A 230,686-nucleotide genomic window follows, 5' to 3' on the forward strand; every position below is an offset into this window, starting at 1 on the left:
GCTTACAGCCTTTTCCAACTTTACGCAAGCCCTTGAGCTAGGCAAAAACCCTCATGGGGCAAGGGAGTGACCTGAATCTGCTATATCAGATAACGCTGGAAAAGGCTGTAAATGGGTTGACGAGAAGCACCCCTGTTCCAACAAAGTCACTGACATTGCCAGTCACCAGAGTGAGTCCGTTGATAATAGCTACCTGAGCCGGCAGGCGCCCTCTACAATGAGATGCTGACTCTGCAATCCACGGGATCCCTCATGCCGCGCCGTACCGATATTCAAAAGATCTTGCTGATCGGAGCTGGGCCGATTGTCATTGGTCAGGCCTGTGAGTTCGACTATTCCGGCACCCAAGCCTGCAAAGCCCTACGGGAGGAAGGCTACGAGGTGATCTTGGTCAATTCCAACCCGGCTACAATCATGACGGATCCGAGCATGGCGGATCGCACCTACATCGAGCCGGTCACCCCTGAGTTTGTGGCCAAGATCATCGAGCGGGAACGCCCCGATGCCCTGCTCCCCACCATGGGGGGACAAACTGCGTTGAATGTGGCAGTCAAGCTGGCGCAAATGGGGATCCTGGAACAATACGGGGTGGAGCTAATCGGGGCCAAGCAGGAAGCAATCGAAAAAGCCGAAGACCGAGAGCTGTTTAAGCAGGCGATGCAGCGGATTGGCCTGGCGGTGCCCCAGTCGGGGTTGGCCCACACTCTGGAAGAAGCCAAACAGATTGCCCAGGACATTGGCTATCCCCTGATTATCCGCCCTGCTTACACCCTGGGGGGAACAGGGGGTGGAGTGGCCTATAACCAAGAGGAATTTGAGGAGATCTGCACCGCTGGATTGGATGCCAGCCCCGTCTCGCAAATTTTGGTGGAAGAGTCGGTGATCGGCTGGAAGGAATTTGAGCTGGAGGTGATGCGGGATCTGGCGGACAACGTGGTGATCATCTGTTCGATCGAAAACATTGACCCGATGGGGGTGCATACCGGCGATTCCATCACTGTGGCTCCGGCCCAAACCTTAACCGACAAAGAATACCAACGGCTGCGGGACTACGCCATCGCCATCATCCGCGAAATTGGCGTAGAAACCGGCGGCTCCAATGTGCAATTTGCCGTCAATCCTCTGAATGGAGAAGTCCGGGTGATCGAAATGAACCCGCGGGTTTCCCGTTCCTCAGCGCTGGCCAGCAAAGCCACGGGTTTCCCGATCGCCAAAATGGCCGCCAAACTTGCTGTCGGCTACACGCTGCCGGAGATCCCCAACGACATCACCCGTAAAACTCCCGCTAGCTTTGAGCCCACTATCGACTACGTGGTCACCAAAGTGCCCCGCTTTGCCTTTGAGAAATTCCCCGGCTCGGAGCCGATCCTGACCACACAAATGAAGTCGGTGGGGGAAGCGATGGCGATTGGCCGCACCTTCCAGGAATCGGTACAGAAAGCGCTGCGCTCTTTGGAAATTGATCGCCCGGGTTTTGGTGCCGACAAGCCAGAGACCTTTCCCCCCCCGGAAGCAGTGCGCGCCAACCTGCGCATTCCCAACCCCTTTCGTTTGCTCACCATTCGCGCCGCTTTATTGATGGGCTTTGCGGCTGAAGAAATTGTTAGGCTCACCCAGATGGATCCCTGGTTTATTGATAAATTGGAAGAGTTGGTGGAGGTGGAACAGGCCGTGAAGGGACGGGAGTTGGGATCCCTCACTGAGACGGATCTGCGCCACCTTAAGCGGATGGGTTTTAGCGACCGGCAAATTGCCTACCTGACGGGATCCTCCGAAGGCCAGGTGCGTAGCTACCGCAAAGAACTGGGGGTGAGCCCCACCTACAAAACCGTAGATACCTGTGCCGCCGAATTTGAAGCCAGTACCCCCTATCAGTACTCCACCTACGAAAGCGAATCGGAGCTTTTTCCCTCTCAGAAAGAGAAGGTGATGATCTTAGGGGGTGGCCCCAACCGCATCGGCCAAGGGATCGAGTTCGACTACTGCTGCTGCCACGCTGCCTTTGCCCTCAGCCGCCTCGGCTATGAGGCGATCATGGTCAATTCCAACCCGGAAACCGTTTCCACCGACTACGACACCTCCGATCGCCTCTATTTTGAGCCCCTCACCCACGAGGATGTGATGAACCTGGTGGATGCCGAGCAGCCAGTGGGCCTGATTGTGCAGTTTGGCGGCCAAACCCCCCTGAAATTGGCCCAGGGATTGGCGGCGGCCCAGGCTCCTATTTGGGGAACCTCCCCCGACTCGATCGATATTGCCGAAGATCGGGAGCGGTTTGAGCAGATTCTGCGGGAACTGGAGATCCAGCAACCTGCCAACGGCATTGCCCGGAGTGTGGAAGAAAGTCTCAAGATTGCCCAACGCATTGGCTATCCGGTGGTGGTACGGCCCAGCTATGTGTTGGGGGGCAGGGCGATGGAGATTGTTTACTCTGACCAAGATCTGAATCGCTACATGCAACTGGCGGTGGCGGTGGATCCAGAACGTCCGGTGCTGGTGGATCAGTTTTTGGAAGATGCGGTGGAGGTGGATGTGGATGCCATCGCTGACCGGACGGGGGCTGTTACTATTGGTGGCATTATGGAGCACATCGAGCAGGCTGGGATCCATTCCGGCGATTCCGCCTGTGTGTTGCCCAGCCGTACCCTCAGCCCAGCGGTTTTGCGGGTCATCCGGGAGTGGACGGTGAAATTGGCCCAGGCCCTCAAAGTGGTGGGGTTGATCAACGTGCAGTACGCCGTGCAAAAAGACCAGGTGTATATTCTGGAGGCCAACCCGCGGGCTTCTCGCACCGTGCCCTTTGTCAGCAAGGCTATCGGCCATCCTCTGGCAGATTATGCCGCCCAAGTGATGAGTGGCAAAACCCTGGTGGAATTGGGCTTTACCCAGGAGGTGATCCCCCCCCACATCGCCGTCAAAGAGGCGGTCTTGCCCTTCAACAAGTTCCCCGGTACCGATACGCTCTTGGGGCCGGAAATGCGCTCCACCGGTGAGGTGATGGGGATTGACACGGAGTTTGGACGTGCCTTTGCCAAAGCCCAAATTGCTGCCGGCCAGGATCTACCCCTCCAAGGAACTGTCTTCATCAGCCTCAGCGACCGCGATAAACAGGCGGTGATCCCAGTGGCACAGGAGTTTGCCGCCATGGGCTTTCGCCTGGTGGCCACGGAGGGCACCCAAACCTTTTTGACCCAGCAGGGGATCCCGGTGGAGAAAATCCTCAAGCTGCATGAGGGTCGTCCCCATGTGATTGATGCCATTAAAAACCGCCAGATTCAGCTGATCATCAATACCCCTTCTGGCATCGAAGCCCAGCAGGATGGTCACAAAATTCGTCGTACCGCCTTGGCCTACAAGATCCCTTTGGTGACTACTCTAGCTGGGGCCAGAGCCACTGCCGCCGCCATTCGCGCCCTGCAATCGGGATCCCTCGGGGTGAAGTCGTTGCAGGAGTTTCATGCTTAGGGTTTGACATTTGAGATTGACATCTGAGACCAGAATCGGATCCCACTGCCTCCCTCCCAGACTGACAAAGATTGCAATATCCCGGCCCCATTTGTATCAGAAGATGAATTTGTTTCACATTCCCCCTAGGGATCCCTGTTGCTCAGAATTGGATTGTTTAGCCTGAAAGAAGAGGCTGATCCAGCCTTTTTCAATGGCCTAAAGGGCCTAAGGCACATTGTGCTGTGTGAGGGGTGCTGTGTGAGTGTTTAACTGTTTGCATCTTGCATCTTTGTGCTGGTCAGTTGCCGATTCACTGAGCCATTATCATCCCGTTCTTTCCACCAAGGCTCAGAGGTACAACGGATCGACTGATCGGCAGGCTGTGTCGGTGATTGTTCAGGAGTCATTTGCTGATGAGCATTCTGATTCAACGCTCCTCTAGCACAACAAGCAATTGGAGCTGGGATGGTTTTTGCCGATGGATTACCAGCACTGAAAATCGACTGTATATCGGTTGGTTTGGGGTGCTGATGATCCCCACTTTGCTGGCGGCGGCTATTTGTTTTGTGATTGCCTTTATTGCCGCCCCACCTGTAGATATGGATGGGATCCGTGAGCCAGTGATCGGCTCCTTGATGGGGGGAAACAACTTCATTTCGGCGACAGTTGTACCCACCTCAGCAGCTATTGGCCTCCATTTTTACCCGATTTGGGAAGCGGCTTCGTTGGATGAATGGCTATATAACGGCGGTCCCTACCAACTGATCGTGCTGCACTTTTTAATCGGGGTGTGGTGTTATCTGGGGCGGCTGTGGGAGCTGAGCTATCGGCTGGGGATGCGCCCCTGGATTGCGGTGGCCTTTTCTGCACCTGCGGCGGCTGCCACATCGGTGCTGTTGGTATACCCGATGGGTCAAGGCAGCTTCTCCGAAGGCTTGCCTTTAGGAATTGCCGGAACCTTCCATTTCATGCTGGCCTTCCAGGCTGACCACAATATCTTGATGCATCCCAGCAGTTGGCTGGGGGTAGCGGGGGTATTGGGCGGAGCGCTGCTGGCTGCCATGCACGGTTCTTTGGTGACCTCCAGCTTGATTCGAGAAACCAGCGAAATAGAATCTGCCAATACCGGTTATCGCTTCGGGCAACAAGAGATCACCTACAACTTCCTAGCAGGACACTATAGCTTCTTGGGACGGCTGTGGATACCCAGCTTCGGCTTCAAAAACAGCCGTTCGGTGCACTTTTGGATGGCAGCACTGCCCACCGTTGGCATTTGGGCAGCAGCGATTGGGATTGGCCTGATGAGCTTCAACCTGAATGGGTTGAATTTCAACCAGTCGATTTTGGATAGCCAGGGGCATTTCATTGGCACCTATGCCGATGTGCTCAACCGCGCCAACCTGGGGCTCCAAGCGATGCATGCTCCCAATGCCCATCATTTCCCGATGCTATTGGCAGCAGAAGAAACTCAATCCATTAGCTGACAATCAACCTAAAAAAATAGAATTAACTAACAAACAATTGACTCTAAGACAATTAGCAATGAGCCGAGATTAGTGCAAGTCAATGCGGAATGATGGCCGGTGAGGAGTGTTCATCTGCGATAGGGACGATTGACCCTAGAGGGAGGATCTGGCCATGGAACTGTTTGACTATGTGGTGTTGGGTGCTGGATTGGGGGGACTGGCAGCTGCGGCCTGCCTGAGCCGTCAGGGATCCCGGGTGGCGGTGCTGGAGAAGCACTATTTGCCCGGGGGCTGCTGCCATACCTTCGACTATGGGAATTATCGCTTTTGTGCAGATGTGCACTACATTTCCCAATGTGGGCCTGGGCAAGCGATTGATCAGTTCCTCAACTATATTGGCCGTGAGGTTGAATTTAATTCACTGGATCCCGATTGTATTGACCGGGTGATCACTCCTGAGGTGGAGTTTGCCATTCCCCTAGGCTGGGAGAACTTGCGCGACCGTCTTTTGGAGCAATTTCCAGAAGAAGCACTGGCCATCAATCGCTACTGCGATGAAATTCAACGCTTGCATAACGATATTCACCACCTCAACCAAGAGGTGCGTTGGTACGACCCGAAATGGTACGACTGGCTAAAACTGCCCAAGTATTTCAACCTTTTCCAGAAGCGCCACTGGACACTCCAGGATCTCTACAATCACGTCGGCCTTTCTCCTAAATTACAAGCGGTGTTGGCGGGCCAAAGTGGAGATTATGCCCTCCCCCCCAAAGAGATCGCCCTGCTCACTCATACGGCGCTGGTTTGGGATTATTCTGAGGGGGCCTATTATCCACGAGATCACTTCAAGGGGTTTGTAGACACGATTGTGGATGCCATCCTGCAACAAGGGGGCACGATTCGCTATTCCACCTCAGTGGAGCACATTGAAGTCAACAAAGGTAGGGTGGAGTGGGTAACAGCAGGGGGCACGAGTTTTGTTGCTAGCAAAGCCTACATCAGCGATCTTGACCCGAAACTGACGGTAGAGCTGATGCACAGGGGATCCCTGAGCCAAGGGGAACGGCAGCGCCTCACGAGCTATGAATATTCCGCCAGCGCCTTTAACCTTTACCTGGGTTTGGATAGCCGCTTTAACCCTGCCAGATATGGCATCGGCAACTGGAACATCTGGTACTATCCCGACGGGGATCTAAACCGGGCCTACGACCAACAACTGGCGGGCAACCTGGAGCACCCCTGGATCTTCCTCTCTTGCCCAACTCTCAAATCCACCGCACCGGGCATGGCCCCCCCCGGGCATCATGTGCTGGAGATTGCCACCGTTTGCCCCCTACGAACCCTTTAAGCAACTGCATGACGAGGATCCCAAAGCCTACAAGGCCAAAAAACGGGAGGTCTACCAGGCGGTGATGGCCAGCGTGCGGGATCGGATCCCGGATGTGGATCGCTACATCCGCATGAAGGTGTACGGCACCCCCACCACCAGCGAATACTTTTTGGGCCAACCGCGGGGCAATATTTACGGCGCCAAGTTGGTGCCCCAACAAGTGGGGCTGCATCGCCTCGGTTATGAAACGGAACTGCCCAATCTGTTTTTGGTGGGGGCCAGCGCTGGGTATCCCAGTGTGCCGAGGGTGATCAGCAATGGCATGGATGTGGTGGAGCTGATCACGGACAAACAGGTGCGGCGTGCTCCTGTAAGGGTCTGAGTCGGGGTCTAGGGTTTATCCAGCTCGAAGGTGCGGTGAATGGCCTGCAGGGCGAGGATCCCTTGTTCTCGCCGCACTACACAGCTCACCTTGATCTCGGAGGTGGCAATCATCTCGATGTTGATCCCGGCCTGAGCCAGGGTGGCAAACAGACGGGCCGCCACTCCAGGATGAGCCTCCATCTCCGCCCCGACAATGCTGACCTTGGCGATATCGTGGTCTGTGTCGATCCCGGCGGCCTGCAGCTCACGGGCCACCTGCTGACATACCGTCTCAGCGGCCACCGCCTGATCTTGGGGCACGGTAAAGGCAATGTCATTGCTGGGGATCCCGTTGTGGTAGCCCCGCTGGCTTTGGATGATCGTATCGACGATGATCCCGGCAGCCGCCAACTGCCCGAACAAATAGGCTGCCGTGCCGGGTCGATCCGGCACTTTGCGAATACCTAAACGTGATTGCTTCAGATCCAGAGCGATACCCCGTACAGGCTGGCTGTGGGGAGGAGGGGCTGGGAGAGTGCCGGGATCCCTGGGGGGCAACTCCGCCCGATGTAAGCGCGGGATCACCTGAAACGCTTCCCCCAGCGCCAGGGCGGCATCGCTGGCCCGATCGGCAGCCACCACACAGCTCACCTTCATCTCCGACATTGAGATCATCTGCAGGTTAATCCCGGCTTCTGCCAGTACCTGAAACATCTGGGCAGCAATCCCAGGCCGACCGATCATTCCCACCCCGGCGATGCTGACCTTGGCCACCGCCTCATCTACGAGCACCGCCCCACAACCCAGCTCCTGGCCGATGCGTTGGGCCACGGCTGCTGCTGTACCGGCCTGAGACTGGCTGACCGTAAAAGCAATGTCATTGGTAGGCTGAGCCGAGGCGGATGGATCGTCTGGGCTAAATTGCAGGGATTGCAGGATCAAATCCACATTCACAGCGGCGGCTGCGATCCCCTGAAAAAGCTGAGCAGCAATCCCGGGCCGATCCGGTACCCCCACCAACACCAACTTGGCCTGATCCCGATCCAACTCGACGGTATCCACTGCCAAGCCCATTTCAATGCCACCACTGCGGACGCCAGAACGCGGGGGCGGAGACACAATGAATGTGCCCAGGTTCGCCTCCTCCCCCTGCAAGGGCTGCAAACTGGAGCGTACCCGTAGCTTTACCCCATAGTTGCGGGCGATCTCCACTGAGCGGGGATGCAGCACCTGTGCCCCCAAACTGGCTAGCTCCAACATTTCGGCACTGGTGATCTCTGGCAGCAGCCTGGCTTCCGGTACCTTGCGGGGATCGGTAGTAAAAATACCGGGTACATCCGTGTAGATCTCACACAGTTGTGCCTGTAACGCCACCGCTAAGGCCACGGCCGTGGTATCGGATCCACCCCGACCTAGGGTGGTAATCTCCAGCTCCGTCGGGCTGGTAATGCCCTGAAACCCGGCCACCACCACCACTTCTCCCCGTTCCAAGTGGTGCTGTAGGCGTTCGGTGTTGATCTCCAAGATGCGAGCGCGAGTGTGATCCCGCGTGGTAACAATGCCCACCTGCGCCGCCGTCATGGAGAGGGCAGCACACCCCCACTGCTGCAGAGCGAGGGCCAGCAGGGCAATGCTCACCTGTTCCCCGGTGGACAGAAGCATATCCCACTCCCGCTGTTGGCTCGGGGTAGTTGGGGATCCCTGTAGGATCTGCTCCGCCAGATCCACCAGGCGATCGGTTTCATCCCCCATCGCCGAAACCACCACCACCACTCGGTGTCCCTGCTCTACCGTATGGGCCACCCGCCTGGCCACCGCCCGAATCCGTTCGATGGAGCCGACAGACGTTCCACCGTATTTTTGGACAATCAGGCTGGACTTCATGACAACCGGGTACCCCATCAAGACGTGGTGAGGATCCTACCCCGGATTTAGGCCAAGCCAAGCCAAGTCTGTAAAAAAGGCGGCACCGGCAACAGGATCAGCACCAGCAACGTCAGCGCTCCCAACCCCAACAGATCGCGCACCTCATCTAATTCCGTCACATCGTTGAGGGCAGGCTCATCGGCGCTGGAAATCACAAACAACAACAGTGCCCACAACAACAGCCAGGGCTGCACCGTCAAGGCCAGCAACAGCACCAGCCAGCGGGCCACTCGACCGACATTGGCCCCCATCTGCTGCCCATACACCGCATGCACAATATGGCCCCCATCCAGTTGGCCCACCGGCATCAAGTTAAAAGCAATCACCACCAACCCTAGCCAGCCGGCAAAGGCCAGCGGATGCAAATCGATCACCTGCCCCGGCCCCAACTGATCCCAGAGCACGATGCGGGAGAGGATCCCGAGCAACACCGACAGACGGGGATCAATTTGATGAAAACTAATCGGGGTGGGTTGCCCTTCTGGCACGGCAGGGGCAGTCTGAGGTTCAGAAAAAAACAACCCCAGCAGCAACATCGTCAAGGCGACAACACTGCCTGCCAAAGGCCCAGAAATGCCGATATCGAACAACACCTTGCGATTGGGCACCGGCTCTTTCAACTGGATAAAGGCCCCGAAGGTTCCCAACACAAACGGCACCGGGATGAAATAGGGCAGGGAGGTTTTGATGTTGTGGCGGCGGGCCACCCAGTAGCGGATCCACTCATGGGATCCCAAAATGGCGATGATCGCCAGAGCGTAGGGTAACCCCTTCATCAGTGAAGGCAGGTGCAACAACTGGTCGGAACTAACCCCGGCAGCTTGGGCCCCGGCACTCAGGGTTGTCCAGAAGGTAAACAGCAGTAGCCCCACCGCCAAGATCGGCAGATCGCCATTGCCCGTCAAAGAGCGCCGCGCCGCCGGGTTGGGCACCAAGGCAAAAAAGGGTTTACCAGCAAACCCCTCCTGTAGCACCAGCAGAAAGCGATTGCCAAAGGTGGTTTCCACATTCTGCTGCACCCGCTCGTAGGCTTCGCTGGGATCCGCCCGCAAGTTGCCCCGACAGATGATTGCCTGCGGACGGTACTCCACGTTTTGCAGATAAAAGACATTCCAGGGGAAGCAATTGCTCAGCTTTTCCCGGGGCACATCTGAAATGGGGGTATGGGCAAGGGCCGCAACGATGGGATCCGTTGGAGCATCTGCATCTGCGTCTTCCGGTTCGGGGTTGCTTTCAGAGGTTAACTCGGGATCCCTGTCTTCTTTTGAAGCCTCTCCTAAAGAGCCTAAAGAGATTTCTGACTCTGACTTAGGGCCTGCTACCGGGGGGCGAATACGTCCACGGCGCACCAGGGTCATGCTGGTGAAGTAGGAGGTGAGAAACAGTACCAACATCACCAGAGGCGGCATTTCGTACTGGAAGACCTGACGCCCCAGCACCCACACCAAGGGCGGCATCATCATCACCAGCCACAGGATCCGCCACGGCACCTTCGAGAGGCGGGCCACACTTTTTTGGAGCAGCAGGTAAGTTGCAGAACCCACCAGTGCCAAGAGGATCCAATCTGCCATGAGTTGCAAAAAGAAGGGAATAAGGGAGAATACCTCTACCAAGCTAGCGACAAATCCAATCACCCTGCTACGGCTCTCTCAAAGCAGCGCCTCTCAAGACCCAAATTTCTGCTTGGCCTGTTCGTACACCTCCACGGTGATTTGTTGGATCCCGGATTCTTGGGCAAATTTTTCAATTTTTTTACGGGCGGCGGGGCGCACAAAAAAAGGGATCTCTTTAAGGCGAGCTTCCGCTTCCGGAGTCCATTGCACCGCTTCGCTCATGAGAGACCCCCTGAGGGGTTACCCCAACGCAATATCCATCCCGGCAAAAAAGTATCGCCCGTCATGCCCCGCAAGGTGAAATAGACAAACAACAGCAGCAAAAGGCTTCCTAGGGTCACCATTGTCCCTGCCATCGGACTTTTGCGATACAGATTCACAAACGGCTGTAGACCAGCCCAGATCCCTCCCAGCAAGACCGTGACAAAGTAGATGGGATAGCGGGAGACATTCTCCACAAATTGATCTTCTAGTTTGCGGGGGGGCTGCGGTTGCGGCGGCATAGAGGAAAGAAACCCGACTTCTCCTCAGTTTGCCACAAGTGCGGGATCCCTGGGGAAATACCCTGTGTAAAGGCTGCTATGACTACGGGGTTTGGGACTAGCCATCCTCAGGGAATTGCCAACGAATCAAGCAGCGAATTCATCGAGCAACACATTAAAGCGAGCATCAGTTTCCACCTGACGTTGGCGCAATTCCGAAATTTCAGTTGAATGATCAATTTTCCCAGCTAGTGGATGCACAGCCCCGGTTTCAAGCGCAACTTGGGGATTTGGCCTGTCTGTTCCGTGAAAAGTCAAAGTTACAGGAACAGCGGGTTGCAGAACTAGAGGCCAGAGCTAACAGACTGGATGAGCAGGTGGAGCAGCTGGAAATGTTGTTTGAGAATTGGATCTAGAGACAATATTTATAGGCTCCACAAACAGAGTGAACGAGAGTGAATGCTGATCTATTTACTTGATTGCAATCACATTGAGGCTAATCAACTCTCCAAAGACAACGATCTCACTACAATCATCGAATAAATTGAATCGATCGACCTTGCGGATGATTCTAAATCCTACCTGACTGAGAAGCATAAATAAATGCTCCCAAGATAAACCCACTTTATGAAAATCATACTCATCTACTTGCCCGCCAAACATCATTCGCATAATGACAAAGCGTTGAGCAGGCGTGATTCCCTCTTTTAAGTAAAGGCGGCAGAGGGTAGGTAAGTCTGGAACACTAATCATTAGTTGTCCACCAAACTTAAGGGTGCGGTGCCATTCTTTGAGGACTTTAGGTAACTCTTGCGTGTAATCAAAGTGCTCTAGGGTGTGGGAAGTATAGATGGCCTCGAGGGTATTATCTGGAAATTGACTGAGATCAATGGCATTGCCAACATAATCTACATTTTCGCCCGATTGGATATTAAATATCTTCCAGTCTGGGTGCGGTTCTTTTCCACCAATGTGTAGACGTATGGTTTCAGATACGATCTTCGCAGGATCTAGATCCTCCTTTATTGAATCTAGATTAGGTACTTGCTCAATCAATTCACGCTTGTATGCCAAATCAAAACATGTCTTCTCCATTGCCTTTGCTAGTCGCTTCGGATCCCAGATCACCGACTTGTCATAGGAATCTCGAATGGTTTGTTTGGCTTTCGCCAAGCGCTCCGGATTGTTACCCAATTGGATACCGCGTTGGATAAATTCTTCGATAGACCAGGTGATGCAGTCGTCAAGGCCCACGTTTTTGAGCAAGCTATAACTCATGCGGCCATAGTAGTGGCGACCCACTAACGTAAGCACAGGCACACCCATGTAGAGAGCTTCGATGGTGTGAGTAGCTCCTGTGTAGGGGAACGTATCTAGCACAAGGTCAACCAACCCCAATTGACCCCGGTGTTCTTCCACGCTTTTTGTGTTTTCTAGAAAACGCACCCGATCCGAAACATTAAAGTCTTTGGCTCTGGCTTGATAACGACTAATCACTGTGGTGATTTCACCTGCTCCTTTGACAATCAAAATACCATTGGAAACCTGCTGGAGTATTTTCAGATGAGCATCCAAACATTCTGGAGTGCGCTTGTAGGCATTGGCAGCAGTCAGAAACACAATATGATAGGGCTCTATTCTAAGTTTTGATTTAAACTCAACCTCATCAGCAGCAATAACATCCAACTGTTCTATCGCACAATAACTGGGCAATCGGATAATTTCTTCATGATAGTCAGCCTGAGCATCTTCCGGCAAAATATACGGATCTGCGAAGAAATAATCGAACTCTGGCAAGCCGACAGCATCACCCCCTAGCCAGCCAATTTGAATGGGGGCAGCTCGAAGAGCCGCTACAATATTGGCATCATGACTGGTAAGAGAATCCATGAAGATCATGATATCAATGTGATCCTCACGAGCCTGAGCAGCTACTTGTGGAGCCGATGTATTTTCAGGAAAAAATCGAAAATAAAGATTATCTTGGACGCAGAATCTTTGATAAATGACATCGCGTGAGGCTATTTCCTCTGTCTTCCAACCTTGATAGTAGTAATAGGAAATATCCAAATGTTCACGAGATATATTCTTCAAAGTAGCTTCGCTCAAAAAACCAACAGAATGTCTTTGAAAGCAGTTACCCAAGAACCCTACTCTCAATTTTTTCTTGGCTGATGCACTCATCTGGTATTCTTGCTTGTTTTTTTGCCAATACTCCGACCAGAGAAAACTTCTTTGAGATGCCATTAAGCTCATGCAATCATTAAAGATTTTTCCTCCCAGCTGTTGATAGGAACGAATCAAAGAACGATCATCACTGAGATAGCTCCAGCAAAAGCAAACTCTGAACAAAATGGCTTTGGCGATTGTCAGGCTATCAACCATATTCTCGTCGCTGACTTCAAGAGATCTCAAGGGCAGCGAAGAAAGTATATCAATAATCTTTCGAATCACGAAGTCAATTCGTTCTGGTTGGGCAGCATGAATAAGTTTTTCTAGGGATTCTGACAAAAGTGATAGATGAAGTGTAAAATTCTCTTTAGCTTGGTCAACAGCAGTCAACAAGGCTTCGCCGAGAATGGAGTAGGCATCACTCGTAGATTTTTGGAAAAGGGCTCGAGCGGACTTATTAAAGAAATCACTAACAAGATCTTCTATAGCCCATAATCCTTCATAGCTTCCAAGTCGTGGCGGATCCATAACAGCAGCTAGCTGGGCCAGCAGTGCCGCGAAGCCAGATTTTTGAGCTTCTAGTAAAAGCGGTTGTAGAGCAGTGCCAATTTCAAAAAATAGATCTTGGTACCCTGCATCTAAAAGTTGAGTCAGCAGTTGAATAAGCAGGGGTTCTTGATAAAAATCGATGGGATCTAATTTACTTAAATTGGCCAAACTGTCGAGCAGGGCCTGACCGTAAAGCATGACAGCCATTTCGTCTTCTGTTCGCAAGGCGAGGATTATTAAGACTTGTATGTTGTCTCGTTGAATTGGATCCAGTTCAAAAGCCATTTCCCGCAGTTGCAAACAAACTTGAAAGCGTTGCTCAGGATGACGAGTTGGACTATTTTCTAGACGATTGACAAGAGAGAGCAGAAGCTCTAGAACCTTTTCTCTGGGGAGGATCCCTGCTTCAATCAGAGGCGTGTAGAGTAGATAAGCGGGGCGCAACTGATTGGAGATCAGGATTTGTTGTAGTGCCGATAAAGTTAATGCGATTTGATCGGATTGACGATCTGGATCACAGGGCTGATAGAAAGATGGAAGCTCTTCTGCTGGAGGGAGATCATAAAGGCTATGAAGAAATTTCCCCCAAGTCTCTGGCTCGTGCTTCTGGTAGGCAGCAATTATCCAACTTCCGAAAGCATCGGGCCGCTGGTTGAGGAGGTTTTTGCCTTCGGTGATCAAAGCAAGGGGAGGGATATAAGCTGTTGTGTCCATGCAGGAGAAGGGGGGAGAGGAAACCGTGAGCTTAATCTGACACGTTTGACCTGAATCAGCCAAGCCACTGGCGACTTCCTCGAAGATCCGCAACTATGCGTAGGCTATCGCTGATATGAAGCCCCCCTGGTGTGGGTAAGTTAGGTCTGGCAGGTAAGCTGCAAAGTTCATTCACAAGTTACTGAAGGATTTACACAATGAGCGCGAAGACTCGTCAATCTCTGCTGCGGGCCAAGTTGGCTCGGCAGATCCTCTCCGGAGCCAAAGGTTTCACCCTGATTGAGTTGCTGGTGGTGATCGTGATCGTGGGCGTGCTGTCTGCGGTGGCGATTCCTCAGTTCTTGAACCAAGTGCGCCGTTCTCGTACTGCTGAGGCCCAAGCCGCTCTGACTGCCGTAGGACGGGGCTCTGAAGCCTATCGATTGGATACCACTCAGTATCCAGATAATTACACTAGAATCGAGTACGGTTGTCCCTCTTCCACTGACGTAGACTCCTGCGGTGCTAATGGGGATAAGTTCATGAATGATCCTTGGAGCGCCCCTAATTATGATGATCCTGTAGCCAGTGATATCAATAGTGTGGCTCCCCAAGGTATGCGCTGGGATACTACTGCTAACGCAGCCAAAACCCAGTTTATTAACTCTTCTGGTAACCCTATTCAGTGCACCATTGGATTGGGCTCCCGTGAGTCTGTTGTGGTTACTGAGGCGACCTTCGTGGGCAAGAGCTGCAACGTGTTCGACTAATCCCTAAAGCAGCATCAAGTTTATTTTTATGCTCCCTATGGGGAGCTTTTTTGTTTGTCACTTTATGCCGAGCCAGGTATTGATGGTAAAGCGGCTATCCGCAAAAGATTGTGTGGGACTAAAGACTGGCAAGATTTCATGTAGGCAACTGCTGGGGAAAAAGACCATGCTATTGTTGATGGGCTCAACTTCCTCAAAAGCACCCTGGATTAGGGGGGGATTGGGCTTTATTCTTTGGGTATCGTAAATGCGTAACTCCCCGCCTCTATAAGGCTTGGGATCCTTGTGGAAATAGTAGACACAACTGACCTGACGAAAAGCGGTTTGTGGGTAGGCGTTATCGGTGTGGGCGGTAAAGTAGCAGCCATCATAGCTGGCAATCATCTCGATCTCGAAGATCTGGATATCAAACGTTTCGATGCCTAGCTCGGCAAAGATTTGCGGGGCAACAGCGGCAATTTTCTCTCTCACCAGGGATCCATACTCCTGAAAATGGGCAAAATCGAGTCGCAGGGAACGGCGGAACTTGAGCGATTCAGCTTCGGTGTTGTTTTTTGTGTAGCTTTTGGAGGAGATAAACTGCTCTTGACAGGTAAGGGCATTTTCCAAAATCGCTTGGTTCACCTCGGTGGGCAGAAAGTCATCCAGCCTAATGTATTTACAAGGGTAAAACCGAGCCGGTTCAGGAGGATGCGGCTGAGCAAACGTGAGGGATCCGGGGCTAGCAGCCAACAGGGATCCGGGGGCTACGGCTTGGATCTGGGTAAGATCTTGCTCGGTTAAACCCTTGTGTCGAGAGTTCCAAGTGAGTAGGTGAATGCCCTGACCCAAATGGGGCAAAACGTTCTGTAAATGAAAACAGGGATCCACCCCCATTAAATCCAGGTTGGCTTGGACAAGGGATCCCCATTGGCAGTGGTTGACGATGTAAAGGGCCATCTCAGAAAAAAACTGCCGCAGGAGCAAAGATTGCAGCAAATGGGTGCGGTAATCGGTAAGGATAGCGCTGTAACAAATGCCGATTTGGGTATCCGGAAACAGTTGGTTTAGCTCTGCCAAAAGCATGGGGATGGAACCTTCCAACAGAAGAACCCGATCTTCTAGGCCCCGTTTGGCGATTTGGGTTTGGATATCTGCAATACTTGCCGGGTTGTGGGATGGATTCTGAAGGGGATCCTGCAAAATCACCGCTAGCTTGTCGGGATGATCCGGCATGACCGCCAGCAGCTTTGAGGGATCCACCCATCCAATCTGGCAAAAGATCTCGTCAGGGTGTAGGTGGGCTAGGGCCCGATCGAGGAGATCCGCAAGGTCTTGAGGTTGCGCCAGCGCCTGGGTGAGATCCTGAATAAACTCTTTGCACTGCATAGGAAGGGATCCCTAGTCTTTTCCCTAGCTTAGGGTACCCAGATCCACCCCCAGTTCCCGAAGCTTTTGAGCCAGGCGTTCGGCGCGTTGCTCGGCGGTTTCCGCCCGTTGCCGTTCTTGTTCCGCCCGTTGTCGTTCTTGTTCCGCCCGTTGCCGTTCCTGTTCCGCCGATTGCCGCTCCTCTTCTGCTTCTGTGGGTAGCAACTCTCCCGATTCAGTGGCCCACCGGATCCAGGTGGTCTCGATGCCTCGAAAGCTCCCTTGCCACTTCACCAAATACAGCCCCAGTGTCTCACTCTTCAACCTCCCCTGCCCATCCGGCTCAATTGGCTCATACCGACTCCCCAGCAGGCGAAACCCTGCCCAATCTTCTGGCGCAAAAGGATCAAACCAAAAGTACTCCGGCACCCGAATGGTTTGTTCGTAGAGCTTCTTTTTATGGGTCTTATCGGATTGGGCGGTGCTCTGAGAAAGCAGCTCAATCACCACATCCGGCCCTTTGCCTTGTTCCCAGATCACCCAACTTTTGCGTTCCCCTTTGGGTACCCCCAGCACCACAAAATAGTCGGGGCCTTTAAAATCTCGAACACGGGATTGTTCCAGGCTGTAGTAAAGGAACATGTTGCCACTGACAAAGCCATCTGATCGTTTTTGCAGCCAAGCTTCGGTGATGGTGATTAGCAGATCCATTTGACATTTGTGCCGCCAGGTTTCCATGGGCACTCCGTCGTCGTAGGGTAGCTCATCTTGGGTGGGGGGTAGCTCTGGCAGATAGGCTTCCTCCAGCAAGGGATTCGGCGAATTAACAACAGGGGTGCTCATGGTGGGTGCTCCTTGAGATCCATTTGGGAGATCCATTTGGGGTTCTTCTAGCCTAGCGATGGCGGATTTACGGGATCAGAATTTGCCGTAGGGCCTCTTTTAGGTGCGGGTATTGAAAGGTAAAGCCCGCCTCTAGGGCTGCTTGAGGAAGGACTCTTTGCCCGGTGAGTACCACCTGAGCGGCTTCTCCCAAGAGTAGTTCTAGGGCGAGTTCGGGGACGGGCAACCAGGAGGGACGAGCTAAGACCTGGCCCAAGGTTTGGCAAAACTCTTCCATTCGCACCGGATTGGGGGCTGTGCCATTGAAGATGCCGGATCCCTGCTTGAGCAGGAAACAAACCAGGCTCACAAAGTCCTCGCGGTGGATCCAGGAGAGCCATTGCTTGCCAGAGCCAATCGTTCCGCCGATGAAGAGCTGAAAAGGGGCTAACATCTGCCCTAGCGCTCCCCCATCCGGCCCCAACACAATACCCGTGCGTACAATGGCCAGACGGATCCCGAGATCCTGAACGGGCCGGGCGGCAGCCTCCCAGGCTTGACAGACTGTGGCTAGAAAATCCTGGGCAGGAGGGGCGGTTTCCGGCAAGGGATCCGCTTCGGGATGGGATCCGTAGTAGCCCACGGCTGAACTGCTCACCATCACCTGCGGCTTTTGGGTAAGGGAGGCAATGGCCTGTACCAACGCCTGGGTCGTTTCCACACGGCTGCGGCGGATTTCTTTTTTCTTGGCTTCTGTCCAACGGGAGGCGGCTAGGGGTTCGCCCGCCAAATTGACGATGCCCTCATAGCCTTCGAGAGCGGTAGCCCAAGTTTCGGGTTGATAGGGATCGTATTGGAGCAGCTTGAGGTTGGCGGGATCCCCTAATGTCCGGCGGGCTGGCACAAGATTGCGGGTTAAGACCAAAACCTGATCCCCTCGCTCTAGTAGGCGAGCGACCAAGCGGCGCCCGACAAAACCACTTCCGCCCGTAATGGCAATGCGCATGATGTGGATCCCTTTGTTTGTCCCTTATTTGACCTTACTTGAGAGTTGAGAATAGACTCACCCACCCTCTAGGCTAGCGTTTTTGCAGCTTTTGCAAGGGTTGTGAGTTCAGCTCTTCTGTGAAGCCCTGGAAAGATCGCAAGCATCCTGCATCAAAATCTTCTAATTTTTTCTAATCTTTTCTGAATATCTTGAATATCTTGCTCCGCATACTTTATACAGTTTCTTGAGCGTCCTGTTCTTCCCTCTGCAAAACATCTGCGAACGATCTGTCAACCATTTACCCATGAACCCTTATGATCAAAAGCTGAGCTAGTGCAACAGAACAGGGATCCCTTGCCAGAGTTTAGCCACCCCCTACATTATTGGCGGCACAAAAACCGCTACTACCACGAGGATCTAGAGCGGCTGCATCGATTCTTCGTTCCTCCCGGCCTGCGCATTCTGGAGATTGGTTCTGGCACGGGATCCCTACTCAATGCCCTTCAGCCCAGCGTGGGAGTGGGGATCGACCGGGATGCCGAGATCGTCGCTCAAGCTCAGGTGGAGTTTCCCCACCTGCATTTTCGGGTACAAGATGCCCATAGCCTAGACCATCTGGAGCATGATCCCGTTTTGGCGGATCCCTTTGATGTTATTTTGCTTACTAATACTCTGGGCAGCTTGACGGACATTCAGCAGGTTTTACAGCAGCTGCGCCGCTTTTGTAGCCCCCGTACCCGTTTGATCCTCTCCCACCACAATCCTCTTTGGGAACCGATCCTGGCCCTAGCCACCACCCTCAAACAACGCATGCCTTTGCCCACGACCAACTGGCTCTCGGCGGCGGATGTGGCCAATCTCCTGCACCTGGCGGGTTATGAGGTCATTCAGCAGGGTAAGCGGCTGTTGTTGCCCCGTCGGATCCCAGTCCTTTCGGCGGTGGTTAACCAAGGGATCGCTCCACTGCCAGGGATCAATGCCCTCTGTTTGACGGAATATACGATTGCTCGATTGCAACCTGCTGCCGACTGGGATCCCCCTGCTAACCAGCAACCCTCCTGTACGGTGGTGATCCCGGCTCGGAACGAAGCCGGCAATATTCGCCCTTGTGTGGAGCGGTTACCCCCAATGGGATCCCACACCGAGATCATCTTTGTGGAGGGTCATTCCAGCGACGAGACGTGGGCGGAGATCCAACGGGTTCAGGCTGAATATCAAGGGATCCGCGATATCCGGGGCTTGCAGCAGGAGGGCAAAGGAAAAGGGGATGCGGTGCGCAAGGGGTTTGCCGCCGCCACAGGTGATGTGTTGATCATTCTCGATGCCGATTTGACTGTGCAGGCGGAGGATATGACCAAGTTTTTCTGGGCGGTGGCCTCCGGTCGTTGTGATTTTGCCAATGGCTGTCGGCTGATCTACCCCCTCAAGCCGGAGTCAATGCCTCGGCTGAACCAGTGGGCCAATCGCTTTTTCGCCGCCCTGCTCTCCTACATTCTTGGCATCCGCATCAAAGACTCCCTCTGCGGAACCAAGGCCCTGCGGCGGAAGGATTATCTAGAGATTGCCAAGCTGCGCCAAGAATGGGGTGACTTTGATCCGTTTGGGGATTTTGATCTGCTACTGGGATCCGCCCAGCGCAGTCTGAAGATTCTGGATATTCCGGTGCGCTATTTCCCGAGAACCTATGGCCGCTCCAATATCCAACACGTGCGGGATGGTTTGCGGCTGTTGCAAATCTGTGGCTTTGCCCTGAAGCACTTTAAGGGGTATTGAACACTACTCCGACACGATGGCGCTAACTTCAATTTCCACCCAAAACTCCGGGCTAGCCAAGGCGCTCACCTGCACCATCGTCGAGGCAGGGCGAATTTCCCCGAACACCTCTCCATGGGCGCGTCCCACCCCCTCAAAATAGGCCATGTTCGTTACGTAAATGCGGGTACGCACCACATCCGCCAGCTCGGCCCCCACCTGCTTGAGGGCTCGCTCAATCTTGCTCAAAATAAAGCGGGTTTGCCCATAGGGATCCCCGGATCCCACCACTTGTCCGTGCTCATCTGCGGCCACGGTGCCCGCCACTTCCACCACAGCTCCCACCCGGATTGCCCGCGAATAACCGACAAACTTCTCCCAGGGGGTGCCAGTCGAGATGAGGGTGCGGTCGGTCATGGGATCCCATCCAGAAGGAAAAACGAAAATTCGGCCCTATCAGAACCCTTCAGGTAGCCCTGACAGGGGTTTGGCCCAAGGGATTCAGATCAAAGTCTTCTAGAAACCATTCTCGCGCCGATTCGGTCTTGGGGTGATGCGGATCTGGGAACCCCTCTAGAATTTCTGCTTACAGCTTTTGCCAGCGTCACCTGATACAGCAGATTCAGGTCAATCCCTTGCTCTATAAGTTTTTTTGCCTAGCTCAAGAACCTGCGTGAAGTCAAGAAAGGCTGTATCTCCCAACTCTCCGACACTCTGCTTCCGTTTGAGGAATCGGGAAAGATAGCCCAGAATAGGGGAGGTTATCCCAGTTGTTGAATTTTTATTGCGCACCCCACCATGAGCGAAAGTACCCCTCAAGATCCATCCTTGCCGGAAATGGCGGCCGAAATAGCCTTTGCCACAGGTTCTGCTGAAGATCCCAGTTTAGAAGGTTCAGCTTCAGCTCCTCCTCTAGAAGAAACTACCCCAGAGTCTCAGGCCAGCAAGGGATCCAAACGGGCCCGACAACTGTTGGGTATGAAAGGGGCGGAAGTAGAATCACGCTCCATTTGGCAACTGCACCTGCAATTGATGAAGCCGGTGACTTGGATCCCGTTGGTGTGGGGGTTAATCCCAGGCGCAGCATCCTCCGGCCACTTCACCTGGACTTGGGAAAATGTCGGTTTGATCTTAGTGGGTATGATCCTGGCTGGCCCGCTGATGACGGGCTACACCCAGACGGTGAACGAATACTACGACCGCGAGATCGATGCCATCAACGAACCCTACCGACCCATCCCATCTGGGGCAATCTCCTTGGGGCGGGTGATCGCGCAGATCTGGGTATTACTGATTTTAGGGGTGGGGCTAGCCTATGGATTGGATTGGTACACAGGCCATGACTTCCCGGTGATCACCTGCATTGCCCTAGGGGGATCCCTGGTGGCCTACATCTACTCGGCCCCGCCCCTGAAGCTGAAACGAAATGGCTGGCTGGGCAACTATGCCCTCGGGGCCAGCTACATCGCCCTGCCCTGGTGGACGGGACATGCCCTGTTTGGGGAGTTGAACTGGACAGTCTGTGCCCTCACCCTGATCTACAGCTTGGCCGGTCTGGGCATTGCCGTGGTCAATGATTTCAAAAGTATCGAGGGCGACAAGCAATTTGGTTTGGCCTCACTGCCCGTTATGTTTGGGGCGATGGGGGCCGCTTGGATCTCGGTGCTAATGATTGACTTATTCCAGTTCAGCATGGCTTCTTTTTTGGTGGGGGCGGGCATGCAACTGTACGCGGCGATTTTGGTGCTGTTGATCATCCCGCAAATCACCTTTCAAGATATGTATTTCCTAAGGGATCCCCTCAAGAACGACGTGAAATATCAGGCCAGTGCGCAGCCCTTTTTGGTGTTGGGAATGCTGGTGGTCGGATTGGCGCTGGGGCGCTCGGGTCTCTGGTAGAGGGCCAAGGAGAAAGTGCCCATCTTCGCAGCAGCAGTGACGGCTTCCGCCCTGGTTTACCTCTGGTGTACAGGCCAAGATCAAATCATCAGACGCTTCATGATGAAAGAACAGTTACTGCTCCTGGCAGAAGGAGACCCCTGATGAAGACCTTGACCAACACCCTCTCCCCTACTATTAAGGCCGGCTGTGCCACCCTGGCTTTGCTCTTGGGCTTGGTGGCCACCCCGACTGCGGAGGCGCAGCGGATCATCATCGATGGGCGCGGCATTCAGGTGGAACCGAGCACCGGCGGGTCTGTTATCCTCAATCCCGGCAATCCCGGGTTTCCTGCGGGGGCACGCTTTCGCATTGATGAGGCAGGCAATGTGGTCTCTGCCCCAGGTTACCGCTGTAGTGCTGCCACAGCGGCTGCCGATGCCCCGATCATCTGCCGTTCCCGGTTCAACCGCAACGATGTGGTGGTCTATCGTCGCGATCGCCAATCCAACACCTTTTTTGTGAATACTGACAATACGGTGGCTCAACCCTCTGGCAGTGGCATTCGCATTCTGCCCAACTCCGGAACGGTGCCCCCCTCCGGTAGCGGCATTCGCATCATCCGGGATTGAAAGTCGGGATCCCGTTAGCTACCCCAGTTGTGTGCGCAGCAGGTCTTCAGCATCCGCTGGTTGGAGAGGCTTGGCGAAGAAATAGCCCTGCCCATACTCGCAGTTCAGTAACTGAATCAAATGCAGTTGCTGTACGGTTTCGATCCCCTCGGCAACCACATCCATGCCCAAGCTATGAGCCAGGGTGATAATCATGCGAATGGTCTCGGCATTTTCGCCGTTCGGCCCCATGCGGGCAATGAAGGAGCGATCGATTTTCAGGGTATCAATAGGATAATCATGCAAGCGGCTGAGGGAGGAGTAGCCGGTGCCAAAATCATCAATACTGATTAGCACCCCCAATTTGCGCAGTTGAGCCAGTTGCTCCACAACCTCCCCATTCGATTCAGTGATCAGGCTTTCGGTAATTTCCAGCTTCAGGCAACTGGGATCCAAATCAGCATTGGACAGGAGCCGGGCGATAAACTCCACCAGCCCGGGCTGAGAAAACTGCTTGCCCGAGAGGTTCACACTCAGGGTCACCGCCGCCCTTTTGCCCATTTGAGCTAGCCAGCGCACATTTTGCCAATAGGCTTCCTGAAGAATCCAGCGATCCAATTGCACAATTAGCCCCGTCTCTTCAGCAATGGGGATGAACTCAGCAGGAGAGATCAGCCCCCGTTCCGGGTGTTCCCAGCGCAGAAGGGCCTCAAACCCGACGATTCGACCGGTACTCAGTTGCACAATCGGCTGGTAATACACCCGAAATTGCTCCTGCCGGAGGGCTTGGCGAATCTGGGTTTCCATTTGCAGCCGTTGCAGAGCCCGTTGCCGCATCACCTCATCATAAACAGCGTACTGAGCCTTACCGCGGGACTTTGCCCAAGACAAAGCTGTATCAGCATTGCGGATCAACTCCTCTGGCGTGATGATGTATCCACTCCCCTGATGCAACTCATGCAAGTCTCGGCTGATGGCGATGCCGATGCTGGCGCTCAGATGCACTGGCACCGTTTGTCCCTTGATCTCGAAGGGGTTGGCGAAGGCGGCGAGCACCCGTTGGGCCACATGCAGAGCATCTTCGATCCCTTGCACGTACTCCAGCAAAATGGTGAATTCATCACCGCCAAAGCGGGCTAGGGTCTCGCTGCTGTCCAAACAACTGGATAGGCGCTGGCTGATCTCCACCAACAGGTAATCGCCAACACGGTGTCCAAGGCTATCGTTAATCACCTTGAAGCCATCCAAATCCAAAAACAGCACGGCCAAGAGAGCCTGTTGCTCCTTCATCCGCTGCATCGCTTGCTTCAGCTTGGCCACAAAAGAGGGTTGGTTGGGCAGTTGCGTGAGGGGATCCAGAGAAGCAGCCCTACGCAATTGGGCTTCCAGTCGTTTGCGCTCACTGATCTCCTGCACGATTAAGCACAGCAAAGAGCGCTGGCCCAACACCAAATTGCTGGCGCTCACGGAGACATCCACCGTGGTACCATCCTGCCGCCAATACTGTTGCTCGCTGTTGCCCTCCAGGATGTGCAGGAGGTTGCCTTGAATTTCGGTGTGACGGGCATCGTCTAAAGAGTCCAGATGGGGTACCACTAGATCTTTCAAAGTGAGGCTGGCAGCCTCTGCCCAGGAGTAGCCCAGTAGGGTTTCAAAAGCCGGGTTCACCTCCAAAATGCGCTGAGTTTCCGGATCCACTAACATGACCGTGGGCAAAGCTTTGGCCAAAATGCCCCGATAGCGCTCCTCTTGTTTCCGGATCCGCTGCAGATCCGCCTGACTCAGCCACCCAGCCGCCACCAACAGCATCCCCACCCCAGCCCAAACCCAGGGCAGATGAGGAAAAGGCCGTGAAGAGTTGAGTTGCACCACCCATTCGTTGATTTGAGCGGGATCCGCCTCATCCTCTGCGACAGGAACTCTCTGCAATAGAGCGAAGCTAGCCAGGGTTTGAGCATCCAGCCGTTCGACGAGAATCGGGATCCCGGCAACACTCTCGATGCCCTGCGCAAGATTCCGTTGGCTTAGGCGGGCCGTCCTATCCTGATGTTGGGGCTCCAGACTCCTGAGGGGGTAGATCTGCACCGCAGTAGCAACATCTGTGGGTTCTATCTCGCTTGATAAGGGATCCCGCGAAGCCAGGAGAGAGTCGATGATCTTTGTGGGCAAATCCTGGCTCGATGGGGAGGACTGTGCTTCCTGGGGAAAGACTCGGGGTATGGGCAGGGGATCCCGAACTTCTCCAGGACGGGTGGAGGTCGAAACGCTATCCGGGGGTTCAGGTAAGGACTCTACCGCTGCCTGCCAAAGGAACTGTTGCAAAGCTTGCCGAGCTTGGACTGTCTCCAGCCTATAGAGATATAGCTGGCTCAAGACGGCGAGGATCCCGTAGCCCAGCAGCCCCAAACCCCAACCAAGTGACGGCAGTGACACCCTGAAGAGGGAGGGAGATTCTACACGAATGGTTTGGGCAAACTTGACAGAAGCCCCGAGGGCACAGAGCACACTCAACCTCACTGCTACCTGAAATGGCGGTAGATGAACTAGCCCATGTTAAACAGACTACACAGGATCTGTACTGTCATCTTAGTGGAGCCTTCTGTAGAAACCGTAGCCTCTTTTGCTGAAAATCGGTAGTTTATGAGGATTTTTCTGGATTAAGTCGGGATTTTTGCCGGTTTTCTTCCAATTCCGCCAAGATCTGCTGATGCTGCTGCCGAGTAATGGGATAGAACCACACCAACAGGATCCCCCCTACCAAAGATACGGCTGGCAAAGGTCCAATGGCAAAGCGAATAGCCAGTAGGGCTGACTCCGGTTGAATGGGGGGAGCCTCTCCCGCCACATAGGAGATAAATCCGGCTAGATCCAACGCCTGCCCAACAAAAAACAGCCCCAAGGCTAGACCCACCTTTTGCAACAGCACCATAAAGGCATAAAAGATCCCCTCCCGGCGCTCTCCGGTTTCCAACTCATCCAGATCGATCACATCCGGGATCATCGACCAAGGCCCCAAGTAAGCAGTAGCCGATACCCCTACCCCGGCAATGAGGGCTAGCACAATCATGATCCCCGATTGTCCGGGTTGCAAAAAAAATAAGCCCGCTTGTGAAATCAACCAAAACCCCGCCCCAATCAAATACATGGTGCGTTTGCCCAGATGAGCACTCAGTTGCGTCCACATAAACAGGGTCAGTACCGCGATCCCCTGTACCGCCAACACTGTCAAGGAAATCCACACCTCCGGCAAGCCCATCCAAAAGACGATGAAGTAAGGAATGATCGTGGCAGTGAACTGAAAGGTTAGCCAAGAACAGAGATAAATCCCAATCACAAATAGATAAGGGCGATTGCGAAAGGCCACCCGCATTTGTTGCGCCAAGGGCAAGGGATCCCGTTCCGACTGATACCGTTCCCGCACCCCCCAGAAGCAGAGCAGTAATGGCAGAGAGGAGATCAGCGCAAAGCAAGTTCCTGCCAGCATATAGCCTGCGCTGCGATCCGGTAGCAAATTATAGAGCAAAGGAAATAACACCACTGCCACAATGCTGCCGCCAATGGAGAAAGCAAAACGGAATTGATTGAGCTGCATGCGCTCGTCATAGTCTTGGGTCAGCTCCGGGGTGAGAGAGGCATAGGGAATATTGGCGGCAGAGTAAAAGGTGTTAAACAGCAACGACACCAGCAGGTAGTAGGCAAACAGCGCACCGATCCGGCCTGGAAACGGGATCCACCACTGGGCCAAAAAGGTGAGACCAAAAGGGATGGCCGCGAATAGTAACCAGGGGCGGCGGCGTCCCCAACGGGTGCGGGTACGGTCGCTGAGAATGCCGATCACCGGATCATTGATGGCATCCCAGAAGCGGGTGATGGCGTAGATGCTTCCCGCTAAGCCCGCCGCCATGCCGACGGTATTGGTGAGAAAAGGCAACAGGAAAAAGACCAAAATGTTGGCCGTCATACCCGTGCCCAGATCTCCAACTCCATAGGCAAGCTTGGTCCACAGGCTGAGTCGTTGTTCGGTCATAGTGCCCTGTTGCTGGAAGACCTGGCTCCCAGTGTAAGGGTAGACGGAAAAAATCATGACCACTCTCTACCTCACAGAACCCGGAACGGTTGTTCAGTGCCGCAACCAGGCTCTGCTCATCTACCTGGTATCAACTATGACCTGGATGAGAAGGGATCCTCACTGGAGCGAATGGCTCAACTTTTGGAAAACTTGATTGACAACGCCAAGGGATATATCACGTTTGCTGCCACCGGCGGACTCAAAGCCCAGACTATGATCATGGCCCTAGTGGGCAATCAACTGGGGATCCCAGTCTGCTACATCCATGAGCAATACAAATTTCTGCTCTATCTACCCTATCTTCAAGAAAGCACTCAACAGAGAATCATTCGAGCAAACCTACCTGATTCCGGCAGAGATCGATCAGATGTTATTCAAGTCCAAACCAGAAAAGCACATCATCGTCCCCTCACTTGGCCCAAAGTGGAAAAGTTGCTGGAGGACACCCCCTGGGTCGATCTCATCCGGTATGATTCCCGAGCCTAGGCTGCCTCCAAAAATGCCCTTAAGTCCTCCCCGCGAAAACACCTGACGGACGGCATATTTTGTGGATCCATCTCCACGAGAGCGAAGACACCCATATGGCGGTTATGGTGGAGACCACTGGGTATACTCCTGATCACCTGGAACAAGCTGCTGCTGAGTTGCGAGAACGTCTGGGTCGGCTGCTCTAAAGAATCCTAGTCTTTGAGGTGCGCTATGATTGCTGCCCACCGCTTTACCTCCTCAGATCTGGCTCTGATGCCGGACGATGGCAAACGCTACGAAGTCATTGATGGAGAGTTGTATGTGACCCATCAACCCAGTTGGCAACATCAGTATGCTGCCAGTCGTATCTATCGATTTTTGGATGAATGGAGCGATAACACTGGCCTAGGAATGGCCAATATGGTACCGGAACTGATCTTTGCTGAAGATGATGATGTCGCTCCGGATGTGGTCTGGATTAGCCATAGCCGCTTCATTCAGGATGCCCTGACTGAATTGGTGGGTTCGTCTCAGGTTCCAGAAGCGCCTCAACTCCCTACCCAGCCGGATGAATGGTTTTTGTAAGCTTCAGGGATCAAGAGGAGAACAATTGCTGAATTCTCGGCTCCTTCGGAGGGGCATCCTCGGTTGTGTGGACTTCATCCCTTGCAAATTCAGGTGAGATCAATCCCACAGAAGTAACTGATACAACACTTTCAGATGCTAAGACTCCTTATCGTACAACTGTTAGGGATCCGTTTGAGCTAGGCCCTCCCTCCTGCTGGGGGTAGGTAGCTCTGAGCGCCTCATTAACTATTGGGAGTCAAGCCACCATGACCGTTGCTCTCCATCGGCCTTCAACTTGGGCAGCCTTCCAAGCCGAATTGGAGGGGATCTCGATCATCACAGATCCGACCCAAGTGGCCAAACTCTCTCAAGACTGGAGCCTCTTCAGCCCGATCCTGACGGCTAAGCTCTCAGAGAAGCGGGCGGATTTGGTGGTTTGCCCCACCGATTTACAGCAAGTTTTACGAGTTGCCAAAGCTTGTGTCCAACATCGGATCCCGCTCACCCTGCGTGGCACTGGCACTGGTAATTATGGGCAGGCAGTTCCTCTCTATGGTGGCATTGTCTTGGATCTATCACGGATGCAGCGCCTGTGTTGGATCAAGGCCGGTTCTGCTCGTGTTGAGGCTGGAGTAAAACCCCTAACCTTGGATAAAAAAGCAAAAGAAATGGGATGGGAAATGCGCATGATCCCTTCCACCTTCCGAACTGCAACCATGGGGGGGTTTGTGGCCGGGGGAAGCGGTGGTATTGGCGGCATTCAGTTCAGTGGTTTGTCAGCTCGGGGCAATGTCTTGGCAGTTCAAGTCGTCACTCTGGAAGATGAACCCCAGGTGGTGGAGCTACGTGGCGATGCCTTGCGGGGTGTGAATCATGGCTGGGGCCTAAACGGCATTGTTACGGAAGTGGAGGTGCCTCTGGCTCCTGCTTATCCTTGGGCAGAGTGGATCGTTAGCTTCACGGATTTTGAGTCGTTGCTGCGCTTTTCCCAAGCGCTAGCGGATAGTGATGGCATCATCAAGAAATTGATCAGTGGTCATGCCTGGCCAATCCCAGGTTACTTCACTGCCCTGAAAAGCTCGATCCCCGAGGGATCCCATTGTGTGTTGATCCTGGTGGCAGAACCCTCCATCGAGCCGTTGCAAGAACTGGCGCAGGAATGGGGTGGCCGGGTGTGCTATTCCAAAACCCCTCAAGAAGCCAGCAAAGGGCTGACCCTAGCAGAATTTGCCATTAACCACACCACGCTACATGCACGAGCCGCCAACCCTAATCTGACCTACATTGCTGCCCGCTTCCCTCGGGGTGAGGCCGGGATCCAGGCTGCCGTGCAGGTGCATGAGCATTTTCAGCGACCCCAAGGATCGGAAGTCATGTTGCACCTCGAGTTTTTCCGGGGCAATGGCGCCGCTGGATTCTCGTCGTTGGAGTTGGTGGAGTTTTCCACAGCGGAGCGACTAGAGGAGATCAAAGCCTATCAACGTACCCTTGGGATCACCTTCTCCAATAACCACAGCCACTACATTGAGGATGGGATGCGAGCTTCGGTGCAAGATGTGCTGGAGTTAAAGCATTGGATGGATCCCTATGGACTCATGAATCCGGGGAAAACCCGCTTGGTGGGATCTTGCTTGACCGATGGCGGATGAACCTGAACGTACGATTCTCGACCCAGGAACTTCGCTTCGACATTCTGCGCTATGGGGTATGACCACGGGTTGAGTCCTTGTCCTGAGCTTAGGCTCCCGGCAGGGGGAAGAAATGGTCAGTTGCTTTCACCCGTTGACACCAGGCCTGTAGGTTAGGGAAGGGCTTGAGGTCGAACCCGCCCTGCTCCGCCACATGGGTGTAGGTGAAAAGAGCCACATCGGCAATGGTGTACCGCTCGCCCACAAAAAAGGTTTTCCCTTCCAGATAGGCATCCATAATCTGTAGGGCATCGGTGCCGGACTTGAGATTTTGTTCGATCAAGCTGGCATTCGCTTCAGCTTTACCGGCACGCACCCAAAACCGGGTGATAGCAATGTAGCGAGCGATGCGGGTTTGCTCAAAGAACAGCCATTTCAAAATCTCAGCCCGTTCCAGCTGGGTTTGGCCATACATCGGGGTGCCTTCCGCCAAGTAAACCAGGATCGCGGCAGATTCTGCCAAAACAGTTCCGGTTTCCAGCTCCAAGGCCGGGATCTGTCCAAAGGGATTCTTGGCCAAGTACTCTGGTAGACGGTTCTCGCCTTCTCTGGAATTGACGAGCACCACTTCATAAGGGATCCCCAATTGTTGGAGGAGCAGCTCCACTTTATAGTAATTCCCAGAAGTCGGGATCCCGTACAGTCGCAAAGTCATGAGTGCCTAAGCTGTGGCGATGGTCTGAGTTGGGCCCGGATCCCGCTTGGATCCCTTGTATTTGCAGTTTAGCCCTTCCTAGTCCTGTCTTGGCCTGAAGACTCATGCCTTTGAATCTCAATGGGCTCGGGGTGCTCCTGTGGGTTCAGCGGCTTTTCCCCATTGGAGCTGCCATCTGCAGTATGGGAAACTGCTGGAGCGGGCGATGTGACATTGCGCGAAGCCTGAGCCTCCTAACCCATGCCACTTCCTAAGATGAACGTAGCAATTGATCCGGTGTGGACCATGAACGCCAAACTTCTGTTTCTGCCGCTGGCCCTGGGGTTGTCTATGGCTCCGGCCACAGCCGTTTTTCCACAAACTTTGGGCATCTATCCGTCTCTGCAGAGGCTACAAGTGGCCGATACCCGTCAGTTGGATATCGGCACCCGCTCCATTATCGTCAACCCGGTGCCTTCCGACCTGAGTGTGAATCTGGAGCTGGATCGGCGCGGCTCCAACCCGATTTATCGTGCTGGCGAGCCGATTCGCATCAGCCTCAGCACTAACCGCGATGCCTACGTTTACTTGTTTAGCGTACAGGCGGATGGCCGCATTAACTTGATCTTGCCCAACCGCCTATCGGGGGGGAATGAGTTTTTGCGGGCTGGAGAAGTGCGTAGCTTTCCGCCGCCCGGAGCCCGTTACCAGTTGACCATCGCTCCGCCTTTCGGCCAAGCACAAGTGTTGGCAGTAGCAGCCCCTCGCCCTCTCAATATCCAGGAAATTGCCTCCTTTGAGCGGGGTGGACAGTTTGCCGATGTGCGCGTCCAGGGATCCCAGTTTGCCGATGCGATTGCCCGTGCCATTGTCGTAGAAGAGATCCCCTCCAACCAGTGGGTGACCAGCACCAGGTTCTATCGGGTTGCTCCTCGCTAGAAGTTGAATCCGAGTCTGGATGCGGATACAGAGGGTAAACACCCCGCTGAGGGAGTTTAATCTGCCACAATGAAAACAGTGGAAAGTAGCCTCGATTACGCTTCTCTGTCCTGTCTCTTGTCAGCAGCTCCATGCCCACTTCCCTCCCACCTTTGAGCGATCAGATTCGCAGCATTGATGAGCATCTCTCCCGCCGACCCCTTAATCTGGATCCGGCGGGCTACTTTATCATCTATCTGGATCGGGAGCGACACCTGATTTGTGCCAAGCACTTCAGCACCGTGATCAACGAACAGGGGCTGGCCACCGATCCACAAACGGGAGCTGTGATCCCTGCCCGAGGCTCTGTGAATCGCGCTCCAGAGCGTGTCTTTGTTGGGCGCACTGCCAAGGAACTGTGTGTGCAACTTTTTGAAAAAGAAACGGAAGTTGTGGTTTCACAACTGAGCCATGCCGCCTACTTGGGGCGGGAATTTCAACGGGCGGAAGCGGCTCTCATTGACGGCAGCGAATACATCCAAGACTAAATCGGGATCCATACACCAATCTGCCCGAAGGCCCATTGGCAGCCCGTCAGACTGTGGCAGAATCGAGCCAGCTTGCATCAGCGTTGGCTGCAGCTATGGACGATAGGATCAAGGCGGGAACAATTTTGAAGGGACGCTACCGCATTCTCAATCCCTTGGGAGAGGGAGGATTCGGTGTTACTTACAAAGCAGTGGATCAAGACACCTTTAATACCCCCTGTGTCGTCAAGCGCCTGCGCCCTCTCTCGACGGATCCCTATACCTTAGCCACAGCTCGCAAATTATTTGAGCGAGAAGCCAAGGTTCTCAATCAGCTCAACCACTTTGATCGGGTGCCGCGCCTGCTGGCTCACTTCGAGCAGAATCAAGATTTTTATTTGGTACAGGAGTTTGTAGCGGGGCACGATCTCAGCCATGAGATGGTTGCGGGCAAGCCGTTTAGCGAGGCAGAAGTGCTGGAGCTGCTGCAAGATGTTTTGGAAATTTTGCGCCATGTCCATGCCCACCACATCGTGCACCGCGACATTAAACCGGCCAACCTGATGCGCCGCGATGCCGACGGCAAGTTGGTGTTGATCGACTTTGGGGCGGTGAAGGAAGTGGGGATGTTGGTGAGCCATGCCCCCGGCCAAACCCAGTTGGCAACGGTGATCGGCTCAGTTGGGTACATGTCGGCAGAACAGTTGAACGGCAAACCTCAACCCTGTAGCGATATTTACTCCGTTGGGGTGCTGGCCATTCAAGCGCTGACGGGGCGAACCCCCAACAAAATTCGCGATGACCCTCGCACCGGTCAGTTGCTCTGGCGGGATCTGGTGCAGGTGAGCAATGAGCTGGCGGATATTTTGGATCGTATGATTCGCCCCCGCTGGCAGGATCGCTTTCAGTCTGCTGGTGAGGTATTGGAGGCGTTGCGCCCTCTATTGCCCACCCACAACGAAACCACCATTCCCGATGTCGGGGTGGATCAGGTTCTGGTGACCCGCCTTTTGGCCCGTGGTCAGGATAAGGCCCGCCAAGGGGATCCGATGGGGGCGATTGCCGACTTTACTCTGGCGATTCAATTGGATCCCAAAGATAGCCGCGCCTACAGCCAACGGGGGAGCGCCCGCTACAAAGCTGGAGATCTGGCGGGAGCCATTGAAGACTATACCCAGGTAATCCAACTGGTGGGGGATGCCCGCGCCTACTTCAACCGGGGCATCGCCCGCTACCGCTTAGAGGACTATGAGGGATCCGTCGCCGACTATAGCCAAGCTCTCCGTCTTAACCCCCAATGGGCGGTGGCCTACTACAACCGTGGCAATGCCCACCGGCAACTGAATCAGCAACAGGAAGCCATTGACGATTATTCGCGGGCCATCGAGCTCAACCCGGAGGATACCCGTGCCTATTTCAACCGGGGGGTGGTGCGAGGCAACCTGGGAGATTCGCGAGGGGCCGCGGAAGATTTTTCAGAGGTTCTCAAACGGGATCCCCAGGATGTGGAAGCCTACTTCAACCGCGGGGTGGCGCGGGTCAACCTGTTGGATCTAGCAGGTGGCATCGAAGACTATACCCAAATGCTGCGGTTGGATCCCCAGCAGAGCAAAGCCTATTACCACCGTGGCTTGGCTCGTCAGGGTTTGGGGGATTGGGCAAGGGCGGTGGAGGATTTTTCGCAAGCGATTGAGCTGAGTGGCCAGAATCCCGACGCTCAAGCGCATCTATATCTGAATCGTGCCATCGCCCACATGGGCAGAAATGCCCTCGACTTGGTGCTCGCCGACTGCGGACGAGCCATCGACTTAAACCCGGAGTTATCGCGGGCCTATCTGTACCGAGGCTTGGCTCAGCAAGGGCTCGGGGATCCGGTTGCTGCTTTGCAAGACTTCAACCGGACTTTGGAGCTGGATCCGCAGGAGGCAAAAGCCTTTTTGAATCGGGGTATCGCTCACCTGGATCTGGGTCATATCGAGGCGGCTCTGGCGGATTTGGGTCAAGCGATTGCCCTGGATCCCGAAGATGCCAGCGCCTACAGCAGCCGTGGACGGGTACATTTGCTTCTGGGGGATCCGGTTGCTGCATTGCAAGACTACACTGCCGCCCTAGAACGGGATCCGGACAATCCGCAGCTTTTTCTGAACCGGGGCAATGCCCATTTTGACCACGAAAATTGGGGAGAGGCCTGTGCAGATTTTGAGCGGGCGCTGCAGTTGGCTGCCCAGCCGGGGATCCCGCATGGGCCAGAGCTGTGGGTGAATGCCTATTTGCGCCGGGGGATGGCGCGACAACGACAAGGGGACTGGCAGGGGGCAGTGGCGGATTTGGATCAAGCCTTGCAACGGGATCCGTATTTGGGACTGGCTTATGTGCATCGGGGCCAGGTACGAACCGCCCTGGGGGATGTACAGGGGGCAACGCAAGACTACAGCCGCGCTTTAGAGCTGGGGGTAGAGCTGACTCAGGCACAGATTTATCGGGATCTGGCACGAGCACGGATTCAGGCAGGGGATCTAGAGGCGGCTTTGCAGGATTTGAACCAAGCGTTGCGCTTGGAACCGAATCTGTGGGAACTTTACTCAGAACGGGCAGAGCTGCATCAGCAGTTGGGCCATTGGCAAGAGGCGATTGCCGATTACGACACGGTTTTGCAGCAAGACCCGCAGCACTGGGTTGCTTGGTTGGGCCGGGGCATCGCCCACTTGCAGGTGGGGAACTCAGCTTCGGGGATTCAGGATTTGAGCCAGGTTTTGCAGCGGGATCCCGACCATACCGAAGCCCTGTGGCAGCGGGGGCAAGCCTTGCAACAGTTGGGTCAGAAGGAAGCGGCCCTAGAGGATCTCAATCGTGCCCTAGAGCGGGATCCCCAGCACGCAACAGCAAGGATGGCCCGTGGCTCCTTATTTTTACAAATGGGACAATATCCCGAAGCAGAATCGGATTTTGACTCAGTGATTCAGGGGCAGCCGGAGCATCTGGAAGCGTACTTGAAACGGGGCCAGACCCGCCATCTTCGCCAAAACCCAGCCGGAGCGATTGCCGATCTGGATCGGGTGCTGGAGCTGGCCATTCAGGGGGGCGGTGGGGAACAGGATCCCTGGGTGACTGAGGCATTGCTGTATCGGGGGTTAGCTCGCCAACAGGTAGGAGATCTGTCTGGGGCTCTGACGGATTTCACGGCGGTGATCCAACGGCAGCCGGAGTCCTCTCAGGGGTTTGCTCTGCGGGCGACTGTGCAACAAGCTCTGGGAGAGGGGGCGGCAGCCTTCGAGGATTTGAACCAAGCCCTAAACTGCAATCGAGCTTGGGGTATGGCCAACGCCGCCCTCGCCTACCGCCAACGGGGGGATCTGCACCGTCAGGCCAACCAGTTCGATCTGGCCATTGCCGACTACACCCAGGCCCTAGCCCTAAATCCGCAAGATCCCCAAGCCTTGCTCAGCCGTGCCCTACTCTGGGATCGCCGTGGAGACAGTCGCCAAGCGATTGAGGACTACACCCAAGTGTTACCCCTGAATCTCAACGCCGAAGAGATGATCTGGGTGCTCAATAATCGGGGCTACGCCTATGCCCAAGTGGGCAATCTGCCTTCGGCAATCCGCGACTATACCCAGGTGCTCGAACGGGATCCCAACCAGGTCAAGGCCTACTTCAACCGCGCTCTGGCCCGGTCTGCCAGCGGGGATCTGGCGGGGGCCTGTCAGGATTTCCAAATGGGCCTGAAGTTGCAGGGATATCAGGGACGGATGGTGTAGGTTGCAGGTATGGTCTTTTCTGAGCCTTCTCTCTAGGCCAGTCCCCCAGCGGAGAGACTTCTGGGCGCTCCTGGGCTGGATCCCTTTTGGAGGTCGCCGCAACCGGATCCGGATTTTGGTCTACCATGGGGAGCTATGACGAAACTCACCCCCAGCTCCAGCTACAGCATTGCCCTCCGCATTCGCTTGCCCAACCAACCGGGAGCCCTAGCCCGGGTGACTCAGGCAATCGCCGATGTGGGAGGTAACCTCAGCCAGATCGATCTCATCCAGCAATCCCCTTCCGAGACGGTGCGGGAAATTTCCGTGGATGCGGCTAGCAGCGACCATGCCCAGCAAATTCGAGCTGCTGTCGGATCCCTGCCGAACGTGAAGGTAGAGCGGGTACTGGATCGCACCTTTGAGCTGCACCGTGGCGGCAAGTTGCGGGTGATGGGCAAAAGCCCGCTGGAAAGTGCTGCCGATTTGGCCATGGCCTACACACCGGGGGTGGGTCGGGTTTCCATGCAAATTGCCACGGATCCCGCCTCTGTGTACGAGTACACCATCAAGGGCAATACCGTCGGCATTGTTACCGATGGCAGCGCCGTGTTGGGGTTGGGGGATATTGGCCCGGAGGCCGCCCTGCCGGTGATGGAAGGAAAGGCGGCTCTGTTTAAGCGCTTTGCGGATATCGATGCCTTTCCACTGTGTTTGGCCACCCAGGATGTGGAGCAGATCGTCGAAACGGTGGTGCATCTGGCCCCTGGCTTTGGTGGCTTTAACTTGGAAGACATCAGTGCCCCCCGTTGCTTCGCGATTGAATCGAAGTTGAAGTCCCGCCTCACCCTACCGGTGTTTCATGATGACCAGCACGGGACTGCGATTGTGGTGTTGGCGGCGTTGCTTAATGCCTTGAAGGTGGCGAAAAAGCCTCTGGATCAGGTGCGCATCGTCTTGAACGGGGCGGGTGCAGCCGGTATTGCGGTAAGCCAACTGTTGCGCCGAGCCGGGGCCACTCAGATTGTCGTCTGTGATCGCCAAGGGATCATCAGCCGTTCCCGTGCCGATCTCACTCCAGAAAAAGCCAGTGTTGCCGTCGAGCAAAGCGGCTCCCTATTCGAAGCCCTAGTGGGGGCGGATGTGTTCATCGGGGTGAGCGTGGCCAATGCCCTGACAGTGGAGATGGTGGAAACCATGGCCTCCGCTCCAATCCTATTTGCTCTGGCTAACCCGGTGCCGGAGATCCAGCCGGAGTTGGTGAGCGATCAGGTGGCGGTGATGGCAACAGGGCGCAGCGATTACCCGAACCAAATCAACAATGTGCTCGCTTTCCCAGGGGTATTTCGTGGGGCTCTCGATTGCCGAGCCAAGCAGATCAACACCGAGATGTGCGTAGCCGCCTCCGAGGCGATTGCCGCTCTGATCCCTGTCGAAGACCTGGATCGCAACTGGATCATCCCCTCCGTATTCGATGGGCGGGTGGTGTCTGGGGTGGCAGCTGCCGTGGTGCGGGCGGCCCGACGGACGGGTGTCGCCGGGATCCTCTAGATTTGCTAGAGATCTGCTAGCTGGATCTGTTGCCTCCTGAACCTCTCCCTGCACTCCTTTCTCACTCATTTCACCAGATGACAGGCGACAAAATGCCCCCCACCCACATCCCGAAAGACTGGGGGCGGATCCTGTCGGCAGACCTCGGTCACCAAGGGGCAGCGGGTATGGAAGTTGCACCCCTTGGGCGGGTTGACGGGGCTGGGCACATCCCCTTTGAGAATGATCCGTTGCCGTTTGGCCTCCACCTCCGGGTCGGGAATGGGGACGGCCGAAAGCAGCGCCTGGGTATAGGGGTGCAGCGGGTTTTGATAGATCTCGTCTCGATCCGCCAGCTCTACCACTTTGCCCAAATACATCACCGCCACCCGGTCGGAAATATGACGCACCACGCTTAGATCATGGGCGATGAACAGATAAGTGAGGCCAAATTGCTCCTGTAGCGCCTCCAGCAAATTCACCACCTGTGCCTGAATCGATACATCCAAGGCGGAGATCGGCTCATCACAGACGATAAAATCCGGGTTCAAAGCTAAGGCGCGGGCGATCACAATCCGTTGTCGTTGCCCACCGGAAAACTCGTGGGGGTAGCGATTGATAAAACTGGGGTTGAGGCCGACCACGTCCAGCAGCTCTTTAACCCGCTCCTGCTGGGCTTTGCCTTTGGCCACGTTGAACACCGTCAGTGGCTCTCCCACAATTGCCCCCACCGTCTGACGTGGATTCAAAGAAGCATAGGGATCCTGAAATACCATCTGCATCCGGCGGCGCATCCGGCGCAGATCTTCGCCCTCCAATTGGGTAAGATCCGCATTCTCAAAATAGACATGCCCAGCGGTGGGTCGATACAGCTGCAAAATGGCTCGCCCGGTGGTGCTTTTGCCACAGCCCGATTCCCCCACCAAACCCAGGGTTTCCCCCCGCCGCACCTCAAAACTCACCCCATCCACTGCTTTTACGGATCCCACCTGTCGCTGCAGGATCAGCCCGCGCAGAATGGGAAAGTGCATTTTCAGGTTTTCGATGCGCAGCAGAGTGGTTTGACTGGGGTGAGGCGATGTAGGGCTGCTGGCATTGACCGAGGGTCCGCCCCCGCTGGGGAAAGAGATGGAGTTAGCCATTGGCTGCTCCCCCCAAAGATTGGCGCTCACCGTTGGCTAGGGTGGCCGTCAAGAGATGGTCTTTCCCCTCCGGTTTCACCCAGCAGGCTACCGCATGATCGGAGCCAACCGGCTCTAGTTCTGGATCTTCGCTCCAGCAGCGGTCGATGACAAAGCGACAACGAGCCGCAAAAGGGCACCCCTTCGGGTAATTCACCAAGTCGGGGGGCATCCCCTCGATCGGCTGCAGCTTCTCGTGGCGGCGCTCATCCAGGCGGGGAATACTCTGCAATAGGCCGATGGTGTAAGGGTGACGGGGGTTTTTGTAAAGCTGGTGCAGAGGGGCCTCTTCCATGATCTGACCGCCATACATGACCAAGATCCGATCGGCAATGCCCGCCAAAAAGGCCAGATCGTGGGTAATCCAAATGATCGCCATGCCGATCTCATCCCGCAGGGCTTTGATCAGCTCCACGATTTGCGCTTGGATCGTCACATCCAAAGCGGTGGTCGGCTCATCGGCAATCAGTAGCTTGGGGCGACAGGACAAGCCCATGGCGATCATCACCCGTTGCCGCATGCCTCCAGAAAACTGGTGGGGGTAGTTGTCCACCCGCTCTGCTGCCGCTGGGATCCCCACCATTTGCAACAGTTCGATAGCCCGCTGCCGTGCTTGATCGGCGCTCATGCCCAGGTGGAGTTGCAGGGATTCAGTAATCTGTCGGCTCACCCGCAGGACAGGGTTCAAGGAGGTCATCGGGTCTTGAAAGATCATGGCGATCTGGTTGCCCCGGATACGCCGCATTTCCGATTCTTTCAATTTGAGCAGGTCTTGGCCCGCAAACAGCACCTCACCGCCTGTAATTTTGCCCGGAGGCGTAGGGATCAAACCCATAACAGAGAGCATGCTGATACTTTTGCCGGAGCCCGATTCCCCGACAATGCCGAGGGTTTCCCCTTCATCAACATGAAAGCTGGGGCCATTGACGGCGTGTACCACCCCATCTTGGGTATAAAACCGTGTCTCTAACCGCCGTACTTCTAGTAATCGAGTCATGCCATCGGGATCCCTGCCACATAAAATTCTTTGTAAGCCGAGCAGACGAGAAAACACTAGCTAAGTCTGAATCATTTAGACCTAAACCAATTAAAGACCTCAGAAAAACTTCAGGAAGACCTCAATGGCAGCCGTGAGGCTGTTACCCCTCTGTCCGGACTGAGCTTCTACCGTTGCCCCTACCCTGAGGCAATCAACGGGGAAGACCGTACCACAGGCAAGGGATCTCAGCCGTATAGGCAGGCACACAATGTTGCTGTTGGCCGGATCCCGCCAGCCCAGATGGGCGTGGAAAATGTGCCCTTTTCAGTCGTTTGTAAATGTGAAAAACCTTAAGAGAACAGGGAGGCTTCACCGGGATCCCGCCTGAGAATTGTCATACTGTGTAACAAATCACAGAAAAAACGAGCCTAACTGCTACCGTATTTCGATGGGAATTTGAAGGGGTTGCTGGCTCAGGTGGGCATCCAACAAAGCTGACTTCAATATGGGCCTTAAGGTGGGAACTTTCCCTGGCCCTTTACCAGTCAAAGGCTGAGACCCTCTGGGGTGGTTCCGATGCCGTGGCGCAAATCCCCTGATTGAGTTGTCGCTTAACAAGAGGTAAGCATAGATGTCTTTTAAACGTCTGAAAATGCAGCTAGTCAAGCTGCGGCTTTTGTTGATCCCACTGTTTGTGGTGGGTGGTTTGCTCCTTCATCATTGGGTGCCAGCCCAAGCCCAAGCGGATGACACCTTGCGGTTGTTGTACTGGCAAGCCCCAACCCTATTGAATCCTCATCTCTCCACTGGCACCAAGGATTTTGAAGCTAGCCGCTTGGTTTACGAACCTCTGGCCAGCTTCGATGCTCGTGGCGAAATGGTGCCCTTTTTGGCTGCCGAAATTCCCAGCATCGAAAACGGCGATGTGGCAGAAGATTTGAGCTCGGTTACCTGGAAGCTCAAGAGCGGGGTGACTTGGGCAGATGGGGAACCCTTCACCGCCGATGATGTGGTCTTCACCTACGAGTACATTTCCAACCCAGAAGTCGGGGCAATTACGTCTGAGTACTATACCGACATCGCTTCGGTGGAGGCTTTGGATCCGACCACGGTGAAAATTACCTTCAAAGAGCCGACGGTGGCTTGGTTCGTGCCCTTTGTCGGCACCAACGGCATGATCATCCCCAAGCATATTTTTGAAACCTACAATGGCCCCAACTCCCGTGAAGCGCCAGCCAACCTGGCCCCGATCGGCACTGGGCCTTACATCACCGAGGATGTCAAACCGGGGGATGTGATCGTCTATGTGGCCAATGAAAATTTCCGTGAAGAAGGCAAACCGTTCTTTAAGCGGGTGGAACTGAAAGGTGGCGGCGATGCCACATCGGCAGCGCGGGCGGTGCTGCAAACGGGTGATGCCGACTATGCCTGGAACACCCAAGTGGAAGCAGCAGTGCTGACCCAGTTGGAAGCCACCGGCATTGGTCGGATTGTTCCCAAGCCCGGCCCCAACATGGAGCGGATCGTTGTCAATTTCTCTGATCCGAATGTGGAAAAAGACGGGCAGCGCTCCCACAAAGATGTACCGCATCCATTCCTGACAGACTTGAATGTGCGCAAAGCCCTGAGCTTGGCCATGGATCGGCAAACCATTGCCGATCAACTCTACGGTGTGGCCGGCACCCCCACCAACGACTATGTACTTTCTCCGGAGAACATTCGCGCCAATGCCCCCTGGGAATTCAATCTAGAAGAGGCAGCCAAGCTGTTGGATGAAGCCGGCTGGGTAGATAGCAACAACAACGGCATCCGCGACAAAGATGGCGTGGAAATGCGCATGGTCTTCCAAACCTCTGTCAACCCAGTGCGCCAAAAAACCCAGGAGATCATCAAGCAGGATCTGGGCAAAATCGGCATTGACCTAGAGCTGAAGAGTATTGATGCCAGCATCTTCTTCGACAGTGAGCCCAACAACCCCGATAACCTCGGCCACTTCTACGCTGACCTGCAGATGTACACCACCGGCAATGAAAACCCCGACCCAACAGGTTACATGCGCCGTTACCTCTGCGAGGAGATCGCCCAAAAGGAAAACAACTGGGCCAGCGCCAACGATTCTCGCTACTGCAACCCCGCCTACGAAGCGATGTTCGCTGAATTGGTGAGCATGACCGATCCGGATGAGCGGGATGAGCAGGTCAAGAAGATGAACAATTTCCTGACGGTGGAGGATGTGGCGGTGATCCCATTGATCGACCGATCCAGCCCTGCCACTGCGGCTAACAGCATCGAAGGGATTGATCTCACCCCTTGGGATCTCGAACCCTGGAATATCAAAGACTGGACTCGCAAGTCTTAAAAGTCTTGCTCTCAGGAGTTTGGCAAGCTGTGAGGGGATCCCGCCAAGGGATCCCCTCCATAGCCCCAAGGGATCCCTGGCCTCTGTTTTTTAGGTTTTGTTTTTTGCGAACCGGACGGATCCCATGGGAAACCCCAGATGTTTTTCTCTAACGGTTTGGCCCCATTGCCTGGACTATGATGACGGTGCTTTCGGCCCCAGCTGACCTGCCGGTTCTATAGAATCCATGACTCGCTACCTGATTAACCGCCTGTTCATCTCTATTCCCACCTTGTTGGCCATCAGCGTGGTAGTGTTTGCCATTCTCGCTTTGGCCCCCGGGGATCCGATGGCGGAATTTGCCACCAACCCAGCCATTACTGCCGAAGTGCGGGAGAACATTCGCCGTTCTTTGGGGTTGGATCAACCCATCTATATTCGCTATGTGAAATGGCTGTGGGCCTTTATGCGTGGGGATATGGGCTTTTCTTTTAATAGCCGCAGCCCGGTGGTGAACTTGATTTTGCAGCGGTTGCCCACCACCCTTTGGGTTGTCGGTACGGCTTACCTCTTGGCGGCCTTGCTGGCAGTGCCTTTGGGGGTGATCTCTGCCCTGAAGCGCTATACCTTTTTCGATCAGATGGTGACGACCCTGGCCTTCGTGGGGTTTTCTTTGCCCACCTTTTTTACCGGCATTTTGTTCATCATTATTTTCAGTGTGCAACTGCGCTGGTTCCCGTTTATCTACAACAGCACCCTGCGGGTGACGAACTGGGCCACGTTTATGGCTCAGGTGCGGCAGTCGATTATGCCGGTGATGGTTTTGGTGTTGTTTCAGGCGGCAGTGCTGATGCGCTTTGTGCGAGCCTCAATGCTAGAGCAAATGAACCGCGATTATGTGCGAACCGCTAGGGCTAAAGGCTTGCGGAACTTTGTGGTGGTGAACCGGCATATTTTGCGCAATGCCCTGATCCCAGTGGTGACGCTGGTGGCCTTGGATATTCCCACTGTGTTTACTGGGGCGTTGGTAACGGAACAAATTTTCCGGGTGCCGGGGATCGGTGCTTTGCTGGTGGACTCCATCTTTCGAGGCGATACACCCGTAGTGATGGCCATTACTTTCATCTACGCCATTTTGATTGTGATTTTCAATTTGGTGGCGGATATCCTCTACGGCATTTTGGATCCGCGGGTGCAGTATGCGCGCTAGGGATCCCACTGGTTTCCCCCTCAGCTTTCTAGAGTTTGCCTATGTCTGCTTCGATCCCTGCTTCTGCTCAAGCTGCTACACCAAAACGTCCACCGCGGACATTGTGGGGAGATGCCTGGCGACGCTTTCGGCGGGATAAGCTGGCCCTGTTCGGGGCCGCAACCCTGATTGTGATCGTTCTGGCCTGTGTATTCGGCCCGCTGGTCTATACTGCCTCCCACAGCCAGATTGACTTCTCCCGCTCACAGATGTCCCCCAGTTGGGTGCATCCTTTTGGCACCAATGATCTCGGGCAAGATGTCTTGGCGCGGGTGCTGCGGGGGGGGCGAGTGTCGCTGTCGGTGGGCATTACCTCGATGCTGGTGGCGATCTTTGTTGGAAGCTTGATCGGGGCGATCTCGGGGTTCTATGGGGGCTGGTTGGATGTAGCCCTGATGCGCTTCACGGATTTGTTCCTCTCCTTGCCGCAGTTGCCGGTGTTGTTGATGGTGATCTTTCTGTTTCGGGAGACCTTGCGGCGGTTGGCGGGGCCGGAAACGGGGATTTTCATGCTGATGGTACTGGTGATCGGCAGCTTGAATTGGATGTCGGTGGCGCGGCTGGTGCGAGCCAGTTTCTTGAGTGTGCGGGAGATGGATTTCGTCTTGGCCGGGCGGGCAATCGGGGCTCCCGCCCATCGGCTGATTTGGGTCCATATTTTCCCGAATGTGCTCAGCCCGGTGATCGTGGCAGCGACCTTGTCGGTGGGAACGGCGATCATCACCGAGTCCACCTTGAGCTTTTTGGGGTTGGGCTTTCCGCCGGATGTGCCCACTTGGGGGAGGCTCCTTTACGATGCCCGCGATTACCTGGAACAGTCTCCCCACATGGCTTTCTTCCCCGGTTTGATGATTTTCCTGACGGTGCTAAGTATCAACTTTGTCGGGGATGGACTGCGGGATGCGCTGGATCCGCAAATGCGGCCACGGTGACGAAGGGATCCTGACCTGATAGGTTGGAGGGGCTGAAAGGGCAAGGGGGTTCCGGAGTGGATCCCGGGTTTGTCATGGAACGACCAAAAGCCCGCCGCAGAAGGGATCCTGACCATGTTCTACCTACCCGTCTCGCTGCTATTATTCGTGGTGCTGTTGCTGCTGCTGCCCCTGATCTGGCTAGGATTGGCGGTGGATGTGGTGGCGCTGGCGGTGGCCAAGCTGGGGTTTTCGCGGGATGTAGCCTTGCTGTTGCTGCTGGCGGTGCTGGTGGGCAGCCCAATCAATATCCCTCTTTACCGGGTGGAGTGTGAGGTGACGGTGGTGGAGGATTTGGCCAGCCTGTGGATGCGGCAGTTCTGGGGGATCCCGTTGGTGAAAATGCCGCAGGAGACGGTAATTGCTTTGAATGTTGGGGGTGGGTTGATCCCGGTGGCTTTGGCGCTGTACCAGTTGGGCCGGGCCAATGTGGGGCTGATCCTGTCGGTAACAGCGCTAGTGACCTTGGTGAGCTACTTTGCTTCCCATGTGGTGCCAGGGATCGGCATTCAAATGAATCCCCTGATCGCCCCGGCTACAGCAGCCTTGGCGGCTTTTCTAATCGCAGGCGAACAGGCCCCAGCCGTTGCCTTTGCCGGTGGGGTTTTAGGCACGGTGCTCGGGGCGGATTTGCTGCACTTACCAGAGGTGCTGCGGCGCAATTGTTCCGGCATTCTCAGTATCGGTGGGGCAGGGGTCTTCGATGGTATCGCCCTTTGTGGTCTATTTGCCCTGCTATTGAGCTAGTGTTAAATCAACGTATAGGTGAGCGAGAGAGTAAGGGATTGGGCGGGATCCAGCAGGCGCAAGTCGGCATCACTGGAGCCAAAAGACTCAGAAGCACGGCTGGTCAGCTCCTCCATCAGCATTTGCGTCCATTCCAGCGGCCCATTGAGCAACATCGGCGAACGGGTTACTCCCAGTTTGCGGGCCATGCTTTTGAGAGCTTCCAGGCTGGTCTGCAGGGGGCGAGTGCTGGCTACAAACAACAATTCTGTTAGCCCCTGAGCGTTACAGGTCAACAAATCCGAACTACCTGGGGTGGTGCGCAACTCGTTGTCGGTTTCAGGCAAACGGGGCAAAACCAAGGTGCTTTGGGCTTCCAGGCGCAGCGGCAGGGTGAAGTTATCCTGCGGCATCGGGGCCAAGAGGTGCAGTTGCCCGGTCGGGTCTGTCATCAACACATAGCCGAACAGATCTTGCTCACCGTTGTTGCGCAGAGTGAGGCGCAAGGGATCCCCGCGCATGAAGCGTTGCATCCCCAGTTCAACGGGGGTGGAGGTCACCGCCTGGGTAAAGCGTGCCGCCAAAGAGGGAGATTTGTCCTTGGATCCCAACTCCGCCACAACCGCCAAGGGAGAACTGGCTGCATTGAGAGTGGTTCGTAACCGTTTTGCAGCCAGCAGATGAGCCAGACGCGGGGCCAACCGCTGCACGGCCACAGCAGCAGCTTCCCCCACCGGCCCACAGGAGTCTAAGACCAATTCTCGCCCAGGCCAGAAGAGGCTGTAGCTGTTTACCTCCAAGGGTTTGGGCAGAGTATCCGACTGAAAAGCCCTCGCCATTTCCGGGGTGATGCGGCCTAGGAGGCAATCGACCTGTCGTTCCCGCGGGTTGGCGGTTTCCATCCAGCTAAAGCTGGCGATGGCATTGGTGATATCTACTTTTTCGATGCGGCCGAGATTGTCTTCTAGACCAACCAGGAGCTTCAAAGTTTGGGAGAGGCCCCGCAACTGTTCCCGCAAAGGTGTGCCCACGGGGGGAAGCTGCCCCTCGGAACTAGAGAGCTGTGCCTGAGCTAACAAACCGTTCCGAGACCGAAGCACCAGCGGGGTCGGTGGATTAGCGACCTCCTGAGGAGCGTCTGTAGGGATAGGGGTTAACAGTGTGCCCGGTTGCAGACCGCACAACGCCGCAGGTGGGATCCCGCCCAACCACACCTGCGCCCGACTTCCCTTCACATCCTGAATCACCCCGCTCACCCCCGACTGGGCCAGATTGAGAAAATAGGGGGGGATGCGCCGAGCCGTTTCTTTGCCTTCTAGTGTGGGCCGTTGACAGGCGAACATCCCCAGTTCCCGCCGACTGGACACTTGATTGAAGGCCACTGCCAAACGAGTGGCGGGTGTGGTTTCCCAAAGGTACTGGGTGAGCAGATAGGTCAGCACCCCGGCATAGAATCCCGGCCAACTGGCCTCAGCGGCCAAATCCTGGGGTGTGGTGGCGGTGATTAGCAAGCCCTTGGGTGGGGTGGGCCAAACTCGCTGGGGCGCTGGAACGCTGCCGATAGATTGATCTACAGATTGATCTGAAGCGGGGGATCCGGATCCCTTCACAGCCGCTGCCGGACGAGCCCGCAGTTGCCAGTTACCGCGCACCGAGGGCGCTGTGTGGGTGAAGCCACAGTCGAGTAGAGTGGTGAGCTGAGCCGTGCCCAAACCCTCTAGTAGATGAAAGAAGCTCTCGAGAGGGATCGCTGGGATCCCAGTCGATCCTTCTGAACCGGACAGCAACAGCGCCGGTTGCCAGGGATTTTGGGATCCCGATAGCCACTGCCCATGACCGCTAAAATGCACCACGACGGTTTCGGCAGTACGGCTTTGGCCCCCTAGATGCTCGGCAAAAGCAGACTGGATACCGCTCCAAGTAGCGACTCCATCCGTCAGGGTCAGGATTTCTGGCGGGGCAAAGCCGAAGCGATGCAGAAGCAACTCCCGTTGCAATTCCACATCCGTCAGGCACCCCTGCAACAGGGATCCCTCGCCGGGGTAGCGGTTAATGCCGATCAATAGCGCCAGTTTGCGGGAGCTAGCCGCCAACGCTTGTCCATAGCGCCCAGACTGCCATGCCATCCAGCCTGGGGGCAGACCAAGACTGGCAGCAACCAGGATCAACTTTTGAAGAAAAGACCGCCTTTGCATGCTAACCTTCCGGCCCAGCGGCCACCCGACTGGAAGCTACGGCTGAGCTTTGTGTGGAATATCCGTTGCTGCCTAGTTTCAGGATATCCCCATCCACAAAGCTTTTTCGAGGGATCTCGTGACAGTTTTTAGCGTTTTCTTTGCATTCCTTACCAAAGCAGATTAGGATAGGGCTCGCAAAATCCCACTTGCTTTCCGATAAGGGATCCCACAGCGATTCTCGCCCCTCTGGCCACAGAGAAAACAGTAGAAATACTCATCGACTATTGAGAAAATAGGGCAGCCGAGCTCCGCGGTCCGGCCAATGAAAGCGGATAAAGGGCACCAAAACGAACCCAGCCAAAATTAGACAGAACAGGCTGTAGTACAGGTAAAAAATGCCAATTGGGTCACTTTGCTCAGCCCCCTCTCCCCCCAGGGATCCCAGCGTTAAAGCCAAGATATTATTCAAGACATGGGCCAGGATGGGCAAGCTCAAGGAGCGGGTTTGCAGATAAAACAAGCCCATCACCAAGCCAAACACCGTCAGCCCGATCGGGTTAGGATGCAGCAGCCCGAACAAAATAGAAGAAGCCAGTAAGCCCTTGGGGATCCCCCACTTGAGGCCCCAGCGGTGCAGTAAAATGCCGCGAAACAGCCATTCTTCTGTTACCGGCGCCACCACCACGATCGACAGCCAGCGCAACCCTTGATACACCAGTGGCCAAGCCGTTCCACTGGCATCTTCCCCCAGCGAATACAACATCGATTCCGCCAGCTCCGGTGAAGGCAGCGATACCAAATAGAGCATCAACAGGGTTGTGCCCATAGAGAGCATCACCAAAGCCAGCACCACCCGCAGCAGGGATCTCCAGGGAATCGGAGACCGCCAGTTCCCCCACAGTTGCCCCATCTGTAGATCAGCCTGTTGCCCCCGTTGCCAGCTCCAGACACAGATGAGGATGAACGTAGAGCAATAGACGAAGTAGGCCAGCAGTGGATCATCTGCTTCCAAATCCAATAGCCTGGCCATCAGCACCACCACCAAACCCGCCATCAGGTTGATCAGCAGAAAAGCCAACAATAGGTGGCGAGCTTTGAGGGCTTCAAACCGAGTTGAATCCTGAGCAGGCGGAAGAATGGGGGATCCAGACACAAAGACAGACATTGCAGCCTTCCCATTTTAGGAGGATCCCGAAAGGTGGCCATAGGTGGAATCCCGACCGTCTGCAGACCCATGGGGCACTTCTCCCACAACAGTCGGGCCCTGGAAGCCTGGGATGGGCTCCCCGTATAGGCAGCTACAACTTCCTGAAACCAGACCGACTAAGGTACAACCAGCCTTTTCTCACCCTATGGCTGCCCATTTTGCATCAGCGGGTGGCTCCATTTCCAGAATCCATATCCAAAACAATCCAAAACAGGTCAAAGGAGCGGGTAGATGTTGGAGAAAGTCACCCTTGCAGGTTGGCCCAGTAGCCGTCGGGCCTTCCTCCAACAGGCAGTTGGGTTTACGGTTGCCGGAGCCATGGGTTGGCAGTCCTGGCCAACAGCAGAAGCCCAAACCCTGCAAGCCGCCAATTTGCAACTGGCCTGGATTAAGAATGTGGAATTTGCTGGGCAGTGGGCAGCGCTGGAAAAGGGCTTTTTCAAAGAAGAAGGACTGGATATCAACATCCTGCCCGGTGGCGGCCAGATCGATCCGGCTACTGTCACCGCTAGTGGCACCGCAGATATTGGTATTACTGCTTCCGCAACCCAATTGGTGGCCGCCCGTTCTCGCGGCGTACCCCTGATCGCCTTTGGCTCCACCTACCAGAAGTCGCCGGGGTGCATGGTCTGTCGGGCCGATAGCGGCATCATGAGCCCAAAAGATTTCGCCGGCAAAAAAATTGGCCACCAACAAACGGCTCGTAGTGTGGTCAAAACTGTCCTGAAAATTAACGGGATCCCGGAAGATCAGGTGGAAATGATCGTGGTGTCCTTTGACCCTAGCCCGGTGATGCAGGGAGTGGTGGATCTCTACACCGCCTTCGCCACCAACCAGCCCCTGACCATGAAAGAGCAGGGCATCGAACCGCGGGTGTTCCTCTACTACGACATGGGCCTGCGCTTCGAGGCGGACACGTTCATCGCCACCGAAGCCACGCTAGAACGCAAACCCGAGGTGCTAGAAGCCTTTTTGCGCGCCTCCCTTAAGGGATGGGAATACACCCTGCAAAATCCGGATGAAGTGGCCCAATTTGTGGTGGAAAAATATGGCGAAGGGTTGAGTCTGACACAGCAGATCGCCCAAAACCGCGCCGGTTTGGAGCTAATGGTGTCGGAGCTAACCGAAGAAAAGGGCCTATTCTGGATGGATCCCGAGCGGTGGGAGCAAACCAATCAGGTGGCGGTGGAAACCGAAGTGATCGAAAGGCCCATCGATGTCAGCCAGCTGTTGGTCTTCGAGCTGCTGGAGAAGGTGCATGGCAACACTTGACCCCCTGACGCCACCCCGAACCACAGGGGATCCCCCTGCCGTTGAGCTGCAAAACGTTAGCATGACCTACCTTTCCGGTGGGCGGGCGGTCACCGCTTTACAGGATGTCAACTTGAGCGTGCGAGCCGGAGAATTTGTCTCCCTGATCGGGCCGAGTGGCTGTGGTAAGTCCACGATTTTGCGTTTGGTGGCCGATATCCTTAAACCCAGCAGCGGTCAGATTGGGGTGCATGGGCAAACCCCTACCGAAGCCCGTAAGCAGCACAGCTTCAGCTTCATGTTTCAGGATCCGGTGATGCTGCCCTGGCGGAATGTGCTGCACAATGTGCAACTGCCGCTGGAGGTGATGGGGGCAGCGGCGGCCCAATTGGTGGAAAAACCGCGCGCGCTGTTGAAGCTGGCGCATCTGACCGGGTTTGAAGACAAACAGCCCAAACATCTATCGGGGGGCATGCGGCAACGGGCAGCCTTGGCGCGGGCCTTATCTCTCAACCCACCTTTGTTGCTCATGGATGAACCCTTTGGAGCCCTGGATGAGATCACCCGCGACCGCATGAATTTGGAGCTGTTGCGCATTTGGCAGGAAACCACAGCGGCAGTTTTGTTTGTTACCCATTCGATTGAAGAGGCGGTGTTCCTCTCCGATCGGGTGGTGGTGCTCTCGCCGCGACCGGGACGCATCAAAACCATCATCAATATCGACTTGCCCCGACCCCGTGCCACCGATATGGCCACCCGAGCCCGCCACATTTACGACTACAGCTTGCAAGTGCGGGAGGCACTCTACTATGCCTGAGGAGCAATTGAATCGGGGTGCCGTTGGTGTAGCCGAGATGCCGGCCTCTGGGCCGCCCCCCGAGGAGGGATCCTCTACCCCTGCTGTGCGGCCTAACCTGTGGCGCAAGCTCTACAGCTACCGCAATGCCCTGCTGATCATCCTGGGTATTCTGTTGGCCTGGGAAGTGGGATCCCGTTGGCTACAGGTGCCCACCTACATCATGCCTAAGCCGAGCGAGATCGGGGTTGCCCTGATGCAGCATCGCGCCTTGCTCTGGCGCAACCTATGGGTGACGGCTTTAGAGGCCATTTTGGGCTTTCTGGCGGGTAATGGGGTGGCCATTTTGCTGGCGATTTTGTTTGTTCACTCCCGCACCCTTGAGCAGTCCTTGTTCCCCTTGGCTCTGACGATCCGCTCCATTCCCGTCGTTGCTTTGGCGCCGTTGTTTTTGCTCTGGTTTGGCAATGGCCTGTTGCCCAAAGTGATCATCGCCGCCTTGATCTGTTTTTTCCCGACACTGGTGAACATGACCCGTGGCCTCAACTCTGTAGATCGCTCCAGTCTGGAGTTGATGTATACGCTGGCGGCCTCTCCCTGGCAGGTGTTTACTAAGTTACGCTGGCCGGCAGCCTTGCCCTATTTGCTCTCGGCCCTGAAAATTTCCAGTGCCGCAGCGGTGATCGGCGCTTTGGTAGCAGAGTGGATTGGCTCCGATCGCGGCTTGGGTTATTTGGTGGTGATGAGCACTTTTGAGTTTCGCATTGAGCTGCTATGGGCCACGATTGCGGTTACCTCCGCCTTCGCCATGTTGCTGTTTCAGATGGTGAACCTGCTGGAGCGGGTGATGATCCCCTGGCATGATTCCTTCAACCCGATGGAGTGAGCGAATCCTGACCTTGCAGAGGCGCTTGCCTGAGTCAGCAAGTTAAGATGTGTTACGGGATCCGTTGGGGCTTTTATGGGCGCAACACCGTCAACACCGATCGCGACACAGCACAGCCTTGTCTCTGCAGCGGCAGGTTCTTTGGTTCCATCCACCTCTCCGGGATCCCGCAGCCAGCCTGTACCCTCGGAGCCGGCCCTGCGTTACGACCCAGAGCAGCTGGCCAAACAGTATCGCGGCCGTTGGGACTTGGTGTTGCGGCGCCTGTTTCAGTTAGTCAGCCCCTTTGTAGGCTTGCTGGCCTGGATTTTTTGGGATCGTTGGCGGGGAGTAGAGCTGAAGAACCGTCCCAAACATGCGGCCCGACTGCGGAAAATTCTCACGGAGCTGGGGCCAACGGCGATCAAAATTGGCCAAGCTCTCTCTACTCGCCCCGATTTGGTTTCGCCCCTGTTTTTAGAAGAACTGGCCAAACTGCAGGATGAGCTGCCCCCTTTCGACAACCAGATTGCCTTCGACCTGATCGAGTCGGAGATCGGCTTACCTGTGGACAAAATCTACCGCCAGATCACCCCCAACCCCATTGCCGCCGCCAGCCTCGGGCAAGTTTACCAAGCTTATCTGCACACGGGTGAAAAAGTTGCCGTCAAGGTACAACGTCCAGACTTGGTCGGGCGCATCTCTCTCGATATGTACATCATCCGCGGGCTGGCCGTCTGGGCCAAGCAAACCTTCCGCCGCATCCGTAGCGATTTGGTCGGGATCGTGGAGGAGTTTGCCGCACGGCTCTACGAAGAGATGGACTACACCCAGGAAGGTCACAATGCCGAGCGCTTCCTGCAGTTGTATCGTCATCCTTCCATCTACGCCCCGAAAATCTACTGGGACTACACCCGCACCAAGGTGCTGACGATGGAGTGGATCGACGGCACCAAGCTGACCCAATTGGACAAAATCACTGCCGCTGGGTTAGATGGGCGACACCTGATTGAGATTGGCGTGAATTGCTCCCTCAAGCAGCTTTTGGAAAATGGTTTTTTCCACGCGGATCCGCATCCTGGCAATCTCTTGGCCATGGCCGATGGACGGCTAGCCTACATCGATTTTGGCATGATGAGCACCATTCAGCCCCATCAACGCTATGGGCTGATCAAAGCAATTGTGCATTTGGTTAACCGCGATTTTGTCGGGCTGGCTCAAGACTATGTGGATCTGGAATTTCTAAGCCCTGATACTGACCTTACCCCGATCATTCCTGCTCTAGAAGCTGTCTTTGCTGAGGCCATGGGCAGCTCTGTGGCTCAAATGAACTTTAAGAGCATGACGGATAAGCTCTCCGGGGTGATGTATGACTTTCCCTTTCGCGTGCCCGCCTACTATGCCCTGATCATCCGCTCTTTGCTGACTCTGGAGGGGATCGCCATCAGTTTGGATCCCAACTTTAAGGTGCTGAGTGTCGCCTACCCCTATGTGGCTCAACGGTTGCTCAGCGATCCGGCCCCAGAACTGCGGGTTTCCCTACGGGAGTTGCTGTTTAACCAAGGACAATTTCGCTGGAATCGCCTGGAAAATCTGCTGCGCAATGCCACCAACAGTGAAGATTTCGACCTGCAGGGATCCCTGGAAAAAGCCCTGGATTTCATCTTTTCCGAACGAGGTGCTTTTCTACGAGAGCGATTGGTGGATGCGATTTTCTCCAGCCCAGGCTCCCAGACGGGATCCCCGGCTCAGCCCACCTCAGATACGATGGAACATTTGCAACGGCTGTGGGAGCTGTTGAGTGGTAACCCCACCTTCCAACCGATGCAGCTTTTCCCGGTCGTGGCCAAGGTAGCCACCAAACCGGAAGCCCAGCAACTGGGGCGTCAATTGGCCTCCCGCTGGTTGCAACGCTCCGCAGCTCGTTTGATCCGGGATCTGCTCCTGCCGGATGCTGAAGAGCCCAGTTCAACCCATTCCCGCAATGGGATCCCTGGGCCGACTTCGGGCGGGCAACGGGCTACTACCCCCAGGTTGCCCCTCAGCGCTTAGCTTAAGGCAACATAGGGCAAACCCGCTTATCTCTCTATCTAGTGAATGGCATCGCTTTTGGGGCTCACCGGAGTGAGAGCCAATTTGATCCACTCGGAAAATTCATCGCGGCGGAAAACCTGGGGGCGAGAACGGGGGCCAAACCGCATCAGGCTGGGCATGCCATGCTCCTTGAGGCGGGACTGGAGCCAGGTGCCAATGCCTGTTTTGCCATCGTTGGGCATTTCGGTTTGGAAGTCGCTGTACATCAGCAGCAACTGGCTGCGAGATTGCAGCACCGCATTCTCTTGGATCAACTTGGGCAGAGAGAGGCTAGTGGTGAGAGCTGCTGCTTTGCTGCTTCTGGCAGATTCACGACGACGGTCACGCGGGCGCGAGCTGGTACTTTCACGGCTCTTACGGGTTCTCGATTCAATGGGCATAGAATCTCCTAAACGACAGGGTGGCTCCCCGAATGGGGTGGAAGCCGGAACTCGCAGATTAAAACATGAGCCCGCTGGCACAGATGGCTGGGAAATACAGTTCTGTAGCAATCGCTGAAGAAGAGTGACACGCGCTCTCGGGTGAAGCGAAGGAAGAACTGCGTCACACTGGCGCGAAAGGTCGGGATCCCTTCGGCAACAGCAATCGGCAGCGGATCGAGTTCCTGACAAGGCATCCAGAGCTTATCTTCGTCTTCCCCGCAAGAGGCCAGTTTGACTACCACGAATCCGCAGGGTAAGCAAGCTCGGATGTTACCCCTATATTGACTTAAAAATGGACAACTGGACAGTCCCTGAGTCAATAACTTAGGCCTGAAGATTTTGCCGCCCGTTGCGTATCACCCGCAAAGACTCCAGCAACCGCAGCTCTAGGTCTTGTAAAACCTGATCCACGTAGTGATGGGCTTCCTGCTGCAGGCGATCCGACTCCTGAAGGGTTTGCCGGCGCAGTTCCTCGCTCTGTTGATAGGCTTGCCGCAACAACTGTTCCGCTTGGGCCTGGGCCTGCCGCAGGATGGTTGACTCGTTGAGCAGCTGTTCGGCTTTCCGTTGCGCCATCGCAACAATTTCTTGGGCGTAGCGATCCGCCTGAGCCAAAATGCGATCCCGCTGGCGCAGCAATTCTTCGGCTTCCTCCAGAGCTGTCGGGATATTCAGTCGGATAAAGTCCAGTTGCTCCAAAATGCTGTCTTCTTCGATCAGGGTACGGGACCAGAACAGCCGGGGACTATCCAGAATCGCTGCCTCCAATTGATCCAAAGCATCCTGCACACGCATCAGAGCCAGGGTTTGATCCCCAAGCGGTATACCAGCAGAATTGGAAGCATCAGGGGGCAATTCTCGCATCAGAGGGGGTGGCTGCACTGAGCAAAAAGGCAAGGCAGTCAAGATAACGCCTACCATATCAGGTTCTCGGCTCCCTGAATCTGCGCAGTTTCGACGGGAATATCGCCCATGTGCGTTAGGGGGATGTTCGTTTGCAGATGCCCGACACCAGAATTGTTGCTATGGTGAGGACGGCCTGTTCCCCAATGTTTCGGCAACGGAACCTGAAACCGAGGCAGCGGGTTCACTGGTGTGGAGATCTGTGTGGAGATCTGTATTGATGTCGGATACTGCTCAACTCAGTCTCGGCTCAAACGCGGTACAGGAACTGGAATATGTGGTGATAGGGGTGGCAACTTGCTTCCAACGGGATGAAGAGGGTCGCCTGATGGAAGTTCAGGTGGCAGAGCCAATTCCTGCTGCCGATCTCGATTGCTTGGTTCAAGAACGCCGCAGCACCTCCTACCACCTGCTGTACGCCACCACCTACGCGGAAATTGTCAAGGGCGGGATCCCTGTGTTGCCAGCAGATATCATCCCGGCAGGAGTCTTTGCCGGAGAAGACTTTGTGGAACGAGCTCAAGCGGCTACTCGCACCTATCGCAGCAAGCCGGAGTTTCGCCACATTCCTCTCCATCAAACTTGTACGCCGGAGCAAGGGGTTTTTAAGCTGAACCACAGTGTCGAGCCCCGACGAATCATTAATGCGGTGGTGGAGGTGAGCGATGCCGACAATATCAAACAGCACCCCCATACCCATCAACATCTTCTATAGTGCTCCACCCCTTGTAGAAGGGATCCCAGGCGGATCTCCACCCTGGGCCGGCTCCTGGGATCCCTTGACTTTGCTGGAGCATGTGCGCAGCGGCCAGGTTTGGCTGGTGAAAGGGATCGGATCCCATGGCTTGTTGCTGGAGAAGACCCATACCGTCGAGCTAGTAGAGTTTGGTGGGGCTGTCGGCATGGCCATCGACCGGGATTGCCGGGCGGTTCTGCCAATTGGGCAGGTTTACTTGCAGGCTCCCGCCACCTTCCTAGAGCGGCAGTGGAGCTATCGTCGTCGTGCCCACAGTGCCGAAACCATGCAAAAGCTGACGGAATCTCACCCCAGCTTGCGGCGGGCGGCTCTCCTTTGGCAACATCTCTGCCAATGTTTTGGCCCCAGCTTGCTCACTTCTCTACCCGACGAGTGGCTGGGCCGGTTGGTAGGGGTATCGGGGGATCTGATCCAACGTTGTCGGCATCAAGGGGGATCCCGTCTGGAGGCGCTACTGACCGAGCTCGAGGGGTTCTCCCAGCATGACCAAGGAACCGTTGAGCCGTTCCAGAACTTCGGTGGTGACATCGCTAAAGGACAAGCCCCCACTGCGATTGCGCCGACGAAACGACGGCAACACCACCAGGTCAAAAACTTCCGCTTCTTTCAAGAGAGTTTTGACGATATCGTCACTGGCCAGGACTTTTACTTCTAATCGGGAACCGCAGGCGGGGCTAGGCTGTTCTGCCAACACGGTCAGTTGGGCTTCTAACCAGTGGCGATCGGGTTCGGGAGTGCCGCTGGGGCAGACGTGCAGCAACGTGATCTCCGCTTGATTGGCGGCGGCCAAAATTTGGGCAAAGCGCACCGAACGGGCCGACTGGGACCGAAAATTTTCTAGGGCCACCAGAATGCGCTGCAACTTGTGGGGAGGATGCTGTAACCGGGCAACGGCAACCGGGCAATGGGTGGCCCAGAGAACGCTATTGATCACGTTGCCAAATAGGCGGGCTCGCAATCCAGTGGTGTCGCTCCAGCCCATGACGATCAGGCTGGCTTTCTGCTCGCGGCTGGCATGGCTAATCCCCTGGGCGATATGGCTATCGATACGGCTAAGGGGGGTGGCCTGTACCCCAAACTGCTGACAAAACTCCACCGCTCGTTTGAGCAAATACTCGCCATGTTCTAGAGAGGCTTGCAGCGACGGCGCATCCATGTGTACGTGACCCGTAGCCACCGAAAGAGGCACAATCCGCCCTTGTTCGTGTTTGGCCAGTAGGGCGGCCATCTCCAGTAGATTTTGCTCTGTATCCGGATTGGCCACCGGCACCACCACCACGTAGGGCTCTCGAACGGGATACGGCACCTCCTGAGCGGGATCCACCGGCGGCTTGAGCTGAGCCTGTTCCTCCTGCATAGCCATTTGCGCCCCAGCTCGACTGGTCAAAATCGGGCCCAGGGTGGCGGTGACCAACATCAACACGATGACACTATTCAGAACAGAGGCATCCAGCAAACCCACCTGAAAGCCCACCACCGTTGCCGCCAAGGTTGCTGCCACCTGCGGCAGAGAGAGCGACCACATCATCAATTTCTGGGCAGGGGTATAGCGGTACAGCCACTGACAGATCTGGGCAGCAGAGTACTTGCTGAAGCTTAACCCCACCAAGATGGCCAACATCAGCCATACGGAGCTGAGGGTCTGCACAAAAGCCGGCAAATCGATCAGCAGCCCCATATCCACAAAGAAGACAGGGATGAACAGAACACTGCCCACGAAAACAATTTTTTCTTTGACGGGGCCCTCCCGCAGCACGTCGTTGACGGCTAAACCCGCCAAAAAGGCGCCGATGATCTTCTCTACCCCAATCCACTGCGCCCCCAAAGCGGCCCCAAACAAAGCCAGCAACACAAACAAAAATTGGTTGCCCTCTTCACTGCCGGTACGGCGGAAAAAGCGATGCCCCAACCAATCCAAACCAAACAGAACTGCTGCTGCATAGATCAACAGGGACCCCAGCAAGCCCAGCAGGCTCCAAAGGGAAAACTCCCCCCCATGAATACCGACACAAACCGCCAACACCAGCAGCGACGCAATATCTGTGAAGATGGTGCCGCCGATAGTGACCAGTACCGCCTCATTTTTCACCAGACCGTAACGGCTGACGATCGGGTAGCCCAGCGGGGTATGGGAGGCAAACAGGGATCCCAGCAAGACCGCCGAGTTCCAACCGAAACCAAAAAACCGCCCGATTAAGGTGCCCACGAGGAGGGGGATAGCGAAGGTGAAAAATCCGAAGGTAGCGGAACGGTTGCGGGTTTGGCGAAACTGCTCTAGGTCGATCTCCAGCCCGGCCACAAACAGTAGATAAACCACACCGATATCCGAGAGCAACTGAACCGTGGGCAGTTCTGCCGTCAACAGATTCAGCCCCTGCGGTCCCAAAGCGATCCCTGCCGCCAAAAGACCCACTAGCCCCGGCAAGCGCAGCCACTCGAACAGCAGCGGCACCACCAAGATCACCCCCAGCAACAAGGCGAAGGAGAGAATTGGCTCTTCTTGCAAAACTAGCAATAGTGTCTCCATCGGGTGCACTCACAGATGGGATCCCTTCCTGATTATGGAAGCAATCCCCCAAAAGAAAGGTGAATCCCAACACGGAAGGGACTTGAGCAGGAGGGATCCCTACCTTGTTCTGAGTCTCAGTTCACCGAAACAGGCAGTCAAAAATGCTGGAAAGCCTGCTGGCGGCTGAGTATCTCTCCTCCCTGCAACCGGACGGTTCCCTCCGGATCCCAGCCTGTGACCTGTCCAATACAAACCGAGCCTGGCATCCGATCCAGCAACTGTTGGGCCACCCTTGGCTCCAGACTGAGCAACAACTCAAAATCCTCTCCCCCGTAGAGTGCCCACTCTAGCGCTTGCGCTGGGAATACCTGCCTCAAGGCAGCAGAAATCGGGATCCGTTGCACATCGATCCTCGCCTCTACCCCACTGGCCCGACACAGTTGCACCAAAGCATCCGCCAAGCCATCGCTGGTATCCATGCCACCAATGCGCAGCGGATCCGGGATCCCTTGCAAAACCGGCAAACAATCCAGTCGCGGGCGCGGATATTGATGGGCCTTGATCAGCCACTCTCGCTCTGGTGCGGCCACTGCGGATCCTTGTTCTGGATGAAGCAGAAGTTCTAACCCTGCTTGCGCATCCCCATGGGGCCCCGTTACCACCAGCCAATCTCCCGGTTGAGCCAGCTGGCGTTGAATGACCCGTCCTGGCTGCACTTCTCCCAAAGCTGTAATCGCGACAAACCGGTGGGGAGACCGACACAGATCCCCCCCTACCAACAGGGATCCCCAGCTGGAGCTACAGGCTTGCATCCCCTGGTAGAGCCCCTCCACCCAAGCCATCGGCGTAGAGCCAGGCAAGCCCAAGCCAATCACCAGCGCCTGAGGACGGGATCCCATCGCCGCCAGATCGGATAAATTCGCTGCCACCGAGCGCCAACCCACCGCATGAGCCGGGGTCGTTAAATCGCTAAAGTGTACCCCCTCCACCAGCACATCGGTGGTCACCACCAACTGTCCCTTGGGAGCCTCTAACACCGCTGCATCATCCCCCACCACCTGCGCAGGGCAATAGCGCTGCACAATTTGCAGTAAGCCTGCCTCGCCAATCTCTGAGATCAGCAGGGGAGAAGAATCGCTGTTTTGCAGGGGAGAACCGGCGGGAAGATTGGAGAACAAAGGGGCCTTTTTGGGGATGAACAAAGCGGCAAGGTTCAGTTAGGGTGTCGGGATCCAGAGATTGCTCTAGAGTGCCACGGAAAAGCCTTACTCAGCCGAGCGCCGCCCAATTACCCCATAGAAGGGATCCCCGCCGCCCCCTCCTAGAAAACTGACCCAACTCAAGGGGGCAACCCGCTGGATCACCTCAACCACCTCAAATCTCGGCACTGAGGCAAAATAGCGCTTCACCAACTCCACACGCTCTGCCTCAGAGCCATCCCGCCACGCCTGGATCGCTTTCTGGAAGAACATGCGATTGGAAAAACTGACGATGAAAAGCCCTTGTGGCTTCAGGACTCGGTACACTTCGGCAAACACCTGCTCCGGCTGCTGCAGATATTGCACCGAAACAGTGTTTAACACCGCCTCAAAGGATTGATCCGGCAGAGGTAAGATCGAGTTTTGGTTCAGATTTTGCACAAAGAAATGGTTAAGGCGTGGGTTGGCTGCCAGTTCTTCACGGTTCATGCCATGTCCTTCCACATGGGCAAAGGTCATTTCTGGCGGCAGATGAGAAACCCAACTGCTCATCAGATCCAAAATCCGGGTCTGGGGCTGCAAATGCTCACGGTACAGATCAGTAAGCTGCCCGATGAACCCAGAATCCACATGGGTGACGAAGCGGGGATAGTCGTAAAAGAGGGTGTCATCGCTGGGATCCAACTTGGAGCGCTGCCAATCGTTCAGGAGCATCATCGTCCGCAAAATCTGTTTCAAAGCTTAATCAAACCTAACATTCTGGAACCCTACGTGAGGGGGGAGGCGTGATAGCTTAACAGAGCGATTGTGGCAATCTTGCGAGGAACTCTTTATCGTGATGTCTGCTTCCTACTCTCCTTCAGCGGCTCTCACCTCATCCACCTCCGGCCTGCGCGAGTACGTGACGGAACTACAACTCCACATGGCTCTACAAGCCCGTAGCCTTACTCCTTCCTTGAACTTGTCTCCCGGACACGATAGCCGTCTGGTCATGTTGCAGCAGGCTCAAGCGGATATGGAAAAGTCCGCCTCCCGTCAATGGCTGTAAACAGCCCGATCTCAGTCGTGATCTCAATCTCAATCAAGTCTGTTCAGAACCCGTTTGGAATCAACAGGCCATCTTGAGTTTTTCCTACTCAAGGGGATTTCTGTTGCCGAATCAAGAACCGAATTTCCTTTAGCAGGATTTTGAAGCGCTGGTCAGACTCCACTTGGCGCTGCCGTAGTTCTTCCATCCTCTGCCGGAATTCTGCCTGGTCTCGTTGATTTTGGAGCCTTTGTTGTTCCAGATCCGCAAGAGGTGCATCTTGGCGCCCCTGGAGGATACTCAGCATTTGCATGAGAACCTCCTGCATCTCCTCAATGGATTGGGTGACGGTTTCTGTCCACTCAGCAAAATGAGCTAAATCAGAACGGGTCTCACTGGTGAGTTGCATCAAGTTCTGGATCGCTTGCTCATGGCTTGGTCTCGTCTAACCGATTGTTCCGCCATCTGGAGCAAAAGGGTTTCCACTCGGTCGAGCCGATCTTCGCTGGTTGTCATCTGCTTCTCTGCCTTTGACCATAGGCTTTGTCAATGGGAAGGTCGCTCCAGAATCCCGCCGCCCAGCAAAACCTCGCCGTGATACCAGACAGCGGCCTGTCCAGGGGTGACGCCAAACTGAGGCTCTGCAAACTGCAAACGAGCTCCTCCTGAGGATTCTGGGATCAAGGTCGCCGCTACCGGGGTGGTTCGGTAGCGCACCTGAACTTCCACCGCCAACGGCTCTTCAGGATTGGCAATCGAGACCCAGTTCACCTGGCGTACCGTCGCTTCTGCTTGGGTGGCTTCTTCCCGTTCCCCGACGATGACCCGGTTCATGGCCGCATCGATGCGCACCACGTAGAGTGGATTGGGGGCGGCAATGCCCAAGCCCTTGCGCTGGCCGACGGTGTAGTGGTGAATGCCCTCATGGGATCCCAGCACCCGCCCCTGGGTATCGACGATTTCCCCCGGCTTTTGCCCGAGGTACAGATCTAAAAAGCTCTGCATGGAGCCGTGGGTTTCGATCAAGCAGAGATCCTGGCTTTCTGGCTTGGCGGCGGTGACCAGACCATACTGAGCGGCGATCTCACGGGTTTGGGCTTTGGTGTATTCCCCAAGGGGAAACAATGTCCCAGCCAAGTGCTCTTGGCTGAGATCGTAGAGGAAATAGGATTGATCTTTTTGGCGATCCACTGCCCGCAGCAGTTGGTACCGTCCCGAATCGGCATCGAAACGCACCCGCGCATAGTGGCCGGTGGCGATTCGCGGGATCCCGAGAGTTTCTCGGGCATAGGTGAGCAAGGGGCCAAATTTCACTGTTTTGTTGCACTGGGAGCAGGGCAGAGGCGTGATGCCTTCCGCATAGCCTGCCACCAAATAATCGACGATATTGGCTTGAAACACCTCGCGGCTATCCACCACATGGTGAGGGATCCCCAACTGCTCACAAATGGTGGCCGCATCCACCAAGCCATCGGTACAGCACTGACCCTTCCCTTTCATCAACCAAAGGGTAACCCCTTCTACGGCATAGCCCTGTCCGTGCAAAATCGCCGCCACAGTCGAGCTATCCACCCCACCAGAGAGGGCCGCCACGATGCGAGGCCGTTGGGTCAGGGCAGTCGAGGGGGTTGTCGAGATCCGAAGAGAATCGCTGCTCGCGTCAGCGGGAGGGAGTCCTATCACCATGAATTGGCTAACTGATTCGGGATTTCTACTCTAGCTTTCTTCTGCCTGGGCGAGCGGGGATCCCTGTTCTGGACATTCGTACAGCTCCAAGGGTAGATGATCCGGATCTCGGAAGAAGGTGAAATAGCGACCCGTCAACACATCTTGGCGAATCGGTTCGACTGGGATCCCTTGTGCGATTCACTCTTTTACAGATGTCAACAAGTCCGGCACCCCAAAAGGTGAACTACTCCCGACGCTCATGCTGTGCCTAGGGCAGGCTTGTGCCAACGCATAGAGCGCGGGCTTCTTTCCGAGCCGTAGCCCTTTGAGCTTTTTTGAGTGAGGCGAGTCCCAACCCCACTTTTTTGATCAGCACCCCAGAATTTGTATCGCGTGGCATTTCTGCTTTGCATTCTGGGCAGGAGTGCCACCTGTCCGACAACTCTTTCGGGACACGGTTCAGGCAAACACAGCAATGCTGGCTTGTGCCAGTCGGATTAACCTTAATCCTTCTCTTTCCAGCTTTTTCAGCTTTGAAAGGTAGGATTTGGTTCACGAACTGACTGATTCCAGCATCAGCGAAAGACTTGTTCAGTCCTGCTTTTGCCGCTTGTCCATTGGGTAGAAACGTTCCATTTTCGTCCTGCTTTGGTTTGCACCGCTTCGTCATATTGCTGAGGTTAAAGTCTTCAACAAAGACCACATCAGCTTTGATAAGCAACTGATTCGCCGTCTCGCAGTGAAACTGATATCGCTGTCTTGCAATTTTCTGATGCAGTCGTGCAATCCTTTGACTCAGCTTCTTTCGGGCGACGCTGCCTTTGGGGCGAGCATCACACTTTTGCTGCAACTTGGCAAGCTTGGATTTTGCCTGCCTCAGGAAACGAGGATAGTCAATCAATTCACCCTCTGAATCTGCCACAAAATGCTCTAGCCCCATATCCAAGCCAATGGAGTTATCCCAATTTGGGACAACGTCAATCGTTTGTTCAGGAACCGAATCATCCTGCAATGACAGCGTGATATACCAGCCGTCAGCTTTCCGACTCAGAATTGCGCTTTTGACCTCAAACCCTGGAGGTAATGGACGATTCCAAACGACTTTCACTGCTCCAATTTTGGGCAGTTCGATTTTGTTGCCATCAATCCAGTCAATCGAAGCTTGAGGGTAGGTGAACGAACGATACCGATTTACACCCTTAAACCGAAGCTTGCCCGATCTTTTGCCGTTGCAGTCCCCTTTCAGGTAACGGGCAAAAGCGAGTTTGACCCGCTTCACCATATCTTGTAGCACTTGAGAATGAATCTCTTTGTACCAGGGTCTATCCCGCTTCAGCCTTACCAGAGAGCGTTTCTGTCCGTAGTATTCAGGCTTTTCTCTGGGTTCAGCGATGTTGCAAACCAGGGGGCAAGCATTGACAAGACAGCGATTCATTTCCCACCAATCAAACCAATCTGCCAGCATCCAGTTGTACTGCTGCCGAAGCATATCAAGCCAACGATTCATCGTGACAAGTTGCAAAGTGGATGGCAGTAGCTTGTATTGATAGGCAATTCTCATAGATTGAGTGTAGCATAAACAAAAAACAGTGATATACACAACGATTTTGTTTCAAGTGGTAGAGCCATGTCCGACCTGAAAGCTCATTTGGTGTTAACAACCAAGTACAGACGTAAGGTACTGACGGGGGAAATGCTGACTCGCATGGGAGAACTCATGAATGACCTGTGCCAAAAGTGGCAGTGCAAGTTGATTGAGTTCAATGGGAAAGAAAATCATATCCATTTGTTGCTTCAGTACCTCCCACAAACAGAACTTCCAAAGTTCATCGGTAATTTGAAGTCTCTAACCAGTCGTAAGATTTGCAGTGAGTTCCCGGAAGAAGTTGATAAAGTGTATTGGAAGAATGTTCTTTAGAATGAATCGTACTTCATCGCATCCTGTGGGGGCGTGACAGTTTCAGTCTTGAAAAAGTACATCGAAAACTAAGATGCCCCAGACTGATTCGTTGGGTAGGGCTTGTTGAGTGCGGCATCGTTGGCATAGCCTGCTGTAAGCATTGCCACACTCAACAAGCACGGCTTTCATCCCGACACTGACCTGAAGGTACAGTGCGGGGCTAGGAACGACCTGCGGTCTACCCGCCAATCAAGCTAAATGGCGTAGCCCACAAGCCTCTGGATACTGTAGGGGATTGGGAAAGGAATACAGACCTTTCTTTACGCCAAGGGCACACGAACACTAATTCTCGGCAGCTACAATCCGAGCATTGAACCCCGCCTCAGACAAAGACCGTTGGGCCTGTTCCGCATTGGAGCGTTGCTGGTAGGTGCCCACCTGGATCACGGAGCCGCGCACAAAGGCATCTGGGGCATACTGTTGTAGCCGAGGTAGTACCTCTTCTCCCGCCTGTACCAACACCCAAAAGCTCTGGGCCTCGGAGGCTGGGGGAGCTGAAGGGGAGGCTGGAGCGGAATGAGCAGCTGGGGTGGGGACGGGATCGGGATCCCGTTGTAGTAGCGGTTGAGAACGACGTAGATCCGCCGGAAAAACCCCCGCTTCGTAGCCTTGGCTCGCCAGATAGCGCACCTGTTCTTCGGCTGCTTGGGCATGGGCAAACCCGCCGGTACGCACCACCCGCAGATCGTCGTAGATCAGGGGTAGGGATCTCGTTAGCAAGCTCTCTAGGGTCGGCAGTTTTTCGCCGGTTGGATCTGCCACCAGCACCCAGTAGTTCTCTCCTTGCTCCAGGTTCGCCAATACAGGATCCCCAGATGGAAAGGGCTGCGTCTCTGTATCTGCTACTGCTACAGCCACCGCCGGTAGTCCTCGAGCCGTTAACCAACGAGCTTGGTCTTGAGCCAGGGATAGGCGAGAAAACTCCCCGGTTTGCAGGGCTGCTTGCCCCTGGTATTCCACAACCGTCGCTCCCGGGAAGAAGCGGCGCACCTGCTCCTCAAGGCGGGGATCCTGGGTGGGGTTGGGCACTTGCGTGGCAAAAGGCCGTTGTGCAGAAGGTTGTGAACTGGGTACGGTTGCAGCAGGAACGGTTTCCGGTGGGCCAGAAGAGGCTGCCGGTGAGGACGAGCCTTGGTTGGGGGGATTGGCCACAGCAGGGGGCAAAGGGGGATCCGTCTCTTCGCGGCTGACCACCCGCACCTGAAGTCCCAAGCGCTCCAGTTCTATCTGGCGTCGTTGCGCATGGGCGCGGTTGATAAAGGTTCCCGCCAAGATGAAAACCTGCTCATCCCCCTGAACCCAATAGGCATCCGGTACCTGGGTTTGCACCTGGGCCAAGTCTGCCGCCCTCTCAGAAAGGACACGCACCTGGTAGCGCGTTAGGGCAAAGGCCCCCGGTGAGGTAAGGGCAACCGTTAAACAGAATCCCCCCAGGGATCCGCTCAGGGTGGCAAAAGGGCTGTTGCGCATGGATCCATCTCCTGTGTCGGAATTGGTGGCAACTCAAGGGTTCGCTCGCGGGCAACCTTACAACCGAGAGGCCAGACGAGCCTGGGCAAACAGGGAGGCCGCCTGTGGGGATCCCACATAGCGCCAGTGCCAGGGTTCGTAATTGACCCCCTGCGCATTGCCCTGCGGAAAGGACAGCTCAAAACCAAACTGCGGTGCGTACTGAGCCAGCCAAGCGTAGGCAGGGGTTTGGGCAAAGCTGTACTGCACATGGGTTTGTGGATGCCGCCCATCGCCAATATCGAGGGCATAGCCGGTATGGTGTTCGCTGTAGCCAGGCGGTGCAGAGAGGCGCATGGCCGCTTGTTCGGATCCCTGGCGTTGGATCTGGCGGCGAAACAGGGCGGTTTGTACCGAGAGATCCCGAAACCCGGAAATTGGCACCAGCGAGATGCTACTGGCTTGGGCCTGCTGTTGCATTTGCCGAAAAGCCTGGGCGGCCTCCCGATGCAGCCGTTCCACCCGACCCCCCGGCCCACTGACCGGTTCCAGAGAAACCTCCGGGGCAACCGGATAGGGCCAGTGAAAGGGGATCCCCCCCCTTGGTACCCCTCCTCCGGATCCAACCCCCGGAGCTTCTGGCGACCACACCTGACCCTGCAAGCCCAGTAAAGCTAGGGATCCCAACATCAGATCGATGCTGTCTTGCTGGCGGAAGGCCCCCACTTGGATCACCGAGGTGGATCCGATCTGACGGCGAAAAGCATCCGGAGCAAGGCTATGCACCCGTTCCAAAACCCCGGGGCCATCGGGAACCACCACCAGCCGTGGCGCCGCCAGAGAGGGGATCCCCCAAGCCAGCAGGGTGACACAGAGCATGGCCAGCGTGGCAGCCAACAGACGACAGCCTCGTTTCGGCCAACAGTGACGATGATATAGCCAGTTGTTTTCCACAGGCGGGGCACAGATTTAGTGCACCTCCAGTATAGTTATGCTGGCAAGACTCTATCCCTATATTTAACGACGGCGACGGCGGATTCTCCGGGCTCCTCCTACCGCAAAGCGGATCACCTCTGTCTTGTAGTGCTCAGTCCCTTCGGCGTGGCGGTACACCTGAATGGCGGATCCCTGGCCGGAGGGAAGGGCAGGTAAGGGTTTTTCCGGAGTTTCCGCTTCTAGGGCGATGAAAAACCTTAGGCGCAGCAGAGCTTCTAACTTAGAAAGATGCTCGGTTTCTTCCGGTACCAACCGGCCCAACGAGATCTGTAGGCGTGGCTCGCGGCGCCGGGCTCCAGAGCGACCCCAAAATTGCTGGGCCAACCCCCACAAGGAAGCTCGTTCAGGAGATTTCACCAATACCTTCAAGCCCGTCAGGGGATTCAGACCATAGGTGAGCAGCAGAGAATACATGGGCGGAAGAGAAAAACGTTCGGGTTAAGGTCAAGCTGCAGCCTTTGCCAGCGTTATCTGATACAGCTACAGCAGATTCAGAGTAGATTCAGGTTAATCCCTTGCTCCATAAGATTTTTGCCTAGCTCAAGGGCCTGCGTGAAGTCGGAAAAAGCTGTAGAGTGATGGCGCATAGGCCAACTGTAACATTGCCGCTCGATTCACCGACACGTATGGCCGGGATCCCTTCACAACGCTGGCTGTTTCATCCGGTCGATCGGCAGGCCGCACAGAAGTTGGCCGAGGCGGTGGGAATATCCCCATTGCTGGGGCAAATTTTGCTCAACCGTGGCCTCTCTAGCCCGGAAGCGGCCCAGCAATACTGGGATCCCAACCCAGCTCAGTTGCCAGCGCCAGCCAGCGATTTTGCCGATCTGCCTTTGGCGGTGAACCTTCTGGATCAGGCCCTAGAGGCTCAGCAACCAATCGCCATTTGCGGAGACTACGATGCCGACGGCATGACCAGCACGGCGCTACTCCTGCGGGCTTTGCGAAAATTGGGGGGCAAGGTGCTTTACCGCATCCCCAGCCGCATGACAGAGGGCTATGGCCTGAATAGCCGCATGGTTCAGGAGCTGCACCAAGAGGGCTTTCATCTGATTTTGACCGTAGACAACGGCATCTCCGCCCAGGAGCCGATCCAACTGGCCAAGGAACTCGGTCTAACAGTGATCGTGACGGATCATCATGATTTGCCGCCGCAGTTGCCACCCGCGGATGTCATCCTCAATCCGAAGCGGATCCCGGAAACTTCTCCCTATCGCGGTATGGCCGGTGTCGGGGTGGCTTACTTGCTCGCCCAAGCCTTGGCGGAAAAACGCGGGGATCCCGTTCTGGGTCGCATGGCGCTGGAGCTGTTTACCCTGGGCACCATTGCTGATCTGGCCTCCCTGACAGGGGTCAATCGCCTTTGGGTTCGTCAGGGGTTGCAACTGCTGCCCACCTCACGGGTGGAAGGGATCCGCGCCCTTTTAAGGGTGATGGGGTTGCTCTCTCCGGCAGATGCCAGTCCGGAAGGGTTACGACCGGAATCGATCGGGTTTGGGCTGGGGCCCCGCATCAACGCCGTCGGACGGATTGGCCAAGCGGGCATGGTGATTAAGTTGCTGACCACGGATGATCCGACCCAAGCAGACCAACTGGCGCAACGCTGTGAACGGCTGAATCAGGTACGCCAACAGATGTGTGCCCGCATCGAAAGTGAAGCTCTAGAGCAAATTGTCCAGCGCAGGCGGGATCTGCGACAGGATCGGGTCTTGACGGTGCTGGGATCCCCAGAACGCAAGTGGCACAAAGGGGTGATTGGCATTGTCGCCTCACGGTTGGCGGAGCGCTACGGGTGTCCGGTGTTTATCGGCAGCCAATCGCGGCAGGGACAGATCAGCGGCTCGGCACGGCAAGGGATCCCGGAATTTAATGTGTTTGTGGCGCTGGAGTATTGCAAAGACCTGTTTCACAAACAGGGCGGGCATCCGGCAGCAGGGGGCTTTAGCCTGGCGGCTCCAGATTGGCCTGCCTTAGAGGAACGACTACGACAGTTTGCCGCACTTCACCTAGAACCGGAACAGATTCAACCCCTGGTGCACATCGATATAGAAGCCTCTCTGGCAGAGCTCAACCTGGAGCTTTACCAGCAAATGCAGCATTTGCAGCCCTGTGGCATCGGCAATCCCGAACCCATCTTTTGCAGCCGTAACTTGCACCTTCTGCAACAACAATGTTTCGGACGGAGCTCCCCTGAAGGCAATGGCTCCGACAAAAGCCACCTGAAACTGCTGGTACAAGAGGATCCCCCTCCCCAATCAGCCTCTGGAACCCGCAACCGTCCCCTCTGGGCCATCCGGTGGCGGGGGGCCGAGCTTTACCCCTTGCCGGAGCGGGTCGATCTGGCCTATACCCTGAAAGCGAAAACCTGGCGTGGGGAAGCCCAACTGGAATTGGAAATCGCTGGCATCCGACCCGCTCAGTCCCCTCAGGTTCTTGACTCCCCCCCTCCTCCAATCCCCCTTTCCCCACCAATGCCCAAGATCCATTCTCAGCCCGCTACTTCCGCCTCAAAATCTCCGTCTGAACTGACGCTGATCTATCGCCCCGCCCCCCGCCCCACCCAACCCCTGCATTGGCAACCGGTGGAGCGATTTTCAACGCTGTTGCCCCAAGCTCAGGGCACCATCCTCTTCTACGGATTCCGCCGCCCCACTCTTTCGTTCCATCCATCAAGGGATCCCAGCCGGGTGGTGCATTACGATCGCCCGCAAGCGGGTCATCGCTACGATCATCTCTGGCTGTGGAGTTGGCCCCCTTCTTTGGAGCACTTAAAGTGGCTACTGCACTACAGCCCTAGCGATAGCCTCAGGATCTCTGTTCACAGCCAAAGGATACCCCTCGTTTCCAGTGAGGGGTTACGTCAACAACTGCGCCAGTCTCTCCACAGCGAAGACAAAGTGGATCTGCTGCGGTTGGCTCAGCAGTGGTGGCTTGCCCCACAGGTGTTGGTGGCGGGTTTGCGTTCGCTGGGTTACCCCTGTCCCGACTTTGGCCCGACGGGATCCTTAGCAGAAGAACTGCAAGCCCAGCAAGATTGGTACGGTAGCTCCTGCCAAGATGTGGCTGCTTTGCTCAAGCCCGAGTGATAGCCTTTTCCAGCGTCAAAATCCAACCGCTGGCCCAGGGGTTCCCCGTCAAAGCCCAGTTCCAGATGATAGATGGATCCCGCTTGCCACTCGATCAAGTTGAGATCCAACACCGATTGCAACTCTGGGGAGGAATCCTCAGCAGCGGGACTGATTAGACGAACCCGACTCACTTCTTTTAGTCCTAAAGGTGCTGTAGGAGCTGAGCCCGCTCGGGTGGGTAGTAGATGGTGGGCTCCCCTTCAGAGTTCTTCCAGAATGCGAAATTGGACATGGTTAATGGCCAGTTCCCCAATCGAAGCTTGGTCGGTGTTGATCGTCTCAAACGGGATCCCTTTGGCGATCTCCGCATGGGTCCAGGGTAGGCCCATAAAGTAGCGTTGCGGGTAAGGGCGTTCCCCCAGATCGTCGGGGTTCGACTCCATCGGCACCCACCCCCAACCGGGCAGATAAAATTCAATCCAGACATGGTTGTATTCCGGAAACAGCGGGATCCGCTTCAGCTCGGGATGCGGAGGACATTTGTAGCGCCCCACCGTTCGGCAGGGGATCCCGTTCAGACGGGCCAACGCCAAAATCAGGCCCACGTATTCTCCGCAGGAACCAGAGCCACGCCGCAAAACCTCATCCGGCGGATCGATACGCGGTGTGACCCGATAGGAGAGCTTGTCGTAAACGTAGGCGCGGATATTCAGCATTTTGCGCAACAGGTTGGTCTCGCTACCGATCGCCTGCCGCGCCGCCTCCTGCACAATTGGGGTGTGCATAGCCAGATCATCGTCATCCACCAGATAGCGATCCCGCAGCTCCATGGGAAAAACGGCATCCTCCACATCCTTGGGGTCGATGCAGTACTTAATGTTGTAGAGATCCAGCACCGCCCGCCAGCCAAACAAGCGCACCTCATGGGCAGCCAACGTTCCCAGAGAAAACACTGCCACCTGCTGCCCCGATTGCTCCTCCAATTCAAAGGGAAGTCCTACCCAGTCAAAGCTGTGTACCCGTTGGCGGGGGCTGTTACAGGGCAGGGCGATGCGCCACACCAAATCTGGGAGTAGACGCGGCTCTTCTTGGGCAATTTCTTCAACATAGGTCAGCTCCACCCGGTAACCATGGGAAAGGGTGTAGGTGGCCCGTTCCCCCAGTTGCTGCGGTTGAAACACCACCGGGCAAGCAAAAGTACTCTGCTCCGCTAATGTGAACGCCTCGTCCGAAGGCTTAGGATCCGTTGGCAGGGGTTCTGGGGGCGGGGGATCCAGGGGTCGCAACCGTAGGGGGGTGACCCAGGTTTTATCTCGTAAAGCGACCGACAAGGGATCCGGATCGTTGGGATTGTCGTGGATGAAGGCTTCTTCATGGGCATAAGCCACCCACAGGCGTCCCTGCCAATGAGCTAAGCCCGTCGGCCCCGGAAAAGGGGTGAGGATGCGGGCCAGTTCCCGCCCACTCTGCCGCTCCAACAGGTAGATCGTCTCTTCTACCCGGTCGCTCACCCAAAGGTAGTCTCCCTGTAAGGCAATCTGTTCTCGGCCAATACCAGGAGCGGGCATCTCCCGCAGAACCGTGCCCGTGGCGGGATCCAATTGCAGAATCTTTTCCCGTTGGTAACAGGTGGCATAGAGAATCGAGGATCCGGCTTGAACATCTTTCCAAAGGGCGATCCCTTCGATCGGGTAGGGGCAGGTACCCACTTGAAATGCCTCCAGGGAACCCGGTTGTTCTAAAGCCGCCATGGGAATGCGCAGGATTTGCCCTTCCTGTTCCCGACTGAGCCAGATCCAGGCTTGCTCCCCCTCTGACTCCACCCACAAACCGTAGGCATCCTGAAAGGTGTGCACATGATGGGGATTCAGGAGCAAGGTGTTGTTCTTTTGCAGTTGCACCAAGTAGCCCCGTAGCCGATCCAAGCCCAACAGGCGATCTCCCCAGGTGGCCAAACCTTCCAAAGCGACCAATCCCAGGGGTTGCAAAGGGGCTGAATCTCCATATGGTGGCAGTGGCAACGGAGCCATCGGCCACCAAGCGGGTTGAGAGCCGGATATTACCGTTTCTGCCCGAGACCTCAGATCCTCTAGCTCATCTAGATCGTTTGTTAGATCATTTGCCGGATGGATCGCAACCATGGAGGCTTCCTTTTGTGTAGGGGTTTGGGATCAGCCATTTAGAGGCAAGCTCGAGTCAAGATCACTGCCCAACGCTTTTATGATGCGCCCCTTTGCAGCCGGTTACCACCCCAAGGGGGTCTGGGCTGTCTGTATCCCTCGCTAGTCCTGTCGGGGATGAAGAATGGGATGATGGCGGATGTTTTGCTGATGAGCAGGGTTAAAAAACAATGGTGGAAAATGGTCTGGCCTTGGGCATTGGCGGTCTGGTCGCTGGGATCCTGGCCGGGTTTTTGGGCATTGGCGGCGGCACGATTTTGGTGCCCCTACAGGTGAGTCTGGGGATCCCGCCGATACAAGCGGTGGCCACGAGCAATCTTTCCATTGTCATGACCTCGATTGCGGGCAGTGTTCAAAACTGGCGCATGGGCTTGCTAGATCTGAAACGGGTGATTTTGCTGGGGATCCCAGCTCTGATCACGGCTCAGGTAGGGGCGATTATCGCCAGCCGCATTCCCAGCTACCTGCTGTTAGCCGCCTTTGGGGCGTTGCTGTTGGCCAATACCTATCTGGTGGAGCTGCGCAAAACAGTGGCCAGTCAGGCCCAGGTGTTGGAGAATCAGGTTGCTCCTGAAGATGCGGAATCTCCGGTTGAGGTGCTGGGGGTGGGGGATGAACCGCAAGGGATCCCGTTGCCAAGCTCTAGTAAAACCATGCCTGCTTGGTTGGCCCGCACCCTCACGGGGGGCACCGCTGGATTGCTGGCTGGGCTATTCGGCATTGGCGGTGGGGTAATTATGGTGCCGATGCAGATTCTGCTGTTGCAGGAGACGATCAAAGTTGCCATTCAAACCAGCCTCGGGGCGATTGTAATCACAGCGATTGCCGCCACCACCAGCCACGCCGGACTGAGTGACCTGATTTGGAATGGTCTGGGATGGGGGGATGGAACCATTCACCAAAATGTGCTGTGGATCCCGGGGTTGATCTTAGGGACAGGCGGGTTGATCGGCGTTCAGATCAGTACCCGCACCCTGCCCAAATTACCCGATGAAACCGTCAGCCTCCTGTTCCGCAGCTTTCTAGCCATCCTCGCCCTTTATATCTTTTGGCAGGCCTGGCAAAATTACCAAGCCCTATGACTCAGCCTCTACTGGAACACCGTGATGAACAAAGTCTGGGATCCCGAGCGGTTCTGCTGGTCAAAGGCGGTGACCCGGAATTGCCAAACGCCAGTAGGCTGACCGAATTGTACAAAGAAGTCGGTGTTGAAGCTGCAGAAGGTGGATCCCGAATTACAATTCACCTGCTGCGGGTTGAAGAACTGATTCTGTATCCGTGCGCCGCTTGGGTTGAAGGTTTCTAGCTCAATAAACTGGCTGGAACGGGCACCGCCAGGCACGCTGACCTGAACGGTAAAAGGAGGTGTAGCCTGCCCTACTCGCACGGAGGTTGGCGCATTAATGAAAGAGACAGCTGGATTTTGGGTTGGGGGTACGATCGACCCGCCTGTCCCTCTGCTGTCCCCACAGGCAGTCAGTCCAGCGGCCAAGAGGCTGGTGGCCAAAACGGTTAAAGCGGTACGTTGCATCGTCGTTCAACTCCTCACAAAAACTCACAAAAAGCAAAAGACCCAGACTTCATCAGGGGTTGCCGTCTGGCGTGGCTCGATTCTAAGATACCCGCCGCCGCCTCAGTCCCAGAAAAAATCCACAACGACGCAAAAATTCATAGGCCTTGCCGCATATTTTTTCCTCTGCCCTAGAACATCAGCAGGCGTCGCAGCAGCAAAGCCATCACCGAGACAAAACTGGCCACGATCATCTGTCCTGGCAGGGTATAGCCTGAGTAAAGCTGGATTAAACCCAGCAACTCCCCATCCCAGCTTTGCGTCGCCAAGAGGTAGACGATCCCGGTCAGGTGAACCAAAGCCAAAGCTGCCAAGCTGCCGGATCCCAAGTCTTGAAGGCCTACCGGTGGGATCCGTTGGGGCAAACTCGCTGTCCCAGCAGGCAAGCTGAGCCGCCCTTGAGGCCCCCGGCGGGAGGGGGATGGCCTGGGATCCTGTTTGCGAAAGGCAATCGTTCCACATATCCAGGCCCCTGGCAAAAAACCCAGGAGATAGCCAAATGTGGGCTGGTACAGGTACTGCCACCCTCCCCCCTGGGCAAACACCTGCAACCCCGCCAGCCCCAACCCCAGGTAGACGATCTGGGCATACACCGCCGCCACCGGCCCCGCCAAACAAGCCGTCAGCAACATACCGCCAATTTGCAATGAAAAGCTGTAGCCTCCCAACCAGGGTATCTCTGCAGGAAAACTGAGGTGAGTCAGGGTGCCCAAAATGGTCAGGATCACCCCAATCGCCGTCCATAGCCATTCCAAAGGAGTTAAGAGCAGGCCAGAGCGCATAAGCAAGGGGAGATCTTTCCCTATGCTAAGAGAGGAGACACGCAGATACGGTGGGCAAAAGGTGGTCAAGGCAGATTGGATCGAATTGGCACAGGCCCTGGCCGATGCTGCCGGCGCGGTGATTCGGCCCTTGTTTCGGGGAGACTTGCAAGCAGAATACAAGCAGGCCCGTTCCCCGATTGTGACGGTGGCGGATCGGGAGGCAGAACGAGCGATGCGGGCTTTGCTGATGGCCCAAGTGCCAGACCACAACATCCTCGGCGAAGAGTTTGGCCTGCACCAGACGGGATCCCCCTACACCTGGGTATTGGATCCGGTGGATGGCACCATCGCTTTTTCCACCGGTAAGCCCACCTTCGGCACCCTGATTGCCCTTTTGGAAGAGGATCGTCCGATTTTAGGTATCATTGACCAGCCCGTTTTGGGCGAACGCTGGCTAGGGGTGCGCGGCCAACCAACCCAATTCAACCGCCAACCCGCCCAAACCAAAGCCAACACCAATCTGAGCCATGCCTATCTCAGTTGCACTACCCCTGATTTATTCACCCAACCCGACCAACAACGGCGTTTTCAGCATCTCAGCCAGTCCGTTCACGTTACCTCCTACGGCGGTGATTGCTATCAGTACGGCCTGCTGGCCAGTGGGCATATTGATCTGGTGCTGGAGTGTGGCCTTGCCCTCTACGATTTTGCTGCTTTGATCCCGGTGATTGAGGGATCCGGCGGGGTGATGACCGATTGGCAAGGGGATCCCTTAAGCCGCGCCTCTACGGGCGAAGTGCTAGCCGCCGCCAACCCCAGTTTGCATCAACAAGCCCTAGCACAAATCCAAGCAGTGGATTCCACTGTCCATTCATGCCCTAGCCCGTCGTCGTTGTCGGTAAAGGATCCCGGATCCTAGCGCCAAGGCAATGCCGATTAGCAGCCACTCTTCCGGCTCCGGTACCCCCGTAACCGTGAAGGGTGAGAACGGTTGGGTGAGAACCTCGGTGCCGGTTTCCACCTCCCGCTCAAAGCGATCTTCAGCAGCTTCGGCTTCTGCAAGGGCTTGCCGTTGCTCGTCATTCACCAACACCAACATTGAAGAAAAGGGGGTAACGATATCTTGCTCTTTGGCGAGGGTGTGGATGCGATCCAAATCGGCTAGGGTGCGGTCGGGGTTTTGCCGGCTCAGATGCCGGATCCAATAGCGGGCCGCTAATGGGGCAAAGAAGGGATCCCCTCCGGCTTCTTCTACTTCTGCTTGCACCTGCCAACGGTAGCCATCCAAGACGGTGGATCCTGCGCTGAGTTGGGTTTCCAGTCGGGTCATCAGGGTTTGAAGGTTGGTATCTACGCCCCCATCGGTCTCGGTGATCGCCTCCAGCACCGGATCATCATAGGCAGCAGGCAAATCTCCCAAATGCAGGATCCACAGGGGGGCCTCCAAGACCGGCAAGGGATCCCCTTGAGAACGTTCATAACTGCCGGTATCGGTGACGAGTACAAGGGCATCGTAGGGGCGACTGTTTCGCAGGCTATGGAACTGATGCAGCATGTCCTGAATGGTCAGGGATCCGTACAGGGTCAGGGTTTGGGCCTCCAAGTGCCCCATCTCCCCCAAAAAGCGGGGACTCATGCCCTCGGCAGAACTGACATACACATCCACCTGGTTTTGCGGCAAGAAAAGGGCATCCAACCACAAAAAAGTTTCTCGCAGGGATCCCCGTTGCTGCCACATGCTGTAGGAAGTATCCAAAATCAGCGCGAAATGTCGGTTTTTGGGAATCCGTTGCTCTGGGAAAGGTTGGGCTGTCAGGGTGGTCGGTGGGTCGCTGGGGAGGGTGATCTGATGCGATTGAGGTTGTGCCGTAGCCCTGACGTAGGTGGGGAACCAGCGCTCGGTTAGAGAGCTGACTTTTTCGCCGTTCTGCCAGCGCTCGGTCTGGCGTGTCCAGTAGATGTTGCGCTGCTCCAATAGGTGCGGCAGAGGCCATCCTCCCGGCTGAGCCAAAACTTGGTAGGTCATCCACAAGTGCATTTGACCGGGGATCCAGCGGCCAGATTGTCGGGGATCATGGGTTCTGGGAGGAACGGGAAACGCTCGCAGGCGGTATTGTTGGGGGCCAACCTGTTCTAGCAGAGCCGGATCCACCTGCCGACGCACCTCCTGGGTATACACTTGTTGAGCCGCTCCACGTGGGGCTACCACATGAAGATAGCGTTGCGCCAAGTCTTCGGTTTCCCCAAGCCAGAGGCCGGTGACGACGGCACTTTCGGGCAAGGAAAAAGCGTAGAACACCTCCTGCTGCTCCCAGGTATTGTTTTCGTAAAGTTCGTGGATCTCAACTTGAGCAATATCCCCCTGAGATTGAACATTCACCTCCTGTTTGGCCAGCCAAACCCGTTTTTGGTCGATATCCAGTAGGCCAGCCTGCACGTCATCTCTGTTGATGCTGGCCTCCAAGGCATGGCGAATGAGTTGGCTTTGGCCTTTTTGGATCGGTTCATCGAAGAACTGTTCATAGAGTTGAGCAGCTTTGGTTTGCTCCTCCAGAGATCCATCATATAAAAAGGGTGAAAATAAGGTGTTGTGAACCGCCTGAATTTTCTCCCCGATAGGTCGTGGCCAGCCAAACACTTCTCGGTAAATTTCCCGCAAATTTTGAGTTTCAGCGCGGGTGCTGAGATAGCGATAGGGAGACAGGTAGGCATTCAATAAACCACTTCGAATTAAATCAGATTGCTGGAGCAATTCCTGTCGAGCCTGATCGCTGGCAGGCGGATTCTCTAGTAATGCAAAGGCCCGCACTTGAGGTTGAGTTTGTAATGACAGGAATAGTCCTAACCATATACTCAAAACAGTCGCCGATCCAACAAAAACACGAGTGGATCCCCAAGTGGTGGCAAGCTGCTTCATCTTCCGCCAGCCGGAACGCAAATATAAACTGGTCATGACGAAGGGCAGCAGGATAAAGATCAATCCCCCTGCTCCCAAAATCAATAACATGCTGCTGTAGATCAGTAAAAAGAAAGGCAAAGTTTCCCAGGGGGTGTATTGCAAGCTAGACACCCACTCAAACCGAAAAAAGCCGACCACCCAATCGATTACCCCTTTAGCCAAAATCATGGCAGTAGGCGGTACATATAAGCTTAAGAGGATCCCGCCGTAAAGCCCGGTCAGGATTAACAAACTATGTCCAGTCAGTTGTAACCAACTGCCCCAGCGTCCCCAGGCTCGGGTGGGCCACGCCAAGTCCACACCATAGGCCAGCAGTGCCAACAGGAAGGTGACCACTATAAACAGGCTAGAGAGAGGCATTTGCCGAAAGACAAACAGCCGAATTAAGCATAGCAAAATCAGTGGTGCCTCTAGGCCAAAAAATAGATGCATCAATTGTCCTGGCTTGTTGAGATAGCGGATCAAACCCCAGAGCGAACATCCCACCGGCACCAGCATCAGCAGGAGAATTGTCAAGAAAAGATTGAGATTGAATTCTTCTCGCCCAATTGCAAAGAGAAATGAAAATCCAACCAAAGGAAGAAAACCCAAGTATATCAAGGCTAGGGATCCCGTATTCCAGCTCCAGAAAATGCCGTAACAGGCCCAGTTAAACAGTCGTCGTATCCAACTTATTTTCTGAGGCTTAGGTGTAGCAGCAGTCATGATAGGGATCCCTATTTTTAGGTGTGGTATGGATAGGTTTTCTCAAGAAAAAGTTCAAGAAAAAAGTAATAAAAAACAATTATGCTTGCAAGACAGACTCTAATCCGGTTTGGAGCTGAAGGGTTAAAGACTGAATTTCTGGTTCATCTGGAGAATAGGATCCCTCCAAAACTCCTGAAACCAAAACCCAGCGGGGATCCGTTTGCTGTATCGCCCCTCGCAGTTCTGCCCCAATTCGACTGAGGAGATGGTCTGTTGTGCCCTGGGCCGATTGAAACCAATAAAATCCTGAACTGCTCACCGCAGATCCCGGGATCCCTTGTTCTAAGGTTAGCCAGCGGGCCTTGAGATCAGGATTCAGCTCCACCGGGATCATTTTTGCCACCCGCAAACCACTGGCGGCCCAACAGAGTTCGGGGGCATGGTGCTGTCGCCAACTGTGGCTCCCCACCAAAAGAAGGGATCCCTGTACGGTTCCCGTATCGAAGTGAGTTTTCACAACTGTTGTGCCCTCTTGTGGTTGGAAGAATTCCTGTTCAGCGGCGGTCAATTCTAGAGGGGTTGTTATCCAGGTGGGGGAGCCAATCTGCAAGCGGTGCAGATCCAAGGCCTGCGGGATCCGCACGGATTGAGGCAACCCAAGGGATCCCAGCCACAGCAGGGGTAAGACTAGCCACAACCCCCAGGGAGGTGATTTTTGGGAAGCCGATACCAGGGGAGAATTTTCAGGGGGAGCGATCACCCCCACCGATTGCAAAGCCAGCCAGCTCAGCCCACAGGCCGCTACAAACCCCAACACCCCGAGGGGCACATGCAGCAGCTCCGCCAGTTGAGGCTGTGATAGGCCGTACCCCACCTCCACCAAACCCCACACCCGCAAGATATTGGCCATCATCAGGGCAAACAAAGTAAAACTCGCCACCCCTAGCCAGCGCCAGCCCATGCGCCGCCCCTCCAGCCAAGTGGCCCCCAGCAAAAAGCAGCCGCCCACCCACAGCCCCTTCAAACCGCTACAGGGCAGATCCACATGGGCAATGCCATTTTCCAGCAGAATAATGTCGTGGGAAGAAATGGCCGCTATGCCCCTGGCTCTCAGCACCTGCTCCACCACTTGGGCCGCCACCAGCCGAGCCGGAAAACCCAAGCCACTGCCAAATGCAGCCCCGAAGGGCAGCAACACCGATATCCCCAGAGCAAACGGCAACCCTCGCCACCAAAGGGATCCGGCCAAGCCCAACCCTAGCAACCCATACAGGCCCCAACTGAGCTGAAGCGACTGCCCGATGCTCTCCGGCAGGGATCCCCCCACAAAGGGCAACAAACCCGCTACCAGCATCATCCCCAGGGATCCCCAGTGGCAACCCGGCTCCAGTCGCATCTCCTTAGGCTTAGCCCCAGCCACCAGGATCACCAAGCCCAACCCTGCCAGCAGCCACAGGATCAAACTCAGCTGGGATCCCAGTTCCCCCAACCATTCCACCAGGGATCCCCAGTGGACGACCAGCCAGGAAACTGCCAGCAATCCCGGTAGAAGCCAACTCCTTATGGGTGTGGGCGGGATCCTAGGTTTCTCTGGCTCAGTGTCCTCTGGCTCTAACCTCAACACATTCACTCGCTTCTCCTGCCTGGTTCGAGAAGGTTGTTTTGGGTTATAGCCTCACAGTTAAGGATCCCGCGTGAGTTGGATCACATTCACAAAACAAGCTCAGCAACACACCACTGGAGTACGCTGCTGAACCCGATGGACAATCGGGATCCCTGTTTGGGGCGTTAGTTGCTGGCGCCGTCCATCCCTTCAAGCAGTTGGCCAAGGTACCAAATGTCGGCTTCGCTGGCCACTTCACCCTCAGCGAGGAAAGGCGTGCCATCTTGGAAGTTCAACGGTCCCTTAAACAGCTCGATGCTGCCATCTCCCAAGCCAGCGATAAACTCTTCTAACTTGGCCCGATCTTCGGATCCCAGGGCATCGCCGATGACAAAGCCAGCAGAAGATGTGTCGGGATTGTTGATATCCGACCAATCGATGGCTGGGCGGACAAACTCGCTCTCAAAAGTGCCAGCCTTGGCAGCCTCGATCATCTCCTTATAGCCGGGGCCCCAGTTGTAGTAAGAAACCCCTAGGCAAATGTCGGGGGCAAAATCGCATCCGGTAGCCAAACCATAGCCGGTGTAGCGTACCCGTTGTCCTGCCTCGGCAGCCCGCTTGCCTTGTACCGCCGCTTCGGGGGTATCCAGCGCCGACATCACAACATCAAAGCCACCATTGTAAAAATCATCCGCCACTTTGGTCGGATCTAGGGTGACACCGGGGATGTTGAACCAAAAGCCAATCCAGGTGACGCGGAATTCCAGTTCCTCGGGGCGGTCGCGGTAGTTGTCCCAGCAATACTTAGCCCCCAAGTAGGCCGCTGCTGCATAACGGCGGGTTTCATCGTTGATCAGGGGACCCAACATGCCGATTTTGCCGGTTTCGGATCCCAGGGCAGCGGCACATCCCGCCACCATACGCATTTCTTCCATCTGGGGCATGATGTTGGCCAGGTTGGGCTGCTCGATATAGTTCTTCCCTTCCTGCCAGGCCATGTCTCCAGAGGCATGGATGACGGCGATCTCAGGATATTTGCGGGCGGTCTCGAGGGCATCATCTTTGTGGTCGTCGGAAGTAAAGATGATTACCTTGGCCCCTTGGGCAATCATGTCATCCGCCACTTGGGATCCGCGCACATTCGGACGATCTGCTGGGTTCACCTTATCCAGATAGTCAAACTCCACGCCAGGCAACTTGGCCATGACGTATTCGCTTCCCTCGACGTGGGCTTGGCTCCAACCGCCATCCTGCATCGGCCCCACCAACACCATGCCCACCTTGAAGGTGTCCTCCTGTGCCGAAGTGGGGGCGGATCCCAGCAAAGCGGCAACCGATAGGCCAATCGCCAAACTTTTCAACGGAAAAAGGGTAGAGGGAAGGCTCCAGTTCACAAGCAGCTCCGGCAAGACAGCAGGGTAGAGATTGGTAAAGATCTGAATAGAGATCCTACAGTTAGAGATCCAAGAGATCTTCTAAGAGATCTAAATAAAAATCCCAAGTTCCATCATGGGGATCCCATCACAGCGCATTGTATCGAGCACTACCAAAAAGGGGTACTGGACAAAGGGGAGCGGTTCTAACGGTGGTTGAGGGAGATATCGGCTTTTGCCTCAAGGCTGAGAGCCACCGGCAACTCTACCCGGAAGCTAACCCAGCCATCCTCGCTTTTGGCGGTAATCTTGCCCTGCATTGACTCCACTAGCTTTTTGACCAAGGCTAGCCCCAACCCTGTGCCCCCTTGTTTCCAGGGATCCGCCTGGGGCACCCGATAAAACGAATTGAACAGGTAGGGCAGCTCTGTCGGGGGAATACTCCCGGTGTTGCGCACCTGCAATAACAGGCAGGAGAGGCCGTTTTTGCTGATGGGGTTGGACTCTAGGCTGGCTTGTATCTGAATTTGACCGGGGCGATCTCCATGTTTGCAGGCATTGACGATCAGCTCCCTCAAAATGCGCTCCAAACTGTTGGCATCCAATCGCAACGGCGGGAAGGAAGAGAGAATCTGCAAGCTCAGATCCTGTTGAGCTGCTCGTGCCCGCCCCTGCAGCGGTTGTACCCAGGTGGGTAGGCGCTGAGCAAGATTTAGATCTTCTGGGCTTTTGGAATAGGAATTGATCTCCAGCTCTTGCAAAATGAGCAGATCTTCCACCAAATCAATCTCCCGTTGGCACTCCTGCCGCAGCAAAGCCAGATACTGCTGCTGCTTTTCAGAGAGGGGGAGCTGGCGCAAAGACGTCTGCAACAACTCTACCGAAAGGCAAATGCTAGTGAGGGGAGTGCGCAACTCATGGGAAATGGTGCTCAAGAAATCATCTTTCAGAAAGTTCAGCCGCTCCAGCTCATCTACCTGGCTTTGCAGCCGTTCATTTAATTGACGGATTTGTCCTTCGGCTGCTTGCCGTTCTTGAATCTCGCGGGCCAAGGCTTGATTGAGCTCGGCCAGGGCGGTAGGGCTGGGCAAGCTCAGGGCTTTTGGTAAAATCGGGATCATTTCAACAACAGTATAAAGAGAAACCAGTGCTGTCAATCCTTTAAGCCAGCCAGAGACCCAGTAGGCGGGGTGCCAAAGCGTCCATACCTCCATCAGGTGGGTCAGGCCACACAAGGTGATGAAGAGGCTGAACAAAACGAGGATTCGCTGAAATGGAACGTCTTGTCGTTGTCGGATGAAGTAGACCAACAACAGCGGAATCGAGCAATAGGCCAAGCTGATCAGGCTATCGGCAATGGCGTGTAACCACAGCAAATCCTGCTCCCACAGATAGCACTGGCCATGGGGCATGAATCCTTGCGGGGAGAACCACTCGTGCAGCCATTCGCTCACGGGTACCTACTTTAGGAAAGGGATCCGAAACTTGGGCACCTCATCCTAGCTTTCCACAGGGAAAAAACTGGGGAAACCGAAAATATGAAAATATATAGAGATCCAGAATTTCTTGGAGCCAGATTCGCAGGAAGTTAGAAAGCAAGCTCCGCATTTTTACGGGATCCCCTCCCCAGTAATGTATCTGGAGTGAGTTGGCTCAATGGGATCCCGAGGGGGATGGGTTACCGTTCTTTCAACTCCCGTTGGATATCCCGCTGGGTTTGCCGATCTTTGATCGCTTGGCGCTTGTCGTGTAATTTTTTGCCACGAGCCACCCCGAGATGAGCCTTGATCCAGCCGCGGTTGAGCACCAACTTCAGGGGGATCACCGTCAGCCCTTTTTGCTCCACCAAGCCCATCATGCGGTTGATCTCTTTGCGGTGTAGCAGCAGCTTGCGCCGCCGGGTGGGATCGTGGTTAAACACTTTGCTGGCGGTGCCGTGGGGGGAAATGTGTAAATTGTGTAGCCAGGCTTCTCCATCCCGAAAGAGGGCAAATGCATCTTGCAGGTTGGCCTTCCCCGCTCGTACCGATTTCACCTCCGTCCCGGTCAGTTGGATCCCGGCTTCGTAGGTCTCCAAGATTTCGTACTCGAAGCGGGCACGGCGGTTATCGACAATAGTTTTGACATTAGGATCAACGGCCATAGGGTTGGGCTGGGAATTAATTCAAAGCAAACAGGTCTGGGTTTGGTCTAGCGAGTTGGCCTAGCGAGAGGCTGGGGATCCCTGCAATTTCTGCACAGCCCGCCCTACCGAGCGCTCGGATTTGCCGCGCCAACGAAAGCGAATCGGGGTACCTGTAAAGTCTAGGTTTTGGCGGAAATGCTTCTCCATGAAGCGACGGTAATTATCCTTGAACAGTTCCGGGTCATTGACAAACAACACAAACGTGGGGGGCCGATCCGAAACCTGGGTGCCGTAGTAGATTTTTCCCTGTTTGCCTTGGCGATTGGTGGGGGGCGATTGCCAGGAGAGGGCATCCTGCAAGACTTCATTCACCACAGCGGTGGAGATGCGTTTGCGATGGGCAGCCACAACTCTGTTGATGTGTTCAAAAATCTTTTGGGTGCGTTGGCCAGTGAGGGCGCTGACAAAGAGTATGGGTGCCCATTCCAAGAAGTAAAGTTTGGCACGAATATCGCGGGTGAATTCGTTGAGGGTGTAGGTGTCTTTGTCTTCGATGGCATCCCATTTGTTGACCACAATCACGCAGGCGCGGCCCTCTTCTTCAATGCGGCTGGCTAGCTTTTGATCCTGCTCCGTCACTCCATCCAAGGCGTCGATCACCAGCAACACCCCATCTGAGCGTTGAATCGCCTTAAAGGCGCGGTTGATGCTGAAAAACTCCACCCCGTAGTCCACCCGGTTTTTTTTGCGGATCCCGGCGGTATCGATGAGGCGATAAGGCTGCCCCTCCCACTCGATCACGGTATCGATGGCATCGCGGGTGGTACCGGAAATGGGGCTGACAATGGCCCGTTCGGATCCCACCAGACGGTTGAGTAGGCTGGATTTACCGACATTGGGCCGCCCCACTACGGAGATGGCAATCGGCTCTGGTTCTGAGGCGTCTGCAACCGACTCGGGCAAGTGTGGCAATACCGCCTCTAGTACCTCCGCCACGCCATTGCCATGAATGCCAGAGCAAGGGATCGGATCCCCTAGCCCCAGTTCCCAAAAGGCTGCCGCCTGTGCCAGGCCCATTTGCCCGGACTCGCACTTATTGACCGCCACCACCACCGGCAGGGGTTGTTTGCGCAGCCAATCCGCCACTTCTGCATCGGCAGGGAGCAACCCCTCCATGCCATCCACCACGAAGATCACTGCCTGAGCCTCAGCTATTGCTGCCATCGCTTGCTGACGAATGTGGGGCAGAAATTCGCTCTCATCCCCAAAAATTAGGCCGCCGGTATCCACCACCCGCAACCGGCGCCCATTCCACTCCACCTCTTGGTACAGGCGATCCCGCGTTACCCCTGGCTCATCATGCACAATGGCCGAACGCGCCCCCGCCATACGATTGAGGAGGGTGGATTTGCCCACATTTGGGCGACCCACAATGGCCACAAGCGGTAACGGCACGGTTCAACCCATTGAAAAAATTCGGGATATTTATTCTAACTGTTTGCCAGCAAAGATGCTGGACACAGGTCATTGCTTTGGATCCAACTCTGGCGGTAAGTTGGATAGCTAACCCCATTCGCGCCAGCGTGCCGAAGGCACCATGAGCCCTCAGTTGCACCGGATTCCCCAGTATTTATGAACCGCGCCCTCATCCCCGCTCAACGGCTGAATAAACTGCCCGCCTATGTCTTTGCCCGTTTGGATGAGCTGAAGGCCCGCGCCCGCCAGCAAGGTTTGGATCTGATTGACTTGGGCATGGGCAATCCCGATGGCCCCACCCCGCAGCCGGTGGTAGAAGCCGCCCAGGCGGCGATTGCGGATCCCGCCCACCACGGCTACCCACCTTTTGAAGGCACCGCCAGTTTCCGGCAGGCGATTACGGACTGGTACCACCGCCGCTATGGGGTGGAGTTGGATCCGAATGGGGAAGCTTTACCCCTACTGGGATCCAAAGAGGGGTTGACCCATTTGGCCTTGGCCTATGTGGATCCGGGGGACTTGGTGTTGGTGCCCAGCCCCGCCTACCCAGCCCATTTCCGGGGGCCGATGATTGCAGGCGGGCAGATTTACCCCATGATCCTGCGGGCGGAGAAGAACTGGCTGATCAATCTGGAGGAAATTCCTGCAGAAGTGGCCCAGAAAGCGCGGGTGCTCTATTTCAACTACCCGAATAACCCAACGGCGGCTGTTGCCCCACGCTCTTTTTTTGAGGCGGTGGTGGAGTTTGCTCGGCGCTACGATCTGATTTTGGTGCATGACCTTTGCTACGCAGAGTTGGCCTTTGATGGGTATCAACCCACTAGCTTGTTGCAAATTCCGGGAGCTAAAGATCTGGCGGTGGAGTTTCACACCCTTTCCAAAACTTACAATATGGCCGGATGGCGGGTGGGGTTTGTGGTGGGCAATCGCCAGATCATCCAAAGCCTGCGCACCCTGAAAACCAACCTGGATTACGGCATCTTCGCCGCGATTCAAAAGGCTGCCGAAACCGCCTTGCGCCTGCCGGATAGCTATCTCCATCAGGTGCAAGAACGCTACCGCGCCCGCCGCGATTATTTGATTGGTCGCTTGGCGGAACTGGGCTGGCGCATTCCTCCAACTCAGGCGACGATGTATCTCTGGATCCCAACCCCCCGTACCACCAGTGGGGCAGCCGAAAGCTCGACAGAATTTGCTCTACGGGTTTTGGAGTCAACAGGGGTAGTGGTGACTCCCGGCAATGCCTTTGGGGAAGGGGGCGAGGGCTATGTGCGCATTAGCTTAATCGCCGATTGTGAGCGCATGGGGCAAGCCATTGACCGTTGGCTGGAGGCCGGGATCCGCTACAGCTAGGCGACAATACAAGGGATCCTGGCGTCTGTAATCACAGCCTTGAGCTGCGTCAGTTGCCCAATCACCCAAAAATCAGAGCGTTGGAACTTACTGTGATCCACGAGCAAATGGGCTGCCCGGCAGTTGCGGATGGAGGCTTGTTCGAGGGCTACCTCATCCATGGCGTTACGGGTCTGTATAGCCGAACACGTTTGAGCACATTGGATACAGTCTGGGTGGGTTTGGCCTCCTACAGTTGAGGGTCATGCCAATCTTTCGAGGTTGGTCTTTGACCCTTTGCCTTGTGAGGAGTATTCGTTATGAGTTCTAAGAATGAATGGGGTTTCCGTTGGATTGGGGCTGCCGGATCGCTGGCCTTGATGTTGCTGAGTGCCTGTGGCAGCAGTTCCCCCACCAGCCCGGTGATGAGTCCTTTGCCTCTGGGGCGGCTGTTGGTGGGCAATACCCGTGGCAATAACGTGGTGCAGTTTGATCCTGAATCGGGGGCCTACTTGGGAGAGTTCATCCCAGCAGGATCTGGGGGTTTGTTCTCCCCCGATGCGATCATTCTTGGCCCCGATGCCAATGGCGATGGGATCCCGGATCTCTATATTTCTAGCGGCAATCAACCGGCTGGCAGCGGGGAGGCAGCCTCTTCGGTGTTGCGGTTTGATGGTCTGACGGGATCCTTTTTGGATGCTTTTGTGGCCGACGACCCTGCTACCGATACCGATGAAACGGGTGGCCTGCTACGCCCCTATGGGATCGCCTTTGGGCCGGATGGCAATTTGTACGTATCCAGCTTCTTGACGGATCAAATTTTGCGCTACAGCGGCTCCACAGGGGCTTTTCTGGATATCTATGCCCAGGGAGATGGTCTGCCGGGTGGGTTAAATGGCCCGAATGGATTGCTGTTTGGCTCTGATGGCGCGCTTTATGTCACCACCCAGGGTAGTGTGGCCGTGGAGGGGGAGCCGGATTTCAGCCGGGGGTTGCCCAGCCAGATCCTGCGCTACGAGCTCAGCAGCGGCAGCTCCAGTGTGTTTGCCACGCCGGATCCTTTGGAGGGTGGAGCCGGGTTTGTCAGCCTGTTGGGCTTGGCGATTGGGCCGAATGGCGCTCTCTACGTCAGCGATTTTGGGGGTGGGATCCGCTTTTACGACCTGGGCAGCGGCAGCGAGTTGGGATCTTTTTCCACCGATTTTACCGGGGCGGATCCCAGCGGCAACTTTGTTGGCAGCCTCAGCTTTGGCCTGAACGGCATTCTCTACAGTGTCGGCTTTGATTACCGCGAAGGGGCCAATAATATCGGGGCGCTCCTGCGCTACAACACCACCGCTGGGATCCCTGCTGGAGATCCAGGGGCAACCTTTGTGGCGCCCACCCCTGTTCTGCAGCGACCGATCGGCATCTTGTTCTACTAGTCGGGTGAATGGGATGAGGAGGGCTGGGATCCCAACCGGATTTGGGCCCTCCACCTTACCTTAGGATTGAAAAAAGGGCTGCATCTCAGCTTGCACCTGCTGTAGAGCCACATCGGGATCCAGTTGATCGGTGATCACCTGATTCACCACCAACCCAAGGGCATCCTGTAGGCGGGCGTATTGGGGTACCCGTGGGCGGAAGTCGCCATCTCCCTGTTCTAGAGAAGGCAAGACCTCAGCAAAGTAGGGGAACTCCGCCAGCAAGTCTGGATCGGTAAGAGTGCTACGGCGAATGGGCTCGGATCCCAGGCGAACGAATTCTTTTTGCATCTCCGGCTGTGCCAACCAGCGGATGAACTCCCAGGCCGGCTCGATATTAGGGGAGTTGCAGTTGATGCCCAAGCCCCAGCCTCCAAAGGGATACTTGGGTGTCACCCCATCTGCTAGAGGCAGGCCCGTAATGCCCAGTTCCCCGGCAATACGAGAGGTTTCGGGATTAAGTTTGTCCCGCAGCCCCGTTGACCAGGCCATTTGCATCATTGCCCGACCTTCGTTAAAGGCTTGTTCCCGTTCCGGCCAGGCATAAGAAATGGCTCCGGGTGGCGTAAAGGAAAACAGATCTCGGAAGTACTCCAAAGCAGCGATATTGGTGGCGCTGTCGACGCTAGGTTGGCCATTCTCATCCAGAAGGCTACCCCCATGGGCCAGCATGTAGTACATCCAATCCTGGGCAACGGCTGCCCCCCGCGCCCCGTTGATGGCAATACCGTAGACATCTCCTGCCGTCAGAGCTTCGGCGGCTTCTCGCAATTCTGTTAAGGTTTTGGGGCCCTCAGGATAGCCCACCCCAGCCAGGGCAGAGCGGTTATAGTTGAGCATGCCAGCATAGCCCGCCAACGGGAAAGCATGTTGTCGCCCCTGCCATTCCCCTAGCTTCCACATCACGGGCAAAATGTCATCGAGCGCGAGGGCAGCGCGATTCTCCTCCAAGCGATCGGTCAAATCCACCAGATAGTTGTTTTCCGCCCATTCTCCTGTCCAGACGATATCCACGGCGTAGAGATCCGCCTGCGCCGTACCGCCGATGAAGTCGGAAATGGCCCGTTGGTAGAGTTCTGGATAGCCGTTGATGGTGATGACTATGCGAATGCCACTAGCAGCCTCAAACTGAGGGACAATCTGCTGTAAAGCAGTGCCAAAGCGATCCGAAACCGTGAACAGGTTGAGGGTGGGTGTGCTGCTGCTGGGTGGGGTACGTTCGAGGGCGGCACAGGAGCCTAACAGGGCGGATCCCCCGGTGAGGGCGGCCCATTTGAGCAAAGTACGGCGGGAGAGGACAGCGATCAGCCGAGAGGAGGAGCGAGAAGAAGCGGACATTTCAGGAGAGAAAGGTTTGCGGGAGGATCCCTATGCTGACACAAAGCCTGCGCCCACTGGCAGAGAGAGGGCAAGCGATAACATTTGGCTTGGCTGACGGGATCCAGATCTGCTTTACTGTAGCGAAGTTAGTGCCGCCAAATACGATCAAGGGGGCTGAGTTCAGTCACCTTGAGGGTGGACTTTCTCTCCAGCATCATTTTGGGAGCTGAGTATGGCGGATGGGGAATACAAACCAGGGTTAGAGGGCGTTCCGGCCACACGCTCCAACATCAGTTTTGTCGATGGCCAGGCGGGGATCCTGGAGTATCGTGGCATCCCGATTCAGGAGTTGACCGCCCACAGTACCTTTTTGGAGACTGCCTATCTGCTTATTTTTGGGGAGCTGCCGACCCAGTCGGATCTGCACAGTTTTGAGCAGGCGATCCGGGGCCATCGGCGGGTGAAATACCGTATCCGCGACATGATCAAGTCTTTTCCCGAGTCGGGCCACCCGATGGATGCGCTGCAAACCTGTGTGGCGGGCTTAGGTCTGTTTTACCCGCTACAGGATGTGGATCCCAATTATGTGTTCGGCACCGTCACCCGCTTGCTGTCGAAGCTGCCGACGATGGTGGCGATGTTCCACCAAATGCGTCAGGGCAACGACCCGATCCCACCGGACGATAGCCTGGATCATTCCGCCAATTTTCTCTACATGCTCTCGGGCAAGAAGCCGGATCCCTGGTTGGCCCGCATTTTCGATACCTGCCTGATTTTGCACGCCGAACACACCGTTAACGCCTCTACCTTTGCCCTTTTGGTGAGTGCCTCCACCTTGGCTAACCCCTACAGCACCCTGGCGACGGCAGTGGGTACCCTTTCGGGGTTATTGCATGGGGGGGCCAACCAACAGGTGATGACGCTGTTGCGGCAGATCGGCTCGGTGGAAAATGTGCGCTCTTTTATCGAAGATAAGCTGGCCAAAAAACAGCGCATTATGGGCCTTGGGCACCGCGTCTATAAGGTGAAGGATCCCCGTGCCATTACCTTGCAGCGAATCGCGGAAGAACTGTTTGAGCGCTACGGCCACGACAAATACTACGACATCGCTGTGGAAATAGAGCGAGTATGTGAGGAGCTGCTGGGGCCGAAGGGGATTTATCCGAATGTGGATTTCTACTCAGGGTTGGTCTACGCCAAGTTGGGGATCCCGGAAGATTTGTTTACGCCGGTTTTTGCCATTGCTCGTGCGGCGGGGTGGTTGGCCCATTGGCGGGAGCAGTTGTCGGATAATCGGCTGTTCCGACCGACACAGGTCTACACTGGCGAACGGAACCAACGCTATATCCCTCTGGCGGAGCGGGGTTGAAGTCTGTTGAGGTCTATTTGACAGGCGACAGAGCCGGGATCCAAACTCAATAAGGTCTAAATTGTGTGTGAGGTGGTGCTTTGAGTCTTTTGGACTCTCCCCTTTGGCGGGATGGATTCACCCTATTTTTGAGCATTGTGGTGCAAGCGATGCCATTTTTGCTCTTGGGGGTCTTTCTCTCGGGGCTGCTGGCGGTGTTTGTGGATGGATCCCAGTTGGCCCGCTTTTTACCCAAAGGCAAGGTGGGCAGCGCGGTGGCCGGTGGAGCCTTGGGGTTCTTTTTCCCGGTGTGTGAATGTGGCAACCTACCCGTGGCCCGTCAACTGGTGCTGAAAGGGATCCCTCCCCATGTGGCGGTGGCCTTTCTGTTGGCGGCGCCGGTGTTTAACCCGGTGGTGATTTTCTCCACTTGGATCGCCTTTCGCGCCATGCCGGAGATTGTACTTTACCGGATTCTCTTTTCCTTTGGGATCGCGGTGGCCATTGGCTTGCTCTTTAGCCTGCAAAAAGATCTCCAACCGTTATTGCACCCGGCGGTCTGGCGGGAACTACAGCGTAACACCGCCCCAACAGATGCCTTAGCCACGTCCACAAGCTCTTCACTACTTCAAGGGGGCACGTTCTGGCGCGGAGCTCGACCCACACCAGCTCAGCCTGCCCCTGCTGGATCCCTGTTGACCCTACAAACCGCGGAGGAAGTTTACCAATCGGCCCTAGCTGCTCCCCCCCGCCTACCTTGGCAGCAAAAAAGGTCTGTGCTGCTGCAAACTTGGGCCAGAGAGATCCGCGAGCTGGGATCCGTGCTGATTTTGGGTTCGGCGATGGCGGCCTTGATTCAAACGGTGATCCCCCGTTCATTCCTGTTGGATTATGGCCAAGATGCGCTGGTGTCGATCTTGATCATGATGGCGCTAGCAGCGATCATCTCCATTTGCTCGACGGTGGATGCCTTTTTTGCCCTTTCTTTTGCGGCCACCTTTACACCGGGATCCCTGTTGGCGTTTATGGTGTTTGGGCCGATGGTGGACTTAAAGGCAATTGGTCTGATGCTGACTTTGTTCAAGCCAAGAGCTATTTTTTATCTGGTGATTTTGACGCTTCAGTTCACGTTGGTGGGGGCTTTGGCCATCAACTACTACGGTGGTTAAACAAATCAGGTGAACAGATCCTTTTTCAAAATGGTTTAGGTGCTACTCCCCCCCACCTGTTGAATCAGGGCGGCCACCAAGCCCGTCCAGCCCGTCTGATGGTTGGCCCCGAGGCCACAGCCGCGATCTCCATGGAAATACTCGTAGAACAGGATCAAATCCCGCCAATGGGGATCCGTTTGAAAGAGGGCATACTCTCCGTGGAAGGGCCGCCGGTCAGTCTGGGGATCCCGTTCAAAAATGCGGATTAACCGACGCGAGATCTCATCCGCCACTTGATCTAAGTGCATCCACTGGCCGGATCCGGTTGGGCATTCCACCTTGTAATCTTCTCCCAAGTAGCGGTGAAATTGCCGCAGTGATTCGATAATCAGATGATTCATCGGGAACCAAACCGGGCCGCGCCAATTGGAATTGCCCCCGAACATGCCGTTGTCAGACTCAGCGGGGGTGTAATCGACCCGGTGCTGCTGGGATCCCACATAAAAGGTGTAGGGGTGCTCAGCATGATAGCGGGATAGGGAACGAATGCCGTAGGGGCTAAAAAACTCCGATTCATCCAGCATCTTCTGCAGAATCAGCCGTAGCTTGTCAGGGTTGACGATAGACAGTAGGGTCTTGTCCCCTGAGCCGTGTTGCGACGTTTGCACCAGCGTGTGAATACATTGCCGCAGCTTGGGGCGGTTGCTCATGAACCAGTCAAAGCGCCGTTTGAACCCCGGGAACTGAACGAAGATCTCCGGCTCCAAGACCGCCACGGCAAAAATTGGAATCAGGCCGACCATCGAACGAACTTTCAGGTGATGGCGCTCATTTTGAGGGGTGTGCAGCACATCGTAGAAAAACTGATCCCCTTCATCCCAAAGATTGACGCTATCCCCCATATGGTTCATGGCATCGGCAATATAGAGGAAGTGCTCGAAAAATTTGCTGGCAATATCCTCATAAGCGGGGTTGCTTTTGGCCAACTCCAGAGCAATGGTCAGCATATTCAGGCAATACATGCCCATCCAACTGGTGCCATCCGATTGCTCCAAATAGCCGCCGGTGGGCAGCTCGGAGCTGCGGTCGAAAATCCCGATATTATCTAGCCCCAGAAAGCCCCCCTGGAAGACGTTGTTGCCATCATTGTCTTTGCGGTTCACCCACCAGGTGAAGTTGAGGAGTAGTTTCTGAAACACCCGCTCTAGGTAGTCGGTATCTCGGTGGCCGTAAAATTCCTGCTCAATTTGGTAAACGCGCCAGGTACCCCAGGTATGAACGGGTGGGTTGACATCGCTGAAGTGCCATTCATAGGCGGGCATTTGCCCATTCGGGTGCATGTACCACTCGCGGGTGAGGCGATCCATCTGCCGTTTGGCAAAGCCGGGATCCACCATGGCTAGGGGCAACACATGAAAGGCCAAATCCCAGGCGGCGTACCAGGGAAATTCCCATTTGTCGGGCATGGAGAGGATGTCGTCGTTGAATAGATGCTGCCACTCGATGTTGCGGGCCTTTTGCCGGTAGGGGCGGGGATGGGCGGGATCCCCTCGCAGCCAATCTTCAATCACGAAATGGTAGTACTGCTTGGTCCAGAGCAGCCCGGCAAAGGCTTGTCGTTGAATCTGCTGGCGGTCGCCACTGCAGCCTTTGGGCACAAAGGTTTGATAAAAGGCATCGGTTTCTTGTTGGCGGGCTAGAAACACCTGCTCAAATTCCGCTCCAAAGGGATCCCGGATATCGGGCCGGTCTGTAAGGCGCAGTTGGATGATTTGGCACTTTCCCGGTTGCACCAGCAGTTGATAATAGGCTGCCGCTTTGCTGCCAACTCGGTCGGGGTTAATGACTGCGTGCTCCTGCTCAATCACATAGCGATGAAAGGCATCTTTGACGTAGGGCGTCGGGTTGGCATGGTGATAGACAGCCGCGTAGTTGGTCTCATTTTCCGTGAACAACAGGTTGCGATATCCGTTGTCAGTTTGTGCGTACAGCCACCGTTTGCCGAGGCTGGGGAAGAAGGGATCCGGTTCTGCACGGCGATCTTCTGCTTCGATCAGGGCAAAGGCATCATCACTGGGCATTTGGCGCAGCTGCGGTCGGATCCGGCCTTCATCCCAAGACCAGATGTTGCGAAACCAGAGGGTGGGCAGCAGGTGGAGAGGAGCAGGGGTGGAGCCGCGGTTGACCACCTCAATGCGGATCAGCAGATCTTCAGGGCTGGCTTTGGCATAGGTAACAAACAGGTCGAAGTAGGCATTGCCCTGAAAAATGCCGGTATCCATCAGCTCAAACTCGGGGTCATGATAGCCGCGCCGCCCATTTTGTTCCACCAAGCTTTGATAGGGAAAAGCCTGTTGCGGGTACTTGTAGAGGTAGCGCATATAGGCATGGCTGGGGCTGTTGTCCAGGTAAAAGTAGTAGTCCTTAACATCCTCGCCGTGGTTGCCCTGGGGGCCGGTGAGTCCAAACAGGCGCTCCTTGAGGAAGGGATCCCCTTCGTTCCAAAAGGCGAGGGCAAAGCACAGCCGTTGGTGATTGTCCGAAATGCCGGCAATGCCATCTTCTCCCCAGCGGTAGGCGCGAAAGCGGGCGTGGTCATGGGGAAAATAGCTCCAGGCATCGCCAGTCTCGCTGTAGTCTTCCCGCACCGTACCCCATTGCCGTTCACTCAGGTAGGGGCCCCAGCGCAGCCAGTGGGCTTTACGAGCCTGATGGTCGGCAAGGCGTTGCAGTTCCGCATTCATGGTGGTCATTCCCTATCTTGACGGCAGGCACAGATCCGGTTGGGATCCAACGGGAGGGTCAACGGGTTAGGCAGACCAAGCTTCCCGAAAATCGGCGTAGAGGGTGAGGCCGCCATCGATATAAAGGATAAAGGGTCTGCCCGGTGATGTAGGCGGCTTCATCGGAGGCCAAAAAGGCGGCAGCAGCGGCCATCTCGGCGGCAGTACCAGCCCGGCCCATGGGAATGTGGCTTTCCACCACGGCTTTTTGTTCCGGGTTCTGTACCCAGGCCTCATTGATCGGGGTGATGGTGGCGCCAGGGGCAATGCCATTGACGCGGATCCCGCGACCGGCATATTCCAAGGCCAAGCTGCGGGTCAGGTTGCCCATGCCGCCCTTGCTGAGGGAATAGGTGAGATAAAAGGGGCGGGGAATGATCTCATGCACACTGGACACATTGATAATCACGCCGAATCCTCGCCCAAGGAAATGCTTGAGGGCTTCTCGGGCACAGAGAAAGGAACCCCGCAAGTTGACATTAAGGATGCGATCGTACTCCTCCAGGCTGATCTCGTGGGCAGCCCGTTCCGTTTGGATCCCGGCATTGTTGACGAGGATATCCAGGTGGCCCCAGCGTTGAATAACCTGCTGAACCAGATGGATGACATCGGCTTCTTGGGAGACATCCCCCTGAATCAGCAGCGATTGCACATGGCAGGCTTCCACATCCCCGCACACCTTTTGCATCATGGCGGCCTGGGTGTCCTCGGCTTCCTGGAGGCTTTTACGGTAGTTAATGGCAACGTTGCAGCCCTCCTGGGCAAAGCGGAGGGCAATCGCCTGGCCTATGCCGGAACTGGCCCCGGTCACCAATACCGTTTTTCCTGCGAGTCCCTGCATGGTTCTCCTGGCGCAACGCCAGCCCTATTCTAGGCTTAGGCGCTGAGGTTCAGGGCAGAGCGGCCCGCCGGGATCCCGTCAGATGATCCAAAGTTTCGACCCGGACAAATCCGATCACCTCCAATTGGCCGGATCCCACTTCAAGGTTCAGGACTCGCAGGAGGATCCCGAGATCTTCGAGTTCTTTCAGGTTGAACACCTCGTTGAGCCCGCCCAGAAACGCCTCTGAAATTTCATCGGGTACCCGCACAGAGGCAACCACAAACTCCGGATCCTGGAGCCTCAGGCTTTGTCCCCCTTCGACCCGGATCCCGGCATTGAACGCCACATCAATAGACTGCTCCACTTCGCCGCTGCGCTCCACCAAAATGGCGGAAAGCTGGATGCGGTTGGGATCCAACAGCTCAATGCGGGGCTGACGCAAATCAAAACGGCTGGGTTCTTCTTGGCGTCCGCCAAAGGGCAAATCTGCCTCAATGTTCTGGAATTGGCTTAGCACCTCTGGTGAGTTGAGGGCAGCATTCAAGTCGTCCTCCCGCACCACAATGCGCACCGCTGCCTGCAGGGGCCGCTCCAACCGCAAGGGATCCCCTTGAAATGAGGAAGGGTTAATCGCTAGGGCATCGGTTTCTAGCTCCAAAACATCAACACGAGGAAAAGGTGCTCGATACAATCCTCGTCCGGCTATCAATAGGCGATCTGCCTCGCCATTCAGGAGGCGATAGTTGGGCTGACTTTGGATACGCACCTCCAGCACTTCCGCCCGATCCAACTGATCTAGCAAAAGCTGCCGCGCCGACTGATCCGCAAGATAGCCCGCTCCACCCCCTAGCCCCGCCAATAACCCCAACAGACCCGCCAGGATCTCCATGTGCCATGTGCCAATGTGGACTCAACCCAGGTTAGCAAGCGGGATCCCAAGTGGTAGAAAGGTCAATGAACCACCTTGAGGGAGCTGGCTTCAATGGGACGGTTGCCCATGAAGGTTTTAACAATTTTCAAGCCATCGACCATCACCGGGCGATTCGGCATACGGTCATTGAGGAATTTAACCTCAGAGGCGGCAGTAGGTCGTCCCTCACCCCAAGTGTCTAGCACTTTGAGGGTTGAAGCAGTAACAGGGCGTCCCTCAGCGTAGTAGTCCACCACCTTCAGGCTGGAAGCCCCAATAGGACGCTGGTCAATCCCAATTTCAGTAAATTTGACGGAGCTCGTAAACACCGGTGGGCCCATATACTGGCTGGGTTTGCCTTGGGGAGCCATTGGCACCTGAGCTGGAACCGAGGCCTGGTCAGCAGGCAAAGGAGCCAAATTAAGGCCGTTACCAGATCCGGTGGGAACTTCTTGCTCTGGTAGGGTGCTGGAATGACCATTACGAGCAGCCATGGGAATCTCCTAAATTGACGGGATGGGAAGTCGAGACGGGGTTGGGCTCGATGCGGTACTGCAAAAGGAAAAGGGCTTGGATACTCGCCACCCCCCAAGAGCACGGAGGCAGTGAAGTAGGGATCCCCGATTCTAAAGATATTCTGAAGGATATGCCAATATTCTAAACCAAAGTTAAGCCAAAGTTGAGGCTGGAATCCGGTTGTTACCACCTCTCTCCAATGAGTTGCGGGCAGTTGCGGGGATCCCTCTGAACAGAGCCAGAAATAGGCGATACACTACACCTGGAGTGATTCAGGGGTGAATGGATGGCAGGCATCCACCATCTGCGCTGCTACATGTGCTGGGCTAGCGGGGCTGCACCGGCTCTTTTGGCTTTGCTGCTGTTGTCGGGCCAAGCTGCTCAGGCCAGCCAAGCATCCGCTTCAGAGCTTCAACCTCAGTTCGACTTAAATATTGTTCGCTCTCGGACTTTGCCCTGGCAACGGCCCCCGATGGTCTTTGAGCCGGCGGATCCTTCTAATCTAGAGGGGTTGGCGGATGAGGCAGAGCATCCTTTCTTGGAGTTCACTCTGGAGGAGAGCAACACCGCCATTGCTCTTTTTGGCTGTGATTGTCCTGCCCATTTGAATCAGCTCCGGCGGATGCGCGGCTTGCCGTTGCTCTAGGGATCCCTCTTGCTCTATCCAGAATCAGAACTCCTAAAACAGAGGGCAAACAGAGGGCGCAGATCCCGTCTGTTCAAGGCAGTACCGGTAGCACCGGCAAAATTTCAATTTCGGTACGTTGGGTTTGGTTCGGCTGGCCTGGCGGCAAAATCCGTCCGCCAGATCCCTGGGGGGCAGTTTGGGCGGTTGGGCGAATCATGCCGTGTTGGGCAATCAGTTGGTTAAGGCGGGCGATGCGCTCCGGCACGGGTGGATGGGTACGAAGAAAATCCGGCAGGGAGCCCCGGGATTGCAGCTTGGCCAGAAATTGCGGCATGCCCTGTGGGTCAAATCCGGCTTGATAGGCGGCCCATAGACCTTTTTCATCAGCAATAAACTCGTTTTCACGGCTTTGCGGTCTTCGTACCCCGACCTCTAGGGCCAGAGCCGCCAAGTTGTTGTTGTTCACCCCCAATAGTTGTGCCCCAAAACGGGCCGTGGCAGCCTGTTGCAGTTGTTGCAGTCCATGGCGCTCGCTAATGTGGGCTACTTCGTGGGCCAATACGGCGGCGATTTGGTCATCGTTGTCGGCAGCTTGCAGGGCGCCGGTGGTGATATACACAAAGCCCCCCATCGTGGCAAAGGCGTTGATGGTGGGATCCTCAACCACCTGAAAGGTATAGGGCAATTGGGGCCGTTCGCTGTGGGCTACCACCCGCTGGCCGATGCTATTTACCCGGCTCACCCAGTAGGGATCCGAACTGAGGCGGATATCCCCCCGACTTTTCAGGTGCTGATCGATCTGGCGACCCAGGCTCACTTCTTGGGCATCGTTCAGTTGGCTCACCTGCATCAGCTGCACCCCCTGCAGCAACAAGCGCCCCCAGTCTTGGGCTTGAGCAGGGGATCCGATTAGGGATCCCATCACCAGCAGGGCTACCCCAGAACGAACAGGCCAAGTCGATGGGCAGGTTTGAAGCATCGAGATGCCTCCTTGAAAGGTCTTACCCTCAAGCTAACGATTCTCTGCCCCGATAGAATGACTGCAAAGTCGAAATCCCTCTGCCATGAAGGGTACATGAAGGGTAAATGTTGAGAAATCCGCCACCTTCGGTTGTTCCGAGGAGTAGGATAGGACTTCATTGGGTCTCAACTCATTCCCACCTTTTAACGCTTAGCTGGCAGTGCCATCTCCGTCACAATGGGATCCCCTGCATTGAACTCTGAAGTCTTTGAGTCGCTCCTAGCAGCCCAACGGAATTTGGCGGCAGGAAGCGTCTCTTTCCGTTCCGACTCTCAAGGCATCCATCTGCACTTGCCCGCCGCCATGGACTGGGAAGAAATCTGGGAAAGCCTGATTTGGCAGTTGCGCAGCCGCAAACCCTACTGGGCCGGAGTAGCTCCCCTCACCCTCTGGAGCCAACAGTGGGAGCTGGATTTGCCTACGTTACAAACCCTTTCGGCCCTCTTATCTCAACATTGTTTGCAATTGTGGCGGGTACAAACCGCGGCCCGCTCGACGGCGATCGCAGCGGCCACACTGGGCTATTCTGTGGAACAATCTTCTCCTTTGGAGACGATTCCCCCTGCTCCGCCAGATACCACGCCTCTGTATTTGCGCTCTACGGTGCGCTCCGGCACGGCTGTCCGTCATAGTGGCTCAGTCTTTTTGTTGGGGGATCTCAACCCTGGGGGGGAGATCATCGCTGGGGGGGATATTTGGGTGTGGGGACGGCTGCGGGGGGTAGTTCATGCCGGGGCCAATGGCGACGAAAAGGCCCTGATCTTGGCTTTACAATTGGATCCCACTCAGCTGCGTATTGCCAACCAAGTGGCTCGTCCACCGGAAGGGGGATCCCTGCTCAACACCCCCGAGGTGGTTTACTTACAGGATAATGCCATCTGCATCGCCAGCATTCAGGATTTTCTGCGGAGAGAGGTATGAGCCGAATCATCGTCATGACCTCCGGTAAAGGTGGAGTCGGCAAAACCACAGTAACGGCCAACTTGGGCACAGCCTTGGCGCGGATGGGTCGCTCGGTGGTGGTGGTGGATGCGGATTTTGGCCTGCGCAATATGGATCTGTTGCTGGGGCTGGAGAATCGGGTGGTATACACGGCCCTGGAGGTGATCGCCGGGGAATGTCGCCTCGAACAAGCCCTGGTGAAAGACAAGCGCACCCCCAATCTTTCGTTGTTGCCAGCCGCCCAAACCCGCAACAAAACAGCCGTCAGCCCCGATCAAATGCGACAACTGATCGATAAGCTCTCCAGCAGTCATGACTATGTGCTGATCGACTGCCCGGCTGGGATCGAACAGGGGTTTCGCAATGCGATAGCCGGGGCCAATGAAGCGATCATCGTCACCACTCCTGAGCTGTCGGCAGTGCGGGATGCGGATCGGGTGGTGGGCCTGTTGGAGGCAGCCCAGATTCAATCAACAAGGTTGATCGTCAATCGTCTGCGCCCAGATATGGTGGCTGCTAGCCAGATGATGTCGGTGGAGGATGTGGTGGAAGTGCTGGCGATCCCGTTGGTAGGGATTGTGCCGGAAGATCGCGAGGTGATCGTCTCCACCAACAAAGGCGAGCCTCTGGTGCTCTCGGCCAACCCTCCCCTGGCAGCTCAGGCGTTACAGCGCATTGCCCGCCGATTGGAAGGCGAAATTGTGGACTTCCCGAATGTAGCCAGTTTGGGGGAGTCGTTTTGGGAAAAGGCCAGACGATTTTTGAATCAAAAGGTGATTTGAGTGGCTTTTTGACCGCTGTTGAACTAGTTTTCTCTGGATTATCCCGATTGAATGGCGATTTTGATTTGTTAGTAACCTAGTACCCACCAAGCCTATGCTCCTCGATTTTTTGGATCAGCTTTTTTCCCGGCACCCCGGTAGCAGCCGTGACCAAGCCAAGCAACGGTTGAAGCTGATCCTGGCCCACGACCGCGCCGATCTCACCCCAGCCGCCCTAGAGTCGATGCGCCTAGAGATATTGGGGGTGGTGTCGCGCTATGTGGAGCTGGACTCCGAGGGGCTGCAATTTAATCTGGCCACGGAAGAGGGGACAACAGCCTTAATTGCCAACCTACCGATTCGCCGCGTTAAACCCTTGGAGGTCAGCCTCAGCTCCGAAGGAGAAGGGATCTAAGCCGCCCATCCCACCCACCTTGTCCCAACTCAACGGCGCTGTCTGCCACCGTCAAGGCGCTATCCGGGAGATGGGCTTTCTGGAGCATCCAGATCACCTGGATTGATCTGGATAATTTGTGGGCTCAGGAGGCTAACCTTCTGAGGGTTCCCGATGGCCGGCGGTTGAGGCTGTCCTCGGCCTGAGCTACCTTGTAATGAAGTGCGACAGCAATGTCACATTCGGTTCTGAATGATGTCTTTCTTTGCTCACACCTTTGTCTGGCCAGCTCTGGAGCCCCCCGCAACTGAACCATCCAGTCATCAAGCCGTTAATGCTACGCATGATGCTATGCATTGCCTGCGCGACCGCTTACGTGATCGCGACAGCGGGACGGAGTCCTCGCTAAGGGAGGTTGAGCCTCAGCATGGAAAACTCATTTGAGCTAACGATCCTGTTTACGCTGGCCTTGGTGGCTGGGATCGGAGCTCAGGTGCTGGCCAATTTTGTCGGTGTGCCCAGCATTGTTTTCCTGTTGCTGTTTGGCCTGTTGCTGGGGCCAGATGGCTTGAGCTTGGTGCATCCGCAAACCATGGGATCCGGGCTGGAGGCGCTGGTGTCTCTGGCGGTGGCCCTGATCTTGTTTGAGGGAGGCCTCAACCTCAGGTTGCAACGCCTGAATCAGGTTTCCGATAGCTTGCGCAATCTGGTGCTGTTTGGATCCCTGCTCACCTTGGTGGGGGGGGCGGTAGCGGCCCACTATTTGGGGGAATTCCCCTGGCGACTGGCCTTTTTGTTCGGATCCCTGGTGGTGGTGACGGGGCCGACAGTGATTAACCCGATCCTGAAACGGGTGCGGGTGGATTCGGCGGTGAGCACCCTTTTGGAGGGGGAAGGGGTGTTGATCGATCCGGTGGGGGCGATCCTGGCGGTGGTGGTGCTGCAGGTGGTGCTCTCCGGCCATCCTAGTTTTTTGATGGCTCTGGAACAGTTGTCCAGCCGGTTGGCGATTGGGGCGGCGGTGGGGGCGCTGGGGGGCTGGCTGATGGGATCCTTCCTGCTCTGGTCACGGCAATTTCTAACGGAGGATTTGCGCAACTCAGTGGTGCTGGCGGGGGCACTGGGGGTGTTTGTCTTGGCCCAGTCGTTGCGGTCTGAAGCAGGGCTGATGGCGGTGGTGCTGGCGGGGCTGGTGGTACGGCAAAAGGCGGCGATTGCCGAGCGCAGTGTGCGGCAGTTTCACGGCCAGTTGGTGGTGGTGGCGATCTCGGTGCTGTTTATTCTCCTCACCTCTACCCTCTCCATCAAGGCGGTCTTTGCCTTGGGCTGGGGATCCGTGGCTACGGTGGTCTGCCTGATGCTGTTGATCCGCCCCTTGAGCATTTGGCTCTGTACCCTGAGCAGTGACCTCAACTGGCGCCAGAAACTGTTCGTTGCCTGGTTGGCTCCACGGGGCATTGTGGCAGCTTCAGTGGCCTCGTTGTTTGCCATCTTGTTGACAGAGCGCGGCATTACCGGGGGGGACGCCCTCAAGGCGCTAGTGTTCCTGACAATTTCTCTGACGGTGACAGTACAGGGGTTAACCGCCGCTTGGGTAGCTCGTTGGTTGGGCTTGGATCAGGGCAGCTCCACCGTGATCATCGGCGATCATCCCCTCACCAGCCAGTTGGCCCAGTTGATGCGTTCTCTCAACCAGACGGTGGAAGTGATCCCGTTGTTGTCAGCGCAGGGATCCCCCAAAAATGGGCAAAATGGCTCCAAATCCAATCGTTCAGCTGCCGATTCAGCCCACACGGGGGCAGAGGCCAACGGCACCTCCAGCAAAAGCAGCGAAAAACTGTCTCTCACCGAGGCCAAAAGTACGCCCAGCAATGGCAGACTGCCGGAAGACCCCCCGAGATCAGAATCAGCCCCCGGATCCCTGCAGGAGGCGGTGCTGAGCGAATCGGCCCTGTTGAAGGCGGATATCGAATATGCGGAAACCCTGCTGATCATGACCCTGAACCCACAGGTGAACTGGGCCATTGCCGAGCTGATGGTCAAGCTCTCAGTTTCTGCCACCATTTGGACGGTGTTGCTCCCCGATATGCCGATTTCAGAAGGGATCCGCACCCTACAAAATCCTTTCCCACAACTGCAGCGCTGGGCCAGCTATGTGGAAGCCAACCGAACTGAGCTGCGCTCCATCACCTTGCCCACTTTGGCAGATTTGGGTCTGGACACTACCGACCCCAACTTGAGTTTTACGGCGGCCAAAGAATCCATCTCGGCAGCCCGAGCCACCCTGCTCAACCCCTTCTCTGCTCAGATGGGCCTAGGGGATCCCGTTTTGGAACGGCTACGGGATCAGTTTGCTTACCGGATTAAGGCAGATTTGTGTTTGCCGCTATTGCTGTTGCGGCCTCAACGGCTGGGGCGCTGGTTGCGCGGCGGCGGGGTGCGGGTCAGCGGCGATTTGTCTCAGCCAAGTCGGGCTTTCTATCTGCCGGAACCGGAGATCTGGCGACGGGGGGATCGCATCTATTACCTGGAGCGCATTTCCAGCCCGGTGGATGCGGCTGGCAAAGCCAATACCCTGACGGCAAAAGAGTCAGAACCCCTAACGGAAGACCGGGATCCGCTCGGGTCGGAGCCTTTGCCCCAGTACGTAGATGGAGTCAAGCTGCATTTTGATCTTTAGATTTGAGTGGATCTTTGAGTGAGCTTTGGCAGAAATGCTCCCCCCCTCTCAACTGTCTGGGGCGCTGGCTGAGCGGGGGATCCCGAGGGTGGTGATGTAAAGGGCAGCCTCTGAGGTCGGGATCCCGAGCACCTCGTTGACTTGGTTGTCGAAAAACCCGGCAATGCCGCTCACCCCGAGTCCCAACCCAATAGCTGCCAGGTTCAGCCGTTGTCCCAAATGCCCAGCATCCAGGTGCAAGTAGCGATAGGCCCGTTCCCCATAGCGCACCACCGCCTTGGCCAAATCTGCGGTGTGAAAAACGATCGCCGCCGCGTCCCGGCCTAGTTCTTGCCCCAAGCACAGTTGGAAGATCTCACTGCGGAAATTTTTGAAGCGAATCTGCCGCAGTTCTTGTGCTTGTACCGCGTAGTAGTAGCACCCCGGCTCCAGCCCCTCCACGCCATTGGCCACCACAAAGGTCTCCACCAAGCTGCGATCAAAATAGTCGGGGGCACCATCCAGCCCCTGGGCGGTATAGTGTTCCGGGTGATAGGTGAAATCTAGGAGTGCCAGCAGTCGGTGCAGTGGCAGGTCTTCGCCGGTGAAGTGGCGGGTAGAGCGCCGTTTTAGGATGCTGCGCACCAATTCTTGGAGGTGTTGTCCCCAATCGATGGGCTGAGTGGCGGTACTGACTCGCAGACAAAAGGGGAAGTTGTATTTGTCCGCAGGCGGTTCAGCAGAGGCTACAGGCTGGAGTAAGCGGGCCAGGGATCCGCTCTCGATCCGGCTCACCCGGTGCAAAAATGGCAACCAGTCCCCATCCTGCAGCTCAGGTACATGGGTCACCGTCGGGGAACTGAGAGCCGTGAACTCACTGACGGGCCACTGAGACATCTCTTGGGGTTCATCGGCAGGGGTTGGTTGCCACAGATCCAACAACGGAATGACCACCAAGGCGCCTTCTTGTTGGGGATTCAAAAACAGCAGTTCCTCCACGATTTGGTCGCAAAAACCTCCCAAGAGATAAGCTCGGTAACCGGTGAGGTTGGCCGCCAACTCGATATTGCCCAGTAGATGGCCGCTATCCAGGCAAATGCGGCGATAGGCTCGATCCTCGTAGCGCCAGGCGGAGCGAAAAAATACTGCCGAAACCACCAGAGCCAGCGAACATTGGCTCAAGATCGTGGCTTCCGCACAGCCGGCCTGCAAGCGTTGCCAGCGGCTTTCATCCCAAAACCGCACCAGGCTGTGGCTGCGCACCTGATAGTTGTACAGACCTTCCGGGATCCCTGCCACCCCTTGTGAGATCAGGTATAGTTCAGCCGGATATAATCCTCCCGCCGATGGGGCGGCCCGCATATAGAAAGGTTGGTTGGCATAGGGGAGCACCAAAGTTACCCCATAGCTGAAGTACAACAACTGCGACAACCGCCGCCGATGCCATAGCGCCAACTGGGATAGCTCCTCGCCTGGGGGCTGCGATTCCGGCTCTGGCCCACCCTGCTGCAAATGGGTGCGTAGATCCAGCATTGTGCCTACCCCAGCGGGATAGTCTTTGTAGGGTTGCGGCTGACGACTCCAATCCAGTTGGCGAGTGTTGCGGGCCAGTCCTTCCGGGGAATATTTGGTGAACTCGTGGTAGAGCAAACTGGCACAAGCGGTGGGCTCAGACATGGCGAGAAGGAGAAGAGAAGGACAAAAGCCAAGGGCGGAGGATTCCAGAGGATTCCATAAGTGTACCGTTCTCCTCAGGAAAGCCAGCGACCACTGGGGATGAGTAAACACCCCTGCACCTGCTCTGCTCGGCCCAAGTAGATCCAAGCAAAGGTGCCACTATCCAGGCGCAACCATTGCCGCTCGTACACCCGCGGATGTTCTTCCAGGGCATCCAAGCGGGACAACAAGGCTAAAGGAATGCGGTAACCCTCGCCGTAAAGGCGATTTTGTCCGGGAATAGCCATCGGGTAGGGGCCGAGATCGTAGAGATCGATCCCACTTAGGCTATCTTCTTGCAGGAATTCAGCCCCGCTCATCAGGCTGTGATACTGGCCGCCCCGCAGCAGGGATCCGTAGACAAAAACCTCCGTCGTCGATTGCCGCTCCATCGCTAGGGGTTGAGATCAGGGAGATTGAGCCCATTTTTGGCCGATACGCGGTTCGGATCCCGCCAGCAACCGCTCAATATTGCGCCGATGGGTGGTGACTACATATGCTCCCCCCGCCAAGGCAAACAACAGATAGGGCAGGGGCTGAGCAGTCACCCACATCAACACGGGAGCGGACACTGCCGCCAGAATAGAACTGAAGGAAACAATGCGGGTGAGGGTGATCCCCAGCAGCCACACCCCAAAAATCGCCAAGGCCACCGGCCAAGCCATGGCTAACAAAATGCCCAGGCTAGTGGCCACCGATTTGCCCCCCTTGAAGCCCAGCCAACAGGAGCGGCTATGGCCGATCATCGCCAGCAAAGCGGCCAACACCACCCACCACGGGGATCCCAACGCCCACCCCAAACCAACTGCGGCTGCTCCCTTGAAAGTATCCACCAGCAACACCAGTAGCGCTGGCCCTTTGCCCAAGGTGCGCAACACATTCGTTGCCCCCGTAGAGCCGGATCCCTGTGTGCGGATGTCGATGCCCCCCCACCAAAGCCCCGCCCAGTATCCAGTTGGGATTGAGCCGAGGAAGTAGCCACCGACCACAGCAAGGAGAACCAAAAGAGGTGCAGACATGGCCAAGTCTTGAATGCTCCCACCTCACTTTGCCATATTCTTTGCCTCAAGACGGCTGAAAACCACGGACTACCCCAAATACAGCTCCCCCGCAACCTCCTGCAAGAGAAAAGAGATTCTCGAAAAGATTTATGACAAATCTCGGAATTATCATCTTCTCGAAACAGGATCCCTCTGAGATAATCAACCCAGGAGGACAATTTCTTGGGTGTTTTTTCTAACACTTAAGATACCAGTAAAATAATTTACTAAGCAGCTTTTTCTGACGAGATCATCATCCATTAAGGAATCGATTGTGAAGAAATACATTGCTGAGGGCTTCGGCACCTTCTGGTTGGTTCTGGGCGGCTGTGGCAGTGCTGTTTTGGCGGCTGCTTTCCCAGACTTGGGCATCGGATTGCTGGGGGTTTCTCTGGCCTTTGGGTTAACCGTTTTAACCATGGCCTACGCCATTGGTCACATATCTGGGTGCCACCTGAATCCGGCAGTTTCAGTGGGCTTGTGGGCTAGTGGCCGCTTCCCCACCTATCAAGTGATTCCCTACATCGTTGCCCAGGTAATCGGCGGTATTGTAGCGGGCGGAATCCTCTTTTTGATCGCCAGTGGTCAGCCGGGGTTCAATGTCTCGGCGGGGTTTGCCTCCAATGGATATGGGGAGCATTCGCCGGGGGGCTATTCACTGTTGGCCGCTCTGGTGTGTGAAGTGGTGATGACGATGATGTTTTTGCTGGTCATCCTCGGCGCCACCGACTCCCGCGCTCCGCAGGGGTTCGCCCCGATCCCCATAGGCTTTTGTCTGACCTTGATTCACCTGATCAGCATCCCTGTGACCAATACCTCTGTGAATCCGGCCCGCAGTACGGGGGTGGCCCTGTTTGTCGGTGATTGGGCGGTGGCCCAACTGTGGTTGTTCTGGGTGGCTCCGATCATCGGCGCACTGCTGGGATCCCTGATCTACAAGGTCATTAGTGGTGAGGTGGAGCTGCCGCCAGCAGAGGTGGGTACCCAGCCTCAGACCTAGACGAACAACCCCTAGGCTGTGTTTAGCAGGGGCGAAACTCCTTAAGGGGCGGTCAAACAGGCGTTGTGTGGGCAAAATGAGGATGCTAGCCTGTTGCCAGAGATGCCCTCAGCCCCTTGTATGCCTAGTACGCGCATCCCCGACAGTTTCACAGGCCCCCTCTCACAGGTGTTACAGGGCTTGGTGCAGGACTCGTACTTGTTTCGCAGCTGGGATCCCGTTGCTTTGGCAGGGGAGCTGAAGGTTGAAGCCCATCAAATTGAGAAGTTCTACGCCAGCCAGTCTCTTTTTACCGCTTTCCAACCGGAAAAATCTCTACAGAACCTCTATGTTGTGCTTGCCGGTGGGCCGATCATCATCCGCAGCAGCCCTCTGGATCGTATCATCGGCATCAATTACCCCGGTAGTTGCTTGGGCATGCGCAATTTGCCCTTCAGCTACGGCCTGTTAGACTATGCCTTTCCCAGCTTGGTGGAAGCCTACAAAACCACCACAGTTCTGCGCGTTTCCCTGGAGGCGTTTCAAGAGCTGTACCGCAACCACGAAAGCCTTCAGCATCGTTACAAGCGCCTATTCGAGTTACGGGAAAAGTTTCAATATCATCTGCTCAATTGCAGCGCCTATCCCCCACAGGCAGTGGCCACGGTGCTCAAAGCCTTAGTTTACCAAGAGCAAGAGCTGGGCAACCAGCCGGATAGCTCCGGGATCTTTAGCTTCGATCTGCCCATCGACATCATCGCCCGAGCCAGCCAGCTCAACCCCCGTACCGTGGAACAAGTGCTCAAAGGCATGACCCAGGTTGGGGTGATTCAACTGCACCCAGAAGCAGGCAACGATGGCCTCTTAATTCGAGATTTGGAGCAACTGGATGAGATCTACGGCAACACCCGTGGCAAGGTGAGCTGGTGGCCCCTGAGTCGATAACTTTTGACAAAAGTTCAAACTCAAAAACTGTTGCTCCGTCAATCTCCTCAGACTCAGGCTCTAGATCAAGCGGCAATCGAGAGTTTCCCTTGGGTTTGGGGATGAACCATCGGCAACGTGAAATGGAAAGCGCTACCTTGGTTCAAACCCGCCGATTCCGCCCAAATGCGACCCCCCATTGCCTCGATGATCAATCGGCAAATAGCCAGTCCCAAGCCCGTCCCCCCCACCGAACGCCGCAGGGATCCCTCCGCTTGGTAAAACCGCTCGAAAATAGCCTGCAACCGATCCGGCTCAATGCCGCGCCCGCTATCGGCAACGGTGAACTTCACCATCCCTACCGATCCAGCAGCCGCTTCCACCACCTCGACTCGGATCCAGATCTGCCCACTGGCGGGGGTAAACTTGCAGGCATTGTCCAGCAGCTTGCGCAACACTTCCACCAGCCATTCCCCATCGGCGCTCACCATCGGTAGCCGCTTGGGCAGCACTTGCTCAATGGCGGGCAATGCCTCATGCCGACGACGGGCTTTGATGTTGCTCAGGGCCAGATCCACACATTCTTGTGCTGAAAGGGGTTCGATGTGCCAACGGATGCGACCACTTTCCAGCTTGGAGAGGGTGAGAAAATCCTGCACCAACTCCCGCAGCCGACTGGCATCCTGCAGGGCCGTATTCAACATTTCCTGGCGCATCTCCAAGGGCATATCCGGGTCGCTGGCCAAAGACTCTAAGCAAACCTGAATGGTGGAGAGGGGGGTGCGCAGCTCATGTCCTGTCACAGCGATCAGCTCCGATTTGGCCTGATCCAGAGCTTCCAGTTGCTGATTCAGCTCCCCTAGATGTTGGTAGGCTTCCGCCTGCAGAAGGGCGACCCCCACCTGATTGGCGATGGCTTCTGCCAGCTCCAGGGTGGCCGATTGCCAGCGGTGGGGTTGCTCATGGTGCAGCTCCAAGATGCCCAGTAGCCGTCCTTGGTAGAGAATTGGCATGGCCACCCAAGCGTGGATCTTGGCAGATTGCCACAGCTCTGGGCTCCCCTGTAGGCGCTGATCGCTCTCGCTGTCTTCACAGCACACTGGCTGCCCCAACTGAATGGCCTCCCGCAAAAAGGGGTTGATTTGAATCGGCCAAAGGGATCCCTTGAGGCTGCCCATCGTTAACGTGCGATACTCCTGCTCGATCCGGGCCTCAGGGGCCTGGCCATCATAGCGGTAGACCAGACACCGCCCTACTGCCGCCACCTGACCCAACTCCTGCACGGCAATGGCGAGAATATCGCCGGGATCCAAAGACTGACGAATGGCACTACTGATGCGGTTGATCAGATGTTCCTTGCGCTCTTGGGCCTGAATGGTGCGGTAGGTACGCTGCAGTTTGTATTGCCCCGCCTGTAGGTAGGTGATCAAGCGTTCCGTGAAAGGGCCGGGGTTGAGTTGGCTGGTGCTATCCGCTGGGGATCCCTCTAGGTGCTGGCGAATCGGCTCGATGCGAGGGGTCAAATCCGGTCGGTAGCTGAGGATCTTGGGTAGCAGGGCCAAAGCCGCCTGTGTAGTGGTGAGGCGATCAAAAGACCAAACCCCATCAAACTGGCGGGCCGTATCCATATCGCTGCCCCCCCAGGATTGGCTGCGCTTGATCTGTGCCCGTTCCCGGCAGACCAAGCAGGTGGTGTAACTGACATCGATGACGATTAAATGCCATTCCTGCGCCAAGGGATCTGCCGGATCAAGGGGGATGGTGTGATAGGGCAGCTCTGTTTGAGCAAAATCCGTTTCCGGGGTCGCTAATACAAAGACATCTTGGGCAACGGCACTGATGCGACGGTAACGGCGGGCCTCCTGTCGGTAGTAGCGCTCCTTCTGAAAATTGGCGAATACCCACGGGGATCCCTGACCTTGTAAGACCTGATCCTCAATGGCGTGGCTAAGGGCAACCAGAGAGGATTTGAAATACAGCTGCGGACGCAGGTGGGGCAAAGCCCCCAACAGATCGCTCAGTAGGGAAGTACGACTCTGACGGCTCTGGCGAGAGGCAGGTCTAGAGCGGGTAGAGGTCATAGCCCTATTGGCACAAAGAGCAAGTTATGGGCAAACACAGGGACATCGAAACCTTCAGGAGCAGGCTTACTGTTTAGTCTAGCGGCTGGGATCCCAGACAATGAGGAGCTTAATGAGCTGCAAGATCCAGCCGGCTTAAATTAAGGATTATGAAGTTGTGTGTGGGCCCGGGATCCCAGTATAGCCAGGAAGACGTGCAACAGATCCGACAACGGGCTATTGCCCGCCAACCGCGCCTGGGAGAATTTACCCGTCCTCAACCGCAAGAAATGGCCGCAGAGCTGGAGCTGGCCGAACAGGAATGGGGGAATCTTAGCGGCAGATGAACAGCCAGCATCAGGACTTTCAACACTACCGCCGCCATCAGTTCTACCATTTGCTTGGTCGCTACGGGATCGTCAATGGCTTTCTGGCGAGGTTGGACTTACTTTCGGGCGGAGGGCTGTCTTGGTCGTTGTTTGTGTTGCTGAGCTGGGGCTTGGCGGTTTCCCTCAAGGGCTGAAATACCTACCATACCGAGGGAGAGCGTTACGAGAAAGACTTTCACAAGTAGTAGAAGAAACGCTTAAAACATCCACATCCCTAGTACAGCCTTTTCCGACTTCACGCAGGCCCTTGAGCTAGGCAAAAAACTTTATGGAGCAAGGGATTGACCTGAATCTGCTGTATCAGGTAAGGCTGGAAAAGGCTGTAAAGCCGGTTGCGGATTCTGGGTGGAGCAGAGGTGTTATCATAGGCATCCGGTACAGGTGAGTGCCTGTGCGGGCGTAGTTTAATGGTAAAACTACAGTCTTCCAAACTGTTGTTGTCGGTTCGATTCCGTCCGCCCGCTTTTTTGCACAGCATTAACAAGTCAGTCTCAGACAAGTTCTGGCCTTTGATCAGCTATGGGTGAGAGGCGGCTTTGGAGTGGTCTAGAGTCCGATTGTTAGCCGAGGCGGATAGCGAAAGGAGTCTTGGCACGACTTTCTCTTCCCAAACCACGTTTTTGACAACCTTTTCTGAAATAACCTTTTCTTAATTAAGCAATAACCAAGAGATAATCTTTGAGAAGCATTTGTAATCTTCCTAACCTTAGAAAAATCTTGAGATCAAGAGATTGATCTTCGATCAATTTCGAGATTGCCCTAAGTCGCGGTACGGTGAATAAAGAAAAAAGTTCTCGAATTGCTTAGGAGGCTCACTGTGCGTCCTTTATCATTCTTGGCAGTGCTGTGTGGGGTTGCTTTTGTGCAGCCTTTTGTCGAGGGATCCCTGCATCCAGCGCTTGCACAGCCCTCTGGAACGTTGCGTTTGTACACCTCTCAGCCGGATGCAGATGCTCAACAGACCGCTGCTGCTTTTCAGGCTGCTTATCCAGAGATTTCTGTAGAGATTTTTCGGTCAGGTACCGAAGAAGTGATCAGCCGATTTCTGTTAGAGGCTGAAGCAGGAGCACCCCAGGCGGATATTTTGTTGATCGCTGATGCACCCACGTTTGAACTGTTGAAATCTCGCGATTTGTTGGAGCCGTACTGTAGCCCTGAGGCTGAAGCCATTGCTCCCACTTACTACGATGAAGATTGTCACTACTTCGGCACGAAAATTCTCGCCACTGTGATTGTCTACAACACTGCTTTGGCCGAACCCATCGACAGTTGGGCCGCTTTGGCGGAGGTTCCCGATGCTCAGGTGGTTATGCCTAGCCCCACCTACTCGGGTGCTGCAGCCTACAATTTAGGGGTCATCACCCGCAACCCAGCGCTGGGGTGGAGCTGGTACGAAGCGCTCAAAGACAACAATGCAGTCTTGGTTCAGGGCAATGGAGCGGTGGTGCGGAATGTGGCTGCCGGTGAGCAAAGCTATGGGATGGTGGTAGATTTTCTCGCCATCCGCAATCGTAATGAGGGATCCCCGGTGGATGTGATCTATCCCCGTGAGGGGGTGCCGCTCATCACAGAGCCTGTCGGAATCGTGAAAGGGGCGGCCAATTTGGAGGCGGCTCAAGCCTTTGTAGACTTTCTGTTGTCTCAGGAAGGGCAGCAGGTAGCTGTGGACATTGGCTATATGCCGCTCCGGGAGGATGTCACCCCTCCAGAAGGCTTTCCGGCTTTGAGTGAGCTAACGGTTTTAAGCGCTCCTGCTGCGGAGTTAGCCGAGACCCGTGAGGCGGATAAAGCTCGGTTTTCTGAGCTGTTTGGGGAGTAAAGCGGGAGGATGCCGCCAGTGACCAGTTACATAAACTGCTCGTAGACTGCTGAGGACAGGCCGAATAGACTCTTGCGAAAACGCAGCGATTTTTTCTCTGGACAGAGGAATGGGTGGAGGCACCCTGTGGCTCCCTGGCTCATGGGGGTAGCCGTTCTTCTCGCCTTCACCCATGGGTATCCCCTGCTGATGCTGATGCAGCGGGCCTTAAGCCGCGAAGGAAGGATCAGTCTCGAGAATATCCATTGGTTGCTGGAAACCTCGCGAGTTCATCTGGCACTGCGGCACAGCCTTTGGGTATCGGCGGTCTCTACAGGGTTAGCCCTCATGGGTGGCCTGGTGCTGGCAGTAATCACAACCCAAACGGACTTACCGGGTCGAGGGATCCTGCGGGTGCTCTTTTTATCTCCTTTGGTGATTCCGCCTCAGGTATTGGCCTTGGCCTGGATCCAATGGGCTGGGCCGGTCGGCTATTTGCAACAAGGGCTACGGCTGGCTTTGGGTCGGCAGGGGGCGCTGTGGAGCCTCTACACGCCGGGGGGAATCATCCTCCTTCTCAGTCTCTTTACCCTGCCGATTGTTTATTTGACCCTGGTTTCGGGGCTAAGTCGGCTCCAGAAACAGACGGAGGAAGCGGCTCGCTTGGATGGGGCTAATCTGCTGCAGGTTTGGCTCTACGTTACGTTGCCTCTGTTGCGACCTTATATCGGGGCAGCGGCGGTGCTGGCCTTTTTGGGAGCTTTGGGCAATTTCGGGATCCCGGCTTTGTTGGCGATCCCGGGACGGTACACGACCTTGCCCACCTTGCTGTACCAGGAGGTAATCAATTTTAGTGGTGATGGGTTTGGGCGCAGCGCGGCGCTGGCGGTGTTGTTTGGTTTACCGGCCATTCTCTTTCTGGGTCTACAACAGAGAGGGCGAGGGCAGGAGGGGTTGGATCCCAGTCATGAGCCCCCCGAACGGTATCGCCTGGGCTGGGAGCGCTGGTGGTGGAGCGGGATCCTGATGGGGCTGACCTTGCTGGTAATCGTCGGGCCTTTGTTGGCAATGGCGAGCACTGCCTTGCTACGGGCCTATGGACTGCCTTTGCTGTGGTCGAATCTCACTCTGGAGCATTTCCGCTTTGTGATTTTTGACCTAGAGCGAGCTCGCCGCGCCACGGTGCACAGCTTGGGTTTGGCCTCGGGATCAGCAGTACTCAGTAGCTGTATAGCGGTGATCTTGGGCTACGCTCTCACGCGATTGAAAATGCCTCTGCTGCTGGTTCTCAGCCTAATCGTGGACTTGCCCTACGCTTTGCCGGGCATTATTTTTGCGTTGTCTCTAATTTTGGTGTGGTTGCCCTCTCCCCTGCCTGGGTTAACCCTCTATGGAACCCTATGGCTAATTTTGATCGCCTATTTGGGACGGTTTTTGGCCTTTTCGTTGCAGCCGATTCAAGCTGCTTGGCGTAGCCTCGACACCAGTTTAGAGGAAGCCGCCAACATCGATGGGGCGAACCTGATCCAGAGCTTCCGCTATATTTTGCTGCCTTTGCTCACACCTGCTTTGGCAGCAGCGATGTTGTTGGTTTTTTTGCAATCTTTTGCGGAATTGACTCTGTCCGCACTCTTGGTTGGATCCGGAACTGAAACGTTGGGATGGCTGGTTTTTGGTCTGCAACAGGGGGGTTATACCCACCAAGCAGCAGCTTTGAGCACTCTCTTAGTGCTGACTTTGTTTGCTGTTGCGGCAGGGATTCACTGGCTGAAGCCAAACTCTGCCAAACTCTCAGGGGTAGAGGAGCCCCCAAGGGTTGGATAGGGATCCCATGCGTGGCCTCTCAGATCCCTATCCAGAGGCGATTCAGGTCTGGTTCAGTGCAGCCTTGTAGAGCTGAGTGGCGTAGTCTTCGAGGGTCTCGCGTAGGGCGAGGGTTTCCAGCCAAGACTCCGGGATCCCCCGCTTGCCGTAGTAGGCTCCAGCCAGTTGTCCGTAAATGGCCCCGGTGGTGTCGGCATCATCCCCCAAATTTACCGCCAGCAGAGCCCCTTCAGCAAAGCTCTCGCTGTGATAGAAGGCCCAGAGAGCGGCTTCCAAGGATCTGACCACATAGCCGGATCCCTGTATTTCCGGGGGGTGGCGCTGTCGAAAAGATCCGGCGGCAATCTCGGCGATCTCATCGGTTAGGGGTTGAGAGGCCCAGCCATCAGCAATGGGAGAGAAGTAGGGGGTCAGGAGGTCAGACTTCGGGAGCCCTTGCAGAGCCCCGAGGATCAGTCCGGCATAGTAGCGGCAGGCATCTAGACAGGTGGGGGCCGCATGGGTGGTGCGGGAACTGTCGGCAGCCCGCTGCAAGGCCAGATGGGGATCCTGCAGAAAAAACAATGGAATGGGAGCCAAGCGCATCAGGGATCCATTGCCGGCAGTTCTGGGGGAACTAGAGCCACTATAGGGATCCCCGTCCTCTAGGTAACGGGCCAAGGAACGGCTGACAGTGCCACCAATATCAAAGCAACGTCCGGTGGAACTGAGATGACCGTTCTGCCACCAGTCCACGTAGCGGTTCATTTGGTCGGCAGGATCAAACCCCTGGCAGGCAAGCAGGCTTTCCGCCAGACAGAGGGCCATCGAGGTGTCGTCTGTCCAGTAGCCGGGAGGCAAGCCAAACGGGCCGCCCCCGGTGATCTCTGTAATTGGGGTAAAAGATCCGGGGCGCTTAAACTCCAAGGTGGTTCCGAGGGCATCGCCCACTGCCAGACCCAGCAGGGATCCCCGATAGCGTTCTTGCAGGATCATTCGACCCGTTTGTCTTCTATTGGGCTTCATCGGCTCCTTCAGCAGCCTCTGGCCGCAGCAACGGAAAAGCGATCACATCCCGAATGCTAGGGGCATCACACAAGAGCATCACCAGCCGGTCGATCCCCATGCCCATGCCGCCCGTAGGAGGTAGGCCGTATTCCAGAGCGGTGAGGAAGTCTTCGTCCAGAAAATGGGCCTCTTCATCCCCGGCTGCTTTCAGGGCTGCTTGTGCCTCAAGCCGTTGCCGTTGATCCAGCGGATCCGTCAGCTCCGAGTAGGCATTGGCCGTCTCTCGCCCGACGATAAACAGCTCAAAGCGCTCCACCAACCCCGGTTTGCTGCGGTGGGGTTTGGTTAGGGGAGATACTTCGACTGGATAGTCCAAGACAAAGGTGGGCTGGCGCAACTGGCTTTCACAACAGTGCTCGAAGGCTTTCACCAGCAGCTTGCCGGGGGAGTCCTGCCCAGAGAGATCGGGGATCCCCAATTTTTTCAGGGCAGGCAGCAGAGCAGTAGTGGATCCGGTTTCCATGTCTATAGGGATCCCAGTTGCCTCTTCCACCAGCTCCTGCATCGTCACCCGTCGCCAGGGGGGAGTGAGGTTAATGGCTTCCCCTTGGTAAGTCAGGTGCAGGGATCCCCGCACGCTTTGGGCAGCGTTGCAGATCAGGGTCTCCGTCAGCTCCATCATGGTGTGGTAGTCGGCGAAAGCTTGATACACCTCCAAAGAGGTGAACTCTGGGTTATGACGGGTGGAAATGCCCTCATTGCGGAAAATGCGCCCGATCTCGTAGACCCGCTCGATGCCCCCCACCACTAGGCGTTTCAGGTGCAGTTCCGTGGCGATGCGCAGGTACAGATCCAAGTTCAGGACATTGTGGTAGGTCACAAAAGGCCGTGCCTCTGCCCCACCAGGAATCAACTGCAACACGGGGGTTTCGATCTCCAAAAACCCTTGACTTTCTAAGGTTTGTCGCAATGATTGAATGGTTTTGGCCCGATCAATCAGGGTTTGCTTCACCTCGGGGTTGACGATTAAATCCACGTAGCGCTGGCGGTAGCGCTTTTCCACATCCCGCAGGCCATGCCACTTATCCGGTAGGGGCAACAGGGCTTTGGTGAGCACTTGATACTCATCCACCCATACCGATAGTTCCCCCTTTTCAGTACGCTTCAGGCAGCCCTTAGCCCCGATCCAGTCGCCGGAGTCGATGAGCTTATCCAAATTCTTGAAGGCCATCTCCCCCATCCGCTCTGTCAGCCGTTTTTTCTCCAAATAGAGCTGGATGCTGCCGGAGCGATCCTGGAGGGTGAAAAAAGCCAGTTTGCCCATGACCCGCCGCGCCCGAATCCGCCCGGCCACAGCCACCTGCACATCTTCTCGGTCAGCACCCGGCTCGAGATCAGCAAATTTCTCTTGCAAGTCCCCCGCCAAATCGGTAACCGCGAACGAATAGGCATAGGGAGGGATCCCTTGCTCCTGGAGATGTTGGACTTTTTCCAAACGGGCGGAACGTTGGGCGGCTTCGCTGCTGCTGGATGGGGTGGACATGGGAGAGGTTTAACAACAAAAAAGGTCAAGCAATGGTCATACCGGCAAGCTTAACGTTAGCAAACAGGGTGCCTACAGGAGGATGGGATCCCTGCAGAGCCCCCTTGCTTGGGAGTGGAGCCCTGAAATTAGGAGGCTCCCCCTCCCGGCGCGATCTGCTTTGCGCTCAAAACTGGCAGGCGCAGAAACCTCTTGTTAGACGCCTCTGAGAACCGCCGCAGCGCAACGATCCAATGAGGTAGCCATTGGCCAAGCGAAAGAACAACGCATGCACTGCAAACACCACGGGCGCCACCGTCGGTTACGAGGCCCAGCTCTGGCAGGTGGCCGACGCGCTGCGCGGCAGCATGGACGCCGCCGAGTACAAGCACGTCGTCCTGGGCCTGATCTTCCTCAAATACATCTCGGATGCCTTCGAAGAACAATATGCGAAGCTCGAAGCGGACCGAGCCCAGGGAGCCGACCAGGAAGACCCCGACGAGTACCAGGCCGACAACATATTTTGGGTGCCCAAAGAGGCGCGCTGATCCAAGCTCAAATCCGAAGCCAAGCAGCCGACCATCGGCAAGGAACACGCCGACACCTTCCACGACGACAAGTTCGCCGACCTCAAGGCCGACTTCAGATGGGCCTACGCCACCACGGGGGAACCATATGCCGCGTAAGAAGTATTCGACTCCAGTACCTGGCAAGCGCCCCATCGAATCCTACGAACACCGCGACAAACATCGCGTCAACAATCCGCCCGCCGGGCTGGTGACGCCGGAGACCGACCCCGACGCCGGGCAGAAGAAAAAAACCTACGCCTACGATCCGCATCTGGATCCACGACTGGTCTGGGCGGGCAAGGCCGAGCACACCTCCTTTGAGGTGCCGACCGTCTCGCTGCACGTCCACGAGCGCATCGACCCCAAGACCATCATCGAGGCCGCGCGCAAGAAGAACGGCGCGCCCCAGCCGGTGCAGTTGGGGCTATTCGAAGAGGAGCGCCAGGAAACCCTGCGCGAGGCCGTCGAGTTCTATTAGCACAAGCACGGCTGGTCGAACCGCCTCATCGCCGGCGATTCGCTCTTGGTGATGAACTCGCTCTTGGAGAAAGAGGGCCTGGAGGGCAAGGTGCAGATGATCTACATCGACCCGCCCTACGGCATCAAGTACGGCTCCAACTTTCAGCCGTTTGTGAACAAGCGCGACGTGAAGGACGGCAAGGACGAAGACCTCACCGCCGAGCCGGAGCAGATCAAGGCCTTCCGCGACACCTGGGAGCTGGGGATTCACTCGTATCTGACCTACCTGCGCGACCGGCTGCTTCTGGCGCGGGAGCTGCTGCATGAATCTGGCAGCATCTTCGTGCAGATCAGCGATGAGAACGTGCACCATGTGCGGGAGTTGATGGATGAGGTGTTTGGGGCGGGGAATTTTGTCAAGATCATTGCATTCCAAACCACAAGTGGCCTTGCCAGTAAACTCATTAAAGGAGTTTATGATTTTATCATCTGGTATGTTAAGAAAAAGGAAAGTGCAAAATATAACCGACTGTTTATTACAAAGGAAGTCGGTCTTGAAACATATTACGACAAAGTTGAGCTAACCAATAATCAAGTAGTCAACTCAAAAGATCTACTTGAGATTCCTGAAGGATCTCGATATCTGACATATCAACCACTTCTTTCAGGAACATACTCAGAAACCACCACCTTTGAATATGTATTTCATGACAGGAAATACTATCCAGGAAGTAATAGATGCTGGAAAACAATCAGACAAGGGTTAGATAATTTGGCAGGAGCCAAACGCATATATTAGTCTGAAAGCACTTTAAAGTTTATCCACTATTTTACAGATTTCCCTGTCTCGGAAATATCAAACTTTTGGAACGACACTATGGAGTTGATAGGGAAGGACTATGTAGTTCAAACTGTACCAAAAGTAATCTCTCGCTGCCTCCTAATGACTACCGACCCCGGCGACCTGGTCTTTGACCCCACCTGCGGCAGTGGCACCACGGCCTACGTGGCTGAGCAGTGGGGGCGGCGCTGGATCACTTGCGACACCTCGCGCGTGGCGCTCACGCTTGCACGGCAGCGCCTGATGACCGCCATCTTTGACTACTACGAACTGGCTCATCCCGAAGAAGGCGTCGGCTCCGGCTTCAAATACAAGACCGTGCCGCATGTCACGCTCAAATCCATCGCCAACAATCCGGAGATTGACGGCATCTACGCCCGCATGCACCCGGCCATCGAAAAAGCATTGGCGGATCTGAACGCCGCGCTGAAGAGAGTGGCGAGTGGAGAGGGGATAGTGGATAGTGGTCAGGGGATAGTGAAGAGCGCGCCTTACTCCTCACAAACCACTACCCACCAGCCACTAACCACTATTCACTTCCAGGTCACCACCGGCGGGCGCGAAGGGCAGGTTGTTGATTTCTCGGCACCAGACGATGCCATCTTCACCATGCCCAGCGGTCAGGTGGTCAAGGTCAACGCACTTCTCGAATGGGAGATCCCTTTCACTTGGGTCGACTTCCTTGCCCAATTGCACATCGAGGCTCCCGAAACCGAGAAAGAGCGCCTTCACCAACAACTAACCACTATCCACCAACCACTATTCACTACCTTCCACGCCGCGCGCCGCGCCATGCAGCAGAAGATGGACGAAGCCATCGCCCGCCACGCCGACCAGGAAACGCTTCATGATCAGCCGTTTGTTGACAGAAAGAAGGTGCGCGTGACCGGGCCGTTCACCGTGGAGGCCGTGCCTGCGCCGGTGGTGAAGTCAGTGGATAGTGTATTGGGAATGGTGGATGGCGAAAGAAGCGAACCGCAAGAGACTATTCACGATTCACTAGCCACTAGCCACTTCGCCGCAACAGCGGCGAGAAGCGGCGAGACCTTACGCCAGGGCGAATGGCGCGACGAACTCTTGAGGACCGGCATCCGCGGCAAGGCGGGGCAATCCATCCGCTTCAGCCGCTTGGAGCCGCTGCCCGGCTGCCGCTGGCTGCACGCCGAGGGCGAAACCAAACCCAGCGCCGAAGGCGCTGATTCGGTGCGCGAGGAGGCCCCAGCCTACAACCCCATGCGCGTGGTCGTCTCCTTTGGCCCGGAACACGCCCCGCTCGAACAGCGGCAGGTGGCGCAGGCCATCGAAGAGGCCCAGCGCCTCGTGCCTAAGCCCAGACTCATTGTCTTTGCCGCATTCCAGTTCGATCCCGAAGCATCCAAAGACATCGACGAGACCAACTGGCCGGGCGTCACTCTGCTCAAGGCACAGATGAACGCTGACCTGTTGACCGACGACCTAAAGAAAAAGCGCGCGGGCAACGAGAGTTTCTGGCTCATCGGCCAGCCGGATGTGGTAGTGGAGAGTGAAGAGTGGATAGTGAATAGCCGGAAGGAGGCATTGGCGCCCTATGACGTCGTTGCAAAGTTATCGGGAGTTGATCGTCTGGCAAAAATCAATGGAGTTGGCCGAGATGATCTATCGCTATGCATCGCAATTGCCCAAAGAAGAGACCTATGGGATGCGCTCTCAACTGACGCGGGCGGCGGTGTCGATCCCGGCCAACATCGCCGAGGGGCAGGCGCGTCACAGCACCGGGGAGTTTCTTCAGTTTCTGGGCATAGCACGGGGATCCCTAGCTGAATTGGAGACGCTGCTGATTTTGTGCGGGAACTTGAATCTCTTGCCCCAGGAGAACGTCAACGACGCATTGAGCGCCTGCGACGAAATCGGGAAATTGCTGACCGGGCTCGTGAAATCATTGCGTCGCTGACGCTACCACTATCCACTACGCACAAGTCACTGTCCACGGCTTTGACTACTACAACACCAAGACCGGCGGCGTGGAATCGGGCGGCAAGGAAAGAATCGCCCTGTGGATGCTGGATACCGATTACGACGGGCGTAGCCTCTACCCGCGCCAGGTCTTCTTCCCGATGGCCGGCGATGACGAAGCCTGGGCGCGCCTCGCCCGCAACCTGAAAGCTGAAATTGACCCGGAGCGCATCCGCGCCTACTGGGGCACGGTCTCGCTGCCCTTTGAGCTGGGAGAATACAAACGCGTCGCCGTCAAAATTGTGGATGACCGGGGCATCGAGAGTTTGAAGGTGGTGGAGGTGGAGTGATGGGTAAAACCACCATAGACCGCCTCATCGTCAACTCGCCCTACGAGGAACCGCGCTATCACTGGCGCTACGACCCGGCCACGAAACTCTTCAACCTTGCCGAAGGCCGCCGCCCGGCGGGTTACGTCATCGCCACCCCTGGCTCCAAAGCCTTCGATGACCCCGGCCTGTTCGTGGAGATTCCGCTGGTCAACGCCATTCGCCCGCGCCTGAAGCAGTGGCGCAAACGCGGCTATCCGGGCGTAACGAGCATCACCAAGCGCCTGCTCGAACACTGGCAGGATCCAGAAGCCTACGACCGGCGGCGCTTCTTCTTCTGTCAGTTGGAAGCCGTGGAAACGCTCATCTGGCTAACCGAGGCGCCCGAGGCCGAACGCACCGGCATCGAAATCCCCGGCGACGGCGGCGAGATCCTCCGCCAGTGCTGCAAGATGGCCACCGGCTCCGGCAAGACCATTGTGATGGCGATGGTCATCGCCTGGCATATCCTCAATAAAGTAACCAACCCGCAGGATGCTCGTTTCTCCAAAAACGTGCTGGTGATTACACCTGGGCTAACGGTCAAGAAGCGGCTGGAAGTGCTCTACCCTGCGGCGGAAGGCAACTACTACGAAGCCTTCGATATCGTCCCCCAGGCGCTGCTCGATAAGCTACGCCAAGGAAAAGTGCTGGTGCGCAACTGGCACGCCCTGGCCTGGGAAAGCGAAGAGCAGCTCAAGAAGCGCAAGAGCGTCGACAAGCATGGCGCGAAGAGCGACGAGGCCTACACCCGCGAGGTGCTGGGCGAGATGGCAAACGCCCGCAACCTGCTGGTCATCAACGACGAAGCCCATCACGCCTGGCGCGTCAACCCGGAAGCGCGTGATAAGTACCTGCGTCAACGCGACCTAAAAGACTCTGCCGAAGAAGCCACAGTCTGGATCGGCGGCCTCGACCGCCTGCATCGCGCCCGCGGCCTGCTCAAGTGCTACGACTTTTCCGCCACGCCTTTTGCCCCCAGCGGCGGCAAGAGCGGCGAAGAGACGCTCTTCGGCTGGATTGTCAGCGACTTTGGCCTGAACGACGCCATTGAATCCGGCCTGGTCAAGACCCCGTGCGTGGTCATCCGAGACGACGCTGTACCGGACGCCAAGACCTAGCGCTCGCGCCTTTACCACATCTACAACAACCCGGAGGTGAAGGATGACCTAAACCGCAAAGCTGAGCCGCACGAGCCGCTGCCGAACCTGGTGCTGAATGCCTACTATCTGCTGGGCTACGACTGGCGCGAAACGCTCAAGGCCTGGCAGGCTGCCGGCATGCCCACCCCGCCGGTGATGATCACCGTCGCCAACCGCACCGAGACCGCGGCGCGCGTTAAACACGCCTTCGATTCGCGGCGCATCCACATTGACGAACTCTGTGACCCGCAGCGCATTCTGCACATTGACTCTAAGGTGCTGGACGAAGCCGAAGCGCAGGAGGAAGTGGCTAGTGGGCAGTGGATAGTGGATAGTGAGCGTGAGAGTGAGGATGAAAGCGAACCGCTAACCCCTCTTCGCAAACCACTAACTGCTGCTCAAAAAGCCGAGCGCCTGCGTCTGATGGTGGATACGGTGGGCAGAGTGGGGCAGCCGGGCGAGCGCATCCAAAAGGTTATTTCGGTGGGCATGCTCTCCGAGGGTTGGGACACCAAAACGGTCACCCACATCATGGGGCTGCGCGCCTTCACCTCGCAGCTTTTGTGCGAGCAGGTGGTGGGGCGCGGCTTGCGGCGCACCTCCTACGAAATCAACCCGCAAACGGGTTTGTTCGACCCCGAATACGTCAACATCTTCGGCGTGCCCTTCACCTTCCTACCCCACGAAAGCACGGAAAGCGGCCCGCCCCCGCCGACCACACCCAAGACGCTCGTGCAGGTGAACCCGGCTAAAGCCGCCTACGAAATCCGCTGGCCCAACGTAGTGCGCATCGAACACGTGCTTCAGCCCAGGCTCACGGTGGATTGGTCGCGCCTTGCGCCGCTGGAACTGGATGCCGCCAAAACCGCTCAGCTTGCCGAACTGGCGCCCATCCTGGAAGGCAAACCCGATGTGACCAACATCGATCGTATCGAGCTGGAGCGCTTGGCGCAGGAATTTCGCACCCAGCGCATCATCTTCGAGACGACGCGGGACGTGTTTGACCAGATGAAGCACAACTGGAAGGGTAGCCGCGAGGTCTTGCTGGCGCAGTTGGTGCGGATCGTCGAGCAGTTCATTCGCTCTGAGCGCATCCAGATCATCCCGCCGCTCTTTTATCAAGACGAACTGCGCCGGCGGCTCATCATCACCCTGAACATGAGCCGCGTCATCCAGCACGTGCTGGACGCCGTCCGTCAGGAGAACGCTGAACGGCTGGAACCGGTCTTTGACCGCGACCATCCCCTGCGCTCCACCGGCGAGATGACGGCCTGGTACACCGGCAAGCCGTGCCATCCGACCCGGAAATCCCACATCAACGTCTGCGTCTATGACAGCGCCTGGGAGGCCTCCCATGCGTTTGCGCTGGAGAACAATGAAGCGGTCGCGGCCTGGGTCAAGAATGACCATCTCGGCTTTGAGATTGCCTATATCCACCAGGGCGCAGTGCGCAAGTACCGGCCCGATTTCCTCGTACGGCTTTTAGATGGTTCGATGCTCATCCTGGAAACCAAAGGCGAGGAGAGCGAGCAGGACCGGGTCAAGCATCGCTATCTGGACGAGTGGGTGCAGTCCGTCAACGCGCACGGCGGCTTTGGGCGCTGGCGCTGGGCGGTGGCACGTCATCCTGGAGCCATCAAAGACATCCTTATGCAGTTCCAGGACGTGGAGCACCGTACTGAGCGCGCCCCGAGGGATTGAGCGGCTGGGATCTTGGCGGCGAAGCGTGCGAACCCGACGACAGCCGCATGATTAAGAAGATGGCCGGCTACCACCAGTTCCACGCGGTGCAGGTGGCACTTACCGAGACGCTGGGAACCATCGCGCGGGAGCTGGTGGCGACCGTGCGCAACAACGTGACCATCGACTGGACGCTGCGCGAGAATGTGCGGGCGCAACTGCGTGTGCTCGTCAAGCGCATCCTGCGCAAGTACGGCTACCCGCCTGACAAGCAGGAAAAGGCGACGCAGACCGTGCTGGAGCAGGCGGCGCTTCTCTCTGCAGAGTGGGCGACTGCATGAGCGGGGCGTCTAACACTGCGTTGGTGCGGACGGCGCTTCGCGCCGCCGCTGATGCTGGGCGATCTCCCTGCATGGGTTGGGCTTTTCCTCCCGTAGAATGGGGGAACTTGTCCCGTCCTGTTGAACATTGAATGGATCCCTAAGTATGACTCAGACCCCGCTTGCCCCCCGCATTAACTCTGCTGCTTTGGATCCGCACCTGCGCCCCGACGCCCAAGGACGCTTTGGTCAATTTGGCGGCCAATTTGTGCCGGAAACTTTGATGAGCGCCCTGACGGAACTGGAGCAAGCCTTTGAGCAGCACTGGGGGGATCCCAGCTTTCGGGCGGAGTTCCACAGCCTCCTGCGGGATTTCGTTGGACGGCCTAGCCCTCTCTACTTTGCTCAGCGGTTGACAGAGCATTACGGCGGCCCCCAGATTTACCTGAAGCGGGAAGATCTCAACCACACCGGGGCCCACAAGATCAACAATGCCCTCGGCCAAGCTCTGTTGACGGTACGCATGGGCAAGAAACGGGTGATCGCGGAAACGGGAGCAGGACAACACGGGGTGGCAACGGCAACGGTCTGTGCCCGCTTTGGCTTGGAATGTATCGTCTACATGGGCGTACTGGATATGGAGCGGCAGGCCCCGAATGTGCAACGGATGCGCATGTTGGGAGCTGAGGTGCAGGCGGTGGAATCGGGCACTCGGACCCTGAAGGATGCCCTTTCAGAGGCGATTCGAGATTGGGTGACCAACGTGGAAACCACCCACTATGTAATCGGTACCGTGGCAGGGCCCCATCCCTACCCGAAGTTGGTGCGGGCCTTTCACGATGTGATCGGCCAGGAAACGCGGCAGCAATGTCAGGAAAAATGGGGTGGACTACCGGATGTATTGCTAGCCTGTGTGGGGGGCGGCTCGAATGCTCTGGGCCTGTTCAACGAATTTGTGCGGGATCCCTCGGTGCGCTTGATCGGCATTGAGGCGGCGGGAGAAGGGATCCAAACCCCTCGCCATGCGGCTACCCTGACCCAAGGCCGGGTGGGCGTGTTACACGGAGCGATGAGCTATCTGCTGCAGGATGAGGAGGGTCAGGTACAGGAGGCCCATTCCATCAGTGCCGGATTGGACTACCCCGGCGTTGGACCAGAGCACAGCTACCTCAAAGAGATTGGCCGGGCGGAATACTATGCCGTGACCGATGACGAAGCTGTAGAAGCTTTACTGAGGGCCTCTCGCCTAGAGGGGATCATCCCCGCCCTGGAAACTGCCCATGCCTTTGCCTACCTGGAAACTTTAGCTCCCCAGCTTGGCCCTGAACAACGAGTGGTGATCAATTGCTCCGGGCGTGGGGATAAAGATTTGAACACTGTGCTCAACTACTTGCAGCAGCGGGGGCGGGGCGCAGCGTGACATTCTCCCGAAGTTGATCCCTGTAAGTAAAGCGCGCTCCCCCGAACCTTCCACCGGTTAAAAAATCGGGATCCCCTCCACCGAAATCGGAAGGGATCCCCAGTAGGACTGATTCAACCGACAAATTGAGTGACAGATTGAGCCAACAGGCGCTAGGGCTGCCGTTTGAAGCTCTTCACTTCCAACACCGGCCCTACTTGTGCCACCGTCAGCATGTCTTCTTTCACCTGTCCCTGGATCGTCACCTCCAACCCCTCTTGCAAGAGATCTTTGGGGGCGCGGAAGAGGGCGTAGTGTGTTCCGGAAGGCACCGTCAGCACCCACACCCCCGACTCGATATCCAGGAACTCGATCTTGCCCTGGTACTCCTGAATAGGCTCCTGCATCACTTCCTCAGCGCTAGCCCGGTAGCTGTGGAGGACTGTTCCATAGAAGCTTGTGCCCCCAAGTAGGCCAGGCCCAGGCAAAGCACCCCATTGAGGAGCAAGAAGGAGCGACCCAACCAGGCAGAGGATCCAAACCATACCACCCCCTCATAGAATAGGGATCCCGACAAGAGTAGATGCGAGGCCATACCTACACAGAGGCCGATCACGGCCCAGCGCCAGCGTCGATGCCCCAGCAACAGCAACAGCAACAAACCCGGGATCAACACACTGGCAAACAGCGGATTCAAGGCACTCGTCTGGGCAAAGGCTGTCCCCAACTCCGGCAGGGAACTACCCGCCACCTGGAAGGGCCAGCGGGGGCCACCGACAATCGCCAACCCCTGCAAAGGGAACAAACCAGCACTGCCCAAGAGGATCCCGGCTACCAAGGGCACGGACTGGATCAGACGCTTCGGAGCCAGCCACCAGCGGATCAGCACCATAATGATGTATCCACCCACCACCATCAGCAGCTTCGGCACTAAGGCAATCGGGCCGCCATCAAACCAGAAGCGGGGGTTGAGATAGCCATTGTTGTTCAAATACTGCAGGAAGTCCTTGAACCAGAGTACTAGGGGATTTTCTTCCTGTTGCCCGGTAGCCCGTGCCAACGCCTTGGCCGCATCCAAACGACCGGCACCGTAGAAGTTCTGCTTGTCGTCCTGTACCGGCGTGGCGGACATCTTCAGGACTTCTTCCACCTTGTCCGGGTCTTTCACCCCCTGAGCTTGGATCAACGCGGCCACACCGACCACATGGGGAGTGGCCATGCTGGTGCCCTGGAAGTAGGCGAAGAGGGCCTCATTGGGGTTACGGCGGTTGATGGTTTGCTGCAGAATGCCATATTCCGGGTGATCCTGGGTTTTCGCCCCGCCGGGAGCGGAAATATCGACGCCCACGCCGTAGTTGGAGTAGGGAGCCTTCTCGCCATTGGGCCCGGTAGCTGACACTGCGATCACATGCTCATAACGGGCCGGGAAGCTGACTTGGTTGGAATTTTCGTTGCCCGCCGCCGCGATCACCGTCACCCCTTTGCTGTGGGCATAGGTGACTGCCTCTTGCATCAACTGGGCAGAAGCACGGCTACCCAAGCTGAGGTTGATGATCGTGGCGCCATGGTCGGCAGCGTAGCGGATCCCTTCCACCACATCCGACAGGGATCCAAAACCGTTGGCATCCAAGACCCGCACCGGCATGATCTTGGCCTTGAAGGCAATCCCCGCCACACCCAGAGAATTGTTGGTGGACTGGGCGATGGTTCCCGCCACATGGGTGCCATGGCCCTGTAAATCTTCGGGGTTCTCGTCGTCATCGACAAAGTCGTAGCCCTTAACAAACTCGGTTTGGGCTAGGTCAGAGACTTGGGTCACCCCGGTATCCACCACTGCCACCGTGATTCCTTCCCCCTGAGACACCTCCCAGGCTTCCGGCATGTTGATGGCTCTGAGGTTCCATTGCTGAGGATAGAGGCGATCATTAGGCACAAACGCCGCCTGGAACTGGTAGTTGGGATGGGCATATTCGATCAGAGCCTCATCCGTAAGCCGCTTCATCAAGCGCCGCGTGGATCCCTGATGATTGGCATCCACATCGAACAGGTAGATGGCTTCTTGACGAGCAAAGGAACTGGCACTGCTCAGGCGCAGCGACACGTTATACTCCTTAGCGATGGCGGAGATCTGACTGGGAGTGGCCGTGTTGACAAAATTGACCACAATGCTGTCGTAGGGGGTGGATCCCTTGCCACAAGCCGTCAACAGCAATGCCATCAGACAGGCGCAGCAAAGACCCAACCAGCGTCCGAATTTCATAATTCACGCCCTCGGGATCCGATTGTTGGAACCAGTATGCCCTCTGGATTGGCAATTGACGAGGTGAACAGCCCAATTCGCTGGAGGAATTCCAACAAGATTACCAAAAGATGCAACCCTGGCCCCGTAAGAAGGGATCCCAGCCCTCCCAAGAAAGTGTTATGACAAGATGAGCGTAAAATTCCGCTAGGGCGGGGGTGAGTGAGCGCCGATGGATACGGTTTTACAGTTGCTGATTCGGGGTTGGTACTTTTCCATCCCGTTGTTGATGTTCTCGATTTTCTCGGTGGCCTGTTGCATCGAGCGAGGCCTGTTTTGGTGGAAGATCACCCATCGGCAAGAGGCGATCGTTCGTCAATCCCTGAATCAGTACCGCCGCAATCCACGGGCTGCTCAGTACATGCTGGAGCAAAATGCCGATCTGCCCATCGCCCGGATTTTTTTGGCAGGGTTAGACCTGAACGAAGCCAGCCCGGAAGATTTTAGGTTGGCTCTAGAAACGGCTCTGGCGGCAGAAGTGCCTCTGTTGAAGCGGTTTAATACGGTCTTCGACACAGTGATCACCATCGCGCCCTTTTTGGGACTGTTGGGCACTGTCACGGGGATTATCCAAATTCTCAGCTCTATTCAATTGGGGGATATTGGCGGCACCGATACACAGGGGGTAGGTCAGGGGATCGCTGAAGCCCTTTACTCGACAGCATTTGGGTTGATCGTCGCCATCCCTACCTTGCTGATCTCCAACACCTTCCGCTCTTTGTACCTGCGGCAGCTCTCCAAGATTCAGGAGTATGGGGGCGAATTAGAGTTGTTGCATCGGCAGCGGCAGGAACTGCAAACTCAACAGCCTTCCCAGCGGCCCCATATGAAGCCCGGCCCCACCAGCAGCTCGACTATCCCTCCCTATTCCTCCCTTGAGCAATCGGTACAGGAGCCTTATGCGAATCCAGGAAGAGAATTTTAGATCCGCCGAGATCAACATCGTGCCCCTGATCGATGTCATCTTCTCGATCTTGGTGTTTTTCGTGATCGCCAGTTTGGTGCTTACCCGTTCGGAAGCTCTGGATGTCAACTTGCCAGATGCCACCACAGCAGAAACTCGTCTGCAGCCGGATGTCACGGTGAGCGTAACAGCGGAGGGGCAAATTGCTGTTAACCAGGAAACCCTTGCTGATATCTCGGGTTTGATCCCAGCAGTGGAACGGATCCTGGCGGAAAAAACCGGCGAAGGCCGGCGCTTGGTGGTGATCAACGCTGACTTAGCACTGTCTCACGGTAAAGTGGTGGAGGTGATGGATGCCCTGCAACGGGTGCCCAATGTCAGTTTGGCGATTGCGGCCCGTCGTCCTAGCAGCGGCAGTTGAAAAGGGAGCTGTGTAGGGATCTGTGACCTAGCCAATCAAAACTCAATCAAGACTATTTTGGCTCTAGCGCCTTGACTAGCTCCGGTAACGCCTTGAGATTCTCAGGTCGATAGGTGGGATCCCGCCGCCAGCGCTCTTGAGTGCTGGAGTGTAAATCTGTGAGGGTGAGTGGTCGTTGCCTAGCCTCATCCTGGTAGGGATCCCGCCAACGGCGACGGGCCAGCCGGAAAATCCCCTTGGGCTCTCGAGAAAAAGGCGCGAGCGGGTCGATCTGGAGAGGATCGGAACTTGGCTGGAGCTGCAGACCCAACTCCGCCACCTGCTCCATCATCCACTGCAACGCCCCATCAGAAAGGGATTGGGTGGCTTCTGTCCCGCCCCCAACACAGCCATGCCCGCCCGGAAACCAAGCTTGCTTCACCTGGTCTGGCTCGCGGTGCTGACTCGGCTGCATCACAGTGACCTCGAAAACGGCTAGCCGTTCATCAATGGCCACGGCGTGAAACCCGCGCTCGATGCGGCGATTGAGGTAGGTATCGTGAAATTGATACTTGCGGTTTAACCAGCGATTCAAGCCCCCTCCCAGCCAGCCGCTGAGATTGGGGATCCCCAAAGAGCCGACAGTATCCCAGCAACATAGGGCTTTGATCGGCAGTTGATGGTGCGCTCTTGTCTCGATTTTAGGTAAATCTTCGGGTGGGTACCCCAAGCGAGTGTACTGCTGGCGAAACTGGATGGCCTCGGCATCGCTGGGTTTGATCAGGCGATCTCGATAGAGCTGATAAGCCTGGGCCGCTTGCAAAATGTGTTCCCGCTTCAGGAGGCCGGAACAATAGATCATGCCTGCTAGGCTACGTACCGTGTAAGCACCCCGACTAAAGCCAAACAGAAAGATGTCATCTCCTGGTTCGTAGTTGGCACCCAAAAATCGGTAGGCTTCCTGAATGCTGTCGTCGATGCCTTTACCGAAAGCGCCCCCCTGCAAGCGTTCCCAGCCATTACCCCGGGTTCCAATCCCTTCACTGTAGTAGATCAGCTGCGGAATCCCCTGCCCATCGACGGGACGAATCCGCTGCATCAGTTTGACGACATTGGTGGGATAGGAGCCGGATAACCCCTGCCAAGTACCATCACAACAGACGATCAGCCGTTTCATGGGATCCCCTACCTTGCTCCATGAGCCTTATCCTGCCCCCAGCAACTGCACCAGCAAGGCCTTCTGAGCGTGCAGCCGGTTTTCCGCCTGATCCCACACCCGCGACTGGGATCCCTCCAAGACCGCTGCTGTGATCTCTTCTTCCCGGTGGGCGGGCAAGCAATGCAACACGATTGCCTCCGGATCCGCCCGTTTTAACAAAGTGGCATTTACCTGGTAGGGCAAAAACTCCGCCTGACGGGCCTCGGCTTCCGCTTCTTGCCCCATACTGGCCCACACATCGGTGTAGATCACCTGGGATCCCGAGACGGCCTCCTGCGGATCCTGTAAGACCCACACCTCTGAGTGATCTGCCAAAGCATGGGCTTGCTGTACCACCTCGGGATCCGGCCCATAGCCCGGCGGCGTAGCAACCCGAATATGGATGCCGCTCATGGCACAGCCCAACATCAGGGAATGGGCGACATTGTTGCCATCACCACAGTAGGCCAAGGTCAACCCCGCCAACTGGCCGAAGTTTTCTTGAATGGTGAGCAGATCCGCCAAAATCTGGCAGGGATGAAACTGGTCGGTGAGGGCGTTGATCACCGGGATATCGGCATATTTCGCGAAGGCTTCTAGCTCCTTCTGGTCATAGGTACGGATGGCGATTACATCCAGATAGCGGGAGAGCACCCGGGCCGTATCCTGTAGCGGTTCCCCCCGACTTACCTGCATAACGGTGGGCAATAGATCGATCGTGCTACCCCCACATTGGGCCATGGCCGCCGTAAAACTGACGCGAGTTCGGGTGGAAGCCTTTTCGAACAACAACCCCAACACCCGACCCCGCAAATTCACCCGATAGGGATCCCGCTTCAGCTTAGCGGCCTGCCTCAGCAAAGCCGACAACTCCGCGGAGGTGAGGTCACTGAGTTTGAGCAGATCCCGTCCGGACAAATTCATGTTGCCCCCAATCTTCGACCCCGTCATCATAGGGCATTTCTGGGGGAGAGCCACCCATACAGGGATCCCAGAGGGGATGACTCAAATTCGACGAGGAGTTAACCGAGTTAACCACTACAGAGAAGAGGAGCGAATCGCCTCTTGGGCCTGTTGCTGACGTGCCGAAATTTGCACCTGTAAGGCCTCAATGGCAGCGGCATATTGCGGGTCGGCCAAGGTAGCCACCAGTTCCCGATTCTGGCTGAGGCGATTCAGATCCTCCTCCGAAAGCTCCACCAGAATGTCGGGGGTAATGCCCTTGTGGTCAATATCGGTGCCGTTGGGGGTGCGATAGCGGGCGATGGTCACCGCCAACCCGGATCCATCCGAGAGGGGATGCACCGACTGCACCAGGCCCTTGCCAAAAGTTGGAGTGCCAATGATCACGGCACGCCGATTGTCTTGCAAAGCGCCGGACAAAATTTCGCTGGCGCTAGCAGAACCCCCATCCACCAGAACGGCTAGAGGCTTGTCGGTGAGAGCAGTGTTGTTGGCATTGAAACGATCCTGTTCCCCTTGCCGATTCACCGTAGAGACGATCCCCCCCCGTTCAATCCACATACGGGCGATCTCGGCACTGGAGTAGAGCAGCCCACCCGGATTGGCCCGCAGATCCAATACATAAGCTACCACCCCTTGCTTCTCCATCTCGCGGATGGCTTGGCGCATCTTCTCGGCAGCATTCCCAGAAAACTGGGTCAGGCGGATATAGCCGATCGGTAGGCCGTTTTCTTCTTGAATTTCGTAGCGCACGGTGGCCAGCTCGATTTTCTCCCGCACTAGGTCGAAAACTTTCAGTCCTTCCCCTTCGCGGCGGATCGTCAGGCGCACTCGGGATCCCGGCTCACCCCGAATCAAACTGACGGCGGCGTTGGTGTCCATACCCTCGGTAGATTGGTCGTCGATGCGGACGATCACATCTTTTGATTTGATTCCAGCCCGGTCAGCAGGCGAGTCTTCGATGGGGGAGACCACCACCAGCTCATTGGTCTCTTGATCCATGCCCAGCGTAATCCCCACCCCCGTGAGTTCTCCGGAGGTGTCGATCTGCATACTAGCAAATTGTTCGGGATCCAAAAAGCGGGTGTAGGGATCATTCAGACTCTTCAACGCCTCACGAATGGCAGCATAGGCATCTTCCCGGGTGGCATATTCCCGACTGAGCAGTTCCTGCCGAGTGGCCTCCCAATCTTGGGCGTTGAAAGAAGCGTCAACAAACTCCCGATTGACAATCTGCCAAACTTCATCCACCACCTCTTTGGGGTCACTGCGAAACCCAGCCCAACCGGGCAGCGACAGCTGCACACCGACAAGCGACACTGCCGTCACCACAGCAGCCGTTGCACTGACCACAAACCCACGCTTTCTCATTCGGCTCTCCTGGAAGACACGGTGCTAAAGGTTAAGGCTGGATACTTGGGGAGTCAGGTTTTTCCTAAAAGTCTTCATCCCGAAACTGAAACAAGCAAACAGGAGAGAATTCCGTCGCTGCAACGAATGGGATGCAAATTTGGTAGGCTGCAAATGACACAGCCCGACTGTGCCCAACCTAGCATAGGGATCCCCTCAAGGGTGCTTTCCGGATCACATTCAAGACACCTCTTTTCCCGTTACCTTTTTCTGCCCCATCCTGATGACCATCGCTACCGATCGCCCCAACTCCTCCACACTCCCCTCCACGCCTCCCCTTGCTCAGCAGGCTCGCTTGGCCCGCGCTGCTGCCCAACGGACAGCTACCCTGCCAACCGCCAGCAAAAATGCGGCCTTAGAGGCGATTGCCACTGCTCTGCTGCAGGATCAGGAAACCATTTTGGCAGCCAATCAAGAAGATCTGGCCCGAGCCCAGGAGATGGTTAAGGCGGGGAGTTTGTCGCAATCGGCCTATGCTCGCCTGAAGTTGGATGCCGATAAGTTGGCCGGGATTGTAGCCGGTGTCCGAGAGGTGATCCGCTTGGGGGATCCAGTGGGACGACCGTTGTTGATTCGGGAGTTGGATAAGGATCTAATTCTGGAGCGGCGCACCTATCCGCTGGGGGTATTGGGGGTGATTTTCGAGTCACGGCCCGATGCACTGGTTCAAATTGCCGCCTTGGCGATAAAAACCGGCAACAGTGTCTTGCTTAAGGGGGGATCCGAGGCGTTGCACTCCTGCCAGGCCTTGATGGCGGCAATCCAGGCTGGCTTGCAGCGGATCCCCGAGTTTCCGGAAGGAGCTTTGCAACTGCTCACCACCCGCGAAGAGATCAAGGCCCTGCTGCAATTGGAGGGGCTGGTGGATCTGATTATTCCCCGCGGTTCCAATGCCTTTGTGCGCTACGTCATGGACAACACCCGCATTCCGGTACTCGGTCATGCGGATGGTATTTGCCATCTGTATGTGGATCGAGCGGCCAATTTGAACATGGCGCTGGAGCTGACGGTGGACAGCAAAACCCAATATCCCGCCGCCTGTAATGCGATTGAAACCCTGTTGATTCACCAAGAGGTGGCCGAGAGCTTCCTGCCAGCGGTGACCGCTGCTCTGCGGTACCGGGGGGTGGAGTTGCGGGGGGATCCCCTTTCTCGGGAGTGGGTGCCGGATTTGCTCCCTGCTACCGAAGAAGACTGGAGCACTGAGTACGCGGATCTGATCCTCTCAATCAAAGTGGTGGATTGTCTCGATGCTGCCATTGCCCACATTCAACAGTACGGATCTCGGCACACGGAGGCGATTGTTACCGAAGATACAGCAGCAGCACAGCGATTTTTGGACGAAGTGGATGCGGCTGGGGTGTTTCACAATGCCTCCACTCGCTTTGCCGATGGGTTTCGCTATGGGCTAGGGGCAGAAGTAGGCATCAGCACCCAAAAAATGCCCCCTCGAGGGCCGGTGGGATTGGAGGGGTTGGTGACCTACCGCTACCAACTGCGGGGCAACGGGCAACGGGTTGCTGATTATACAGGCCCCCAGGCGCGTTCCTTTCAGCATCGGGATCAGCTGAACAGCACCGGCTTGGCATGAACAGCTCAAGAACAGGATCCCATCCGGCTCGAATCTACCCATGACCTGAATAGGATAAAATACAAGGGCTACAGATAGGCTTCTACTGGGTACCAAAAGGATTACAAGTCTGTCAGAAGCACCCTGCCGGTGAAGAGATGGGAAACCATGGGAGCACGGCTGGACTGGGTACGGATTATTCAAAGTTGGCAACACAACTAGTAACGAATAACTGGTAACTACGCAGTCCGGCCCCCTTTCGGTCTCCAGGTTGAGGTAAATTAAAGAATGACTTTATGATTTGCAAAGATTGTCGTTTGCGTCACGCTGTGGTGTAAAAATGATCTCCGAGCTCTCAATGTTTACTTTTCGGGGTTGGAGCCCCTTGAGCTCGGCACCTTGCTTGTTGGACTTTTCGTTATTTCGATAGGGAGCCTCACTGCATCATGTCTGTTCGTCTGTATGTCGGGAATCTAACGGAAGAGGTAGATCGTCAGGCATTGGAGGAGCTCTTTACCTCGGCAGGTGAGGTGATCTCCACCAAGGTGATTCGAGATCGAAGGACGGGCAAATGCCGCGGCTTCGGCTTTGTAACCGTGAACACGCAGGAGCAGGCGGAGCAGTACATCGAAAAATTCAACGGCCACAGCTTTGGCGATGTCAACTTGCGCATCGAGATCGCCCAGCCGCGGGACAAAGGGGAAGAGACGGACTCTGGATCTGGTTCTGCAGATGCTGCTGCCGAAGCCAAGGAATCTAGAGAAAGTCGCGCAACCAGCAAAAAGCAGCGTAACCGCGGCGGCAGAGGTAGGGGCGGAGCCAGTGCCACTGCAGAGGTAGGCAGTGCTTCCGGGCCGGATCCCCGTTGGGCCAGCCAGTTGCAGCGGATTAAAGAGCAGCTTTTGCAGGCTACCAATTCCTGAATCCCCCCCGAAGGAGTGAATGGACGCGGGCAGGATCTGGCAGTAGGCTGGGTTCGGCTGCTAGTGGCCTTGGCATGTTCAGTATTGGGTTTTTCTGCGATGAATTGGCTTTCAAAGGTTTCTCGGGCTTTGGGGCAGAGCTTGGCCAAGGTCGGGCTTTGGTGCGGGTTGGTGTTCTTGCTTCTGACGGTCGGTGGGGCTCAGCCCTTCCTGAGCTCGGCAGCCGCCAGCCCAGCGGATTTGGAAGCACAGGTTTTGCAGATCATCCGGGATAATCCCCAGGTGATTCTCGAGGCTGTGCAGGAGTATCAGCAGCGGCAGTACGAAGAACAACAGCAACAACAGCAGCAGCTTTCGGAAGAGTTTGGTCGCCAACTGCGGGATAATCCGCGCGCTGTGATCGGGGATTCTCCCCGCCTGGGTTCCGATTCTTTGAAGTTGGTGTTGGTGGAATTTTCCGACTTTCAATGCCCTTTCTGCGCCCGCGCCCACGATACTCTCAAGCAGTTCATGGCGGATCATGGCGATGAGGTGACCTTGGTGTATAAGCACCTGCCCCTGACCAGCATCCATCCGGAAGCGATGCCCGCTGCCCGTGCCGCTTGGGCGGCCCAACGCCAGGGCAAGTTCTGGGAATTTCACGATGAGCTGTTTGCCAATCAATCGCAGCTCGGAGATGGATTTTATGTGGCCACCGCCGAAAAGTTGGGTCTGAATGTGGAGAAATTCAATCGGGATCGGCGCAGTCGGGCGGCAGAGCGTTCCATTCAGCGGGACATCGATATGGCCTCCCAACTGGGCATTACCGGCACTCCCTATTTCACTCTGAACGGCTTTTCCTTCTCGGGGGCCCAGCCGTTACAAGTGTTCGAGCAGACTCTGGAGCAAGCAAAACAGGCGCTTTAACCAGACCCAGAGCACAATGTCCGGTTTCTACTGCTGTCCTAAGTGTGGGGATCGGTTTTTGTTTCAGCCGGATCCCTGTCCAACCTGCGCCAGTCGGCGACGGCAAAAGCAACGGGCCGCTCGCTCCAAAGAAAAGCGGGGTAGCTACGACCTGACAGGACAGGTTGCGGCAGGAGAATTTTGGCAACTCTTGCGTTGGTACCCTTGCTGTCCTTGCTGCGGTAAACCTTGGGCTCAGACGGGATCCCCAGGTGGGGTTGTCCAGCGCACCATTGCACAGGATCACATCATTCCCCTCAGTCGCGGCGGCCCCAATACCACCGCCAACCTGCAGCCGTTATGTCAATCCTGCAACCTGTGGAAGTCTGATCACTTGATCTGTTTCGATGCGGCAGTTCCAGGCCAGGCAAAGGCCCTACCGCAGCGACTCTGGCCCCACGTTCAGCAGTGGTCGACTTTGCAACAGCCTCAGCCGGATTCCCCACAGCAGTTGGATTGGTTGGATATCAGGGATCCCTTGAATACCGATCCACCGATTCTGCAGCACCTGGTCTATCCCTTGGCCAGTCCGGCCCAATTGCAGGTGGAAACCCTGCGCCTAACGCAGGCAGCTATGAAAGCTTCGATAAATTGGGGATCCCTGCCGCTAACGGAAGAAGAGCGAGAAGATCGTTAGCGGCTCCCCGATTGGGGGCATCGCCATTTTGAGGCAGGATCCCGGGTCTGCTCAAAGGTTGAGTTTGTCCCACAGGATTTTTCCCTGCCGCAGCGTCATCAGTACATCTTCCGGGGTAACCCGGGTCAGGATCGAAGCGATCACATGGCGGCTAGCCCGCAAATGAGGCCGCGTGAAGTCCAGCACCAATACATCGGCAGGCAACCCCACCTCCAGGTAGCCGTACACATCGGATCCCAGTAGGGGCCGCAAATGTCGGATATTGCTGGTGACCATTTTCAAAATCTCAACAGGTTCGGGTCGCACTGCATCCCCAAATTGGCTTTTGGCAACTTTGTAGGTAAAGTCCAGTTCTGGCAGCAGATTGGGGCTATTCAAAAGGCCATTGTCAGTGCCGAGCAAGAAGTTAGCTTCACTCTCCAAAAGGGGGGCAATCGGGGGCAAGGGCAGGCCCAAGTTGGCATTGGCCCGTGGATTTAGGGCAACATTGACCCGATGCTCAGAGAGCAATTGAATTTCAGTGGCATTGGCTACCGTGGCGTGAATTATCAGATGGGGATGGTAAACATCAAGAGCGCGCTCCAGATCTCCTCGTCCGCTAATGGCCAGGCTTACTTCTCGATAGCCCTCGTTTTCCAGGCAGTGAATGGCTCGGAGTTTACCCATGTGCTCGGTTAGGTGATGAATTTGTCTCCAGGCAGGCTCCGTTAGGTCATTCATGGTGCTTTCGGAAAAGCCATCCGCTACCGCCAGAATATCTTGCAATTCTTGATAGGCCTGTGGGCTGAGGGGATCCCGATTCTGCTGCAATTGCTCGGGTGTAAAGGGTACACTATCGAACTGGCTGAGAATCACGGAATGAATACCCGCTTGGGCTGCCGCTTCTCTGAGTAGGTGACAGCCATAAACCCCCTGCTCCCGAAAGTCGATGTGCCGAATGGTGCCCGTGGCCGCCATGTAGTGCAAGTGGGCAGTGATGTGCTCTAGGTGCTGTTGCCGCGATTGTTTGGCCAGCTCCCGATATTTGTAGCCATTGGGCCGGAAAAACCCTTCTTCTAAGGTCATGCCCGTCGCCCCATCCGGCAGACAGCTATCCCCCATGTGGGTGTGGCTATTGGTGAAAGCAGGCAGGATCACCCAAGAGCCTCTTTCCAGGCTTTGAACGGGATCCCCCAGTTCCATTCGGGTAATGGTATCTTGGTCAACTGCAAAGTGAGAGCAACGATGGGGGACGAGTTCTGGGCCAGCCAAAACCACACCGTCCTGTAGATGAAGATTCATAGAAGATTTATAGTTTGCACAGCTCAAGCAACAAGGGCAGACAGGATTTGCGGTCAGGACGGCCCTCTGCTAATACAAGGGCAGCATCAGCGCCTTGAACCTAAGAGATTGTAGCTGAGGCTACGAAAACTTGTGGATAGAGGTCATTAAATCCATTAGCAGCAGATCCGGGTTTACCACACACGCTCTCTCTTTAGAATCGCACACTGTCTGCTGCCCTTAACCCCTGCAGGAAGTTCCTTCACCCATAGGATGCCCAAGATGAGCCAGTCTCCGTTTCGCCATCTGTACACCCGTCGGCAGATAATTCGTACCAGTGCTGCCGCCGCTGCTTTGACCCTGACTTCACAGCTATGGCGTGCCCAGGCCCAAAACAAAGAGATCACCATCGGCTTCATTTACGTTGGCCCCAAAGATGATTTTGGCTGGAACCAAGCTCATGCAGAGGCCAATGTCGGCCTGTCCGGTTTGGATTGGGTGAAAACCGTCGAAGAAGAAAGCGTGCCGGAAACGGTGGCGGTAGAAGAATCGATGCGGGCCATGATCGAGCAGGATGGGGCAACAGTGATCTTCCCCACTTCCTTTGGCTACTACGATCCGCACGTTCTGAAGGTGGCGCGAGAATATCCGGAAGTGCAGTTTTTCCATGCGGGCGGCCTCTACATTGAAGGGGTTCACCCTGAAAATGTCGGCACCTACTTCGGTTACCTAGACGAGGGCCACTACATCAACGGCGTGCTGGCCGGCTCTATGACCAAGAGCAACCGCCTCGGGTTCATCGCCGCTAAGCCCATCCCTCTGGTGCTGCGCAATATTAACAGCTTCACGTTGGGGGCCAAAAGCGTCAATCCCGACATTAGCACGCAGGTGATTTTCACTGGAGACTGGGCCTTGCCCGTTAAAGAAGCGGAAGCGGCCAACAGCATGGCCGACCAAGGCATTGACGTGCTCACCTGCCACGTGGATAGCCCTAAGATCGTCATCGAAACCGCAGAACGACGCGGCCTGATGAGCTGTGGCCACAACACCAGCCAGGCAGCTTTGGCCCCCAATGGTTATTTGACGGGGGCAGAATACGACTGGACGAGTGTATACACCCAGTTTGCCGAAGATATTCAGGCGGGCAAAACCCTGATGAACGGCGGGATCCCCCATCTGATTCGGGGTGGGATTAAGGAGAAATTCATCAAGGTCTCCCCCTGGGGATCCGCTGCCAGCGAGGAGGCCAAAAAAGCCGGAGAAGAAGCTCTAGCCCAACTCCAGGCGGGATCTCTGGTGATCTACAAAGGCCCCCTCAAGGACAACACCGGCAAAGAGGTAGTACCTGCCGGGGCGGAATATGGCCAGCGGGCGATTGAGTTGGAATCTATGGATTACCTAGTGGAAGGCGTGATTGGGAGCACCTCCAGCTAATGGCAACCACCACTTCTGCTGTTTCCTCTGCGGCTCCTCTGCGGTGGCGTTCTAGCCTAGAGCCGATTCTATTGCCCTTTGGGGCCTTGTTGGCCTCCCTGGTCATCTTTGGTTTGTTCTGTGCGGTGGCGGGAGCCAATCCCTTTGCGGTTTATGGCTCCATCTACCGGGCCGCTTTTGGCAGTTGGTTCTCTTGGCAAAATACTTTGCAGCGGGCGGCACCCTTAATGTTGGCCTCTCTGTGTACGATTCTGCCGGCTCGTATGGGTTTGGTGATCATCGGCAATGAGGGGGCTCTGGTCATCGGTGGAGTGACAGCCGTGGCTATGGGTCTCTGGGTGGGATCCCTGGCTCCGCCGGTGGTGGTATTTCTGATGGCCGTGGCGGGCATGGTGGCAGGGGGCCTGTGGATCATGGCGGTGGGGGCGCTGCGCCACTACCGAGGCGTGAACGAAACCATCAGCAGCCTGCTGATGAACTACATCGCCATCGCCCTGATGAACCATCTGGTGGGGGGGCCATTGCGGGATCCCAGTTTTCTGAGTAAGCCCTCCAGCTTTGCCATTGATGAGGCCAATATGCTGGGTCGGTTGTTTGCTACCCGCATTCACTTCGGCTTGATGTATGGCATCATTGCCTGCTTGATTGCCTATGTGCTGATTCAGCGTACCACCCTGGGTTTTTCGGTGCGGACGGTGGGGGGGAACCCGAAGGTGGCCCGCATGGTGGGCATCGCCGTGGGCAAATTGACCTTACTGATCACCTTCTTGGCTGGATCCTGTGCTGGGTTGGCAGGCATGGTGGAAGTGGCAGCCGTGCATGGGCGAGCCAATGAGTCCTTGAGCGCTGGCTATGGCTACAGCGGCATCTTGGTGGCTTTCATTGCTCGGCAAAACCCTGCGGCGGCAGTGGTGATGGCGATCTTGTTAGGGGGGATCCTGGCCAGTGGCAGCATTTTGCAGCGCTCCCATAATCTGCCCGATGCCACCGTACTGGTGTTTCAGGGTATCGTCTTTCTGCTGATCCTTTATAGTGAGTCGCTTTACGGGCGGTTTGACTTTTTCCGGGATCGGGAGGCGGGAGAGTCAGCGCCATAAGGGTGTCAACTTTGGCTCTAGAGTTATCCGTTTTGGGTTTCTACCACTTGCTTGAGCTGCTCAGAGTACAGCCTTTTCCAGCATGATCTGATATAGCAGATTCAGATTACTTCCTTGCCCCATAAAGTTTTTTGCTTCGGAGATTTTGACAGATGGTAACAGAAGCGCTGGGATGGTGGGGAGTACCCTTGGCAGTGGTGGCGGGAACCCTGCGGGGGAGCGCACCGTTTCTATTCGTCAGCTTGGGGGAATGCCTGACGGAAAAGAGCGGCAAAATCAACCTGGGCCTAGAGGGATCCCTGTTGATGGGGGCGATGAGTGCCTATGCTATTTCCTTCCTGACTCAAAATACCGCCGGCCCCGTGATAGCCCCTTGGCTAGGGGTATTGGTGGCTGGCTTTGCGGGGTTGGCCCTGGGTGGGATCCATGCCTTTCTGTCTCAACAACCCCGGGTTAACGATGTCGCAGTGGGCATTGCCATGATCATCTTTGGCAGTGGGATGGCCTTTTACTTGGGTAAACCCTTTATTCAGCCCGTAGCTCCTCAGCTACCTGCTTTTGAGCTGGGCAACTGGAGCAGTAATCCTGCCATTCAAGCTGCCCTAAAACTCAGCCCACTGCTATTGCTGGGGATCCTCCTAGCCTTTGCTATGCACTGGTTCTTTCGGGCCACCCGCTGGGGGCTATTTGTGCGGGCGGTTGGGGATAACCCCGAAGCAGCGCGAGCGATGGCCATCTCGGTACCGAAGGTACGGGCTTTGTGCATCATGGCGGGCAGTTTCTTTGCCGCTTTGGGAGGCGCTTATCTGTCGCTGTATTACCCCGGCAGTTGGACAGAGCGGATCTCGAGCGGGCAGGGACTGATGGCAGTGGCGTTGGTGATCTTCGCCAAGTGGAATCCACTGCAGTGTTTGTTGGCGGCTTTCTTGTTTGGGGGAGCACAGGCAATTGGGCCAGCCCTACAGTCAGTGGGGGTGCAATCCAACTACTACCTCTGGAATGCTGCTCCTTATGTGCTGACGCTGGGGATCATGATCCTCACCAGTTCTCCACGGCGAACCTTGGCGGGTATGCCCGGAGCCTTGGGAACAGGAAAGTGATGAGGTGAGCATAGGGATTGTCCGGTTAAATCAACAGGAACGAGAAGTTAAGTTCTTGTTCCTGTCTCCCCTCTCTTGGAACTAACTGGTTTCTTTTCGGGTGAAGTTCAAATTGTCTTGGAGGAGAACATTGCTGAAATCAACATCGAAGATGAGAAGAATCAAGGGGTGGTGATTAGGGGACGTATGGATTTGTTGGTATTAAGTTGTGGCAGGGTCGTTTTCCACCATTCATTCCATTTATTCAACAAAGGATCCGGATCATGAGCGGACTTGGCGGCCTCAATAAAACCCCCAATGGCGTGGTGTTAGGCTTGGTGCAATTACAACTGCCCAATGTGGTCACCCCAGACGATTTGGCAGCGCAAACCCAAAAGGTGGTCAGCATGGTGGGCAAGGCTCGCCGCAACATGCCCACCATGGATTTGGTGGTCTTTCCAGAGTACGCTCTGCACGGCCTATCGATGGATACCAACCCGGAGATTATGTGCCGCTTGGATGGACCAGAAGTGGCTGCTTTCAGTGCTGCCTGTCGGGACCATAATATTTGGGGCTGTTTCTCGATTATGGAATACAACCCCCACGGCAATCCCTACAACAGCGGCATCATTTTCGACAACCAAGGGAACTTGCAACTGTACTATCGCAAGCTTCACCCTTGGATCCCCGTGGAACCTTGGGAGCCGGGAAATTTAGGGATCCCCGTCTGCGATGGCCCCAATGGTTCGAAAATTGCCCTGATCATTTGCCATGATGGTATGTTTCCGGAAATGGCGCGGGAATGTGCCTATAAAGGGGCGGAGATCATGTTGCGCACAGCGGGATATACGGCTCCCATTCGCCATAGCTGGCAGATCACCAATCAGGCCAATGCCTTTTGCAATTTGATGGTGACCGCTTCGGTGTGTATGTGTGGATCCGATGGCACCTTCGACTCGATGGGAGAAGGGATGATCTGCAATTTTGATGGCACCCCTTTGGTGATGGGATCCCATCGTCCCGATGAGATCATTACTGCCGAAGTGCGCCCGGATTTAGTGCGGGAAGCTCGCATTCATTGGGGGGTAGAAAACAACATCTATCAATTTGGCCATCGTGGCTACGTGGCCGTTAAAGGGGGAGCTCAGGATTGCCCCTACACCTACATGCAGGATTTGGTGAAGGAGGTCTACCGCCTGCCCTGGGAAGATGAGGTGATCCACAAAGATGGCAGCGCCTGCGGGTTTCCACCCCCCACCCGCCTTTACCAGGGATCCTCGGTCGTCCAGGTCACCTACAGCGGTTCTTCCTAGTCTTCCTGGTCTTCCTAGTAAAGAGGTGCCTTGAAAGAAGCAATCTTTCGCTCAAGCGCAAGGAGAGTTGCAAGGATCCGTCGATGCCCTATCTGTAGAGTTAGGGAATCAGTTTAGGGTCTAGGACTAGTTGTTCCGTCGAGAATTGATGGATATTCCTTGACTTGCCCTGGCAATTGAGCTTGGCTACCCTTCTATAACCCGCTTAGGCGAGTGATAGAACAGGGGCAAACCCGGTAGAGTTTAGGAGGTTTGTTGTGATGGCTCTATTACAACCCAACGTGACTCGTCAGCTACTGGTCGCCCTGGCACTGTTCGTTTGCCTGGGGCTTTTGCCCGCCTGTGACGAAGGCGGTGGCAGCAGCACCGTTAGCCCCCCGAGCATCACCCCCACCCCCGCTAGCGAATAGTTCCCATTGGTTTTTGCATGGTCTTGCACTGGCTGCCCAGACTTGGGAAGCACCTGTTCTTGGGGATCCTCTGCCTCTGTCTACTGGTTGCCTGTGGGGGAGGCGAGGGATTCTCTTTTTCCGTGGGGCCTCCTCCTGCTGGGGAAGTGCCGATTGCCAGCCTGCTCTGCCAACTGGATCGGGAGACCCGCACCTTTTCTGGGCCGATCTATGCTGTGCCACCGGATGTGGCCACCTGTAACCCCGGTCGCCTGACTCCAGCCGCCGCTCAAAAAATGATGGATCGGCTGAACTTTTTGCGGCTTTTACATCTGTTACCGCCGGTAGATTTGAACGATGAGTTTTTGCAGGCTTCTCAACAAGCCGCCCTCATGCAGGTGGCCAACGGAACCCTCAGCCATGAGCCGCCCCCTTCCTGGCGATGTTTTACCCCTGCTGGAGAAGAGGGATCCCGGTTGAGCAACTTGGCGATCGGCCCGATCTTGGAGCTGAATGGGCCCGACTCAGGACGCATCTTGGCCCGGCAGGTGGATATCTATTTTGCCGAGCCAGGGGCAGAAAATGTCGTCGATGTAGGGCACCGTCGCTGGAATCTTTATCCCCAGTACCGCCAAGGGGCCTATGCCATTGTTTATGATCCCCGCGCTGGACGAGTAACCCAGGCCAATGCCAACTGGATCTTCGGCTTCGATGAGTCCGTGTCGGATCCGGAGTTCATCGCCTTTCCGGAAAAAGATGGCTACCTTTACCGCCTAGAAGGGTTTTCCAACCAGCCTCTTAGCGCTTACCGTTGGTCTTTTTCGGTGCCCAGTCGTGGGGGCGCATCGGATCTGAGCCAGGCGCAAGTTCGCATCACCGATGCTCTGAGCGGGGATCCCGTTCCCGTGAGCAACATTCGAGTCGGAGATCCTGCTTTTGGACTGGAAACGCTCACCTACTCTGTCGGATTTGTGCAGCCCAATCGAGAGTACAACTTTGAGATCAGTGGCATCCGTTTGAATGGGGGGGCACCTCGCACCTACCGTTACAGCACCGCTCTGTACGATTGCGATCCAATCTCTCCCCTTCAGGATTCAATTCCCACCGGAGAACTGGGTATACCTCCTCGCCTGCTTCAGTAGGGGTCTCCCGGACAGTCTCAAGGGATCCCTCCCTCTTGAAGAGGCATTCCCCAAGTCCGAACCAGAAAAATGCGTAAGTCGCAAGTCAAGCATGATAAAACTGCATAACTTGTCACAAACCGTAGTGTTGAATACCAAAGTTCAAGATTGGCAATCGCTAAGGTGGCGTGTAGTGACCCCACGGCAGCGATGATGGCAAACCAATTTGAACGCATTAAAAGCGAGAAGGATGGGCTAGCGGTTAAGGCTGAATTGGAACAGTTCGCCCGCCTCGGCTGGGAAAACATTCCCGAAGATGACCGCGATCACCGCCTCAAGTGGTTGGGGATCTTCTCCCGCAAGCGCACCCCCGGTCAGTTCATGCTGCGGCTGCGGGTGCCCAATGGCATTCTCACCAGCGGCCAAATGCGCATGTTGGGGGCGATCATCCACCCCTACGGGGTCGATGGTGTAGCGGACATCACCACCCGGCAGAACCTTCAACTGCGGGGCATCCCCATTGAAGAGATGCCTCAGATTTTGGGGTATTTGAAGGATGTTGGCCTGACCAGCGTGCAGTCGGGTATGGATAACGTGCGCAACATCACGGGATCCCCCCTGGCGGGCATCGACCCAGATGAGCTGATTGACGTGCGTGGCCTTACCCGTAAGGTGCAGGACATGATCACCAACAACGGCGAGGGGAATGAATCCTTCAGTAACCTACCCCGGAAGTTCAACATCGCCATCGCTGGCTGTCGAGACAACTCTGTTCATGCCGAGATTAATGATCTGGCCTTTATCCCCGCCTTCAAAAATGGCAAGCTGGGCTTCAACGTGCTGGTGGGGGGCTTTTTTTCTGCTCGTCGCTGCGCGGAGGCTATTTCCCTCAATGTTTGGGCGGATCCGCGGGATGTGGTGGCCATTTGTGAGGCGGTGTTGCTGGTCTATCGGGATCACGGCCTGCGGGCCAACCGGCAAAAGTCACGGCTGATGTGGTTGGTGGATGAATGGGGGATCGAAAAGTTCCGAGCTACCCTGGAAAGCCAAATCGGCCATACCTTGCCTACCGCGGCGGAAAAAGACGAGGTGCTCTGGCACAAGCGGGATCTGATCGGGGTTCATGCCCAGAAGCAGCCGGGCTTGAACTTTGTCGGTCTGCACGTTCCGGTGGGACGGCTGCAGGCTCTAGAGCTGATGGAACTGGCGCGCATGGCGGAGGTGTATGGCTCCGGGGAATTGCGTCTGACGGTGGAGCAGAACCTGCTGATTCCCAACGTGCCGGATTCTCGCGTGGCCTCTTTGTTAAAGGAGCCACTGCTGAAAAAGTTCTCTCCCAATCCAGGGCCGTTGCAGCGGGGGTTGGTGTCTTGTACGGGCAATCAGTTCTGTAACTTTGCCCTGATCGAGACCAAAAATCAGGCAGTGGCCCTGATGGAAGTCTTAGAGCAAGAGCTAGAACTCCCCCGAATCGTGCGCATCCACTGGACCGGCTGCCCCAACTCCTGCGGTCAGCCGCAGGTGGCAGATATTGGCCTGATGGGCACCACTGCTCGCAAGGACGGCAAACCTGTTGAGGCGGTGGATATCTATATGGGAGGGGAAGTGGGTAAAGACGCCAAGCTGGGCGAATGTGTGCGCAAAGGGATCCCTTGCGAGGACCTAAAACCTGTCTTGGTGGAGCTGCTGATTGAGCATTTCGGGGCCAAACTTCGCCTCCATCCCCCCGTTGCTGGGTCATTTCCTCATCCCGTGGCCATCGGGTAGGAATCCGAGAGTTCACCCCTCTTCAATCCCTATTCATTTTGGGTGTGTCTTAGGTGTGTCCTCTGCTGCATTGTCCTCATCTTCGTCATTCAAAATCTCGGAGTTCATCATGTTCAATATATTCAACGCTTCTTCTGCGGTATCTCGTCGGCAATTTTTGGCCGGGGCGGCGGCTCTTACGGCTGGGGCTGTCACAGCAGGGATCCCACGGGCCCAGTCTCAGTCTTTGGGCAGTGGCTACTGGATTGCTCAGGCAGATACCCCCGAAACCACCCGTGCCAAGCTAGGGTTTATTGCCCTCACGGATGCAGCTCCCCTCATTATCGCCAAGGAAAAGGGGCTGTTTGAAAAGTACGGCATGAAAGATGTGGAGGTGGAAAAACAAGCCTCCTGGGGCACCACCCGCGATAATTTGGTACTTGGCTCTGGGGCCGGTGGCATCGATGGGGCGCACATCCTCACCCCCATGCCCTACTTGATCACCACCGGCAAAGTTACCGATGGTCGGCCTGTACCGATGTACATTTTGGCCCGTTTGAATCTGGATGGACAGGGGATTAGCATTGCCAATACCTATCGGGATCTGGAAATTGGCCTAGACAGTTCCCCCCTCAAGGCCAAATTTGCCGAGGCGCGAGCTGCCGGTGGGGATCCCAAGTGTGCGGTGACCTTCCCGGGGGGAACCCATGATCTGTGGATGCGCTACTGGCTATCTGCCGGGGGAATTGATCCCAACAATGATGTTTCCACCATCGTAGTGCCGCCGCCGCAAATGGTGGCCAACATGAAATCCAGAACTATGGAAGCCTTTTGTGTGGGCGAACCCTGGAATGCTCAACTGATCAACCAAAAAGAAGGTTATTCCGCTTTAACCACCGGCGAATTGTGGAACAATCACCCCGAAAAATCTCTGGGGATGCGGGCCGATTGGGTAGATGCCCACCCCAAGGCAGCCTTGGCATTGATCAAGGCAGTGCAAGAAGCACAAATCTGGTGCGATCAACTGGAGAACAAAGAAGAGATGTGTCAAATCTTGGCACAACGGCGCTGGTTCGGGATCCCGGCAGCCGATATTTTGGGCCGTGCCCAGGGTACCTTCGACTACGGCACCAGCAAGATCGTTGAAAATAGCCCCCATGTGATGAAGTTCTGGGATGAAAACGCTTCTTATCCCTTTAAGAGTCACGATCTCTGGTTCTTAACCGAAGATATCCGTTGGGGCTATTTCCCCGCAGATACCGATATCAAAGCCCTAGTGGAGCAAGTGAACCGAGAAGACTTGTGGCGAGAAGCCGCCAAAGCCATTGGCCAGGAATCTGCCATTCCGGCAAGCACCTCCCGGGGTGTAGAGACCTTCTTCGATGGGGTGCAATTTGATCCGGAAAATCCTGGAGCCTACCTCGATGGGCTGTCCATCAAAAAGCTGGCCTAACTCTACCCTTTGAGCACCCTTTGCAGAAGAGAGAGAAGGGATCCCCTTCAAACTGTTCAATCCAGACCCCTTTTCTCTCCTCTTTCCCTTACATTTACATCAACCCCCAGCCCCCAGCCAACCATGAACCTTATTCCCCTCCGCAAGATCGGGTACAACCTCTTCCGCATCCTGTTGCCCATCATCGGGAGCTTCGGTCAATGGCTATTGAGAGCGCTGCATAGCCACATTCTACAATTCAAAGCCGTTGTCAATACTTCCTCTAGTTCTGGATCCAGCCCCCGCTCCGCTTGGATACAACGAGTCAACCTCCATAAAGCATTGCGCCGTATTTTGTTGCCAATTACAGCAATTTTGGTGGTTTTGCTGCTCTGGCAAATTATTTACAGTCAACCAGGGGCCAATTTGCCTACCCCCGCGCAAGTTTGGCAGGATACTTGGGATCCCTTGATCAAAGATCCCTTCTTCGATTTTGGTGGCAACGATAAGGGGTTGTTCTGGCAAATTTGGGCCAGTTTGCAGCGGGTGGCGATCGGCTTTACCTTGGCGGCTTTGGCGGGAGTCCTGGGGGGGATGATCATCGGGGTGAACCGCTGGCTCTACGAGGCAGTAGATCCGATCTTTCAAGTGCTGCGCACGGTGCCTCCTTTGGCTTGGTTGCCCATTTCCCTTGCGGCCTTTCGAGATGCCACCCCTTCGGCTATTTTCGTGATTTTCATCACCGCCATCTGGCCCATTTTGATTAACACAACCGTGGGTGTGCAACGGATCCCGCAGGATTACCGCAACGTGGCTCGGATTGTGCACATGTCGGGCTGGAAATACTTTTTCAAAATTGTCTTTCCGGCAACCGTGCCTTACATCTTTACCGGCTTGCGGATTGGGGTGGGGCTGTCTTGGTTGGCGATTGTCGCGGCGGAAATGTTGATCGGTGGTGTGGGCATCGGTTTCTTTATTTGGGATGCCTGGAATAGTTCCCGCATCAGCGAGATCATTTTGGCTCTCATCTACGTTGGGATTGTCGGTCTTTTGCTGGATCGATTGATGGCTTGGATCGGTTCGCTGGTCGTTGCTGAAGATCACTAGAAGATCACTAATAACTCAAACCTTGAACAGACAGGGATCCCTTAGGTGAGCATCATGAAGACCCAACCCTATATCGAAGTCGATCATATTGATAAGAGTTTTCCGCTCGAGAATGGCACCCTTTATCCAGCCCTGAAAGGGATCCATCTAGAGATCCGACAGGGAGAATTTGTTTCTCTGATTGGCCATTCGGGTTGTGGCAAATCCACGCTGCTCAACATCATTGCCGGACTAGACAAACCCTCTCGGGGGGGGATCCTTCTGGAAGGCCGACAGGTGAGGGATCCCGGCCCGGAGCGGATGGTGGTATTTCAAAACTACTCCCTGTTGCCCTGGCTGACGGTGCGGGAAAACATCGCCCTAGCTGTGGATGAAGTCTTGGGATCCCAACCCAAAGCCAAACGACAGCAGATTGTTGAGGAGCATATCCGTCAGGTGGGGTTACAGGCAGCAGCCGACAAACGCCCTGCCCACCTGTCTGGGGGCATGAAACAACGGGTGGCCATAGCCCGCGCGCTTGCGATTCGTCCCCGAGTGCTGCTGCTAGATGAGCCTTTTGGGGCATTGGATGCCCTCACCCGTGGCAACTTACAGGAACAACTGATGGACATTGCCCAGGCGGAGCAGCTCACCTGTGTCATGGTCACCCACGATGTGGATGAGGCGCTGCTGCTCTCCGACCGGGTGGTGATGCTCACCAATGGCCCCGCCGCCCAAATCGGGCAAATTTTGTCTGTGCCCTTTGGCCGCCCTCGCCATCGTCTAGAAGTGGTCAATCACCCCGATTACTACAGCTTGCGGGGGGAGATGATCTATTTTCTCAATCAACAAAAACGAGCCCGCAAGAAAACTCCGGCCAATGTGGCGATTGCCAGGCACGGCCTAGAAAAAGTGAACCTGGAAATTGGCTTTGTTCCTCTCACAGACTGTGCGCCTGTGGTAATCGCCAAAGAAAAGGGCCTGTTTCAAAAATATGGCCTAGAAGAGGTCACCCTAGTGCGGGAACCAGGCTGGAAAATCCTGGCAGAAGGGATCCGTTCCGGGCGTTTGGATGCAGCTGGGGTTGTGGCTGGGATCCCGTTGGCTTCTACCTTAGGGATCGGAGGAACTCCAGTTCCTTTGGTTACCGCGCTCACTTTATCACGCGGGGGGAATGCCATTACGTTTGGGCGCCAATTCTTGGAGCAGGACATTCAAAGCCTGGAGGATTTTCGTGAGTATCTCAGCCAAACCCCTGACAAAGTGCATATCTTGGGGATGGTGCATCCGGCCTCCATGCACAATTTTCTTTTGCGGCATTGGTTAGCTAGCGGCGGTATTGATCCGGATCGGGATACAACCTTGACGGTGATCCCGCCACCCCAAATGGTGAGCAATCTCAAAGCAGGGAATATCGATGGCTACTGCGTCGGCGAACCTTGGAACTCAAGAGCAGTACGGGAACAGGTCGGCTTCATCATCACCACCACTCCAGAAATCTTGCCTAGCCACATCGAAAAAGTCCTGGCGGTGCGACAGGATTGGGCACAAAAGTATCCCCGTACTCATGTTGCTCTGGTCAAAGCCCTTTTGGAAGCCTGTCAGTATTGTGATCAGCCACGTCATCGCCCGGAAATTTTGGAGTACCTTGCCCAACCTCAGTACTTAGGCGCAGTACCCGCCGATATTCAGCCGGGATTAACGGGCGCTCTTCATCGAGGTATTCAAGATGAATCGGAGGTAATGGTGGGCTTTAATCAGTTTGCCAGTGGCCGCAATACCTGTCCCGAAAAGTTGGAAAACCTCTGGATCTTGACACAAATGGCCCGCTGGGGACTCTGTGCATTTCCACGCAATTGGCTTTCGGTGATCGATCAAGTGTTGGATACAGAAACCTACGCCCTTGCCGCCCAGGATTTGGGGTTACCGGATCGCGCCCATGACCGAGGTGCGCTGATGTTTGCGGATGGATCCCAGTTTGATGGACAGGATCCCATTGGTTATTTGGAATCAGTTCAAATTCGACAGGAGGTACAGCTACAGGAATACCGCATCAGCAACCCAGTCTTAGCTTAGTCTTGACTCACTTTAATCATTTCTCAAAATTATGATGACCAGCTCTCGTCTTTCTTCTTCTGCTTTATCCTCCGCACCTGTGGTGTCTGGGTTGCCCTTGCTTTCTCTTCAAAATGTGGGCAAAACTTACTCAACATCTAATGGGTCTTTTATCGCTTTAGAAAATGTCAACCTCGATGTGGGATCCGGAGAATTTATTTGCCTGATCGGCCACTCTGGGTGTGGCAAATCCACCCTGATGAATATGGTAGCCGGTTTTTCCACCCCTAGCTCGGGATCCATCACCCTCAAAGGGCAGCCGGTGGGATCCCCTGGCCCGGATCGGATGATGGTGTTTCAAAACTATTCTTTATTACCCTGGCTGACGGCTTTTGAAAATGTGTATTTGGTTGTGGATCAGGTATATTCCAACAAATCCCATAGTGAAAAAAAGCAGATCGTTCAGGAACATCTGGAATTGGTGGGCCTGACCGAAGCCGCTCACAAACGCCCGAAACAGCTTTCCGGCGGCATGAAACAACGGGTGGCTATTGCCCGTGCCCTCTCCATTCGTCCAGAGGTGCTGTTGTTGGATGAGCCCTTTGGGGCACTAGATGCCATTACCAAAGAAGAACTTCAGGAGGAGTTACTCGCTATTTGGCGGGATCACCGCTGTACGGTTTTGATGATCACCCATGATATTGACGAAGCGCTTTATCTAGCAGACCGAGTGGTGATGATGACCAATGGCCCAGCTGCCCATATTGGTGAGATCCTGACTATTCCCTTCGACCGACCACGCATCCGCTCCCGCATTCTAGAAATGCCGGAGTTTTACGAATTGCGCAACTATGCCCTTGACTTCCTCTACCGCCGTTTTGCCCATACTACCGATTAAGTAAACCCATTAAGCTAAAAGCAGAACCTCCGGAGAACAAGATCGATGGTGATTGCCCATCAGCCAGCTCCAACTCAGCAGATGGATCCAGAAATAGAGGATCTTGCCTTAATCCTGCCGAAAACTCTAGAAGAATATCTTGCCAACCCAGTTGATAAATCAGAGTGGGTAGATGGCCAGGTTGTGGAGAAGTCAGGCCAAACACTTATGCATGCAAAGATACAAACTCGACTTCTCATTCGATGGGCAAACTATGTCGAAAATCAGCAGTTAGGGGGGATAGTACTGGTGGAGGCTCCCTGCCAAACTTTAGGGAGAGGAAGACCTCCTGACGTTGCCTATCTTTCTCCAGACTTGGTTGAACAATTTGGTGACGATGTTGCTACACTGCCTCAAAGTTACTCCTTGATTGCGGAGATCATCTCTCCAACAGACAGTGGAGAAAATATCTTTCTGAAAGCGCAGGAATATCTCAGCTCCGCAATCTTAGAAGTTTGGCTGTTTTTTCTAAAAAGCAAATATATTTTCATTCAAACTCAAGAGCAAAACCTTTGGCTAGCCGAGAAGGATGTGGCCAAAACTCAACAAGTCTTGCCGGGTTTTGAGATTGCAGTTTCCGAACTACTCAGTTAAGGGATCCCTATAAACATAAAATGACATTTGATCTGGTTGAAGACGATGGGATTGAGAATTGATGATTTGCTCAAAGACAAAAGAGAAATCGTTTTTGCTATTGCTGCCAAGCATGAAGAAAACCATGTCAAAGTATTAAGAGAGGCTACTCCTCTGTGGGCGACCTAGAGCTTCTTACCTGTATATTTTAGATATTAACTAGAAAGATATATCAGATTTTCGAGATGTGTTGATTCATTCGTGCCTACAAGTTGATTTTGAGCAGGTTTGGGCTGTCGTCGCACAAGAAATTCCAAGCTTAAAGCCTAAGCTAAAATCTAAGCTAATAGTCATCCATCCTTTCCAGTGCTGAGTTAGAAAGTGACGAGTCATCAAGTTACTAAGACCCAATGCCCCTATTGCGGAGTAGGGTGTGGATTAGAGGCCGTTCCTACTCCTGCGGGCGATTGGAAAATTCGTGGAGATCGGGAGCACCCCTCCAGTTTGGGAATGGTGTGTGTGAAGGGAGCCACGATTATGGAGTCGGTCAGCCAAGATCGATTGCTTTACCCCATGTTTCGAGAGAATCTAGAGCAACCTTTTCGGCGCATCTCTTGGGAACAAGCTTTGCAAGAAATCACCATCCGCATCCAAGATTTGCAAGATACCCCTGATGCAATGGCAATGTACGGATCTGGGCAATTTTTGACGGAAGATTACTATGTGGCCCAAAAACTGATTAAAGGATATCTGAGAACTAACAATTTTGATGCCAATTCTCGTCTGTGTATGTCCTCGGCAGTTTCGGGCTATATTCAATCTTTTGGCTCCGATGGCCCCCCTTGCTGTTACGAGGATTTAGATCAGTGTGATCTGGCCTTTTTGGTGGGTACCAATACGGCAGAATGTCATCCCATTCTCTTTAATCGCCTGAAAAAAAGACATCGGTTTGGATCCCCTCTTAAGATTATTGTGGTGGATCCCCGCAAAACTCAGACTGCGGAAGCAGCAGATCTGTACTTGGGTATTCAGCCGGGTAGTGATATTGATCTATTTAACGGGATCGCCCATTTGCTCTTGCGCTGGGGGGAGATTGATGCCCCTTTCATCGAAGATTGCACGCAAGGCTTTGCCCAATACGCGGCCTTGTTATCTAGTTATGAGCCTGAAACGGTGGCACAGCGCTGTGGCATCTCGCCGGAAGATCTGATCCAGGCTGCCAAACTCTGGCAGGGATCCCAAAAGATTCTTTCCCTTTGGTCGATGGGCCTCAATCAATCCAGCGAAGGTACGGCCAAAATCTCTAGCTTGATCAATCTCCATTTGATGACGGGGCAGATTGGCAAGCCGGGGATGGGGCCATTTTCGCTGACAGGTCAACCCAATGCCATGGGGGGCCGAGAGGCCGGAGGATTATCCCATTTGCTGCCGGGATATCGCTCGGTGAAAAATCCTCAGCACCGAGCAGAAGTGGAACAGGCTTGGGGCTTGCCCAGTGGATCTATATCGCCTCAGCCAGGGCTAACTGCAACCGAAATGATTTCTGCTCTAGAAGCAGGATCCCTGCAACTGTTCTGGATCGCGGCAACTAATCCTCTGGTGAGCTTGCCCGATCTAGAGCGAGTTAAAAAGGCCTTGAGAAAATCTCCATTTACAATCTATCAAGAAGCCTATTACCCCACCGAAACAGCTGAGTATGCCCATCTGCTCTTGCCCGCCTGCCAATGGAGCGAAAAAACAGGGGTGATGACCAACTCGGAGCGCCGGGTTACCCTTTGCCAACAATTTCAGGATCCCCCCGGAGAAACCCGACCAGATTGGGACATTTTTGCGGAAGTGGGGCGTAGATTGGGGTTTGTTGAGCCATTTCAGTTTCAAAGCTCAGCAGACGTTTATGCCGAATTTGCTGCCCTTACGGAAAATCGCCCTTGTGATCACTCGGGCCTCAGTCATGCTCTTTTGGCCGAACAAGGCCCTCAACAATGGCCCTACCCCAAGGATCAAACCCAGGATAAGATTCTGGATCCCGCCCGACTTTATACCGATTTGCGCTTTCCCACTGTGGATGGTCGCGCTCGGTTTATCCCCTACCATTCCCGTGGATTGGCTGAGCCTGCGGATCCCCAATATCCTCTTGTATTGACTACCGGTCGAGTTTATGGCCACTGGCACACCCAAACCCGCACCGGCAGAGTCGAGAAAATTACCAAAATGCATCCGCAGCCCTTTATTGAGATTCATCCCCACGATGCCGAAAAGCTAGCCCTCCAGAATGGGGATCCAGTTCAGGTAAGTTCCGCCCGTGGGCAAGCCTATTTCCCCGCTAAGATCACTCGTGCCATTGCGCCGGGAACGGTGTTTGTGCCCATGCACTGGGGATCCCTGTGGGCAGAATCTGCCGAGTGCAATGCGCTCACCCACGACATCAGTTGTCCAGTCTCTGGCCAACCAGAATTAAAAGCCTGTGCAGTTGCTTTGAGCAAAGCAGAGTCGTTTCCGCCGAAACTGGAGATTGAGAAGATTGTACCCGAGGAAGTTTTGGATGTCTCTGTTTCAGTTTGAGCAGGATTTTGCCGATTCTCTGCGCTGTATCCCCATGAGTGTGCGCCTCAAGTTAGATTTGTGCGGGATTAAGCTCAAACTCCATCAGTGGGGGCAATTTTCAACTCAGCAAAAGCAGCAGTGTGTCAACTGGCCCTTTCAAACCCCCCAGGATATTGAACAATTTGGCAGCCATTTACGGCAGTTGATTCGTTCTACCTGTCATGAGGAGGCTAAAGAAATTCCCCCTGACCCACTGCCCGAATGGCAAAATACGGATGGGATCCCAGTCAGTGTTCAACAAAAGGCCGAGGAACTAGGGATTCAGATAACCCTCGATTTCTGGAAAACCCTACAGGATCTACAACGATTCGCCCTAATTAAACTGAGCCGTTCCCATCACGAAAATAAGAATTTTTTGCCAGCCTTACAAGAATTTGGCCTGAAGCCAAAAGTTTGAACGGGAATGGTTCAGCCCTCTGTGGATTCCCTCAATTCCTTCTCAGTACAGGTGTTCTGGGCGCGGAGGAGTCCTCGTTGAGGAATATAAATTAAAGTTGAGGATTTGATACTTGCGTTGCTTTCTTGTTACAGGAAGCGTTATTTTTTAGCTATCAAAACTCTTTTCAATACGGTCTTTACTGGCCCCGGAGGAGCGACCCTCTGGGGTTCATTTTTTCTGAGTAGGTTGCTGAGTAGATTGACTAAACGGGTGCTACACCCCAACGGACAGCAGATCCCAGCGCTCGGCTGCCAATATCAGAACGACAATAGGCTCCGGTAAACTGCACTTGCTCCACCGCTGCATAGGCTTGGCCCAAGGCTTCCGATAGACTGGCCCCTTGCCCTGTCATACACAAGACGCGTCCGCCATCGCTGAGGATCTGCCCGCCCGCCTGACGGGTACCGGCATGAAACACTAAGGCTCCTGTTTGGGTGGCTGCTGCTAAGCCAAAGATCGGGATCCCACGTTCATAGGGGCCTGGATAGCCGGGTGCAGCCATGACCACGCAGGCAGCGTAGCCGGGTTTCCAGTTCAGCTGGACTTGGGCCAAACGCCCTTCCACACAGGCCAGCAGCACCTCTTCGAGCGGGTTTTCCAGCAACGGCAAAATCACCTGGGCTTCTGGATCCCCAAATCGGCAGTTGTACTCCAACACATAGGGATCCCCTGTGGGTGTGATCATCAACCCAGCATAGATCACCCCTTGGTAGAGAATGCCCCGCTGCTGCAAGCCCCTTAGGGTGGGATCCAACACCTGGGTTTGAAGGCGGGCCAATAACTCCGGTGTCACCAGATGATCCGCTGGAGCATGAGCCCCCATGCCGCCGGTATTTGGGCCAGTATCCCCGTCGCCAATGCGTTTGTAGTCCTGAGCAGGCAAAAGGGGCACACAGGTTTGGCCATCCGTGAGGGCCAGTAGCGACACCTCTTGGCCTGTGATGAACTCTTCAATCACCACCTGTTGGGAGCTAGAAGGATGAGCCAGCGCCGCCTGTAGAGCTTGTGCCGCCTCATCGCGGTGTTGGGCAATGGTCACCCCTTTGCCTGCCGCCAGTCCATCCACCTTCACCACCAGTGGAAAGGACTGGGAATCCAGGTAAGCCAGGGCCGCCGCCAACTCCTTAAATCCAGTAGCACGAGGCGTCGGGATCCCGGCTTCTTGCATCAGATGTTTGGCCCAGAGTTTGCTCCCCTCCAATTGGGCGGCCACACGGTTCGGCCCAAAAATGGTCAGCCCAGCCGCTTGAAAGGCATCGACAATCCCCTCCACCAAGGGCACCTCCGGCCCCACCACCGTCAGACGGATCCCTTGTACGGTGGCAAAACGTACCAACCCCTCAATATCGGTTGCCGCCAACGCTAAGGATTGGCAGCGGGGCATCTGGCGCGTTCCCCCATTGCCGGGTGCGCAGTAAACTTGGGTAACTTGCGGAGACTGCAACAGCTTCCAGGCTAGAGCGTGTTCTCGTCCCCCCGATCCGATGACCAGAACTTGCATATCCCGCTATTCCACCGTTCGTAAACCCAACTAGCTGCATATTGGGGCGTCCCCAAACACCCCCCATTAGACCATGTTCCTGTAGCGTTTCACGTTGGCTGGGTTAGTTTGCTGCCAAAGAACGACCCCGCCAAGTCCAGTTGCGTCCGGTGCTAGTGCGAATCGCCGAGGCCAAAACGATCGCCGCTGTCACCCAGCCCCCCACTGCCGTCAGCCACCAGTAACGCAAGGGCAAATCGGCCCAGTGTTTGAGGAGCCATCGAATCCCCAGTTGAGCCAGGATCCCGGCCAAACTGGCCAACAACACCCCTAAAGATTGGGTGGCCACAGCTAAGATCAGCCCCAGCCAGGGCAGACTGCAAATCGCCAAAATGGTAACTATGGCTAACAGTGCCAGCAACCAGTTGCGCTCCAGGCCCAAAAACCAATTTTTTGTCCAACCTTCCCAAAGGGCGGCCCCATCAGCATACATACGGCTGCGCACCCGTTCTCCGCCCAGGCGCAACTGGAGACCCCATCCATTCGCTTTGATGCGCTGGCCCAAGGTGACATCTTCCACCACCACATCTGCTACTCCGGCATGCCCGCCAATTTGTTCGTAGGCGAGGCGGCGGAACAACATAAACGGCCCAAAGGCAAATGCCTTGGAACTCCTGGGATCGTTCACAGCCGCAAAGTTATATCCTGCTGCCAGGATGGTCATCATGATTGGTTGCACCAACCATTCCGCCAGGCAACCACACACCAACTGGGGCCCCACCGTAACCAGGCCACTGTCTGTTTCCAGCAGCTGCCTCAGGGCTGCCTCAATCGCGCCGGATCCCAGCCGCACATCACAATCGAGAAACAGCAGATAATCGGCTTCAATCGTCGCCACCGCCTGGGCACAGGCCCAGTTTTTGCCCACCCACACCTGCCCTTCTGGACGGGGATCCCCTTTGAGCAGATGCAGGCGCGGATCTTGTCGGTCGGCAGCCAAGGCTTGGGCTAGATCCCAGGTGGCATCGGTAGAATCATCATCCACCAGCCACACCTGCAGCGGAGCTGAAGTACTTTCCAAGATGCTGGTCAGACAGTCCACCACGTTTTGGGCCTCGTTGTAAGCAGGCACAATCACCGCCAGCCGCGCCATCGCCGCAGCAACCTGGTTGGTTTGGTCTTCCGGGACGTCGGTCAGCCAAGGGGAAGCCGCCAACGCGCGCCACAGCCGCAAGGCCACCAACCCAATCAACAGGGCCGTCATCGCCAGTACCCCCATGAGCAGGCCAGGGATCCCAGACTCGATGTGTCCCCACACTAAGCTCCCCAACATGTCTTTCTCCCGCCAATTCACATCTGAAGTGCATCAGGCATACAAAAACCCCTCCACGATATCGCTGTAGGGGCGGGGAAAGATCAACCAGACTTGCAGTTGGGTTTCCACCAGAGCGCGTACCAAGGGGGAAAGATGGGCAATTTCTTCGTAGCCCCGGTCGGTTTTCAGGTGGATCCCTTGGGCGTAGAGGCTGTAGCCCTGGGTGTGGGCTGAGCGGATCCCCAGGTAACTTTCGGGATCCAGACCATCCCGCAGCATTTTTTCGCCGACGGTGGCGATCAGTTTTTCTCGTCGGTCTTCGGGCAACTGAGTCAGGTTACGGGCCTTAAACAGATCCCGATCCAGGTAGCGCCGCGATAGATCCGACAAAATCGGGTCAGCCGCAAACATTGCCCAAAAGCGCAACGGATAGCTAAAGAGCACATCATCTGCTGCCAAATAGAGGGGCAACGGCAACTCAAAAGGATCCCCTTTTTGTGCGGCCATTGAGGCCCAAGACCAGGCCGTCAGCACCGGATCCAGCTCAATTTCCCCCTTTTGCAAGAGCACCTGCGCACGCTTAAACAGCCGATCCAAAATGAAGCGGGCAGACAAACTTTTGGGATGTTGGTACACCTGGGTGTACATGAAGTAGCGCACCACCAAGTAATGTTCGATCGCCCCCAAGCCTTTGCGGGCCGGAATGGACAGGGATCCCGTTTCTGGATCGTAATCGAGCACTGTTACAATCCGATCCAAATCCAGATGGCCGTACTGAGCGCCTGTGAGCAGGCTATCCCGCATGAGGTAATCGAAGCGGTCGCAGTCTAGTTGGCTGGAGATCAGTTGCCCCACCAGGGGCAGGGGAAATTGCTTGTGCAACACCTGCTGCATCTGGGCTGGCAGCTGCGGATTGAACTCCGCCAGCAGGGCGGAAACTTGTGGATCCTCCCGTAAAATGCGCGCTGTCCAGACTTCGTGGTGACAGCCGAAGATCTCTTCCCCCGCGTGGCTAAAGGGGCTATGGCCAATATCGTGCAACAGGGCAGAGGCTAGAGTCACCGCCCGGTAGGGCCGCAACTCCGCGTAACGGCGGGCCAACTTGTCGAACAGCCGTCGGGCAATGTGCAACACCCCCACCGAATGGGTAAAGCGGGATCCCTCTGCTCCATGGAAGGTAAAAAAGGCCGTATCCAACTGGCGAATGCGGCGCAGGCGCTGAAAAGCCGGCGTATCGATCAGGCGAATCAAGAGTGCCTCAACCGCATCCCCTCCATCTAGGCTGATGGCTCCATGCAGGGGATCGTGATAGGTACGAGACTTGCAAAAACGCAGCGCCATACTCCTACCATACTCGCTCCCTTTCTCGGATGTCGGAGCTGGTCGCAACAGCCTTGCAAAGAAATAGCACAACTCCTCCTTGGTTAAAATGCCCTTTGTGGAGCTTGTTGCTAGCAGCGGCGAGCAGCATTGCCTTGAGAGAAGCGCTAAAGATCAGATGAGTGCCAATATATCAAGGGATCCTTTCTCCCCCCAGCGGATATCCAACCAGTGGATATCCAAAAAGCGTTGGACTGGCTTACTACTGGCCTTAGCCCTCAGTTTGCATTTGGTCGCTTGTTCTGGAGCCTCTGAATCGGTTGTGCCCACCCCACCCACTCTCACCCGCTATACGGCTCTGGGGGCCAGTGATGCTGTCGGATTCAATGCTTCCGTTTCCTGTGATGGCCCTGCCAATACCGCCGGTATCCGGCCCCAACGATCAGATCCACTGGATTGCCCAAATGGAACCGGCTATGTGCCTCGTTTAGCCCAGTCTTTGCCGGCACCGGTTCAGTTGACAAACCTAGGTCGTTCGGGGGCGGTGATCAGCCCCACCATTCAAGCTTTAGGGGACTCTTTTCCCGCCAACCTATTGCAGGATCAAGTGCCCCGTATCCCCCCCGACACTACCTTGATAACGCTCTGGATCGGAGGGAATGACACCAACGCCATTACCCTAGCAGCTGTTCGTCTAGCGATAGAGGGAGGGGATCCCTTTTCTTTTATCGATCGCCAAATCGAGCAATTCGCCAGCGACTATCAAACGCTGTTGCAATTTATTCGCGCCCGTGCCCCGCAGACCCGCATTGTCGTGGCCAACCTGCCCAACTTTGCCCTGATCCCCTTGGGGCAACAGCAACCCGACAGTGCGCGTCAACTGTTGGCTACGGTTTCCCTGGGTCTGAGCCAACGGGTCATCAACCCCCTCAGCCAGCAAGGGATCCCGGTGGTGGATTTGCTCTGCGATCCGCGCTCCTACAGCCGCGACTCCTTTTTCCCTGGCCCGATTGCCGATGGCTTTCACCCCAATGACCAGGGCTATGCTGACTTGGCCGATGCTTTTTTAAGAGCGATTCAGCAACCCACCCCACCCCAACCCAGTTGCCCTCCCTTCAGCGAGAGGGGATCCTGGTTGCAACAGGAGGCAACTGTTCGCGTCAGCGAGATGGAGGCCTGGCTGAGGAGCTTTTTGAACAAATTTAGCCTGCAATCCCCCATCCTCGCGTCAGCAGATAGGGGAGCATTCATCTAGTGAAACAGACAAAAATAGAGATAGAAATAGAGAATCCCTCTAAGGGATCCTGCATGTTAGCGAGATTGTGCCGCAGCAATGGGCTGGTCTAGGACGCCACCACAGCTGCAGAGGAGCGCCGCCGCCGCCGAGAAGCATCCGGCACCTCTTGTCGAGGTTCAGGCTCTGCGACTGGCACAGAAGAGACTGACTCTTGTTCAGGGGATTGCACAAACACCACCACAGTCGGTTTGTTGCGCAGTTGTTCTCGCACAAAGCGACATACCACCCGCTCCAATTCCCCCTTGAGGCCAGCCCAGTCGATATCCACCCTGCCTTGTTCCAGAGAGCGGGCAAAGTGAGACCATTCTCGTTGGAGGGTATCCTCTAGCAGCAGTTTCAAGGCGGATCCCTTGAGATTCTTAGCCTCACCGGCCAAGCCAAAGGTTTGTACCTGTGGGGCATAGAGCAACTGGCCGCTGCTATCCAGGCTGAGCACCACCGTTACCATACCATCTTTGGCAATCTGCTGACGCTCTTGGAGCACTTTGTCCATCACCACGCCTGCACGGGAATCATCCATCATCTGTAGGCCAGAGGGTACCTTGTCGATGACAGCAATGCGATCCTGGCTCACCTCCACCACATCGCCATTGTCGACGATGACGATATTTTCGCGGGGGATCCCCATGCTCATGGCGGTTTCTGCGTGCTTGAGCAACATGCGGTACTCGCCGTGGGTGGGCACGAAGAACTTAGGCCGGGTGAGAGCCAGCATCAGCTTTTGGTCTTCCTGGCAGCCGTGGCCGGAGACGTGCAAACCCTTGTCTTTGCCATAAATTACGTTGGCTCCCAACTCCATCAGCTTGTCGATCACCCGAGACACCGGAATCGTGTTGCCCGGAATCGGGTTGGCCGACCAAACCACCGTATCTCCAGGCTTGATTTGAAGTTGAGGGTGCTCACCATTGGCAATGCGGGTGAGGGCGGCCAGGGGCTCCCCTTGGGATCCGGTGGTGAGAATGATCACCTGATCATCAGGCAGATTATTGATCACATGCATCGGCTGCAGAGTTTCATCCTTGCAGCGGATATACCCCAAACGGCGGGCATGAGCCACCACATTCAACATGGAGCGGCCCAGCAAAGACACTACCCGCCCCTGTTGTTCGGCAGCCTGCAACACCAGATTCAGACGGTGCACCGAGGAGGCAAAGGTGGTAATGATCACTCGGCCCTTAGCCCCCGCAATAGCTTTAGAAAGACCGGGTAACACAGAAGCTTCGGAAGGGGTAAATCCCGGCACTTCAGCGTTGGTGGAGTCGCTAATCAGGCAAAGAACGCCTTTCTCCCCATGTTCTGCCAGCCGTTGCAGGTCGAAATACTCCCCATCCACGGGGGTATGGTCGATTTTGAAATCGCCGGTTTGGATAATCACCCCAGCGGGAGTATGCAGAGCCACGGTAAAACTATCGGCAAAAGAGTGGGTATTGCGAATAAATTCCGCAAAAAAATGTTTGCTCAGGGGTACGATCTCGCGGGGGGCAACAGTGCGCAGTTCTGTACGGTTGAGCAGCCCAACATCCCGCAATTTTTCTTCTAGCAAGGCCAGCGCCAATCGAGGGCCGTAAATGACCGGAATATCGAACTCCCGCAGGTGATACGGGATCCCGCCGATGTGATCTTCATGGCCGTGGGTGACCACCATGCCCCGCACTTTGTCCCGGTTTTGCTTGATGTAAGACATATCCGGCAGCACGATATTCACGCCGTGCATACTTTCATCCGGGAAGGCCAAACCGGCATCCAGAAGGATAATGTCATCCTCGTAGCGGAAGGCCCAAGTGTTCTTGCCAATCTCCCGTTCTCCCCCCAGTGGAATGAGCTGAACGGAGGAAGTGGAAGGCGGAGCCACAGAACGAGAAGTAACCGGAGTACGTGATGTTGGCATAAAGGTCTAGATCCTCAACAGTAAAACAAAAACAAACCCAAAATTCGCGCAGGCCAACCCCAGCAAAGTATGGGAAAAAGCTGGATTTGGCTACTGCAATTCATTCATTTCCCAAGTTGGGAAAGAGTGAAATGATGTCAGGGGCACCATTGAACCACAGGTCAAACGCCACAAAAGAGCCCCATGCAAACCTCTCAAAACTTTAGTCATAGTGGAGGCAAAACCTGAAAAGATGCCATTATGAAACCTTCGCCGCCATTCGCCCGGATCCCTTCAATTCAGTCAACAACCCCATCTCTTCCAAAACCTGACGCAAAGCCTGTAAAGAACTCGCTTGCAGCGGAGCCAGGGGTAAACGCACCCGCCCCACCTGCCATCCCTGCATCTCCAGTGCTGCCTTGACCGGAACAGGGTTAGTCTCGACGAACAAAGCCTTGAACAAGGGAAATAGACGCAAGTGATGAGCCAAAGCCTGATCGTGCTGGCCTCTGGCGTAGCTTTGGATCAACTCTTGCAACTGCAACCCAACCAGATGGCTGGCTACACTAACCACACCGCTCCCGCCTAGAGACAAGATCGGCAAAGTCAAGGAATCATCTCCTGAGTAGATGCCGAAGCGGGAGGGAGTGAGTCGCCGAATTTCGGAAGCTACATCCATGATACCACTAGCTTCCTTGATAGCGACGATAGTTTCCAACTCCGCCAGTTTCGCCACGGTTTCCGGTTGTAAGCTAGCCCCCGTCCGACCGGGAATGTTGTAGAGCAGAATAGGGAGATCGCTCGCTTCGGCGATGGCTTTAAAATGTTGATAGAGCCCCGCTTGGGTGGGTTTGTTGTAGTAGGGCACCACCTGCAAGGAGCCATCCAACCCCAGTTGAGCGGCTTTCTTGGTAGCCTCGACTGCCTCTCGCGTGGAATTGGAGCCGGTGCCGGCAATCACCTTGGCCCGACCTGCCACGGCATCCCGAACCACTCGAAATAGCTCAAATTCTTCGTGCCAGGTTAGAGTGGGGGACTCGCCAGTGGTGCCACATACCACCAGGCCATCGCTGCCATGGGTCACCAAATAATCGGCCAAACGAGCGGCTTCGCCGTAGTTTAGCTCCCCCTCATCGGTGAAAGGGGTAACCATCGCCGTCAGCACCCGACCCAAACTCACAGACTGTTTCTCCCCATCAACCACACCGCTTCTAGCAGCGAGACAGATAACGGTACAGAGCCCGCTTGGACGCTGCCTGCCTTCTCACCTTCCCATCATAGCTGCCTCTGGGTCAGGGATCCCGTCCTGGTCGATCCGCCTTATCTCTCTATCGACCCAGGCTAAACTAGCAAAAGAAAATAAACAGAAGACAGGCCATTTAAACGCAGAATAACGGCTGGCTGGCCAGTTTTGTACTTAATTTAAGGATTTAAGGGAAGCAACCTTTATTGTTTTTCTCTCCTGACCCCGTGGAGGATCCTGATGGACGCCCTAACTGCCCTGAAAGCGCGCATCTCCGCCAACAAGTTCGACACTGACCGCAGTTTATCCGAAGCCGAAATCAAAGAGCTGGTTGCCTATGCAACAGAAGCGTCATCCGCCTACAACATTCAGCACTGGCGATTTGTCGCCGTCACGGAGCCAGAGGCCAAAGAGCGCCTCAAATCGGTAGCCTACAACCAACAGAAAGTCGCGGATGCGCCGGTGGTGTTTATCATCCTGGGGGATCTGCAAGGCTACGAAAAGATGGCTCAGATCGTTGAGCAGACCGTTGCTGCAGGGATCCTCCCCGCTGAGAAGGCCGAAGGTTGGGTGAAAATGGCCCAGAGTTCCTACCGCAACAATGCCACTTTGGCGCGGGATGAGGCGATTCGCTCAGGGGCAATGGCCGCCATGGCTTTAATGATTGCCGTGCAAGCGAAAGGACTGGTGAGCGGACCGATGATCGGGTTTGACCCGGAGGGGGTCAAACGGGAATTCAGGATTTCGGAACGCTATGTGCCAGTGATGTTGCTGCCCGTCGGATATGCTGCACCAGGAAATTGGCCACGGAAGCCCCGTTTGAGTGTGGATGAGGTGCTGGCCTTTGGGCAAGGGCGAGAGTTTTAGGGTTACAAGGGTTACAGCGGATCCTCTCACCGAGCCGGAATCTGCACTTGCGGAGCTAGGTTGGCTCGAAAGCGATCCGGGCGGGCTAGCAGAGGTGGTTCGGGGGGAGTTGCCATCTCTTCGAGCAGCGTTTGCGCCCACTCGAGCCCGATAGCCTCCCCACAGGGATGAGCCACCATCACCGTCACCCGTCCTGTCACATCGGTCATGGAGCAGTCGATGATGACGCTGGTATCGGAGCTTTGTCCCATGACAAAGGGGGTGTTGTTCAAGTTAATCACACGGTTGGGAGTAGGCAGTTGATGGGCATTGAGAACAGCTGCTGCCCTCGCTTCACAGTCTGCCTGGCTGAGATCGAGGTGAGCGTAGCGAAAAAAGAGGGCCGGAGCAGAGGGATCCGCCTTCTCCATGAGCCAACTGGGTTCTGCCGTTGAGGTTGGGGAAGTCTGCCTAGCCAGATAAAAACCCGACATTCCCCCCAGCAGCGCAGCCGCCAGGACGATCAAACTCCTGAGATGCATCTTTTAGGATCCCCAAAGAGATGGCTACAAGTTAGCACGGCCACCCGGAAGTGAATCCGATAGAGATAGCCAGAAAGACTCTGGGATCCCCATCCTCAGTCGTAGAGGGCAGGAGCCAAGGCCACTGTTTCGGTGGGTGGCGGGGGGAGTTCTTGCCGTAGGGTGGCCACCAGAGCGTTGGTGGATGGGTCGTAGAGAGTGGTGACCAATTTCGGATACAGCCCAATGCCGATTATCGGGATGAGCAAGCAGGCGATGATGAACACCTCACGAGGTTCGGCGTCCACCAATTCCTCGTGCTCGGTCAGCTCTTTGTTTTCAGGGCCAAAGAAGATCTGCCGCAACATGGATAGCAAGTAGATGGGGGTCAAGATCACCCCAACCGCCGCCAGAAACACCACCACCACCTTAAAGGGGCCCGAGTAGGCGTCGGTGGTGGCCATGCCGATAAACACCATGATCTCGGCCACAAAGCCACTCATGCCCGGCAGCGCCAGAGAGGCCAGCGAACAGGCGGTGAACATAGAAAAGATCTTGGGCATTTTCAAGCCCACGCCCCCCATCTCCTCTAGCTCCAGCGTGTGGGTGCGATCGTAGGTGGCCCCCACCAAGAAGAAGAGACTAGCCCCGATCAACCCATGGGAGATCATCTGCAACATTGCCCCGCTCATGCCGATTTCCGTCAGGCAGCCGATACCGATCAACACAAAGCCCATGTGGCTGATGGAAGAATAGGCAATTTTGCGCTTCAGGTTGCGCTGAGCAAAAGAGGTCAAGGCAGCAAAGATGATATTCACCACCCCCAATACAATCAACACCGGCGCAAAGTAAAGATGGGCCTCCGGTAGCATTCCCACATTCATGCGCAGGAGGGCATAGCCGCCCATTTTCAGGAGGATCCCAGCCAGCAGCATGTGGACGGGCGCTGTGGCTTCCCCATGAGCATCCGGCAGCCAGGTGTGCAGAGGGAAAATCGGCAGTTTCACGCCATAGGCAATCAGAAAGGCTCCGTAAATGAGCAACTGGAAGGTGAGGGGATAGGTTTTCTGAGCCAGATCCGTCATGTCAAAGCTGATGGTGTTGCCGTAGAAGGCCATGGCCAAAGCCGCTACCAAAATAAAGAGGGAGCTGAGGGCGGTGTAGAGGATGAACTTGGTGGCTGCATAGAGACGGTTTTTCCCACCCCAGATGGAGAGCAACAGATAAACCGGGATGAGCTCCAATTCCCACATCAGAAAAAAGAGCAGCATATCCTGCACGGCAAACACCCCGATCTGTCCACCATACATGGCCAACATCAGGAAATAAAACAGGCGGGGTTTGAGGGTGACGGGCCAGGAGGCCAGGATTGCCAGGGTGGTAATGAAGGCTGTCAACAAAATCAGGGGCATGGAGAGGCCATCCGCCCCCACCGACCAGCTCAGGCCCACCTGAGGCACCCAGGTGTAGCGCTCAAACAGTTGTAACCCTGTCTGGCTGGGATCATAGCCGTAGTAAAAACCGGCCAACAGAATCAGCAGATCCGTCACCCCGATGAACAATGCAAACCAGCGAATCCGTTCCGCCAGCTTTTGGGCATGGGCGCGGGTGCTAGGATCCCCTGCCGGAGCCGGGATCAGCGGAATGAATAGGGAGGCGACAATCGGGTAGAAAATCACCGTCGTCAGCCAGGGAAACTCGTTCAAGCTGGGCAGTGCCATGAATGCAACCTCGTTACGCCAAGTTCACTCCAAACCACCTAGGGGATCCCTGTCGGCTACACCGGGATAGCCCTTTACCAGAATCGCCCTTATGTATCAACGCTTAGCAAATCTACAGGATTATCTTAAGGCCCGCTCTCCGATTTAGATGGGATCCCTAGAGGACGACGGTGGCGGTGAATCTGCGGGGCAGGTGCGTTTGCGAAGGTTGTACCTGAAAATGAAGAGATACAAAGACAACCTCACAAGGGATCCGAACCATCATGCCTCAGCCCAAACTGATCATCCACGGCGGAGCTGGTAGCGCCCTGGATGGCGAAACCAGTGTGGAAAACGTGAGGGGATCCCTGCGGCGAGTGGTGGAGAGCACCTATGAATTGCTGCGGTCAGGACAAAGTGCTGAGGCGGCGGTGCTGCATGCCTGTCAATTGCTAGAAGATGATCCCCTCTACAATGCCGGTACAGGGTCGGTGCTGCAATCGGACGGACAAATTCGCATGAGTGCCGCCCTCATGAACGGGACCAGCCAGTCCTTCAGCGGGGTGATCAACGTCAGCCGCGTTCAGCATCCGATCCTGATGGCGCAGGCTTTACAATCAAGCCCCGACCGAGTGGTGGCCGAACAGGGTGCCGCTGAACTGGCACGGGAACTGAAATTACCGCTCTACGACCCGGCCACCTTAAAACGGGTTCAGGAATGGTTGCAGTTGCGCCAAGAGCATCCTCCGGCGCGGGTGCTCACCTCTTTGGCCATGGGCACAATTGGGGCGGTGGCCCTGGATCAACAGGGGCACATTTCGGTGGGAACCTCCACCGGCGGGCGCGGCTTCGAGCGCTTGGGGCGGGTGAGTGATTCCGCCACTCCGGCGGGCACCTATGCCAGTGCTGTGGCGGGAGTCAGTTGTACCGGTGTGGGGGAAGACATTTTGGATGAGAGCCTAGCGGCGCGGATCGTGGTGCGGGTGGAGGATGGAATGAGCTTGAAAGCCGCGGTGGCCAAGTCTTTTCAAGAGGCCCGTCAGCGCAACCGGGCTTTTGGGGCCATTGCCCTGTCTTGCTCTGGCGAGATTGTCTGGGATACCACCACCGATATGCTCTTGGCCGCTTACCACGATGGGCAGGGGATCGGCCTCACCCTCTGAAGACTCGATCCGGGATCCAACCCCAAGCTTGCGGAGCTCCTCCTGGACAAGGCCGCTGCCGTTGGATAAGAGTAGAAATAGTACTTAAACAAACCAAGCCCGCTCCCCAGTGGGCCACTATGGGAAACCTCAATTTATGGCACTTCATGCTGAGTTGCACCGCCACCTGGGCGGCTCTGTTGTACCCAGAATTTTATGGCGCTATTTTCATCGCCAGGGATCCTCTTTGGCGGAGCGCTTTCCCACCTATCCCGAATTTGAAGACTTTTACACTCGTCCGCGCAACACTCTCGAAGATTACCTGGAGCTGCACACGCTGGTGGAGCATGTGCAAACCCTCGAGACTCTGCCCTATTTCATCTATCGTCTGCTGCGGGGGGCCTATGTGTTCGAAGATTTGGCCTATCTGGAAATTCGCTATACCCCCTATCTGCGCACGGATCCCGGCCTAGATGAGGCGGATCGGCTCAAGCAAATGCGCCAGGTGATCGAGACTGTAGGCCAAGCTAGCCAACAACAGGAATATCCCATTGTCACCAGCCAGATCTTGTGTTTACACTCGCGTCTGCCCAGCCATATCAATCGGGCTATGCTGGAGGCCGCCGCCGAGTCGGACTATGTGTGTGCCATCGACCTAGCCGGGGGCGACAAACCCTACCGGGAACGCATGGAGGAGTGGATTGAGCTGTACAAATATGCGTTGGCCCGCGGCCTGAAAACCACCGCCCACCTCTACGAAACCTTAGATGGCTGCCACCCGGAATTGTTGCCCTATGTCTCGCGGATTGGACATGGCATTCAAATCCCGCTGCATTACCCGGAACTACTGCCGGAACTGGCGCAGCGTGGGCAGTGCTTGGAAGTTTGCCCCACCACCTATCTGAAGACGGGCACTCTGCCCAGTTTGGATCCTCTCAAGATCGTCTTTGATCGCTGTTTTGAGGCGGGAGTGGATATCGCCATCTGTACCGACAACGCCGGTTTGCACAATGTGCGGCTGCCCTTTGAGTACGAGAACCTGCTCACCCACGACATTATTAATTTTGAGCAGTTAAAACTTTGTCAGGAGGCGGCCTTCCGGCATGCTTTTGCCTGGCCGTATAAGGATCGTCCGGCCTCGCTGTTGTCGGAGTTGCAGCAGGGGGTATCGGCATCCCTGGTGGCTCTCGAAGCCTGAGGAACGGTGGGACGGGATCCCTGACAATCCGGGTTCTCTTAGAGTAGGGAAGGGATCCCTAGTAGAGCCATGGGCAACTTTTACGAGCAGTTGGCGGTCATGGAAAGCCTGCGGGAGATCGCCAACCTCGAACAGTTCGTGCGGATCCCGGAAGACTGGTGGGTGGTGATCACAGACATTCGCGGGTCCACCCAGGCGATTGCAGCAGGCCAGTACAAGGCAGTAAACCTGATTGCGGCTTCCTCGATTGTGGCTGTGCTGAACGGGGCAGGAAATGTCGGGATCCCGTTTGTGTTTGGCGGGGATGGGGCTTCTTTGGCGATTCCGGCAGATGTGTTGGAACCGACTCGACAAGCTTTGGTGGCGACCCAATGGCTAGCCGCTCAATCCTTTCAACTGGATCTGCGGGTGGCCTTGGTGCCGGTGGCGGTGATTCACCAAAGCCCCTACGAGTTGCGGGTGGCCAAGCTGCGGGTGTCACCGGAGTATAGCCAGGCGATTTTTATCGGGGGAGGACTGAAATTTGCCGAAGCCCTGATCAAAGATCCCCGCACCGCTGCGCAATTTGCCGTGCAGTGGCCCCCGGGATCCGAGCCACAAGCGGATTACAGTGGCCTGGAGTGCCGTTGGCAGGATATCCGCAGCCCCTACGGGGAAACCCTCAGCCTTTTGGTCAGTGCCAACAGCTCCGACGAGCGGCAAGCTGCCCAGATTTACCAAGAGATACTGGAGCAGATCGAGCGGATCTACGGAACGGGATCCCAGCGTCGTCCGGTGAGCTTGCAGTCTTTGCACCTGACCTTCCAAGACCGACTGTTACAGCTAGAAACCCTGGTGCATCAGGGCAAACAACCGCCCCTGGTGCAGGCTTGGTATCGGCTGCGTCTGAAGTTGGAGAACGTATTGGGTTGGTGCCTGATTCGCCTGCGCTTGGGGGTATGGGGAAAGTATCCGCAGTTGGTGGTCTCGGCAACCGATTTCGAGAAGCTAGACGATCTGCTGCGCATGGTGATCGCCAGTAGCCCCAGGCAACGACAACGATTGACACAATACTTAGAAACCCGCTTTCGCCAGGGGGAGCTGGTTTACGGGATCCACATTTCCGATCGAGCTTTGTTGACCTGTTTGGTATTCGAGCGGGACGGTCAGCAGGTACATTTTGTGGATGGTGCGGATGGGGGCTATGCCTTGGCTGCTAGGGATCTCAAAGCTCGTTTCGATGCCTAGCAGAACCTGGGGCTAGAGGGAGGCGTTGGCCTTCGGCTGCGGGCATGGTGGAGGGAGGCGTTTCTGGGGTGGGAGCCGCGGCTAGATCTAGATCCTGGCAATCCTGGTAGCGCAGCGGCAGGCGTACCCGAAAGAGGGTTCCGACTCCGATTTGGCTGCTTACCTCGACATGGCCCGCCAGCAAATCGACCAACCGCTTGAGGATGGCCAACCCTAGACCTGTGCCGGGAATCGTGCTGACGTTGCTACCCCGATGAAAGGGATCGAACAGATAGGGTTGATCCTCCGGTGGGATCCCAATGCCCTGATCTTCTACTTCAAAAACAAGCCATTCCTGCTGACCAAAGAGACGAAATTGGATCCCCTGTTTGGGATTGGAATACTTGATAGCGTTGGAGAGCATATTTAATAAAATCGAGCGCAGCATGGAAAGATCTAAATAAGCATTTTGCTGTGGACGATCGGAATGGAACTGGATATCAGCCTCTGTGTGGGTGAGTTGTAGCTCGTGAATGACATATCTACAACACTGAACCAGCTCAATTTGAGTCGGCTGGGGAATGAGTTTGCGGGCATCGGTACGTCCGATCAGCAACACATCGTCTAGCATTTGCGTCATGTGTTGGATATCCGCTTGGATCCCTTGCACATAGTGATGTTGGTCGGTCTCGGAGAGTTGATGTCGATAGCGTTCTAGACAGGTGACGGCAAATAGGATCGTATTCAGGGGGGTGCGAAATTCGTGGCAGACCATCGAGACAAACCGCGATTTCATCTCGTTCAACTCTTGTAGTTGTTGATTGGCCCGTTGCAGTTCTGCTGTTCTTTCCTGCACTTTCCGTTCTAGATCTTCGTGGGCTTGCTTCAGGGCGGCTTCTGCCCATTTGCGTTCCGTGATGTCTTGAAAGGTAACAACAGCGCCCACCAAGCGACCATGCTCATCCCGCATCGGGGTGCTGGTATATTCCACTGGGAAGGAGGTGCCATCTTTACGCCAAAACACTTCGTCCACCACGTGATGCACCTGCCCATCTCGGAAGGCGGCGTAGATCGGGCACTCGGTTCGGGGGTAGGGGGTATGGTCGGGGTGGCTGTGATGCAGCAGATCGTGCATGGAGCGTCCGATCAATTCTGAAGTTGACCAGCCGATCATGCGGGCAGCGGCGGGGTTGGCAAAGGTGACCATGCCGTTGGCATCGAGGCCGTAGATCCCTTCCCCAGCCGAGTTGAGGATCAGCTCATTTTGTTGCCGCAACTGGCTCAGGGTTGTATCGGTCAGGTCGGGTGCAAGGGATCCCTCACCTCTCATGTGTTGCCAAAGATGAGGCGTGGAATCCCACAATCCCCATCCTTGAGGTTGTGGAATCGCAATCCAAAGAGGGGAGAAAGGCTTTTCATGCCTACGAGCCAAGAGCCTGGCTATGGCTTCCTCCACCGTTAGGGATTCCTGCAAGACCTCTGCTGGCAGCCAGTGGTCTTGAATGTCTTCTAGGCTGAGCGTGCTCAAGGGATCCCACTGGGTCGGATCCAACCGCCATTCCGCTACCTGGGCACGGGTGAGGATCCCCAGCAGCGATAGGTGAGCAGACTCAGGCTCAGCACCAACAATCACTGCCCCGACTGTGCCAGGAGAATGCACCAAAGCCTGAGCCAACTGCGCCAGCTGCCATTCTGGGTGAACCCGCAAAGCCGGCTGGGCCAACTGCTGGAGAGAAGGCTTGCTCTCAAAGCCCCTGGTTGAGGAGAGTCGCCTGGACATCCGCCTGTAACCATTGCGATGCTTCTAGGCTAACGGTATCTCCTGACACCACAAGGATTGGTAAGACTGACTACCAAGGAAACTAGACCCTGAAGATGGTGCTGCTGTACCTGTGTCCAAAATATTGGTGATCGAAGACGAGCTGCGCACCCGCCAAATCTTTCTGCATTGTTTGCAGCTGGAGGGGTTTGAGGTGTTCGGAGCGGAAAATGGCCGGATTGGAATTGAGCAAGCCCGCCGCCAGCGACCGGATCTGATCATCTGCGACATTATGATGCCGGAGGTGGATGGCTACGGGGTTCTGCACATCTTGCAGCAGGATCCCCAGACGGCTCGGATCCCGCTGATTTTTCTAACGGCAAAGGTGGCCAAACAGGATGTGCGACAGGGGATGGTGTTGGGGGCGGATGACTATCTGACCAAGCCCTGCACGGTTAACGAGTTTTTAACCGCCATCAATGCCCGTCTGCGCAAACAGGCTCTCTGGCGACGCAGTTCTTCAAGCGCTCTCCCGGCCCCCTCACCAACGGATACAACCCTTACTGACGAGTTTCAATATCCCAACCAGGCCAAACTGACGGCAGTGTTCGCCTTCATCGAGGCCCACTATGCCGAGCCCATCGAACTGACGGATGTAGCCCGCGCCGTGGGCTATTCTCCCGCCTATTTAACCACCCTACTGCGCAAACAAACGGGGCGCAGCGTCAAAGACTGGATCACCGAACGACGGATGGCAGCCGCAAGACGGCTCTTACGAAATAGCCAAGCCTCAATTAAGCAGATTGGACAGGCGGTGGGATATGTGGATCCCGCCTACTTTGCCCGCCACTTTCGACAACGGCACGGGATCCCACCGCTCCTTTGGCGAGAGCAACAGGGCAGTTTCTTCCAGGCTTGAAACCGTGCAGTTGTGGTTTCTCATTTTAAATTTCAGATCATTTAGGTTCTTGCCGTAGTTGATGCTACAAAACAATCCAAAAGCTGAATCTTCTAAACTTTGTCCTGATTTAGAGAAAAGATCTCCTTGGAATGGGGAACGGCACATACAAAAGAAGCCGCTAGGATATTTCCAAAGCTGAAGGAAACATTGAAACGAGCCTGGGTATGTCTCGTTCGGGGGTTGCGCTGGGCAGGATACCGCTCATGCGGGCCCCTGTTAGACCCAACTGTTCTCCCTCGTTTGCCCTTTTGAGATGGGTACAAGTTTTATGCGACTCTCCACTGACAAACTCTTCACTCTTGATGCAAAGCGGTGTGCCTGTGGGGGTTTTCATGCCCCGCAAGATCACAGCGAATTTCTCGCGTCTATGCCCCAAAATCCGGCGGATTTGGCGGATGATTTGATCAAAATGGGAGTGTATAAGCCGCAGGTGTTGAAACTGGCGGATCAGATCAACCGCACCGAGATGCTGGAAACGCTGGTTTTGGAGCGCTTGAGTCAGCGCAACCCAGAAAAGGAGCCAATCTTGCGGGAGATGATCCGGCAGGCAGGGGGGCTGGATCAGGCGATGGTGGCGGCTTTTGGCCCGCAAGCCTCTGAGTTTTTCACCGATACCCTGCGGGCTGGCCCCTACTCGCGGCGGCGCTTTTTGACTCAGGTGTTGGTGGCCGCTTCGGTGATCGGGTTGACAGCCACTCAAGGAGAACGGGAGCTGTCTGCCCAGGCTCAGGGATCCCTGGAAAAAACGGATCTGCGGATTGGTTTTATTCCCATCACCTGTGCCACCCCGATCATCATGGCGGAACCCCTGAAGTTCTATGAGAAGTATGGGCTGAATGTGCAGGTGGTGAAAATGCCCAGTTGGGCTGCCGTACGGGATTCGGCCATTGCCGGGGAACTGGATGCCTATCACATGCTCTCCCCGATGCCCATTTCCATTACCTTAGGCCTGGGATCCACCGCTTTCCCCATTAAGCTGGCCAGCATCGAGAACATTAACGGCCAAGCCATTACCGTTGCCAACAAGTACAAAGACACCCTCAAAGGTCCCGCCGACTTCAAAGGTTTCACGATTGGCGTGCCCTTCCCCTACTCGATGCACAACCTCTTGATCCGCTACTACCTAGCCACTGGCGGTCTTAATCCCGATACCGACGTGCAGATCAACCCCGTGCCACCTCCAGACAGTGTGGCTCGTCTGACGGTGGGGGATATTGACGCCATGTTGATGCCGGATCCCTTTAACCAACGGGCGGTGTTTGAGGGGGCGGGTTTTCTCCATATGGTCAGTAAAGATCTGTGGCCAGGGCACCCCTGCTGTGCCTTTGCCGCCAGCCAAAGCTGGATTGACGCCAACCCCAACACCTTCCGGGCCGTGAACAAAGCGATCATTGATGGGGCCAACTACGCCAGCCAAGCGGAGAATCGAGCCGAGATCGCCAAGGCCATTGCTCCGCGGGAATTTCTCAATCAGCCAGAAGAAGTGGTGGCTGCGGTGCTAACGGGCAAGTTTGAGGATGGCTTGGGCAATACCTTCGACATTCCCGATCGTATCGATTTTGATCCCTACCCCTGGCAGAGCTTTGCCTACTGGATCACCAGCCAGATGGTGCGCTGGAATCTGCTCGAGGCAGATCAGGCGGATTATTCGCAGATTGCCCAGGATATTTTCCTGACAGATTTGGCCCGCGATTTGGCCCGCGAGCTGGGGCAAACCCCACCCGCTGAGATGCTGCGCGTCGAGACCTTGATGTTCGATAGCTTCGATCCCAGCGATCCGGCTGCCTACATTCAGGCTCAGATCGATCGCTACGGCGTGTAGAGAGTGTGTGGATTTTCCAGAGGAGAGGGATCCCGTCTGTTCGAGTTGAACGGTTTGTCGGGGATCCCGCTTCTTAAGATTATCTTCAAGTTTGTCTCATCAGGGGTGTTATGGCTGCTTCTTCCGCTTCGCCAAGGCGATGGATCCGCTCGGTTTTGCCCGGTGTCAATCAACAGGCTTTTGCGCTCTTTTTGATTTCTCTGCTCTTGATCTTGGGGGTTTGGGAAGCAGGAGCGCGCTTTGGGGTGTTCTCGCAGCTGATGCCGCCTGCTAGCAAAACCTTGGTAGCCATTTGGGGGTGGATTTCGGATCCCTTCTACGATTACGGCCCCAATGACAAAGGCATCGGCTGGCACCTGTTGGTCAGCTTGCGGCGGGTGGCGATTGGGTTCACGATCGGCTCTTTGATCGCCATCCCTCTGGGGGTACTGGTGGGCCTTTCAGAAGTCACCTCGCGGGCGATGGATCCCTACATTCAACTGCTCAAACCGGTCTCGCCCTTGGCCTGGCTACCATTGGGTTTGGGGATCCTGAAAAGTTCGGAAAATACCGCCCTATTTGTCATCGCTATCACCAGCATTTGGCCCACCCTGATCAACACCAAATTTGGGGTGAGCAATGTGGACCAAGCCTACTTGAATGTGGCCCGTTCTCTGGGGGCTTCCCGGTGGCGCACCATCTTCAGGGTGATTTTGCCTGCCGCTGCGCCGAACATCGTGGCCGGATTGCGCATCAGCATCGGTATTGCCTGGTTGGTGATTGTGGCTGCGGAGATTTTGGTGGGGGGCACAGGTTTGGGCTATTTCATCTGGAATGAATGGAATAACTTGCAGATCACCAGCATCATCACTGCGATTGTCGTCATCGGCATGGTGGGGCTGTTGCTGGATCGGTTGTTTGGATTGTTGCAGCAATGGGTCGCGTTTGGGCTGAGATCATGATGGTTACTTCCCCTGCCTATTCCTCCGGTTCCGTCGGCTCGGAGCGGATCCCGCAACTGCAACTGCGCCAAGTGACCAAGATCTACTCGGGTCGCCGTGGCCTAATGGATCGAATGCTCGGTCGGGCTTCGGTGGATTATGCGGCGCTTTCCCCCATTGATTTGGTGGTGGAGGCCAACACCTTTGTCTCGATCATCGGCCCCTCTGGCTGCGGCAAATCCACGTTGCTGAATATCATCGCGGGGCTATCGCAACCTTCCACGGGCCAGGTGCTGATCGACGGACAGGAAGTGCATCGCCCTGGCCCCGATCGCGGCATTGTCTTTCAAAACTACGCCCTGATGCCCTGGATGACAGTGGCGGAAAATATCCGTTTTGCGGTGGAGACCGTTCATCCCACCATGCCCTTGCCCCAGCAGAAGCAGGTGGTGCAATCCTTCATTGACTTAGTGGGGTTGCGGGGGGCAGAGAAGAAACATCCCCATGAGCTGTCAGGGGGGATGAAACAGCGGGTGGGTATTGCCCGTGCTCTGGCGATCAATCCGCAAATTCTCTTAATGGATGAGCCCTTCGGAGCTTTGGACGCCCTGACCCGTGGTTTTCTTCAGGATGAGATTGAGCGGATCTGGGAATCGCAACGGAAGACGGTCATCTTGATCACCCACAGTATTGAGGAGGCCCTGTTGCTGTCGGATCGAATTGTGATGATGACCCGTGGGCCGGGTGCCCGCATTGCCCAGATTTTGGATGTGCCCTTTGCCCGTCCGCGTCACCGAGACAGTTTGGATCAACAGCCGGGCTACCACGATCTGAAGGCGGCGATGGAACGTCACCTCTCCCAAGAAACCCGCGCGGTTGAGGAATCACGAATCCGGGTTTGAAAGCTCAGGCCAGGTTGCGTCAGTTGCACAGTTGTTTGTTTAGTTACCATTTAGGAGTTTGTGATGAGCACAGCCATTCCCGAAATTACTGAAAAGCTCTTGGCAGCCAAGGCCGAGAAAGGTTTAACCTTTGCTGATTTGGAACAGAAAATAGGGCGGGATGAAGTGTGGATCGCGGCGGTCTTTTATCGCCAGGCCAGTGCCTCTGCCGAAGAAGCCAGCAAGCTCACAGACATTCTAGGGTTGGATGCTGCGGTAGCCAAACAATTAACCGAATGTCCGGTGAAAGGCTTGGGGCCAGTGGTGCCGACGGATCCTTTGATCTACCGCTTTTACGAGATCATGCAGGTGTATGGTATGCCGATTAAAACCATCATCCACGAGAAGTTTGGCGATGGCATTATGAGCGCAATTGACTTTACTCTCGATGTGGAAAAGGAAGAGGATCCCAAAGGAGATCGCGTCAAGGTGATCATGTCTGGCAAGTTCTTGCCCTACAAGAAATGGTAGAGCGCTATAACGTGTCGGGGTAACGCCTGATAGAGTTTTGGATGACCTAAAAAAGACCAGCGGCTGAGGTAGAGATTTCTATGCTCAGCCTTTTCTCCTTATCTTTTTCCTTGTGCTATGAATCCACAACCTGAGTCAAAGCCTCCTTTTCCTCCCTTTAACCTGGAAACTGCAGCTCTCAAAGTGCGCATGGCAGAGGATGTCTGGAATAATCGGGATCCCTACAAAGTTGCTTTAGCCTATACAGTCGATAGTCTGTGGAGAAATCGATCTGAATTCATCAGGGGACGGGAACAGATCATTCAATTCCTAACCCGCAAGTGGAATAAAGAACTCGAGTATCGCTTGATCAAAGAGCTTTGGGCCATCACAGATAACCGCATTGCAGTCCGCTTTGCCTATGAGTGGCATGATGATTCTGGCTATTGGTTTCGCTCCTACGGCAACGAAAATTGGGAGTTTAACGAGCAGGGGCTGATGAAACGCCGCATCGCCAGTATCAACGATTTGCCCATTTCAGATGCAGAACGGAAATACCATTGGCCGTTGGGTCAGCGACCAGAGGATCACCCTGGATTATCGGACTTGGGCCTGTAGGAAAATGACCCTCATGAGAAAAAGGTGAGTAAAGGATTTTCTGGAAAGTTTCTATTGTGTCAGCTTAGGGAGTTTCTCGAATTTCGTAGGTATAAAACTGTCCTGCCCCAGCAAGGGTGGCAAAGTGATAGGTGGGCAGGGATCCCTCTAGGGGGCCGAAATAGAGCAAAGATAAATCTGTGGTGTAGAGGCTGAACAAGAAGAAGTTTTGGCGGCAGGTTTGGCGAATAAACAGGGCTTCGAGTTCTGGCTGCAATTCCTGGACTAGGGCCTGGCATTCCCCGACCAAGCTGTTCAAAAAAGCGGGGATCTGAGCACAATACTCCTGCGTGGCATAAGCGGCCAATGATTCACCAGCATAGGCCCCGTACTCTTCTAGGGTGGGGTTGGTGAGGGCCAAAGCGGTGATGCCACCCGCCAAGATCAGACCAGAGAGTAGTGAGAGGGGTTTCAGCATGGCTGGCTCCAAAAACGGGATCCCTAGCTTGGATGATCTCCCCCCACATGGAGCCGTGATAGGGGCCTTTGGGCAAAACCCCTTGCTCAAATCCACTCTAGGGTCGGCCCATAGGGTCGTTGATGCCGTGGGAGAGGTTAGGATGGGATCCCAAGCGCAGACACTACAGATACTGTTAAGAACCCTATGGAACTGGCCGACTTGAGACGGACTCTGGAATCGCTCACCTTACGCCTGGGCAATGCTCAGGACTATCTTTGACCTGCCCAACCTAGAGCAGCAAATCGCCATCATGGAGCAGGAGGCTTCGCAACCGGAATTTTGGAATGATGCCGAAGCCGCTCGCCGTCAAATGCAACAACTGAATAGCCTGAAAGCCTCTTGGGATCAGGTGCACCGCTGGAAAGACCGCCTCGAAGATGCCGAAAGCGCCCTAGAACTGCTGCAAGAGGAAGTTGATCCAGATCTGTTGGCCGAAACCGACGGATCCCTGGCGATGGTGGAGCAGGAGCTGAGTCAATGGGAGCTGCAACAGCTGCTCTCCGGCCCCTATGACAAGAATGGTGCCATCCTCACCATCACAGCGGGCGCGGGGGGAACCGATGCTCAGGACTGGGCCGAGATGCTGCTGAAAATGTATAGCCGCTGGGGAGAGAACCAGGGTTACAAGGTCAGCCTGTCGGAATATTCAGAAGGGGCTGAGGCCGGGATCAAGTCGGCCACCCTGTTGATCGAAGGCCCCTATGCCTATGGCTATCTCTCTGCCGAAAAGGGCAACCACCGCATGGAGCGGATCAGCCCTTTTAATGCTAATGGCAAACGGCAGACCAGTTTTGCCGGGGTAGAGGTGATGCCGATTCTGGAGGCGGAAGACGAGTACGAGCTGAAAATGGATGAGCTGGAGTTTGAAACGTCCCGTTCCGGTGGGGCGGGCGGCCAAAACGTCAACAAAGTGGAAACAGCAGTCCGGGTGATCCACAAACCAACTGGCCTTGCGGTGCGCTGTACCGAAGAACGCTCCCAACTGCAAAACAAAGAACGGGCCATGCAAATTTTGAAGGCGAAATTGATCGAACTTGAGGAAGAAAAACGGCGACAAAAGCTGGCGGAAATTCGCGGTGGCATGGTAACCCAGGGGTTTGGAGGGCGCATTCGCACCTACACATTTGATCCTTATAAACTGATTAAGGATCACCGTACCAACGCCGAGACTTACAACGTTGATGCCTTTATGGCAGGAGAGCCAAGCGAGTTGATGCACTTTATCCACGCTTATCTGCGGCAAGAGACCGCCAAAGAAGCTGTCCTGATTTGACATTCCCATTTGAAATACTCATAGGGACTGGAGTGCTTCCGTTTGCCGGTCGTGTGCGGGATCCTCGTGTGTAGAATTTTGAGTGGCGTGATTTGTGGATCCGTTGGGTTCCCATGGCTAGGGATCCGGAATCGAGGCATTTTAGATAGGCATATTAGATAGGCATAGGTTAGGCAATAGGCCATGAGTAGCAACTGGGACAACTTCCGCAAAAACCTAGGGGAGTGGCATGGATCCTTCACCAGCGTCACGCCTGCAGGCGAGCTAGGCCCTTCTGTGCCCTCTATCCTGGCGCTGGAAGATGTAGAAGGGGGCCAGCGGGTGCGCTTTCAGCTGCGGCGGTTTGGCCAAGGACTGGATTACCCCCCCACCAGCCAACTGGAGCAGGAATACAGCAGCATTGGCCACCTGAATGTCTTTTTTCCCAACGGGACTTTTTCTAAGGGATCCCTGCAGGTAGCTCCTTTTGCCGAGTTTGGGGCAGAGTATGGTTTTGTACAGGGCAATCGCCGCCTGCGGTTTGTTCAGCTCTATGACAAAGACCAGCGCTTGCAGTCCATGACGCTGATTCGGGAGTTCCGCGCTGGCACTGATGCCCAAGAGCAGCCGCCGCTGACGGTGGAGCAGTTGTTAGGAGAATGGCAGGGCACCGCCTACACTGTGTATGCCGATGGGCGACCTTCCACGGAAGTGACAACCCACCTGTGCATCCAACAGGAGGGTAACCAGCTTTTCTACCACAATGCCTGGGCAGGACAAAAGCTGCAAAGTACAGCGGTTATCGACGGGTGCTGCCTACACTTCCAGGACACAGACCTGCCCAAGCAGTTGCTCTTGCTACCCGATGGCACCTCCAGCCTGACGCCGTTGCAGATCTCCTTCCGTCGCCCTTTTTTAGTAGAAGTAGGCTGGCTGTGGGCCAGAGGACAGCGACAGCGTGTCATCCGCTCCTACGGAGAGCGGGGGGAATGGGTGAGCGCCACCCTGGTAGTGGAGTCTTCTCTGCATCATCGGTAAAAATGGGATCCCTGATCTTCTCCGGAGGAAGGGTTAGCCATAGAAATCCCAAACCTCCTGCAGCAAGGTTTCTCGCTCTTCCGCTGAAGCCCTAAGCAGGGTTAAGGGATCCCATGTTGGGAAAAAGCTACCCACCCCCCAACCCAGAGCTCTTGGGCAAGCAGTTTTGGGTTGTAGGGATCCGGCCCAAGCTATGCCGTGCCAAGCGCCAATCGGGGTTTCTAAGGCCGAAGAGAAGACCAGATCCAGTTCAGGATGCTGATCCCGGTAGTCTTGTAAAGCCAAACAGGATCCGAGTAGGGCCGGCTTCACCACCAGGATCCCCACCCAACCCGACTGATGGAGCCGCTTCAATTGACTCAACTGAGCCACTGATTCATCCAGTGCAATCGGGGTTTGGTACTGCTGGCTGAGGTGAACGAGTTCTGTGGAGTGATTGGGAGATAGAGGTTGTTCGAGAAACTCAATTCGTCCGGGGCTGTGGTGATTCACTTGATCACAAAGGGCCAACCACTCATGGGCCTCTAACCCGGTCAGACCCCCATTGGCATCTAGGCGTAGGTGACAGTCCTGGGGCAAATGCTTGATCAGGTCTGTTAACACTTGCCATTCCTGTTGCCGCTCCCGGACGCCAACTTTCCACTTCAACACCCGATACCCCTGTTCATAAAGGGATCCCGCTTGGGTTAAGGCGGCCTCTCCGGCAGGAAGTAGCCCACAGAAGGCTAAACCCGAGAGATCTCTGTTGAACCCATCGGGATCCTGTAAAGCCAACCCGGCAGATTCAAACCCGAACTGACAGGCGGGCAACTCCTCTGGGATCCCGAACAGGTAAGCTTTTGAAATCTGGCGGGGCAACTGCTGACAAAACTGCAGGGCTTGCTCCAGGGTTTCGCTGCCAAACCAGGGGATAGGGGCAATTTCTCCGTAACGGTGGATGCCTGTGCCTATATCCGTGAGGCGAATCAGGATCCCTTCTCGGATCAACCACAAACCGTGATGGGTTCGTAAGGGTTGCCGAAAGGGGCGTCGATAGGGGCGAAACTCGAACTTCAGATCGGTCAGCATCTTGATTTATGATCGCCTGGAAGCATTTTCAACTCCCCCATGGAAATCTCTCTGGATGAAATCCGGATCCCAGAGCCACCCGCGCAGGTGCGTTGGGCCCGCCGAGTGCTGTGGATGATCTTACTGACGGTGTTGCTGTTGATGGCCCTGTGTCTGCTCAACATATCCGTGGATTGGAACCGAGTCGCCAGTGGTTTGCAGCGTAACTTAACACCTTTGCTGCGGGGTTTTAGTCGGCCCTCGGGGGCGGTTTTCAACTTGGCAGTGCAGCGGATGTTTGAGTCTTTTAACATGGCCGTAGTCGGTACCACCATTGGGGGTATTCTCTCCTTTCCGCTCTCGTTTCTGGCTGCCTCTAACTTACTGGGATCCGGGCGTTTGGCAATTCCAGGCAAAGCCTTTCTGGCCGCGATCCGCACCTTCCCAGAGTTGCTGCTGGGCATTATTTTTGTCTCTTCTTTCGGGCCAGGGCAGTTGGCAGGGATCATGGCGGTAGGCATTAACTCGATTGGCTTTTTGGGTAAGGTATTTGCCGATATTATCGAAGGGATTGATCCAGGGCCGAGCGAGGCTTTGTTGGCAACGGGAGCTTCTCCTTTACATGTTTTTCGCTATGCGGTGATCCCGCAGGTTTTGCCCGAGTTTCTCTCGACGGTGCTGTATCGTTTTGAGGTGAACTTACGCTCTTCGGCCACCTTGGGTTTGGTGGGAGCAGGCGGCGTAGGGGTATTGCTGGTGCAGCGTATTCAGTTCCGCCGCTGGGAGGAAATTTCTACCATTTTGTTGGTGATTGTCGCCTTTGTCATTGTGGTAGATACTTTGAGTAGCTTTTTGCGTAAGAAATTAGTGTAGATCCTTATTTCAGAATCCTTTTTTAGATTCGCCTGTAGCAGGGATCCCCAGCCGCTGAAACACACTAACTTTTTGAATTTTTTGTCAGGCTTTCTATGTAGGCCCGCCAGCCCCCCCAAGCCGTAATTTCTGTTTGCCCTTCGCACAGATAGGGCTCTGCCAGGATCCCTAAAACTTCTGTTTGGTCTGACAACAGAATGCGTCCTACCGATAAACCAGGTGGCTCTTGCAGAAGAAGCTGACTTAATCCGAGGGCAGGAATTTCCCAAATTTCCAAGGCAATGGCGGATCCCCCTTGGCTCGTCCTGATCATGCCTGGATGAATATCCCGAATAGACCAAAGCCGGTAACAAGGAGCTGTTTGGGCTTCTCGCAAAAATGTTCCGCCAATTTGGGTCAGGTTCCCATTTAAGGCCAGGCCCCGCATTAGGGTACCATTCACTGCTAACTGAATTGGATTCAAACTCACGGTTCACTCCAAATCACCCAGGCAGGAGGCAGGCTATCATGGTCAGGGTTCAGGAGGAAACTGCATGGATGCAAAGTTGATTGTGGTGGGAATTGCCATTGTCCTTTCTCTGGCAACCTTTTACTTCGGCACCCGCAACGGCTTTTACAACACCGATAAGTACCACGGTAACGGTTCCGCCCATTAAATCTGGAAATCTGGACTCTTGCGGGGGTGATGGTGTGGATCCCTTGCCCAGACAAACCTCCCTTCAGAATACAGGGGATGCCGGAGAAAACTGGGTGCGGCAGTACCTGGGTCAACAGGGTTGGCGGATCCTGGCTCAGCAGTGGCGCTGTCGTTGGGGCGAGTTGGATTTGGTGGCTTGTCGGTCAGGGGTGCTTGCTTTTGTCGAGGTGAAGACCCGCAGCCCCGGTAGCTGGGATCAGACCGGGCTTTTGGCAGTCGGGATCCCGAAGCAGCAGCGACTGATCCGAGCTGCCCAAGCGTTTTTGAGCCAACATCCGCATCTGTCTGAGTTGCCCTGCCGCTTTGATGTTGCTTTAGTGGAAAGTCGGGCCTCTAAAGAGGGAACCGACTACGCTTTGGTTGAATATTTGGAAGGAGCTTTTGAGCTTTATTGAATAGGCTAATCGGATGCTGGCCGATATTTTGAGTTTTGCGCCCGTACCTACAGACAAACTCCCTGCCCCCTGATTATGATTGGAGCCATTCTCGGTGGAGGCTGAGGGTATTGGGTCTGCGGAAAAAACAAGGGATCCGCTGGATGGGGGTGCTGTTGGGTGGGGTGCTGTTGCTGCTGGGGTGCGCGGCTCAAGCTCAGTTGTTCGGGCCGGGCCATTCCCTCTTTCAGGACTCCGGTTCTCTGCCTAGAGAGAGCCCTCCAGTCATTCCACAGGAACAAACGGGATCCCTGGCGACGGCTAGCCTCAACGCTTTTTGCCAGCAATCTCCCGCAGAGGTGGCTCGCAAAGCTCAACTGCGCCAACAGGCCAACCAATCTGACCGCGCCTGGGCGGATTACACGCAAATTTTGGCAGACCATCGCGCCGCCTTGATCGCCTGCCGAAGCCAACGTTGGCCACAGATCCAAGCCATTTGGCTGCGCTTTCATCCTTGTGATGCCAATGCGGGCGTGTTGGATCAGGTGTTTGACCAAGTGGTAAACTTGGGCTACAATCGTGTTTTTATTGAGACCTTTTACGATGGCCGTTCCATCTTGCCGGATGGCGCCAGTGGGGTTTGGCCCAGCATTCAGCCCAATGCCGACCTATTGGATTTGGCCCTAACAGCGGCACGACGACGGGGATTATCCGCCTACGCTTGGGTGTTCTCTCTCAATTTTGGCTACAGCTACGGGCAACGTGCGGATCGACAAGTAGTGCTGGCTCGCAATGGTCGTGGCATTACCACCGTGCTGGATCCCGCCACAGCCCATTTGAATGATTTGGGTAGCCCGGATGAGGTGTTCGTGGATCCTTTTCATCCCCTGGCTCGGCAGGATTTTGCTGAGTTAATTGGGCGCTTATTGCAACGACAACCGGACGGGATCCTCTTCGACTACATTCGCTATCCGCGCGGATCAGGAGGCTCCAGCGTGGCGGCTACCGTCAAGGATTTGTGGATTCATGGGGAGGCGGCTCGGCAAGCCTACCTGGATTTGGCAGAAAATCTGGCGGGTCGAGCTTTGTTGGAGCGCTATTTGGCTCAGGGTTATGTGACCGTAACAGATGTTCTGCAGTTGGATGCCCTCTATGGAGAAGAGCCCCGGTGGCGCTGGCCAGGGGATCCAAAGCTTGGCTTGGAAGGGATCCCTGAGCTGGAGTTGGCACTATCTTCTTCAGAATTGCCGGAATTGTTGGATTGGCGTACCCATGATGAAAAGGCATCAGCAGGTTTGACAGATTCAACTGCAATAGCCAATTCAATAGACTTAGAACCAGACTTAGAACCCTCAGGGGATCCCGAGCCTGAACTGGAGCAGAGGGACGCCCAACCTGAAGATGCGGATCCCACCCCCTCTCCTACCCCCACCCCCGACGCGGCAACCCGACAGGAACGCTGGCAGAAGGAGCTTTGGGACTTCAGCACAGACTTTGCCCGCCATGGGGTACTAGACTACTTGAACCAGGCGGCTCAACCGGCCCGAACCCGTGGGATCCCTACTGGAGCAGTCTTTTTTCCAGATGGAAACCAAATGGTAGGAGAAGCTCAACAAGGATTTGACTCCCGTCTCCAACCTTGGGATCGCTTTGATTCGAATATGGAGTGGCACCCAATGGCCTATGCCAAATGTGAGGATGTCACTTGCGTGGTGCAGCAGGTAGAGCAGGTTTTAACAGCAGCCTCTCCTGAAACGTTTATTTGTCCAGCCATTGCCGGATTGTGGGGGCAACCCCAACGCCAGCGCCCTGCCCTGGAGGTGCAGATGGGAGAATTGGCCCGTCGGTTACCCCAACTACCCTGTGTGAGCCATTTTGCGCTGTCTTGGATCGAACCGGAGCTGGAGCGGAGTCGCCAAGCCTGTCAACTGTAAGTTGTTATTCAACCTAGAAATCTTTTTAGCTCTTCGGTCAAAAAGGGAGAACACCTTAAACCTTTGTTGCATAGTGATCCCTGCTACCGGAAGGAATCCATCCCATCCGAGAAGATAATCCCTGGGATCTGTCTAGATGACATTGGCTGGACGAGAGAACAGATGGCATGGCAGAAGCAGACTGGGCTACGGGTGGTTTCGCAGCGTATCGACTTATGAATTCCTTGATCATTGTGTGTGGATTGGGCCGCACCGGTTTGAACATTTTTCGGCTTTTGCAACAGCAGGGGGCACAGGGAGCCCGGGTGCGGGGCATTAGCGATATGCCCATAGAAGGCGAGAACATTGTGATCGGGGATCCGCGCCGGGCAGAAACCTTGATTGCCGCCGGTATTCAGCGGGCCCATACGCTGGTGCTAGCGGGGGCAGATCACACTCTAAACTTGGCCATTCTCACCCAGGCACGGGTGTTGAACCCCCGCATCCGCATTATCGACCGCATTTTGGATACCCACTTGGGGGAGCACCTGGATCGGATTTTGCCGGATCACTTCACCCTCAGCGTCGCCGCGTTGGCCGCCCCTATCTTCACCTTTGCCGCCTTGGGCAGCCGAGCGATCGGGCAATTGCAACTGTTTGACCAAACCTGGCCGATCCACGAAGAGGTGATCACCCCAGACCATCCCTGGTGTGGACGGCGCATGAACGAGTTTTGGGATGACAAAAATCGCATGCTGATCTACTACCTTTCGGCACGGGATCCGATCGATCTGGTGTCGGCAGTGATCCAGGAGCGAGTGCTGCAACCAGGGGATCGCCTGTTGATCGGCAACAAGCCAGCCCAAGTGTATCGTCGTCGGCCCTGGCAAGAGCGCCTGCGCAAACTCTGGAAAGGGATCCAACGGCTGAAACACCACGACCAACCCATTCTGGCGGTAACCCTGACCCTGTTGCTAACCATTTTTCTGGCCACCGGCACTTACTTGGCAGTGAACCTGGAGACCCCGTTTGTGGATGCCCTGTATTTCTCGGTGGGCATGATCACCGGGGCCGGGGGGAAAGAAGAAGTGGCAGAAGCTGCTCCAGCCGGGATTAAACTCTTCACCGCTGTGATGATGTTGGTGGGGGCAGGTATCATCGGCATCTGCTACGCCCTGCTCAACGATTTCATTTTGGGATCCCGCTTGCGACAGGTGTGGGATGTGGCGCGGGCGCCTCAGAAAGGCCACTACATCATCTGTGGGTTGGGGGGGATCGGCATTAACATTGCTAGCCAATTGCAGGCCAGCGGCTATGAGGCGGTGGTGATCGAGCGGGATAGTGAGTGCCGCTTCTTGAGCAGTGCGCGGGAGCAGCGGATCCCGGTATTGATCGCCGATGCCAGCCTCTCCGATACCCTAACGGCTGCCCACATTCAACAGGCAGAAGCCCTGATCGCCGTCACCAGTAACGACACCGTGAACTTGCAAGTGGCTTTAGCAGCCAAGGGGTTGGCACCTCGTATCCCCGTGGTGGTACGCACTCACGATCCGGACTTTGCTCGGCAGGTGCAGCAGGTATTTGAGTTCGAGGCGGTCCTTAGCCCGGCGGAGTTGGTGGCTCCCACCTTTGCGGCGGCGGCTTTGGGGGGCAAAATTTTGGGCAATGGCTTGGTGGGCAACCAGCTTTGGGTGGCTTTGGGCACACTGATCACCCGGAACCACAGCTTTTTTGGCCGACAAATTAAAGAACTTGCCGCAGCGGTGGATCTGGTGCCCCTTTACATCGAACGAGCCACAGGCCGCGTTCATGGCTGGGAATTGCTCATCACAGCTTTGCAAGAAGAGGATGTGCTCTACCTCACGATCCCGGCAGCCCAGTTGGATCATCTGTGGCGCTCAGCTTCCAGCTCAGCCCATCCTCAGTATCGAGAACAGGACCCCCAATGGGTCAGTCCCATGGAGGGTTTGGCCGAAGCTTGATCGTCCTGAAATCCGCGATGCTTACATCGACTCGGGGGCGCTCAACCCGAGAATGCCCGTGAGCAAGTTAAACAATACCTGTCGCGTGGCCTGTACCAACTGAATGCGGGCCTGCGCCAAAACGGGATCCTCCTGCAAGAGCGGCAAAATGCGGCAGTTGTCGTAGAACTTGTTGAAATCAGCAGCAATTGCTTCCGTGTAGCGAATGATTTTGTGGGGGGCGCGTTCTTCGGCGGCGACAATCAACTCATCCGGCAAGGCCAAAAGGTGCAGCAATAGGGCCCGTTCTTCCGGCTCTTTGTAGGGGAGCTCTCCCTTGTCTGATATGGATACATTCGGGATCAATTCTACTTTTTCTTCTTCCTGTAGTCGCCGCAGTAGGGTACAGCAGCGGGCATGGCTGTAGTGAACATACACCACCGGGTTATCGAAGGTTTGTTTGACGGCCAAATCCAAGTCGAAATTGATCGGGCTATCCATGCTGTTGCTGAGCAAAAACCAGCGGGCGGCATCGGCTCCTACCCCAATGTCGGGATCCTCGATCAGATCATTTAAAGAGACAAAATTGCCGGTACGTTTGGACATACGCACTTCGGTTTTTTCGCCCGTTTCTGGATCTGTCTTAAATAATTTGACAAATTGACCGATTAAAATCTCTAACTTGACATCCAAACTAAAAGCTCCCACCGCTGCATTCAGCCGACCGATATAGCCGTGGTGATCCGAGCCGAGAATGTTGATCAGCCGCTGATAGCCACGCCGCACTTTATCTCGATGGTAGGCAATATCGGCAGCCAAATAGGTCACTGAGCCATCGGCTTTTTGTACCACCCGATCTTTGTCGTCACCAAATTCTTGGGTCTTGAAATAGATGGCTTCTTCAGCGTTGGGTTTGGGATCCTCACCGCGCGGGGCTTTGGCTCTATAGAGGAAGCCGCGCTTCTGTAATTCCTGCAAAGATTGCTGGATGGCACTCAGGCCTGTCTCGGGATCAGGGGTGTGTAAGCGGCGCTCGCTAAACCATTGTTCAAACTCCGTTTGCAGTTGCTGGAGGGTGTTTTTTTGCCAAGCGAGCATTTCCCTATAGGCAAAATTGGTGTACTCCTCCAGGGTGGTGGGCAGGGGGCAGATCCCGGCTTGCACTTGTTCCAGGAGCCGTTTGGCCAAATCCACCAAATAGGATCCCCGATAGGCATCGTCTGGTAGGGGAATTTCTTCTCCCTGTAGCTGCTTCACTCGTACAGCCAAAGACTTGCCCAAAATCTGCATTTGGTTGCCGGCATCGTTGATGTAAAACTCCCGATCCACTTGATGCCCTGTCCAGCGCAGCAGATTGGCCACGGTAGAACCCACAGCCGCCCAACGCCCGTGCCCCACATGCAAAGGCCCTGTCGGATTGGCGGAGACAAACTCTAGCAAAATACGCTCTGGCTGAGGTGCGGTGGTTTTGCCAAAATCACCCCCCAAGCTCAGCAACTCCTGTAGGCGTTCGGCCAAAAAGGGATCCCCGAGCCGAAAATTGATAAACCCAGCCCCCGCCACACTGGTTTCCACATTGGGTAAGTCTAGGTGTGCGACGATTGTCCGGGCAATTTGGGCTGGGGCCATGCGGCAGAGCTTCGCCATCCCTAGGGCCGTCGGGCAGGCATAGTCGCCGTAGCGGGTATCGTTGGGGATTTGAATGACAGGAACCACTGGGGAAGTCTGGTTCGGAGCCAAGGGCTGCAAGGCCCCAGCAGCCAGGGATCCCAGTTGGCCTGCTTCTGCCGCCCGTTGAATGGCCTCAGATACCGCGGCGCTGAGAAACCGAATCAGAGAAGTGGACTGGGGTTGGGGTGCCATTTGAAATAACAGAGGGAAAATTGAAAGTTCAGGGTCAAGCTTGAGCGGGAAGACTTATCGGGATCCCTCTCGCAGCAGAAAAAAATATCATACCGGCGATGACGCTAATGGTTGCACCGGCAATCAATGTGGCCATTCTCACCATGCCATCTGTCGCCATGGCCATTTCCAGCCGTTCGAGCCGTTTTTCGCTCATCCCTAAACCCAGTTGCCTTGAACTTAAGTATGACAAAAGACACCCGACAACAGGGGATCCAAGGCGGAACAGGTAGCGGATAGTAGGGAATGGCTATGTATTCAGGGATCCCTTGCCATGCGCGAACATGCCCCCATTGTCCCCGTCCTGTCTGCTCCTGAGGAAGAGGAAGAATCTTACCTGGATTACTACTATGACGATCCGGGAGAGGCCCCCGGCACCCTCAATATCGATCCAGATGCGCCTCTGCCAGAGATCCTGCTCATCGACTACACTCCAGAACGGTCGACATGTCGCCCTCTCACCCATTTAGAAGAATGCCGCCCCTATCTACTGTCTCCTTCGGTTGCTTGGATCGACATTCGCGGCCTGGGCAGCCAAACGGTGATGGAACAGGTCGGCCATGTCTTTGGTTTACACCCGCTGGCTCTTGAGGATGTTGTGAATGTACCGCAGCGACCCAAAGTAGAAGAGTACGAAGAGCACTTGATTTTGATCTGTCGGCTTGTGCAGTTGAACAAGGATCCAGAAGCAGACGAAAGCCTTACTCACAGTCAGGTCAGCTTTGTATTGGGGGAACAGTACCTGCTTAGCTTGCAAGAAACCCCCGACTTCGATGTGTTCGAGCCCATTCGAGAGCGCATCCGTACCCAAAAAGGCACCATTCGCCGCCAGGGAGCTGATTATTTGGTCTATGCCCTGCTGGACATGATCATCGACGGCTATTTCCCGATTTTAGAGGAATTTGGGGAACGGATTGAGACCTTAGAAGAGGAAGTCATGACATCTCCCACCCGCCGCACCCTGGAAAAAATCCAAACCCTGAAGCGGGATCTGCTCAGTTTGCGCCGCGCCATCTGGCCCCACCGGGATGCCATCAATATCCTGATTCGAGATGGTAATCCCTTAATTCGCCGCGAGGTACGTACCTATTTGCGAGATTGTTATGACCACTGTATCCAGGTGCTCGACATCGTAGAAACCTACCGAGAACTGACATCTAGCTTGATGGATGTCTATCTCTCGGCAATCAGCAATCGCATGAATGAGGTGATGAAGTTCTTAACGGTGGTCTCCTCGATCTTTATTCCGTTAACCTTTGTGGCTGGGGTGTATGGCATGAACTTCAACCCCGATCGCTCCCCACTCAATATGCCGGAACTCAATGCCTACTGGGGTTACCCCCTCTGCCTGGCCATTATGGTCTGCGTCGGTGGACTGCAAATCTTTTGGTTTTGGCGTAAGGGCTGGTTCGAGAATTTCTCCGCTCCCAAACGGGATCCCTCCATTTAGCTGGCCTACATTCTGAATCTTTCCCTCTGCCCCAGGATCGTTTCTTCACCCAGCAAAGGTATCCTCAAATACAAAAGTCTGGCCCCACCCTGCTAAGTTTACTGTTTGTAATTGTTGCCTCAGTTTTTGCCGCATTCTCGCTGCGGATTCCTCCTGAGTTAGGTACTGTGGAGCTTACCGATATGTCAATCACAAAATCGTCGCGTCGCCAATTCATTCAATCTGCTGCTGCTGCTGCCTCCCTTGTTGCTGCTGGAGGGTACGGCTTACAAGCCAAAGCCCAGAGCCGAGGCCCTCTTCTCGTTTCCCAGGGACTAGCTCCACTCAAGTACACTCTCTCGTGGCTGCCCTCCTCCATGGATACTCCTCTCGTCACCGCCATCCTGAAGGGCTACTTTGCCGATAACGGTGTCGAGGTGACCTATGAGCGGGGTTTTGGCTCCGCCGATTCCATCACCAAGATCGCGGCGGGCCAATACGATTTGGGAGAAGGGGATCCCTACTCCATGATCGAGTTCAACGCCAAGAACCCGGATGTGCCTTTGGTGGCCATTTACGTCCATTTCAACCGCTCGCCCTTCGGCATCTACACGCTAGAAGGCAGAGGTATTACAGAACCCAGCCAACTCGTTGGCAAGAAGCTAGGAGCACCGGCAGGGGATGCCCCTCGTCGTCTCTGGCCGGTGTTTGCCAAACAAGTTGGCATTGATCCGGGCTCGGTGGATTGGCTGACCATGGAGCCGCAACTGCGGGAACCCTTCCTGATTCAAGGTCGGGTGGATGCCATCAGCGGCTTCATGACCTCAGCCATGCCCAATATTGTGCGGGGTGGTGTCAACTTAAATGATATTACTCCCTTCTTCTACAACGACTATGGCCTTGAAATGTATGGAAATGCTGTCATCACTCGTGCTGAATTATTGCAGGAGAAACCCGAAGAACTTAAAGGCTTCTTGAATGGGTATGTCAAGGGTTGGCAAGATACCATCCGCGACACCGACGGCAATATGTTTGCCCTAATCGACAAGCTCAAGGAGCAAGGTCAAGTGTTGGATACCACTATTGAGAAATTGCGCCTCACCCTGGCGATGCCTCGCCTGTTTGTCACTGATGAAGTGCGGGAAATTGGTTTGGGAGATGTTGTGCCTTCCCGTATGGAAACCTCTATCGCCCAAGTCGTGGATGGGTTCGGTTTACCCACTAAGCCCGCTCTGGAGCAGGTGTTTGATGGCAGCTTGTTGCCGCCGAAATCTGAGCGGATGATCGGTTGATTTTACAGCCTTTTCCAGCGTTATCTGATACAGCAGATTCAGGTCAATCCCTTGCCCGATAGGTTTTTTGTCTAGCTCAAGGGCCTGTGTGAAGTCGGCATCTGCCTTAATCAGTAGTAGGTTGAGGCGGGTGCTCTCTTGCTGAGTTGCTAAACCACAAAGTTGACCAATTTCTTGGGCACCACAATCACTTTTTTGGGCAGGGATCCCTCTAGATATTTCTGGGCGGCTGCTGATGTCAGAGCCAACTGTTCTTGTTCCTCTTGGGTCACCTCTGATGGCGCCTCAAAGGAGCCACGCAACTTGCCATTCACCTGGATCACAATCGTGACAGTATCGGCAATCAAAGCTGCCGGGTCATAGCTAGGCCAGGTTTGTTTATGTACAGAGTTAGTCCCCCCTAACTCATGCCACAATTCCTCAGCAATATGGGGGGCAAACGGCGCCATGAGCAAGATTAAAGTGCGGATCCCGTCGGCATAGACTGGCGAGTCCACAAGTGCTGCATCATTGAGGGCATTGCTCAGCTTCATCAGCTCAGAAATGGCGGTGTTGAACTGGTAGCCTTCTTCAATATCCTCGCTGATCTCTTTGATGGCAGTATGGACAGCCCGACGCAGATCTTTTTCCGGTTTGCTCAGGGCTGTGGGGATAATCTCAGCTGTGAGTAGATCTCGAAAGTTGGGCTGCTCCACAAACTCGTGTACCTGCCGCCAGACCCGATTGAGAAAGCGAAATTGCCCTTCTACATCGGCATCATCCCACTCCAGATCTTTCTCGGGAGGGGCTTTGAAGAGGATAAACATCCGCGCCGTATCGGCACCGTAGTTGGCCAACACATCCTCGGGATCCACCCCATTGCCCTTCGATTTGGACATGGTGGCGTAGATGACCTCTAGCTTCTCGCCAGTTTCGGGATCCACAGGATTGTCGGGATCCTTCACCAGAGCCGCCGGGATCCATCTGTCTTTGCCAGATTTGTTGGGATTGAAGTAGGTCAACCCTTGCACCATACCCTGGGTGAGCAAGCGCAAAAAGGGCTCGTCAAAATCTAACAAGCCCCGATCCCGTAGAACTTTGGTGAAAAAGCGCGAGTAAAGCAAATGTAAAATGGCATGCTCAATGCCACCCACATATTGATCCACCGGCAGCCAACCATTGACTTGATCTTTGCGGAAGATGGCTTGGTCATTGCGAGCATCACTAAACCGGAGGAAATACCAGGACGAACAAATAAACGTATCCATCGTGTCGGTCTCGCGGCGGGCCTCCACGCCACAGATTGGGCAGCTCACCTTAACCCAATCCTCCATCTGAGCCAATGGGGATCCCCCACGGCCCCTCAGCTCCACCTCTTCCGGCAAGATCACCGGCAGATCTGCTTCTGGTACCGGCACAATGCCACACTCCGGACAATGGATCACGGGAATCGGGCATCCCCAGTAGCGTTGCCGTGAGATCAACCAATCCCGCAGACGGTAGTTAATCTGCTTCTCCCCCAACCCCTGGCTTTCTAACCAAGCAATTGCTTTTTCTACGCTTTGACCGGGGCCTTTGCCGGCAGGGATCCCGTCTAGAGGGCCGGAATGGATCATCACCCCTTCCCCCGGCCAAGCTGCTGTCAGATCCTCGGCGGATGTGAGGGATCCATCGAGGGGCTGCACCACGAGTTTGATCGGGATGCCAAATTTGCGGGCAAACTCAAAATCCCGCTGGTCGTGGGCGGGCACCGCCATAATTGCCCCGGTGCCGTAGCCCATCAGCACATAGTCGGCAATCCAGATGGGGATTTTGTCGCCATTCACCGGATTGATGGCGTAGGATCCTGTCCAGACCCCCGTTTTTTCTCGATCCTCAGCAGTGCGGTCGATCTCGCTTTGGGCCGCCGCTTGAACTTGATAGGCTTTGACAGCCTCCGCTTGCTCAGGGGTGGTGAGGCTCTCCACCAAGGGATGCTCCGGCGACAACACCATGAAGGTGGCCCCCCAGAGGGTATCGGGTCGGGTGGTAAAAACGGGCAGCTCATCCCCCGATTCCGTTCTGAAGATCACCTTGGCCCCGGTGGACTGGCCGATCCAGTTCTCCTGCATGGTGCGCACCCGCTCCGGCCAGCCGGGGAGCTTCTCCAGATCCGCCAAAAGCTGATCGGCGTAGTCGGTGATTTTGAGGAACCACTGCTTCAACATCCGCTTTTCCACCAGGGCACCGGAGCGCCAGGAGCGGCCATCGGCATCCACCTGCTCGTTGGCCAGCACAGTTTGATCGACGGGATCCCAGTTCACCGCCGCCTCTTTTTGGTAGGCCAACCCCGCCGCCAAAAACTGCAAGAAGATCCACTGCGTCCACTTGTAGTAGTCCGGCGAACAACTGGCCACCTCCCGCTCCCAGTCGTAGGAGAGTCCCAAGCGCTGCAACTGATCCCGCATCTGGGCGATATTTTCATAGGTCCACTTGGCGGGCGGGATCCCGCGGTCAATGGCGGCATTCTCGGCGGGCAAGCCAAAGGCATCCCACCCCATCGGGTGCAACACCGCATACCCCTGCATGCGCTTGTGGCGGGCAATCACATCTGTAATCGAGTAATTGCGTACATGCCCCATGTGCAGCTTGCCGCTGGGATAGGGAAACATCGACAGGGCATAAAATTTGCGGATCCCCTCTTGCAGCTCCGGCGTGCGATCCAGCCCGGTTTCACGCCAATGCGCCTGCCACTTGCTTTCGATGGCCTGAGGGTTGTACCGCGCGTCCACTGTTCGATGCTCCTGGGGAGAAAAGCTTTCCGACTCCACACTGCACTGCAGCGGGATACAAGCATTGTAACGGTTGCCCCTAACCCTTGCGGCAGTCTCTCCACAGCGCAAGTGCAGCTTTCAGTTACAAAAAAACTCTCCCAATATGAGGGAGTTCAGGAACCAGGAACAGGATTTGAAACTAGAGAAAAGGGATTCCTACCATCAGTAGGTTTCCTCGTGCCATTTGTCAGCTTTCTTCAGCTCTTTCTGGAACTTGCTCCAGTCCTGCCCGGCTTGTTCTGCCAGGGGACTCATGAAGCCATTGATGCCATCCTCCATGCCCTTGAGGCCGCAAATGTAGGTGTAGGTATTGGGTTTTTGCAGCATTTCCCACAATTCCGGGCCATATTCCGCCATGCGGTTTTGCACATACATCTTTTTGCCATCGGCGGTTTGCTGTTCGCGGCTGATAGCGTAATCCACTCGGAAGCGCCCTCCGTACAGAGCTTTCCAAGCCTCGAGATCCCCTTGGTAGAGCAAGGTGGAGGAGGTGGGTACGCCAAAGAACAGCCAAATGTTGCCCTTGTAGCTGGGATCCTCCTCGAACAGGTGCTTGATGAAGGCGCGGAAAGGAGCAATGCCGGTGCCCGTAGCGATCAAGATCAGGTTGGCATTCTCATCTTCCGGCAGCAGGAAGGTTTTTCCGGCAGGCCCCGTGATCATCACCTCGTCACCCGCTTTCAGATCGGTGAGAAACCCTGAGCAAACACCAACCCCTGGCTCACCCGTGTCTTTGTCCACATGTTCAGCCCGTTTCACACTCAGAGAAACCGTACGCCCTTCCCCATCATCCCCAAATCGGGTAGAGGCAATTGAGTAGAGACGGGGCTTGTGGGGTTTGCCTTTGGCATCTTCGCCAGGAGGGATAATGCCAACGCTTTGGCCTTCCAGATACTTGTATTTTGGATCCGGCAAGCTCAGCACGATATGTTTGGTCAAGCCGGGTGCCCCTTCGCCCACAATGGAGTAGGTCTCCACACATTGGCCGATCATGGGCGCGTTAGGACGATACAGATTGACAACAATCTCTTGCTTTTCTGCGCTAGCAACCATAACTGCGATCTTCTCCTGGCATCGGGAGGAAATTCCATAGCAAACACCTTAGCAGCCTCTTTGCCACAACGGATCTGAGGGATAGGAGCACGAATGGGGATGGGACAGCCTCCATCGGTCGATCCTGAGAAGCAGAACCCCGAGAGGAGCTACTGAAGCCCAATCCGGCGGCAGAAAATATGCACTTTTTGTTAAATTATTCTTTGAGGCGTTCCCCTTTCCGGCCCCAGGTGGGTTGTGGTGTAACGGCTCAGTTTGGTATTATGCAGAACCGTAACAGAGCGTAACTTTTTTAGCGATTTTCCTCATTTTTGCCCTGTCCATCCCCAAGGAGTTCTCATGGCAAGCAGTCCTGATCGCGTTGTGATGATTGGTGTCGCCGGAGATTCTGGCTGCGGCAAATCGACGTTTTTGCGGCGGCTGGGGGATCTGTTCGGTCGGGATCTGATCACGAGCATCTGTCTGGACGATTACCACTCCTTGGATCGCTATCAGCGTAAAGAGAAGGGCATTACGGCACTGGATCCCCGCGCCAACAACTTCGACCTGATGTACGAGCAGGCCAAGGCCCTGAAAAACGGCCAGAGCGTGATGAAGCCCATCTACAACCACGAGACCGGCCTGATCGACCCGCCGGAATTGGTAGAGCCGAATCGCATCATTGTGCTGGAGGGTTTGCATCCTCTCTACGACGAGCGGGTGCGGGAGCTGCTGGATTTCAAGGTGTATTTGGATCTGGCCCCTGAGATTAAGGTGGCCTGGAAAGTGCAACGGGATATGGCGGAACGGGGCCACACCTACGAGGATGTGCTGCGCTCGATTGAGGCCCGCCGCCCCGACTTTGAAGCCTATATCGATGTGCAGAAGCAATACGCCGATGCGGTGATCGAAGTATTGCCAACGAGGCTGCTACCGGAGCTGGATCAAGAACACAAGGTACTGCGGGTGCGCCTGGTGCAGCGGGAAGGGGTGAACTACTTTGACCATGCCTATCTGTTCGACGAAGGCTCCACCATCGATTGGATCCCCTGCGGCAAGAAGCTGACCTGCTCCTATCCTGGTATTCGGCTACATTATGGCCCTTCTAGCTACTTCGACCATCCCGTTTCGATTTTGGAAATTGACGGCACCTTCGACAAACTGGAAGAAGTAGTCTACATCGAGAACCATCTGAGCAACATCTCTACCCACTACTATGGTGAGCTGACAGAACTGTTGCGCAAACACCCAGAATATCCGGGATCCCGCAATGGCTCTGGCCTGATTCAGGTGTTGGTGGGTCTGAAGCTGCGCTCCGTTTATGAGCAAATTCGGGCAGAAGAGAAAGAGCTAGCGGTAGCCTCCTAATTCTCACCCCAGGGATCCCTTTTGCAGCTACATTGGTGCGAGTAGGCTAATCGTCCTCCAGATGACTTGGAGGGTCATTGGCGGGGATCTGCGACAAGGGGTTGGTGCATGCAGGGGTTCCAATTGGAGATCTTCCCAGAGGGATCCGCTCTTATTCAGCGAGCCATCCAGATCTGGCAGCAGAGTGCAGCCCCAGCGATCCAAGAACGGGGTCGTTTCACGGTGGCCTTGGCAGGAGGAAGCACCCCCAAGAAGCTATATGTTGCCTTGGCGCAAACCCCAGGGATCCTCTGGCAGCAAACTTGGCTATTTTGGGGGGATGAGCGCTACGTTCCCCCCGATCACCCCGATAGCAACTACCGCATGGTGCAGGAAGCCATGTTGGATCAAATCGAGATCCCAGAGGCCCAGGTTTTCCCGATGCCTACCCAGGCAGGGGATCCGGCCCAGGATGCCAGCCAGTACGAGGCCCAACTCAAGCAGCTATTCAGCGGAGATTGGCCCCAACTGGACTTGGTATTACTCGGGATTGGGGAAGATGGCCATACTGCTTCCTTGTTTCCCGGCACAACCGCTCTTGCAGTACAGGATCGCTGGGTAACCGTCGGGCAAAAGGATGAGGATCCCCGTTTGACCTTGACCTACCCTGTTCTCAACCAAGCGGCACAGGTGGTATTTTTGGTAACTGGGGCAAACAAAGCAGCCATTATCAAGGAAGTGCTGACGACAGAAGCCCATTTGCCCTGTCAGGCGGTGAAACCGCAGGGACGGTTGCTGTGGTTACTGGATACAGCAGCAGCAGCTCAACTGCCCCTGCAAACCGGTTTAATAAAGGCTTGAGCTGACAAAAAACTCTATCCATACCCGTCACGCACCGACTGGATGGAAACTCGCCGACACTAGGAGGCGCTTACCCTTTGGGAATGGCGGTGGGTGCGGAGGTAGGAGATTTCACAGGAGAGCCTGCTCCCAAATCCGTCAACGGCTTAGATACATAAAGGGTAAATGATTTGACAGAAGAAAGGGATCCCGACCCAGCTTTTTTCGCGAGTAGGGATCCGATGGCACACAACTGACACATGGCTAGAACCTTTAGTTTTTCCGAATCACGTAGTAGTCATTCATGATGTCGTGGGGCAACTCGTGGAGGATGACCGAGGTGAACCCCGCCTCTTGGAGATACTGTTTAGCCTGTTCACGTCCCCACATGGTTCCTAAGCCTACTCCGCCTGCGGCCAAAGATACCGACATACAGTGCATACAAGAAATCGTATAGAGGAATGGTGCAAGCGGGTGCTCCATATTGCCATCTACCTGAGTGGTAGCGCGGATGTCTTGCATCAGGTAGACCCCATCTGGGCGCAGAGCGCGACAGATATTTTTTAAAACTTGATCGGGTCTTGCCTGATCATGAACAGCATCAAAAGTGGTGATAAAATCATAGGAATCAGGTTCATTAAACTGGGTAGTATCCTGGACAAAATAGTGAACATTGGTCACCTGATATCGTTCAGCCTCGGCATTGGCAAACGCAATTGCATCTGAGTTCAAGTCATACCCCTTAAAGCGACTATTAGGGAAAAGACGAGCCATTTTTAATAGGGCTTTGCCACGCCCACACCCTACATCTAACACATCAATACCCTGTTGCAGGGTTGCTTGGACTTCTGGGATCAAAGGCAAGATGTGCTCTTCAAGAGCTTCCACGATATTTAGATTGCTATCTTCGGCCATCACCTGATGAAAACGGCCATATTCTGAGTAGTTGACACCACTCCCTTGATGGAAGCAATTCACGATCTTGTCTTCAACTGAGGCCAAGACAGGAATATATTGGGCATAGGTGGCAAAGTTAGCAGCTCCAGCAGCACGAGTGAGAAACGCAGCATGTTCTGGAGGCAGAAAATAAGTGTGCCCAGAGCTTTCATACTCAATGACTCGAGCCGTCACCAAAGCATTCAACCATTCCCGTACATAACGTTCTTGCAAGTTGGCAGCCTCTGCAATCTGTTGACTGGTGGATTTGGGTAGGGATCCCATAATGTCAAATAGCCGAGTTTGATGGCCAACAGACATCATCAATACTAAAGCTGCGTGATTGAGCGCATTGAGAGTATGTTCCGCAAAGGCTTCTGCTTTCTCTTGAGCAAAAGCAACTTGAGTATCCGACATATTGACTCTCCTGTTTGGATGGATGAAACCGGACTGCGAATTTTCTGAGCCTTGATGCCTGTGAAGGGCATTGAGTTTTCGTGAGGAGCAAAGAGCTTACTCAGAGCTTCGGTAGCACACAAACCCATAGCGATACACGCCAGAACGGCCATTGATGGCAATGCGGCGCGGAGCCAAGGGGTGAGCGAGAAGTTTTTTATACAAACTGGTTTGTATAGTATCTGGATCCCCCCCGTGAGATCAAGGCTTTTTGATGAAGAAATGTAAATCGTGCCTCTTAAACTCTTTCCAGAAAGGGTTTTGGATATGGATGACCTTGTCGGGCAGAAGACTCACCTTGAACAGACTAGATGGTTTTCATGGTAGAGTAAGTTCTAGGGGATCCCTGTTGGGCCTAGGAGCGCTCCCGGCCTGAGGGGGCGAGTTGTGCGTTCCATCCGGATCCAGCACCCCAAGCTCTAGATTGCAGGTGTGAGATTGTCAATCAGTGGCTGATCTTTCAAAAAATATTGATTGGCGAACTCAAAAGTGAGAAATTGACCCATGGCAAAAAATGGCGCTCAAACCAAAAACAGCATCTTGGATGCAGCTCATCAGTTGGTGCTGGGGTATGGACTGGCAGGTACTTCCATAGACATGGTTTTGGAAAAAGCTGGGATTACCAAAGGAGCTTTTTTTTATCACTTTAAGAGCAAGGCGGAACTGGCAAAAGCCTTAGTGGAGCGCTACGCTAGCCAGGATGCCGCACATTTGGATACTCAACTGGATCGGGCAGAAAAGCTCAGCCGGGATCCCTTGGAACAGGTGCTAATTTTGGTGGGACTGTTTATTGAAGAAGCCGAACAGATTTCTGAGCCGGGGGCAGGATGTCTGTATGCCTCTTACGTCTATGAGTTTGAGGGTTTGGATACTGAAATCCGCGCACTCTCAGCTCACGCACTGCTGCGTTGGCGAGAAAAATTGGGTCGAAAATTTGAGGAGGTCATGGCGCTTTATCCCCCTCAGCTGCCCGTCAAGGCTCAAGATCTGGCTGATGCGTTGGTGTCTGTTTTTGAAGGATCTTTCATTATGATCCGGGTTTTGCAGGAGCCTCAGCAAATGAAGCATCAACTCACCCATTATCGCAATTATATTGAGTTGTTGTTTCGTCCCACGCTGAGAGAAATTGCCGTAAACCCCGACGGATTTACCCGTGGGATATGAGATGGTGAGCGACAGCGAGCAATTAGCTTGGTTCTTGGGCAGGAACCTTCAAGGTAGACGCCAAAAATCGCTCCGTAGCGTAGAGAGCCATTTGGCTGCTCAAGCCCCGGGGTACCGCATCAAAGGCGTGATCGGCCCACGGGATCCGGATCAAAAGGGCCTTGTTCTCCATCTGTTGCAAGCGCTCGGCCAAAAGTTGCCCATACTTGGGCTGCACCACATGATCCCGCCCACCATAGATAAGCAGCGTTGGCGGAAGCTGCGGACGCACCTGGTGAATGGGAGAAGCCTGGCGGTACAGATCCGGTCGGGTTGCCGGGGATCCCCCCAAAAACGCCTCCAGCACCGCACGGGTATTGATAGGGTCAGGTCGAGGCGGATCCGCATAGCCTGCCGCCAAGTCCACCGGCCCATACAAGACGATCACCGCTCGCAAAGGAGTCGGTTGGGGTTCAGCACGGTAGGCCAACATCAAGGCCAACTGCCCCCCGGCAGAACGTCCCATCACCGCCATCCGTTCCGGATCCACTCCCCATTCCTGGGCGTGTTCCTGCACAAAGCGCACCCCAGCTCGCACATCTTCTAGTTGTGTAGGAAAGCGGTATCGGGGGGCATGGCGATAGTCAAGGGCAATCACCGTGTAGCCTTGGGCCGCCAAAGCGTGGTTAAACAGGGCGTTATCCTCCGGGGATCCCCGTTGCCAAGCCCCCCCATAAATCACCAACACCCCAGGGTAAAGGCCCTGGGGCATATCGTGGCGGTAGTGCACCGGAGGCATGTAGATCCTTAGTTTGAGGGGGATCCCATCCGGTTGGGCAAACACCTGTTCTTGCGGTTCCCGAATCGGATCGAGTGGGATCCCAGCCAAACTGTCCCACAATTGAATTGGCTGTCTGGGCGGGGCAGTAGGGGCAGCCGAGACAAAAGGCTGTAGGGTCTGCTCCACCTGTCGCACCGTCATAGGAACCTGCAGCAGCGGCACCGAAAATAATCCTAGTGCCAGGAGTCCGAGTAGCAATGGCCCCGCCGATAAACCCGCCAGGATCCCGAGCATCGCCAAAACCAACACCACCCCATTCAACAGCCACAAGCCAGGGCTCAGTTCCGGCACCCCAATCGACAGGGGCAACAGAGCAAAGGTCGGAGCAGGGACTACAACCCACAAACTCAAAAACAGCAGGGATCCGCTGCTCAGCCACAACCCCACCTCCGCCAATCGGCTTAGACTCATCCGGTTTCCTTTCGGGTTTCCCGCAGGTGTTTTGATCAGGACTCAATAGGCTGCCCTGAGCCTAGCTTGAAAGCGGAGCCCATCTCCCTCTACCCAGTACAGGGGTTGTGTAGATGTGAATCCCCACAAGCAGCCGCTGCAAATCCCATCCCTTTCGGTAAGATAGAGACGAAGTCAGTAGCACTTTTCTTCCTTCCTCCTCCAGGCTCCAATTAGCACGTTTGGCTGCTGCTTCTCTCTCCAAGGGGATCCCCTTGGGCGTACCTGATCATCATGATCATGGTTGATCATTTTTTGTGGGTGAGGAGGAAGATTGAAAGACATCATGGAAGGGTTTGTCCCGTCGCCAACCCTGGCTGGAACCGGATCCCTGCCCGAAACTGCTGGCCCCGTTTTGCACATCACTGGCAAGCACCCTTTACAAGGCCATATTCCTGTTGGCGGAGCAAAAAACTCAGCTCTGGCACTCATGGCGGGATCCCTTTTGGCCCCCGGTGCCTGTCGCATTCAGAATGTGCCGCGCCTGTTGGATATTGAGCGCATGGGGCAGATCCTGACCACACTGGGGGTTAAGGTTTCCCATGTTGGTCATACCCTCGACCTGGATGCTAGCTCCCTTAAAACCTCCCAAGCTCCCTACGAATTGGTCAGCCAGTTGCGGGCTAGCTTCTTCATCACTGGGCCGTTGTTAGCCCGTTTGGGGGTGGCGCGAGTGCCTTTACCAGGTGGTTGTGCCATCGGATCCCGTCCAGTGGATCTGCATGTGCGTGGGTTACAGGCGTTGGGAGCAACCGTCCAAATCGAACATGGGGTGGTTCATGCCTGTGCCCGTAAGTTGGTGGGAACCCGCATCTACCTCGACTATCCCAGCGTCGGTGCCACCGAAACCCTGATGATGGCGGCAACTCTGGCGGAAGGGGAAACGGTGATCGAAAATGCCGCCCAAGAACCGGAAGTGGCAGACTTGGCCCATTTTTGTCAGGCGATGGGAGCCCGCATTCGCGGCGTGGGCACCAATACTCTGGTAGTAGTGGGGGTACCCCGTCTGCACGGCGCGGAATACACCGTCATTCCCGATCGCATCGAGGCCAGTACCTATCTCATCGCCGGGGCCATTACCCGTTCTCACCTGACCATTGGCCCTGTCATTCCCGACCATCTGCGGGCGGTGATCGCCAAATTGCAAGTGATGGGGCTGCGGGTGGAAGAAGAAGGCCCGAACCGCCTGCGCATTGCCCCGGCCCAATTGGAATCCGGTTGGCTCTGCCAGGCTACAGATATACAAACGCTGCCCTATCCGGGTTTTCCGACCGATGTACAAGCGCCGATCATGGCTTTGGCGGCCCTCAGTGAAGGCAGTTGCACCATCGAGGAAACGGTATTTGAAAACCGTATGCACCACATCCCCGAACTGAACCGCATGGGAGCAGATATTCGCCTGAAAAACCGTGTGGCCTTGATCCGGGGGGTGCCCTCGTTTTCTGCTGCACCGGTAGTGGCTACCGATTTGCGGGCGGGCGCGGCCCTAGTATTGGCCGGGTTGGCCGCCGAGGGATCCTCCACCATTCATGGATTGCACTACATCGATCGCGGTTACGAAGCCATCGATGAGAAGCTGCGCAATGTCGGGGCAAAGGTGTACCGGGGGGAAAGCCCGGCGCGGATCCCGGTTACAGCTTGAGGGGGTATAGCCCGATTCTTGGTTGTACTGATGTGGGTCAAACGCAGCACCGCCTGTTCTGCCCCGGAAGGGATATGGCCGCGGAGGGAGCTGCCCAGTGACCCTGCCCTATCACTTGTCCCAATTTACTGACCCACAGAATAGTTGCCACAAGCCTGACCGGGATCACAGGCTGACCGATATCACTGCCCCACCCCACTCCCATCGAGTCCAATAGAGACAGTTGAGTTCCACCACTGCCATGTCTATCCGCCAGATTGTCGAATCTGCTCTACAGCGAGCTTACTTGACCCGTGAGCAAGAATCCCAAATCAACCACCTGCTCTGGCAGCAGCTCTACAGCCAAACCGATCTGGATGCTATCGATCAACTGACCCTCGCCTTGCTCAGAGGGCAGGTACAGGCTGAACCGCGCATGGCATCCTACGCTGCCTAAGGGTTTCTACGTCATTTCATGGGGGCAGTTGCAGAAAAATACGCCAAATCGCTTAGATCAATATCCGTACAACCGCCAAGGCTAGAGGATACCCCAAATTCCATACTGAAAGTACAGTTGGGGCGGATCTCCACATGGACAGTATGCAGGCTATTATCGACGAAGCCTTTCAAACACGGGTGCTGACTCATCGGCAGCAGCGGCATCTGGATGTACTGTTAATGCGCCAGCAATATAGCAGTACGGAGTTGCAGGGGCTACGACAATTGCGCCAAGCCCTAGCAGAAGGCCATGTGGTCTCTGGCTCCGATAGCTTGGTTTTGATGAGCGAATCTACTTAAATCAAGTTCATCCAGCCTTACAGCCTTTTCCAGCTTTATCTGATACAGCAGATTCACGTCAATCCCTTGCTCCATCAAGTTTTTTGTCTAGCTCAAGAGCCTGTATGAAGTCGGAAAAGGCTGTATATTTACATCTAATGACAGTCAAAACTGTCGGATCCAACCGCGGAAAGGGCAGGGAAGTGCTGTACAACTGAGGCAGTGGCGCTGCTGCTCTCTTCTATTGGCTCAACCCATGAAACCCTTTGCTCTGCCGGATCCCTGGGGCATCTATTCTGTTTGGCGTCGCCATGCGGAGGTGTATCGCAAAACCTGGCTGGTGAACTTTTTGCCCCCAGTCACCGAGCCTTTGGTTTATCTGCTGGCATTTGGTTTTGGCCTCACCCCTTTGGTGGGGGAGCTGGTGTACTTGGGGCAGCCCGCCACCTATCTGCAATTTATTGCACCAGGGATGATCGCGGTGGCCATCCTTTTCCAGGCTTTTTTTGAAGGAGCCTACGGCAGCTTTATTCGCCTTAACTATCAGCGCACCTGGCATGCTCTTCTCACCGCTCCTCTCAGCTACACCCAGGTGTTTTTGGGAGATTGGCTTTGGGCGGCTACCCGTGGCTTTATTTCCGGGATAGTCACCGGGTTGGTGACGGTGGTGGTTGGCCTTTATCCCCTGCAGGGGTTGCTGGGATCCCTGCCGATTTTGGCCTTGGGAAGCTTGGTGTTCGCTGCCATGGGATTGCTGACAGCAGGGCTAGTGGTGACGGTGGATCAGGTGAACGTGCCGATCTTCACCTTGGTGGTGCCGATGTTCGTGTTGTGTGGCACCTATTTCCCGCGAGATAACCTGCCGGTTGCCCTGAACTGGGTAGCCAGCTTTTTGCCCCTGTCCAGTTTGGTGGATTTGGTGCGTTGGCCGCTGGGGTTGCCCAACCTATGGCTGCTGGAATTGGCTTGGATGATCCTGTTGGTAGTGGGGGTGGGGGCTTTAGCCCACTGGCAGTTGGCCCGTAGGTTGTTCAGCTAGCTGTTTTAGCTTTTTCGATAAGAGGGGTAGTGAGGGAGTATCCGCTCACACAGCTTTGGGGCCAGCCCTCTTTTAGGGTAGGAGCTGTTCTGAGTAACTGCCTCTGTGTCGGCCATGTCTCCAATCCCTTCCCTTCAGCCTCTTCTCCCTCAACAGAGCGGGATCCCGTGCTTGGACATCACCCCTTTTCGGGAAGGGACAGATCCGCTGGGACTAGCCAAGGCGTTCGGGGCCGCCCTGGAGCAGGTGGGGTTTGTGATCATTACAGGCCACGGGATCCCAGAGGAGATAATCCAAACCGCTTACGACAAGGTGCTGGCCTTCTACGATCTGCCCCTAGACCAGAAGATGCTGGTGGCCATTCCAGATCGGGTGAAAAATCGGGGGTATCTACCGATTGGTATCGAAAGTGTGGCTGCTACCCGTGGAGCAGAAATTCCCTACGGTGACCCTCCGGGTCGTGCGGAGCACGATCTCTGTGAAGCCCTGGTATTTAACGACCTGTTTCGGGAAGATCTGCAACGGCCTCAGGCAGGATGGGATCCCGACTCTGGTAACCTTTGGCCCACCTATCCAGCGGGATTGCGGGCAGCCCTGCTCACCTACGATGCAGCCTTGCTGGGGCTCACTGAAACCTTAATGCGCATCAGCGCCCTGGCATTAGACTTACCAGAAACCTATTTTCTGCCCTTTATGGAGGGGAAAGGGGGAGTGCTGCGGGCGGTGCATTATCCCGAACAAGAGGTGGAACCGAGACCAGGGCAATTGCGCTACGGCGCTCACTCCGACTACGGCGGCTTTACCCTTCTGCGGCAAGATGGGGCACCGGGGGGACTACAGATATACTCCAAGTCAGCGGAGTGGATCGATGTGCAGGCCGTTCCCAACTCCTTTGTCATCAACATTGGCGATTTGCTGGCCCGTTGGACAAATGACCGTTGGCGCTCTACAGTGCACCGGGTGGTGAACCCCCCCAGAGAGGCTTTCGGCGCGAGCCGCCGTCTATCCTTAGTTTATTTTACGGCCCCCCGCGATGATGCTTGGATCGAATGCTTGCCCACTTGCCAGGATGCAGGCAATCCCCCTCGCTATGCCCCTGTACGGGCCGGGGAATATATCCGCTCTAAGTTGGATATCTCGATGATTGGGGAGAGAAGGCACTAAAAACGAGACCAAGCCCGCAGCCATTCCCGTAGCGTTTCCAACCATCCAGTCGGCTGTGTGGCTGCCCAAGGGGATCCCGTGGCCGAGTCTTCATGTGGGAGAAAATTGGTCTGTCCGGGAGGTACTGCATAAACCCGAATGGGCTTGGCGTTGGGAGAGGGTTTCACTGGGTGCGCCTGCACGTGTGAGAGTTGTTCCCTCACCGCTTGATACACAGGTGTGGATAGCAGCAACTGGGAACTGAGCTCCACATTGGCTGACTCCAACCAGGTGGCAAAATTCACCGACTTGCCAAAGGCGGAAACCCGCTGTGGGTCTTGAGGATCGATATTGAGCAAAATCGTGGGCCCGTAGTGGATCCCGAGGGTGAGGTTGACCTCTGGGTAAGAGAGTTCCCGCAGAGTGGTGTTCAGATCCGCCACCGACTCTAGAAGGGCCAGCCCGGTTTGCAGGGCTTGTTGTACTGCTGTCTGAGGATGCTTGAGGCCAAAAAGAGCCAGGCTTTTGAAGCCGTTGTGGCTGGTCAATACCCCCTGATACTGCTTTACAAGCGCACCCATTTGGGTGAAATAGCGGCCCAAGGTATAGACAATATCGTAGGGAAAGTGTTCTTCGTCGAAGGTGGCCATTCCCCGTAGGGAGGCGCTGAGGATGGCGGCTGGGACTCGGCTACCGATGGAATGAGCCCGCAATTGATGTTGGGCCACCTCTACATCTTCACTGTCGATCACCAACCGCTGTAGGGTAACATCCCCGGTAATGCGAGTTTGACAGGCTAGCCGGATGTGCACAGGCAGATCCAGCCGTTCCGCCAATTTTTTCTCGGCAGGGGTCATGATGCGGCAATGTTCACTGCCTTCTAGGATCATGATGCGACAGGTGGAGCAGGCTGCATTTCCTCCACAGGCATGGGCATGGCGTACCCCCGCATCGAGCAAGTTCTCTAAGACGCTGCGTAGGGGGTCGGCCTCAAATACGAGGTTGTCAGGGCGACAGGTAATCTGCATAGTTGGAGCTAGCAAAAGATACTTTCAAGAACACCTAATAACGAGTACGGAGCTGCCTCCGGTTTGGATACGTTTTTCCTCAACTGGCCGCCACAACTCAGATGATAGAGTACAGAAAAGTCTGCGCGAGCCCTTTCATGCCTCAGTCCAAACCCGAAGAATCACCGATCCGCAAAATATTTAAAACCCTGGTGTTGGTGATTGGCCCGCTGATCTTGCTCAGTTTCTCCTTTGGCCCGCTGTTGCAGGCCTTTGGGCCCTCCAGTTCGGCAGATACCAGCTTGATCACCGAGCAACTGCAAACGGAGGCCGATGGCTATCGAGCCGTGCTGGAACGGGAGCCGGATAACCGTATTGCCTTGGAGGGCTTGATCAACACCCAACTGCAACTGAACGAGCCACAGGGGGCGATCGAGCCGCTGCTTAAGTTGGTGGAGCTAGAGCCTGAAGATCGAGGCCTGCGGGGCTTTTTGGCGCAAATCCAGCAGGAAACCGGCGACTTTGAAGGGGCGCTAGAGCAGCTTCAGATCCTCTACGAAGAGGATCCCCGCAACAGCCAGGTTCTGGAGGAGCTCGCCAATACTCAGATGATTTTGGGCCGCAACTCAGAGGCTATCGCCCTGTTGGAAAATCACCTCAAGGAGGTGCCGGAAGACAATGATGCCCGTCTACGATTGGCCTTTGTCTATGCCCGTGACAACCAGACTGACCAGGCGATCGCCCTTTATGACGAGATGATCGCGGTGGATCCCAGCGATTTTACGCCTGTGTTAGGCAAAGCCATGGCCCTCAGTTCTGCGGCAGATGAAGACCTACGGGCACAAGCGCCAGAGCTATTTGATCAGGCCGCCCGCTTGGCCCCACCCCAAATTCGGGAGCAGATCGAGCAGCAGGCCGCGCTCTATGCCCAGTCGAACCAACCTCAACCTGTCGAGAGTTCTGTGGATAGTGAAGACCCTGAGCTTACTCCCGCCCCATGAATGACCTTTCCAGACCTTCCTGCTTAGGGATAGGGATCCCGCAACAGCTCTACCTATCGCTGGGTTTGTTGATGCTCCTGTTGCCCGGTTGTCGAGACTCGGCAGAATACACGCCGATTGACCCGCAAGTCTTTCAGGAGCAGTACGACCTCTCTGACGCATCCGAACCGGCCCAGATAGGGATCCAGTTGTTGCAGCGCTACCGACAAGAACCCGAAGGTCGCCAAGGGGAGTCTCTGCACATTCGCTATTTACCTGACCAGAATGCTGAGATGCTGATAACCCTTGAGGGTTTGGCTGATGACTCGGTGCAGGGGAAGCGCTATCGCCTAGAAATGGCCTGGACGGAAGCAGGTTGGCAGGTGGAAACCGTGGGATCCCAGCAGCGCTGTTGGCCGGGTCGGGGGCAACAAAACTGGTCGCCTCAACCCTGTGTTTGAGGGGGTGCAAAGCCCCCTGTTGGGGATGTATTCGTTACAGAGACTGCAAAAATAGGGATCCTCTCTGCCTTAGAATCCACGAGCACTCACGTTAATGTTGCAAAGCAATGGCATCCATGAAAACAGTACTGGTCACTGGGGCAAGCCGCGGGCTGGGGTTGGAATACGTCAAGCAACTGCTGGCCAAGAGCTATCGGGTTTTTGCGGCTTCCCGCCAGGCGGTGGAGGCTCTGAGCAAGCTGGCCTTTGACTTCCCTGACCAAGTGGAGTGGGTGCCGTTGGATGTCACGGATGAAGCTTCCATTCAAGCTGCTGTGGCGGTCGTAGGAGCCAAAACCCCCCAGTTGGATATCTTGATCAACTGTGCCGGGCTAGGGGAATGGCTCACCTTCGGCCAAACCCAGAAAGAGTCTTTCATGAGCATCCTGGAAACCAATACCGTTGCGCCGGTTATGGTCACCCAGGCGTTTTACCCCTTGCTCAAGGCAGCAGGCACCAGTATTGTCGCCAACATGAGTTCCTTACTCGGCTCAATTGCCCACAAGCCCATTTTGGTCAAGGGAGGCTACGCCTATTCCGCCAGCAAAGCCGCGCTGAACATGCTCACCAAGTACATGTCGATTGAGCTGGCCCCGGATGGGATCATTTTGGCCGCCCTCAGCCCCGGCTGGGTGAAAACGGATATGGGTGGGCCGGATGCCCCGCTCACTGCGTCAGAATCGATCTCGGGGTTGATTCAGGTGATTGAAAAACTCACCCCCGAGTTGACGGGGCGCTATTGGCACTACGATGGCTCCGAATTGCCTTGGTAGGGATCCCTGCCTGAAGAGGTGATCAGGAGCCTGAACGACAGTACGCCTCATCCAGTCGTTTCTACACTTTTTATATCCGCTTATAGGGGAAAAGATGGATCAACCAGTTGTTCAAAGGCCTGGGCGGCACGTGAGAGGTAGCGCTGTCGATGTTTGAGCAGCAAAAAGGGACGTTGCAAAGCATCAGATCCAGTGGCTAGGGACACCTCCTGCAAATCTCCCAGGCGGGCTTCATTGCGGATCATCATTTCCGAGATCGCGCCAGCAGCGGATCCCTGGCTCACCAGAGCTTTCACCATTTCCCCACTTTGCAGTCGCAAGATTACCGATAGAGACTCCGGTGGGATCCCCCATTGCGTTAGAGCGGCTTCAAAGTGCTGTTGAGTGCCGGATCCCGGTTCCCGTATGATCCAGTCGGTTGTCGTCAGCTGGGCAATCGAAACCTCCCGCCGATGGAACCAAGGATGTCCTGGCCCGACGATGATGCAAAGGCGATCCCACCCAATGATTCGCTGCTCCAGTTGGGTTTGATCTTCTGATCGCACCACCCCTTCCACCAAACCCAAATCAAAATCTCCCCGTAGAACTCCTTCGCAAATGGCTTCGGTATTGGCCAGGGTGCAATGAACTCGAATGCCCGGATAGCGCTGCTTGTAGGTACTAATGCGGTAGGGCAGCCAGTAGTTGCCAATGGTGAGGCTAGACCCCAGGTGCAGATCTCCCACTTGTAAATGATTGAGCTCCCGCAACCCCTGTTCAAGTTGTTGTACTTGGTCAAGGATTTGTTGGGCGTGGTTCTGGAGCCAACGTCCTGCTTCAGTTAATTCCACCCGACGACCCAGGCGGTGAAACAACGGGATCCCGTGGCTGCGTTCCAGGGCTTGGATGGCGGCACTGACGGCAGGCTGCGTGATGTAGAGAGCAGCGGCGGCCCGGGTGAAATGCAGATGTTCGGCTACGGCCAAAAAGATACGTAATTGTTCCAAAGTCATCGGTGTCGCCCAGCTTCATCACCTCAATTTATCGTTTTTAGAAAAAAAACTATTTGCTCTTATGAATTAACCCCTTTACCGTCAAAGCAGAGCTGTGCGATTGGTGGCGTTGTGACCTGGTGGTTAACCTTTTTAGTGGGCTGTGGGATCGGCTTCTGCGCCGGCTTGTTTGGGTTGGGGGGTAGCTCTTTAGGCACACCCCTGTTGCGTCTGCTGGGAATGCCTGCCCTTTTGGCCTTGGCGAGTCCTTTGCCTCTAACGCTGCCTAGCGCGTTGGGAGGGGTGGTCACGTTTCAAAAGCAAGGCTTGATCCACTGGCAGGTAGTGGGTCGGACAGTGGCTTGGGGGATCCCGGCGGTGGCCTTGGGAGCCTGGACGACGAAGTTCGTGCCGGGGGTGGTGCTGATGCTGCTGACGGCAGTATTTATCTTGGGGATTGGGGTGTATGGCTTAAGCGGTTTACGGGGTTTGCTACCCACCGCAGGAGAGAAGCAGCTGCACCTAGAGCGGATCCCGGTGGGTTCCCTGTTGTTGAATTTTTTGAATGGTGTGCTCGCCAATGGCGGCGGCCTGGTGTTGGTGCCCTTTTACCAGCTAGCCGTAGGGCTGGATTTGCGCGGCGCTTTGGCCAGTTCTTTGGCTTCGGTGGCGATGTTGGCCATTCCAGAAATTGGGGTGCATAGCAGCCTTGGGCATATCGATTGGGGCACCACCTTCTGGCTGGGGCTGGGGGTGTTCCCCTTCACAGTGTTAGGGGGCAAATTGGCGCTGCGCCTGTCTACACCCCTGTTGACACGCCTGTACGGCGGGTTTTTGGTGCTGCTGGCCCTCTACTTCGGCATCCGGGAGATCTTGAGACTTTAAGGTTCGGCAGACCCCTTGACCCGCAGGCTTTCCAAGAAGCACAGCATTTCTCCTGATCGATTGGATCCCATCCCGTGGTATGACTGTAAAGCTTCTTTAAGTTCCGTTCTGGATACACGGATCCGAATTCATGACCTTATCTTTGCCCCCGCTTTTTCTGGCGCAGCACGATACTCAACCCCCCCCGGACAACCTCAGCACCATTCTCAAGACATTACCCCGCCAGTGCTTTGAAAAAAATCGTCGTCAAGCCTGGATCTCAGTCCTAGTCAGTGTGTTCTCAGTGGCTTTGGGCTATGCTGCCATCACCTTTTTGCCCAGCTTCCTACTGCCCTTCTCGTGGATCTGGACGGGTACGGCGTTAACCGGGCTGTTTGTGCTGGCCCACGACTGCGGACATCGCTCTTTTGCCAAACGCCGCTGGGTCAATGATTGGGTGGGGCATCTGCTTATGTTGCCCCTGATTTATCCCTTTCATCCCTGGCGCATTTTGCACAACCGCCATCATCGCTTTACCAATCAATTAAAGCAAGACAATGCCTGGGAACCCTGGACGGAGGATGCTTTCTTGGCCAGTGTGCCGGCGATACGGGCGCTGTATCGGGGATTGCGAGGCTACTTCTGGTGGACGGGATCCATCATTCATTGGCTAACCCTGCACTTTGACTTACGCCAGTTTTCCCAGCCAGAACGCCCCAAGGCCCGATTGTCCATCGTTGTGTGTTTGGGGTTTGCCTTGGTCTTTTTCCCGCTGCTCTTCTATTGGACAGGATGGTGGGGTGTGATCAAGTTTTGGTTGCTGCCCTGGCTGGTTTATCACTTTTGGATGAGCACTTTCACCCTGGTTCACCACACCGATGCCGGGATCCCGTTCCAACCCGCCGAGCGCTGGAATGCCGCTACAGCACAACTGACGGGCACCGTTCATTGTGATTATCCCGGCTGGGTGGAGTTTCTCTGCCACGACATCAATGTACACATTCCCCACCATATTTCAGTGGCTATTCCCTCCTACCATTTGCGATTGGCACAACAGAGTCTGGAAGAAAATTGGGGATCCCATCTGCAAAAACGGCGCTTTTCCTGGGCTTTGATGCGAGATATCGTGCAACAGTGTCACCTCTACCATCCCCAAAAGGCTTATCAGTCTTTTACGGATTTAGAACCGTTGTGAGCTCCTGCTAGTCCCGACATAGGGATCCGATGCGCCCCTGACAGGTGGCGATTTCCTCGGGGCTAAGGGCATCCCAATTCACATCTCGACGCAGCACCAAGCCGTTATGTCCGGTGATGAAACGGGGCAGTTCCGCCTGCTGGATCACGCTTAGATCCCGCATGTGATAGGTGGTGTAGTAGGTGATGTCCGGGGTGGCAAAATCCACATCTACTAGGGTGATGGTCTTGCGGGGGGGTAGGGGGCTATCCAGGAGGGGGCGGGGGCCAGAGCCAAGAATGCCGCAATGGAGCAGTTGCAGTTGCCCCTTGTGGCCGGGGTAGTAGCCGTGGTGGTGGCCGCTGATGTAGGTGTGAACGCGATACTTCTCCAGCAGGGCTCGCTTGGCATCGGCCTCAAGCAGCACTTCTCCGGGATCGTTGCGTCCGACGGTGATGGCGTAGAGGGGCAGGTGCCCAATGACGATGCGCAGTTTGGCCGCTTGAGCCCGTTCGCTGGCCAATGCCGCCTCAGCCCATTCCATCTGTTCGGGAGGGATGAAGTTACAAGTGGCATCCCACGTTAGGTAAAACACATCCTCTTTTTCAAAGGTGTAGTAGAAGGGAAAATCGCCGCGATCCACAAAGGTTAGGCCCGGATCATGGGCCGGGTCGTTCCAAAATTCGCGGGCTAGATCCCGTTCTTGCTGAAAGAGAAACCCTCCCCGTGTGGAACGGGCACAAGAGGCATCGTGATTGCCCAGGGTAAAGCCATAGGGAAGTTTTGCCTCTCGAATTGGGCCTGCCACATGTCGGTCAAAGGCCGCCCACATGGCCCGGATGCGCTCTTCCGAAAGGCGGGGATCCTGTCCCGCCACCATATCCCCTCCCCCCAAGACAATATCCGGCTGAAAATGGGGGATGAGGCCAATGCCTCGCTCCACTTCTGGGTCATATTCCACCGAGCCGTAGGCTGCATTCATATCGCTGATCACCAACAGGCGCAGATCCCGTCGGGGAGGAATAAACAGACCATTGGGGGCAGCAGGGTGGGCAACTACGATGGCGGTGGGGACGGGGGTGGGTGGGGGCGGAGCCGGGGATCCCGTCACTTGGGCCAACGGTACAGGCGAAGACTGCTGCCGACTGGCCAGATAGATCCCTGCCAATCCACTGCTGCTGGCTAACCCCAACATACCCAGCATCAATTTGCGCCGTTGCATTGGCCTGATTGCCCCAACTCTCCAGGGGTATTGTAGAAAATGAATCTCGACCTGGCGAATCGAACAGCGGTGGTAGGCAAGTTTGGACTGGGTAAAGAACTTCGTCCCGCCACAGGAGGTGCGGGAAAAAGCTGTGTTGATAGGTGTCAGAATCGTTTCTCTCTGAGAAACTCAACGCCTAAGAGAATCCGGAGCCAGCAGGTTTCGACATATTAAGGTATGTTTATCTCTGAGTTTCAATGCTAGCTTAGAACTAATAGGTAATTTCCTATCTCAGACTTAGTATGATTTGAGGTTAACCCATGCCTCGCCCACTGGATTCTCTAGAAGCTGCTCTGGATCGTTGTCGCGAATGTAATTTGCGTCTGAGCCGACAGCGTCGGTACATTCTGGAGCTGTTGTGGCAATGTGGTGAGCACCTCTCTGCCCGTGAAATTTATGATCGCCTCAATCAGCAGGGCAAACCGATCGGCCACACTTCTGTTTATCAAAACCTGGAAGCTCTGGCTAGCCATAACGTTGTCGAGTGTTTAGATCGAGCGGAAGGACGCCGCTACGGCAACCGTACCCATCCCCACAGCCATGTCAATTGCCTAGATAGCGACCGCATTTTGGATGTGGATGTCCATTTGCCCCCCGAGTTATTGGCCCAGGTGGAGCAACAAACCGGCACCCAAATCCAGAGCTACCGCATTGAGTTTTTCGGGGTAGAGGGATCCCTGAACACCTGATCAAGCTCGGTTTTGGCCTTTGCTGAGCTGCGATTGTACCTGCTCCGGGGAATGGGCGGGAGCCAGGCACTTGGTGCCCCAACATACCAACCCCACAGCCCCATCGGGCAGAGGATCGGCTTCCGTGGGTAGAGTAAAGGCAGTAGTGGGCCAAGACTGCCGCTGAAACGTGGGAATATGCTCCGCTGCCAGAGTTACTTTGATCCAATTGACATACCAATCCAACCCCGTAAACAGGCTGGGACAAGAGCGGGGTTGGGTGCTCATCATGTGGCCAAAGGTTTTCAAGCTTGCTTCAGCGCGCTCCAGATAATCGGGATCCCCCGTCACAGCACTGAGGCGGGCCAGATTGGCGATGGCGATCCCATTGGCGGCAGGGGTAGCGTTGTCCTGAAATTCTTTTTCTCGCACCAAGAGTTCGGGGGCACTCTGGGGATCGCTGACAAAATAGCCCCCCGCCACGGTATCCCACAGTTGGCTGTCCATTTCCCGTTGCAGATTGATGGCAGCTTCTAACCAGTACTCCGCAGAGGGATCCCCCACCAGCGGCAGGCAGGCTTGATGAAGATCCAGCAGCGCCTTGATCAGCAGCGCATAATCTTCCGACTTGGCCGGAACCTCGGCTGTGCCGTCGTAGTTCACCCGTAGCAGGGATCCCGTTTCCGGGTGCCGTTGCTGCTTGAGGATAAATTGAGCCGCTCGCAGTGCCAATTGCAAATACTCCTCCCGGCCAAACACCTGAGAGGCCCGTGCCAAGCCCGAAATCATCAGGCCATTCCAAGACACGATCATCTTCGTATCGGTCACTGGCGGGATCCGCCCCGGCCAGGGGTGTAGGCGAGCCGATTGGGCATCCACAGCCGGCGGAAAAGGAGACCAGTGGCCCTCCTCTTGTGGGCCGTAACGAGCTTGAAACAGCCGGGTTCGCAAAGCCGTTTCCACCGCCTCCGGCAGTTCTCCTCCTTCCTTGCGCTGCAAAACGATATAGCCCGGTCGATCCCGGAAGTTCCCCCCTGGCGACAGATCAAAAGCCTGTTGCAGAGCCCGGAAGCCCTCATCCCCCAGCAGATCCTGCAACTCCTGCCACCGCCAAACGTAAAATTCCCCTTCTTCCGGCTCCTGATCTTCAGGTTTGACAAAGCTATCCGCATCCTGGGCGGCGTAGAAATAACCGGCGGGGGCTGTCATCTCCCGTGCCAACCAATCGATTGTCAGCTGCACCGCCCGTTGAATGGCCGCATCTTGGATCCCTTGCGCCCACAAATCCGAGAGAAATTCCACGATCTGCCCATTGTCGTAGAGCATCTTTTCGAAGTGGGGCACAGTCCAGTTGGCATCGACAGTATAGCGGTGAAATCCACCTGCCACGTGATCAAAAATTCCTCCTAAGACCAGGGCCATCCCCCGTTCTCTGGTCCGCTCCAGAGCAGTTGTTGAACCCGGGATCCCCTCGGACGGATCAAATCGTGCCGAGCGCAACACCAGCTGAGCATAGGGCATCATCGGGAACTGTTGCACAGCCCCAGCATTCGACACCAAAGGCTGAATTTTTTGGATCCCGGAGCGCAGCAAATCTGTAGGAACAGTCTCTTCAGGTACCAACTCGCTGATGGTGGTGAGAGCCGCCAAAATTTGGCCCTTCATGTCTTCAATCTTGTCTTTTTCCTGCCGGTAAAACTGCTGGATTCGTTGTAGCAAGGCCAGGAACCCCGGACGGCCAAAGCGCGGCTCCACCGGGAAATAGGTACCTGCATAAAAGGGCACCAAGTCGGTTGGAGTGAGAAACACATTCAGGGGCCACCCCCCTTGCCCAGTCATCAATTGCAACGTTTGCATGTAGATGCTGTCGAGGTCAGGGCGTTCCTCCCGATCCACTTTGATGGGCAAAAAATGGGCATTCAAATAGGCGGCAATGTCGGGGTTGGAGAAAGCCTCCCCCTCCATGACGGTGCACCAATGGCAACTGGAATACCCAATCGACAGAAAGATCGGCTTATCTTCAGCGCGAGCTGTTTCCAAAGCCTCCGGGATCCAAGGCCACCAATCCACCGGGTTCTCGGCGTGCTTGCGCAAATAGAGGCTGGGGCTCGTGGCGAGGCGATTGGTCATAGACATACCGATCCTTGCTTTCAAGCTAGCGCGTCCTCCGCTTGAGGCCGAACCAACTGTTGTTCAAGATACACTTTTTGCCGTCAACCCATGTTCTAGCCCGCAGAGATCCCTGGGGTTCAGGCCTGCTGTTCTTCGGTGGCTGGAGTTAGAAACTCTAGGGAGCGTCCGTGCAGAACCAGCGTGGTGCTGGTATTTTCCACAAAGCCAATCCGTTCGTAAAAGCCCTGTTGGTGGGTAGTGAACAGGTAAACCCGTTCCACCGATTGCAGGTGTGGGTGGCTGATCAAAGTTTCCACCAACTTACGCCCAATCCCTTGGCGACGGTAATCGTGATCGACGACGATATCCCAGATCACGGCCCGGTAAACCCCGTCGGAAGTGGCTCGCCCAAAGCCGATCAAGCGTTCTCCATCCCAAACGCTCACCACCGGATGGCTGTGGGCAATAGCTTGCTCCATCTGTTGCCGCTGCCGATTTTGCGCCCAAAAGGCATTACGGTTAAACAGCGGGATCAACTGCTCCAAATCCAGTTCGGCCCGATCCAGAGAAAAGCGAATATTACGGTTATCCACCGGCTGATGGGGGATAGCCGCCATAGGCTCAAGCGAGGGATCCAACATGAGACAAGCCTCGGGGGTCAGAGAAAAGTAGGGTTAGGGAAAAAGGGGATCAACTGGCCGAGGCATTCTCGGCGGTAGGCTCCGAATGCTCTAGGGCATAGGCTTTGAAGCGTTCCAGATCCGCCTGAATTGTGCTCTCCACCACTTTGCCCACAAACAACCCATCCAAGATTTTGCCAATAATCCCCGGAATCATGTAAGAGACCGACAGCTTGACGATGGTGCTGCCCTTGCGATCATAAAACCGCAGGGCGCCGCGATTGGGTAAGCCTTCCACCGAGTTCCAGCCGATGTGCTGGTGTTTCACCACCGTATGGGTACAGGAGATCCAACTGAAGGTGAGGCCGCGCGTGTCCAGCGTCCAACGGGACAGCTCCTCATCCAACAGTTCCACAGAACGGATCCACTTCATCCAACGAGGCATGAGGGAGAGATCGGCCCACAAATCCCAAACCCGCTCGATTGAAACAGGTACCTCCACCTGACAGGTATGCTCTAACCAATCGGATTCAGACATAGGGCCTCGCGCAGCATCCAGCAGAAATCTATCTGTTTGGCAGACAGAGCCTCCAGGCGGGATCCCTGTCTTTACAAAATTTTATATCGACCTAAGATAACATTATTGGCCTTGGGGAAGTTTTGGAACCTGTACTTTTCAGCAGCTCCACTTTTCCACAGGCAAGTTGCGGCTTATACGCATGAGGGCAGAGGCAGAAGCCGGATATCATGGTTGCCATCTGCAAGCCTCACTTGCACCGCTTCGCTGTATCTTCCCTACTTGACTCACCGGAACAACCTCACCATGGTTTCACACTGGAAGCAGCATCTCAAAAACTATTTTGTGGCAGGGTTGCTGGTGGTGATCCCGTTGGCGACCACAATTTGGCTGACGGTGGAGGTAGCCACCTGGAGTATTGGCTTTCTCACCAGCATTCCCAAGCAATTTAACCCGATCCAGGGACTGCACCCGATTTTGATCAACTTGATCGATCTGGGGGTGGGCTTGTTTACCCCGATCCTGTTCATCCTGTTGATCGGGTTTATGGCCCGCAACATCGTCGGCCAGTGGCTGCTGAGTCTTAGCGAACAACTGCTGCACGCCATCCCGGTCGCGGGCCTGGTGTATAAAACTCTGAAGCAGCTCCTGAGTGTTCTATTTGCCCCCAACAATCAGCGCTTCCGACGAGTGGTGCTAGTGGAATATCCCCGCCCCGGCATTTGGGTTTTGGCTTTTGTTACCGGTGTGGTACAGACTCCCATTCGTCCCGATGGACCGCAGCGCTGCCTTAGTCTTTTTGTGCCCACCACACCTAACCCCACCACGGGCTGGTATGCCATCGTGCCGGAGGAACAAACGGTCGAGGTGTTCATGCCGGTGGAGGATGCCTTCAAGATGCTCATTTCCGGCGGTATTGTCACACCTGAAAGCTTTGAAGCTGGCTTACAGCGACGAGATGGGGCCCTGGCCGTCACACTCCCCAATTTGCGGGAGTTGGTGGAACAGGAGCGGGCGGTGGGCCCCCACATGGCTGACTCAACGGCTTCAGAGGTAGCTTTTGAGGCGGATCGGCCTGTCTAGTTTGAGCATCTTTGCGGATTTTGAGTGGGGGAACGTATCCTGACACTGCTCTGGGATGAGTGCCTCCCCAAGACACACTCTCATGCCCACAGCTGATACTCCTTAGCCTGCTCTAGGCGGAGATAGAACGGCTGCATGGATCGATCCAAGGCCTCAACCTTTTCGGGGGGGAAGGCCTTCCAATCGGCACGGCTTGCCCAGTGGATGATGATGTGGATTAGCTCGGGATCCTCCCCGTCTAACCAAGTTTCCTTACGCAAAAAACCGGGGTGATTGCGGAGAGGGGATCCCCAAATCTGCTCATCCTGCCTGAGAAATTCCCCTTGGCCACCAGGGGGGACGCGAAAGCAGAGGTGTTCGATGGTAATTGGGCCGGGCTGGGGGCAAGCATGGAGGGGATCCCTTAAAACTCTAGTTCCTCTTCTGAGCCAGTTGCGCCGGTCAGTTCCACATATTTTTGTTTGACAGCTTGAATATCCTGCCACATCAACCACTTGGGGCTACCAGGGGTACGAGCTTGATTGCGCAACAGATAGGCCGGGTGAAAAATCGGCATACACCAACGCCCCTGCCACCGCACCCATTCCCCCCGAATCTTGGTAATGCCGCGTTTATCCCCCAAAATCGAACGGACGGAGGTTGCCCCGGTCAGCAAAATAATGGCAGGATCCACCAGCCGAATTTGTTCTAGCAGGTAGGGCCGACAGGCCTCCATTTCCTCGGCAGTGGGCACACGGTTGTTGGGGGGGCGACACTTCACCGCATTGCAGATGTAGGTGTCGCGCTCGGGATCCAACCCGACAGAAGCGAGGATTTTATCCAGCAATTGTCCCGATTTGCCCACAAAGGGTAGCCCTTGCAGGTCTTCGTTTTCCCCTGGTCCTTCCCCAATGATCAGGATCTTGGCTTGTGGGTTACCCCGCTGCACCACCACATGGGTGCGACCCGCAGCCAACTCACAGCGCTGACAGACCAAACAATGTTGTTTAAGTTGCTCCAGATGGGTGTAGGTACCGGGCGGGATCGGCACTTGGCCCGACAACGGGATCTGCTCCGGTTGGGGAACCGTGTTTTCGACAGGGATAAGCGGTTCGGGCTCATCCCCAAATAGGCTGGGTTGAATCTCCGAGGGTGTCTTTTTGGCAGCCATTGCAAGTTTTGGTTCCCTTGTGCAGCGATCTTCGGTTGCCCCCCTACGCTTGTCAAGTCGCAAGGCCAATCCCTTGCTCGGGGGTGAACCTTTACATCTTGTTAAACTGGTGAACACAAGGGATCCCGTTTTTCCCGTGCTGGCCACTAACCAGCCTGCCTCGTATCCTTGCCCTCTTCCTCCCTTAGGCTTGCCATGCTGTTATTGTCTAGAGAACTGCCTTCCCTGAATTACCGCCCTACCGCGCAGCGCTTCGATCAGGACTGGCGGGATCCCCTTTCGACGCTGTTGGGTTGGGGGCGAGCCGCCGGAGCAGATTTGGTGGAGATTTTTCTGGAGCGGGGCAACTACATCAGTTGTTTGGCTGAAGATGATGCCATCACTAGCATTACCCCGCGGTTGTCGACCGGAGCAGGGGTACGGGTGTTTCGGGGCCAAGCGGATTGCTACGTCAGCACCAATGATCTTTCTTTTGCGGGGTTAAAAGCCGCCCTAGAGAAAGGTCTACTGCTGATGGGCCTCACTCCCCCTGGTCCGACAGCGTTGGTCTCTGCGGTCAACTTGCAGATGTTGCAGGACTACGCCGAACACCGCCAGAAAGAAACCTGGCTCAGCGACTGTAGCTCCATCGCGGAAATGGGAGAGATTTTACTTGGGGCCAACGACCACCTCCGCCGACAGGCCCAACACGTGCAGTCTCGCCGCTCCACCTACTTCCGCGATTGGCAAGAGATGATGGTGGCCTGCAGCGATGGCACCTTTGTGCGGGATGTGCGCCTCACCCAATCAGTGGGATCAACTTTGCTCTGTGCGGATGGATCCCATCGCGCTTCGATTAGCAAGCGCTCCGGTAGCACCGGGGATCCCGCCTTTTTGCGCCTTTGGAATGCCCAGGCCGAAAGTGAAGAGCTAGCAGAAGCAGCTGGGCAGATGCTCTATGCCGACTATGTGGAATCGGGTACCTACCCGATTGTGATGGCCAGCGCTTTTGGTGGGGTGATCTTCCACGAAGCCTGTGGCCATCTGCTGGAAACCACCCAGATCGAACGCAAAACCACTCCCTTTGCCGATAAAAAAGGTCAGAAGATTGCCCACAAAAACCTAACCGCCTGGGATGAGGGCATGTCCGGAAGTGCCTTTGGCAGCTTGGATGTGGACGACGAAGGCATGCCGGTGCAACGAACGCTGTTGATCGAGAAGGGCATTTTGAAAAATTTCCTCTCGGATCGGGCCGGGTCAATGCGCACCGGCCATCCGCGCACCGGCAGTGGTCGCCGCCAGAACTACACCTTCGCTCCAGCCAGTCGCATGCGCAATACCTACATCGCCCCTGGAGATGCGGAGCTAGAGGATCTGTTTGCCTCCATCGACAAAGGCATTTACTGCAAGCGTATGGGTGGCGGCAGTGTGGGGCCGACTGGACAATTTAACTTCGGGGTAGAAGAGGCATACCTCATCGAAAACGGCAAAGTCACCAAGCCCCTCAAGGGAGCCACCCTGATTGGTGAAGCCAAAGACATCATGACCAAAATTTCCATGTGTTCCAAAGACCTCAGTTTGGCAGCCGGGTTTTGTGGCTCTGTCAGTGGCAACATCTACGTCACCGTCGGGCAGCCCCACATCAAGGTAGATTCGATCACTGTCGGTGGACGTTAACCTTGGACATGGCCTACGACAATGTCTGCCAGTATCTGGCCGAACCCTTCCCAGAGCAATTTGTGCAGGTTCTCAGCATTTTGTCTCACGTTCGATATGGGACACACACGGGCAAGAAAGATCCCTCAGTGCGGGTACATCAATGTCCAGAGTGCGGACATGAGACAAATCGAAATGCAGCAGTTCCAGTCGTGTTGCACAGAGGGATCCATTCAAGAGCTGGACAAGTCCTGGTGAACTCTTGGGGGGGCAAACGACATGAGTCATCCCTGTGAAACAAAAAATCCTAGCCCTGAAGAGCAGGGAGGATCTCAACTGCCGCTGATCCGCATTCTCGCACCGACCCAGAGTGGGATCCCTGCAAGTGCTGAGGCTGGCAGGCCGGATTGGGATTGGCCGAGTTTTCTAGAGTCACTCGGCCACTTTGGAGTGGATCTCAGCCTGGAGCGGATGCAGGTTTTGTTGCAACGCTTGGGACAACCCCAGGCCGGGATCCCAGCCATCCATGTGGCCGGAACCAATGGCAAGGGATCCGTCTGTGCCTGGGTTAGCCATGTCCTCTGGGCAGCGGGCTATCGGGTGGGGCGCTACATCTCCCCCCATTTAGTGGACTGGCGGGAGCGCATTTGGCTGAGCGGGGAGTATATCTCGGCCAGCAATTGGAGCCAGGTGTTGGCCCAGGTGCGAGACACATTACAGACCTATCTCCCCGACGAGCCTTCCCCAACTCAGTTTGAGGTGGTCACAGCAGCGGCCTGGTTGTACTTTCGCCAGCAAGCAGTAGAGGTTGTGGTGCTGGAGGTAGGGCTGGGGGGACGGCTGGATGCCACCAACGCCGGGATCGACCCGGTGATGACGGCGATTACCTCCATCGGCTGGGATCATTGGCAACGCTTGGGCAACAGCCTGCCCCAAATTGCCTCTGAAAAGGCGGGCATTCTCAAGCCAGGGATCCCGTTGGTGTGTGCGCCGCAAACCCCAGAGGTGATGGCCGTGATCCAAGCTAGGGCTGAGCAGCTGCAGATCCCTGTTCATGTGGTGGAGCCTTTATGCTGGTCGGGATCCCAGACGGTGAGCTGGCAAGGGCTCTCTCTCTACCTGCCCTTGACAGGAGATGTGCAACTGACCAATGGGTCGGTGGCGTTGGGCATTTTGCAGAACTTGCGCCAGCAGGGCTGGTCGATCCCCGATGCCGCGATAGAAAAAGGCTTTGCCCTCACCCGTTGGCCGGGGCGGTTACAGGCTGTCCAGATCGGATCCCAGAGGTTGCTGATGGATGGGGCTCACAACCTGCCTGCTGCCCAAGCTCTGCGCCGCTTCTTGGATGAGCACTACCCTGGCCCCCTCACCTGGTATATCGGCATTTTGAGCACCAAGGATATCTCCGGCATTTTAAGTACCTTGCTCCGAGCGGGGGATCGCCTGTTTACCCTGCCGATTGCCTCCCACTCTGGGATGGATCCCGAGCAACTGGCCCAACTGGCCCAAGACCTACAACCCCACCTCAGCCAGGTGCAAGCCCTACCCAATCTGGCGGCCTTCTGGTCACAACTTTCACAAGCCCAGAGCTCAGACAACCAACTTCCGGCGGTGCTGTGTGGATCCCTGTACCTCTTGGGACAGGTGATGCAGGAATGCTTGGGATGGGAGCTAGCCCAGTAGCGCTCGACGAAACTGGCAACCGTAAAGGAATTAAAGAACTTGGGCAGGCGCTGACGTACCCCTAACTGAGTTCGAGAACATCTTGTGATCGGGCTTGTGATCGGGATGACAGGATTTGAACCTGCGGCCCTCTGCTCCCAAAGCAGATGCGCTACCAAGCTGCGCTACATCCCGGCTTGACTCTTGCGATTGCGATTATGACAGATTCCCGCCGTTGATGCACACCTAGGCCGAGGGATCCCACTTGGGCAGGGGGGAGTGAGGGAGAATCTTTCACCTAGAGGGATCCCCGCCGATGAGCTGGTTAACGCACCTGTAGAGGCAGCTGATCCTGAACCCCGTTGAGGTTGAACCCAAGGGATCCCGATCCCACAGCATTGGGAATGGTGAAGGTAATTTCGCCTGTTTGCGTACTGTTGCCTTGCACCACCTCATTCAAGACATTGCTTGGAGTCAGGGTATTGCCGCCCCAACTCAGTCGAAAGGAATCATTCCAAAAATTAACCGGAAAAGATTTGCCATTGTTGATGCGCACGGTGAGTTTCAACAAAGCTTGATTGGGAGAAATTTGCTCCACCTGACTTTGCAAAACCTCATAGCCCACCCGATCCCCCGCCGCATCCACCAGCGTGATCTGACCTCCTTGGGGCAAGGTGGCACGAAGTCCAGAAGGGGGAGAGACAACAACCGTTGGGGCAGGTGTTGCTTGCAAAACAGAAGAGGAACCCAGATTGATGGACAATTGGTCTTCTGTATCGTTGGCGATAAACACCAGGAATCCAGTGACGGGGCGATTGGGAAGCCTGAATTCAACCGTTCCCACCTGTGTACTGTTGCCCTCTACCACTTCATTCAGGAAATTACTGGGGGCCAAGGTATCAGTTCCCAAACGCAGCCGAAAGGAATCATTCCAAAAATTAACCGGAAAAGATTTGCCATTGTTGATGCGCACGGTGAGTTTCAACAAAGCTTGATTGGGAGAAATTTGCTCCACCTGACTTTGCAAAACCTCATAGCCCACCCGATCCCCCGCCGCATCCACCAAAGTCATTTGAGTTCCTTGGGGCCAAGTAATACTAGTGCCCGTGGACTGAGAAACCTGTTGTACAGGATCCCCAGTAAACTGAGCGAATCCCGGTTGGGCGGCAATAGTCAAAAACAGACCACCCATGAGGGCAGAAGCAAAGCCTTCAAGCAGAGAGAATGTCATCAGTTTGCTCAGGATTGATTGAGGGAAAGTTTCCGATTGGGGTCAGGCTTTCTAAAAAACAAGATGAACCTCTAGAAAGCCATAGGTTCATCCTAAGCAGGCAGCAAATGAGTCGTTGTGAGGAGTATCAACCCTAGCTTGTGATCTGAAATTGATCTGAAATACCTCTCCTTAAAGTTCTTAAAGCCAGGCTGGAACTTCAAGAATTTAGCATCTTCGCGGGCATCACGATCAAGGTATTGCCCTGCCGCTCCACCACGTACAGATCTTGGCCGGGTTGAATTTCTAGGGTAGGGATGCTGCATTTGGCATTCCAGGTGGATCCTAGGTAAGATACCCGGCCCCGCTCGCCAGCAGGAATAGCCGTTACCGCCCGCGCTTCCCGAGATTCCTCTAGCTGGGCCGACCCATGGGGTACCAAGCGGCGGCTGAGGATGACAAACACAATCGACATGCCAATCCAGGCGGAAAACTGTACCCAGATCGGTAAGCCCAGATAAGCCAAAAGCCCTGCCAGGAGAGCTGCCAAGCCCACAGACCCAGCCACCAACTCCGGCAAAAACAATTCAGCTGCAATTAAAACCAATCCAACGATGATCCAGGGCAGAACCATAGCATCCAGGGATCCCACTGCATCCAGTATGGCCCAAAACCCCTTGGTTCTTGGCTGGGATCCCTGTGCCACGGGTGATGGGATCCCATTCAGGCTTAGGAGCCGGGGAAATAGTTATCCAAAACCTTGAGGGGATCCGATTCTTCTGGGGGTAAGTTTTTGGCTTCGGCAATATTCATCAACGTATCCCAGTCGGTGCTCATGACAAAGGCCACCGCCTGACGAGCCGCCTCCCGGTGGGGACAAGCCTCACCCAGGACACACCCATCTCTGCAAAGAGTGGCACAGTCGTGCTCCGCCGGAGCGGCCTCGATACTACTGGGATCCGGGCCAGCCATAATGTCCTCTCTCGAACTTCCTCTCTCTTTTAAGAATACCTGAAGAGAATCTTGCACTTGAGCCGGATCCTGGCCGGGGCGTTTAGCCTAAGTGAAGTCACAGAGGAGCAGCCGCAAGATGGAGTTCCCGCAACTGCAAGAGCTGGTGGATCGAGCTTTGGAAGATAAAAAGCTCACCCGTATGGAAATGGATCAAATCGTGACGGCGATCCGAGCCGATGGCAAAGTCTCTCCCGAAGAGGCACAGCTACTCGATTCCATTCGCCAGATGGTGCTTCGCCGCGAGATTCAGGTGGTGGAAACTGCCGATTAAGGATTAAGAGGGGGGGGAATCCGTAGTGGGGATCCCTAGAGCTGTGGAGGTGCGTGTCAGTCTGCTTTTTGCAGAGGTTGCAAATATAAAGTCACCTCGCTGCGGTTGTGAAAGAGTTGTCGGGCTTTCACGACGGGGAAAGTGCCCTGCAGAATGCTGAGGGTTTGTTGGAGAACCTGTAGGCGGCGGTGACCTGGTAGCTTCAGGGTCATCACCCCAGCGCCCGCAGGTTCCAGGTGGGGGGCAAACCCTGTCATCAAGCGAGCGGAATCGCGGCCATCCATGCGCATATCGTTGAGGATTAGGTGAAACTGGCCGGGGCGACTGGCTAGGTAAGCTTGGGCGCTGAGGCGACGATGATGAATCCCCGGATCCTGGGCTAAGCGTCCATCCAACTCCGCCGGATCCACCGCCGTAACCTCTTGGCCATGCTGCCGCAATACCTGCGTCCATCCTCCTGGGGCCGCCCCCAGATCCAAAGCTCGACCCCCCGGTTGTAGGGGCACCTGAAACACCTGAATCGCCTCCAGCAGCTTAAACTCTGCCCGGCTAATCTGCCCCGGATCCCGCCGAAAACGATGGATCCCACCCGCCCAATTGGAGAGGTTTTGTAAAGCTCTAGAGAGCCCTAGGTACACCCGGATCCCATCTGCCAAAGCCAGGATCACCACCGAGAGAATCTGCTGGGGATCCTTAACCTCTAGGGGAGCACCGGTAGCTGAGATCACCTGTTCCGCTAGAGCTTGGTTTACCTGAAAAGGCTTGAAATTCAGCTCCCCGAACAGGCGGGTTTGTACCGAAAAGCTCAGGCCTGGGTCGATCCCCCCCAAAATATCTGGGCTGAGGCTCAATTTCCCCAGGGATCCCCCTGACAGCAGCCACTCTTGGTGAATGGGGCAGATGTGGCGCAGGAAAATGGGAGGTACAACCTGCCAATCCTGGGCGAGGGCGGCAAAAGAGCGCTGACTGCACACCCACAAGAGCCCCGGTGCTTCTACAAGCCTCTGAACCGCAGCCTCGGGATCGGCGGCCTCCACTTCTGCAATGGCCAGATCCAGGAACTCGGGGTCAGCGGTGCCCAGCCAAGTATGGGTATCGGCTACGGTTTTCAAGGGCTATCAACTGGCTTGCTGCCAACGCACATAGGGTAAAGAGGCCGCCACCTGCTGAATTTGCGCCTGGGCCGCCAGCAATTGCCCTGTGGCATCCCAAGTGCCCTGCACCAGCATCTGCCAGGCTCCCTCCGGGATTTCCACCACAGCCCTGCTGCCCTCCCAGCACACCTGCTTGTTGGGCAGATCAAGGCTGATCTGAAGCTGTGGGTTGGCGGCGATCGCCCCTTGCAGGGTTTGGGCCACCTCCGGGCTGACAGTCATACAAGGGATCCCCATCGCCAGACAGTTGCCAAAGAAAATCTCGGCAAAACTTTCTCCGATGAGGGCGCGGATCCCCCATTTTGCGATCGCCTGTGGCGCGTGTTCCCGGCTGGAACCACAGCCAAAGTTGGCATTCACCACCAAAATCTCGGCCCCTTGATACTGAGCTTGATCGAAGGGGTGCTGCCCTTGCCGTTGGGCGCGGTCGTCCTCGAATACGTGCTGGCCCAAGCCATCAAAGGTGACGCATTTCAAAAAGCGGGCTGGAATAATTCGATCCGTATCGATGTCGTTGCCCAACAAGGGGATCCCTCGGCCAGTGAGGGTTAAAACTTCGCTTGGCATGTGGATGAACCTCAACCTTGAACCCGGAAGGCTCATTTACGGTAAACCTGATTTTCCAAATTGCGCACCTGCCGCTCCAGCCGATCCAACCGCCCCCGCAGCTCGTCCATTTCCGATTGGCGGGGTACCCCCAAATCTTGCAGGACGTTTCGCACCTGCCGTTGAATGTAAGATTCCATGTTGCCCTGTTCCGACTTCACCTGGTTGAGCAGGCTGTTGATCACATTGGATGCCTCCTCCGGGTTGAGCTGCCCCTTCTGCACCAGATCGTCAGCGGCCTTCTTCAGCTGCTCTGCCACCAGGGTGGTTGTGCCCACACCCATCAGCAAGAGCTGACGTAAGATACTGTTGTTATCCAATGCTGCCCTCCCGTTGCACGGGCCTCCATGACTACTCATTCTCCTCAGTTTGTCCTCAACTTCGCAACTGGGTCAGCCAGCTTTTCTCTTTCCCCTAAGGCTTCCTTGGAGTTGCAGGAGGCACTACAGACTATTTTAGAGCGCCTCAAGATCAATTCAGGAAATACTCAGCGACAGCCACAACCCCCCGTGGAGTTTTGCCATCGTGCCGAAGATCTGAACTTGGAGGTGTTCTGCAACCCGAACATCTGGTCTAGCCCCCATGCCGCCAAAGTATTGGTGACTTTGAAAACCCCATTACTACGCCTGTCTACGGAGGTGGAACTGTCTCGTCTGCGGGAAGACCTCAGCCAATATCTGGAGGCCCTTTGATGGCGGAAGATCCCCACCCCCCCGCAACCGAAGCCGAGGCTCCCTCGGTCATCACGGTGTTGCAACTGCTGGATGAGACTTCGGGAGGGATCCCGCTCAGCCTTGAGGTGGTTACCCTCACTTGGCAGGATCGGCAGCGCTCGCGGCAACGACTGGTGAGCAATTGGGGTACGGAAATTCAGTTGATGCTGCCCCGTGGTACCCACCTCCAGGATGGGGATCTGCTCTATGCCGATGCGCAGCGGCAAATTCGCGTCAAGGCTCAAGCGGAGCTCGTACTTTTGATTCAGCCTGAGAATGTGATGCAAATGGGCCAGGTTCTCCATCAACTGGGCAACTGGCATCGCCCGGCGCAAATTTCTCCGGAAGGACAGGTGCTGGCATTGGCCGATGACCCGCTGCGGGATTGGTTGACCCATATGGGGATCCCGTTTCAAGAAGTTTCAAAGCCTTTCCACCCCAACTTGCTGGCTCACAGCCACTAGCTGGTTGATGGAGATTGGATAGAGATCCTGACCGGCTCACGATATCAGGGGATGAGCACAACCGGGGATCGCTTAAACGCGGGAATATCCGACTGGGGATCCTCGCAGGGGCGGATCAGGTGGTTGGCCTCAGGGTAGAACATCAGCACCGAGCCGGGTTTGATCGGGCCAAGAAGGATCTCGATGTTTTCCAGATACCCCGCGACTCCTCGGACGGTGACCCGTTGGTGCGCCTGGAGGCCAGTTCTAGCTACATCTTCGGGGTTCATCATCACGCAGTGGCGGTGGGGCATACCTCGATAGGGATCCGCCTCTTTGTAAACGACGGTGTTGTGCTGGCCATAGGCACGGGCGGTGATCAGGATGAAGGGATACCCCCCTTGGCTGGGATCCAACCCGACCGCCGCATGGGTTGGCGGATCCAACTGTGGTAGAGGCACAGGAAACATCTGGGCTTTGCCACTGGAGGTGGGCCAGGTGGCATTGTGGACAATACGGCCCTGAATGGTGAAGTCTTGCCGAGTTTGAGCGATGGTGGCAATGGCTCCATAGCCAGGAATGACGCGGGCGATCACCTGGCGAAGGTAGTCGGGATCCCCCATGCGGCTCCAGGGAACGGGGCTTTCTCCCAACAGCTGTTGGGCCAGGGTGCAGATGAATTGGAACTCGCTCACCACCTTGCTGCGATCCAAATGGGTTTTGCCCGGTTGGTTCAGGCGGACGAAATTGTTCCCTGACTCGACAGTGGTGGCAAAGGATTCTTCCCCTCGCGCCAGCACCGGCAGAAGCAGCGTTTGACGGGCTGCTAACCCCTGAAAGTGGCCGATATTGGGTTTGGTGGCTAGGTAGACGATCGTATCCACCTGTGCAAGGGCCTGTCGGGAGGCTTGCAAATCAGGGTTGGCCCCGTAGAAATTCCCCCCCAAGCACAGCAGGGTGTGAATCTGGCCAGCCCCACAGGCGCGCATCAGGTGACGGGCACTATAGCCCACCATCCGCTCCAGAGGTCGACCCACCAAGCTTTCTAAACCAATACGTATGGCTTCTCGCAGATGGCTAGATACCCCCATCGAGCCAAAACCCTGCACATTGCTGTGGCCTCGAATCGGCATCACACCACAGCCTGGTTTCCCGGCACTGCCGGTCATCAAAGCAGTATTGGCGATGGCAAAGACGTTCTCCACGCCATTGGCTTGCTGGGTGATCCCCATGGCCCAAGCGAAAATAGTACGTCCAGCATGGTCGGCAATGGCTTGCGCGGCGGCGGCAATCTCGGCGTAGGTGAGGCCACAGGCGCTGAGGATCCCTTCCCACGCGGTCTGTTGAACCGCCTCCAGAACCGCCTCATGATCAAGAGTATGGGTAGCCAAGAAGGCGCGATCCACCCGGTCTTGCTCGATCAGCCACTTCTGTATGCCCAGAAAAACGGCTGCATCCGATCCGGGATGAGGTTGTAGATACAACGAGGCGATCTCGGAACCCAACAACAGGGATCCCACCTGAGCCGGGGTGGCAAAGCGCAGCAACCCCACTTCCTGAACCGGGTTGAGGACGATCACCACCCCACCCCGCTGCCGCAAGGCAATCAGCTCGTTCATCAGGCGGGGGTGATTGGCTGCCGCATGGGATCCGGCCAAGACAAAGCACTGACAATGCTTCAGATCCGCCAGTTCCACCTGGCTGGTACCGGTGCCGAACATCCGCCCCAATCCGCGGGTAGAAGGCACATGACAGAGATCGGAACAATCGGCCAAATGGGGGGATCCCCATTGGCGCATGAACAGTTGCAGGGCAAAAGCGGCCTCGTTGCTACCCCGACCGGAGCTGTAGGATCCCGCCTGTTCCGGGGGATGAGCGGCCAGAGAGCTTGTGATCAGGTCATACACCTCTGCCCAAGAGAGCGGCTCGTAGTGCTGGCTGCCCTGACGATGGATCAGTGGTTGGCTGAGGCGGCCCAACCGTTCGGCTTGGTAGGAGGTGAGCTGGGCCAGCTCCACCAGAGTGTGTTCTCGAAAAAAGTCTTGGTGGATCCCGGCTTGTAGGTCACCCCGTTCTGCCTCTACTCCCTTGGCGCAGCGTTGCAGCGGGTGGCCCAACTCATCCCGAAAGCCTTTTGTTCCCCAGGCACAGGATTTGCAGGCGTGCTCATGAAAAAGCTTTTCGGCCAGCGGGATCCCTTGGGGTGACAGGAGGCTCTCCACCCAGTAGCCCACCACTGGCCAGCCGCCCCCCTGCTCGGGCACAGAGGAGGAAGAGAATAGCGTTTTGGGAGGGAAAGTGGATTGGTCACTCATGGGGTGGGATCCCTTATTTGATATTTGATTGGATAGGTGATCAAACCGAGGTGCTCAAGTTGTGGATCAAGACTGGCTCGATAGCGTCTGCTAGCAGAAACCCGAACACTTGGGCATAGAAGTAAAGCTCTGCTTCCAGGGCTCGTTTGATATTGGCCGCCTGCCGGAAACCATGTTGCTCTCCCTCAAAAGGGACATAGGCCACCGGCAGTCCCTTAGTTTTGAGGGCGGCGACCATAGCTTCTGCTTGGTTGGGGGGCACAATGGCATCTTCCAGCCCCTGAAAGAAAATCACCGGGCAACAGAGACGCTCCAAATGATGAATGGGAGAACGGGCTTGATAAAGATCCCGTCGCTCCGGGTAGGGGCCGATCAAGTTATCCAAATAGCGAGATTCAAACTTGTGGGTATCTTGGGCCAAAGCTTCTAGGTCGCTGACGCCATAATAGCTAGCACCCGCCTTGAAGACTTCATGAAAAGTCAGAGCAGCCAGCGTTGTGTAGCCCCCGGCGCTGCCACCGCTGATCATCAGCCGTTCCCCATCCACTTGGCCCTGATCCGCCAAGAATTTTGCCCCACAGATGCAATCCTCCACATCCACGAGGCCCCATTTTCCTTTCAGCGCATCCCGATAAGCCCGTCCATAGCCTGTACTGCCTCGATAATTTACATCCAAAACGGCTATGCCCCGGCTTGTCCAGTATTGGATCCCTAGGTTCAGCACCGCCGAGGTAGCCCCCGTCGGCCCCCCATGACTTTTCACCAGGAGGGGCGGTTTTTCCCCAGCCGGAGCGACAAAATCCTGATTCTTGGGGGGGTAGAAGAACCCATAGGCCACCTGCTCTGCCCCGGTGGGAAAGGTGATTGCCTGTGGGATGGACACATAGCCGGGATCCACCTCCAATCTGTTGGAGCGGGCCAGCACCTGTAACTGTCCAGAATCCAACTCTAAACAGACCAATGCTACCGATTCTGTCGGGGATCCGGCCAGGAACACCGCTTGCTCCCCACTCACCTGCAAACCCCTGATCTGGGTATAGGGTGGGCGCCCACAAGGGATCCCTTCCAACCGCCCAGAATCGGGATCCAGATAAGCCAGGTGAGATATCCCCTCCCGCTCGTAGCAGGCTAGGATCCGCCCATCCCCACAAAACCCGTAGGTGCTCAGGCCAAATACCCACTGGGGTTCGCCAAACTCCGCTTCCAGGGGGTAAAGGGCTTGAATCGGATCCGCAAGGGCGGGATCCCAGCGGTAGAAATTCCACCAACCGGAGCGATCCGAAATAAAGTGAAGCATGCCCTCCGGTGACCATTGGGGTTGAAAAATCGATTCCGTGGGGCCACCAGCTATTTTTTGGGGATCCCTTAATCTCCCATCTGGGGCCACTTCTGCCTGCCAAAGTTCTGTCCCATCCCAGGGCATCTGCGGATGCTCCCAAGTCAGCCACACCAGAACCTGACCGTCTGGGCTAAGGCGAGGGTTGGCGTAAAAGTCATGTCCCGCCGCCAAAATCTGCTGGGATCCACTCGACAAATCAATGCTCACCAGACAATTGACCGGCTCTCCCCCTGAACTGTGATCCTCCCGCACACAGAGGATACGTCTGCGCACCCGATCCACTACTCCATCTGCGTAGCGGTAGGGGGCTGCTTCTGTCAGCGGTAGGGGCTCCGAACCTGGGATCAATCGGTAGAGCCGCTGGTCGGCAAAGTGGCAAAAATAAACAATTCCCTCCGACACCCAATAGGCTCCACCCCCATACTCATGCACACGGGTGCGCACGTTCCAGGGATCCGGGGTAAGTTCGGTTTGGAGCCCGTCCCTAGAACGCCGGATCAGCACATTGGGCCCTTTTTCTTGGGGGCGGCCCTCCGTCCAGTAGAGATCCCCTTGATCCCAGCAGGCCTGGCCCAAACGCAGGGATTCCGCCACAATCCAATCGGGCGTAATCGGGGATCGCCAGGATCCATACCTTGCTTGCTCGACCAT

202 protein-coding genes, 2 tRNA genes and 2 pseudogenes are annotated in these 230,686 nt (G+C 55.5%); 116 read left to right on the top strand and 90 right to left on the bottom strand.

The window, feature by feature from the left end:
* Positions 1-252: 252 nt before the first annotated feature.
* The 4 genes from carB to L1047_RS11080 all read left to right on the top strand — a co-directional run bounded on the left by carB (position 253) and on the right by L1047_RS11080 (position 6,625).
* Positions 253-3,465, top strand: a complete 3,213-nt coding sequence (gene carB / locus L1047_RS11065) for a carbamoyl-phosphate synthase large subunit (protein WP_235279651.1) — start codon at positions 253-255, stop codon at positions 3,463-3,465.
* 395 nt (positions 3,466-3,860) lie between these two features.
* A complete protein-coding gene (locus L1047_RS11070) occupies positions 3,861-4,931 on the top strand; it encodes a Photosystem Q(B) protein 1 (protein ID WP_235279040.1) in 1,071 nt (356 codons plus the stop codon).
* A 154-nt stretch (positions 4,932-5,085) separates the two neighbouring features.
* Positions 5,086-6,261, top strand: coding sequence for a phytoene desaturase family protein (locus tag L1047_RS11075; protein ID WP_235279041.1), 1,176 nt, complete (start codon positions 5,086-5,088; stop codon positions 6,259-6,261).
* A complete protein-coding gene (locus tag L1047_RS11080; RefSeq protein ID WP_235279042.1) occupies positions 6,230-6,625 on the top strand; it encodes a hypothetical protein in 396 nt (131 codons plus the stop codon). The genes L1047_RS11075 and L1047_RS11080 overlap by 32 nt, the downstream gene beginning before the upstream one ends.
* 8 nt (positions 6,626-6,633) lie before the next feature.
* On the opposite strand, the gene L1047_RS11085 is transcribed toward L1047_RS11080, so the two are convergent.
* The 5 genes from L1047_RS11085 to L1047_RS11105 all read right to left on the bottom strand — a co-directional run bounded on the left by L1047_RS11085 (position 6,634) and on the right by L1047_RS11105 (position 14,125).
* Positions 6,634-8,490 carry an aspartate kinase gene (locus tag L1047_RS11085; protein ID WP_235279043.1) on the bottom strand — a complete coding sequence of 619 codons (1,857 nt, stop codon included), beginning with the start codon at positions 8,488-8,490 and terminating at the stop codon, positions 6,634-6,636.
* A gap of 47 nt (positions 8,491-8,537) precedes the next feature.
* Positions 8,538-10,166: a site-2 protease family protein gene (locus L1047_RS11090; protein WP_235279044.1), complete on the bottom strand. Its 1,629-nt coding sequence runs from the start codon at positions 10,164-10,166 to the stop codon at positions 8,538-8,540.
* 30 nt (positions 10,167-10,196) lie between these two features.
* On the bottom strand, positions 10,197-10,367 hold the full coding sequence (locus L1047_RS11095; protein WP_235279045.1) for a PCP reductase family protein: 171 nt from the start codon (positions 10,365-10,367) through the stop codon (positions 10,197-10,199).
* The gene (locus L1047_RS11100; RefSeq protein WP_235279046.1) at positions 10,364-10,648 is read right to left on the bottom strand and encodes a DUF751 family protein; all 285 of its coding nucleotides are present in this window, start codon (positions 10,646-10,648) and stop codon (positions 10,364-10,366) included. The genes L1047_RS11095 and L1047_RS11100 overlap by 4 nt, the downstream gene beginning before the upstream one ends.
* A gap of 450 nt (positions 10,649-11,098) precedes the next feature.
* Positions 11,099-14,125 (bottom strand): O-linked N-acetylglucosamine transferase family protein, encoded by a 3,027-nt coding sequence (locus L1047_RS11105; protein ID WP_235279047.1) that lies wholly within the window; start codon positions 14,123-14,125, stop codon positions 11,099-11,101.
* 134 nt (positions 14,126-14,259) lie between these two features.
* Here L1047_RS11105 and L1047_RS11110 point away from each other — a divergent pair, with 134 nt between their 5' ends.
* Positions 14,260-14,811, top strand: a complete 552-nt coding sequence (locus tag L1047_RS11110) for a type IV pilin protein (RefSeq protein ID WP_235279048.1) — start codon at positions 14,260-14,262, stop codon at positions 14,809-14,811.
* A 57-nt stretch (positions 14,812-14,868) separates the two neighbouring features.
* On the opposite strand, the gene L1047_RS11115 is transcribed toward L1047_RS11110, so the two are convergent.
* The 3 genes from L1047_RS11115 to thyD all read right to left on the bottom strand — a co-directional run bounded on the left by L1047_RS11115 (position 14,869) and on the right by thyD (position 17,986).
* Complete coding sequence (locus tag L1047_RS11115; protein WP_235279049.1) at positions 14,869-16,179, bottom strand: 2OG-Fe(II) oxygenase; 1,311 nt, start codon at positions 16,177-16,179, stop codon at positions 14,869-14,871.
* A gap of 24 nt (positions 16,180-16,203) precedes the next feature.
* Positions 16,204-17,001, bottom strand: coding sequence for a Uma2 family endonuclease (locus L1047_RS11120; RefSeq protein WP_235279050.1), 798 nt, complete (start codon positions 16,999-17,001; stop codon positions 16,204-16,206).
* Positions 17,002-17,068: 67 nt separating this feature from the next.
* Complete coding sequence (gene thyD / locus L1047_RS11125) at positions 17,069-17,986, bottom strand: thylakoid membrane protein ThyD (RefSeq protein ID WP_235279051.1); 918 nt, start codon at positions 17,984-17,986, stop codon at positions 17,069-17,071.
* Between the two features lie 336 nt (positions 17,987-18,322).
* Here thyD and L1047_RS11130 point away from each other — a divergent pair, with 336 nt between their 5' ends.
* A complete protein-coding gene (locus L1047_RS11130) occupies positions 18,323-19,741 on the top strand; it encodes a glycosyltransferase (RefSeq protein ID WP_235279052.1) in 1,419 nt (472 codons plus the stop codon).
* Positions 19,742-19,744: 3 nt separating this feature from the next.
* Here L1047_RS11130 and L1047_RS11135 read toward each other — a convergent pair whose 3' ends face one another.
* Positions 19,745-20,137, bottom strand: a complete 393-nt coding sequence (locus tag L1047_RS11135) for a RidA family protein (RefSeq protein WP_235279053.1) — start codon at positions 20,135-20,137, stop codon at positions 19,745-19,747.
* A gap of 381 nt (positions 20,138-20,518) precedes the next feature.
* Here L1047_RS11135 and chlG point away from each other — a divergent pair, with 381 nt between their 5' ends.
* Entirely contained in the window at positions 20,519-21,619 is a 1,101-nt protein-coding gene (chlG, locus tag L1047_RS11140) for a chlorophyll synthase ChlG (RefSeq protein ID WP_268836557.1), read from the top strand.
* Positions 21,620-21,762: 143 nt separating this feature from the next.
* Positions 21,763-22,230, top strand: coding sequence for a hypothetical protein (locus tag L1047_RS11145; RefSeq protein WP_235279054.1), 468 nt, complete (start codon positions 21,763-21,765; stop codon positions 22,228-22,230).
* Positions 22,231-22,248: 18 nt separating this feature from the next.
* Here L1047_RS11145 and L1047_RS11150 read toward each other — a convergent pair whose 3' ends face one another.
* Positions 22,249-24,615, bottom strand: a complete 2,367-nt coding sequence (locus L1047_RS11150; RefSeq protein WP_235279055.1) for a putative bifunctional diguanylate cyclase/phosphodiesterase — start codon at positions 24,613-24,615, stop codon at positions 22,249-22,251.
* Between the two features lie 232 nt (positions 24,616-24,847).
* Positions 24,848-26,236: an MFS transporter gene (locus L1047_RS11155; RefSeq protein WP_235279056.1), complete on the bottom strand. Its 1,389-nt coding sequence runs from the start codon at positions 26,234-26,236 to the stop codon at positions 24,848-24,850.
* 171 nt (positions 26,237-26,407) lie between these two features.
* Here L1047_RS11155 and L1047_RS11160 point away from each other — a divergent pair, with 171 nt between their 5' ends.
* From L1047_RS11160 to L1047_RS11170, 3 genes are all read left to right on the top strand, one after another.
* A complete protein-coding gene (locus L1047_RS11160; RefSeq protein WP_235279057.1) occupies positions 26,408-26,764 on the top strand; it encodes a putative CRISPR-associated protein in 357 nt (118 codons plus the stop codon).
* Between the two features lie 213 nt (positions 26,765-26,977).
* Entirely contained in the window at positions 26,978-27,331 is a 354-nt protein-coding gene (locus L1047_RS11165) for a Uma2 family endonuclease (protein ID WP_235279058.1), read from the top strand.
* Between the two features lie 248 nt (positions 27,332-27,579).
* Positions 27,580-28,962, top strand: coding sequence for an FAD-binding oxidoreductase (locus L1047_RS11170; RefSeq protein WP_235279059.1), 1,383 nt, complete (start codon positions 27,580-27,582; stop codon positions 28,960-28,962).
* Positions 28,963-29,050: 88 nt separating this feature from the next.
* Here L1047_RS11170 and L1047_RS11175 read toward each other — a convergent pair whose 3' ends face one another.
* The gene (locus L1047_RS11175) at positions 29,051-29,656 is read right to left on the bottom strand and encodes a glutathione S-transferase family protein (RefSeq protein WP_235279060.1); all 606 of its coding nucleotides are present in this window, start codon (positions 29,654-29,656) and stop codon (positions 29,051-29,053) included.
* Between the two features lie 285 nt (positions 29,657-29,941).
* Here L1047_RS11175 and L1047_RS11180 point away from each other — a divergent pair, with 285 nt between their 5' ends.
* The 4 genes from L1047_RS11180 to L1047_RS11195 all read left to right on the top strand — a co-directional run bounded on the left by L1047_RS11180 (position 29,942) and on the right by L1047_RS11195 (position 36,368).
* Positions 29,942-30,574: a DUF4384 domain-containing protein gene (locus tag L1047_RS11180; protein WP_235279061.1), complete on the top strand. Its 633-nt coding sequence runs from the start codon at positions 29,942-29,944 to the stop codon at positions 30,572-30,574.
* A 131-nt stretch (positions 30,575-30,705) separates the two neighbouring features.
* The gene (locus tag L1047_RS11185) at positions 30,706-31,101 is read left to right on the top strand and encodes a DUF4346 domain-containing protein (protein WP_235279062.1); all 396 of its coding nucleotides are present in this window, start codon (positions 30,706-30,708) and stop codon (positions 31,099-31,101) included.
* Positions 31,102-31,196: 95 nt separating this feature from the next.
* Positions 31,197-34,838 (top strand): serine/threonine-protein kinase, encoded by a 3,642-nt coding sequence (locus tag L1047_RS11190; protein ID WP_235279063.1) that lies wholly within the window; start codon positions 31,197-31,199, stop codon positions 34,836-34,838.
* A gap of 135 nt (positions 34,839-34,973) precedes the next feature.
* On the top strand, positions 34,974-36,368 hold the full coding sequence (locus L1047_RS11195) for a malic enzyme-like NAD(P)-binding protein (protein ID WP_235279064.1): 1,395 nt from the start codon (positions 34,974-34,976) through the stop codon (positions 36,366-36,368).
* A 65-nt stretch (positions 36,369-36,433) separates the two neighbouring features.
* On the opposite strand, the gene L1047_RS11200 is transcribed toward L1047_RS11195, so the two are convergent.
* Together L1047_RS11200 and L1047_RS11205 are read right to left on the bottom strand one after the other, a co-directional pair.
* Positions 36,434-37,489: an ABC transporter ATP-binding protein gene (locus tag L1047_RS11200; RefSeq protein WP_268836561.1), complete on the bottom strand. Its 1,056-nt coding sequence runs from the start codon at positions 37,487-37,489 to the stop codon at positions 36,434-36,436.
* Complete coding sequence (locus L1047_RS11205) at positions 37,482-38,525, bottom strand: ABC transporter ATP-binding protein (RefSeq protein WP_235279065.1); 1,044 nt, start codon at positions 38,523-38,525, stop codon at positions 37,482-37,484. The genes L1047_RS11200 and L1047_RS11205 overlap by 8 nt, the downstream gene beginning before the upstream one ends.
* Before the next feature lie 613 nt (positions 38,526-39,138).
* On the opposite strand from L1047_RS11205, the gene L1047_RS11210 reads away from it, so the two are divergent.
* The 4 genes from L1047_RS11210 (at position 39,139) to L1047_RS11225 (ending at position 43,812) form a co-directional block, all read left to right on the top strand.
* Positions 39,139-40,866 carry a peptide ABC transporter substrate-binding protein gene (locus L1047_RS11210; protein WP_235279066.1) on the top strand — a complete coding sequence of 576 codons (1,728 nt, stop codon included), beginning with the start codon at positions 39,139-39,141 and terminating at the stop codon, positions 40,864-40,866.
* A gap of 226 nt (positions 40,867-41,092) precedes the next feature.
* The gene (locus L1047_RS11215; protein WP_235279067.1) at positions 41,093-42,055 is read left to right on the top strand and encodes an ABC transporter permease; all 963 of its coding nucleotides are present in this window, start codon (positions 41,093-41,095) and stop codon (positions 42,053-42,055) included.
* Positions 42,056-42,096: 41 nt separating this feature from the next.
* Positions 42,097-43,026: an ABC transporter permease gene (locus L1047_RS11220; protein ID WP_235279068.1), complete on the top strand. Its 930-nt coding sequence runs from the start codon at positions 42,097-42,099 to the stop codon at positions 43,024-43,026.
* Positions 43,027-43,095: 69 nt separating this feature from the next.
* Positions 43,096-43,812 carry a DUF1614 domain-containing protein gene (locus L1047_RS11225; protein WP_235279069.1) on the top strand — a complete coding sequence of 239 codons (717 nt, stop codon included), beginning with the start codon at positions 43,096-43,098 and terminating at the stop codon, positions 43,810-43,812.
* Positions 43,813-43,814: 2 nt separating this feature from the next.
* Here the strand turns inward: L1047_RS11225 and L1047_RS11230 are convergent, their stop codons facing one another.
* Together L1047_RS11230 and L1047_RS11235 are read right to left on the bottom strand one after the other, a co-directional pair.
* Complete coding sequence (locus L1047_RS11230; protein ID WP_235279070.1) at positions 43,815-45,917, bottom strand: caspase family protein; 2,103 nt, start codon at positions 45,915-45,917, stop codon at positions 43,815-43,817.
* A 325-nt stretch (positions 45,918-46,242) separates the two neighbouring features.
* The gene (locus L1047_RS11235) at positions 46,243-47,133 is read right to left on the bottom strand and encodes a CPBP family intramembrane glutamic endopeptidase (protein ID WP_235279071.1); all 891 of its coding nucleotides are present in this window, start codon (positions 47,131-47,133) and stop codon (positions 46,243-46,245) included.
* Positions 47,134-47,406: 273 nt separating this feature from the next.
* On the opposite strand from L1047_RS11235, the gene L1047_RS11240 reads away from it, so the two are divergent.
* From L1047_RS11240 to L1047_RS11255, 4 genes are all read left to right on the top strand, one after another.
* Positions 47,407-48,447, top strand: a complete 1,041-nt coding sequence (locus L1047_RS11240; RefSeq protein ID WP_235279072.1) for an ABC transporter substrate-binding protein — start codon at positions 47,407-47,409, stop codon at positions 48,445-48,447.
* Complete coding sequence (locus tag L1047_RS11245) at positions 48,434-49,243, top strand: ABC transporter ATP-binding protein (protein WP_235279073.1); 810 nt, start codon at positions 48,434-48,436, stop codon at positions 49,241-49,243. Before L1047_RS11240 ends, L1047_RS11245 begins: the two co-directional genes overlap by 14 nt.
* On the top strand, positions 49,236-50,108 hold the full coding sequence (locus L1047_RS11250) for an ABC transporter permease (protein WP_235279074.1): 873 nt from the start codon (positions 49,236-49,238) through the stop codon (positions 50,106-50,108). Before L1047_RS11245 ends, L1047_RS11250 begins: the two co-directional genes overlap by 8 nt.
* Positions 50,109-50,183: 75 nt before the next feature.
* Positions 50,184-52,139 carry an ABC1 kinase family protein gene (locus L1047_RS11255; RefSeq protein WP_235279075.1) on the top strand — a complete coding sequence of 652 codons (1,956 nt, stop codon included), beginning with the start codon at positions 50,184-50,186 and terminating at the stop codon, positions 52,137-52,139.
* Between the two features lie 38 nt (positions 52,140-52,177).
* Here L1047_RS11255 and L1047_RS11260 read toward each other — a convergent pair whose 3' ends face one another.
* Entirely contained in the window at positions 52,178-52,561 is a 384-nt protein-coding gene (locus L1047_RS11260; RefSeq protein ID WP_235279076.1) for a hypothetical protein, read from the bottom strand.
* A gap of 366 nt (positions 52,562-52,927) precedes the next feature.
* Positions 52,928-53,509, bottom strand: a complete 582-nt coding sequence (locus tag L1047_RS11265; protein ID WP_235279077.1) for an ATP synthase F0 subunit B — start codon at positions 53,507-53,509, stop codon at positions 52,928-52,930.
* A gap of 217 nt (positions 53,510-53,726) precedes the next feature.
* On the opposite strand from L1047_RS11265, the gene L1047_RS11270 reads away from it, so the two are divergent.
* Positions 53,727-54,221 (top strand): hypothetical protein, encoded by a 495-nt coding sequence (locus L1047_RS11270; RefSeq protein ID WP_235279078.1) that lies wholly within the window; start codon positions 53,727-53,729, stop codon positions 54,219-54,221.
* A 493-nt stretch (positions 54,222-54,714) separates the two neighbouring features.
* On the opposite strand, the gene L1047_RS11275 is transcribed toward L1047_RS11270, so the two are convergent.
* The 3 genes from L1047_RS11275 to L1047_RS11285 all read right to left on the bottom strand — a co-directional run bounded on the left by L1047_RS11275 (position 54,715) and on the right by L1047_RS11285 (position 58,688).
* Entirely contained in the window at positions 54,715-56,790 is a 2,076-nt protein-coding gene (locus tag L1047_RS11275) for a cation:proton antiporter domain-containing protein (protein WP_235279079.1), read from the bottom strand.
* A 137-nt stretch (positions 56,791-56,927) separates the two neighbouring features.
* Positions 56,928-57,950 carry a thiamine-phosphate kinase gene (thiL, locus tag L1047_RS11280; protein ID WP_235279080.1) on the bottom strand — a complete coding sequence of 341 codons (1,023 nt, stop codon included), beginning with the start codon at positions 57,948-57,950 and terminating at the stop codon, positions 56,928-56,930.
* Positions 57,951-58,037: 87 nt separating this feature from the next.
* Entirely contained in the window at positions 58,038-58,688 is a 651-nt protein-coding gene (locus L1047_RS11285) for a class I SAM-dependent methyltransferase (RefSeq protein WP_235279654.1), read from the bottom strand.
* 121 nt (positions 58,689-58,809) lie between these two features.
* Here L1047_RS11285 and L1047_RS11290 point away from each other — a divergent pair, with 121 nt between their 5' ends.
* Positions 58,810-59,019 (top strand): hypothetical protein, encoded by a 210-nt coding sequence (locus L1047_RS11290; protein ID WP_235279081.1) that lies wholly within the window; start codon positions 58,810-58,812, stop codon positions 59,017-59,019.
* Positions 59,020-59,107: 88 nt separating this feature from the next.
* On the opposite strand, the gene L1047_RS11295 is transcribed toward L1047_RS11290, so the two are convergent.
* The 3 genes from L1047_RS11295 to L1047_RS11305 all read right to left on the bottom strand — a co-directional run bounded on the left by L1047_RS11295 (position 59,108) and on the right by L1047_RS11305 (position 62,227).
* Positions 59,108-59,407 carry a hypothetical protein gene (locus L1047_RS11295; RefSeq protein WP_235279082.1) on the bottom strand — a complete coding sequence of 100 codons (300 nt, stop codon included), beginning with the start codon at positions 59,405-59,407 and terminating at the stop codon, positions 59,108-59,110.
* A 137-nt stretch (positions 59,408-59,544) separates the two neighbouring features.
* A complete protein-coding gene (gene mnmA / locus L1047_RS11300; RefSeq protein ID WP_443081714.1) occupies positions 59,545-60,684 on the bottom strand; it encodes a tRNA 2-thiouridine(34) synthase MnmA in 1,140 nt (379 codons plus the stop codon).
* Between the two features lie 250 nt (positions 60,685-60,934).
* The gene (locus L1047_RS11305; protein WP_235279083.1) at positions 60,935-62,227 is read right to left on the bottom strand and encodes an RNA-guided endonuclease InsQ/TnpB family protein; all 1,293 of its coding nucleotides are present in this window, start codon (positions 62,225-62,227) and stop codon (positions 60,935-60,937) included.
* A gap of 33 nt (positions 62,228-62,260) precedes the next feature.
* On the opposite strand from L1047_RS11305, the pseudogene tnpA reads away from it, so the two are divergent.
* Positions 62,261-62,656: pseudogene (tnpA, locus tag L1047_RS11310) on the top strand (IS200/IS605 family transposase).
* A 252-nt stretch (positions 62,657-62,908) separates the two neighbouring features.
* On the opposite strand, the gene L1047_RS11315 reads toward tnpA, so the two are convergent.
* The 3 genes from L1047_RS11315 to L1047_RS11325 form a co-directional block, all read right to left on the bottom strand.
* Positions 62,909-64,096: a sporulation protein gene (locus tag L1047_RS11315; RefSeq protein WP_235279084.1), complete on the bottom strand. Its 1,188-nt coding sequence runs from the start codon at positions 64,094-64,096 to the stop codon at positions 62,909-62,911.
* Positions 64,097-64,153: 57 nt separating this feature from the next.
* Entirely contained in the window at positions 64,154-64,972 is an 819-nt protein-coding gene (locus L1047_RS11320; RefSeq protein WP_235279085.1) for a M15 family metallopeptidase, read from the bottom strand.
* Positions 64,973-65,092: 120 nt separating this feature from the next.
* Complete coding sequence (locus L1047_RS11325; protein WP_235279086.1) at positions 65,093-65,485, bottom strand: hypothetical protein; 393 nt, start codon at positions 65,483-65,485, stop codon at positions 65,093-65,095.
* Positions 65,486-65,649: 164 nt separating this feature from the next.
* Here L1047_RS11325 and recJ point away from each other — a divergent pair, with 164 nt between their 5' ends.
* A complete protein-coding gene (recJ, locus tag L1047_RS11330) occupies positions 65,650-68,157 on the top strand; it encodes a single-stranded-DNA-specific exonuclease RecJ (protein WP_235279087.1) in 2,508 nt (835 codons plus the stop codon).
* A 242-nt stretch (positions 68,158-68,399) separates the two neighbouring features.
* Here the strand turns inward: recJ and L1047_RS11335 are convergent, their stop codons facing one another.
* Positions 68,400-70,127: a transglutaminase-like domain-containing protein gene (locus L1047_RS11335; RefSeq protein WP_235279088.1), complete on the bottom strand. Its 1,728-nt coding sequence runs from the start codon at positions 70,125-70,127 to the stop codon at positions 68,400-68,402.
* Positions 70,128-70,489: 362 nt separating this feature from the next.
* Here L1047_RS11335 and L1047_RS11340 point away from each other — a divergent pair, with 362 nt between their 5' ends.
* The gene (locus tag L1047_RS11340; protein WP_235279089.1) at positions 70,490-71,401 is read left to right on the top strand and encodes a sulfite exporter TauE/SafE family protein; all 912 of its coding nucleotides are present in this window, start codon (positions 70,490-70,492) and stop codon (positions 71,399-71,401) included.
* Between the two features lie 8 nt (positions 71,402-71,409).
* Here L1047_RS11340 and L1047_RS11345 read toward each other — a convergent pair whose 3' ends face one another.
* Complete coding sequence (locus L1047_RS11345; protein WP_235279090.1) at positions 71,410-71,850, bottom strand: hypothetical protein; 441 nt, start codon at positions 71,848-71,850, stop codon at positions 71,410-71,412.
* Between the two features lie 170 nt (positions 71,851-72,020).
* Entirely contained in the window at positions 72,021-72,671 is a 651-nt protein-coding gene (locus tag L1047_RS11350; protein ID WP_235279656.1) for a biotin transporter BioY, read from the bottom strand.
* Positions 72,672-72,693: 22 nt separating this feature from the next.
* Here L1047_RS11350 and hisN point away from each other — a divergent pair, with 22 nt between their 5' ends.
* Entirely contained in the window at positions 72,694-73,572 is an 879-nt protein-coding gene (gene hisN, locus L1047_RS11355) for a histidinol-phosphatase (protein ID WP_235279091.1), read from the top strand.
* Here the strand turns inward: hisN and L1047_RS11360 are convergent.
* The 6 genes from L1047_RS11360 to der form a co-directional block, all read right to left on the bottom strand.
* A complete protein-coding gene (locus L1047_RS11360) occupies positions 73,525-76,317 on the bottom strand; it encodes a TIGR02921 family PEP-CTERM protein (RefSeq protein WP_235279092.1) in 2,793 nt (930 codons plus the stop codon). The genes hisN and L1047_RS11360 overlap by 48 nt on opposite strands.
* Before the next feature lie 79 nt (positions 76,318-76,396).
* Complete coding sequence (gene xrtO, locus L1047_RS11365) at positions 76,397-77,839, bottom strand: exosortase O (protein ID WP_235279093.1); 1,443 nt, start codon at positions 77,837-77,839, stop codon at positions 76,397-76,399.
* Between the two features lie 248 nt (positions 77,840-78,087).
* The gene (locus L1047_RS11370) at positions 78,088-79,296 is read right to left on the bottom strand and encodes a BMP family lipoprotein (protein WP_235279094.1); all 1,209 of its coding nucleotides are present in this window, start codon (positions 79,294-79,296) and stop codon (positions 78,088-78,090) included.
* A gap of 185 nt (positions 79,297-79,481) precedes the next feature.
* Positions 79,482-80,729: a sensor histidine kinase gene (locus L1047_RS11375; RefSeq protein WP_235279095.1), complete on the bottom strand. Its 1,248-nt coding sequence runs from the start codon at positions 80,727-80,729 to the stop codon at positions 79,482-79,484.
* Between the two features lie 224 nt (positions 80,730-80,953).
* Positions 80,954-81,418 carry an SsrA-binding protein SmpB gene (gene smpB, locus L1047_RS11380; RefSeq protein ID WP_235279096.1) on the bottom strand — a complete coding sequence of 155 codons (465 nt, stop codon included), beginning with the start codon at positions 81,416-81,418 and terminating at the stop codon, positions 80,954-80,956.
* A 60-nt stretch (positions 81,419-81,478) separates the two neighbouring features.
* The gene (der, locus tag L1047_RS11385) at positions 81,479-82,855 is read right to left on the bottom strand and encodes a ribosome biogenesis GTPase Der (RefSeq protein ID WP_235279097.1); all 1,377 of its coding nucleotides are present in this window, start codon (positions 82,853-82,855) and stop codon (positions 81,479-81,481) included.
* A gap of 177 nt (positions 82,856-83,032) precedes the next feature.
* Here der and L1047_RS11390 point away from each other — a divergent pair, with 177 nt between their 5' ends.
* A complete protein-coding gene (locus L1047_RS11390) occupies positions 83,033-84,229 on the top strand; it encodes an aspartate aminotransferase (RefSeq protein WP_235279098.1) in 1,197 nt (398 codons plus the stop codon).
* Here L1047_RS11390 and L1047_RS11395 read toward each other — a convergent pair.
* Positions 84,226-84,390 carry a hypothetical protein gene (locus L1047_RS11395; protein WP_235279099.1) on the bottom strand — a complete coding sequence of 55 codons (165 nt, stop codon included), beginning with the start codon at positions 84,388-84,390 and terminating at the stop codon, positions 84,226-84,228. The two genes, L1047_RS11390 and L1047_RS11395, sit on opposite strands and share 4 nt — an antisense overlap.
* A 138-nt stretch (positions 84,391-84,528) precedes the next feature.
* Between L1047_RS11395 and L1047_RS11400 the strand changes: the two genes are divergently transcribed.
* Positions 84,529-85,632: a Vgb family protein gene (locus L1047_RS11400; RefSeq protein ID WP_235279100.1), complete on the top strand. Its 1,104-nt coding sequence runs from the start codon at positions 84,529-84,531 to the stop codon at positions 85,630-85,632.
* Positions 85,633-85,692: 60 nt separating this feature from the next.
* Here L1047_RS11400 and L1047_RS11405 read toward each other — a convergent pair whose 3' ends face one another.
* Positions 85,693-87,009: a substrate-binding domain-containing protein gene (locus tag L1047_RS11405; RefSeq protein WP_235279101.1), complete on the bottom strand. Its 1,317-nt coding sequence runs from the start codon at positions 87,007-87,009 to the stop codon at positions 85,693-85,695.
* A 214-nt stretch (positions 87,010-87,223) separates the two neighbouring features.
* On the opposite strand from L1047_RS11405, the gene L1047_RS11410 reads away from it, so the two are divergent.
* Positions 87,224-88,360 carry a citrate synthase gene (locus L1047_RS11410; protein WP_235279102.1) on the top strand — a complete coding sequence of 379 codons (1,137 nt, stop codon included), beginning with the start codon at positions 87,224-87,226 and terminating at the stop codon, positions 88,358-88,360.
* 89 nt (positions 88,361-88,449) lie between these two features.
* The gene (locus tag L1047_RS11415) at positions 88,450-89,508 is read left to right on the top strand and encodes a permease (RefSeq protein ID WP_235279657.1); all 1,059 of its coding nucleotides are present in this window, start codon (positions 88,450-88,452) and stop codon (positions 89,506-89,508) included.
* Between the two features lie 35 nt (positions 89,509-89,543).
* On the opposite strand, the gene L1047_RS11420 is transcribed toward L1047_RS11415, so the two are convergent.
* The 4 genes from L1047_RS11420 to L1047_RS11435 form a co-directional block, all read right to left on the bottom strand.
* On the bottom strand, positions 89,544-92,243 hold the full coding sequence (locus L1047_RS11420) for an MGH1-like glycoside hydrolase domain-containing protein (protein ID WP_235279103.1): 2,700 nt from the start codon (positions 92,241-92,243) through the stop codon (positions 89,544-89,546).
* A 49-nt stretch (positions 92,244-92,292) separates the two neighbouring features.
* Positions 92,293-93,114 (bottom strand): glucose 1-dehydrogenase, encoded by an 822-nt coding sequence (locus L1047_RS11425; protein WP_235279104.1) that lies wholly within the window; start codon positions 93,112-93,114, stop codon positions 92,293-92,295.
* A gap of 49 nt (positions 93,115-93,163) precedes the next feature.
* Complete coding sequence (locus L1047_RS11430) at positions 93,164-93,985, bottom strand: LmeA family phospholipid-binding protein (RefSeq protein ID WP_235279105.1); 822 nt, start codon at positions 93,983-93,985, stop codon at positions 93,164-93,166.
* Between the two features lie 62 nt (positions 93,986-94,047).
* Positions 94,048-94,500, bottom strand: a complete 453-nt coding sequence (locus L1047_RS11435) for a hypothetical protein (RefSeq protein WP_235279106.1) — start codon at positions 94,498-94,500, stop codon at positions 94,048-94,050.
* Positions 94,501-94,808: 308 nt separating this feature from the next.
* On the opposite strand from L1047_RS11435, the gene L1047_RS11440 reads away from it, so the two are divergent.
* On the top strand, positions 94,809-95,168 hold the full coding sequence (locus tag L1047_RS11440; protein ID WP_235279107.1) for a hypothetical protein: 360 nt from the start codon (positions 94,809-94,811) through the stop codon (positions 95,166-95,168).
* 73 nt (positions 95,169-95,241) lie between these two features.
* Here the strand turns inward: L1047_RS11440 and L1047_RS11445 are convergent, their stop codons facing one another.
* The gene (locus L1047_RS11445) at positions 95,242-96,129 is read right to left on the bottom strand and encodes a M48 family metallopeptidase (RefSeq protein WP_235279108.1); all 888 of its coding nucleotides are present in this window, start codon (positions 96,127-96,129) and stop codon (positions 95,242-95,244) included.
* 234 nt (positions 96,130-96,363) lie between these two features.
* Here L1047_RS11445 and minC point away from each other — a divergent pair, with 234 nt between their 5' ends.
* From minC to L1047_RS11465, 4 genes are all read left to right on the top strand, one after another.
* Positions 96,364-97,092, top strand: a complete 729-nt coding sequence (gene minC, locus L1047_RS11450; protein ID WP_235279109.1) for a septum site-determining protein MinC — start codon at positions 96,364-96,366, stop codon at positions 97,090-97,092.
* A complete protein-coding gene (minD, locus tag L1047_RS11455; RefSeq protein WP_235279110.1) occupies positions 97,089-97,895 on the top strand; it encodes a septum site-determining protein MinD in 807 nt (268 codons plus the stop codon). The genes minC and minD overlap by 4 nt, the downstream gene beginning before the upstream one ends.
* Before the next feature lie 94 nt (positions 97,896-97,989).
* Complete coding sequence (gene minE / locus L1047_RS11460) at positions 97,990-98,289, top strand: cell division topological specificity factor MinE (protein WP_235279111.1); 300 nt, start codon at positions 97,990-97,992, stop codon at positions 98,287-98,289.
* A gap of 406 nt (positions 98,290-98,695) precedes the next feature.
* Complete coding sequence (locus tag L1047_RS11465) at positions 98,696-100,948, top strand: cation:proton antiporter (RefSeq protein WP_235279112.1); 2,253 nt, start codon at positions 98,696-98,698, stop codon at positions 100,946-100,948.
* Between the two features lie 48 nt (positions 100,949-100,996).
* On the opposite strand, the gene L1047_RS11470 is transcribed toward L1047_RS11465, so the two are convergent.
* The 3 genes from L1047_RS11470 to plsY form a co-directional block, all read right to left on the bottom strand.
* Positions 100,997-102,604: a SagB/ThcOx family dehydrogenase gene (locus L1047_RS11470; RefSeq protein WP_235279113.1), complete on the bottom strand. Its 1,608-nt coding sequence runs from the start codon at positions 102,602-102,604 to the stop codon at positions 100,997-100,999.
* Between the two features lie 74 nt (positions 102,605-102,678).
* The gene (locus L1047_RS11475) at positions 102,679-103,035 is read right to left on the bottom strand and encodes a gamma-glutamylcyclotransferase family protein (RefSeq protein ID WP_235279114.1); all 357 of its coding nucleotides are present in this window, start codon (positions 103,033-103,035) and stop codon (positions 102,679-102,681) included.
* A gap of 15 nt (positions 103,036-103,050) precedes the next feature.
* On the bottom strand, positions 103,051-103,662 hold the full coding sequence (gene plsY / locus L1047_RS11480; RefSeq protein WP_235279115.1) for a glycerol-3-phosphate 1-O-acyltransferase PlsY: 612 nt from the start codon (positions 103,660-103,662) through the stop codon (positions 103,051-103,053).
* A 295-nt stretch (positions 103,663-103,957) separates the two neighbouring features.
* Between plsY and aqpZ the strand changes: the two genes are divergently transcribed.
* Positions 103,958-104,683, top strand: coding sequence for an aquaporin Z (gene aqpZ, locus L1047_RS11485; RefSeq protein WP_328286067.1), 726 nt, complete (start codon positions 103,958-103,960; stop codon positions 104,681-104,683).
* Between the two features lie 120 nt (positions 104,684-104,803).
* Positions 104,804-105,607 (top strand): Crp/Fnr family transcriptional regulator, encoded by an 804-nt coding sequence (locus L1047_RS11490; RefSeq protein WP_235279116.1) that lies wholly within the window; start codon positions 104,804-104,806, stop codon positions 105,605-105,607.
* 65 nt (positions 105,608-105,672) lie between these two features.
* On the opposite strand, the gene L1047_RS11495 is transcribed toward L1047_RS11490, so the two are convergent.
* A complete protein-coding gene (locus tag L1047_RS11495; RefSeq protein WP_235279117.1) occupies positions 105,673-107,667 on the bottom strand; it encodes a DICT sensory domain-containing protein in 1,995 nt (664 codons plus the stop codon).
* Positions 107,668-107,816: 149 nt separating this feature from the next.
* Between L1047_RS11495 and L1047_RS11500 the strand changes: the two genes are divergently transcribed.
* The 5 genes from L1047_RS11500 to L1047_RS11520 all read left to right on the top strand — a co-directional run bounded on the left by L1047_RS11500 (position 107,817) and on the right by L1047_RS11520 (position 111,657).
* On the top strand, positions 107,817-107,993 hold the full coding sequence (locus L1047_RS11500) for a hypothetical protein (protein ID WP_235279118.1): 177 nt from the start codon (positions 107,817-107,819) through the stop codon (positions 107,991-107,993).
* Positions 107,990-108,169: a 2TM domain-containing protein gene (locus tag L1047_RS11505; RefSeq protein WP_235279119.1), complete on the top strand. Its 180-nt coding sequence runs from the start codon at positions 107,990-107,992 to the stop codon at positions 108,167-108,169. Before L1047_RS11500 ends, L1047_RS11505 begins: the two co-directional genes overlap by 4 nt.
* 259 nt (positions 108,170-108,428) lie before the next feature.
* Positions 108,429-108,499 (top strand) — tRNA-Gly (locus L1047_RS11510).
* A gap of 353 nt (positions 108,500-108,852) precedes the next feature.
* Entirely contained in the window at positions 108,853-109,854 is a 1,002-nt protein-coding gene (locus tag L1047_RS11515) for an ABC transporter substrate-binding protein (RefSeq protein WP_235279120.1), read from the top strand.
* 126 nt (positions 109,855-109,980) lie between these two features.
* Positions 109,981-111,657 carry an ABC transporter permease gene (locus tag L1047_RS11520; protein ID WP_235279121.1) on the top strand — a complete coding sequence of 559 codons (1,677 nt, stop codon included), beginning with the start codon at positions 109,981-109,983 and terminating at the stop codon, positions 111,655-111,657.
* Between the two features lie 42 nt (positions 111,658-111,699).
* On the opposite strand, the gene L1047_RS11525 is transcribed toward L1047_RS11520, so the two are convergent.
* Both L1047_RS11525 and lysS read right to left on the bottom strand, forming a co-directional pair.
* Entirely contained in the window at positions 111,700-112,662 is a 963-nt protein-coding gene (locus L1047_RS11525; RefSeq protein WP_235279122.1) for an ADP-ribosylglycohydrolase family protein, read from the bottom strand.
* The gene (lysS, locus tag L1047_RS11530; RefSeq protein ID WP_235279123.1) at positions 112,649-114,187 is read right to left on the bottom strand and encodes a lysine--tRNA ligase; all 1,539 of its coding nucleotides are present in this window, start codon (positions 114,185-114,187) and stop codon (positions 112,649-112,651) included. The genes L1047_RS11525 and lysS overlap by 14 nt, the downstream gene beginning before the upstream one ends.
* A gap of 245 nt (positions 114,188-114,432) precedes the next feature.
* Here lysS and L1047_RS11535 point away from each other — a divergent pair, with 245 nt between their 5' ends.
* The 10 genes and pseudogenes from L1047_RS11535 to trpB all read left to right on the top strand — a co-directional run bounded on the left by L1047_RS11535 (position 114,433) and on the right by trpB (position 122,897).
* Entirely contained in the window at positions 114,433-114,714 is a 282-nt protein-coding gene (locus L1047_RS11535) for a type I restriction-modification system subunit M N-terminal domain-containing protein (protein ID WP_235279124.1), read from the top strand.
* A gap of 127 nt (positions 114,715-114,841) precedes the next feature.
* Complete coding sequence (locus tag L1047_RS11540; protein ID WP_235279125.1) at positions 114,842-115,213, top strand: hypothetical protein; 372 nt, start codon at positions 114,842-114,844, stop codon at positions 115,211-115,213.
* A 51-nt stretch (positions 115,214-115,264) separates the two neighbouring features.
* A complete protein-coding gene (locus L1047_RS11545; RefSeq protein ID WP_235279659.1) occupies positions 115,265-115,993 on the top strand; it encodes a DNA methyltransferase in 729 nt (242 codons plus the stop codon).
* A gap of 78 nt (positions 115,994-116,071) precedes the next feature.
* Positions 116,072-116,254, top strand: a pseudogene (locus tag L1047_RS16530) (DNA methyltransferase); the annotation flags it as partial.
* A gap of 1,411 nt (positions 116,255-117,665) precedes the next feature.
* Complete coding sequence (locus L1047_RS11555) at positions 117,666-117,965, top strand: four helix bundle protein (protein ID WP_235279126.1); 300 nt, start codon at positions 117,666-117,668, stop codon at positions 117,963-117,965.
* Positions 117,966-118,035: 70 nt separating this feature from the next.
* Complete coding sequence (locus L1047_RS11560) at positions 118,036-118,317, top strand: hypothetical protein (RefSeq protein WP_235279127.1); 282 nt, start codon at positions 118,036-118,038, stop codon at positions 118,315-118,317.
* Positions 118,317-119,456, top strand: a complete 1,140-nt coding sequence (locus tag L1047_RS11565; RefSeq protein WP_235279128.1) for a DEAD/DEAH box helicase family protein — start codon at positions 118,317-118,319, stop codon at positions 119,454-119,456. Before L1047_RS11560 ends, L1047_RS11565 begins: the two co-directional genes overlap by 1 nt.
* A 36-nt stretch (positions 119,457-119,492) precedes the next feature.
* Positions 119,493-121,178 carry a hypothetical protein gene (locus L1047_RS11570; protein ID WP_235279129.1) on the top strand — a complete coding sequence of 562 codons (1,686 nt, stop codon included), beginning with the start codon at positions 119,493-119,495 and terminating at the stop codon, positions 121,176-121,178.
* Complete coding sequence (locus L1047_RS11575) at positions 121,175-121,498, top strand: type I restriction enzyme endonuclease domain-containing protein (RefSeq protein ID WP_235279130.1); 324 nt, start codon at positions 121,175-121,177, stop codon at positions 121,496-121,498. Before L1047_RS11570 ends, L1047_RS11575 begins: the two co-directional genes overlap by 4 nt.
* Before the next feature lie 145 nt (positions 121,499-121,643).
* Positions 121,644-122,897 carry a tryptophan synthase subunit beta gene (trpB, locus tag L1047_RS11580; RefSeq protein ID WP_235279131.1) on the top strand — a complete coding sequence of 418 codons (1,254 nt, stop codon included), beginning with the start codon at positions 121,644-121,646 and terminating at the stop codon, positions 122,895-122,897.
* A gap of 152 nt (positions 122,898-123,049) precedes the next feature.
* On the opposite strand, the gene L1047_RS11585 is transcribed toward trpB, so the two are convergent.
* Both L1047_RS11585 and L1047_RS11590 read right to left on the bottom strand, forming a co-directional pair.
* Complete coding sequence (locus L1047_RS11585; RefSeq protein ID WP_235279132.1) at positions 123,050-123,283, bottom strand: hypothetical protein; 234 nt, start codon at positions 123,281-123,283, stop codon at positions 123,050-123,052.
* The gene (locus L1047_RS11590) at positions 123,283-125,136 is read right to left on the bottom strand and encodes a S8 family serine peptidase (RefSeq protein ID WP_235279133.1); all 1,854 of its coding nucleotides are present in this window, start codon (positions 125,134-125,136) and stop codon (positions 123,283-123,285) included. The genes L1047_RS11585 and L1047_RS11590 overlap by 1 nt, the downstream gene beginning before the upstream one ends.
* A 235-nt stretch (positions 125,137-125,371) precedes the next feature.
* Between L1047_RS11590 and L1047_RS11595 the strand changes: the two genes are divergently transcribed.
* Both L1047_RS11595 and L1047_RS11600 read left to right on the top strand, forming a co-directional pair.
* Entirely contained in the window at positions 125,372-126,100 is a 729-nt protein-coding gene (locus L1047_RS11595) for a MotA/TolQ/ExbB proton channel family protein (RefSeq protein WP_443081723.1), read from the top strand.
* Entirely contained in the window at positions 126,075-126,500 is a 426-nt protein-coding gene (locus L1047_RS11600; RefSeq protein ID WP_235279135.1) for an ExbD/TolR family protein, read from the top strand. Before L1047_RS11595 ends, L1047_RS11600 begins: the two co-directional genes overlap by 26 nt.
* Positions 126,501-126,552: 52 nt before the next feature.
* On the opposite strand, the gene L1047_RS11605 is transcribed toward L1047_RS11600, so the two are convergent.
* From L1047_RS11605 to ctpC, 3 genes are all read right to left on the bottom strand, one after another.
* Complete coding sequence (locus tag L1047_RS11605; protein ID WP_235279136.1) at positions 126,553-127,656, bottom strand: DUF2235 domain-containing protein; 1,104 nt, start codon at positions 127,654-127,656, stop codon at positions 126,553-126,555.
* Positions 127,657-127,683: 27 nt separating this feature from the next.
* On the bottom strand, positions 127,684-128,601 hold the full coding sequence (gene argF / locus L1047_RS11610) for an ornithine carbamoyltransferase (protein WP_235279660.1): 918 nt from the start codon (positions 128,599-128,601) through the stop codon (positions 127,684-127,686).
* Between the two features lie 114 nt (positions 128,602-128,715).
* Positions 128,716-130,011, bottom strand: coding sequence for a carboxyl-terminal processing protease CtpC (ctpC, locus tag L1047_RS11615; RefSeq protein ID WP_235279137.1), 1,296 nt, complete (start codon positions 130,009-130,011; stop codon positions 128,716-128,718).
* A 262-nt stretch (positions 130,012-130,273) separates the two neighbouring features.
* Here ctpC and L1047_RS11620 point away from each other — a divergent pair, with 262 nt between their 5' ends.
* From L1047_RS11620 to L1047_RS11635, 4 genes are all read left to right on the top strand, one after another.
* Complete coding sequence (locus tag L1047_RS11620; protein WP_235279138.1) at positions 130,274-131,641, top strand: glutamate-5-semialdehyde dehydrogenase; 1,368 nt, start codon at positions 130,274-130,276, stop codon at positions 131,639-131,641.
* A 425-nt stretch (positions 131,642-132,066) separates the two neighbouring features.
* Entirely contained in the window at positions 132,067-132,543 is a 477-nt protein-coding gene (locus L1047_RS11625) for an RNA recognition motif domain-containing protein (RefSeq protein WP_235279139.1), read from the top strand.
* A gap of 99 nt (positions 132,544-132,642) precedes the next feature.
* Positions 132,643-133,449, top strand: a complete 807-nt coding sequence (locus L1047_RS11630; RefSeq protein ID WP_235279140.1) for a DsbA family protein — start codon at positions 132,643-132,645, stop codon at positions 133,447-133,449.
* A gap of 16 nt (positions 133,450-133,465) precedes the next feature.
* Positions 133,466-134,125, top strand: a complete 660-nt coding sequence (locus tag L1047_RS11635) for an HNH endonuclease (RefSeq protein WP_235279141.1) — start codon at positions 133,466-133,468, stop codon at positions 134,123-134,125.
* 51 nt (positions 134,126-134,176) lie between these two features.
* Here L1047_RS11635 and L1047_RS11640 read toward each other — a convergent pair whose 3' ends face one another.
* On the bottom strand, positions 134,177-135,406 hold the full coding sequence (locus tag L1047_RS11640; protein WP_235279142.1) for an amidohydrolase family protein: 1,230 nt from the start codon (positions 135,404-135,406) through the stop codon (positions 134,177-134,179).
* 261 nt (positions 135,407-135,667) lie between these two features.
* Between L1047_RS11640 and L1047_RS11645 the strand changes: the two genes are divergently transcribed.
* From L1047_RS11645 to L1047_RS11710, 15 genes are all read left to right on the top strand, one after another.
* Entirely contained in the window at positions 135,668-136,819 is a 1,152-nt protein-coding gene (locus L1047_RS11645) for a BMP family ABC transporter substrate-binding protein (RefSeq protein WP_235279143.1), read from the top strand.
* Positions 136,819-137,916, top strand: coding sequence for an ABC transporter permease (locus L1047_RS11650; RefSeq protein ID WP_235279144.1), 1,098 nt, complete (start codon positions 136,819-136,821; stop codon positions 137,914-137,916). The genes L1047_RS11645 and L1047_RS11650 overlap by 1 nt, the downstream gene beginning before the upstream one ends.
* A gap of 152 nt (positions 137,917-138,068) precedes the next feature.
* Positions 138,069-139,016: an ABC transporter permease gene (locus tag L1047_RS11655; protein WP_235279145.1), complete on the top strand. Its 948-nt coding sequence runs from the start codon at positions 138,069-138,071 to the stop codon at positions 139,014-139,016.
* Between the two features lie 263 nt (positions 139,017-139,279).
* Positions 139,280-140,308, top strand: a complete 1,029-nt coding sequence (locus tag L1047_RS11660; protein WP_235279146.1) for a formamidase — start codon at positions 139,280-139,282, stop codon at positions 140,306-140,308.
* A 260-nt stretch (positions 140,309-140,568) separates the two neighbouring features.
* Positions 140,569-140,718 carry a hypothetical protein gene (locus L1047_RS11665; RefSeq protein WP_235279147.1) on the top strand — a complete coding sequence of 50 codons (150 nt, stop codon included), beginning with the start codon at positions 140,569-140,571 and terminating at the stop codon, positions 140,716-140,718.
* Positions 140,719-140,840: 122 nt separating this feature from the next.
* Positions 140,841-141,839: a CAP domain-containing protein gene (locus L1047_RS11670; protein WP_235279148.1), complete on the top strand. Its 999-nt coding sequence runs from the start codon at positions 140,841-140,843 to the stop codon at positions 141,837-141,839.
* A 192-nt stretch (positions 141,840-142,031) separates the two neighbouring features.
* On the top strand, positions 142,032-143,585 hold the full coding sequence (locus L1047_RS11675) for a ferredoxin--nitrite reductase (RefSeq protein WP_235279149.1): 1,554 nt from the start codon (positions 142,032-142,034) through the stop codon (positions 143,583-143,585).
* A gap of 109 nt (positions 143,586-143,694) precedes the next feature.
* Complete coding sequence (locus L1047_RS11680) at positions 143,695-145,017, top strand: CmpA/NrtA family ABC transporter substrate-binding protein (protein WP_235279150.1); 1,323 nt, start codon at positions 143,695-143,697, stop codon at positions 145,015-145,017.
* A gap of 123 nt (positions 145,018-145,140) precedes the next feature.
* The gene (gene ntrB, locus L1047_RS11685; protein WP_235279151.1) at positions 145,141-146,103 is read left to right on the top strand and encodes a nitrate ABC transporter permease; all 963 of its coding nucleotides are present in this window, start codon (positions 145,141-145,143) and stop codon (positions 146,101-146,103) included.
* Positions 146,104-146,157: 54 nt separating this feature from the next.
* Positions 146,158-148,158, top strand: coding sequence for an ABC transporter ATP-binding/substrate-binding protein (locus tag L1047_RS11690; RefSeq protein ID WP_235279661.1), 2,001 nt, complete (start codon positions 146,158-146,160; stop codon positions 148,156-148,158).
* Between the two features lie 34 nt (positions 148,159-148,192).
* A complete protein-coding gene (locus L1047_RS11695) occupies positions 148,193-149,035 on the top strand; it encodes a nitrate ABC transporter ATP-binding protein (protein ID WP_235279662.1) in 843 nt (280 codons plus the stop codon).
* A gap of 45 nt (positions 149,036-149,080) precedes the next feature.
* Positions 149,081-149,668 carry a Uma2 family endonuclease gene (locus tag L1047_RS11700; protein WP_235279152.1) on the top strand — a complete coding sequence of 196 codons (588 nt, stop codon included), beginning with the start codon at positions 149,081-149,083 and terminating at the stop codon, positions 149,666-149,668.
* Between the two features lie 208 nt (positions 149,669-149,876).
* Entirely contained in the window at positions 149,877-150,020 is a 144-nt protein-coding gene (locus tag L1047_RS16800) for a HepT-like ribonuclease domain-containing protein (protein WP_443081724.1), read from the top strand.
* A gap of 8 nt (positions 150,021-150,028) precedes the next feature.
* Positions 150,029-152,209 carry a molybdopterin oxidoreductase family protein gene (locus L1047_RS11705; protein WP_235279153.1) on the top strand — a complete coding sequence of 727 codons (2,181 nt, stop codon included), beginning with the start codon at positions 150,029-150,031 and terminating at the stop codon, positions 152,207-152,209.
* On the top strand, positions 152,190-152,648 hold the full coding sequence (locus L1047_RS11710) for a nitrate reductase associated protein (protein WP_235279154.1): 459 nt from the start codon (positions 152,190-152,192) through the stop codon (positions 152,646-152,648). The genes L1047_RS11705 and L1047_RS11710 overlap by 20 nt, the downstream gene beginning before the upstream one ends.
* 244 nt (positions 152,649-152,892) lie before the next feature.
* On the opposite strand, the gene purD is transcribed toward L1047_RS11710, so the two are convergent.
* From purD to L1047_RS11725, 3 genes are all read right to left on the bottom strand, one after another.
* Entirely contained in the window at positions 152,893-154,191 is a 1,299-nt protein-coding gene (purD, locus tag L1047_RS11715; protein WP_235279155.1) for a phosphoribosylamine--glycine ligase, read from the bottom strand.
* 103 nt (positions 154,192-154,294) lie between these two features.
* Positions 154,295-155,503 carry a glycosyltransferase gene (locus tag L1047_RS11720; RefSeq protein ID WP_235279156.1) on the bottom strand — a complete coding sequence of 403 codons (1,209 nt, stop codon included), beginning with the start codon at positions 155,501-155,503 and terminating at the stop codon, positions 154,295-154,297.
* Positions 155,504-155,536: 33 nt separating this feature from the next.
* Positions 155,537-156,826, bottom strand: a complete 1,290-nt coding sequence (locus L1047_RS11725) for an HD domain-containing protein (RefSeq protein WP_235279157.1) — start codon at positions 156,824-156,826, stop codon at positions 155,537-155,539.
* Positions 156,827-156,983: 157 nt separating this feature from the next.
* Here L1047_RS11725 and L1047_RS11730 point away from each other — a divergent pair, with 157 nt between their 5' ends.
* Complete coding sequence (locus tag L1047_RS11730; protein WP_235279158.1) at positions 156,984-158,060, top strand: SGNH/GDSL hydrolase family protein; 1,077 nt, start codon at positions 156,984-156,986, stop codon at positions 158,058-158,060.
* An 88-nt stretch (positions 158,061-158,148) separates the two neighbouring features.
* Here L1047_RS11730 and L1047_RS11735 read toward each other — a convergent pair whose 3' ends face one another.
* Both L1047_RS11735 and dapA read right to left on the bottom strand, forming a co-directional pair.
* The gene (locus L1047_RS11735; protein WP_235279159.1) at positions 158,149-159,990 is read right to left on the bottom strand and encodes a ribonuclease J; all 1,842 of its coding nucleotides are present in this window, start codon (positions 159,988-159,990) and stop codon (positions 158,149-158,151) included.
* A gap of 238 nt (positions 159,991-160,228) precedes the next feature.
* Positions 160,229-161,149: a 4-hydroxy-tetrahydrodipicolinate synthase gene (gene dapA / locus L1047_RS11740; RefSeq protein WP_328286068.1), complete on the bottom strand. Its 921-nt coding sequence runs from the start codon at positions 161,147-161,149 to the stop codon at positions 160,229-160,231.
* A gap of 303 nt (positions 161,150-161,452) precedes the next feature.
* Here dapA and L1047_RS11745 point away from each other — a divergent pair, with 303 nt between their 5' ends.
* Entirely contained in the window at positions 161,453-162,079 is a 627-nt protein-coding gene (locus L1047_RS11745) for a nitroreductase family protein (RefSeq protein WP_235279160.1), read from the top strand.
* Between the two features lie 26 nt (positions 162,080-162,105).
* Here the strand turns inward: L1047_RS11745 and L1047_RS11750 are convergent, their stop codons facing one another.
* Complete coding sequence (locus L1047_RS11750) at positions 162,106-162,600, bottom strand: hypothetical protein (RefSeq protein ID WP_235279161.1); 495 nt, start codon at positions 162,598-162,600, stop codon at positions 162,106-162,108.
* A gap of 95 nt (positions 162,601-162,695) precedes the next feature.
* The gene (locus L1047_RS11755; RefSeq protein ID WP_328286079.1) at positions 162,696-164,285 is read right to left on the bottom strand and encodes an NAD(P)H-quinone oxidoreductase subunit 4; all 1,590 of its coding nucleotides are present in this window, start codon (positions 164,283-164,285) and stop codon (positions 162,696-162,698) included.
* A 278-nt stretch (positions 164,286-164,563) separates the two neighbouring features.
* Between L1047_RS11755 and L1047_RS11760 the strand changes: the two genes are divergently transcribed.
* From L1047_RS11760 to L1047_RS11770, 3 genes are all read left to right on the top strand, one after another.
* Positions 164,564-165,442 carry an isoaspartyl peptidase/L-asparaginase gene (locus L1047_RS11760; protein ID WP_235279163.1) on the top strand — a complete coding sequence of 293 codons (879 nt, stop codon included), beginning with the start codon at positions 164,564-164,566 and terminating at the stop codon, positions 165,440-165,442.
* Positions 165,443-165,578: 136 nt separating this feature from the next.
* Positions 165,579-166,619 (top strand): adenosine deaminase, encoded by a 1,041-nt coding sequence (locus L1047_RS11765; RefSeq protein WP_235279164.1) that lies wholly within the window; start codon positions 165,579-165,581, stop codon positions 166,617-166,619.
* A gap of 69 nt (positions 166,620-166,688) precedes the next feature.
* The gene (locus L1047_RS11770; RefSeq protein ID WP_235279165.1) at positions 166,689-167,846 is read left to right on the top strand and encodes a DUF3095 domain-containing protein; all 1,158 of its coding nucleotides are present in this window, start codon (positions 166,689-166,691) and stop codon (positions 167,844-167,846) included.
* Here L1047_RS11770 and L1047_RS11775 read toward each other — a convergent pair.
* Positions 167,824-169,605 carry a sensor histidine kinase gene (locus tag L1047_RS11775; RefSeq protein ID WP_235279166.1) on the bottom strand — a complete coding sequence of 594 codons (1,782 nt, stop codon included), beginning with the start codon at positions 169,603-169,605 and terminating at the stop codon, positions 167,824-167,826. The two genes, L1047_RS11770 and L1047_RS11775, sit on opposite strands and share 23 nt — an antisense overlap.
* Positions 169,606-169,717: 112 nt before the next feature.
* On the opposite strand from L1047_RS11775, the gene L1047_RS11780 reads away from it, so the two are divergent.
* From L1047_RS11780 to L1047_RS11805, 6 genes are all read left to right on the top strand, one after another.
* The gene (locus tag L1047_RS11780; RefSeq protein WP_235279167.1) at positions 169,718-170,503 is read left to right on the top strand and encodes a response regulator transcription factor; all 786 of its coding nucleotides are present in this window, start codon (positions 169,718-169,720) and stop codon (positions 170,501-170,503) included.
* A 310-nt stretch (positions 170,504-170,813) separates the two neighbouring features.
* Positions 170,814-172,367, top strand: coding sequence for a CmpA/NrtA family ABC transporter substrate-binding protein (locus tag L1047_RS11785; protein WP_235279168.1), 1,554 nt, complete (start codon positions 170,814-170,816; stop codon positions 172,365-172,367).
* Positions 172,368-172,477: 110 nt separating this feature from the next.
* Complete coding sequence (gene ntrB, locus L1047_RS11790) at positions 172,478-173,308, top strand: nitrate ABC transporter permease (protein ID WP_235279169.1); 831 nt, start codon at positions 172,478-172,480, stop codon at positions 173,306-173,308.
* Positions 173,305-174,189, top strand: a complete 885-nt coding sequence (locus tag L1047_RS11795; RefSeq protein ID WP_235279170.1) for an ABC transporter ATP-binding protein — start codon at positions 173,305-173,307, stop codon at positions 174,187-174,189. The genes ntrB (L1047_RS11790) and L1047_RS11795 overlap by 4 nt, the downstream gene beginning before the upstream one ends.
* Before the next feature lie 63 nt (positions 174,190-174,252).
* Positions 174,253-174,699: a cyanase gene (gene cynS / locus L1047_RS11800; protein WP_235279171.1), complete on the top strand. Its 447-nt coding sequence runs from the start codon at positions 174,253-174,255 to the stop codon at positions 174,697-174,699.
* Positions 174,700-174,816: 117 nt separating this feature from the next.
* Entirely contained in the window at positions 174,817-175,296 is a 480-nt protein-coding gene (locus L1047_RS11805; protein WP_235279172.1) for a nuclear transport factor 2 family protein, read from the top strand.
* Between the two features lie 64 nt (positions 175,297-175,360).
* Here the strand turns inward: L1047_RS11805 and L1047_RS11810 are convergent, their stop codons facing one another.
* Positions 175,361-175,753: a DUF4359 domain-containing protein gene (locus L1047_RS11810; protein ID WP_235279173.1), complete on the bottom strand. Its 393-nt coding sequence runs from the start codon at positions 175,751-175,753 to the stop codon at positions 175,361-175,363.
* 186 nt (positions 175,754-175,939) lie between these two features.
* On the opposite strand from L1047_RS11810, the gene prfB reads away from it, so the two are divergent.
* Positions 175,940-177,068 (top strand): peptide chain release factor 2 gene (gene prfB / locus L1047_RS11815; protein WP_235279174.1). Its coding sequence is split into 2 segments (ribosomal slippage): positions 175,940-176,011 and positions 176,013-177,068, totalling 1,128 coding nucleotides; the frame shifts between segments, so codons are not numbered across the junction.
* Positions 177,069-177,251: 183 nt separating this feature from the next.
* Positions 177,252-178,085, top strand: coding sequence for a DUF3598 family protein (locus tag L1047_RS11820; RefSeq protein ID WP_235279175.1), 834 nt, complete (start codon positions 177,252-177,254; stop codon positions 178,083-178,085).
* Positions 178,086-178,118: 33 nt separating this feature from the next.
* On the opposite strand, the gene L1047_RS11825 is transcribed toward L1047_RS11820, so the two are convergent.
* The gene (locus tag L1047_RS11825; RefSeq protein WP_235279176.1) at positions 178,119-179,153 is read right to left on the bottom strand and encodes an o-succinylbenzoate synthase; all 1,035 of its coding nucleotides are present in this window, start codon (positions 179,151-179,153) and stop codon (positions 178,119-178,121) included.
* A gap of 39 nt (positions 179,154-179,192) precedes the next feature.
* On the opposite strand from L1047_RS11825, the gene phnE reads away from it, so the two are divergent.
* On the top strand, positions 179,193-180,005 hold the full coding sequence (gene phnE, locus L1047_RS11830; protein WP_235279177.1) for a phosphonate ABC transporter, permease protein PhnE: 813 nt from the start codon (positions 179,193-179,195) through the stop codon (positions 180,003-180,005).
* A 64-nt stretch (positions 180,006-180,069) separates the two neighbouring features.
* On the opposite strand, the gene L1047_RS11835 is transcribed toward phnE, so the two are convergent.
* Positions 180,070-180,474, bottom strand: a complete 405-nt coding sequence (locus L1047_RS11835) for an allophanate hydrolase-related protein (protein WP_235279178.1) — start codon at positions 180,472-180,474, stop codon at positions 180,070-180,072.
* Positions 180,475-180,538: 64 nt separating this feature from the next.
* On the opposite strand from L1047_RS11835, the gene L1047_RS16535 reads away from it, so the two are divergent.
* The 4 genes from L1047_RS16535 (at position 180,539) to L1047_RS11850 (ending at position 184,971) form a co-directional block, all read left to right on the top strand.
* Complete coding sequence (locus tag L1047_RS16535; protein WP_268836590.1) at positions 180,539-180,661, top strand: hypothetical protein; 123 nt, start codon at positions 180,539-180,541, stop codon at positions 180,659-180,661.
* Positions 180,662-180,695: 34 nt separating this feature from the next.
* Positions 180,696-181,097: a YraN family protein gene (locus tag L1047_RS11840; RefSeq protein WP_235279179.1), complete on the top strand. Its 402-nt coding sequence runs from the start codon at positions 180,696-180,698 to the stop codon at positions 181,095-181,097.
* Between the two features lie 110 nt (positions 181,098-181,207).
* The gene (locus tag L1047_RS11845) at positions 181,208-183,010 is read left to right on the top strand and encodes a hypothetical protein (protein ID WP_235279180.1); all 1,803 of its coding nucleotides are present in this window, start codon (positions 181,208-181,210) and stop codon (positions 183,008-183,010) included.
* Positions 183,011-183,225: 215 nt separating this feature from the next.
* Entirely contained in the window at positions 183,226-184,971 is a 1,746-nt protein-coding gene (locus L1047_RS11850; RefSeq protein WP_235279181.1) for a potassium channel family protein, read from the top strand.
* A 21-nt stretch (positions 184,972-184,992) separates the two neighbouring features.
* On the opposite strand, the gene argS is transcribed toward L1047_RS11850, so the two are convergent.
* Both argS and L1047_RS11860 read right to left on the bottom strand, forming a co-directional pair.
* Positions 184,993-186,813: an arginine--tRNA ligase gene (gene argS, locus L1047_RS11855; RefSeq protein ID WP_235279182.1), complete on the bottom strand. Its 1,821-nt coding sequence runs from the start codon at positions 186,811-186,813 to the stop codon at positions 184,993-184,995.
* Between the two features lie 34 nt (positions 186,814-186,847).
* Entirely contained in the window at positions 186,848-187,009 is a 162-nt protein-coding gene (locus L1047_RS11860; RefSeq protein WP_235279183.1) for a hypothetical protein, read from the bottom strand.
* A gap of 117 nt (positions 187,010-187,126) precedes the next feature.
* Here L1047_RS11860 and corA point away from each other — a divergent pair, with 117 nt between their 5' ends.
* Positions 187,127-188,302: a magnesium/cobalt transporter CorA gene (gene corA, locus L1047_RS11865; RefSeq protein ID WP_235279184.1), complete on the top strand. Its 1,176-nt coding sequence runs from the start codon at positions 187,127-187,129 to the stop codon at positions 188,300-188,302.
* A gap of 182 nt (positions 188,303-188,484) precedes the next feature.
* Positions 188,485-189,573, top strand: a complete 1,089-nt coding sequence (locus L1047_RS11870) for an ABC transporter substrate-binding protein (RefSeq protein ID WP_235279185.1) — start codon at positions 188,485-188,487, stop codon at positions 189,571-189,573.
* 149 nt (positions 189,574-189,722) lie between these two features.
* On the opposite strand, the gene leuS is transcribed toward L1047_RS11870, so the two are convergent.
* Positions 189,723-192,374, bottom strand: coding sequence for a leucine--tRNA ligase (leuS, locus tag L1047_RS11875; RefSeq protein ID WP_268836682.1), 2,652 nt, complete (start codon positions 192,372-192,374; stop codon positions 189,723-189,725).
* Between the two features lie 153 nt (positions 192,375-192,527).
* The gene (locus tag L1047_RS11880) at positions 192,528-193,418 is read right to left on the bottom strand and encodes a ferredoxin--NADP(+) reductase (protein ID WP_235279187.1); all 891 of its coding nucleotides are present in this window, start codon (positions 193,416-193,418) and stop codon (positions 192,528-192,530) included.
* A gap of 339 nt (positions 193,419-193,757) precedes the next feature.
* Between L1047_RS11880 and L1047_RS11885 the strand changes: the two genes are divergently transcribed.
* Positions 193,758-194,765, top strand: coding sequence for a phosphoribulokinase (locus L1047_RS11885; RefSeq protein WP_235279188.1), 1,008 nt, complete (start codon positions 193,758-193,760; stop codon positions 194,763-194,765).
* A 108-nt stretch (positions 194,766-194,873) separates the two neighbouring features.
* Positions 194,874-195,605: a 6-phosphogluconolactonase gene (gene pgl, locus L1047_RS11890; protein ID WP_235279189.1), complete on the top strand. Its 732-nt coding sequence runs from the start codon at positions 194,874-194,876 to the stop codon at positions 195,603-195,605.
* A 70-nt stretch (positions 195,606-195,675) separates the two neighbouring features.
* Here the strand turns inward: pgl and L1047_RS11895 are convergent, their stop codons facing one another.
* Both L1047_RS11895 and L1047_RS11900 read right to left on the bottom strand, forming a co-directional pair.
* Positions 195,676-195,846 (bottom strand): hypothetical protein, encoded by a 171-nt coding sequence (locus L1047_RS11895; RefSeq protein ID WP_235279190.1) that lies wholly within the window; start codon positions 195,844-195,846, stop codon positions 195,676-195,678.
* A gap of 11 nt (positions 195,847-195,857) precedes the next feature.
* On the bottom strand, positions 195,858-196,937 hold the full coding sequence (locus L1047_RS11900) for a class I SAM-dependent methyltransferase (protein WP_235279191.1): 1,080 nt from the start codon (positions 196,935-196,937) through the stop codon (positions 195,858-195,860).
* 543 nt (positions 196,938-197,480) lie between these two features.
* On the opposite strand from L1047_RS11900, the gene L1047_RS11905 reads away from it, so the two are divergent.
* Positions 197,481-198,140: a TetR/AcrR family transcriptional regulator gene (locus L1047_RS11905; protein WP_235279192.1), complete on the top strand. Its 660-nt coding sequence runs from the start codon at positions 197,481-197,483 to the stop codon at positions 198,138-198,140.
* Positions 198,141-198,162: 22 nt separating this feature from the next.
* On the opposite strand, the gene L1047_RS11910 is transcribed toward L1047_RS11905, so the two are convergent.
* Positions 198,163-199,371: an alpha/beta hydrolase gene (locus L1047_RS11910; RefSeq protein ID WP_235279193.1), complete on the bottom strand. Its 1,209-nt coding sequence runs from the start codon at positions 199,369-199,371 to the stop codon at positions 198,163-198,165.
* Positions 199,372-199,696: 325 nt separating this feature from the next.
* Here L1047_RS11910 and murA point away from each other — a divergent pair, with 325 nt between their 5' ends.
* The 5 genes from murA (at position 199,697) to L1047_RS11935 (ending at position 204,011) form a co-directional block, all read left to right on the top strand.
* Positions 199,697-201,052, top strand: a complete 1,356-nt coding sequence (murA, locus tag L1047_RS11915; protein WP_235279664.1) for a UDP-N-acetylglucosamine 1-carboxyvinyltransferase — start codon at positions 199,697-199,699, stop codon at positions 201,050-201,052.
* Between the two features lie 223 nt (positions 201,053-201,275).
* Positions 201,276-201,488: a hypothetical protein gene (locus tag L1047_RS11920; protein WP_235279194.1), complete on the top strand. Its 213-nt coding sequence runs from the start codon at positions 201,276-201,278 to the stop codon at positions 201,486-201,488.
* 134 nt (positions 201,489-201,622) lie between these two features.
* Positions 201,623-201,829 carry a hypothetical protein gene (locus L1047_RS11925; RefSeq protein WP_235279195.1) on the top strand — a complete coding sequence of 69 codons (207 nt, stop codon included), beginning with the start codon at positions 201,623-201,625 and terminating at the stop codon, positions 201,827-201,829.
* 235 nt (positions 201,830-202,064) lie between these two features.
* Complete coding sequence (locus tag L1047_RS11930; RefSeq protein WP_235279196.1) at positions 202,065-202,847, top strand: ABC transporter permease; 783 nt, start codon at positions 202,065-202,067, stop codon at positions 202,845-202,847.
* Positions 202,848-203,018: 171 nt separating this feature from the next.
* Complete coding sequence (locus tag L1047_RS11935; protein ID WP_235279197.1) at positions 203,019-204,011, top strand: isopenicillin N synthase family dioxygenase; 993 nt, start codon at positions 203,019-203,021, stop codon at positions 204,009-204,011.
* Here L1047_RS11935 and L1047_RS11940 read toward each other — a convergent pair.
* Entirely contained in the window at positions 204,008-205,018 is a 1,011-nt protein-coding gene (locus L1047_RS11940) for an adenylate/guanylate cyclase domain-containing protein (RefSeq protein WP_235279198.1), read from the bottom strand. The genes L1047_RS11935 and L1047_RS11940 overlap by 4 nt on opposite strands.
* A gap of 137 nt (positions 205,019-205,155) precedes the next feature.
* Here L1047_RS11940 and L1047_RS11945 point away from each other — a divergent pair, with 137 nt between their 5' ends.
* From L1047_RS11945 to L1047_RS11955, 3 genes are all read left to right on the top strand, one after another.
* Entirely contained in the window at positions 205,156-205,998 is an 843-nt protein-coding gene (locus tag L1047_RS11945) for a tetratricopeptide repeat protein (RefSeq protein WP_235279199.1), read from the top strand.
* Positions 205,995-206,438 carry a hypothetical protein gene (locus L1047_RS11950; RefSeq protein ID WP_235279200.1) on the top strand — a complete coding sequence of 148 codons (444 nt, stop codon included), beginning with the start codon at positions 205,995-205,997 and terminating at the stop codon, positions 206,436-206,438. The genes L1047_RS11945 and L1047_RS11950 overlap by 4 nt, the downstream gene beginning before the upstream one ends.
* Before the next feature lie 116 nt (positions 206,439-206,554).
* The gene (locus tag L1047_RS11955) at positions 206,555-207,250 is read left to right on the top strand and encodes an SDR family oxidoreductase (protein WP_235279201.1); all 696 of its coding nucleotides are present in this window, start codon (positions 206,555-206,557) and stop codon (positions 207,248-207,250) included.
* A gap of 80 nt (positions 207,251-207,330) precedes the next feature.
* On the opposite strand, the gene L1047_RS11960 is transcribed toward L1047_RS11955, so the two are convergent.
* Positions 207,331-208,242: a LysR substrate-binding domain-containing protein gene (locus L1047_RS11960; protein WP_235279202.1), complete on the bottom strand. Its 912-nt coding sequence runs from the start codon at positions 208,240-208,242 to the stop codon at positions 207,331-207,333.
* 111 nt (positions 208,243-208,353) lie between these two features.
* Between L1047_RS11960 and L1047_RS11965 the strand changes: the two genes are divergently transcribed.
* Entirely contained in the window at positions 208,354-209,106 is a 753-nt protein-coding gene (locus tag L1047_RS11965) for a sulfite exporter TauE/SafE family protein (protein ID WP_235279203.1), read from the top strand.
* A 130-nt stretch (positions 209,107-209,236) separates the two neighbouring features.
* A complete protein-coding gene (locus L1047_RS11970) occupies positions 209,237-210,280 on the top strand; it encodes a fatty acid desaturase (protein WP_235279204.1) in 1,044 nt (347 codons plus the stop codon).
* Positions 210,281-210,287: 7 nt separating this feature from the next.
* Here L1047_RS11970 and L1047_RS11975 read toward each other — a convergent pair whose 3' ends face one another.
* Positions 210,288-211,481, bottom strand: coding sequence for a metallophosphoesterase family protein (locus L1047_RS11975; RefSeq protein ID WP_235279205.1), 1,194 nt, complete (start codon positions 211,479-211,481; stop codon positions 210,288-210,290).
* Between the two features lie 302 nt (positions 211,482-211,783).
* Here L1047_RS11975 and L1047_RS11980 point away from each other — a divergent pair, with 302 nt between their 5' ends.
* Positions 211,784-212,212 (top strand): Fur family transcriptional regulator, encoded by a 429-nt coding sequence (locus tag L1047_RS11980; RefSeq protein WP_235279206.1) that lies wholly within the window; start codon positions 211,784-211,786, stop codon positions 212,210-212,212.
* On the opposite strand, the gene L1047_RS11985 is transcribed toward L1047_RS11980, so the two are convergent.
* The 3 genes from L1047_RS11985 to L1047_RS11995 form a co-directional block, all read right to left on the bottom strand.
* Positions 212,213-214,327 (bottom strand): thioredoxin domain-containing protein, encoded by a 2,115-nt coding sequence (locus L1047_RS11985; RefSeq protein ID WP_328286069.1) that lies wholly within the window; start codon positions 214,325-214,327, stop codon positions 212,213-212,215.
* Between the two features lie 113 nt (positions 214,328-214,440).
* Positions 214,441-214,944: a GNAT family N-acetyltransferase gene (locus tag L1047_RS11990; RefSeq protein WP_235279207.1), complete on the bottom strand. Its 504-nt coding sequence runs from the start codon at positions 214,942-214,944 to the stop codon at positions 214,441-214,443.
* 49 nt (positions 214,945-214,993) lie between these two features.
* Complete coding sequence (locus L1047_RS11995; RefSeq protein ID WP_235279208.1) at positions 214,994-215,461, bottom strand: SRPBCC family protein; 468 nt, start codon at positions 215,459-215,461, stop codon at positions 214,994-214,996.
* Between the two features lie 285 nt (positions 215,462-215,746).
* Here L1047_RS11995 and L1047_RS12000 point away from each other — a divergent pair, with 285 nt between their 5' ends.
* Positions 215,747-216,523 carry a DUF502 domain-containing protein gene (locus tag L1047_RS12000; RefSeq protein ID WP_235279209.1) on the top strand — a complete coding sequence of 259 codons (777 nt, stop codon included), beginning with the start codon at positions 215,747-215,749 and terminating at the stop codon, positions 216,521-216,523.
* Between the two features lie 80 nt (positions 216,524-216,603).
* On the opposite strand, the gene L1047_RS12005 is transcribed toward L1047_RS12000, so the two are convergent.
* Entirely contained in the window at positions 216,604-217,017 is a 414-nt protein-coding gene (locus L1047_RS12005; protein ID WP_328286070.1) for a TIGR03792 family protein, read from the bottom strand.
* Positions 216,927-217,553 carry a uracil-DNA glycosylase gene (locus L1047_RS12010; protein ID WP_328286080.1) on the bottom strand — a complete coding sequence of 209 codons (627 nt, stop codon included), beginning with the start codon at positions 217,551-217,553 and terminating at the stop codon, positions 216,927-216,929. The genes L1047_RS12005 and L1047_RS12010 overlap by 91 nt, the downstream gene beginning before the upstream one ends.
* Positions 217,554-217,868: 315 nt before the next feature.
* Between L1047_RS12010 and L1047_RS12015 the strand changes: the two genes are divergently transcribed.
* Both L1047_RS12015 and L1047_RS12020 read left to right on the top strand, forming a co-directional pair.
* A complete protein-coding gene (locus L1047_RS12015) occupies positions 217,869-219,329 on the top strand; it encodes a TldD/PmbA family protein (protein WP_235279212.1) in 1,461 nt (486 codons plus the stop codon).
* A gap of 258 nt (positions 219,330-219,587) precedes the next feature.
* Positions 219,588-220,991, top strand: coding sequence for a bifunctional folylpolyglutamate synthase/dihydrofolate synthase (locus L1047_RS12020; protein ID WP_235279213.1), 1,404 nt, complete (start codon positions 219,588-219,590; stop codon positions 220,989-220,991).
* A gap of 100 nt (positions 220,992-221,091) precedes the next feature.
* Here L1047_RS12020 and L1047_RS12025 read toward each other — a convergent pair.
* The 4 genes from L1047_RS12025 to L1047_RS12040 all read right to left on the bottom strand — a co-directional run bounded on the left by L1047_RS12025 (position 221,092) and on the right by L1047_RS12040 (position 223,152).
* Positions 221,092-221,165: transfer RNA gene (locus L1047_RS12025), tRNA-Pro, on the bottom strand.
* A 130-nt stretch (positions 221,166-221,295) separates the two neighbouring features.
* A complete protein-coding gene (locus L1047_RS12030; protein ID WP_235279214.1) occupies positions 221,296-222,201 on the bottom strand; it encodes a hypothetical protein in 906 nt (301 codons plus the stop codon).
* A 199-nt stretch (positions 222,202-222,400) separates the two neighbouring features.
* Positions 222,401-222,886, bottom strand: coding sequence for an NfeD family protein (locus L1047_RS12035; protein WP_235279215.1), 486 nt, complete (start codon positions 222,884-222,886; stop codon positions 222,401-222,403).
* Between the two features lie 23 nt (positions 222,887-222,909).
* Positions 222,910-223,152 (bottom strand): hypothetical protein, encoded by a 243-nt coding sequence (locus L1047_RS12040; RefSeq protein WP_235279216.1) that lies wholly within the window; start codon positions 223,150-223,152, stop codon positions 222,910-222,912.
* A gap of 118 nt (positions 223,153-223,270) precedes the next feature.
* Here L1047_RS12040 and L1047_RS12045 point away from each other — a divergent pair, with 118 nt between their 5' ends.
* Positions 223,271-223,465 carry a hypothetical protein gene (locus L1047_RS12045; RefSeq protein WP_235279217.1) on the top strand — a complete coding sequence of 65 codons (195 nt, stop codon included), beginning with the start codon at positions 223,271-223,273 and terminating at the stop codon, positions 223,463-223,465.
* A 56-nt stretch (positions 223,466-223,521) separates the two neighbouring features.
* Here the strand turns inward: L1047_RS12045 and L1047_RS12050 are convergent, their stop codons facing one another.
* The 3 genes from L1047_RS12050 to L1047_RS12060 are packed head-to-tail and all read right to left on the bottom strand — an operon-like array spanning position 223,522 to position 225,545.
* Entirely contained in the window at positions 223,522-224,577 is a 1,056-nt protein-coding gene (locus L1047_RS12050; protein ID WP_235279218.1) for an SAM-dependent methyltransferase, read from the bottom strand.
* 6 nt (positions 224,578-224,583) lie between these two features.
* Entirely contained in the window at positions 224,584-225,186 is a 603-nt protein-coding gene (gene leuD / locus L1047_RS12055; RefSeq protein WP_235279219.1) for a 3-isopropylmalate dehydratase small subunit, read from the bottom strand.
* Positions 225,187-225,218: 32 nt separating this feature from the next.
* The gene (locus L1047_RS12060) at positions 225,219-225,545 is read right to left on the bottom strand and encodes a phasin family protein (RefSeq protein WP_235279220.1); all 327 of its coding nucleotides are present in this window, start codon (positions 225,543-225,545) and stop codon (positions 225,219-225,221) included.
* Positions 225,546-225,572: 27 nt separating this feature from the next.
* Here L1047_RS12060 and L1047_RS12065 point away from each other — a divergent pair, with 27 nt between their 5' ends.
* Positions 225,573-225,917 (top strand): hypothetical protein, encoded by a 345-nt coding sequence (locus L1047_RS12065; protein WP_235279221.1) that lies wholly within the window; start codon positions 225,573-225,575, stop codon positions 225,915-225,917.
* Complete coding sequence (locus tag L1047_RS12070) at positions 225,917-226,402, top strand: urease accessory protein UreE (RefSeq protein WP_235279222.1); 486 nt, start codon at positions 225,917-225,919, stop codon at positions 226,400-226,402. The genes L1047_RS12065 and L1047_RS12070 overlap by 1 nt, the downstream gene beginning before the upstream one ends.
* Before the next feature lie 44 nt (positions 226,403-226,446).
* On the opposite strand, the gene L1047_RS12075 is transcribed toward L1047_RS12070, so the two are convergent.
* Positions 226,447-228,696 carry an FdhF/YdeP family oxidoreductase gene (locus L1047_RS12075; RefSeq protein WP_235279223.1) on the bottom strand — a complete coding sequence of 750 codons (2,250 nt, stop codon included), beginning with the start codon at positions 228,694-228,696 and terminating at the stop codon, positions 226,447-226,449.
* Positions 228,697-228,736: 40 nt separating this feature from the next.
* Positions 228,737-230,686 carry a dipeptidyl-peptidase 5 gene (locus L1047_RS12080; protein WP_235279224.1) on the bottom strand — a complete coding sequence of 650 codons (1,950 nt, stop codon included), beginning with the start codon at positions 230,684-230,686 and terminating at the stop codon, positions 228,737-228,739.

The organism is Synechococcus sp. Nb3U1 (assembly GCF_021533835.1).
GTDB lineage: Bacteria > Cyanobacteriota > Cyanobacteriia > Thermostichales > Thermostichaceae > Thermostichus.

Coding starts and splice junctions, on each gene's coding strand:
- carB (WP_235279651.1), top strand. CDS start 253: ATGCCGCGCCGTACCGATATTCAAAAGATCTTGCTGATCGGAGCTGGG.
- L1047_RS11070 (WP_235279040.1), top strand. CDS start 3,861: ATGAGCATTCTGATTCAACGCTCCTCTAGCACAACAAGCAATTGGAGC.
- L1047_RS11075 (WP_235279041.1), top strand. CDS start 5,086: ATGGAACTGTTTGACTATGTGGTGTTGGGTGCTGGATTGGGGGGACTG.
- L1047_RS11085 (WP_235279043.1), bottom strand. CDS start 8,490: ATGAAGTCCAGCCTGATTGTCCAAAAATACGGTGGAACGTCTGTCGGC.
- L1047_RS11095 (WP_235279045.1), bottom strand. CDS start 10,367: ATGAGCGAAGCGGTGCAATGGACTCCGGAAGCGGAAGCTCGCCTTAAA.
- L1047_RS11100 (WP_235279046.1), bottom strand. CDS start 10,648: ATGCCGCCGCAACCGCAGCCCCCCCGCAAACTAGAAGATCAATTTGTG.
- L1047_RS11110 (WP_235279048.1), top strand. CDS start 14,260: ATGAGCGCGAAGACTCGTCAATCTCTGCTGCGGGCCAAGTTGGCTCGG.
- L1047_RS11115 (WP_235279049.1), bottom strand. CDS start 16,179: ATGCAGTGCAAAGAGTTTATTCAGGATCTCACCCAGGCGCTGGCGCAA.
- L1047_RS11120 (WP_235279050.1), bottom strand. CDS start 17,001: ATGAGCACCCCTGTTGTTAATTCGCCGAATCCCTTGCTGGAGGAAGCC.
- thyD (WP_235279051.1), bottom strand. CDS start 17,986: ATGCGCATTGCCATTACGGGCGGAAGTGGTTTTGTCGGGCGCCGCTTG.
- L1047_RS11135 (WP_235279053.1), bottom strand. CDS start 20,137: ATGACCGACCGCACCCTCATCTCGACTGGCACCCCCTGGGAGAAGTTT.
- chlG (WP_268836557.1), top strand. CDS start 20,519: ATGAGCGAAAGTACCCCTCAAGATCCATCCTTGCCGGAAATGGCGGCC.
- L1047_RS11145 (WP_235279054.1), top strand. CDS start 21,763: ATGAAGACCTTGACCAACACCCTCTCCCCTACTATTAAGGCCGGCTGT.
- L1047_RS11155 (WP_235279056.1), bottom strand. CDS start 26,236: ATGACCGAACAACGACTCAGCCTGTGGACCAAGCTTGCCTATGGAGTT.
- L1047_RS11160 (WP_235279057.1), top strand. CDS start 26,408: ATGGCTCAACTTTTGGAAAACTTGATTGACAACGCCAAGGGATATATC.
- L1047_RS11165 (WP_235279058.1), top strand. CDS start 26,978: ATGATTGCTGCCCACCGCTTTACCTCCTCAGATCTGGCTCTGATGCCG.
- L1047_RS11170 (WP_235279059.1), top strand. CDS start 27,580: ATGACCGTTGCTCTCCATCGGCCTTCAACTTGGGCAGCCTTCCAAGCC.
- L1047_RS11175 (WP_235279060.1), bottom strand. CDS start 29,656: ATGACTTTGCGACTGTACGGGATCCCGACTTCTGGGAATTACTATAAA.
- L1047_RS11180 (WP_235279061.1), top strand. CDS start 29,942: ATGAACGCCAAACTTCTGTTTCTGCCGCTGGCCCTGGGGTTGTCTATG.
- L1047_RS11185 (WP_235279062.1), top strand. CDS start 30,706: ATGCCCACTTCCCTCCCACCTTTGAGCGATCAGATTCGCAGCATTGAT.
- L1047_RS11190 (WP_235279063.1), top strand. CDS start 31,197: ATGGACGATAGGATCAAGGCGGGAACAATTTTGAAGGGACGCTACCGC.
- L1047_RS11195 (WP_235279064.1), top strand. CDS start 34,974: ATGACGAAACTCACCCCCAGCTCCAGCTACAGCATTGCCCTCCGCATT.
- L1047_RS11200 (WP_268836561.1), bottom strand. CDS start 37,489: ATGGCTAACTCCATCTCTTTCCCCAGCGGGGGCGGACCCTCGGTCAAT.
- L1047_RS11205 (WP_235279065.1), bottom strand. CDS start 38,525: ATGACTCGATTACTAGAAGTACGGCGGTTAGAGACACGGTTTTATACC.
- L1047_RS11210 (WP_235279066.1), top strand. CDS start 39,139: ATGTCTTTTAAACGTCTGAAAATGCAGCTAGTCAAGCTGCGGCTTTTG.
- L1047_RS11215 (WP_235279067.1), top strand. CDS start 41,093: ATGACTCGCTACCTGATTAACCGCCTGTTCATCTCTATTCCCACCTTG.
- L1047_RS11220 (WP_235279068.1), top strand. CDS start 42,097: ATGTCTGCTTCGATCCCTGCTTCTGCTCAAGCTGCTACACCAAAACGT.
- L1047_RS11230 (WP_235279070.1), bottom strand. CDS start 45,917: ATGGCATGGCAGTCTGGGCGCTATGGACAAGCGTTGGCGGCTAGCTCC.
- L1047_RS11235 (WP_235279071.1), bottom strand. CDS start 47,133: ATGTCTGTCTTTGTGTCTGGATCCCCCATTCTTCCGCCTGCTCAGGAT.
- L1047_RS11240 (WP_235279072.1), top strand. CDS start 47,407: ATGTTGGAGAAAGTCACCCTTGCAGGTTGGCCCAGTAGCCGTCGGGCC.
- L1047_RS11245 (WP_235279073.1), top strand. CDS start 48,434: ATGGCAACACTTGACCCCCTGACGCCACCCCGAACCACAGGGGATCCC.
- L1047_RS11250 (WP_235279074.1), top strand. CDS start 49,236: ATGCCTGAGGAGCAATTGAATCGGGGTGCCGTTGGTGTAGCCGAGATG.
- L1047_RS11255 (WP_235279075.1), top strand. CDS start 50,184: ATGGGCGCAACACCGTCAACACCGATCGCGACACAGCACAGCCTTGTC.
- L1047_RS11260 (WP_235279076.1), bottom strand. CDS start 52,561: ATGCCCATTGAATCGAGAACCCGTAAGAGCCGTGAAAGTACCAGCTCG.
- L1047_RS11270 (WP_235279078.1), top strand. CDS start 53,727: ATGTCGGATACTGCTCAACTCAGTCTCGGCTCAAACGCGGTACAGGAA.
- L1047_RS11275 (WP_235279079.1), bottom strand. CDS start 56,790: ATGGAGACACTATTGCTAGTTTTGCAAGAAGAGCCAATTCTCTCCTTC.
- L1047_RS11285 (WP_235279654.1), bottom strand. CDS start 58,688: ATGATGCTCCTGAACGATTGGCAGCGCTCCAAGTTGGATCCCAGCGAT.
- L1047_RS11290 (WP_235279081.1), top strand. CDS start 58,810: ATGTCTGCTTCCTACTCTCCTTCAGCGGCTCTCACCTCATCCACCTCC.
- L1047_RS11295 (WP_235279082.1), bottom strand. CDS start 59,407: ATGCAACTCACCAGTGAGACCCGTTCTGATTTAGCTCATTTTGCTGAG.
- mnmA (WP_443081714.1), bottom strand. CDS start 60,684: ATGGTGATAGGACTCCCTCCCGCTGACGCGAGCAGCGATTCTCTTCGG.
- L1047_RS11305 (WP_235279083.1), bottom strand. CDS start 62,227: ATGAGAATTGCCTATCAATACAAGCTACTGCCATCCACTTTGCAACTT.
- L1047_RS11315 (WP_235279084.1), bottom strand. CDS start 64,096: ATGCGCAACAGCCCTTTTGCCACCCTGAGCGGATCCCTGGGGGGATTC.
- L1047_RS11325 (WP_235279086.1), bottom strand. CDS start 65,485: ATGTATTCTCTGCTGCTCACCTATGGTCTGAATCCCCTGACGGGCTTG.
- recJ (WP_235279087.1), top strand. CDS start 65,650: ATGGCGCATAGGCCAACTGTAACATTGCCGCTCGATTCACCGACACGT.
- L1047_RS11340 (WP_235279089.1), top strand. CDS start 70,490: ATGGTGGAAAATGGTCTGGCCTTGGGCATTGGCGGTCTGGTCGCTGGG.
- L1047_RS11345 (WP_235279090.1), bottom strand. CDS start 71,850: ATGCAACGTACCGCTTTAACCGTTTTGGCCACCAGCCTCTTGGCCGCT.
- L1047_RS11350 (WP_235279656.1), bottom strand. CDS start 72,671: ATGCGCTCTGGCCTGCTCTTAACTCCTTTGGAATGGCTATGGACGGCG.
- hisN (WP_235279091.1), top strand. CDS start 72,694: ATGCTAAGAGAGGAGACACGCAGATACGGTGGGCAAAAGGTGGTCAAG.
- L1047_RS11360 (WP_235279092.1), bottom strand. CDS start 76,317: ATGACTGCTGCTACACCTAAGCCTCAGAAAATAAGTTGGATACGACGA.
- smpB (WP_235279096.1), bottom strand. CDS start 81,418: ATGGCCGTTGATCCTAATGTCAAAACTATTGTCGATAACCGCCGTGCC.
- L1047_RS11390 (WP_235279098.1), top strand. CDS start 83,033: ATGAACCGCGCCCTCATCCCCGCTCAACGGCTGAATAAACTGCCCGCC.
- L1047_RS11395 (WP_235279099.1), bottom strand. CDS start 84,390: ATGGATGAGGTAGCCCTCGAACAAGCCTCCATCCGCAACTGCCGGGCA.
- L1047_RS11400 (WP_235279100.1), top strand. CDS start 84,529: ATGAGTTCTAAGAATGAATGGGGTTTCCGTTGGATTGGGGCTGCCGGA.
- L1047_RS11405 (WP_235279101.1), bottom strand. CDS start 87,009: ATGTCCGCTTCTTCTCGCTCCTCCTCTCGGCTGATCGCTGTCCTCTCC.
- L1047_RS11410 (WP_235279102.1), top strand. CDS start 87,224: ATGGCGGATGGGGAATACAAACCAGGGTTAGAGGGCGTTCCGGCCACA.
- L1047_RS11420 (WP_235279103.1), bottom strand. CDS start 92,243: ATGACCACCATGAATGCGGAACTGCAACGCCTTGCCGACCATCAGGCT.
- L1047_RS11425 (WP_235279104.1), bottom strand. CDS start 93,114: ATGCAGGGACTCGCAGGAAAAACGGTATTGGTGACCGGGGCCAGTTCC.
- L1047_RS11430 (WP_235279105.1), bottom strand. CDS start 93,985: ATGGAGATCCTGGCGGGTCTGTTGGGGTTATTGGCGGGGCTAGGGGGT.
- L1047_RS11435 (WP_235279106.1), bottom strand. CDS start 94,500: ATGGCTGCTCGTAATGGTCATTCCAGCACCCTACCAGAGCAAGAAGTT.
- L1047_RS11440 (WP_235279107.1), top strand. CDS start 94,809: ATGGCAGGCATCCACCATCTGCGCTGCTACATGTGCTGGGCTAGCGGG.
- L1047_RS11445 (WP_235279108.1), bottom strand. CDS start 96,129: ATGCTTCAAACCTGCCCATCGACTTGGCCTGTTCGTTCTGGGGTAGCC.
- minD (WP_235279110.1), top strand. CDS start 97,089: ATGAGCCGAATCATCGTCATGACCTCCGGTAAAGGTGGAGTCGGCAAA.
- minE (WP_235279111.1), top strand. CDS start 97,990: ATGCTCCTCGATTTTTTGGATCAGCTTTTTTCCCGGCACCCCGGTAGC.
- L1047_RS11465 (WP_235279112.1), top strand. CDS start 98,696: ATGGAAAACTCATTTGAGCTAACGATCCTGTTTACGCTGGCCTTGGTG.
- L1047_RS11470 (WP_235279113.1), bottom strand. CDS start 102,604: ATGTCTGAGCCCACCGCTTGTGCCAGTTTGCTCTACCACGAGTTCACC.
- L1047_RS11475 (WP_235279114.1), bottom strand. CDS start 103,035: ATGGAGCGGCAATCGACGACGGAGGTTTTTGTCTACGGATCCCTGCTG.
- plsY (WP_235279115.1), bottom strand. CDS start 103,662: ATGTCTGCACCTCTTTTGGTTCTCCTTGCTGTGGTCGGTGGCTACTTC.
- L1047_RS11490 (WP_235279116.1), top strand. CDS start 104,804: ATGCCTAGTACGCGCATCCCCGACAGTTTCACAGGCCCCCTCTCACAG.
- L1047_RS11495 (WP_235279117.1), bottom strand. CDS start 107,667: ATGACCTCTACCCGCTCTAGACCTGCCTCTCGCCAGAGCCGTCAGAGT.
- L1047_RS11500 (WP_235279118.1), top strand. CDS start 107,817: ATGAAGTTGTGTGTGGGCCCGGGATCCCAGTATAGCCAGGAAGACGTG.
- L1047_RS11505 (WP_235279119.1), top strand. CDS start 107,990: ATGAACAGCCAGCATCAGGACTTTCAACACTACCGCCGCCATCAGTTC.
- L1047_RS11525 (WP_235279122.1), bottom strand. CDS start 112,662: ATGAAGCCCAATAGAAGACAAACGGGTCGAATGATCCTGCAAGAACGC.
- lysS (WP_235279123.1), bottom strand. CDS start 114,187: ATGTCCACCCCATCCAGCAGCAGCGAAGCCGCCCAACGTTCCGCCCGT.
- L1047_RS11540 (WP_235279125.1), top strand. CDS start 114,842: ATGCCGCGTAAGAAGTATTCGACTCCAGTACCTGGCAAGCGCCCCATC.
- L1047_RS11545 (WP_235279659.1), top strand. CDS start 115,265: ATGAACTCGCTCTTGGAGAAAGAGGGCCTGGAGGGCAAGGTGCAGATG.
- L1047_RS11555 (WP_235279126.1), top strand. CDS start 117,666: ATGATCTATCGCTATGCATCGCAATTGCCCAAAGAAGAGACCTATGGG.
- L1047_RS11565 (WP_235279128.1), top strand. CDS start 118,317: ATGGGTAAAACCACCATAGACCGCCTCATCGTCAACTCGCCCTACGAG.
- trpB (WP_235279131.1), top strand. CDS start 121,644: ATGACTCAGACCCCGCTTGCCCCCCGCATTAACTCTGCTGCTTTGGAT.
- L1047_RS11585 (WP_235279132.1), bottom strand. CDS start 123,283: ATGCAGGAGCCTATTCAGGAGTACCAGGGCAAGATCGAGTTCCTGGAT.
- L1047_RS11590 (WP_235279133.1), bottom strand. CDS start 125,136: ATGAAATTCGGACGCTGGTTGGGTCTTTGCTGCGCCTGTCTGATGGCA.
- L1047_RS11600 (WP_235279135.1), top strand. CDS start 126,075: ATGCGAATCCAGGAAGAGAATTTTAGATCCGCCGAGATCAACATCGTG.
- L1047_RS11605 (WP_235279136.1), bottom strand. CDS start 127,656: ATGAAACGGCTGATCGTCTGTTGTGATGGTACTTGGCAGGGGTTATCC.
- argF (WP_235279660.1), bottom strand. CDS start 128,601: ATGAATTTGTCCGGACGGGATCTGCTCAAACTCAGTGACCTCACCTCC.
- ctpC (WP_235279137.1), bottom strand. CDS start 130,011: ATGAGAAAGCGTGGGTTTGTGGTCAGTGCAACGGCTGCTGTGGTGACG.
- L1047_RS11620 (WP_235279138.1), top strand. CDS start 130,274: ATGACCATCGCTACCGATCGCCCCAACTCCTCCACACTCCCCTCCACG.
- L1047_RS11625 (WP_235279139.1), top strand. CDS start 132,067: ATGTCTGTTCGTCTGTATGTCGGGAATCTAACGGAAGAGGTAGATCGT.
- L1047_RS11630 (WP_235279140.1), top strand. CDS start 132,643: ATGAATTGGCTTTCAAAGGTTTCTCGGGCTTTGGGGCAGAGCTTGGCC.
- L1047_RS11635 (WP_235279141.1), top strand. CDS start 133,466: ATGTCCGGTTTCTACTGCTGTCCTAAGTGTGGGGATCGGTTTTTGTTT.
- L1047_RS11640 (WP_235279142.1), bottom strand. CDS start 135,406: ATGAATCTTCATCTACAGGACGGTGTGGTTTTGGCTGGCCCAGAACTC.
- L1047_RS11645 (WP_235279143.1), top strand. CDS start 135,668: ATGAGCCAGTCTCCGTTTCGCCATCTGTACACCCGTCGGCAGATAATT.
- L1047_RS11650 (WP_235279144.1), top strand. CDS start 136,819: ATGGCAACCACCACTTCTGCTGTTTCCTCTGCGGCTCCTCTGCGGTGG.
- L1047_RS11655 (WP_235279145.1), top strand. CDS start 138,069: ATGGTAACAGAAGCGCTGGGATGGTGGGGAGTACCCTTGGCAGTGGTG.
- L1047_RS11660 (WP_235279146.1), top strand. CDS start 139,280: ATGAGCGGACTTGGCGGCCTCAATAAAACCCCCAATGGCGTGGTGTTA.
- L1047_RS11665 (WP_235279147.1), top strand. CDS start 140,569: ATGGCTCTATTACAACCCAACGTGACTCGTCAGCTACTGGTCGCCCTG.
- L1047_RS11675 (WP_235279149.1), top strand. CDS start 142,032: ATGGCAAACCAATTTGAACGCATTAAAAGCGAGAAGGATGGGCTAGCG.
- L1047_RS11680 (WP_235279150.1), top strand. CDS start 143,695: ATGTTCAATATATTCAACGCTTCTTCTGCGGTATCTCGTCGGCAATTT.
- ntrB (WP_235279151.1), top strand. CDS start 145,141: ATGAACCTTATTCCCCTCCGCAAGATCGGGTACAACCTCTTCCGCATC.
- L1047_RS11690 (WP_235279661.1), top strand. CDS start 146,158: ATGAAGACCCAACCCTATATCGAAGTCGATCATATTGATAAGAGTTTT.
- L1047_RS11695 (WP_235279662.1), top strand. CDS start 148,193: ATGACCAGCTCTCGTCTTTCTTCTTCTGCTTTATCCTCCGCACCTGTG.
- L1047_RS11700 (WP_235279152.1), top strand. CDS start 149,081: ATGGTGATTGCCCATCAGCCAGCTCCAACTCAGCAGATGGATCCAGAA.
- L1047_RS11710 (WP_235279154.1), top strand. CDS start 152,190: ATGTCTCTGTTTCAGTTTGAGCAGGATTTTGCCGATTCTCTGCGCTGT.
- purD (WP_235279155.1), bottom strand. CDS start 154,191: ATGCAAGTTCTGGTCATCGGATCGGGGGGACGAGAACACGCTCTAGCC.
- L1047_RS11720 (WP_235279156.1), bottom strand. CDS start 155,503: ATGTTGGGGAGCTTAGTGTGGGGACACATCGAGTCTGGGATCCCTGGC.
- L1047_RS11725 (WP_235279157.1), bottom strand. CDS start 156,826: ATGGCGCTGCGTTTTTGCAAGTCTCGTACCTATCACGATCCCCTGCAT.
- L1047_RS11730 (WP_235279158.1), top strand. CDS start 156,984: ATGAGTGCCAATATATCAAGGGATCCTTTCTCCCCCCAGCGGATATCC.
- L1047_RS11735 (WP_235279159.1), bottom strand. CDS start 159,990: ATGCCAACATCACGTACTCCGGTTACTTCTCGTTCTGTGGCTCCGCCT.
- L1047_RS11745 (WP_235279160.1), top strand. CDS start 161,453: ATGGACGCCCTAACTGCCCTGAAAGCGCGCATCTCCGCCAACAAGTTC.
- L1047_RS11750 (WP_235279161.1), bottom strand. CDS start 162,600: ATGCATCTCAGGAGTTTGATCGTCCTGGCGGCTGCGCTGCTGGGGGGA.
- L1047_RS11760 (WP_235279163.1), top strand. CDS start 164,564: ATGCCTCAGCCCAAACTGATCATCCACGGCGGAGCTGGTAGCGCCCTG.
- L1047_RS11765 (WP_235279164.1), top strand. CDS start 165,579: ATGGCACTTCATGCTGAGTTGCACCGCCACCTGGGCGGCTCTGTTGTA.
- L1047_RS11770 (WP_235279165.1), top strand. CDS start 166,689: ATGGGCAACTTTTACGAGCAGTTGGCGGTCATGGAAAGCCTGCGGGAG.
- L1047_RS11775 (WP_235279166.1), bottom strand. CDS start 169,605: ATGTCCAGGCGACTCTCCTCAACCAGGGGCTTTGAGAGCAAGCCTTCT.
- L1047_RS11785 (WP_235279168.1), top strand. CDS start 170,814: ATGCGACTCTCCACTGACAAACTCTTCACTCTTGATGCAAAGCGGTGT.
- ntrB (WP_235279169.1), top strand. CDS start 172,478: ATGGCTGCTTCTTCCGCTTCGCCAAGGCGATGGATCCGCTCGGTTTTG.
- L1047_RS11795 (WP_235279170.1), top strand. CDS start 173,305: ATGATGGTTACTTCCCCTGCCTATTCCTCCGGTTCCGTCGGCTCGGAG.
- cynS (WP_235279171.1), top strand. CDS start 174,253: ATGAGCACAGCCATTCCCGAAATTACTGAAAAGCTCTTGGCAGCCAAG.
- L1047_RS11805 (WP_235279172.1), top strand. CDS start 174,817: ATGAATCCACAACCTGAGTCAAAGCCTCCTTTTCCTCCCTTTAACCTG.
- L1047_RS11810 (WP_235279173.1), bottom strand. CDS start 175,753: ATGCTGAAACCCCTCTCACTACTCTCTGGTCTGATCTTGGCGGGTGGC.
- L1047_RS11820 (WP_235279175.1), top strand. CDS start 177,252: ATGAGTAGCAACTGGGACAACTTCCGCAAAAACCTAGGGGAGTGGCAT.
- L1047_RS11825 (WP_235279176.1), bottom strand. CDS start 179,153: ATGCTGACCGATCTGAAGTTCGAGTTTCGCCCCTATCGACGCCCCTTT.
- phnE (WP_235279177.1), top strand. CDS start 179,193: ATGGAAATCTCTCTGGATGAAATCCGGATCCCAGAGCCACCCGCGCAG.
- L1047_RS16535 (WP_268836590.1), top strand. CDS start 180,539: ATGGATGCAAAGTTGATTGTGGTGGGAATTGCCATTGTCCTTTCTCTG.
- L1047_RS11850 (WP_235279181.1), top strand. CDS start 183,226: ATGAATTCCTTGATCATTGTGTGTGGATTGGGCCGCACCGGTTTGAAC.
- argS (WP_235279182.1), bottom strand. CDS start 186,813: ATGGCACCCCAACCCCAGTCCACTTCTCTGATTCGGTTTCTCAGCGCC.
- L1047_RS11860 (WP_235279183.1), bottom strand. CDS start 187,009: ATGAGCGAAAAACGGCTCGAACGGCTGGAAATGGCCATGGCGACAGAT.
- corA (WP_235279184.1), top strand. CDS start 187,127: ATGCGCGAACATGCCCCCATTGTCCCCGTCCTGTCTGCTCCTGAGGAA.
- L1047_RS11870 (WP_235279185.1), top strand. CDS start 188,485: ATGTCAATCACAAAATCGTCGCGTCGCCAATTCATTCAATCTGCTGCT.
- L1047_RS11880 (WP_235279187.1), bottom strand. CDS start 193,418: ATGGTTGCTAGCGCAGAAAAGCAAGAGATTGTTGTCAATCTGTATCGT.
- L1047_RS11885 (WP_235279188.1), top strand. CDS start 193,758: ATGGCAAGCAGTCCTGATCGCGTTGTGATGATTGGTGTCGCCGGAGAT.
- pgl (WP_235279189.1), top strand. CDS start 194,874: ATGCAGGGGTTCCAATTGGAGATCTTCCCAGAGGGATCCGCTCTTATT.
- L1047_RS11895 (WP_235279190.1), bottom strand. CDS start 195,846: ATGTGTCAGTTGTGTGCCATCGGATCCCTACTCGCGAAAAAAGCTGGG.
- L1047_RS11900 (WP_235279191.1), bottom strand. CDS start 196,937: ATGTCGGATACTCAAGTTGCTTTTGCTCAAGAGAAAGCAGAAGCCTTT.
- L1047_RS11905 (WP_235279192.1), top strand. CDS start 197,481: ATGGCAAAAAATGGCGCTCAAACCAAAAACAGCATCTTGGATGCAGCT.
- L1047_RS11910 (WP_235279193.1), bottom strand. CDS start 199,371: ATGAGTCTAAGCCGATTGGCGGAGGTGGGGTTGTGGCTGAGCAGCGGA.
- murA (WP_235279664.1), top strand. CDS start 199,697: ATGGAAGGGTTTGTCCCGTCGCCAACCCTGGCTGGAACCGGATCCCTG.
- L1047_RS11925 (WP_235279195.1), top strand. CDS start 201,623: ATGGACAGTATGCAGGCTATTATCGACGAAGCCTTTCAAACACGGGTG.
- L1047_RS11930 (WP_235279196.1), top strand. CDS start 202,065: ATGAAACCCTTTGCTCTGCCGGATCCCTGGGGCATCTATTCTGTTTGG.
- L1047_RS11940 (WP_235279198.1), bottom strand. CDS start 205,018: ATGCAGATTACCTGTCGCCCTGACAACCTCGTATTTGAGGCCGACCCC.
- L1047_RS11945 (WP_235279199.1), top strand. CDS start 205,156: ATGCCTCAGTCCAAACCCGAAGAATCACCGATCCGCAAAATATTTAAA.
- L1047_RS11950 (WP_235279200.1), top strand. CDS start 205,995: ATGAATGACCTTTCCAGACCTTCCTGCTTAGGGATAGGGATCCCGCAA.
- L1047_RS11955 (WP_235279201.1), top strand. CDS start 206,555: ATGAAAACAGTACTGGTCACTGGGGCAAGCCGCGGGCTGGGGTTGGAA.
- L1047_RS11960 (WP_235279202.1), bottom strand. CDS start 208,242: ATGACTTTGGAACAATTACGTATCTTTTTGGCCGTAGCCGAACATCTG.
- L1047_RS11970 (WP_235279204.1), top strand. CDS start 209,237: ATGACCTTATCTTTGCCCCCGCTTTTTCTGGCGCAGCACGATACTCAA.
- L1047_RS11975 (WP_235279205.1), bottom strand. CDS start 211,481: ATGCAACGGCGCAAATTGATGCTGGGTATGTTGGGGTTAGCCAGCAGC.
- L1047_RS11980 (WP_235279206.1), top strand. CDS start 211,784: ATGCCTCGCCCACTGGATTCTCTAGAAGCTGCTCTGGATCGTTGTCGC.
- L1047_RS11985 (WP_328286069.1), bottom strand. CDS start 214,327: ATGTCTATGACCAATCGCCTCGCCACGAGCCCCAGCCTCTATTTGCGC.
- L1047_RS11990 (WP_235279207.1), bottom strand. CDS start 214,944: ATGTTGGATCCCTCGCTTGAGCCTATGGCGGCTATCCCCCATCAGCCG.
- L1047_RS11995 (WP_235279208.1), bottom strand. CDS start 215,461: ATGTCTGAATCCGATTGGTTAGAGCATACCTGTCAGGTGGAGGTACCT.
- L1047_RS12000 (WP_235279209.1), top strand. CDS start 215,747: ATGGTTTCACACTGGAAGCAGCATCTCAAAAACTATTTTGTGGCAGGG.
- L1047_RS12015 (WP_235279212.1), top strand. CDS start 217,869: ATGCTGTTATTGTCTAGAGAACTGCCTTCCCTGAATTACCGCCCTACC.
- L1047_RS12020 (WP_235279213.1), top strand. CDS start 219,588: ATGAGTCATCCCTGTGAAACAAAAAATCCTAGCCCTGAAGAGCAGGGA.
- L1047_RS12030 (WP_235279214.1), bottom strand. CDS start 222,201: ATGACATTCTCTCTGCTTGAAGGCTTTGCTTCTGCCCTCATGGGTGGT.
- L1047_RS12040 (WP_235279216.1), bottom strand. CDS start 223,152: ATGGCTGGCCCGGATCCCAGTAGTATCGAGGCCGCTCCGGCGGAGCAC.
- L1047_RS12045 (WP_235279217.1), top strand. CDS start 223,271: ATGGAGTTCCCGCAACTGCAAGAGCTGGTGGATCGAGCTTTGGAAGAT.
- leuD (WP_235279219.1), bottom strand. CDS start 225,186: ATGCCAAGCGAAGTTTTAACCCTCACTGGCCGAGGGATCCCCTTGTTG.
- L1047_RS12065 (WP_235279221.1), top strand. CDS start 225,573: ATGACTACTCATTCTCCTCAGTTTGTCCTCAACTTCGCAACTGGGTCA.
- L1047_RS12070 (WP_235279222.1), top strand. CDS start 225,917: ATGGCGGAAGATCCCCACCCCCCCGCAACCGAAGCCGAGGCTCCCTCG.
- L1047_RS12075 (WP_235279223.1), bottom strand. CDS start 228,696: ATGAGTGACCAATCCACTTTCCCTCCCAAAACGCTATTCTCTTCCTCC.
- L1047_RS12080 (WP_235279224.1), bottom strand. CDS start 230,686: ATGGTCGAGCAAGCAAGGTATGGATCCTGGCGATCCCCGATTACGCCC.